The organism is Sphingomonas sp. F9_3S_D5_B_2 (assembly GCF_054263715.1).
In genome coordinates this window covers 622100-848659 of the sequence record NZ_JBSZFB010000001.1, presented here as the reverse complement: position 1 = coordinate 848659, position 226560 = coordinate 622100, and the positions used below count along the sequence as shown (strand labels likewise).

At 65.0% G+C, this 226560-nt stretch carries 206 protein-coding genes, 7 tRNA genes, 1 other RNA gene, 2 pseudogenes and 1 riboswitch (2 of these 217 only partly in view); of the genes and pseudogenes, 100 read left to right on the top strand and 116 right to left on the bottom strand.

The features are described from left to right. Positions 1–1102 carry the 5' portion of a L,D-transpeptidase family protein gene (locus ACUXST_RS04070; protein ID WP_458388656.1) on the bottom strand. 185 nt of this gene lie to the left of the window's left edge, so 1102 of the gene's 1287 nt are visible here — the first part of the coding sequence; the start codon lies at positions 1100–1102; its stop codon lies beyond the left edge, outside the window. 237 nt (positions 1103–1339) lie between these two features. Then, a complete protein-coding gene (locus tag ACUXST_RS04065; protein WP_458388655.1) occupies positions 1340–1552 on the bottom strand; it encodes a hypothetical protein in 213 nt (70 codons plus the stop codon). A gap of 98 nt (positions 1553–1650) precedes the next feature. Between ACUXST_RS04065 and lon the strand changes: the two genes are divergently transcribed. The 12 genes from lon to ACUXST_RS04005 all read left to right on the top strand — a co-directional run bounded on the left by lon (position 1651) and on the right by ACUXST_RS04005 (position 10664). Then, positions 1651–4050, top strand: a complete 2400-nt coding sequence (lon, locus tag ACUXST_RS04060) for an endopeptidase La (RefSeq protein ID WP_458388654.1) — start codon at positions 1651–1653, stop codon at positions 4048–4050. 86 nt (positions 4051–4136) lie between these two features. Beyond that, positions 4137–4409, top strand: a complete 273-nt coding sequence (locus ACUXST_RS04055) for an HU family DNA-binding protein (protein ID WP_458388653.1) — start codon at positions 4137–4139, stop codon at positions 4407–4409. Between the two features lie 59 nt (positions 4410–4468). Next, a tRNA-Val gene (locus ACUXST_RS04050) sits at positions 4469–4543 on the top strand. A gap of 100 nt (positions 4544–4643) precedes the next feature. After that, positions 4644–4720, top strand: a tRNA-His gene (locus tag ACUXST_RS04045). Between the two features lie 33 nt (positions 4721–4753). After that, positions 4754–5803 carry a Glu/Leu/Phe/Val family dehydrogenase gene (locus tag ACUXST_RS04040; RefSeq protein ID WP_458388652.1) on the top strand — a complete coding sequence of 350 codons (1050 nt, stop codon included), beginning with the start codon at positions 4754–4756 and terminating at the stop codon, positions 5801–5803. 49 nt (positions 5804–5852) lie between these two features. Continuing rightward, positions 5853–6569 carry a heme ABC transporter permease CcmC gene (gene ccmC, locus ACUXST_RS04035; protein ID WP_458388651.1) on the top strand — a complete coding sequence of 239 codons (717 nt, stop codon included), beginning with the start codon at positions 5853–5855 and terminating at the stop codon, positions 6567–6569. Continuing rightward, on the top strand, positions 6566–6694 hold the full coding sequence (locus ACUXST_RS04030) for a hypothetical protein (RefSeq protein WP_458388650.1): 129 nt from the start codon (positions 6566–6568) through the stop codon (positions 6692–6694). Before ccmC ends, ACUXST_RS04030 begins: the two co-directional genes overlap by 4 nt. After that, the gene (ccmE, locus tag ACUXST_RS04025; protein ID WP_458388649.1) at positions 6691–7131 is read left to right on the top strand and encodes a cytochrome c maturation protein CcmE; all 441 of its coding nucleotides are present in this window, start codon (positions 6691–6693) and stop codon (positions 7129–7131) included. Before ACUXST_RS04030 ends, ccmE begins: the two co-directional genes overlap by 4 nt. Continuing rightward, entirely contained in the window at positions 7128–9065 is a 1938-nt protein-coding gene (locus ACUXST_RS04020) for a heme lyase CcmF/NrfE family subunit (RefSeq protein WP_458388648.1), read from the top strand. Before ccmE ends, ACUXST_RS04020 begins: the two co-directional genes overlap by 4 nt. After that, positions 9062–9589: a redoxin family protein gene (locus ACUXST_RS04015; RefSeq protein ID WP_458388647.1), complete on the top strand. Its 528-nt coding sequence runs from the start codon at positions 9062–9064 to the stop codon at positions 9587–9589. The genes ACUXST_RS04020 and ACUXST_RS04015 overlap by 4 nt, the downstream gene beginning before the upstream one ends. 8 nt (positions 9590–9597) lie before the next feature. Beyond that, positions 9598–10008 carry a cytochrome c-type biogenesis protein gene (locus tag ACUXST_RS04010; RefSeq protein WP_458389008.1) on the top strand — a complete coding sequence of 137 codons (411 nt, stop codon included), beginning with the start codon at positions 9598–9600 and terminating at the stop codon, positions 10006–10008. Next, complete coding sequence (locus ACUXST_RS04005; RefSeq protein WP_458388646.1) at positions 10005–10664, top strand: tetratricopeptide repeat protein; 660 nt, start codon at positions 10005–10007, stop codon at positions 10662–10664. Before ACUXST_RS04010 ends, ACUXST_RS04005 begins: the two co-directional genes overlap by 4 nt. Positions 10665–10774: 110 nt before the next feature. Here the strand turns inward: ACUXST_RS04005 and ACUXST_RS04000 are convergent, their stop codons facing one another. After that, positions 10775–10999 (bottom strand): DUF3072 domain-containing protein, encoded by a 225-nt coding sequence (locus tag ACUXST_RS04000; protein ID WP_458388645.1) that lies wholly within the window; start codon positions 10997–10999, stop codon positions 10775–10777. A gap of 60 nt (positions 11000–11059) precedes the next feature. After that, positions 11060–12166, bottom strand: a complete 1107-nt coding sequence (gene ald, locus ACUXST_RS03995) for an alanine dehydrogenase (protein ID WP_458388644.1) — start codon at positions 12164–12166, stop codon at positions 11060–11062. A gap of 193 nt (positions 12167–12359) precedes the next feature. Between ald and ACUXST_RS03990 the strand changes: the two genes are divergently transcribed. After that, positions 12360–14300: a potassium transporter Kup gene (locus ACUXST_RS03990; RefSeq protein WP_458388643.1), complete on the top strand. Its 1941-nt coding sequence runs from the start codon at positions 12360–12362 to the stop codon at positions 14298–14300. A 32-nt stretch (positions 14301–14332) separates the two neighbouring features. After that, positions 14333–14896, top strand: a complete 564-nt coding sequence (locus ACUXST_RS03985) for a PRC-barrel domain containing protein (protein WP_458388642.1) — start codon at positions 14333–14335, stop codon at positions 14894–14896. Positions 14897–14900: 4 nt separating this feature from the next. On the opposite strand, the gene ACUXST_RS03980 is transcribed toward ACUXST_RS03985, so the two are convergent. Next, positions 14901–16673 carry a cation:proton antiporter domain-containing protein gene (locus ACUXST_RS03980; RefSeq protein ID WP_458388641.1) on the bottom strand — a complete coding sequence of 591 codons (1773 nt, stop codon included), beginning with the start codon at positions 16671–16673 and terminating at the stop codon, positions 14901–14903. 65 nt (positions 16674–16738) lie between these two features. Here ACUXST_RS03980 and ACUXST_RS03975 point away from each other — a divergent pair, with 65 nt between their 5' ends. Beyond that, a complete protein-coding gene (locus tag ACUXST_RS03975) occupies positions 16739–16945 on the top strand; it encodes a DUF2945 domain-containing protein (protein WP_458388640.1) in 207 nt (68 codons plus the stop codon). Positions 16946–17083: 138 nt separating this feature from the next. Then, entirely contained in the window at positions 17084–18292 is a 1209-nt protein-coding gene (locus ACUXST_RS03970; protein ID WP_458388639.1) for an FAD-dependent oxidoreductase, read from the top strand. On the opposite strand, the gene ACUXST_RS03965 is transcribed toward ACUXST_RS03970, so the two are convergent. Next, positions 18282–19511 carry an NADP-dependent isocitrate dehydrogenase gene (locus ACUXST_RS03965; protein ID WP_458388638.1) on the bottom strand — a complete coding sequence of 410 codons (1230 nt, stop codon included), beginning with the start codon at positions 19509–19511 and terminating at the stop codon, positions 18282–18284. The two genes, ACUXST_RS03970 and ACUXST_RS03965, sit on opposite strands and share 11 nt — an antisense overlap. A gap of 103 nt (positions 19512–19614) precedes the next feature. Here ACUXST_RS03965 and ACUXST_RS03960 point away from each other — a divergent pair, with 103 nt between their 5' ends. Together ACUXST_RS03960 and ACUXST_RS03955 are read left to right on the top strand one after the other, a co-directional pair. Next, positions 19615–20355: a phosphatidylserine decarboxylase gene (locus ACUXST_RS03960; protein WP_458388637.1), complete on the top strand. Its 741-nt coding sequence runs from the start codon at positions 19615–19617 to the stop codon at positions 20353–20355. A 38-nt stretch (positions 20356–20393) separates the two neighbouring features. Continuing rightward, the gene (locus tag ACUXST_RS03955; protein ID WP_458389007.1) at positions 20394–21119 is read left to right on the top strand and encodes a CDP-alcohol phosphatidyltransferase family protein; all 726 of its coding nucleotides are present in this window, start codon (positions 20394–20396) and stop codon (positions 21117–21119) included. Here the strand turns inward: ACUXST_RS03955 and ACUXST_RS03950 are convergent. Beyond that, the gene (locus ACUXST_RS03950) at positions 21082–21300 is read right to left on the bottom strand and encodes a hypothetical protein (protein WP_458388636.1); all 219 of its coding nucleotides are present in this window, start codon (positions 21298–21300) and stop codon (positions 21082–21084) included. The two genes, ACUXST_RS03955 and ACUXST_RS03950, sit on opposite strands and share 38 nt — an antisense overlap. 251 nt (positions 21301–21551) lie before the next feature. Here ACUXST_RS03950 and rpsB point away from each other — a divergent pair, with 251 nt between their 5' ends. The 11 genes from rpsB to fabZ all read left to right on the top strand — a co-directional run bounded on the left by rpsB (position 21552) and on the right by fabZ (position 32314). Beyond that, positions 21552–22304, top strand: a complete 753-nt coding sequence (gene rpsB / locus ACUXST_RS03945; protein ID WP_458388635.1) for a 30S ribosomal protein S2 — start codon at positions 21552–21554, stop codon at positions 22302–22304. 121 nt (positions 22305–22425) lie between these two features. Continuing rightward, positions 22426–23370, top strand: a complete 945-nt coding sequence (gene tsf, locus ACUXST_RS03940; protein ID WP_458388634.1) for a translation elongation factor Ts — start codon at positions 22426–22428, stop codon at positions 23368–23370. Between the two features lie 92 nt (positions 23371–23462). Next, a complete protein-coding gene (gene pyrH / locus ACUXST_RS03935) occupies positions 23463–24185 on the top strand; it encodes a UMP kinase (protein ID WP_458388633.1) in 723 nt (240 codons plus the stop codon). A gap of 3 nt (positions 24186–24188) precedes the next feature. Continuing rightward, on the top strand, positions 24189–24746 hold the full coding sequence (gene frr / locus ACUXST_RS03930) for a ribosome recycling factor (RefSeq protein WP_458388632.1): 558 nt from the start codon (positions 24189–24191) through the stop codon (positions 24744–24746). A gap of 32 nt (positions 24747–24778) precedes the next feature. Continuing rightward, complete coding sequence (gene uppS / locus ACUXST_RS03925; protein ID WP_458389006.1) at positions 24779–25519, top strand: polyprenyl diphosphate synthase; 741 nt, start codon at positions 24779–24781, stop codon at positions 25517–25519. Then, positions 25516–26148 (top strand): phosphatidate cytidylyltransferase, encoded by a 633-nt coding sequence (locus tag ACUXST_RS03920; RefSeq protein WP_458388631.1) that lies wholly within the window; start codon positions 25516–25518, stop codon positions 26146–26148. The genes uppS and ACUXST_RS03920 overlap by 4 nt, the downstream gene beginning before the upstream one ends. After that, entirely contained in the window at positions 26145–27305 is a 1161-nt protein-coding gene (locus ACUXST_RS03915; protein WP_458388630.1) for a 1-deoxy-D-xylulose-5-phosphate reductoisomerase, read from the top strand. Before ACUXST_RS03920 ends, ACUXST_RS03915 begins: the two co-directional genes overlap by 4 nt. Next, positions 27305–28432, top strand: coding sequence for an RIP metalloprotease RseP (gene rseP / locus ACUXST_RS03910; protein ID WP_458388629.1), 1128 nt, complete (start codon positions 27305–27307; stop codon positions 28430–28432). Before ACUXST_RS03915 ends, rseP begins: the two co-directional genes overlap by 1 nt. Before the next feature lie 142 nt (positions 28433–28574). Next, the gene (bamA, locus tag ACUXST_RS03905; protein WP_458389005.1) at positions 28575–31223 is read left to right on the top strand and encodes an outer membrane protein assembly factor BamA; all 2649 of its coding nucleotides are present in this window, start codon (positions 28575–28577) and stop codon (positions 31221–31223) included. Next, on the top strand, positions 31223–31813 hold the full coding sequence (locus tag ACUXST_RS03900; protein ID WP_458388628.1) for an OmpH family outer membrane protein: 591 nt from the start codon (positions 31223–31225) through the stop codon (positions 31811–31813). The genes bamA and ACUXST_RS03900 overlap by 1 nt, the downstream gene beginning before the upstream one ends. Before the next feature lie 9 nt (positions 31814–31822). After that, the gene (gene fabZ, locus ACUXST_RS03895; protein WP_458388627.1) at positions 31823–32314 is read left to right on the top strand and encodes a 3-hydroxyacyl-ACP dehydratase FabZ; all 492 of its coding nucleotides are present in this window, start codon (positions 31823–31825) and stop codon (positions 32312–32314) included. On the opposite strand, the gene ACUXST_RS03890 is transcribed toward fabZ, so the two are convergent. From ACUXST_RS03890 to ACUXST_RS03875, 4 genes are read right to left on the bottom strand one after another with little or no spacing between them, the layout of a single operon-like run. Next, positions 32280–33008 (bottom strand): ABC transporter ATP-binding protein, encoded by a 729-nt coding sequence (locus tag ACUXST_RS03890; RefSeq protein ID WP_458388626.1) that lies wholly within the window; start codon positions 33006–33008, stop codon positions 32280–32282. The two genes, fabZ and ACUXST_RS03890, sit on opposite strands and share 35 nt — an antisense overlap. Then, complete coding sequence (locus ACUXST_RS03885) at positions 33005–33964, bottom strand: FecCD family ABC transporter permease (RefSeq protein WP_458388625.1); 960 nt, start codon at positions 33962–33964, stop codon at positions 33005–33007. The genes ACUXST_RS03890 and ACUXST_RS03885 overlap by 4 nt, the downstream gene beginning before the upstream one ends. Beyond that, entirely contained in the window at positions 33961–34710 is a 750-nt protein-coding gene (locus ACUXST_RS03880) for an ABC transporter substrate-binding protein (RefSeq protein ID WP_458388624.1), read from the bottom strand. The genes ACUXST_RS03885 and ACUXST_RS03880 overlap by 4 nt, the downstream gene beginning before the upstream one ends. Continuing rightward, on the bottom strand, positions 34682–36526 hold the full coding sequence (locus tag ACUXST_RS03875) for a TonB-dependent receptor domain-containing protein (RefSeq protein WP_458388623.1): 1845 nt from the start codon (positions 36524–36526) through the stop codon (positions 34682–34684). The genes ACUXST_RS03880 and ACUXST_RS03875 overlap by 29 nt, the downstream gene beginning before the upstream one ends. A 76-nt stretch (positions 36527–36602) precedes the next feature. Further along, positions 36603–36742: riboswitch (cobalamin riboswitch) on the bottom strand. 103 nt (positions 36743–36845) lie between these two features. On the opposite strand from ACUXST_RS03875, the gene rpmE reads away from it, so the two are divergent. Further along, a complete protein-coding gene (gene rpmE, locus ACUXST_RS03870) occupies positions 36846–37076 on the top strand; it encodes a 50S ribosomal protein L31 (protein WP_458388622.1) in 231 nt (76 codons plus the stop codon). A gap of 6 nt (positions 37077–37082) precedes the next feature. Next, positions 37083–37622, top strand: coding sequence for a GNAT family N-acetyltransferase (locus ACUXST_RS03865; RefSeq protein WP_458388621.1), 540 nt, complete (start codon positions 37083–37085; stop codon positions 37620–37622). Here the strand turns inward: ACUXST_RS03865 and ACUXST_RS03860 are convergent. The 6 genes from ACUXST_RS03860 to ACUXST_RS03835 all read right to left on the bottom strand — a co-directional run bounded on the left by ACUXST_RS03860 (position 37619) and on the right by ACUXST_RS03835 (position 42660). Beyond that, positions 37619–38809: an acyl-CoA dehydrogenase gene (locus tag ACUXST_RS03860; protein WP_458388620.1), complete on the bottom strand. Its 1191-nt coding sequence runs from the start codon at positions 38807–38809 to the stop codon at positions 37619–37621. The genes ACUXST_RS03865 and ACUXST_RS03860 overlap by 4 nt on opposite strands. Before the next feature lie 84 nt (positions 38810–38893). Further along, positions 38894–39097: a hypothetical protein gene (locus ACUXST_RS03855; RefSeq protein ID WP_458388619.1), complete on the bottom strand. Its 204-nt coding sequence runs from the start codon at positions 39095–39097 to the stop codon at positions 38894–38896. A gap of 38 nt (positions 39098–39135) precedes the next feature. Beyond that, positions 39136–40092: a hypothetical protein gene (locus tag ACUXST_RS03850; RefSeq protein WP_458388618.1), complete on the bottom strand. Its 957-nt coding sequence runs from the start codon at positions 40090–40092 to the stop codon at positions 39136–39138. Between the two features lie 106 nt (positions 40093–40198). After that, positions 40199–42061: a M56 family metallopeptidase gene (locus ACUXST_RS03845; protein WP_458388617.1), complete on the bottom strand. Its 1863-nt coding sequence runs from the start codon at positions 42059–42061 to the stop codon at positions 40199–40201. Then, entirely contained in the window at positions 42061–42441 is a 381-nt protein-coding gene (locus ACUXST_RS03840; RefSeq protein ID WP_458388616.1) for a BlaI/MecI/CopY family transcriptional regulator, read from the bottom strand. The genes ACUXST_RS03845 and ACUXST_RS03840 overlap by 1 nt, the downstream gene beginning before the upstream one ends. A 129-nt stretch (positions 42442–42570) precedes the next feature. Then, positions 42571–42660, bottom strand: a tRNA-Ser gene (locus ACUXST_RS03835). A gap of 113 nt (positions 42661–42773) precedes the next feature. Between ACUXST_RS03835 and ACUXST_RS03830 the strand changes: the two genes are divergently transcribed. From ACUXST_RS03830 to mazG, 9 genes are all read left to right on the top strand, one after another. Beyond that, positions 42774–43865, top strand: a complete 1092-nt coding sequence (locus ACUXST_RS03830; protein ID WP_458388615.1) for a lytic murein transglycosylase — start codon at positions 42774–42776, stop codon at positions 43863–43865. A 45-nt stretch (positions 43866–43910) separates the two neighbouring features. Next, positions 43911–45089, top strand: coding sequence for a D-alanyl-D-alanine carboxypeptidase family protein (locus tag ACUXST_RS03825; RefSeq protein WP_458388614.1), 1179 nt, complete (start codon positions 43911–43913; stop codon positions 45087–45089). A 1-nt stretch (position 45090) separates the two neighbouring features. After that, a complete protein-coding gene (tmk, locus tag ACUXST_RS03820; protein ID WP_458388613.1) occupies positions 45091–45723 on the top strand; it encodes a dTMP kinase in 633 nt (210 codons plus the stop codon). Continuing rightward, positions 45720–46691: a DNA polymerase III subunit delta' gene (locus ACUXST_RS03815; protein ID WP_458388612.1), complete on the top strand. Its 972-nt coding sequence runs from the start codon at positions 45720–45722 to the stop codon at positions 46689–46691. Before tmk ends, ACUXST_RS03815 begins: the two co-directional genes overlap by 4 nt. Positions 46692–46726: 35 nt before the next feature. Then, positions 46727–48238 (top strand): methionine--tRNA ligase, encoded by a 1512-nt coding sequence (gene metG, locus ACUXST_RS03810; protein WP_458388611.1) that lies wholly within the window; start codon positions 46727–46729, stop codon positions 48236–48238. Next, the gene (locus tag ACUXST_RS03805; RefSeq protein WP_458388610.1) at positions 48235–49026 is read left to right on the top strand and encodes a TatD family hydrolase; all 792 of its coding nucleotides are present in this window, start codon (positions 48235–48237) and stop codon (positions 49024–49026) included. The genes metG and ACUXST_RS03805 overlap by 4 nt, the downstream gene beginning before the upstream one ends. A gap of 2 nt (positions 49027–49028) precedes the next feature. After that, positions 49029–49790, top strand: coding sequence for an MBL fold metallo-hydrolase (locus tag ACUXST_RS03800; RefSeq protein WP_458388609.1), 762 nt, complete (start codon positions 49029–49031; stop codon positions 49788–49790). Further along, positions 49787–50374 carry a retropepsin-like aspartic protease family protein gene (locus ACUXST_RS03795; RefSeq protein ID WP_458388608.1) on the top strand — a complete coding sequence of 196 codons (588 nt, stop codon included), beginning with the start codon at positions 49787–49789 and terminating at the stop codon, positions 50372–50374. The genes ACUXST_RS03800 and ACUXST_RS03795 overlap by 4 nt, the downstream gene beginning before the upstream one ends. Before the next feature lie 69 nt (positions 50375–50443). Then, positions 50444–51190 carry a nucleoside triphosphate pyrophosphohydrolase gene (mazG, locus tag ACUXST_RS03790; protein WP_458388607.1) on the top strand — a complete coding sequence of 249 codons (747 nt, stop codon included), beginning with the start codon at positions 50444–50446 and terminating at the stop codon, positions 51188–51190. On the opposite strand, the gene hflX is transcribed toward mazG, so the two are convergent. The 5 genes from hflX to dusB are packed head-to-tail and all read right to left on the bottom strand — an operon-like array spanning position 51169 to position 57703. Beyond that, on the bottom strand, positions 51169–52476 hold the full coding sequence (gene hflX / locus ACUXST_RS03785; RefSeq protein ID WP_458388606.1) for a GTPase HflX: 1308 nt from the start codon (positions 52474–52476) through the stop codon (positions 51169–51171). The two genes, mazG and hflX, sit on opposite strands and share 22 nt — an antisense overlap. After that, positions 52473–52970: an RNA chaperone Hfq gene (gene hfq, locus ACUXST_RS03780; RefSeq protein ID WP_458388605.1), complete on the bottom strand. Its 498-nt coding sequence runs from the start codon at positions 52968–52970 to the stop codon at positions 52473–52475. Before hfq ends, hflX begins: the two co-directional genes overlap by 4 nt. A gap of 12 nt (positions 52971–52982) precedes the next feature. Further along, positions 52983–54365, bottom strand: a complete 1383-nt coding sequence (gene ntrX, locus ACUXST_RS03775) for a nitrogen assimilation response regulator NtrX (RefSeq protein ID WP_458388604.1) — start codon at positions 54363–54365, stop codon at positions 52983–52985. After that, positions 54365–56644 carry an ATP-binding protein gene (locus tag ACUXST_RS03770; protein ID WP_458388603.1) on the bottom strand — a complete coding sequence of 760 codons (2280 nt, stop codon included), beginning with the start codon at positions 56642–56644 and terminating at the stop codon, positions 54365–54367. Before ACUXST_RS03770 ends, ntrX begins: the two co-directional genes overlap by 1 nt. A gap of 60 nt (positions 56645–56704) precedes the next feature. Then, positions 56705–57703 (bottom strand): tRNA dihydrouridine synthase DusB, encoded by a 999-nt coding sequence (gene dusB, locus ACUXST_RS03765; protein WP_458388602.1) that lies wholly within the window; start codon positions 57701–57703, stop codon positions 56705–56707. 49 nt (positions 57704–57752) lie between these two features. Here dusB and ACUXST_RS03760 point away from each other — a divergent pair, with 49 nt between their 5' ends. Together ACUXST_RS03760 and ACUXST_RS03755 are read left to right on the top strand one after the other, a co-directional pair. Then, positions 57753–58895: a bifunctional 2-C-methyl-D-erythritol 4-phosphate cytidylyltransferase/2-C-methyl-D-erythritol 2,4-cyclodiphosphate synthase gene (locus ACUXST_RS03760; RefSeq protein WP_458388601.1), complete on the top strand. Its 1143-nt coding sequence runs from the start codon at positions 57753–57755 to the stop codon at positions 58893–58895. Then, positions 58888–59391 (top strand): CinA family protein, encoded by a 504-nt coding sequence (locus tag ACUXST_RS03755; protein ID WP_458388600.1) that lies wholly within the window; start codon positions 58888–58890, stop codon positions 59389–59391. The genes ACUXST_RS03760 and ACUXST_RS03755 overlap by 8 nt, the downstream gene beginning before the upstream one ends. Here the strand turns inward: ACUXST_RS03755 and ACUXST_RS03750 are convergent. Beyond that, a complete protein-coding gene (locus ACUXST_RS03750; protein WP_458388599.1) occupies positions 59352–59813 on the bottom strand; it encodes a type II toxin-antitoxin system RatA family toxin in 462 nt (153 codons plus the stop codon). The two genes, ACUXST_RS03755 and ACUXST_RS03750, sit on opposite strands and share 40 nt — an antisense overlap. Then, positions 59800–60729: a lipoyl synthase gene (gene lipA, locus ACUXST_RS03745; RefSeq protein ID WP_458388598.1), complete on the bottom strand. Its 930-nt coding sequence runs from the start codon at positions 60727–60729 to the stop codon at positions 59800–59802. Before lipA ends, ACUXST_RS03750 begins: the two co-directional genes overlap by 14 nt. A 65-nt stretch (positions 60730–60794) precedes the next feature. On the opposite strand from lipA, the gene ACUXST_RS03740 reads away from it, so the two are divergent. Continuing rightward, positions 60795–61430, top strand: coding sequence for a carbonic anhydrase (locus tag ACUXST_RS03740; protein ID WP_458388597.1), 636 nt, complete (start codon positions 60795–60797; stop codon positions 61428–61430). Between the two features lie 51 nt (positions 61431–61481). Here the strand turns inward: ACUXST_RS03740 and ACUXST_RS03735 are convergent, their stop codons facing one another. Then, complete coding sequence (locus ACUXST_RS03735; RefSeq protein WP_458388596.1) at positions 61482–61847, bottom strand: hypothetical protein; 366 nt, start codon at positions 61845–61847, stop codon at positions 61482–61484. A 167-nt stretch (positions 61848–62014) separates the two neighbouring features. Here ACUXST_RS03735 and ACUXST_RS03730 point away from each other — a divergent pair, with 167 nt between their 5' ends. Both ACUXST_RS03730 and ACUXST_RS03725 read left to right on the top strand, forming a co-directional pair. Beyond that, entirely contained in the window at positions 62015–62743 is a 729-nt protein-coding gene (locus tag ACUXST_RS03730) for an NYN domain-containing protein (protein ID WP_458388595.1), read from the top strand. Positions 62744–62877: 134 nt separating this feature from the next. After that, positions 62878–63447 (top strand): PAS domain-containing protein, encoded by a 570-nt coding sequence (locus ACUXST_RS03725; RefSeq protein WP_458388594.1) that lies wholly within the window; start codon positions 62878–62880, stop codon positions 63445–63447. Here the strand turns inward: ACUXST_RS03725 and ACUXST_RS03720 are convergent. The 6 genes from ACUXST_RS03720 to ffs all read right to left on the bottom strand — a co-directional run bounded on the left by ACUXST_RS03720 (position 63444) and on the right by ffs (position 68740). Further along, the gene (locus ACUXST_RS03720) at positions 63444–64418 is read right to left on the bottom strand and encodes a mechanosensitive ion channel family protein (protein WP_458388593.1); all 975 of its coding nucleotides are present in this window, start codon (positions 64416–64418) and stop codon (positions 63444–63446) included. The two genes, ACUXST_RS03725 and ACUXST_RS03720, sit on opposite strands and share 4 nt — an antisense overlap. Before the next feature lie 48 nt (positions 64419–64466). After that, the gene (locus ACUXST_RS03715) at positions 64467–64859 is read right to left on the bottom strand and encodes a DUF6924 domain-containing protein (RefSeq protein ID WP_458388592.1); all 393 of its coding nucleotides are present in this window, start codon (positions 64857–64859) and stop codon (positions 64467–64469) included. Beyond that, positions 64856–66535: an energy-dependent translational throttle protein EttA gene (gene ettA / locus ACUXST_RS03710; protein WP_458388591.1), complete on the bottom strand. Its 1680-nt coding sequence runs from the start codon at positions 66533–66535 to the stop codon at positions 64856–64858. Before ettA ends, ACUXST_RS03715 begins: the two co-directional genes overlap by 4 nt. A 71-nt stretch (positions 66536–66606) precedes the next feature. Next, positions 66607–66930, bottom strand: coding sequence for a YbaB/EbfC family nucleoid-associated protein (locus ACUXST_RS03705; protein ID WP_458389004.1), 324 nt, complete (start codon positions 66928–66930; stop codon positions 66607–66609). Between the two features lie 10 nt (positions 66931–66940). Then, complete coding sequence (locus ACUXST_RS03700; protein WP_458388590.1) at positions 66941–68578, bottom strand: DNA polymerase III subunit gamma/tau; 1638 nt, start codon at positions 68576–68578, stop codon at positions 66941–66943. Between the two features lie 67 nt (positions 68579–68645). Next, positions 68646–68740, bottom strand: an RNA gene (ffs, locus tag ACUXST_RS03695) — signal recognition particle sRNA small type. A gap of 237 nt (positions 68741–68977) precedes the next feature. Between ffs and ACUXST_RS03690 the strand changes: the two genes are divergently transcribed. Continuing rightward, positions 68978–69520 (top strand): hypothetical protein, encoded by a 543-nt coding sequence (locus ACUXST_RS03690; RefSeq protein ID WP_458388589.1) that lies wholly within the window; start codon positions 68978–68980, stop codon positions 69518–69520. On the opposite strand, the gene ACUXST_RS03685 is transcribed toward ACUXST_RS03690, so the two are convergent. From ACUXST_RS03685 to ACUXST_RS03675, 3 genes are read right to left on the bottom strand one after another with little or no spacing between them, the layout of a single operon-like run. Next, positions 69517–69852, bottom strand: coding sequence for a 2Fe-2S iron-sulfur cluster-binding protein (locus ACUXST_RS03685; protein ID WP_458388588.1), 336 nt, complete (start codon positions 69850–69852; stop codon positions 69517–69519). The genes ACUXST_RS03690 and ACUXST_RS03685 overlap by 4 nt on opposite strands. Next, a complete protein-coding gene (locus ACUXST_RS03680) occupies positions 69849–70967 on the bottom strand; it encodes a cysteine desulfurase family protein (protein WP_458388587.1) in 1119 nt (372 codons plus the stop codon). The genes ACUXST_RS03685 and ACUXST_RS03680 overlap by 4 nt, the downstream gene beginning before the upstream one ends. Continuing rightward, positions 70964–72043 (bottom strand): cysteine desulfurase family protein, encoded by a 1080-nt coding sequence (locus tag ACUXST_RS03675; RefSeq protein ID WP_458388586.1) that lies wholly within the window; start codon positions 72041–72043, stop codon positions 70964–70966. Before ACUXST_RS03675 ends, ACUXST_RS03680 begins: the two co-directional genes overlap by 4 nt. Positions 72044–72157: 114 nt before the next feature. On the opposite strand from ACUXST_RS03675, the gene ACUXST_RS03670 reads away from it, so the two are divergent. Beyond that, a complete protein-coding gene (locus ACUXST_RS03670; RefSeq protein WP_458388585.1) occupies positions 72158–72841 on the top strand; it encodes an alpha/beta hydrolase in 684 nt (227 codons plus the stop codon). Here the strand turns inward: ACUXST_RS03670 and ACUXST_RS03665 are convergent. Then, positions 72813–72980 carry a hypothetical protein gene (locus ACUXST_RS03665; RefSeq protein WP_458388584.1) on the bottom strand — a complete coding sequence of 56 codons (168 nt, stop codon included), beginning with the start codon at positions 72978–72980 and terminating at the stop codon, positions 72813–72815. The two genes, ACUXST_RS03670 and ACUXST_RS03665, sit on opposite strands and share 29 nt — an antisense overlap. A 52-nt stretch (positions 72981–73032) precedes the next feature. Here ACUXST_RS03665 and ACUXST_RS03660 point away from each other — a divergent pair, with 52 nt between their 5' ends. Beyond that, a complete protein-coding gene (locus tag ACUXST_RS03660; protein ID WP_458388583.1) occupies positions 73033–73284 on the top strand; it encodes a hypothetical protein in 252 nt (83 codons plus the stop codon). Here the strand turns inward: ACUXST_RS03660 and ACUXST_RS03655 are convergent. Continuing rightward, positions 73281–74237, bottom strand: coding sequence for a threonine ammonia-lyase (locus tag ACUXST_RS03655; protein ID WP_458388582.1), 957 nt, complete (start codon positions 74235–74237; stop codon positions 73281–73283). The two genes, ACUXST_RS03660 and ACUXST_RS03655, sit on opposite strands and share 4 nt — an antisense overlap. Before the next feature lie 189 nt (positions 74238–74426). Here ACUXST_RS03655 and ACUXST_RS03650 point away from each other — a divergent pair, with 189 nt between their 5' ends. From ACUXST_RS03650 to ACUXST_RS03640, 3 genes are all read left to right on the top strand, one after another. After that, positions 74427–75659: a type III PLP-dependent enzyme gene (locus tag ACUXST_RS03650; RefSeq protein WP_458388581.1), complete on the top strand. Its 1233-nt coding sequence runs from the start codon at positions 74427–74429 to the stop codon at positions 75657–75659. 125 nt (positions 75660–75784) lie between these two features. Next, positions 75785–76843, top strand: coding sequence for a 1,9-bis(guanidino)-5-aza-nonane synthase (locus ACUXST_RS03645; RefSeq protein ID WP_458388580.1), 1059 nt, complete (start codon positions 75785–75787; stop codon positions 76841–76843). Positions 76844–76907: 64 nt separating this feature from the next. Beyond that, positions 76908–77333, top strand: a complete 426-nt coding sequence (locus ACUXST_RS03640) for an MAPEG family protein (RefSeq protein ID WP_458388579.1) — start codon at positions 76908–76910, stop codon at positions 77331–77333. On the opposite strand, the gene ACUXST_RS03635 is transcribed toward ACUXST_RS03640, so the two are convergent. Genes ACUXST_RS03635 through ACUXST_RS03615 form a run of 5 tightly spaced genes read right to left on the bottom strand, consistent with a single transcriptional unit; the run spans position 77317 to position 83970 of the window. After that, positions 77317–78492 (bottom strand): class I SAM-dependent RNA methyltransferase, encoded by a 1176-nt coding sequence (locus tag ACUXST_RS03635; protein ID WP_458388578.1) that lies wholly within the window; start codon positions 78490–78492, stop codon positions 77317–77319. The genes ACUXST_RS03640 and ACUXST_RS03635 overlap by 17 nt on opposite strands. Continuing rightward, on the bottom strand, positions 78489–79850 hold the full coding sequence (locus ACUXST_RS03630; protein WP_458388577.1) for an NAD(P)H-hydrate epimerase: 1362 nt from the start codon (positions 79848–79850) through the stop codon (positions 78489–78491). The genes ACUXST_RS03635 and ACUXST_RS03630 overlap by 4 nt, the downstream gene beginning before the upstream one ends. A 10-nt stretch (positions 79851–79860) precedes the next feature. Continuing rightward, a complete protein-coding gene (locus ACUXST_RS03625; RefSeq protein WP_458388576.1) occupies positions 79861–80670 on the bottom strand; it encodes a 4-(cytidine 5'-diphospho)-2-C-methyl-D-erythritol kinase in 810 nt (269 codons plus the stop codon). After that, positions 80667–82286 (bottom strand): tetratricopeptide repeat protein, encoded by a 1620-nt coding sequence (locus ACUXST_RS03620; protein WP_458388575.1) that lies wholly within the window; start codon positions 82284–82286, stop codon positions 80667–80669. The genes ACUXST_RS03625 and ACUXST_RS03620 overlap by 4 nt, the downstream gene beginning before the upstream one ends. 34 nt (positions 82287–82320) lie before the next feature. Next, complete coding sequence (locus tag ACUXST_RS03615; protein ID WP_458388574.1) at positions 82321–83970, bottom strand: electron transfer flavoprotein-ubiquinone oxidoreductase; 1650 nt, start codon at positions 83968–83970, stop codon at positions 82321–82323. Between the two features lie 59 nt (positions 83971–84029). Between ACUXST_RS03615 and ACUXST_RS03610 the strand changes: the two genes are divergently transcribed. From ACUXST_RS03610 to ACUXST_RS03595, 4 genes are all read left to right on the top strand, one after another. Next, entirely contained in the window at positions 84030–84773 is a 744-nt protein-coding gene (locus tag ACUXST_RS03610; protein ID WP_458388573.1) for a uracil-DNA glycosylase family protein, read from the top strand. After that, complete coding sequence (locus tag ACUXST_RS03605) at positions 84770–86602, top strand: transglycosylase SLT domain-containing protein (protein WP_458388572.1); 1833 nt, start codon at positions 84770–84772, stop codon at positions 86600–86602. Before ACUXST_RS03610 ends, ACUXST_RS03605 begins: the two co-directional genes overlap by 4 nt. A 44-nt stretch (positions 86603–86646) precedes the next feature. Beyond that, positions 86647–87717 carry a PA0069 family radical SAM protein gene (locus ACUXST_RS03600; RefSeq protein WP_458388571.1) on the top strand — a complete coding sequence of 357 codons (1071 nt, stop codon included), beginning with the start codon at positions 86647–86649 and terminating at the stop codon, positions 87715–87717. Positions 87718–87790: 73 nt separating this feature from the next. Then, on the top strand, positions 87791–88072 hold the full coding sequence (locus tag ACUXST_RS03595) for a hypothetical protein (RefSeq protein ID WP_458388570.1): 282 nt from the start codon (positions 87791–87793) through the stop codon (positions 88070–88072). Positions 88073–88120: 48 nt separating this feature from the next. On the opposite strand, the gene ACUXST_RS03590 is transcribed toward ACUXST_RS03595, so the two are convergent. The 3 genes from ACUXST_RS03590 to ACUXST_RS03580 form a co-directional block, all read right to left on the bottom strand. Then, a tRNA-Pro gene (locus tag ACUXST_RS03590) sits at positions 88121–88197 on the bottom strand. Positions 88198–88212: 15 nt separating this feature from the next. Further along, positions 88213–88284, bottom strand: a tRNA-Ile gene (locus ACUXST_RS03585). Between the two features lie 47 nt (positions 88285–88331). Next, complete coding sequence (locus ACUXST_RS03580) at positions 88332–90305, bottom strand: histidine kinase dimerization/phospho-acceptor domain-containing protein (protein ID WP_458388569.1); 1974 nt, start codon at positions 90303–90305, stop codon at positions 88332–88334. A 289-nt stretch (positions 90306–90594) separates the two neighbouring features. Here ACUXST_RS03580 and gyrA point away from each other — a divergent pair, with 289 nt between their 5' ends. Further along, the gene (gene gyrA, locus ACUXST_RS03575) at positions 90595–93423 is read left to right on the top strand and encodes a DNA gyrase subunit A (RefSeq protein ID WP_458388568.1); all 2829 of its coding nucleotides are present in this window, start codon (positions 90595–90597) and stop codon (positions 93421–93423) included. A gap of 87 nt (positions 93424–93510) precedes the next feature. Then, positions 93511–93978, top strand: coding sequence for a host attachment family protein (locus ACUXST_RS03570; protein WP_458388567.1), 468 nt, complete (start codon positions 93511–93513; stop codon positions 93976–93978). Between the two features lie 73 nt (positions 93979–94051). On the opposite strand, the gene ACUXST_RS03565 is transcribed toward ACUXST_RS03570, so the two are convergent. The 3 genes from ACUXST_RS03565 to ACUXST_RS03555 all read right to left on the bottom strand — a co-directional run bounded on the left by ACUXST_RS03565 (position 94052) and on the right by ACUXST_RS03555 (position 95992). Beyond that, a complete protein-coding gene (locus tag ACUXST_RS03565; protein WP_458388566.1) occupies positions 94052–94651 on the bottom strand; it encodes a DUF4142 domain-containing protein in 600 nt (199 codons plus the stop codon). A gap of 65 nt (positions 94652–94716) precedes the next feature. After that, positions 94717–95559 carry a glycoside hydrolase family 16 protein gene (locus tag ACUXST_RS03560; protein ID WP_458388565.1) on the bottom strand — a complete coding sequence of 281 codons (843 nt, stop codon included), beginning with the start codon at positions 95557–95559 and terminating at the stop codon, positions 94717–94719. Between the two features lies 1 nt (position 95560). Beyond that, complete coding sequence (locus ACUXST_RS03555) at positions 95561–95992, bottom strand: DUF488 domain-containing protein (RefSeq protein WP_458388564.1); 432 nt, start codon at positions 95990–95992, stop codon at positions 95561–95563. A 41-nt stretch (positions 95993–96033) separates the two neighbouring features. On the opposite strand from ACUXST_RS03555, the gene trmFO reads away from it, so the two are divergent. Next, positions 96034–97365 (top strand): methylenetetrahydrofolate--tRNA-(uracil(54)-C(5))-methyltransferase (FADH(2)-oxidizing) TrmFO, encoded by a 1332-nt coding sequence (gene trmFO, locus ACUXST_RS03550; protein ID WP_458388563.1) that lies wholly within the window; start codon positions 96034–96036, stop codon positions 97363–97365. On the opposite strand, the gene ACUXST_RS03545 is transcribed toward trmFO, so the two are convergent. The 7 genes from ACUXST_RS03545 to eno form a co-directional block, all read right to left on the bottom strand. Beyond that, positions 97362–97781: a BLUF domain-containing protein gene (locus ACUXST_RS03545; RefSeq protein WP_458388562.1), complete on the bottom strand. Its 420-nt coding sequence runs from the start codon at positions 97779–97781 to the stop codon at positions 97362–97364. The genes trmFO and ACUXST_RS03545 overlap by 4 nt on opposite strands. Before the next feature lie 60 nt (positions 97782–97841). Next, entirely contained in the window at positions 97842–98291 is a 450-nt protein-coding gene (locus tag ACUXST_RS03540) for a histidine kinase (protein ID WP_458388561.1), read from the bottom strand. 73 nt (positions 98292–98364) lie between these two features. After that, positions 98365–98946 carry a hypothetical protein gene (locus ACUXST_RS03535; RefSeq protein ID WP_458388560.1) on the bottom strand — a complete coding sequence of 194 codons (582 nt, stop codon included), beginning with the start codon at positions 98944–98946 and terminating at the stop codon, positions 98365–98367. A 49-nt stretch (positions 98947–98995) separates the two neighbouring features. After that, positions 98996–100444, bottom strand: a complete 1449-nt coding sequence (locus tag ACUXST_RS03530) for a pyruvate dehydrogenase complex E1 component subunit beta (protein WP_458388559.1) — start codon at positions 100442–100444, stop codon at positions 98996–98998. Next, complete coding sequence (gene pdhA, locus ACUXST_RS03525; RefSeq protein WP_458389003.1) at positions 100444–101394, bottom strand: pyruvate dehydrogenase (acetyl-transferring) E1 component subunit alpha; 951 nt, start codon at positions 101392–101394, stop codon at positions 100444–100446. The genes ACUXST_RS03530 and pdhA overlap by 1 nt, the downstream gene beginning before the upstream one ends. Positions 101395–101560: 166 nt before the next feature. Further along, positions 101561–101845, bottom strand: a complete 285-nt coding sequence (locus ACUXST_RS03520; protein ID WP_458388558.1) for an FtsB family cell division protein — start codon at positions 101843–101845, stop codon at positions 101561–101563. 89 nt (positions 101846–101934) lie between these two features. After that, complete coding sequence (eno, locus tag ACUXST_RS03515) at positions 101935–103236, bottom strand: phosphopyruvate hydratase (RefSeq protein WP_458388557.1); 1302 nt, start codon at positions 103234–103236, stop codon at positions 101935–101937. A 143-nt stretch (positions 103237–103379) separates the two neighbouring features. Here eno and ACUXST_RS03510 point away from each other — a divergent pair, with 143 nt between their 5' ends. From ACUXST_RS03510 to ACUXST_RS03490, 5 genes are read left to right on the top strand one after another with little or no spacing between them, the layout of a single operon-like run. Continuing rightward, positions 103380–103940: a hypothetical protein gene (locus ACUXST_RS03510; RefSeq protein WP_458388556.1), complete on the top strand. Its 561-nt coding sequence runs from the start codon at positions 103380–103382 to the stop codon at positions 103938–103940. Further along, on the top strand, positions 103940–104287 hold the full coding sequence (locus ACUXST_RS03505) for a phage holin family protein (protein WP_458388555.1): 348 nt from the start codon (positions 103940–103942) through the stop codon (positions 104285–104287). The genes ACUXST_RS03510 and ACUXST_RS03505 overlap by 1 nt, the downstream gene beginning before the upstream one ends. Further along, the gene (locus ACUXST_RS03500) at positions 104284–104628 is read left to right on the top strand and encodes a DUF3618 domain-containing protein (protein ID WP_458388554.1); all 345 of its coding nucleotides are present in this window, start codon (positions 104284–104286) and stop codon (positions 104626–104628) included. The genes ACUXST_RS03505 and ACUXST_RS03500 overlap by 4 nt, the downstream gene beginning before the upstream one ends. Beyond that, positions 104625–105026 carry a hypothetical protein gene (locus ACUXST_RS03495; RefSeq protein WP_458388553.1) on the top strand — a complete coding sequence of 134 codons (402 nt, stop codon included), beginning with the start codon at positions 104625–104627 and terminating at the stop codon, positions 105024–105026. The genes ACUXST_RS03500 and ACUXST_RS03495 overlap by 4 nt, the downstream gene beginning before the upstream one ends. Before the next feature lie 46 nt (positions 105027–105072). After that, positions 105073–105330 (top strand): DUF4170 domain-containing protein, encoded by a 258-nt coding sequence (locus ACUXST_RS03490; protein WP_458388552.1) that lies wholly within the window; start codon positions 105073–105075, stop codon positions 105328–105330. Here ACUXST_RS03490 and ACUXST_RS03485 read toward each other — a convergent pair. The 6 genes from ACUXST_RS03485 to carA form a co-directional block, all read right to left on the bottom strand. Beyond that, positions 105315–105905, bottom strand: coding sequence for a rhomboid family intramembrane serine protease (locus ACUXST_RS03485; RefSeq protein ID WP_458388551.1), 591 nt, complete (start codon positions 105903–105905; stop codon positions 105315–105317). The genes ACUXST_RS03490 and ACUXST_RS03485 overlap by 16 nt on opposite strands. Positions 105906–105952: 47 nt before the next feature. Continuing rightward, entirely contained in the window at positions 105953–106429 is a 477-nt protein-coding gene (gene greA, locus ACUXST_RS03480) for a transcription elongation factor GreA (RefSeq protein WP_458388550.1), read from the bottom strand. Between the two features lie 74 nt (positions 106430–106503). Then, complete coding sequence (gene carB / locus ACUXST_RS03475; RefSeq protein ID WP_458388549.1) at positions 106504–109833, bottom strand: carbamoyl-phosphate synthase large subunit; 3330 nt, start codon at positions 109831–109833, stop codon at positions 106504–106506. Beyond that, entirely contained in the window at positions 109826–110482 is a 657-nt protein-coding gene (locus tag ACUXST_RS03470; protein ID WP_458388548.1) for a hypothetical protein, read from the bottom strand. Before ACUXST_RS03470 ends, carB begins: the two co-directional genes overlap by 8 nt. Positions 110483–110582: 100 nt before the next feature. Beyond that, complete coding sequence (locus ACUXST_RS03465) at positions 110583–110861, bottom strand: hypothetical protein (protein ID WP_458388547.1); 279 nt, start codon at positions 110859–110861, stop codon at positions 110583–110585. A 14-nt stretch (positions 110862–110875) separates the two neighbouring features. Next, positions 110876–112045 (bottom strand): glutamine-hydrolyzing carbamoyl-phosphate synthase small subunit, encoded by a 1170-nt coding sequence (gene carA / locus ACUXST_RS03460; RefSeq protein WP_458388546.1) that lies wholly within the window; start codon positions 112043–112045, stop codon positions 110876–110878. Between the two features lie 146 nt (positions 112046–112191). Between carA and ACUXST_RS03455 the strand changes: the two genes are divergently transcribed. The 3 genes from ACUXST_RS03455 (at position 112192) to rpoD (ending at position 116624) form a co-directional block, all read left to right on the top strand. Then, positions 112192–112647 (top strand): GatB/YqeY domain-containing protein, encoded by a 456-nt coding sequence (locus ACUXST_RS03455; RefSeq protein ID WP_458388545.1) that lies wholly within the window; start codon positions 112192–112194, stop codon positions 112645–112647. A gap of 78 nt (positions 112648–112725) precedes the next feature. Next, positions 112726–114567 (top strand): DNA primase, encoded by a 1842-nt coding sequence (gene dnaG / locus ACUXST_RS03450; protein ID WP_458388544.1) that lies wholly within the window; start codon positions 112726–112728, stop codon positions 114565–114567. A gap of 11 nt (positions 114568–114578) precedes the next feature. Continuing rightward, positions 114579–116624: an RNA polymerase sigma factor RpoD gene (gene rpoD, locus ACUXST_RS03445; protein ID WP_458388543.1), complete on the top strand. Its 2046-nt coding sequence runs from the start codon at positions 114579–114581 to the stop codon at positions 116622–116624. 278 nt (positions 116625–116902) lie between these two features. On the opposite strand, the gene ACUXST_RS03440 is transcribed toward rpoD, so the two are convergent. The 12 genes from ACUXST_RS03440 to ACUXST_RS03385 all read right to left on the bottom strand — a co-directional run bounded on the left by ACUXST_RS03440 (position 116903) and on the right by ACUXST_RS03385 (position 128542). Next, on the bottom strand, positions 116903–117442 hold the full coding sequence (locus ACUXST_RS03440) for a hypothetical protein (protein ID WP_458388542.1): 540 nt from the start codon (positions 117440–117442) through the stop codon (positions 116903–116905). 15 nt (positions 117443–117457) lie between these two features. After that, complete coding sequence (locus tag ACUXST_RS03435; RefSeq protein WP_458388541.1) at positions 117458–118309, bottom strand: exonuclease domain-containing protein; 852 nt, start codon at positions 118307–118309, stop codon at positions 117458–117460. Then, a complete protein-coding gene (locus tag ACUXST_RS03430) occupies positions 118309–119025 on the bottom strand; it encodes a hypothetical protein (RefSeq protein WP_458388540.1) in 717 nt (238 codons plus the stop codon). The genes ACUXST_RS03435 and ACUXST_RS03430 overlap by 1 nt, the downstream gene beginning before the upstream one ends. Continuing rightward, positions 119018–119509 carry a hypothetical protein gene (locus ACUXST_RS03425; RefSeq protein ID WP_458388539.1) on the bottom strand — a complete coding sequence of 164 codons (492 nt, stop codon included), beginning with the start codon at positions 119507–119509 and terminating at the stop codon, positions 119018–119020. The genes ACUXST_RS03430 and ACUXST_RS03425 overlap by 8 nt, the downstream gene beginning before the upstream one ends. A gap of 127 nt (positions 119510–119636) precedes the next feature. After that, positions 119637–120251, bottom strand: coding sequence for an SOS response-associated peptidase (locus ACUXST_RS03420; protein WP_458388538.1), 615 nt, complete (start codon positions 120249–120251; stop codon positions 119637–119639). Between the two features lie 327 nt (positions 120252–120578). Next, positions 120579–121133: a hypothetical protein gene (locus tag ACUXST_RS03415; RefSeq protein WP_458388537.1), complete on the bottom strand. Its 555-nt coding sequence runs from the start codon at positions 121131–121133 to the stop codon at positions 120579–120581. A 143-nt stretch (positions 121134–121276) separates the two neighbouring features. Then, entirely contained in the window at positions 121277–122116 is an 840-nt protein-coding gene (locus tag ACUXST_RS03410) for a Crp/Fnr family transcriptional regulator (protein ID WP_458388536.1), read from the bottom strand. Between the two features lie 92 nt (positions 122117–122208). Further along, positions 122209–122565, bottom strand: coding sequence for a response regulator (locus ACUXST_RS03405; RefSeq protein ID WP_458388535.1), 357 nt, complete (start codon positions 122563–122565; stop codon positions 122209–122211). Further along, complete coding sequence (locus tag ACUXST_RS03400; protein WP_458388534.1) at positions 122562–124805, bottom strand: HWE histidine kinase domain-containing protein; 2244 nt, start codon at positions 124803–124805, stop codon at positions 122562–122564. The genes ACUXST_RS03405 and ACUXST_RS03400 overlap by 4 nt, the downstream gene beginning before the upstream one ends. Before the next feature lie 311 nt (positions 124806–125116). Next, on the bottom strand, positions 125117–125287 hold the full coding sequence (locus ACUXST_RS03395) for a hypothetical protein (RefSeq protein ID WP_458388533.1): 171 nt from the start codon (positions 125285–125287) through the stop codon (positions 125117–125119). Between the two features lie 103 nt (positions 125288–125390). Beyond that, positions 125391–127058, bottom strand: coding sequence for an ATP-binding protein (locus tag ACUXST_RS03390; RefSeq protein WP_458388532.1), 1668 nt, complete (start codon positions 127056–127058; stop codon positions 125391–125393). Further along, positions 127055–128542 carry an ATPase domain-containing protein gene (locus tag ACUXST_RS03385; protein WP_458388531.1) on the bottom strand — a complete coding sequence of 496 codons (1488 nt, stop codon included), beginning with the start codon at positions 128540–128542 and terminating at the stop codon, positions 127055–127057. The genes ACUXST_RS03390 and ACUXST_RS03385 overlap by 4 nt, the downstream gene beginning before the upstream one ends. Before the next feature lie 326 nt (positions 128543–128868). Between ACUXST_RS03385 and ACUXST_RS03380 the strand changes: the two genes are divergently transcribed. Together ACUXST_RS03380 and ACUXST_RS03375 are read left to right on the top strand one after the other, a co-directional pair. Next, positions 128869–129513: an SGNH/GDSL hydrolase family protein gene (locus ACUXST_RS03380; RefSeq protein WP_458388530.1), complete on the top strand. Its 645-nt coding sequence runs from the start codon at positions 128869–128871 to the stop codon at positions 129511–129513. A 103-nt stretch (positions 129514–129616) separates the two neighbouring features. Next, complete coding sequence (locus tag ACUXST_RS03375; RefSeq protein WP_458388529.1) at positions 129617–130333, top strand: hypothetical protein; 717 nt, start codon at positions 129617–129619, stop codon at positions 130331–130333. A gap of 13 nt (positions 130334–130346) precedes the next feature. Here the strand turns inward: ACUXST_RS03375 and panD are convergent, their stop codons facing one another. From panD to alaS, 3 genes are all read right to left on the bottom strand, one after another. Further along, the gene (gene panD / locus ACUXST_RS03370) at positions 130347–130760 is read right to left on the bottom strand and encodes an aspartate 1-decarboxylase (RefSeq protein ID WP_458388528.1); all 414 of its coding nucleotides are present in this window, start codon (positions 130758–130760) and stop codon (positions 130347–130349) included. A 73-nt stretch (positions 130761–130833) separates the two neighbouring features. Continuing rightward, positions 130834–131250 carry a GFA family protein gene (locus ACUXST_RS03365; RefSeq protein ID WP_458389002.1) on the bottom strand — a complete coding sequence of 139 codons (417 nt, stop codon included), beginning with the start codon at positions 131248–131250 and terminating at the stop codon, positions 130834–130836. Between the two features lie 29 nt (positions 131251–131279). Then, positions 131280–133937, bottom strand: coding sequence for an alanine--tRNA ligase (gene alaS, locus ACUXST_RS03360; RefSeq protein ID WP_458388527.1), 2658 nt, complete (start codon positions 133935–133937; stop codon positions 131280–131282). 88 nt (positions 133938–134025) lie between these two features. On the opposite strand from alaS, the pseudogene mtgA reads away from it, so the two are divergent. Then, positions 134026–134757, top strand: a pseudogene (mtgA, locus tag ACUXST_RS03355) (monofunctional biosynthetic peptidoglycan transglycosylase); the annotation flags it as partial. 330 nt (positions 134758–135087) lie between these two features. Beyond that, positions 135088–135789, top strand: a complete 702-nt coding sequence (locus tag ACUXST_RS03350; RefSeq protein ID WP_458388526.1) for a hemerythrin domain-containing protein — start codon at positions 135088–135090, stop codon at positions 135787–135789. A 36-nt stretch (positions 135790–135825) separates the two neighbouring features. Here ACUXST_RS03350 and dnaE read toward each other — a convergent pair whose 3' ends face one another. The 7 genes from dnaE to ACUXST_RS03315 all read right to left on the bottom strand — a co-directional run bounded on the left by dnaE (position 135826) and on the right by ACUXST_RS03315 (position 146465). After that, complete coding sequence (gene dnaE, locus ACUXST_RS03345) at positions 135826–139284, bottom strand: DNA polymerase III subunit alpha (protein ID WP_458388525.1); 3459 nt, start codon at positions 139282–139284, stop codon at positions 135826–135828. A gap of 73 nt (positions 139285–139357) precedes the next feature. After that, positions 139358–140326, bottom strand: coding sequence for a lysozyme inhibitor LprI family protein (locus ACUXST_RS03340; protein ID WP_458388524.1), 969 nt, complete (start codon positions 140324–140326; stop codon positions 139358–139360). Next, entirely contained in the window at positions 140323–140997 is a 675-nt protein-coding gene (locus ACUXST_RS03335; RefSeq protein WP_458388523.1) for an ABC transporter ATP-binding protein, read from the bottom strand. The genes ACUXST_RS03340 and ACUXST_RS03335 overlap by 4 nt, the downstream gene beginning before the upstream one ends. Continuing rightward, positions 140990–142240: a lipoprotein-releasing ABC transporter permease subunit gene (locus ACUXST_RS03330; RefSeq protein ID WP_458388522.1), complete on the bottom strand. Its 1251-nt coding sequence runs from the start codon at positions 142238–142240 to the stop codon at positions 140990–140992. The genes ACUXST_RS03335 and ACUXST_RS03330 overlap by 8 nt, the downstream gene beginning before the upstream one ends. Continuing rightward, positions 142237–143559 (bottom strand): proline--tRNA ligase, encoded by a 1323-nt coding sequence (proS, locus tag ACUXST_RS03325; protein WP_458388521.1) that lies wholly within the window; start codon positions 143557–143559, stop codon positions 142237–142239. The genes ACUXST_RS03330 and proS overlap by 4 nt, the downstream gene beginning before the upstream one ends. A 279-nt stretch (positions 143560–143838) precedes the next feature. Further along, positions 143839–145368, bottom strand: coding sequence for an MFS transporter (locus ACUXST_RS03320; protein WP_458388520.1), 1530 nt, complete (start codon positions 145366–145368; stop codon positions 143839–143841). 65 nt (positions 145369–145433) lie between these two features. After that, a complete protein-coding gene (locus ACUXST_RS03315; RefSeq protein ID WP_458388519.1) occupies positions 145434–146465 on the bottom strand; it encodes a LacI family DNA-binding transcriptional regulator in 1032 nt (343 codons plus the stop codon). A 153-nt stretch (positions 146466–146618) separates the two neighbouring features. On the opposite strand from ACUXST_RS03315, the gene ACUXST_RS03310 reads away from it, so the two are divergent. The 7 genes from ACUXST_RS03310 (at position 146619) to ACUXST_RS03280 (ending at position 158422) form a co-directional block, all read left to right on the top strand. Then, the gene (locus tag ACUXST_RS03310) at positions 146619–149513 is read left to right on the top strand and encodes a TonB-dependent receptor (RefSeq protein WP_458388518.1); all 2895 of its coding nucleotides are present in this window, start codon (positions 146619–146621) and stop codon (positions 149511–149513) included. A 55-nt stretch (positions 149514–149568) separates the two neighbouring features. Next, positions 149569–151086 (top strand): tryptophan halogenase family protein, encoded by a 1518-nt coding sequence (locus ACUXST_RS03305; RefSeq protein WP_458388517.1) that lies wholly within the window; start codon positions 149569–149571, stop codon positions 151084–151086. Next, positions 151083–152900 carry an alpha-amylase family glycosyl hydrolase gene (locus tag ACUXST_RS03300; protein WP_458388516.1) on the top strand — a complete coding sequence of 606 codons (1818 nt, stop codon included), beginning with the start codon at positions 151083–151085 and terminating at the stop codon, positions 152898–152900. The genes ACUXST_RS03305 and ACUXST_RS03300 overlap by 4 nt, the downstream gene beginning before the upstream one ends. Continuing rightward, a complete protein-coding gene (locus tag ACUXST_RS03295) occupies positions 152890–154494 on the top strand; it encodes an alpha-amylase family glycosyl hydrolase (protein ID WP_458388515.1) in 1605 nt (534 codons plus the stop codon). Before ACUXST_RS03300 ends, ACUXST_RS03295 begins: the two co-directional genes overlap by 11 nt. Beyond that, a complete protein-coding gene (locus ACUXST_RS03290) occupies positions 154491–156554 on the top strand; it encodes a glycoside hydrolase family 97 protein (RefSeq protein WP_458388514.1) in 2064 nt (687 codons plus the stop codon). The genes ACUXST_RS03295 and ACUXST_RS03290 overlap by 4 nt, the downstream gene beginning before the upstream one ends. Further along, on the top strand, positions 156554–158047 hold the full coding sequence (locus ACUXST_RS03285) for a tryptophan halogenase family protein (protein ID WP_458388513.1): 1494 nt from the start codon (positions 156554–156556) through the stop codon (positions 158045–158047). Before ACUXST_RS03290 ends, ACUXST_RS03285 begins: the two co-directional genes overlap by 1 nt. Before the next feature lie 129 nt (positions 158048–158176). Then, complete coding sequence (locus tag ACUXST_RS03280; RefSeq protein ID WP_458388512.1) at positions 158177–158422, top strand: hypothetical protein; 246 nt, start codon at positions 158177–158179, stop codon at positions 158420–158422. Between the two features lie 99 nt (positions 158423–158521). Here the strand turns inward: ACUXST_RS03280 and ACUXST_RS03275 are convergent. Beyond that, a tRNA-Met gene (locus tag ACUXST_RS03275) sits at positions 158522–158598 on the bottom strand. A gap of 127 nt (positions 158599–158725) precedes the next feature. Between ACUXST_RS03275 and ACUXST_RS03270 the strand changes: the two genes are divergently transcribed. After that, a complete protein-coding gene (locus ACUXST_RS03270; RefSeq protein WP_458388511.1) occupies positions 158726–159151 on the top strand; it encodes a DUF3775 domain-containing protein in 426 nt (141 codons plus the stop codon). A 6-nt stretch (positions 159152–159157) separates the two neighbouring features. Here ACUXST_RS03270 and ACUXST_RS03265 read toward each other — a convergent pair whose 3' ends face one another. Then, on the bottom strand, positions 159158–159394 hold the full coding sequence (locus ACUXST_RS03265; RefSeq protein WP_458388510.1) for a hypothetical protein: 237 nt from the start codon (positions 159392–159394) through the stop codon (positions 159158–159160). A gap of 52 nt (positions 159395–159446) precedes the next feature. Next, positions 159447–160259 carry a trypsin-like peptidase domain-containing protein gene (locus ACUXST_RS03260; protein ID WP_458388509.1) on the bottom strand — a complete coding sequence of 271 codons (813 nt, stop codon included), beginning with the start codon at positions 160257–160259 and terminating at the stop codon, positions 159447–159449. A 146-nt stretch (positions 160260–160405) separates the two neighbouring features. Here ACUXST_RS03260 and ACUXST_RS03255 point away from each other — a divergent pair, with 146 nt between their 5' ends. The 3 genes from ACUXST_RS03255 to ACUXST_RS03245 all read left to right on the top strand — a co-directional run bounded on the left by ACUXST_RS03255 (position 160406) and on the right by ACUXST_RS03245 (position 162904). Next, positions 160406–161617: a hypothetical protein gene (locus tag ACUXST_RS03255; protein ID WP_458388508.1), complete on the top strand. Its 1212-nt coding sequence runs from the start codon at positions 160406–160408 to the stop codon at positions 161615–161617. A gap of 191 nt (positions 161618–161808) precedes the next feature. Further along, on the top strand, positions 161809–162123 hold the full coding sequence (locus tag ACUXST_RS03250; protein ID WP_458388507.1) for a PspC domain-containing protein: 315 nt from the start codon (positions 161809–161811) through the stop codon (positions 162121–162123). A gap of 109 nt (positions 162124–162232) precedes the next feature. Next, positions 162233–162904 carry a DUF6975 family protein gene (locus ACUXST_RS03245; protein ID WP_458388506.1) on the top strand — a complete coding sequence of 224 codons (672 nt, stop codon included), beginning with the start codon at positions 162233–162235 and terminating at the stop codon, positions 162902–162904. A gap of 102 nt (positions 162905–163006) precedes the next feature. On the opposite strand, the gene ACUXST_RS03240 is transcribed toward ACUXST_RS03245, so the two are convergent. The 3 genes from ACUXST_RS03240 to ACUXST_RS03230 form a co-directional block, all read right to left on the bottom strand. Continuing rightward, on the bottom strand, positions 163007–164404 hold the full coding sequence (locus tag ACUXST_RS03240; protein WP_458388505.1) for a methyl-accepting chemotaxis protein: 1398 nt from the start codon (positions 164402–164404) through the stop codon (positions 163007–163009). Between the two features lie 78 nt (positions 164405–164482). After that, positions 164483–165682, bottom strand: coding sequence for an exo-beta-N-acetylmuramidase NamZ family protein (locus ACUXST_RS03235; RefSeq protein WP_458388504.1), 1200 nt, complete (start codon positions 165680–165682; stop codon positions 164483–164485). Between the two features lie 9 nt (positions 165683–165691). Continuing rightward, entirely contained in the window at positions 165692–166228 is a 537-nt protein-coding gene (locus ACUXST_RS03230; RefSeq protein WP_458388503.1) for a DOMON-like domain-containing protein, read from the bottom strand. Positions 166229–166273: 45 nt separating this feature from the next. Here ACUXST_RS03230 and tyrS point away from each other — a divergent pair, with 45 nt between their 5' ends. Continuing rightward, complete coding sequence (gene tyrS / locus ACUXST_RS03225; protein WP_458388502.1) at positions 166274–167497, top strand: tyrosine--tRNA ligase; 1224 nt, start codon at positions 166274–166276, stop codon at positions 167495–167497. On the opposite strand, the gene recG is transcribed toward tyrS, so the two are convergent. Continuing rightward, a complete protein-coding gene (recG, locus tag ACUXST_RS03220; protein WP_458388501.1) occupies positions 167494–169551 on the bottom strand; it encodes an ATP-dependent DNA helicase RecG in 2058 nt (685 codons plus the stop codon). The two genes, tyrS and recG, sit on opposite strands and share 4 nt — an antisense overlap. A gap of 63 nt (positions 169552–169614) precedes the next feature. Here recG and ACUXST_RS03215 point away from each other — a divergent pair, with 63 nt between their 5' ends. After that, a complete protein-coding gene (locus ACUXST_RS03215; RefSeq protein ID WP_458388500.1) occupies positions 169615–169881 on the top strand; it encodes an FAD assembly factor SdhE in 267 nt (88 codons plus the stop codon). Continuing rightward, complete coding sequence (gene mfd / locus ACUXST_RS03210; protein WP_458388499.1) at positions 169878–173366, top strand: transcription-repair coupling factor; 3489 nt, start codon at positions 169878–169880, stop codon at positions 173364–173366. The genes ACUXST_RS03215 and mfd overlap by 4 nt, the downstream gene beginning before the upstream one ends. Before the next feature lie 6 nt (positions 173367–173372). Here mfd and ACUXST_RS03205 read toward each other — a convergent pair whose 3' ends face one another. Then, on the bottom strand, positions 173373–174209 hold the full coding sequence (locus ACUXST_RS03205; RefSeq protein WP_458388498.1) for an EAL domain-containing protein: 837 nt from the start codon (positions 174207–174209) through the stop codon (positions 173373–173375). A 195-nt stretch (positions 174210–174404) separates the two neighbouring features. Here ACUXST_RS03205 and ACUXST_RS03200 point away from each other — a divergent pair, with 195 nt between their 5' ends. After that, positions 174405–175157: an NAD kinase gene (locus ACUXST_RS03200; RefSeq protein ID WP_458388497.1), complete on the top strand. Its 753-nt coding sequence runs from the start codon at positions 174405–174407 to the stop codon at positions 175155–175157. 77 nt (positions 175158–175234) lie between these two features. Then, a tRNA-Asn gene (locus ACUXST_RS03195) sits at positions 175235–175309 on the top strand. 18 nt (positions 175310–175327) lie between these two features. On the opposite strand, the gene ACUXST_RS03190 is transcribed toward ACUXST_RS03195, so the two are convergent. From ACUXST_RS03190 to ACUXST_RS03180, 3 genes are all read right to left on the bottom strand, one after another. Beyond that, positions 175328–176671: an HlyD family type I secretion periplasmic adaptor subunit gene (locus ACUXST_RS03190; RefSeq protein WP_458388496.1), complete on the bottom strand. Its 1344-nt coding sequence runs from the start codon at positions 176669–176671 to the stop codon at positions 175328–175330. Then, positions 176668–178383, bottom strand: a complete 1716-nt coding sequence (locus ACUXST_RS03185) for a type I secretion system permease/ATPase (protein ID WP_458388495.1) — start codon at positions 178381–178383, stop codon at positions 176668–176670. Before ACUXST_RS03185 ends, ACUXST_RS03190 begins: the two co-directional genes overlap by 4 nt. Before the next feature lie 209 nt (positions 178384–178592). Beyond that, a complete protein-coding gene (locus ACUXST_RS03180) occupies positions 178593–179417 on the bottom strand; it encodes an FkbM family methyltransferase (protein ID WP_458388494.1) in 825 nt (274 codons plus the stop codon). A 142-nt stretch (positions 179418–179559) separates the two neighbouring features. On the opposite strand from ACUXST_RS03180, the gene ACUXST_RS03175 reads away from it, so the two are divergent. Continuing rightward, positions 179560–180333 (top strand): capsular polysaccharide synthesis protein, encoded by a 774-nt coding sequence (locus ACUXST_RS03175; RefSeq protein ID WP_458388493.1) that lies wholly within the window; start codon positions 179560–179562, stop codon positions 180331–180333. Between the two features lie 4 nt (positions 180334–180337). Here the strand turns inward: ACUXST_RS03175 and putA are convergent, their stop codons facing one another. Then, complete coding sequence (putA, locus tag ACUXST_RS03170; protein WP_458388492.1) at positions 180338–183454, bottom strand: bifunctional proline dehydrogenase/L-glutamate gamma-semialdehyde dehydrogenase PutA; 3117 nt, start codon at positions 183452–183454, stop codon at positions 180338–180340. Positions 183455–183468: 14 nt separating this feature from the next. Continuing rightward, positions 183469–186198: a preprotein translocase subunit SecA gene (gene secA / locus ACUXST_RS03165; RefSeq protein WP_458388491.1), complete on the bottom strand. Its 2730-nt coding sequence runs from the start codon at positions 186196–186198 to the stop codon at positions 183469–183471. A 118-nt stretch (positions 186199–186316) separates the two neighbouring features. On the opposite strand from secA, the gene ACUXST_RS03160 reads away from it, so the two are divergent. Continuing rightward, positions 186317–186754, top strand: a complete 438-nt coding sequence (locus tag ACUXST_RS03160) for a GFA family protein (protein ID WP_458388490.1) — start codon at positions 186317–186319, stop codon at positions 186752–186754. Positions 186755–186758: 4 nt separating this feature from the next. Here ACUXST_RS03160 and trxA read toward each other — a convergent pair whose 3' ends face one another. Beyond that, a complete protein-coding gene (gene trxA / locus ACUXST_RS03155) occupies positions 186759–187085 on the bottom strand; it encodes a thioredoxin TrxA (RefSeq protein ID WP_458388489.1) in 327 nt (108 codons plus the stop codon). Positions 187086–187151: 66 nt separating this feature from the next. Further along, the gene (gene addA / locus ACUXST_RS03150; protein WP_458388488.1) at positions 187152–190562 is read right to left on the bottom strand and encodes a double-strand break repair helicase AddA; all 3411 of its coding nucleotides are present in this window, start codon (positions 190560–190562) and stop codon (positions 187152–187154) included. 71 nt (positions 190563–190633) lie between these two features. Between addA and ACUXST_RS03145 the strand changes: the two genes are divergently transcribed. Then, positions 190634–190783, top strand: coding sequence for a hypothetical protein (locus ACUXST_RS03145; protein ID WP_458388487.1), 150 nt, complete (start codon positions 190634–190636; stop codon positions 190781–190783). Between the two features lie 2 nt (positions 190784–190785). On the opposite strand, the gene addB is transcribed toward ACUXST_RS03145, so the two are convergent. The 6 genes from addB to ACUXST_RS03115 all read right to left on the bottom strand — a co-directional run bounded on the left by addB (position 190786) and on the right by ACUXST_RS03115 (position 201572). Continuing rightward, a complete protein-coding gene (gene addB / locus ACUXST_RS03140) occupies positions 190786–193695 on the bottom strand; it encodes a double-strand break repair protein AddB (protein ID WP_458388486.1) in 2910 nt (969 codons plus the stop codon). Then, positions 193688–194449 (bottom strand): nucleotidyltransferase family protein, encoded by a 762-nt coding sequence (locus ACUXST_RS03135; RefSeq protein ID WP_458388485.1) that lies wholly within the window; start codon positions 194447–194449, stop codon positions 193688–193690. The genes addB and ACUXST_RS03135 overlap by 8 nt, the downstream gene beginning before the upstream one ends. Continuing rightward, the gene (locus ACUXST_RS03130) at positions 194446–195444 is read right to left on the bottom strand and encodes an aminoglycoside phosphotransferase family protein (RefSeq protein ID WP_458388484.1); all 999 of its coding nucleotides are present in this window, start codon (positions 195442–195444) and stop codon (positions 194446–194448) included. The genes ACUXST_RS03135 and ACUXST_RS03130 overlap by 4 nt, the downstream gene beginning before the upstream one ends. Further along, a complete protein-coding gene (gene tsaE / locus ACUXST_RS03125; RefSeq protein ID WP_458388483.1) occupies positions 195429–195863 on the bottom strand; it encodes a tRNA (adenosine(37)-N6)-threonylcarbamoyltransferase complex ATPase subunit type 1 TsaE in 435 nt (144 codons plus the stop codon). The genes ACUXST_RS03130 and tsaE overlap by 16 nt, the downstream gene beginning before the upstream one ends. Continuing rightward, positions 195860–198217 (bottom strand): PAS-domain containing protein, encoded by a 2358-nt coding sequence (locus ACUXST_RS03120; RefSeq protein ID WP_458388482.1) that lies wholly within the window; start codon positions 198215–198217, stop codon positions 195860–195862. The genes tsaE and ACUXST_RS03120 overlap by 4 nt, the downstream gene beginning before the upstream one ends. A 106-nt stretch (positions 198218–198323) precedes the next feature. Continuing rightward, complete coding sequence (locus ACUXST_RS03115) at positions 198324–201572, bottom strand: TonB-dependent receptor domain-containing protein (RefSeq protein ID WP_458388481.1); 3249 nt, start codon at positions 201570–201572, stop codon at positions 198324–198326. Positions 201573–201930: 358 nt separating this feature from the next. On the opposite strand from ACUXST_RS03115, the gene ACUXST_RS03110 reads away from it, so the two are divergent. The 3 genes from ACUXST_RS03110 to ACUXST_RS03100 all read left to right on the top strand — a co-directional run bounded on the left by ACUXST_RS03110 (position 201931) and on the right by ACUXST_RS03100 (position 207581). Next, positions 201931–205107, top strand: coding sequence for a TonB-dependent receptor domain-containing protein (locus ACUXST_RS03110; protein ID WP_458388480.1), 3177 nt, complete (start codon positions 201931–201933; stop codon positions 205105–205107). A gap of 81 nt (positions 205108–205188) precedes the next feature. Then, positions 205189–206001: a hypothetical protein gene (locus tag ACUXST_RS03105; RefSeq protein WP_458388479.1), complete on the top strand. Its 813-nt coding sequence runs from the start codon at positions 205189–205191 to the stop codon at positions 205999–206001. Further along, entirely contained in the window at positions 205998–207581 is a 1584-nt protein-coding gene (locus ACUXST_RS03100) for a tetratricopeptide repeat-containing sulfotransferase family protein (RefSeq protein ID WP_458388478.1), read from the top strand. The genes ACUXST_RS03105 and ACUXST_RS03100 overlap by 4 nt, the downstream gene beginning before the upstream one ends. Here the strand turns inward: ACUXST_RS03100 and ahcY are convergent, their stop codons facing one another. Both ahcY and ACUXST_RS03090 read right to left on the bottom strand, forming a co-directional pair. Then, on the bottom strand, positions 207582–208994 hold the full coding sequence (gene ahcY / locus ACUXST_RS03095; protein WP_458388477.1) for an adenosylhomocysteinase: 1413 nt from the start codon (positions 208992–208994) through the stop codon (positions 207582–207584). Between the two features lie 126 nt (positions 208995–209120). After that, positions 209121–209708, bottom strand: coding sequence for a YqgE/AlgH family protein (locus tag ACUXST_RS03090; RefSeq protein WP_458388476.1), 588 nt, complete (start codon positions 209706–209708; stop codon positions 209121–209123). Between the two features lie 111 nt (positions 209709–209819). Between ACUXST_RS03090 and ACUXST_RS03085 the strand changes: the two genes are divergently transcribed. Next, positions 209820–210308 (top strand): redoxin family protein, encoded by a 489-nt coding sequence (locus ACUXST_RS03085; protein ID WP_458388475.1) that lies wholly within the window; start codon positions 209820–209822, stop codon positions 210306–210308. A 126-nt stretch (positions 210309–210434) separates the two neighbouring features. Continuing rightward, a complete protein-coding gene (locus ACUXST_RS03080; protein WP_458388474.1) occupies positions 210435–210887 on the top strand; it encodes a hypothetical protein in 453 nt (150 codons plus the stop codon). 52 nt (positions 210888–210939) lie between these two features. Here ACUXST_RS03080 and ACUXST_RS03075 read toward each other — a convergent pair whose 3' ends face one another. From ACUXST_RS03075 to trmD, 7 genes are all read right to left on the bottom strand, one after another. Beyond that, entirely contained in the window at positions 210940–211695 is a 756-nt protein-coding gene (locus tag ACUXST_RS03075) for an alpha/beta fold hydrolase (protein ID WP_458388473.1), read from the bottom strand. Further along, complete coding sequence (locus ACUXST_RS03070; protein ID WP_458388472.1) at positions 211692–212138, bottom strand: GFA family protein; 447 nt, start codon at positions 212136–212138, stop codon at positions 211692–211694. The genes ACUXST_RS03075 and ACUXST_RS03070 overlap by 4 nt, the downstream gene beginning before the upstream one ends. After that, positions 212135–212614, bottom strand: coding sequence for a YybH family protein (locus ACUXST_RS03065; protein WP_458388471.1), 480 nt, complete (start codon positions 212612–212614; stop codon positions 212135–212137). Before ACUXST_RS03065 ends, ACUXST_RS03070 begins: the two co-directional genes overlap by 4 nt. 37 nt (positions 212615–212651) lie before the next feature. Further along, positions 212652–213680 (bottom strand): aspartate-semialdehyde dehydrogenase, encoded by a 1029-nt coding sequence (locus ACUXST_RS03060; RefSeq protein ID WP_458388470.1) that lies wholly within the window; start codon positions 213678–213680, stop codon positions 212652–212654. Between the two features lie 104 nt (positions 213681–213784). Continuing rightward, the gene (locus tag ACUXST_RS03055) at positions 213785–216046 is read right to left on the bottom strand and encodes a DPP IV N-terminal domain-containing protein (protein WP_458388469.1); all 2262 of its coding nucleotides are present in this window, start codon (positions 216044–216046) and stop codon (positions 213785–213787) included. 88 nt (positions 216047–216134) lie between these two features. Beyond that, positions 216135–216560: a 50S ribosomal protein L19 gene (gene rplS, locus ACUXST_RS03050; protein WP_458388468.1), complete on the bottom strand. Its 426-nt coding sequence runs from the start codon at positions 216558–216560 to the stop codon at positions 216135–216137. A gap of 1 nt (position 216561) precedes the next feature. Then, the gene (trmD, locus tag ACUXST_RS03045) at positions 216562–217296 is read right to left on the bottom strand and encodes a tRNA (guanosine(37)-N1)-methyltransferase TrmD (RefSeq protein WP_458388467.1); all 735 of its coding nucleotides are present in this window, start codon (positions 217294–217296) and stop codon (positions 216562–216564) included. 37 nt (positions 217297–217333) lie between these two features. On the opposite strand from trmD, the gene ACUXST_RS03040 reads away from it, so the two are divergent. After that, the gene (locus ACUXST_RS03040; RefSeq protein ID WP_458388466.1) at positions 217334–218296 is read left to right on the top strand and encodes an NAD(P)/FAD-dependent oxidoreductase; all 963 of its coding nucleotides are present in this window, start codon (positions 217334–217336) and stop codon (positions 218294–218296) included. 119 nt (positions 218297–218415) lie between these two features. Beyond that, positions 218416–219372, top strand: a complete 957-nt coding sequence (locus ACUXST_RS03035; protein ID WP_458388465.1) for a WD40 repeat domain-containing protein — start codon at positions 218416–218418, stop codon at positions 219370–219372. On the opposite strand, the gene rimM is transcribed toward ACUXST_RS03035, so the two are convergent. The 4 genes and pseudogenes from rimM to ACUXST_RS03015 all read right to left on the bottom strand — a co-directional run bounded on the left by rimM (position 219373) and on the right by ACUXST_RS03015 (position 222647). After that, positions 219373–219873, bottom strand: coding sequence for a ribosome maturation factor RimM (rimM, locus tag ACUXST_RS03030; protein WP_458388464.1), 501 nt, complete (start codon positions 219871–219873; stop codon positions 219373–219375). A 233-nt stretch (positions 219874–220106) separates the two neighbouring features. Beyond that, positions 220107–220565: pseudogene (gene rpsP / locus ACUXST_RS03025) on the bottom strand (30S ribosomal protein S16); the annotation flags it as partial. 25 nt (positions 220566–220590) lie between these two features. Then, entirely contained in the window at positions 220591–222069 is a 1479-nt protein-coding gene (gene ffh, locus ACUXST_RS03020) for a signal recognition particle protein (RefSeq protein ID WP_458388463.1), read from the bottom strand. A gap of 164 nt (positions 222070–222233) precedes the next feature. After that, positions 222234–222647: a hypothetical protein gene (locus tag ACUXST_RS03015; RefSeq protein ID WP_458388462.1), complete on the bottom strand. Its 414-nt coding sequence runs from the start codon at positions 222645–222647 to the stop codon at positions 222234–222236. A gap of 83 nt (positions 222648–222730) precedes the next feature. Here ACUXST_RS03015 and ACUXST_RS03010 point away from each other — a divergent pair, with 83 nt between their 5' ends. The 4 genes in view from ACUXST_RS03010 to ACUXST_RS02995 are tightly spaced (at most 5 nt apart) and all read left to right on the top strand, a layout consistent with a single transcriptional unit that may run on beyond the window. Beyond that, entirely contained in the window at positions 222731–223675 is a 945-nt protein-coding gene (locus ACUXST_RS03010; RefSeq protein ID WP_458388461.1) for an ATP-grasp domain-containing protein, read from the top strand. Beyond that, a complete protein-coding gene (locus ACUXST_RS03005) occupies positions 223672–224721 on the top strand; it encodes an LLM class flavin-dependent oxidoreductase (protein WP_458388460.1) in 1050 nt (349 codons plus the stop codon). Before ACUXST_RS03010 ends, ACUXST_RS03005 begins: the two co-directional genes overlap by 4 nt. 5 nt (positions 224722–224726) lie before the next feature. Beyond that, positions 224727–225527 (top strand): diaminopimelate epimerase, encoded by an 801-nt coding sequence (gene dapF, locus ACUXST_RS03000; RefSeq protein WP_458388459.1) that lies wholly within the window; start codon positions 224727–224729, stop codon positions 225525–225527. Next, positions 225524–226560, top strand: partial view of a MiaB/RimO family radical SAM methylthiotransferase gene (locus ACUXST_RS02995; protein ID WP_458388458.1) — the 5' portion only. Its footprint extends 124 nt past the window's final position; the window shows 1037 of its 1161 coding nt (coding positions 1–1037); its start codon is at positions 225524–225526; the stop codon falls past the right edge of the window. Before dapF ends, ACUXST_RS02995 begins: the two co-directional genes overlap by 4 nt.

The following is a 226560-nucleotide window of genomic DNA, read 5'->3' as shown; positions in this document are numbered from 1 at the left end:
GCGGCAAGCTGCCGTTGAACAGCCATTTGCCCAGGCGTTTGTAGTCCTCGAGACGAACACAGCCATTGCTGATCCAGAGCTCGTTCTTGGTGAAGTGCTCCTTCTCAGGCGAGTCGTGAAGATAGATGCCGAAGTAGTTCGGAAGCATGAACTTCATCATGCCCATTGAGTTCGCCGGACTCGGCAGGCGGCGAAGCCGGACGTCCAACCGACCGTCGACGACAGCCTGCCAATCGATGCTGTGTGGATCGAGAACCTGCGGGTGATCGGTGAAGTCTGACAGCACCTGATATTCGCGGTCCGTCAGGTAGCTGATGCCCTGGGCAACGACGCGCGGCCCGATCAGGTTTCGAGCGAGTTCGGGCGGGACGTTCCAATAGGGGTTCACGCTGGCATATTTGATGTAGGCGGCCATCATCGGCGTCGCGGTCTCGGACTTGCCGACCACGACCTTCATGCTGTCGACCTGGCGGCCGTTCTCCCACATGCTGAGCCGTGCCGAACCGGCATCGACGAGCACGTACTTGCGCTGCTCTTCGGGTGCGGGAAGGCGGCGCGCGCGCTCCATGTTGATGATGATCAGCTGCTCGTAATATTGCGGCCCGCGGTTCAGTGCTTCAACCGTTCCGGCGCCGGCAATGCCATCCGCCTTCAGACCGTGCACGTCCTGGAACTCCTTGACGGTGGCCGCCAGGGAGGCGTCGTAGCTACTCCCGTCAGCAAGCCCGAGACGGGTGCGCAGCGCGGCGACGCGCTCTCCAGTCGAGCCGGGCTTCAGGGTCGGACCTTCCGGCACTTGCACGTCGGGCAGGTTGGCCCAGCGTTGGCGATACTTCACGAAGCCGCGGCGAAGGTCGGTGTAGACGGGGTTCATCGACACGAACATGTCGAGCGGCGCACCGCTCCAGTCGTTGAACGCGATATTGTGCAGCAGCGCCCGATCGTGGATCGCGCGAGGAATGAGCTCCTCGTCGATGTAGATCATGTCCACGCCCTGCTCGATGGAGGGCGGCAGGTCGATCGGCTCAAGAGCGGGCGACCGGGGCTGCGAAGCGACCGGCGCCTGCCACGGCATGGCGGGCGGAGCCTGCGGGCGGGCCATCCATGGTTCCGCCACAGGCGCGGGGACCGGGGGTGGAGGCGCCATCGGAACCTGCGCCGAGACAACCGTTGCGGTCAGCGCGCTGAGCGCGAGCATTGAATGTTTGAATTTCACCCCGGCATCGTAACCGCTGAAACTGAACGGTTACAGAATCCCGCGACCAATAGGGCATTAAGCGCGGTGGCTGTGTCTTTCGATGCACAGCGGCCGAGCCGCATCGGGGCGCGTGTGAAGAGCTTATTCTCCCTCTAGTGGAAGCGTGTCCCGTTCGCCGACGGGCGCACCGAGCTTTCGAGCGACCTCCTCAACTTCTTCGTCGCTTGGCGCCTCCGCAAGCTCTTCGCCGGGAGCGAGCGCGTCATCTGGAATGCCAGGCGACGTGCCTGCGATCGTCTCGTTGACTGCGCGCTCGTTCGGTCCGTTGCTGATCTTCTCGCGGTCGTCGGCCATTCGGTCCTCCCACTCTTCAAGCCATTAGAGCGGACTTCCACCGGCGATTGTTCCGCCGGTTTGTTGCGCGACCGGAGGCCGACGCCCATATGTCGCCAATGACTCGTTCTCTTCCTATTCTGCCCCTTCGCGACATTGTCGTTTTCCCGCACCGCATCGTCCCGCTGTTCGTCGGCCGCGATAAGTCGGTCTCGGCGCTCGAGGCCGCCATGGCGACCGATCGCGAACTATTCCTCGTCGCCCAGCTCGACCCTGCCGAGGACGATCCCGATCGGGACGCGCTCTATGACCTCGGCGTCATCGCGACCGCGATGCAGCTCCTGAAGTTGCCCGACGGCACGGTCCGCGTGCTCGTGGAGGGCGTGAAGCGGGCACGGCTTGTGAACCTCGAGCCCGGTGACGGTCACCTCGTCGCGGAGATCGAGGAAATCGACGAGGAAGACTCCGCTTCACCCGAGGCGCAGGCGCTAATGCGCTCCGTCATCGACCAATTCGAGAATTACGCGAAGCTCAACAAGCGCCTGCCCCCCGAGACGGGCATTCAGCTCGGCGAGATCGAGGATCCCTCGGCGCTAGCCGACGCTGTCGCGTCCAATCTCTCGGTCAAGGTTGCCGACAAGCAGGCGCTGCTTGGCGAGCTGAACCCGGCCCGACGCCTCGAGATGGTGTTCGCCTTCATGGAAGGTGAGCTTGGCGTCCTACAGGTCGAGAAGAAGATCCGCAGTCGCGTGAAGCGGCAGATGGAGAAGACGCAGCGCGAATATTACCTCAACGAGCAGTTGAAGGCGATCCAGCGCGAACTGGGTAACGAGAATGAGGAAGGCGGCGACGAGCTTCAGGAGCTTGCGGAGAAGATCCGCAAAACTCGCCTGTCCAAGGAGGCGAAGACTCGCGCGAATGCCGAGCTGAAAAAGCTGAAGGCTATGGCGCCGATGTCCGCCGAGGCGACTGTCGCCCGCAATTATCTGGATGTCCTGCTCGGTCTGCCCTGGGGCAAGAAGTCCAAGCTCAAGAAGGACATCCCCGAGGCGCAGCGGATTCTCGACGAGGACCACTACGGTCTCGAGAAAGTGAAGGACCGGATCGTCGAATATCTCGCCGTCCAGGCCCGGACCAACAAGCTCAAGGGCCCGATCCTCTGCCTCGTCGGTCCGCCGGGCGTCGGCAAGACCTCGCTCGGCCGCTCGATCGCACGGGCAACGGGACGTGAATTCGTCCGTCAGTCGCTGGGCGGCGTTCGTGATGAAGCCGAGATCCGCGGTCACCGGCGCACCTACATCGGTTCACTCCCGGGCAAGATCATCTCGAACCTTAAGAAGGCCGGTTCGTCCAACCCGCTGTTCCTGCTCGACGAGATCGACAAGCTCGGTCAGGACTTCCGCGGCGATCCCGCCTCCGCGCTGCTCGAGGTTCTCGATCCGGAGCAGAATAACCGCTTCCAGGACCACTATCTGGAACTCGACTATGATTTGTCGGACGTGATGTTCGTCACCACGGCCAACTCGCTCGACATGCCGCAGCCGCTGCTCGACCGCATGGAGATCATCCGGCTCGAGGGTTACACCGAAGACGAGAAGGTCGAGATCGCCAAGCGCCACCTCATCCCGAAGCAGATGGAAGCGCACGGGCTGAAGACTCACGAGCTGACCTACTCCGAGGGCGCGCTGCGCGGCATGATCCGGCACTACACCCGTGAGGCTGGCGTCCGCACCCTCGAGCGGGAGCTTGCAAAGGTCGCCCGCAAGTCGCTCCGCCAAATCCTCGAAGGCAAGACGGAGCGTGTGGAGCTCACACCGGAGAACCTCGGCGACTATCTTGGCGTCCGCAAATATCGCTACGGGATGGGTGAGGAAGAGGACCAGATCGGGGCAGTGACCGGCCTGGCCTGGACCGAAGTCGGCGGCGAGCTTCTGACGATCGAGGCTGTCACCGTTCCCGGTAAGGGCCAGATCAAGACGACCGGCAAGCTCGGCGAAGTGATGCAGGAGTCCATCCAGGCTGCGATGAGCTTCGTGAAGGCTCGCGCGCCGGCTTATGGCGTCAAGCCGTCAATCTTCGCGCGCAAGGACATCCACGTCCACTTGCCTGAGGGCGCCGTTCCCAAGGACGGCCCGTCGGCAGGCATCGGCATGGTCACGGCCATGATCTCGACGCTGACTGGTGTGGCGGTTCGGCGCGATGTCGCAATGACGGGCGAAGTGACCCTACGGGGCCGCGTGCTTCCGATCGGCGGGCTCAAGGAGAAGCTGCTGGCGGCACTCCGCGGGGGGATCACCACGGTTCTCATCCCTTCCGAGAACGAGAAGGATATCGCCGAGCTTCCCGCAACGGTGAAGGACGGCCTGGAGATTATCCCCGTCTCGCACGTCGATGAAGTGCTTGCGCGCGCTCTTGCCGAGCCGCTCGAGGCGATCGAATGGACCGAGGCGGACGAGCATGCCGCCCAGCCGCCCCTTCACGGGGGAAGTCCCGAAGCGGGAGCCGCGGTTCGCCACTAATCTTTGACTCCGCGACGGAGTCTGGCCTTAAGGAAATAGTGCTTCGTGCGTGCGAGTCTCGGCGGAGCCGAGGGGAGTGCCCGTACATGAACAAGCAGGAACTGATTGGGCACGTCGCCGATCGCGCGGGACTTAGCCGCAGCGAGGCGATCCGCGCCGTCGAAACGATGCTCGAGGTGATCACGTCGACGCTCAAGCGCGGTGACGAAGTGCGGCTGGTTGGTTTCGGCAATTTCTCGGTCACTCGCCGAAAGGCATCGACAGGGCGCAATCCGCGCACTGGCGAGCCGATGCAGATCAAGGCGACGTCGCAGCCGAAGTTTCGTCCCGGCAAGGTCCTGAAGGACGCGGTCCAATAGTCGGCTAGACAGTCATGGCGGCGGGATATATCCGCCGCTTCCGCGAGCAGCTTGGGCGCGGGCGCGTAGCTCAGTGGTAGAGCACACCCTTCACACGGGTGGGGTCGTAGGTTCAATCCCTACCGCGCCCACCAGCGCTTCCTCCGGATGACGCTGGCTTTACTTGCCTTGCACCGGTTCCAACCTTAAGTGGCCCGCGCGGGCACGGGAAAGCTTCCGGGCACGCACCTTGTGGCGGTCGTAGCTCAGCTGGTTAGAGCATCGGTTTGTGGTACCGAGGGTCGGGGGTTCAAGTCCCCTCGTCCGCCCCATCATCTTCTTCCGCAACGATAATCCGAGTAGTCATGACCACCCCCTGGGGCTTGCCCGACTTCGACGCCCACGAGGCGCTTCACTTCATCGACGACGAAAAGACCGGCCTGAAGGCGATCATCGCCGTTCACTCCACGCATATCGGCCCAGCGGCCGGCGGTTGCCGATTCTGGCACTACGCGGCGGACGAGGACGCACTCGTCGATGCTCTGAGGCTGTCCCGCGGGATGAGCTACAAGAACGCGATGGCCGGGCTGCCGCTCGGTGGCGGCAAGTCGGTGATCCTGGCCGACGAGGCACGCAGCAAATCGCCCGAACTTCTGCACGCGTTCGGCAAGGCGGTGGACAGCCTCGGCGGCAAGTACATCACGGCCGAGGACGTCGGCATCAGCGTTGCGGACATGATCGAAATTTCGCGCCAGACGAAGTTCGTCGCCGGGCTGCCCGCCGAGGGCGCGCACGTAGGTGGCGATCCCGGTCCGCACACGTCGCTTGGCGTGTTCCTGGGCCTTAAGGCGGCGGTCAAGCGCGGGCTGGGCAAGGACAGCGTCGAAGGCTTGCACATCGCACTTCAGGGCGCCGGGAGCGTTGCCAGCGGCGTTGCAATGCATGCGGCGGCCGAGGGCGCCCGGCTGTCGATTGCAGACGTGGACACGGGGAAGGCTCAAAAACTCGCGGCCCAGGTGAACGGGACGGTTGTGGATCCCGATGCCATCCTGGCCACCGAAGCGGACGTCCTCAGCCCCTGCGCGCTCGGCGCGATCTTCGACGAGCAGTCGATTGCCGCGCTCAAGGTGCCGGTCGTCGCCGGCGGCGCCAACAACCAGTTGGCAACTGCCGAAGACGGTGCGCGCCTCCACGCGCGCGGCATTCTCTACGCACCCGATTACGTCATCAATGCCGGCGGCATCATCAACGTCTCGACCGAATATCTGGGCGACGGCGACGCAAGCCTGGTCCGCGAACGTATCGAGGGGATTCCCGTCCGCCTCGAGCAGATCTGGAGCGAGAGTGCGTCGAGCGGCCGCGATCCCGCTGCGGTTGCCGACAGCATGGCGCAGCGGCTCATCGGGCGCGCCTAGAAGCACCCGCTTCGTTCCGCGTCACGACGTGCTAGGGAGAGACGCCATCATGCACTTCCTCGCCAATCCAGCACGGTTCCTGCGGATCGCCCGGCCGGCCACGGCTTGGCTACTGGTCGTCGGCGCAGTGCTGGCGGTCGGCGGCATGACCGCAGGGCTGACCCTGACGCCGCCTGACTACCTGCAGGGCGACACCGTACGCATCCTCTATATCCACGTGCCCGCCGCCTGGCTCGGCATGGCCGGCTGGGGCGGCATCGCCGCGGCATCGATCAGCCAGCTCGTCTGGCGGCACCCGCTTGCCGCAGTTGCCGCTCGCGCCTTCGCTTCGCCCGGCGGTACGTTCGCTGGCGTCTGCCTTGTTACCGGCTCAATCTGGGGACGGCCGACCTGGGGCACCTGGTGGGAGTGGGACGGCCGCCTGACTTCGATGCTCATCCTGTTCTTCCTCTATCTCGGCTTCATTGCTCTCGCGAGCGCAGAGCGCGAACGCGGCGGCGAGGGGCGGATCACGGCGATTTACGGGCTGGTCGGAGCGATCAACCTGCCGATCGTCCATTATTCCGTTCTGTGGTGGCGCACGCTGCACCAGGGCGAGAGCATCGGCGTGACCGGCACTACGATCGACAATTCCCTGCTGTGGCCGCTGCCGCTGACGATGGTGGGCTTCACCTGCCTGTTCGCTGCCGTAGTGCTGATGCGCATGCGCGCCGAGCTTGCCGAGACGAAGGTCGAAGCGCGGATGCGTCGGACGGTTGCGGCATGAACCCCTGGACGTTCGTTATTGCGGCTTATGCGGTAGCTGTCGTTGCGACTGCGGGGCTGGTCCTGTGGGCCTATGCCTCGATGCGCCGGGCAGAGGCGGCGGCAGACCAGCTCAAGCACCGATGAAGCCGAAGAACCAGCGCCTGGTCCTGGTCGCCTGCGCAATCGTAGCGGTGCTCACCGCGGTGCTTCTGGCGATGTGGGGCCTGCGTGACCGCGCTTCCTATTTCTACACGCCTGCGGACGTGGTCGCGGGCAGGGCAGAACAGGGCCGGGCCGTGCGCCTCGGCGGAATGGTCGAGAAGCGCTCGGTCCAGCATGCCCCGGACGGCGTCACCATCCGCTTCATCGTCACCGACGGGACTGCCCGAACGCCCGTCGTGTACCGCGGCATCCCGCCCGAGCTGTTCCGTGAAGGCAGCGGCGTCGTTGCGGAGGGGCAGCTGCAAGGCGGCATATTCGTCGCCGAAACCATCCTCGCCAAGCATGACGAGCGCTACATGCCGCCGCAGCTCGGCAATCAGGCGTCGGAGCACAAGGCCGGGAAGACTCTCGAGCGGTGATCGCGGAGGCCGGCCTTGCCGCGCTGTGGCTCGCCGCAGGTCTGGCGGCGCTGCAGCTGTTGCTGTCGATCCCGACAGTCCGAGGAAGGCTGGATGGCGTGGGCACGATCCGCGCCGTCGCCGTGGTGCAGGGTGTCCTGACGCTGATCGCGTTTGCCATGCTGCTGATCGTCTTCGCGCGGACGGACCTGTCCGTCGCGCTGGTCTTCGAGAACAGCCACAGCGCCAAGCCCTTCATCTACAAGGTGGCGGGAGCGTGGGGAAATCACGAGGGCTCGATGCTGCTGTGGGTGACGGTGCTTGCGGTCGCGGGAGCTGCTTTTGCACTCCTTGCGCGGCGCACCGGAGAACGCACCCTTATCGCCGCTCTCGGCGCCCAGGCAGCGCTCGGCCTTGGCTTCTACGCATTCCTGCTGATCGCATCGAACCCGTTCGCGCGGCTCAACCCGGCACCGCCGGAGGGCAGGGGCCTCAACCCGCTGCTCCAGGACCCCGGCCTCGCCTTCCATCCGCCCACGCTCTACCTCGGCTATGTCGGACTCTCGATCGCGTTCAGCCTTGCGGTCGGAGCGCTCATCACCACCGAAGTGGATTCGCGGCTCGCCCGCGCCATGCGCCCGTGGGTGCTTGGCGCCTGGATCCTGCTGACGCTCGGCATCACTGCGGGCAGCTACTGGGCCTATTACGAGCTTGGGTGGGGCGGATACTGGTTCTGGGACCCGGTGGAGAACGCGTCGCTAATGCCGTGGCTTGCAGCCACCGCGCTCCTGCACTCGGTCAACGTCCTGGCAGCCCGTGCAGCCCTGAAAGCGTGGACGATGATGCTGGCCGTACTCGCTTTCTCGATGTCGATGGTCGGGACCTTCCTCGTTCGTTCGGGAGTGCTGACGTCGGTACACGCGTTCGCGATCGATCCCGAGCGCGGCACGTTCCTTTTGGCCCTGCTCGGCCTTTACGTCGGCGCGGCTTTCGTCCTGTTCGCGATCCGCGCCCCGCGCCTCCGGGAAGGCGCCCCGTTCGAGCTGGTGAGCCGCGAGAGCGGGCTGGTGATCAATAACCTGCTGCTCACCGTCATCCTCGGCATCGTGTTCGTCGGGACGCTCTATCCGCTGTTCGTCGAGGCCATCACCGGCGAGAAGCTGTCAGTCGGCGCGCCCTATTTCAACGCGGTCGCGGGACCTCTTGCGCTGCTCCTTGCCGCCGTCGTCGGCGTCGGACCCCTCTTGAGCTGGAGGCGTGAGCGGCGGCCGGTGCTGCAGAAGCTGACCATTCCGGCGCTGCTCGCGGTCACGGCGCTGGTCATCACCTTCATCCTGTCGCCCCGCCTGTCGATCCTCCCGAGGCTGGGATTCACGATCGCCGCATTCCTCGCAGCCGCCGCTCCCTTGCCGCTGATCGGCCGCAACCCGTTGCGAGCGCCGCTCGCGACCTGGGGAATGGTGGTGTCGCACTTCGGGATTGCCGTTGCCCTTGTGGGCATGGCCGCCAATGGCGCCTTCACCTCGGAGCGGCTAGCCGTTGCGAAGCCGGGCGAGCAGCTCAGCGTGGGTCCCTGGCTGGTCCAGTTCGATGGAGTCACGCCCACCGCTGGCAAGAACTTCGCGGCGATGCAGGCCGAGCTTCGGGCATCGCGAGGTGAGGGGGCTGTGACGCTTCAGCCGCAGACCCACTATTTCTCTGATCCGCCGATGGAGACCAACGAAGCGGCCATCCGGACCTTCTGGAACGGACAGCTCTACACTGTGGTTGGCCGCGAGGATCCGTCCGGCGGCTGGCAGCTCCGGCTGTGGTGGAAGCCGTTCGTCACGCTGATCTGGGCCGGCGGTGCGCTGATCGCCCTTGGCGGTGCGCTGGCGCTGATCGGCCGGGCGCTTCGCGGCTGGCGCAGGGGCCGTGGCCGTTCGGAACCGGACTGGCGGGAGCGCTACATTTGAGCCGCGCCCTCCGCTTTGCTCCGCTTGCGCTGCTGGCCGTGCTCATCGCCGGACTGATCTGGCGATTGGCAACGCCCGTGGAGACCGACGTGCATTCGCGCCTCGAAGGGCAGCCGGTGCCAGGCTTCGCGTTATCGGCGGCACTTCCGGGCAAGCCAGGCCTTTCCTCGGCCGACCTCGCCACAGGCCGCCCGCAACTCGTGAATGTCTTCGCAAGCTGGTGCGTGCCCTGCATCACCGAAGTGGGCGTGCTCGCGCAGCTTCGCGCCAAAGGTGTGTCGATCGATGGCATCGCCGTTCGCGACGAAGCACCGGAACTTGCCGAATTCCTCCGGCGCAACGGCGATCCCTACCAGCGCATAGGCAGCGATCCGCAGAGCCGCGTCCAGATCAGCCTGGGCTCGTCCGGGGTGCCGGAGAGCTTCATCGTCGATGGCCGGGGCATCATCCGCTACCAGCATATCGGGGCGATCGAGGCATCCGACGTCTCGATGATCCTGGCCAAGCTGGAGCAAGCACGGTGAGGCTCCCCATGATCGCCCTTGCGATCGTCCTTGCGCTGGCGCTTGCCTCCCCGCTGCTCGCCGACAGCAACCTGCCGCCGGCTTACTGGTCCAACCGCCAGCTGCCCGATGGACGGCAGGAAGCGCGCGCCGACGCGCTGATGCAGGAGATCCGCTGCCTCGTCTGCCAGGGCCAGTCGATCGCCGATTCCGACGCCGAACTCGCGGGAGACATGCGCGACCTCATCCGGCGCCGCATCGCCGCGGGCGAGAGCCCGGCGCAGGTGCGCAGCTGGCTCATCCAGCGATACGGAAGCTGGATCAGCTATCGTCCGACGAGCGAACCTGCAGCCTGGCCGTTGTGGATCGCACCGCTGGTCCTGCTCCTGGCGGGCGGCCAGCTGATCCGGCGCCGCATTTCGGCCAAAGGATCCGCATGACGGGCTGGTTCGTCCTGCTCCTCCTGCTGGCGCTGGCGGGTGGCGGGCTGTGGCTGCTGCGGGTACGCGGCGCCATGCTCCAGGCTTGCGCGGCCGCGCTTCTGATCGGAGCGGCAGGCTACGCGTTCCAGGGGCGCCCCGGGCTTCGGGCCTCGCCCGCCGACACTAAGCTCGAGCATCAGGTAGTGCCGCTCGCGCAGGCGCGGCACGCCTTCTTCGGCAACTTCTCGCCGCAGGAAGCATGGCTCGGCATGTCGGACGCCCTTGCCCGCTCCGGCAACACGCAGGACGCCGTGGGCATTCTCCAAAACGCAGTCGGGCGCCACCCGGAGGATGCCGAGCTCTGGGTAGGCCTCGGCAACGCCCTCGTCGATCACGCGCGTGGCCTGACGCCCCCCGCGGAGTTCGCCTACAAGCGCGCCGCCAAGCTCGCTCCCGGCCATCCCGCACCCGCATTCTTCTATGGTCTGGCGCTTGCTCGCTCTGGCGATACGCGAAGTGCCGTCGCGCTCTGGCAGAAGACCCTCGCCACTGCTCCTCCCGACGCGAGCTGGCGGCCTTTGGTCACTGGTGGGATCGCTGCCCTCAGCGGGCAGCCGCTTCCCGGCTCTGCTCCTCAGCCCGGGCAATCGCTGCCGGACGCGTCTCGGCGATAAGCCGGGCGCGGAGCGGCAAGCCGTCGTTCGCCCGGGAGCCGACCACCTCGTCCGGAATACAGGCTGAGCTTCGCTTTTTGACACTGGCACACAGGTTCAACAGCTTTGTCTCAGTCGCCCCGCCCAGTCTGCTCCTGGAGCGCGTCGATCTTCTTGGAGGCGTCGGCCTTCGAAAGCTTGGGATCGAACTCTTCGCCCGCTTCTTCGCTCAGCGTCTGGAGGTAGGAAGCCTGGGCGCCGGTCATCGGCTCGTCACCCGTGACCCAGTGGTCCGGGTCCTTGACGGCATTGCCGGCCGGATGCTGCTTCGGATCGTCGGAAACTTGCGTCGACATTGATGCACCTTTTCAATTGCTTGGTTGGTGCACCAACGTCGATGTTCCTGTTGTGTTCCGCTATGCGGCGACGGGATCGAAGGCGAGGTCGAGAGCTTCCGCAACCGCCTGGTGGCGGATCTTCCCGCCGGAAACGTTGAGGCCGTTCGCCAGGTGCGGGTCCTGCCGCATCGCTTCGTCGGCGCCCAGGCTGGCGATCTTCAGAGCGAACGGAAGCGTCGCATTGTTGAGCGCGAACGCACTGGTCCGCGCAACGGCGCCCGGCATGTTGGCGACGCAATAGTGGATCACGTCCTCGACCTCGTAAACCGGGTCGGCATGGGTCGTCGGCCGCGAGGTCTCGAAACAGCCGCCCTGGTCGATCGCGATGTCCACCAGTACCGAACCGCGCTTCATCGTCTTGAGCATGTCGCGCGTGACCAGCTTGGGGGCTGCTGCGCCCGGAACGAGGACCGCGCCGATGACCAGCTCGGCCTTTTCCACGGCGCTCGCGATTGCCGCGCGCGACGCATAGGCCGTCTTGATCTGGCTGGAGAAGAACATGTCGAGCTCGGCGAGCCGCTCCATGTTGATGTCGTAGATCGTGACGTCGGCGCGCATTCCGACCGCCATCTGGGCGGCGTTCACGCCGGCAACGCCGCCGCCGAGGATCGCGACCTTGGCGGGAGCGACGCCGGGCACTCCGCCGAGCAGCACGCCGCGGCCGCCCTGTTCCTTCTCGAGGTAATGCGCACCGACTTGGACGGACATGCGTCCCGCAACTTCGCTCATCGGCTTCAGCAGGGGCAGCGAGCCGTTGCGCGCCGTCACCGTCTCATAGGCGATGCAGGTCGCGCCGGACTTCATGAGGCCCTCGGCCTGCGGCTTGTCGGCGGCGAGGTGGAGATAGGTGAATAGGATGTGCCGAGGCTCGAGCAGCGCAATCTCCTGCGGCTGCGGCTCCTTGACCTTGACGATCATGTCCGATGCTTCGAACACCGCGGCAGCGTCCGGCAGTATCTGGGCGCCCGCCTTTTCGTAGGTCACGTCCGGGCAGTCGATGCCGTTGCCTGCGGACGTCTGAACGAACACCTCGTGTCCCGCGGCAGTCAGTTCGGCGACCGACGCCGGCGTCAGGCCGACCCGATACTCATGGACCTTGATCTCCTTCGGCACCCCGACGCGCATTATTCGTTCGCTCCACTGTGATTGCTGCGCCGGCCTATAGACGGGCGATCCGCCCCTGTCCCCACCCATTGTCCGGCGCCTGCAGATTGCAGCGCCCGAACGGCAGTGCTAGTGGAGCCGCCCCGTCACCGAGGTCCTCGGCAACGGCTACAGGAATGCGAAGCCGCGGTCTGTCGAGCCAGAAGCTGAAAACATGAACATCACGGCAACTGGAGGTGCCGGCGCGGAGGCGCCGCAGGACCTTGCGCATGGCCACGCGCATGGCCCGCTGTACAAGCTTGCGATCGGCGCGATCGGCATCGTGTTCGGCGACATCGGTACCTCGCCGATCTACGCCTTCCGGGAGACCTTCGCCGGCCACCACACGCTGATCCCGGACCGGCTGCACATCTACGGCGTGCTGAGCCTGATCTTCTGGTCAATGATGATCATCGTCAGCCTGAAGTACGTGACGATCATCATGCGCGCCGACAACAAGGGCGAGGGCGGCAGCTTGGCGCTGCTGGCGCTCATCAACCGCACGCTGGGCGGCAAGAAGCGCTGGACCGGCGGCATCGTCATGCTGGGCGTGTTCGCGACGGCCCTGTTCTACGGCGATTCGATGATTACGCCGGCGATGTCCGTCCTGTCGGCGGTGGAGGGTCTGACCACGGTCAACACCGGCTTTGCGCCGTTCGTGGTCCCAATTGCCGTCGCCATTCTCATCGGCCTGTTCGCCATCCAGTCGCGCGGCACCACCAAGGTCGGACAGTTATTCGGCCCCGTGATGCTGCTCTACTTCGCGTGCATCGCGGTTCTTGGTGTGATGCACATCAAGGACCAGCCGAGCGTGGTGCTTGCGATGCTCAACCCGCTGAACGCCGTCTATTTCTTCACATCCGACTTCATGCGTGCCTTCGTTGCGCTCGGGTCGGTCGTCCTGGCGGTCACCGGCGCAGAGGCTCTCTATGCGGACATGGGCCACTTCGGCCGCAAGCCGATCCGTGTCTCGTGGCTCTACTTCGTGTTGCCGGCGCTGCTCCTGAATTACATGGGGCAGGGGGCGATGATCTTGTCCACCGACGCCGCGACTGCCCTCGCGAAGGTCAAGGACCCGTTCTTCTACCTCGCACCCGACATGTTCCGCCTGCCGCTGGTCCTGATTGCGACCGCCGCCGCCATCATCGCGAGCCAGGCCGTCATTTCCGGCGCTTTCTCGGTGACGCAGCAGGCCATCCAGCTCGGCTTCGTTCCGCGCCTTCGCATTCGCCACACCAGCGAGAGCGCCGCCGGGCAGATCTACATCCCGCTTATCAACTGGGCGCTGATGGTGATGGTCACCTTGCTGGTGATCAGCTTCCGTTCGTCCACCAACCTCGGCGCCGCATACGGAATCGCGGTCACCGGCGCGATGCTGATCGACTCGGTCCTGATCGCGGTCGTCCTCCGGCAGATGTGGAACTGGAACCGCTTCGTCGTCGCTGGGCTGCTGACGCTCTTCTTCTTCGTCGACGGCGCATATCTGGCGGCGAACCTGCTGAAGATTCCCGCTGGCGGCTGGTTCCCGCTGCTGGTCGGCGCGATCGCCTTCACCTTCCTCACGACCTGGGCGCGCGGCCGCAAGCTGATGATCGACCGCATGAACGAGGCCAGCCTGCCAATGGAAATCTTCATCAAGTCGGCCGCTACCAGCGCTGCCCGGGTGCCGGGCACGGCCGTGTTCATGACCAGCTCGGCCAGCGGCGTGCCCCATGCGCTGCTGCACAACCTCAAGCACAACAAGGTGCTTCACGAGCGGGTGATCCTGCTCACCGTCCGGATCGAGGACGTGCCCTACGTCAGCGACGAGAAGCGCGTGGAGCTCAAGGACTATGGCTCCGGATTTTACCGAGTGAAACTGCGCTACGGCTTCATGGACGAGATCGACGTTCCCGCGGCTCTTTCGCAGCTCAAGGGCTGCGGCCCTGTCTGCAAGATGATGGACACGAGCTTCTTCCTCGCCCGGCAGACTCTGCTTGCCTCATCGCGGCCCGGGATGGCGATCTGGCGCGAGCGGCTGTTCGCCTGGATGCTGCGCAATGCTGAAAGCGCGATGGAATTCTTCAAGCTGCCGACCAATCGCGTCGTCGAGCTTGGCAGCCAGGTCGAAATCTGAACCTTCATTGCCGCCCGCGCATTCGGGCGGGCATGGCAGACACCGTTTCCTGGGTTGCAACGGCCGCGACCATCATCGCCGCCTGCATGACCGCGTCCAACCTTGGCTCCCGCATCACCGGCTACGGCTTCGCGGTATTTACCGTTGGTGCCCTGTGCTGGATCGCATCAGGGCTGATGAACCACCAGCCGGCGATCGTCTGGACCAACATCGTCCTTACCGTGCTAGACCTGTTCGGCATCTGGCGCTGGCTCGGGCGCCAAGCCAAGGTGGAGGAGGGCGCCAAGGCCGCTGCGAAGGCGAGCGAGCGCACGCCCGGTGAGGCGCTGTTCCCGGTTTCCCTGCTTACCAGTGCGCCCGTCGAGTGCGGCGGTGTCCAGGTGGGCTCCTGCGTGGACGGCATGGCAAGCTGCTCGAGCGGACGCCTGTCCTATGTCGTCGTCTCGCAGGGCGGGGTAGCCGGCGTCGGCGAGACGCTTCGGCGGCTGCCCTGGACTGCTGCCCACGTGAACGGCGAGCGCCTCATCGCGAAGCTCGGCCGCGGCGACCTGGACGACCTGGAGCAGCTGCCGAAGGATCACTGGCCGGGAAGCTAGAAGTTCAGGACGTCGGCTTTAGGTCCCGCACGCGGCGCCGCCCCAGTGTCGGTTCGACGGCAAGCCTCGCATCGGCCATGATCTGGGAACGCAACTCCGCCCGCTTCTCGTGGATGCTCGCGATGACTGGTCCCATCGCCAGCCCGACATCGACCAGCACGGCTTCCGACAGTTGCAGCGACGCCTCAAGTGTTTCGGGCACCGCGTCGGTGACGCCTGCCTTGTACAGCTGGGCGGCATGGTGGGCGTCGCGCGCCCTTGCGATGATCGGCAGTTCCGGCACCCAACCGCGGACCCGTTGCGCTATCCTCGCTACGAGGACCGGATCATCCATCGTCAGCACCAGCGCCGCGGCATTGCCGAGCTTCAGCTGGTCGACGAGCTCGCCGCGCGCGACGTCGCCGAACAGGACGCGGTAACCGTCCTCCCGCGCACGGCGAACGGTGTCCACGTCGCCGTCGACGGCCAGATAGGGCTTCTCATGCTCGACGAGCATGTCGGCGACCATCTGCCCGACGCGGCCGAAGCCGAAGATGATCGTGCGTCCCGCAGCGACGGCATCGTCGGGAACATCGACGGGGGCGGCTTCGACCCTTCGGCCAATCCGCTGCCCGATCCATGCCAGGAGCGGCGTGACCGTGAGGCCGATGGCGGTGACGGTCGTCCAGAATCCCGCCTCCGAGGCCGATAACAGTCCGGCACCGGCAGCAGCCGTCAGTACGATCAGGGTCGTCTCCGAAGGGCTTGCCATGCTGACGCCGGTCTCGACGGCCACTGCGAGCCTGGCTCCTGACAGGCGCAGCAGCCCGCCGGTGATCGCCGCCTTAAGCGCGACCACGATGGCGGCCGCCCCGAGGATGAGCGGCCAATCACGGGCAAGCGCAATCAGGTCGATGCGCATGCCAATCGTAATCAGGAAGATGCCGAGCGCGAGTCCCGCCAGAGGGGCGGTGATTGCTTCGACCTCGGCGTGATAGTCCGTCTCGGCGATCAGCACGCCGGCGATCAGGGCGCCCAGGACCGGCGACAGCCCGACGGCCGCAGTCGCCATGCTCGCGAGGATCACCGTGAGCAGGCTGATCGCGAGGAACAGTTCGGGGTTCTTGGTCCGCGCCGCCTGGCCGAACAACGGCGAGAGGGCGAAGCGCCCGACCGCGAGGATGACGACGATGACCAGCACGCCAAGCAGTGCCGTCCGGCCGAGATCGTCCATCTGCGCGTGCCCGCCGATGAGCTCGATCAGGAATAGCAGCGGAACCAGGGCCAGGTCTTCGAAGACCAGCATCGCGAAGGCCGTCTTGCCGACCGGGCTTTCGATGCCCGTGATCGGCAGCACCAGCGCGGTGGAGGAGAGAGCGAGAGCGATGCCGAGCGCGATCGCTGCTCCCGGCGCTGTCCCGGTGACCAGCAGACCGCCCGAGATCAGCACGGCGCAACCCAGGAGCTCAGCGCTGCCCATCCCGAACAGCGTCTTTCCCATGTTGCGCAACCGGCGGAAGCTGATGTGCAGCCCGGCGGAGAAGAGGAGGAGAATGATGCCGAGTTCGGCGAATGGCTCGATGCCGTGCGGATCGCTGATGGAAATGGCTTCGAGCCACGGGTGCGCTCGGGCCATTGCGCCGAGGGCGAATGGCCCGGCAAGAATGCCGACGATGATGAAACCGATGACCGGGCTAATCTTGAGGCGAGCGAAAGCCGGGATAACGATCCCCGCGGCGCCAAGGATGGTCAGTGCGTCGCTGAGTCCGGATCCAGTAGCGCTGACCGCGTCTTGCATACGAGCTTTAGAGCAGGTCGCGCGACCAGTGTCATCGCCGGGCGTTCAATCCGCGGAGGTGTTCGATGGCCAAGGATCTGAAGACAGGCGACCGCGTCAGCTGGAATTCCCACGGCGGCACCGCCGAGGGCAGGGTAGTCAGGAAGCTGACTGCGCCGATGACCATCAAGGGCCACAAGGTCGCCGCATCGAAGGACAATCCCGAATTCCTGGTACAGACCAACGAGGGCAAGCAGGCGGCGCACAAGCCGGAGGCACTGCACAAAAGCTGACGGCTCTTTCAATGTAGGACATCGTCTGCCACGCTGCGCGGCGGCATGACGTCAAACGACCTGACGCACCCCGCACGGCAGGCGAGGGTCGGTCCCCGTCAGCAGCTCCGTCAGTGCGAACATTTGTGAACATTCGCCGTGACTGACCTGGTCGTCGTGGGTGGCGGGCCGGCGGGGATGATGGCCGGGCTGCTGTTCGCGCGCGCGGGTTGCACGGTCGAAGTGCTTGAGAAGCATGCCGACTTCCTGCGCGATTTCCGAGGCGACACCGTTCACCCCTCGACCCTCGAGCTGCTGCGCGAACTCGGGCTTCTCGACGAATTCCTGAAGCGCCCGCATGACGAGGTCCGATCGATTACAGCGCGGGTCGCGGACCGCCGAATCACCGTTGCGGACATGAGCCACCTGCCGGTCGAGAGCCGCTTCATCGCGATGATGCCGCAGTGGGAGTTCCTGGACTTCATCGCCCAGGAAGCGCGGCACTACCCAAACTTCTCGTTGCGGATGGAGGCCGAAGCCGTCGATCTCGTCCTGGAGGCCGAGCGCGTGGTCGGAGTGCGTCTGGAAGACGGCAGCGAAGTGCGCGCCCGGCTTACGATCGCCGCCGACGGCCGAAGTTCGGTCCTGCGCACCGCTGCAGCTTTCCCGAAGCTTGATCTCGGCGCACCCATCGACGTCTTCTGGTTTCGCCTGCCGAAGGAGAAGTCGCCGACCAATGACACCGGCGCGACGTTCGGGTCGGGCAGCATGATCGTGGAGATCGACCGCGGTGACTACTGGCAATGCGCCTATGTCGTTCCGAAAGGCGCTGCGGACGAGATCCGCGCCCGCGGCCTGGAGGCGTTCCGCTCGGACGTCGCCACTGGCGCTCCGGACCTCGCCGGTGCTGTCCACGCCTTGACGTCCTGGGACCAGGTGAAGCTGCTCGCGGTCTCGCTGGACCGGCTGGAGCGATGGTCGAGGCCGGGTCTTCTGGCGATTGGCGACGCAGCGCACGCGATGTCGCCGGTTGGCGGAGTCGGAATCAATCTCGCGATCCAGGACGCGGTCGCTGCAGCGAACATTCTCTCCGGTCCGCTGGCCCGCGGCGAGGACGTCGATCCGCTACTCGCGAAGGTCCAGGACCGGCGCGCGCTTCCAACCAAAGTTGTCCAGGCAGCTCAGAAGGCGGTGCACGACCGGATCCTGACGCCGCTCGTCATCCGCAAGGCGGTCCTTCAGAAGGTACCGCTGCCCCTGCGTTTGTTCGACCGTTTCCCCGTACTCCGCCGGATACCGGCTCGGCTCGTCGGCCTGGGTGTCCGGCGAGAGCATATCCGCTCGCCGGACGCCGGGCTCAGGCGGTAACTGCTTCGTTGGCCATCGCCGCTTCCAGGTTGGTGACGATCGCCTCGAAGAATTGTTCGGTCGTCATCCATGCCTGCTCGGGGCCGACCAGGATCGCGAGGTCCTTGGTCATCTGGCCGTTCTCGACGGTCTCGACGCAGACGCGCTCGAGCGTCTCGGCGAAGCGGACCACCTCGGGCGTGTCGTCGAACTTGCCACGGTACTTGAGGCCACCAGTCCAGGCGAAAATCGAGGCGATCGGGTTCGTCGATGTTGCCTTGCCCTGCTGGTGCATCCGGTAGTGGCGAGTGACCGTGCCGTGCGCAGCCTCGGCCTCGACGGTCTTGCCATCGGGTGTTGTCAGGACGGAGGTCATCAGGCCGAGTGAGCCGAAGCCCTGCGCGACCTGATCCGACTGGACATCGCCGTCATAATTCTTGCAGGCCCAGATGAACTTGCCGCTCCACTTCAGCGCCGAAGCGACCATGTCGTCGATCAGGCGGTGCTGGTACTCAATGCCAGCAGCTTCGAACTTCGCCTTGTATTCGCTATCGTAAATCTCCTGGAAGATGTCCTTGAAGCGGCCGTCATAGGCCTTGAGGATCGTATTCTTCGTGGACAGGTAAACCGGCCAGCCGCGGTCGAGCCCGTAGTTCAGGCAGGCATGCGCGAAGTCGCGGATGGAGTCGTCGAGGTTGTACATGCCCATCGCGACGCCGGAACTCGGGAAGTCGAACACCTCGTGCTCGATGACCTCGCCGCTCTGGCCTTCCCACTTGATGGTCAGCTTGCCGGCGCCGGGAACGCGGAAGTCAGTCGCCTTGTACTGGTCGCCGAAGGCATGACGGCCGACGACGATGGGATCCGTCCAACCCGGGATCAGGCGCGGTACGTTGGACATCACGATCGGCTCACGGAAAACCACGCCGCCGAGGATGTTGCGGATCGTCCCGTTGGGCGACTTCCACATCTTCTTCAGGCCGAATTCCTCGACCCGTGCCTCGTCCGGCGTGATCGTCGCGCATTTCACGCCGACGCCGTGCTGCTTGATGGCATTTGCCGCGTCCACCGTGACCTTGTCCTCGGTCGCGTCGCGGTTCTCGATCGACAGGTCGTAGTAGAGCAGGTCGACGTCGAGGTAGGGCTGGATCAGCCGCTCGCGGATCCATTGCCAGATGATCCGGGTCATCTCGTCTCCGTCGAGTTCCACGACGGGGTTCTTCACCTTGATCTTGGCCATGTGCGTTCCTGCGATTTTGGGGTTGGCGGCGCCTTAAGATGGGCAGGAAACGCGCGCAACCGCGCCGTTGTGCCCGCGTTGGTCCGTCTTTAAGGGATCGGCGATGGCAGAGCTCGACAAGCACGACACGCCGCTGCCCACGACTACGGTCAAGTGGCGCTTTCCGTCGATCCATCCGGAGGGCCGCAAGTACACCGTGATCGCAGTCGCGATCGCGCTGATCGCCTACTTCGCGGTGAGCCACTTCATCGCCTGGCTGCTGATCGGCGTGGCGATCTGGGTCGCGACCTTCTTCCGCGACCCGATCCGGGCGACTCCGCGGGGGGACAAGTTCATCGTCGCGCCGGCGGATGGCCTCATCACCATGATCGTGAAGGTGCCGCCGCCGCCTGAGCTGCGCGGTGCCGACGGTCTTGCCGACTGTGAATATACGCGCGTTTCGATCTTCATGAGTGTGTTCGACGTGCACATCAATCGTTCGCCGATCACGGGGCGCGTGAAGCGGATCGTCTACGTGCCGGGCAAGTTCGTGAATGCCGACCTCGACAAGGCCAGCGAGGACAATGAGCGGCAGCACCTGCTCGTCGAGAGCAGCGAGGGACTCCGCATCGGCTTCACGCAGATCGCCGGCCTTGTAGCGCGGCGCATCCTGTCCTTCGTCAGGGAAGGCGACGTAGTCGAAGCCGGCCAGCGGGTCGGTCTGATCCGTTTCGGCAGCCGGGTCGACGTCTACCTGCCAGCGGGCACTGCGCCGCGGGTGATGCTCGGCCAGCGTTCGATCGCGGGAGAGACCATCATCGGCGAGGTCGGAGTGGAGACGGCGCTCACTGGTACCAGCCAGTGAGCGACGAGCGGGAACCGCGAGGCATCCCGTTCCGAGCCATGGTCCCGAACGCGGTGACAGCGCTTGCGCTGTGCTTCGGTCTTACTGGAGTGAGCCTCGCAATCGGTGGCCACTGGGATCGGGCACTTGGCTCGATCATCCTCGCGGGAGTCCTCGACGGCATGGACGGCCGCATCGCGCGCCTGTTGCGGGCGGAGAGTCGCTTCGGTGCCGAGCTCGACTCGCTCAGCGACAATATCGCGTTCGGTACGGCGCCAGCGCTGATCCTGTTCCTGTGGTCGCTCCGGATGGCGCCAAAGTTCGGGTGGATTGCCGCGCTTGCGCTCGCGGTCTGCTGCGCGCTTCGTCTGGCCCGCTTCAACGCGCGGCTCGATGCCGCCGAGCAGCCGCACAAGTCCGCCGGGTTCAACACCGGCGTTCCGGCACCCGCCGGCGCCGGTCTCGCCTTCATCCCGATCTACTTGTGGCTGATTACCGGTGACGAACTGTTCCGCCGGTGGGAGCTGGTGATGGCGTGGACGCTGTTCATCGCCGCACTGATGATCTCGAGCCTTCCCACCTACAGCTGGTCGAGCATCCGCATCCGCAGGGACTGGCGCATGTTCGCTCTCGCGGGAGTGGCGCTGTTCGGGGCGGCCCTAATCGTGGCGCCGTGGCCGACGCTGCTCGCGCTGGCGTCGCTCTACCTGGTGATGATCCCCGTCGCTCTTGCGAGCTATGCCCGGGTCAAGCGGCGGCGCGCCAGCGGGCGCGTGCGCGCATAGGCTGCTGCAGCCGGACGCGGGTCCGGATCCGCGCTGGCGTGAAGCTCAGCCGCGGCTCCTCGCAACTGCCCCTGAGGGCGGCGAGGATCTTCGCGCCGCTTTCCTCAAGAACCGCCGCACCCACGACGACCAGGAGCCACAATGTGCTGAGGAAGGCGAGGGTACCAAGAGCTGCAATCATTGCTTCGTCCTTGCTTTGAGCGCCCAACCGATTCGGACTTGTTTCGTTCCATCCGAGGTTGGGAGTTCCCGGTGAGGCGGTGCAATGTTCCCTATATGTTCTCACCTGTCAAGCGGCTGGCATGCGCTTGAAAAGCCGGGCGCGTTCGGTTAGGGGCGAACGCATCCCACAGGCGGAGCTAACATAGCCGGTGCCGGCCGCTAGGTCGGTTACACGGCTCCGCCGAGGTAAAACCGGAAGGAGAAAGACCTATGGCGACCAACGTCGTCACGATGCAGCAATTGCTCGAGGCTGGAGCGCACTTCGGCCACCAGACCCACCGCTGGAATCCCAAGATGAAGCCGTACATCTTCGGCGACCGCAACGGGGTCCACATCATCGACCTGTCGCAGTCCGTGCCGCTTTTTGCGCGTGCGCTCGACTTCATCCAGCAGACCGTCGCCCGTGGGGGCAAGGTGCTGTTCGTCGGCACCAAGCGCCAGGCGCAGGATCCGGTCGCCGAGGCGGCGCGCGCATCCGGGCAGCATTTCGTCAATCACCGCTGGCTCGGCGGCATGCTGACCAACTGGAAAACGATTTCCAACTCGATCAAGCGGCTCAAGAGCCTCGAGGAGCAGCTGTCGGGTGACACCGCCGGCCTGACCAAGAAGGAAGTGCTGCAGCTCACCCGCGAACGCGACAAGCTCGAGAAGAGCCTCGGCGGCATCCGCGACATGGGCGGCCTTCCCGACGTCATGTTCGTCGTAGATACGAACAAGGAAGAGCTCGCGATCAAGGAAGCCAACGTCCTTGGCATCCCGGTCGTCGCCGTCCTCGACTCGAACAGCGACCCGAGTGGCATCGCGTTCCCGGTTCCGGGCAATGACGACGCCAGCCGTGCGATCCGCCTTTACACGGACTCGGTTGCTCAGGCGGTTACCGAAGGCCGAGCCGGCAACGCCCAGGCGCGTGGGCAGGACGTTGGCGAGATGGCCGAACCGCCCGTCGAAGCCGCGGTCGCGTAACCACCGTTCCCTCCCGGATACGGGAGGGGCCGGGGACGGGCCTGTTAGTTCAGGCCCTCACACCCCAGATTCCCTCTACAGCCTCTTCCGCCAGCGGGAGGGGAGATGAAAGGACATGAACATGGCTGAGATCACGGCCGCGAGTGTGAAAGAACTGCGCGAGCGCACCGGCGCCGGCATGATGGATTGCAAGAAGGCGCTCGCCGAGAACAACGGCGAAATGGAAGCGTCGATCGACTGGCTGCGTGCCAAGGGTCTCGCTGCAGCGGCCAAGAAGGCGGGCCGCACCGCTGCCGAAGGTCTCGTCGGCGTTGCCGTCGAAGGCAACCACGGTGCTGCCGTCGAGGTCAATTCCGAGACGGATTTCGTCGCCAAGAACGAGCTGTTCCAGGACTTCGTCCGCAACGTTGCTCGCCTCTCGCTTCAGCACGGCACCGACGTTGAGGCGCTCGGCGCTGCTCAGTATCCTGAGGGCGGTACCGTCCAGGAGAAGCTGACCGACAACATCGCCAAGATCGGCGAGAACCAGTCGCTCCGCCGCGCCGCGGTGCTCGAAGTCAGCGAGGGTGCGGTCGTGTCCTACGTCCACAACCAGGTCGCGCCGGGCCTCGGCAAGATCGGCGTGCTCGTCGCGCTGGAGAGCGCGGCGCCCGCGGAAACGCTGGCTCAGCTCGGCAAGCAGATCGCCATGCACGTTGCAGCTGCGCACCCGCAGGCGCTTTCCGCGGAAGACCTGCCGGCGGACCTGGTCGAGCGCGAGCGCTCGATCGCCATGGAAAAGGCAAAGGAAAGCGGCAAGCCGCAGAACATCGTCGAAAAGATGGTCGAGGGCGGCCTGGCCAAGTTCCGCAAGGAAAACGCGCTGCTCACGCAGCTGTTCGTCATGGACAACAAGACCCCCGTTGCCGAGGTCGTGGCGGCCGCAGCCAAGGAAGCCGGAACCGGCATCCAGCTGACCGGCTTCGTCCGCTTCCAGCTTGGCGAGGGCATCGAGAAGAAGGAAAGCGATTTCGCCGCGGAAGTCGCAGCGGCTGTCGGCACCAACAAGGCCGAGCCGGTCGCTTAAGAAGGACAACTGCCGCTTGGCAGTTGGCAACGGGGCGGCCCGGCCATAAAGGCTTGGCCGCCCCTCGTTTATCTGAAGGACGGCTTTCCCGGATGACTCGCCCGCACTTCAATCGAATCCTGCTCAAGATCTCTGGCGAAGCGCTGATGGGGCAGGGGCAATTCGGGATCGACCCTGAGGCCGTGGCCGGGCTCGCAAGCGAGATTGCTGCCGCGAAGGCCGAGGGGCACGAGCTTTGCCTCGTTGTCGGCGGAGGCAACATCTTTCGCGGCATGGCTGCGGCGGCGAAGGGCTTCGACCGCGCAACCGCCGACTACATGGGGATGCTGGCGACGGTGATGAACGCGCTCGCGCTTCAGAACGCGCTCGAAAGCCAGGGAGTCGACACCCGCGTGCTGTCGGCAATCCCAATGGCCAGTGTCAGCGAGCCGTACATCCGCCGCCGTGCGCTCCGGCACCTCGAGAAGGGCCGCATCGTCCTTTTCGCCGCAGGCACCGGCAATCCCTATTTCACCACCGACACTGCAGCAGCCCTGCGTGCTGCCGAGATGAGCTGCGACGCGCTGTTCAAGGGCACCAGCGTCGACGGAATCTACACTGCCGACCCGAAGAAGGACTCGGGCGCAACCCGCTACGATAGCGTGACCTTTGGTCGCGTCCTGAGTGATGACCTCAAGGTCATGGACGCTGCCGCGGTGGCGCTTTGCCGAGACAACAACATCCCGATCGTCGTGTTCAGCATCCGCCAGCAAGGGAACCTCGCGAAGGTGATCGCCGGCGAGGGGACCGCGACGATCGTCCAGAATGGGGAGTGAACAATGGCCGCCTTTGACAAAGCAGACCTCCAGCGCCGGATGCACGGCGCCGTTGATGCGCTGAAGCACGACTTGGTTGGCCTTCGCACCGGGCGCGCCTCCACCAATCTGCTCGATGCCATCAACGTGGAAGTCTACGGTGCGCAGATGCCGCTCAACCAGGTAGCCAGCGTCTCCGCTCCCGAAGCGCGTCTGCTCACCGTGCAGGTCTGGGACCGTTCGAACGTCGGACCTGTCGAGAAGGCTATCCGGTCGGCCGGGCTAGGGCTCAACCCGGTCACGGACGGCCAGATGGTGCGCCTGCCGATCCCCGACCTGACCGAGGAGCGGCGCAAGGAGCTTGCGAAGCTCGTCGGTCAATATGCCGAAAAGGCACGCATTGCGGTGCGCAACGTCCGCCGGGACGGCAACGATCACCTAAAGACCGACGAAAAGAAGCACGAGATTTCCGAAGACGAGCGCAAGCGGCTCGAGGGCGAAGTTCAGAAGCTTACCGACGATACGATCAAGGAGATCGACGAGCTGTCGGCGAGCAAGGAAAAGGAAATCCTCGGCAAGTGACGTCCCGCTCGGGTCCCGAAGCCCCGAGCGCGATGGCGGGCCCTGCCTCGGCTTCGCTCGAAGGTGGCGGCCAAGGCGCGGTCCCTCGCCATGTCGCTATCATCATGGACGGAAACGGTCGCTGGGCAGCGCGCCGCGGCCTTCCTCGTGTCGCCGGGCACCGGGCGGGTGCCGAGGCCGTGCGGCGCGCTCTCCAGGCAGCGGCCGATCGCGGCGTCGAGGTCCTGACGATCTACGCCTTCTCCTCGGAGAACTGGCGGCGCAGCGATGAAGAGGTATCCGACCTCACGGCGCTGATGCGCTTCTACCTGGAGCGCGAACTCAAGACCCTGGAGAAGGAGCGGGTCCGGCTGCAGCTGATCGGCGACTATCACGCCTTCGGGCCGGATCTCGTCGACCGGCTCGAGAAGGCGGTGGATCGGACTGCAGGCAACACGCGTCTGAAGTTGGTGATCGCGCTGAACTACGGATCGCGCGCCGAGATCACCGCGGCGGCGCGACGCCTCGCGGAGCAGGCCGCGTCGGGCGCGCTTGTGCCCTCCGATATCGACGAGGCCCGCATCGAGAGCGAGCTTCAGACGCAGGACTTGCCGCCGCTGGACCTGCTCATCCGTACCTCGGGCGAGGTTCGCCTCTCGAACTTCCTCTTGTGGCAAGCCGCTTACGCGGAGTTGCTGTTCCTGGACATCATGTGGCCCGACTTCGACGAGGGCGTCTTCGGCGAGGCTCTCGACCGCTTCGCGGCGCGCCAGCGGCGGTTCGGCGGGCGATGAGCGAACTCGTCGTCCGCACGCTGGCGGGTGTCGTGATGATCGCCATCGCGCTCGTCGCTGCGGCTGTGGACGGCTACGTGCTTGCCGTCCTCGTGGCGCTGATTGCCACCGCGATGTTCTACGAGTGGCGGCAGATCAGCCGGGGTTGGGGGTTTGGCTGGACCCTTGCAGGATTCGTCTACGCGGTCCTGCCGGCGGTCTCTCTCCTCTGGATCCGTGAAGGAGACAGCCACCATCTCGACCTGCTCCTGTGGGTTTTCATCGTCACCTGGTCGACGGACATCGGCGCCTATTTTGTTGGCCGCGCCTTCGGCAGGAAGAAGCTGGCGCCGACGATCAGTCCGGGGAAGACGGTCGCCGGCCTCTACGGCGCCGTTGCGGCTGCGACGATCCTTGGCGCTACATGGGTCCTGTTCCGCGGCCTTGGTCACCCCTTGATTGTGCTCGCTCCCGTGTTTGCCGCCGCAGCCCAGGGTGGCGACCTGTTCGAGAGCTGGATGAAGCGTCGTGCCGGGGTCAAGGACTCCGGTCACTGGCTGCCGGGCCACGGCGGGGTGCTGGACCGGCTGGACGGCCTAGTGCCGGTCGCAGTGCTCACTGCGGCAGCGCAGCTGGCGCGGCTCACGTGACGCGCAAAGTCGCGATCCTCGGAGCGACGGGCTCCGTAGGCAAATCGACGGTCGATCTCATCGAACGTTCGCCGGACCGTTTTGGCGTTACGACCGTGACGGCCGCCACGAACGTTGACGCTCTCTCGGACATCGCGCGGCGGACTGGTGCCGAGCTTGCCGTCATCGCCGACGAGAGTCGCTTGCCGGAGCTTCGCAGCCAGCTCGCAGGCACGTCCTGCCGGGCCGAAGGCGGCCGGGCAGCGCTCATCGATGCCGCAAGAGCAGAAGCGGACGTCGTAATCGCTGCAATCGTCGGCTGTGTTGGCCTCGAGCCAGTCATGGCAGCAATCGAGGCAGGCCGGACTGTTGCGCTGGCGAACAAGGAGGCGCTGGTCACCGCCGGCGAGCTCATGACCAGAGCGGCCGCGGCTAGCGGCGCGACGATCCTGCCGGTCGACAGCGAACATAACGCTATTTTCCAGTGCCTTGCATGCAGCAGTGGCGGTGATGTCTCACGGATCATCCTGACGGCGAGCGGCGGGCCATTCCGGACCGCCAGCAGCAGTTCGATGGACGTCGCTACGCCCGAACAGGCGGTCGCCCATCCCACCTGGTCGATGGGGGCGAAGATCTCGGTCGACTCCGCGACTCTGATGAACAAGGGGCTGGAGCTCATCGAGGCTCACTTCCTGTTCGGTCTGCCGTCGCGCCAGATCGACATTCTGATCCACCCGCAATCGGTCATCCATTCGCTCGTCGAGTTCATCGACGGATCCGTTCTGGCGCAGCTCGGCAGCCCCGACATGCGCATCCCGATCGCCTATGCGCTCGCCTGGCCCGAGCGGATGGAAACCCCGGCGGAACGGCTTGATCTTGCAAGGGTCGGAAGCCTCGCCTTCGAAGCTCCCGATATCGGGCGCTTTCCTGCACTGCGTCTCGCCCGGGAAGCGCTCGAAGCAGGCGGGGCCGCGCCGATCGTGCTCAACGCTGCGAACGAAGTGGCCGTCGAAGCATTCCTCGGAGGTGCAATCCGCTTCACCGACATCGCCGATACAGTGGGGGCCGCGCTCTATGAAAGCAGCAATCTGCCTCCGGCTTCTATCGCCGACGTGCTCGCGATCGACCGCGACACCCGTTCGCGGGTTCAGACGGCGTTGAAGGCGACCTGCATCTGATGCTTCACCAACCGCCACTCTGGCTTGTCCTTGTCGCGTTCATGTGCGCGCTCGGACCGCTCGTTTTCTTCCACGAGCTTGGACATTATTTGGTGGCGCGCCTGTTTCGAGTTCCTGCCGAGACCTTTTCCATCGGCTTCGGGCGTGAGCTGTTCGGTTGGACAGACAAGCAGGGCACCCGATGGAAGGTCGCCTGGCTGCCGCTCGGCGGCTATGTGAAGTTCGTCGGTGACATGAACGCCGCGAGTGAGCCGGCGGACCTTGAGGACATTCCAGAAGAGCTTCGGGAGCGCGCCTTCCAGTTTCGCCCCGTCTGGCAGCGCTTCCTGATCGTCTTCGCGGGCCCGATGGCCAACTTCATCATCGCGATCCTCATCTTCTCGGCATTCTTCGCGTTCGTCGGCGTTCCGTCGACCAATGTCGTGGGTGGCGTTCAACCGGGGAGCGCTGCCGCGGCGGCAGGGCTTCGGCCGGGGGACCGCATCCTTTCGGTGGCCGGACGTTCAACTCCGACATTCGACGACATCCGGCAGGTCGTCGGCGTACGCCCCAACGACACCGTCGCTCTCGACATCGTCCGCGGCGGGCAGCAATCGAAGATCAACGTCACGCTGAGGGCGGACTCCAGCCCCGATCCGTTTGGCGAAAAGATCCGGCGCGGCCTGCTGGGCGTCTACCCGACCACACAGGTGCTGGAGCCCGTCTCACCTTTCCGGGCGGTGCCGATGGCCGTCCAGTACACCGGGCGGCTGACCCGCTCGATCGTCGACGGAATCCTTCAGATCATTCGCGGTCGTGTCTCCGCCAAGGAGATCGGCGGCCCGATCAAGATCGCGCACATCGCCGGCCAGGGTGCGACCCTCGGCCTGCTGCCGTTCGTGTCGCTAGTCGCGCTATTCTCAATTAATCTGGGATTCATCAACCTCTTGCCAGTTCCAATGCTGGATGGAGGTCATCTCTTTTTCTACGTCGTGGAAGCGGTTCGGCGCCGCCCGGTTAGTGCCCGGGCAATGGACTGGGCATTCCGCGGCGGGCTTGCAGTCATCCTGGCCCTGCTTGTCTTCGCAACGGTCAACGACCTTGGTTCCATCGGTGTCTGGAACGGGCTTGAACGCTTGATTGACTAGGAGGCTTGGGGCAGGGGCTGAGTTCGCATCTGGCGGCCTGGGGGCGTCGCCGGGCCAGAAGCATCTTTAAAGGCGGGGACGCGTGATTTCAGGATCCAAAAGCTTCAAGCGGCGCGCTGGCGCATTTCTCCTCGTCGGGACCATGCTGGGCGGCTGGGCCGCGCCAGTGATGGCGCAGGAGACCACGACGCCGGCTCCGCAGCCCGCGACTCCGCCACCCGCCAATGCGACGACGACGTCGCAACCTGCCGACACGACGGCTGCACCTTCCACCGCGGCAGCGCCGACGGCTGTCCCTGCACCACAGCAGCGAATGATCCGGTCGGTCGCCGTTCGCGGCAACCAGCGCCTTGAGCCTGAAACGATCCGTTCGTACGCGAATCTCCGGCCGGGCGAGAATTACACGGCCGAGACGCTCGATCAGGCCATCAAGGACCTGTACGCGACGCAGCTGTTCGCCGACGCGACGATCACCGGCACCGAAACCGGTAACCTCGTCATCAACGTCCGCGAGAACCCGGTCATCAACCGCATCACCTTTGAGGGCAACAAGCACCTCAAGGCGGACAAGATCAATCCGGAGATCCGACTTGCGCCGCGGCAAATCTTCACGCGGTCCGCAGTGCGGACGGACGTCGACCGCATCCTCGAGCTCTACCGCCGGCAGGGTCGGTTCGGAGCCCGGGTGGAGCCGAAGATCGTCCAGCTGGACCAGAACCGCGTCGACGTCGTCTTCGAAGTCTATGAAGGCGACCTTGCCAAGGTGCGGGCGATCAACATCATCGGCAACAAGACATTCGCCGACGGTCGCTTGCGCAAAGAAATGTACACGAAGACGTCCGGAGGTCCGCTCGGCTTCCTGAAGTCGAACGACACCTACGATCCCGACCGTCTCGCCGCAGACCAGCAGAAGCTGCGCGCCTTCTATCTCACGGAAGGCTACCCGGACTTCCGTGTCGTCTCCGCCCTTGCAGAGCTCACGCCTGACCGCCGCGATTTCGTAATCACTTATGTGCTCGAGGAAGGCCCCCGCTATCGGCTCGGGAAGATTGAGGCGACCAGTGCCCTGCGTGACTTCCCGGCTACGCGCGTCAAGAGCATCGTCAGCCTGCAACCCGGTGGTTGGTTCAACGCCAAGGCAGTCGAGGACTCGGTCACGAAGCTGAACGAGGAGGCCGGCAACCTCGGCTATGCGTTCGCCGATATCAGCCCGGCGTACGAGCGTGACGCCGAGCACCACGTGATGAACATCACGTTCAGGGTGAACGACACGCCGCGGCAGTATGTCGAGCGCGTGGACATCACCGGGAACACGAACACCCGCGACAAGGTCATCCGGCGCGAATTCCGTCTCAACGAAGGCGATGCGTTCAACGCGCTGAAGGTCAAGCGCAGCCAGGACCGCATCCAGAGCCTCGGCTATTTCCAAGAGAAGCTCGAGGTTAAGCAGACAGAAGGTTCGACGCCCGACAAGGTGATCCTCGGGGTCAACGTCGAAGAGAAGTCAACCGGCCAAGTGTCGCTTTCGGGCGGCTATTCGAGCCTTGAGAAGTTCGTGATCCAGCTGGGCATCTCGCAGAGCAACTTCATGGGCAAGGGCCAGACCGTCGACGCCTCCGTGAACTATTCAGCCTATGGCAAGTCGATCGAAGCTGGGTTCACCGAACCCTATTTTCTGGACAAACCGATTCTGCTTGGCGGTCAGCTGTTCCGTCGCGATTACAAGAGCTTCAACTACCTTTCGAATAACCAGCGGAACACGACGTACTCGCAACTCAGCACGGGCGGCGTTCTCAGGCTTGGCTTCCCCGTTACAGAGTTTGTCTCGTTCGGCACGCGCTACTCGCTCGTCCAGGACAAGGTGTCGTTGGACAAGTCTACCTTCTACACCGATCCGGACGGAACCGGACCTCTGCCTGCTGTCTGCGACCCTCTGAGGGCAGGTCGCTATCTATGCGACGAGCTCGGTACCCGTCTGACGTCCTCGCTGGGCTACACGGCTCTGTACGACAACACTGACGGAATCCGGCCGACACGTGGTCAGCGCATGAGCCTTTCCCAGGACGTCGCAGGGCTTGGTGGCGATGTCCGCTATGTTCGTACCCGCGGCGATGCCACCAAGTATTGGGGGTTTGGCGGTGGCTGGGTGTTTTCGGCTCACGCGGAAGGCGGCTACATCCAGGCATTGGAGAAGTCGCCAGGACCTGGCCGCGACGCGATCCGCCTAACCGATCGTTTCTTCGGACCAGAGCTCCGCGGCTTTGACGTCCGTGGAATCGGACCACGTGTCGAGCGCTTCAACTACGACAGCACGGGCGCGTTGCTGGACAAGGGAACGATCACCGATGCGCTTGGCGGGCGAGCCTATTACATGGGTCGCTTAGAGCTTCAGCTGCCGGTATCCGGATCGCTTCAGAGCCTCGGCCTGCGTCCCTCGGCGTTCCTTGATGTAGGATCGCTCTGGGCGCTGAAAACGCCTCAGCTGACCGACATCGTCGCCTCGTGCACTCCGAAGGCCGATACCACCGGCCTGACCAGCTTCATTAGTCCGGCGGCAAACTGCAGCGTCGATTACGCGGGCGTGGTGCATGACCCGACCAAGTTCAACTCGGCGCCTGGTTTCCGAGAGGTCTTCATCGGCAATTCGCCAAAGCCTCGCCTGTCGATCGGCATCGGTGTGAACTGGACATCGCCGTTCGGCCCACTTCGCATCGACCTTGCGAAGGCTCTGCTGAAGCAGAAGGGCGACGACACCAAACTGTTCAATTTCAACGTAGGAACCCAATTCTGATGCTCAAGACTGCCCTCATGGCCGCCGCTGCGGCCGCAACGTTCGTTCCGGTTGCTGCCTCCGCTCAGGCGCTGCCGGGTGCCATCACCGCCGTCGTGGACCTCGACCGGGTGAGCAGCCAATGCACTGCCTGCAAGTCAGCCTCAGCTACGCTTCAGGGCCAGGTGAATGCTCTTCGCTCCCGCCAGCAGTCACTCGGTGCGCCGCTCCAGGCTGAAGGAAAGGCAATCCAGGCTGCAGTCGATGCCCTGCCGCGAGGCAAGGAGCCCGACGCAGCACTCCAAGCCCGCATTCGCGCATTCCAGACGAAGCAGCAGTCCGGCGCGCAAGAACTGCAGCGGCAGCAGACGCAGATCCAGCGTAACCAGGCTTACGTGTCAGAGCAGATCAGCGCCAAGCTCGCTCCAATCTACCAGCAAGTCATGCAGCGCCGCGGCGCCAACGTCTTGCTGGAGCAGGGCTCGACGCTGGCAGCTATGGCGGCACTGGACGTGACCAACGACGTTCTCGCGGCTTTGAACGCTGCGCTTCCGTCTGTCTCGGTCACCGCTCCGGCAGCGCCGGCGCAGCAGCAGCCGCAGGGCCGCTAAGCCGCGCAGATGAGCGACGAGCCGGCAAGCGAGGCCGCTTCCGAGACTGCCATGGGCCCGCTCGACATCAAACGGGTCATGGCGGCGCTTCCGCATCGCTATCCGATGCTGCTGGTCGACCGGGTCGAAAGCCTCGAGCGTGACAAAAGCATCGTCGCGATCAAGGCGGTGACGATCAACGAGCCCTTCTTCCAGGGGCACTTCCCGGCGCGACCAATCATGCCGGGCGTCCTCATCGTCGAGGCGCTGGCCCAGGCGGCGGGCGTGCTTGCGGTAGAGTCGCTCGGCCTCGCGAATAGCGGCAAGCTCGTCTACTTCATGGCAATCGACGGAGCGAAGTTCCGCACGCCGGTCGAACCGGGCGTCCTTCTTCGGCTTGAGGTCGACTTCGTCCAGAAGCGAACCAGCGTGTGCAAGTTCTCCGGGCGAGCCATGATCGACGGCAAGCTCGCCGCCGAAGCGAACTTTACCGCAATGATTGCGGATCCGCCCGCGGCCTGAGCTGCCAGTCGGAGCTGCTCCGGTCGATGCGAAGCGACTCCGAAAGCACTGGTGAGGCGATCATGCCCCCGGGCGGCAGATCGGCGTGGATCTCGCCCCGATCGACCAGCAAGACGCGGTCGAAGGCTGCCATGCGCTCGATGTCATGAAGCACGACGATCACCGCAGTCCCGCTGTCTGCGATCAACCGGAGCACCTCCAACAGACGCAGCACCCAATAGGGCTCTAGGTTCGACAGCGGCTCGTCGAGAAGCAGTACGCGTGGCCGCGAAGCCAGCACGCGAGCGAGCAGGACCCGCGCGCGCTCACCTGTCGAGAGGCGGTTGACGGTCTTGGCGGCGAATGGGACAAGCTCAAGCAGGTGGATGAGCTCGTCCACCCGCTCTGGGTCCGCCGATGCCAGCCCCAGCGCGATCACGTCCCGGACCGGGATCGGCCAGACGACGTCGCGTGAAGCCGGCAAGTAGCCGAGCAGCGCCGCTCGCCTCGCAGGCGAGACCGTCCGAAGGTCCTCGCCCGCGACACGAACGTTTCCGCCCGTGCCTTCCAAACCCGCGCAAGCACGAAGGAGGCTGGTCTTGCCTCCGCCGTTTGGACCGATCAGGGCCACGAACTCGCCGGCACCCACGAAGAGGTCGGTGCGAGCGAGACGCCCGGTGATCGCGGCTCCTTGGACTTCCAGAACTGACGTCATGCCGTCACCTGCCGGCGCAGGGTCACCACGATCCAGATGAAGAGCGGCGTCCCCGCGACGGTGGTCAGGACTCCGACGGGGATGGTGCGTCCAGCGGGGCCGAAACGCACTGCGAGGTCGGCAAGGACGAGCAGCGCGCCGCCGATCGCCGCGGCGGGCAGCAGCGCCCGTCCCGGATGCCCTCTCACCAGCAACCGCGCAGCATAGGGGGCGATCAGTCCGACGAAGCCGATTCCCCCGCAGACGGATACGCAGGCGCCGACTGCAACCGCGCTCAACGCGACGACTTCGATTCCGATCCGGCGCGGCGGGAAGCCGAAGGAAGCAACGACATCCCCGCCGAGGGCCATGAGGTCCAGCGCACGCCTGCGGCGCAGCAGGAGCAAACAGGCGAGTGCGGCGGGAAGGAGGGCTACTCCGGCCTGCGGCAGGCTGCGGTCCACGAAGCTGCCCATCAGCCACTCGAAGCTGTCGTAGAATGCGAACGGGGAGGGTGCGAGCGCGAGAAGCAGGCTCGTTGCCGCGCCAGCAGCCAGGGAAATCGCGAGCCCGGCAAGCAGAAGGGTCGGCCCCGCGGCGCCTCGGCCAGCAAGCCCAAGCAGAAGTGCGAGCGCCAGTAGCGCTCCCGCCCCACCGCAGGCCGCAAGCGCCAGAGGGCTGGCCACGCCGAACCAGTAAGCCGCCAGCACTGCGCCAAGCGTCGCACCGCTGCTGCTTCCCGTTATGTCCGGCGAGGCGAGGGGATTGGCGAATAGCGCCTGCAGCGCCGCTCCGGTCATTCCGAGCACCGCTCCGTAACCCAGCGCCAGCAAGGTGCGCGGCAGACGCAGTTCTGTCAGCAGCAACCAGGCTGTGGATGGGTCCGACCTGTGCAACTCCAGCAATGGACCGAACGGAAGCAGGAGATGCGCCAGCGCGAGCATCATCATGCCGATGCCCACGATCGCGGCCTTCATCGCCTCGACCTGCGAAGCCGCTCGATCTCGGCAATCATCAGCGGACCGAGGCACGTCCAGGGTCGACCATCCGTCGCGACCTGCCGGCTTCTCGCGTGACGGACGATGGGGTTGCGCAGCCACCTAACACCGGATGACATCTGCCCTGACCGGTAGTCGCTTCTTATCAGTGTGTTGGGAGGATTTGTAAGGAGCGTCTCCAAAGTGAGGCGGCCGCCTGGCAATGAGCGCTGGCGATACCCGGCAAGCCGCAGCCATTGCGCTCCAAACGAACCCGCCGCGAGACTGTCGCCGCTGCCCGAGACGAAGGCTGCGTCGACAGGGGAGGGCGCGCTGTCCTCCAGAGCTCTCAACCGAGCGACCCACGGTTCCGCTCTCGTGGGCCGTCCCAGGGCTTTGGCAACCATCCTCAGATTGGCTGCAACGCCGGCCAAGTCGGAGGCGTACGGCACGTCGACCGATCGCAGTCGGAGCCTGCCCGCAAGAAGGGCGCTCGCCCGCCCGCCGCCACCCATCGTCAGAACGAGATCGGGCCGGAGAGCCAGCACGTCTTCGACCGATCCCCGGTTGCCGCGAAAGCCCCGTGCCGTTCTCCAGAGCGGTGACTCCAAAGGATCCCGCGAAAGGTAGCTTACGCTGGCGACTTGCCGCGGCTCTGCCAAAAGCAGCAGATACTCGTCGGTGCAGAGGTTCAGCGACGCAACCCGCAGCGGCAGGCTAGCCGCCAGCAAGGCGAATGCCGGCATAGACGCTCCTCCCCTGGGTCCGGTAGCCAAACGCATCCTGGTAGTGCGCGTCCAGCGCGTTGGCGGCGCGGGCAAAAATCTGCACGTGCGGTACGATCCGGTAGGCCACGCAGGCGTCCGCGAGCCAGTAGGCGTGCAGTGAGACCGTCCGGCCAGGGAAGACGTCGAAGTTCATGTCGGACCGTGCGCCGGTGTACGCGACGGACGCGCCATAGCTGAACATGCCGCGGCTGCCGTCTACGGTAATCGAGCCGCTGTGCTTCGGGCGACGAACCTCGCGCACTTGGGGCGCCGCAACGGCATCGGGCTCCGTGGCGTTTAGGTACGCGTAGTTGCCGCTCACCCTCAGCACCGCACCGGCTCGCCAATGCACTTCGGCCTCGATGCCGGAGCGATGGCTGGAGCCGTCGCGGTTAGCAGTGCTCGAAAGGAACGTCGTCGGGTCGAAGACGTCGATGATCTCGTGGTGCAGACGCTGACGGTAGCCAGTCAGCGATGCCTGCACCGTGCCTCGCTCCAAACGAACAGAAGCTTCGAGGCCGCGTGAACTCTCCGGCTTAAGAGTTGAGGTTCCCACGAAACTTCCAGGGAAGAACCCGTACAGGTCGAAGAAGGTCGGCTGCGCGATACCTTCTGCGTACCCCCCCGTCATGGTGAACCCGCCACCCAGCCTCGCGAGCAGTGAGGCGCGCAGAGTGGTCGCATCCGCGAACCGGTTGAACATGTCCCTGCGTACGGCGATGTCTCCAGTCACCGCGTTCGCCTTCGCGCGCCACTCGACAGTCAAGGAATGATGGTCGCGGCTCCGGTCCTGGTTCGAAGCGCCCCCGTAGAGGGTGTCGCGGGCGTGAAAGCCTTCATGTTCCGTCTCCGCGGCCGCAATGACGGTCTGCTCGAGGGCGCCAGTGGCGAAGCGATGCTCAAGCTGGGCATCCAAACTCCGTCGGATGCCGCTGGTTCGGTTTAGGAAATCATCCGCCAGGTAGTTGCGGTTCGACGAGCCGAGCAGGGACGCTCCAACCCGGCCGCTCCACGCCATTGCAGGACTGCCGACGTCCACCCAAAGGCGTCCGGCAGCCATCCTGTTGCGGCTGTTGTCCAGGGTGTCGGCGTGGAGGAAAGTGGCCGGATCGAAACCGTCGAACTCGCTCCGGCCCTTCAGTGCGAAGCCCGCAGCCCCCAGTCGGACGTTCGGAGAAGTCGCGTACGTGCCATGGAAGCGCGCCGAGAGGTTGCGGTACCCGTCCTTGTCCCCAGTGCCGTCGAAGCTGTCGATGCCCGTTGCCCCCTGCCAGCCCACCGCCGCAGCGAATGTCTCCTTGCCCGAGGTTCTCGAGACGCTCCCCGACGCTCGCTCGAACCCCAAGGAGCCGGCTTCCAGCGCTGCAGTGTACTCGGAATCTGCGACGGGGGCCCCGTTCACCGCAACGACCCCGCCGACGGCGTCCGAACCCCACAGGGCCGACTGAGGGCCTCGCACGACCTCGATCCGTGAAGTGACGTCGGCGTTGAGCAGGTCGAACCGGGGCTGGTCGCCGGTCGCCGGGTCGTTGGCGCGGATGCCATCGATGAAGAGCAAGGTGTGGTTCGCCTCCGCACCGCGAATTCGCACTTCGGTCAGTGAGCCTGCGGGGCCGGACACGCTTACGGATGTCGAAGGGATCAGCCGCAGCAGGTCCGGTACGAGCGCTTGGCCGAGGTGCTCGATGAGCGCCTGATCGAGAACGGTGACGCTCGCCGGCGTGCTTGCCGACGCTTCAGCCACGCGTGATGCAGTGACCACGATCTGGTTGGTGTCGAATGGCGGGACGGGCATGCGGATCCTCCTGTTGACGAACATGCCGTCACAAGAGGGGACTGCCCTCCGCTCCATGGCTGCTCCCGGCCGCGGAAACGAACGACGAACCAAGGCAAGTGTCTGACTCGAAAGGCCTGGAGGCCTGTCCTACAGTTGCGGGCACAGCGCCGGCTTGAACCGGCTTCCTTCTTGGCCGGCGGCCGTGACCGCCGGACCCTGGTCCGTCACCGAGCTAAGTCGCCGCGCGGAACCTTGTCAAGAAACGCCTCGTCGGCTAGGGGCGCGCGACAGTTTGCTGCTGGTCGGAAACCAGCGGCCCGATCCAGGGAAATTAGCGATGAAGTCCGGCGTTCACCCCGAATATCACACGATTACCGTCGAGATGACCGACGGCACGCGCTTCGAGACCCGCTCCACGTGGGGCAAGGAAGGCGACACCCTGCACCTCGACATCGATCCGAAGGTGCACCCGGCATGGACCGGCGGCAACCAGAAGCTGCTCGATGCCGGCGGCCAGGTTGCGCGCTTCAACAAGCGCTTCGGCGGGCTCACCCTCGGCAAGAAGTAATCTCGGTTGATCCGCGAAGCACCGCGGATCGAGACTGAGCGGCTGGTTCTGCGCCACTGGCGGCGAGACGATTTCCGCCCGTACCATGCGATCATGCAGCACCCCGACGTGCACCGGCACTTCGGGTCCAAGCCGATGTCGGCCGAAGAGTGCTGGCGCAGGCTCGCCGCTTCTGCGGGCATGTGGCAGTTCAACGGCTTCGGAACGTGGGCAGTCGATCTCAGGAGCAACGGGAAGCTGGTGGGCAACGTCGGCCTGCTGACTGCCTGGCGCCAGATGGAGCCGATGTTCGGGGACGAACCCGAAATGGGCTGGATCATGGCCGCGGAGGCTCACGGTCGGGGCCTCGCGTTGGAAGCTGCCCGCGCAGCGCTTGACTGGGCGGAGACGAACCTCAAGCCGACGCCCATCTGGGCCATCATCGCTCCAGCGAACGCACCCTCGATTTCGCTCGCCGAGAAGCTTGGGTTCGAGCGCACCGAGGAAACTCGCTACCTGGGCGAGCCGACGCTCGTGTTCCGCCGGCCTCCCTGGGCCGCTGCCTAGAAGGCGCTCAGCCCGGTGATCGCACGCCCCATGATGAGTGCGTGCACGTCGTGCGTGCCCTCATACGTGTTGACTGTCTCGAGGTTTGCCGCGTGGCGCATGACGTGGAACTCGGCAGAGATGCCGTTGCCGCCGTGCATGTCACGCGCGACGCGGGCGATCTCCAGTGCCTTGCCGACGTTGTTGCGCTTGATGAGGCTAATGGTCTCCGGGACCAGCTGACCTTCGTCGAGCCGCCGCCCCACGCGCAGCGCCGCCTGCAGGCCCAGCGTGATTTCCGTCACCATGTTGGCGAGCTTGAGTTGCACGAGCTGGTTGGAGGCGAGTGGACGACCGAACTGCTTACGGTCCAGCGTATACTGCCGCGCAGCTTGGTAGCAGGCTTCTGCCGCCCCCATGGACCCCCAGGCGATGCCGTAACGGGCGCGATTGAGGCAGCCGAACGGGCCCTTCAGCCCTTCGACGTTGGGAAGCAACGCGTCCTCGCCAACCTCGACGCCATCCATCACGATCTCGCCGGTAATCGACGCCCGAAGGCTCAGCTTCTCCTTGATCTTCGGCGCCGAGAGCCCGCCCATGCCCTTTTCGAGCACGAAGCCGCGGATCTTCCCGCCATGCGCATCCGACTTCGCCCAGACGACGAAAACGTCGGCGATCGGCGAGTTGGTGATCCACATCTTGGTGCCGGAAATGCGGTATCCGGCGGCCGTTTTCTCCGCTCGGGTGCGCATGCTTCCGGGATCTGACCCCGCGTCCGGCTCCGTCAGGCCGAAGCAGCCGACCCATTCGCCGCTTGCCAGCTTGGGCAGATACGTGTTGCGCTGATCCTCGGAGCCGTAGGCGTAGATGGGGTACATCACGAGGCTGGACTGGACCGACATCGCCGAGCGGTAACCGCTGTCCACACGCTCCACCGCGCGGCCGATCAGCCCGTAGCTGACGTAGCCGAGGCCGGCTCCACCATATTCCGGCGGGACCGTCGCGCCGAGCAGGCCGAGCTCACCCATCTCGCTCATGATCTCGCGGTCGAATCGCTCGTCGAGATAGGCCGAGGTGACCCGCGGCAGCAGCTTCTCCTGAGCGTAGCCCTCGGCGGTGTCCCGCACGAGGCGCTCCTCGTCAGTCAGCTGGTGGTTGAGATCGAAGGGGTCTGCCCAGTCGAACGGCAGGATGGCAGGCTCGCCCACGCGTTGCGGCTCCGAAACATTGCAGGAAGTGGCGGGTCTTAGCTGCAGCACAGCCGCCGCGCCACCCCCGAGCCGCACCTCGGCTTACATCGAAAGGAGGCCACTCCCGACGATCTCCGACGGAGCAACGGAAGCGGACCAGCCCGAAGCTAGTGGTGCATCGGCCGCAGCGCCGAGCGTCGAGCTCGTCCCGAGAGTTTGCAGCTCACGCGGACTCGCGACGCAGGTCGACGAGATCGCCAGGAACGCGACGCCGACGGAGGCGATGAGGACGAGGAGACGGTTCATTGCGCTTCTCCCTTTCTGTACCGGGTTGTTGAGGATCGTTAGTTCAGCTGGCCGAGGCCCAGGGCCTTCATTTCGGCGAGCTTCTCCGCCGAGGTTGGGCGAAGCCCATGCCTCTCCAGCTTCAGGACGAACTCCGGCGTGACGTCGAGCGCCTTAAGTTCGACGAGCGTATCCACTGGCAAGTCGGTGTAGCCGATCCGCGCGAAGCTCTGGATGAAGGCTGGCGTGATGTTGAGCGCCGCGACTTGCACGAGCTCGTCGGCGCTGAGGTTGGGGTATCCCGCATTGGCCAGCCTGGCGATCAGCTCGGGGTCGACGCCAACCGCCTTGAGCTCGGTGATCTCGTCGGCGTTGAGGTTGCGGTAGCCAGCACGTGCGAGCGCATCGATATAAGCGGGCGACACGTCGAGAGCCGCGAACTTGACCAGGTCGTCGAGGGACCCAGGCGCGTAACCGCGGGATGCCAGCTCGGCGATGAAGTGACGATTCACCCCGACAGCAGACAGCTCGACGAGCTTTTCCACGTCAGGCCGGGGGAAGCGGCTCGCCGCAAGTGCATCCACGAGGTCGCGTGTCGCGCCCACCATCGTCAGTTCATAGGCCTGCTCCGCGGTCGGACGGCCGATGCCGCGGCCCTCGAGTAGAGCCGTGAACGCCGGATTGGCCGTGAAGCCGCACTGGCCGCTCGCGGTAGTGGCACCGCCGATGCCGGAACAGTCCACTCGGCCGGCGTCGCGCACCAACGCGAAGCGGATCGGCCGCTGACCCGCCTGGCGAAGCGACGCGACGTCGAGGCCCGGAAGATCGCCTGCCGTGAAGTTCGACGTCATGTTGCCATCGTGACGGTCGGCGTGCCGGAAGAGGTTGAGCTGGACGCGGTTGGCGTCCGCCGCCCGCAAGCTGAATGACAACGGACCGCCGGGAGTGGCCACTGCGCTGGAGACGGTGATCACGGAGAGGATCAGCGCGGCGCAGAAAGCAAGTGCTCGGGTCATTTCGTTTCTCCTTCGCATCATGCGGGCAAGGCTCGCCCGTTCGCCCGGTGAGGGCGTTCGAAAGTCACTCAAACTTGAAGCCGTTAGTTCGTCAGTAGGAGCTTGATCAGCCGCCCGGTGTTCGCGGCGGTGCCGGAGGTAAGGGAGGGAGCGCGGGTCGCGGCCGCCGGCCGTCCTTCAAGGCACGCAACGCCGTGAAGTCGCCGAGATCCCCATCGTAGCCGGCCAGGCGCATCTCCCGAACGAACTCGCCGGTTATGCCAACTGCGCGAGCACCCGTGAGGTCGCTGAGGTCCGCGTCGCCGAAGCCGGCGGCCCGCATCTCCCGAATGTAGCTGCCGTCCACACCGACGGCGCGTGCACCGGCGAGATCACCGGCGTCGAAGTCCCGGAGGCCGGCGGCGGAGAGGTCGTGCACGTAGGAAGGCGTGACCCCGACCGCTTTCATGCCGACCAGGTCGTCCGTGTCGGCATCGCGAAGCTCCGGCGCGCTTGCCCGCATCGCGGCGACGTACTGCGGAGTCATGCCGACGGCTTTCATCGCAATGGCGTTCTGGATCGCATCGTCCTTGTTGTGGAACGGAGCGGCCATGGCACCGGGGATGTCTTCGTCTTCGTCAGTATAGGTGGTCGTCGTTGCACCGTTGGGCGCGCGGGCAACGACCTTGCGGCGGCCCTGCCCATCCGGCGGGTAGACCGTCACGGTAGCGCCGCTGGGAGCACGGGCCACCGTCACTCCGTTGACCGACTTCACGGAGGCGCCGCTCGGGCTGACCGTCTCGAAGTCGGCGCCGTCGACTGCCCCGTTGGGATTGATTGCAGCGACCGCGCTCTCGACCGAAGTCGACACCCCGCGCGCAATGATGCTCGGCAGATCGGTCGGACCACTCTGCGGATAGTAGGGCGACGCCATGTCGACGTCTGTGCCGCCAGCCAGCCTGGTTGCGCTGTGGCCGGCAACGGTCGCCTGCTTGGATGGCGTCAGAGTGAGAGCGGCCAGCGGAGCTGCGATTGCGACCGCTCCGACGAATACTCCAAGCGCGAACGGACGGGCGACTGGGCCACGCTGCGAGGCGCTGTCCAGCACTCGGGCAACGCGGCGGGCGAGCGAGCTCCGGGACGGAGCGACACCATGCGCGCCGAGCAGGATGCCGGAGCATTCGTGCCGAGCGACGCCAACGAGCAGCTCCGCATAATCGGTGTCGGGGATGTTGGACGCGAGCACCGCGTCGTCGGCCGTTTCCTCACGCAGCTGGTGCGCTTCACGGGCGAGCAGCCAGACGAGCGGGTTGAACCAGAACAGTGCAGTGGCGACGCGGGCGAGCAGCAGCTTGGCCCAGTCAAGCCGTGCTACGTGGGCTAGCTCATGGGCGATGATCGCCTCGGCTTCGCCGGAAGCCTCGACGGCCCGCTCGTTCAGCAGGATGACGGGACGCATGAGGCCCCAGCTGATCGGCGATGCAAGCTCGTTGCTGGTGAGAAGGGCGGTCCCGTGCTTGAAGCCCATTCGTCGCTGGGCGCGCGCAAGTGCGCTCAGCCAGTGTCCATCGACAAGAACGTCGGCCCGGGCACGCAGCGCCAGCAGACGGCCGAGCGCGAGCAGGACAATGAACAGGAGGATTGCCGCAGGAACGGCATAGATGGCCGTGGTGACCGCAGCTGCGCTTATGGTCGGTGCGGAAGCTTTGGCGTGGGTCGTTGCAAGAGTCGCGCTCTCGCCACTTGCCGGCTGGGCGGAGACAGCGGAGATCGCCTTGGGAGCATCTACCTTGGCGTACAGGGCAGGGGCCTCGACCGGCAGGCTCGGGAGCACTAGCGGCGCAAACGCGATCGTGACCAGCGCCAGCAGGCCGATGTGCGCCACCCAGGAGCGCTCGGCCGAAGACCGGCGCTTGAGAAGCGCGAGAAGAACTAGGGTGAGGCCGGAAATGAGTACCGACTTGAGAGCAATCGCCAGCAGCGCCTGCATCACTTCTCTCCCTTCGCCTTGCGAGCGCGAGCGATCATCGCTTCGAGCTGCTCGAGTTCGCTGCCTTCCAGCTTGTCGGACATGCCGAGGAGCGCGGTGGCGGCTCCGGCAGCGGACCCGTTGAAGAAGACGCGGACGATTTCGCTGAGCGCCGACTTCTTGGCGGCCGTTTCCGACACGGTCGGACAATAGAGATAGCCGCGCTCCGAGTCGGAACGCTGGACGAAGCCTTTGTCCTCGAGCCGCTTGAGCATGGCGCGCACTGCCGAGCCGCTGAGCTGGTCAGGGAGGGCTTCGCAGATGTCGGAAACGAGCAGCGGACCCCGCTCGTAGAGAACATCGACAATCTGCCTTTCGCGAGGTGGAAGCTTGCTAAGCATTACGACTCCTTGGCGCTACGTTTGTAGCGTGTGCTACAATTGTAGCGCCATTGCAAGCACAAATTATGCGCCGCGGTCGCAGCCCTGCCGCGGGCCAGGAGTGTCCATCATCGATCGCGGAGCTGCAACTGGCGGAGAGGGTGGGATTCGAACCCACGGTGAGCTTGCACCCACGGCGGTTTTCAAGACCGCTGCCTTAAACCACTCGGCCACCTCTCCAGGCCAGCCTGCGCCGCTATCGCTTGGCGCGGCGGACTGTGCAAGTCGCGCGGTGAACCCGGATGGCGCTCTGCGGGTTTTGCCCTAGCCTCGGCAGTATTGAGGAGGGCGTATTGAGAGTTCTGCAGGGTTGGGGGGTAGCCGCGCTTGCGACGGCGAGCCTTGCGTCAGCTACTCCGGACGGCGGGCAGGTCGTCGGAGCCTACGGGCAACCGGCCTTTCCTCAGCCGATGTATGCGCAGCCGGCGGCCGTCGCCGACCCCTGGCAGACGTACAAGCTCAGACTGACGATCCTCGCGCGGCAACAGGGCGTCCGGCCCGCAACAATCCAGGCCACGATTCCCGGCCTGCAGATCAATCGGCAGGTAATCAACCTCGATCATGCCGAGATCAGGGTGGCGACTAGCGGCGGACCGCGCTCGATGCGTCCCTACATGCAGGACCACGTGACCCCGCGCCTCATCGCACGCGGGCAGGACCGCTATTCGAACGACTATAATTACCTGCGCAACATTCAGGCCCGCTACGGCGTCGATCCCGCCGTGCTGATGGCCATTTACGGCCACGAGACGAGCTACGGCACCGTGACGGGCAGCCTCGACCTTCTTGGGACGCTGGCGAGCCTCGCCTACGGCGGGCGCCGCCGTGACATGTTTGAGAAGGAGTTCATCGCCTCCCTGAAGCTGATGGACCAGGGCGTTCCGCGCTGGATGCTGAAGGGCAGCTGGGCCGGCGCGACCGGCTATCCGCAATTTCTCCCGACGGTCGCGCTTCGTCTGCGGGCCGACGGGGACGGGGACGGCTATGCCGACATCTGGCGCAATGAAGTCGACGGCCTCGCCTCGATCGCCTCCTATCTGCGCGATGCCGGGTGGAAGCCCGGCGTGAGTTGGGGCGTCGCCGCCCGCGTTCCGCCGACCCTGAATCGCACGGCAATCCAGTCGCGTCTGACCGCGCCGAAGTGCCCGCAAGTCTACCGCCGGCACTCCCGCTGGCTGACCGTCGGCCAGTGGCGCTCGCTGGGCGTCGTGCCTTACCGGCAGACCCTCCCGGACACCGAGCTCGCCACTCTGATGGAGCCCGAAGGGCCAAGCGGTTCAGGCTATCTACTGACCAACAACTATCGCGCGATCCTCGATTACAATTGTTCGAATTTCTACGCGATGTCGGTCGGGCTGCTGGCGGACGCGATTGCACGGCGATAGACTGGTCCGGCTGCACAGCCGACCACAGGACATCGTTCACACTCCATGACCCGCACTATCATCCTTGCCACCGCCGCCTCGCTCCTGTTCTCCAGCGCAGCACCCGCTGCAGCCCCGCAATTCGAGACGCCCGCCCGAGTGGCGTATCTGATCGACCTGTCGTCCGGCGCAGTGCTCTATTCCAAGAATGCCGACGTCCGCATGCCTCCGGCATCGATGGCGAAGATGATGACGACGGACGTCGCGTTCGAGTTGATCGACAAGGGCCAGCTGCCGCTGAACAAGATGTGCACGGTTCGGCCGGAGACATGGCAGAAATGGCACGGCCCGCAGGCTGGTTCGACCATGTTCCTGAGCGCCAACGAGCAGGTCAGCGTCGAGAACCTGCTCAAGGGCATCGTGACCCTGTCCGGCAACGACGCCTCCGTTGTGCTCGCAGAGTGCATTGCGGGGACGGAGCAGGCCTTCACCGAGCAGATGAACGCGCTCGGCAAGCGCATCGGCCTTACCAACAGCCACTTCGGGACCGCCAATGGCTGGCCCGACAACGGCGTCACCTATGTCACCGCCCGCGACCTGGCGACCCTCGCCCGCTGGGAGATCGAGCACCACTACAAGCTCTACAAGCAGTTCTATTCGCTGCCTAACTTCACCTGGGGCAAGACCCTAGGGTCGGGCCAGGACATCACCCAGCAGAACCGCAACCCGATCCTCGGCCATGTCGCTGGCGCCGACGGACTGAAGACCGGCCATACCGATGAAGCTGGCTATGGCTTCACGGGCTCGGCGATCCAGAATGGCCGCCGCCTCGTCGAAGTGCTTGCCGGGATGGCCAGCTGGAACGAACGGGTGCAGGAATCGACCCGGCTGATCCAATGGGGATTCAACGCTTGGACGACCAAGCCCCTGTTCCAGTCCGGCGCCAAGGTCGGCACGGCCAACGTCCAGCTTGGAAGCGATTCCGAGGTGTCGCTGGTCGCGCCGCGCAACCTGGCCGCAACCATCCCTGCGGGTCTGGCGAATGGCCCGCTTCGAATGCAGATCCGCTACCAGGGGCCAGTCGCAGCGCCGATCGCGAAGGGTCAGCACATCGCGGACCTGCTAGTCTTCACCGGCGACACGCAACCGCAGGTGACGCCGCTCGTCGCGGGCGAGGACGTCGGCAAGGCCGGGTTCTTCGGCCGGATCTGGCTGGGCATGAAGCAGCTGCTCGGGATGGCCTGATTTGGGCGAGACTCGACGCGGCCTGTTTATCAGTCTCGAAGGCGGCGAGGGGGTCGGCAAGTCCACCCAGGTGCAGGCGCTTGCTGGCGTACTGCGCGAACGAGGGGTCGACGTGGTGCTGACGCGCGAACCAGGCGGCAGCGATGGCGCCGAGGCAATCCGCCAATTACTGCTCAACGGAAGCGAAGAGCGCTTCGGACCCGAGGCGGAAGCCCTGCTGTTCGCCGCTGCCCGGGCCGACCACGTTCGCAAGACTATCAGGCCGGCCCTCGACAGCGGCCGCTGGGTACTTTGCGATCGCTTCCTCGACAGCTCGCTTGCCTACCAAGGCGGCGCGGGCGGTCTGGGCATCGAGGCAGTTCGCGCGATCAACGCTTTCGCTCTGGGCGACACGTTTCCCGACCGGACCCTGGTCCTCGAGTCTAACCAAGGGGCGGAACGCGCACGCGCGCGGGACACCGACGGAAGCGACCGCATCGGCGGCCGCTCCGATGAGTATCACCACAAGGTCGCCACAGCCTTCCGGCTCATTGCAGCCGAAGAGCCCCAGCGTGTGAAGTTGATCGATGCGTCGGGCGGCCCTCCAGAGGTCACCGCGCGGCTGCTGGCAGCCGTCGAGGATTTGCTGGGGTGATCGTCGGACAGGACCGCGCGGTTGAGCAATTCGCGAGTGCCTGGGCATCGCGCAAGATCCACCACGCATGGCTGCTCGCCGGAGCCAAGGGTGTGGGGAAGGCAAGCTTCGCCAGCGTTGCAGCCCGGCGCGTGCTGGCGGAGGCTGCAGGGCCTGCCTTTGATCTGCCGTCGCTCGACACGCCTGAGGATCACCCGATCGTGAAGCTTATCGCCGCGGGCAGCCACCCGGACATGCGTTGGCTCGAGCGTCTCCCGAAGGAAAAAGGGGAGGGGCTGGCGCGAAACATCACCGTCGAACAAGTTCGCGGGCTCGGAGAGTTCATGACCCTGACTCCCGCCTTCTCACCATGGCGCGTGGCCGTCATCGACACGATCGACGAACTGGAAAGCTCGGCCGCCAACGCCCTCCTGAAGATTCTCGAAGAGCCCCCGGCCAACACGATCTTCTTGCTCGTCAGCCACGCGCCGGGCCGCCTCCTGCCGACAATCCGCTCGCGGTGCCGTAGGGTCGATTTCCAGCCGCTGGAGGATGACGCCATGACGTCAGTTCTCGCGCGTGAAGCTCCGGAGCTCGGGAGCGCGGATCGCGAAGGGATCGTCGCCATGGCCGCAGGGTCGGCGGGACGCGCAATTGCTCTCGCCGAGCTCGGCCTCGCGAAGCTGGAGGATACCGCTTCGGCGATCCTGCGGCATGGCGATCCGACGAACGCGCTGCGGTCAGAACTCGCATCCGAGCTCGGCAAGAAGAGCGCCGCGGATCGCTACGCAGCATTCCTGGACTTGGCACCGTCGCTGATCGCGAGGCGCGCACGCGAACTGAGAGGCGAGCAGCTTCAGCGTGCTCTCGACGCCTATGGCAAAGCTCGCGAGTTGAGCGGCGTCGCACGGCGGCTGTCGCTCGATCCTGCAGCAACAGTGTTCCAGGTCGGCGGCATCCTCGCCGGCGTTGCTCAGCCGCTTCCTTGAAGCCGTAGACAGCCACGGCTAGGGCCGGGGCAACAATGTCCGACCCTTTCTACATCACCACTGCAATCAGCTATCCGAACGGGCCGCCCCACATCGGCCACGCCTATGAGGCGATTGCCGCCGACGCGACCGCCCGCTTCCAGCGGGCGCAGGGCCGCGACGTGCGCTTCCAGACCGGCACCGACGAGCACGGCCTGAAGATGGCGCAGGCTGCCCGTTCGGAGGGCGTCGAGCCGCGGGCCTTCGCTGACAAGATGTCTCGCCTTTTCCAGGAGATGTGCGACGTTCTTAACGTCTCCTACGACCGGTTCATCCGCACATCGGACGAAGACCATTATCGCGCCAGCCAGGCAATCTGGACCGCCATGCAGGAGCGAGGCGACCTGTACCTCGGCCGGTACGAAGGATGGTATTCGGTTCGCGACGAAGCCTATTACGAAGAGAGCGAGCTGGTTACCGGAGAGGGGGGCGAGAAGCTCTCGCCTCAGGGCACGCCGGTCGAATGGACCGTCGAGGAGAGCTGGTTCTTCCGGCTCTCAGCGTACCAGGACAAATTGCTCGGACTCTACGAAGCGCGGCCTAATTTCATCCGCCCGGAAAGCCGCCGCAACGAGGTTGTCCGTTTCGTCGAAGGCGGCCTGTCGGACCTCTCCGTGTCACGGACCAGCTTCTCCTGGGGCGTGCCCGTGCCGAACAGCCCAAGCCACGTCATGTACGTGTGGCTCGATGCCCTCACGAACTACATCACCGGTCTGGGTTATCCCGACGATACAGAGCTGTGGCGCCGATACTGGCCCGCCGACATCCACCTGATCGGCAAGGACGTCGTCCGCTTCCATGCTGTCTACTGGCCTGCCTTCCTGATGTCGGCCGGGCTGGAACTGCCGAGGCAGGTTTACGGCCACGGATTCCTGCTCAGCCGCGGCGAGAAGATGTCGAAGAGCGTCGGCAACGTCGTCGACCCGATCTCACTTGCAAGCACGTTCGGCGTCGACGCCCTGCGCTATTTCCTTCTGCGCGAGGTCACCTTCGGGCAGGACGGCAGCTACAGCGCCGAAGCCATCGTCAACCGCGCCAATGCCGAGCTTGCGAACAGCTTCGGCAACCTCGCGCAACGGACCTTGTCCATGGTGTTCAAGAACTTGGGCGGAGTCATTCCCGAACCCGGCCAGGACGGAGCTGACCGCGAGCTGCTGCATCTCGTCACAACGGCGGCCCAGCAGGAGCTGCCACAGGCGTTCGAGCGGCTGGCGTTCTCGGCCGGCATCGAAGCGTGGCTGCGGGCAGTGTTTGCCTGCAACCAGTATGTCGACACCCAGGCACCGTGGGCGCTGCGCAAGACCGATCCGGACCGCATGGCGGCGGTGCTGGGAACCCTAATCGCGGCAGTCCGGCAACTCGCGCTCGCGATCGCTCCGGTCATTCCGGCTAGTGCGGATAAGCTGCTCAGCCAGATCGCCGCCGGAGATGGCGGCACGCCAATCGCGCAACCGACACCATTGTTTCCGCGTCTTGAGCTGGAGGCGGAAGAGGAGACGGCGCAGTGAAGCTGATCGATAGTCACTGCCACCTGAACTACGAAGGTCTGGTCGAGCGCCAGGACGAAGTCCTTGACGCCGCTCGGGAGCGCGATGTCGCCGGTTTCCTCAACATCTCCACGCGGCAACGGGAATGGCGCGACGTGATCTCCGTCGCCGAGCACAACGCAGATGTATGGGCAAGCGTCGGCGTGCATCCGCATGAGGCCGACGCCCATCCCGACCTCGGCGCTGCTGCGTTAGTCGAAGGTGCGAACCACCCGAAAGTCATCGCCATCGGCGAATGCGGCCTCGACTACTATTACGACAAGTCCGACCGCGACGCCCAGCGCGAGCGCTTCGAGGCGCACATCGACGCGGCCCGGCAGACCGGCTTGCCCTTGGTGGTGCACACACGTGACGCCGAGAACGACACGGCCGAGATCCTGGGCGCAGCGGTCCGGCACGGTGGAGTGACCGGCGTGCTCCACTGTTTCACCGGCTCTGCTGAACTTGCCCGCAAAGGCCTCGATCTGGGCTTCTTCATCTCTCTCTCCGGCATCGTCACTTTCAAGAACGCCCAGGACCTGCAGGACACTGCCAAGTGGCTGCCCGCAGACCAGATGCTGGTCGAGACGGACTCACCCTTCCTCGCTCCCGTCCCGCACCGCGGCCGCAAGTGCGAACCGGCATTCGTCGCGGACACCGCCGCGTTCGTTGCCGACCTGAGGGGTGAGGGGATCGAGGAGCTGGCAGAAGCGACAACGGCCAACTTCTTCCGCCTTTTCAGTCGCGCAGCGGCCGGACCAACCGCTTGAAGGTGAGAATACTCGGATGCGGGACTTCCACCGGCGTTCCGAAAATCGGGAATGACTGGGGCGCGTGCGACCCCGAGGAGCCACGCAATGCGCGCCTGCGGTCATCAATCCTGGTCGAGAGTGGCGGCGGACGCCTCCTGGTCGACTGCGGACCAGACCTCCGCCAGCAGTTGCTGGCTGCGCGGGTGGGCGGGCTGACGGCGGTGATCGTCACCCACGATCACGGCGACCACGTGCACGGCATCGATGAGCTGCGACCGGTCTCCCAAGCGCTCGGCGCGGCGGTACCGCTGTACAGCCGGCCTGAGGTCCTTGAGCGACTTCAACAGCGTTTCGCCTATGCTTTTACCGGCAGCAGCTTCTATCGGCCCGTGATCGAAGCGCGCGAACTGGGTCCGGAGCTCTCGTTCGGCTCGGCAGCCGTGCGCTGGGTCGTTCAACCGCATGGATCGACGACATCGCTTGGACTGCGCTTCGATGAGCACGACGGATCGCTTGCCTACGCGACGGATTTCAACCACTTAACGGACGAAATGGCTGCGCTCTACGAGGGCGTCGACGTCTGGATAGCCGATTGCCTGACACGCAAGCCGCATCCGACGCACGCCCATCTCGACGGAGTGCTTGGCTGGGCGCGGGAATTGAAGGTGGGACAGGTTTATCTCACCCACATGGGCAACGGGCTCGATTACCGGACGTTGCTTGCGGAACTGCCGGACTGGGCTGTGCCGGCGCATGATGGGCTCGAGATCGTCCTGCAATGACCAACGACCTGATGCTCGGCGGCGTCTACATCCTGATGGCGATCATGCTCGTGCTCGGCAGTCTGATGTCGCGGCGCGAGCCGCTCGCCAAGCTTCTGACGATGGCTCTCGCGTGGGTCGCAATCTTCGCAGCCGGCTTCGTGCTCTTCACATTCCGTGACAACTTCGGTTGGGTAACCCAACGGCTGAAAGCGGAAGCGTTGGGCACACCGGTGGAGCAGGGCCGCGAGACCCGCATTCCAATGGCCATAGACGGGCATTTCTGGGTGCAGGGCCGCATCAACGGGCAAGCCGCCAAGTTTCTCGTCGACAGCGGTGCAACGATGACGACCATCGATCGCGAGACCGCGGAACAGGCGGGAGTGGAAATGTCGCCACGGCGCGACCAGCTCGTCCGCACCGGTAACGGCATCATCCGCGTGCGCAGCGGCCATGCTGAAACGCTCAAGGTCGGCGGAATCGTCCGCCAGGACGTCGGAGTCCAGATTGCCGACAACGACAACCTCAACGTCCTTGGAATGAATTTCCTGTCGTCCTTGAGCCGGTGGGGCGTCGAGGGACGCTGGCTGATCCTCGAGCCCTGAACATGGTGCAACTTTACATAATGCATATTATCATACTTGCGGAGTTGCAGCGATTGCTAGAGGCCCCCCGTGCAGCTTGATCGCCTCGTGGCCATCATGCGGCGGCTTCGCGATCCCACGACCGGCTGCGAATGGGACCGTGAGCAGAGCTTCGCGACCATCGCGCCTTACACCATCGAGGAAGCGTACGAGGTCGCCGACGCGATCGATCGCAACGACATGGATGCGCTTGCCGACGAGCTCGGTGATCTGCAGCTTCAGGTCGTCTTCCACGCCCAGATGGCTGCGGAAGCCGGCAGCTTCAGTCTCGACGACGTGATCACGCGCATCTGCGACAAGCTGGAGCGCCGGCACCCGCATATCTTTGGAGATGCCGAAGCCAGTCCGGGCTGGGAGGAGCTCAAGGCGGCAGAGCGCAAGAAGCAAAACGACGACAGTGCCCTGGCCGGCGTCGCTCTTGCGCTTCCGGCACTGGAACGCGCCGCAAAGCTACAGAGGCGCGCCGCGCGGGTCGGCTTTGATTGGCCGGACTGTTCTGGGCCACGGGCGAAGATCGACGAAGAACTCGCAGAGCTCGACGCCGAGACTGCACACGACCGCCAATCGGAGGAGCTCGGCGACCTGCTGTTCGCCATCGTGAACCTCGCACGTCATCTCAACATCGAGCCGGAAGCAGCTCTTCGGCATGCGAGCGCCAAGTTCGAACGGCGCTTCCGGGACATTGAGAAAGCGCCGGGCTTCCTGACTATGTCGCTGGAGCAGAAGGAAGCGCTCTGGACCGCTGCCAAAAAGGCTCAGGCGGACTCCAGCGCCTGAAACCGTGCCCAGTTGTCGGGCGACAACCGCACGGACAACTCGATCGCGTCGGCGTCGACGTGCTGCTTGATCACGTCGCCCCGGCTGTGCAGCCAGGCGATCCTGCTGCCGTCACCTGCAGCGATGCGGATCTGACGCACCTGCTCGCCGCTGTGCAGCTTTCCGGCCATCAGTTCGCGTAAGGTGTCGAGCCCTTTTCCGCTCACGGCGGACATCGGCACGACGTCCTCGCGGCGGCGCGCCTCCTCGATCAGACGGTCGCGTTCTTCCCCACCCAGCAGGTCGATCTTGTTCCAGGCCTCAATCCGCGGCGGCGCCCCCTCCTCCGCCAGATCCAGCGACTTGAGAACGTCCTCGACATCGTCGCGCTGTGCCTCGCGATCTGGATGGGCCATGTTGCGGACGTGGACCAGGAGGTCGGCGGAGCGCACCTCTTCCAGCGTCGCCCGGAAGGCCGCGATCAATTGCGTCGGCAAGTTCGAAACGAAGCCGACCGTGTCGGACAGGATCACCTTGTCGAACCCGGGCAAGTGAATATCCCGCATCGTTGGATCCAGGGTTGCGAATAGCAGGTTCTCCGCGAACACAGCTTCGCCAGTCAACTTGTTGAAAAGCGTGGACTTTCCGGCGTTTGTATAGCCGACGAGCGCAATCACCGGCCACGGTGCCCGCTGGCGTCGATCGCGATGCAATGCCCGCGTCCGCTTCACCTGGTCGAGCTCGCGGCGGATGCGCGCCATCCGGTCGCGGATCATCCGCCGGTCGGCTTCGATCTGGGTCTCGCCGGGGCCGCCGAGGAAGCCGAACCCGCCGCGTTGGCGTTCGAGGTGGGTCCAGCTGCGCACCAGACGGCCTGCCTGGTAATCGAGATGTGCAAGCTCGACCTGCAGCCGCCCTTCGGCAGTCGCAGCGCGCTCACCAAAGATCTCGAGGATCAGGCCCGTCCGGTCGATCACCTTCGCGCCTGCTTCCTCTTCCAGGTTCTTCTGCTGGATCGGTGCAAGCGCGGCATCGACGATCAGCAGGCCTGCGCCATGCTCCTTCGCGATGCCGGCGATCTCCTCAACCTGACCTTTGCCGAGCAGAGTGGCCGGGCGGACTGTGCGCACCCGGAACGCCTTGCCGGCGACCACTTCAATGCCGATCGCCTCGGCAAGCCCGGCAGCTTCTTCGAGCCGGGCCTCCGCCGAGCGGCGCGCCGCCTCCCGCGCCAGTTCGGGCACGACGAGTACCGCCCGCTCGCCGCGTGCCACCTCGATGGCTCCATTGCCGTCGAAGTTGCTCATTCTTCCTCCGGCTCCTCGCTGCCGTTCTGGTTGAGTTTCAGCGGCTGTTCCGGCTGCAGCGTCGACAGCGCGTGCTTGTAGACCAATTGGATCTGCCCACCGCGTTCAAGGAGCAGGGAGAACTGGTCGAAGTCGGTCATCGTTCCCTGCAGCATCACCCCATTCACCAGGAACAGCGTCATGCGCGCGCCGTCGCGGACCGCTGTCGTCAGGAAGAGATCCTGAAGGGCGGCCTTGGCCCCCGCCCCGGCTTCCTTGGATGTCGTTGCCACCGTGAAGTCGGGCGGCGGCTCCGAAGGCATGATCGTCGAGATCGAATGCTTGTAGACCAGTTGCGATGTGCCGTCGCGGCGGAGCAGAAGCGAAAAGGAGTCGAACCAGGTCACAACCCCTTGCAGCTTCACGCCTTTCATCAGGAAAATGGTGACGGGCAGCCGGGCGCGGCGAATGCTGTTCAGGAAATGGTCCTGCAGGCTCAACGATCGCCCGGCCATTACGCGCTACTCCTACTCCTCCCCTTCCCTCTTGTCGCCGATACCCAATGCCTTGAGCTTACGGTGCAGGGCGGAGCGTTCCATGCCGATGAACGACGCGGTGCGCGAGATGTTGCCTGAGAATCTGCGGATCTGAATCTTCAGATACTCGCGTTCGAAGGATTCCCGAGCCTCGCGGAGCGGGCTGCCCATGATCGCCATGGCGGTCGTCGAGCCCGCCGGAGCGCTCTGGTTCTCCAGGACCTCGGGCGGCAGCAAGTCGACGTCGATGCAGGCGACCCGCTCTCCCGGAGCGAGAATGACGGTGCGCTCGATGATGTTCCTGAGCTGGCGGACGTTCCCGGGCCACTCATGCGCCTGGAGCGCAGCGATCGCCTCGTCCGAGATGCTGGGTGTCGGAATGCGTCGCTCGGCCGCGAAACGGGCGAGGAAGTGGTTCACGAGCTCGGGGATGTCCTCGCGGCGGTCTCGCAGCGGCGGCAGCCGCACGGGGACCACATTGAGGCGGTAGTAGAGATCTTCGCGGAAGCGGCCGGCTGCAATCTCCTCCTGCAGGTTCCGCCCGGTCGCGGACAAGACGCGAACGTCGACCTTAACGGGGCGCTGTCCCCCGACGCGGTGATAGCTCTGATCCGTCAGCACGCGCAGGATCTTCGCCTGCGTCGTCAGCGGCATGTCGGCGATTTCGTCCAGGAAGAGTGTTCCGCCGTGCGCCTGCTCGAGCAGGCCAGGCCGGATCTTCCCGTCTTCCTCGCTGCCAAAGAGCTCTTCCTCAACGCGGTCCGGACTCATCATGGCCGCGGGAAGCACGACGAAGGGCGCGCGGGTGCGCGGGCTCCAACCGTGGATCATCCTTGCGGCGATCTCCTTGCCGACGCCCGCTGGCCCCGCAATCAGAACTCGGCTGCCGGTCGGGGCGACGCGCTTCAACGTCGCCCGGACGGTGTTGATCGCGACCGAAGATCCCTGCAACTGATCGTCATGACCGACCTGCCGGCGCAGGTCTTCGTTCTCGCGCCGCAGCCGATCGGTCTCCGTCGCCCGGTCGACTAGGTAGATCAAGCGTTCAGCCTCGAACGGCTTCTCGATGAAGTCGACAGCACCCTCGCGAACCGCAGCGACTGCCGTGTCGAGATTGCCGTGGCCCGAGATCATCAGGACCGGGATGCTCGGGTCCATGCGCTTGATAGTCTGCAGCAGCTGCAGACCATCAAGGCGCGAGCCCTGCAGCCAGACATCCAGCAGCACCATGGATGGACGCCGCTCCTCGATCGCCTCCAGCGTCTGCGAGCTGTCGGCAGCGGTCCTGACCGCATAGCCTTCATCTTCAAGGACACCGCTGACGAGTTCGCGGATGTCTGCCTCATCGTCCACAACCAGCACTTCAAGCGCCATCAGGCCCTACCTTCACCATTGTTCTCATTGTCCAACTCGCCGTCCGCCGCCTGCTGGCCGCTAGCGACCGCAGCGAGCCTCTCGGCGTCCAGGGAAATCCGCACGTGCGTTCCGCCGCCAGGTCGGTCGAGGAAGGCGATCTCGCCCATATGTTCCTCGACGATCTTCTTAACGATCGCGAGCCCTAGACCCGTGCCACGTACGCGCGTGGTGACATAGGGTTCGGTGATCCGCTCCCGGTCCTCGGGCAGGCCGATACCGGTATCGAGCACGTCGATGACCACGTGGCCATCCTCCCGCCGCAGCCGGACGTCGACGCGGTCTCCGGCGAGGCTGTGCTCACCGCGGCTGCGCCGGCTTTCAATGGCTTCGACGGCATTCTTTACCACGTTCGTCAGCGCCTGGCCGAGCTGCCGTCGGTCGCAAACGATCGGAAACTCGCCCTCTGCGGGGTTCAAGGTGAAGGTAATCGCCGGATGGGCCACCTCGTGCAGGAACACCGCCTGGCGCGCTATCTCGTGGACGTCGGCGTCGCTGAACGCCGGCTTCGGCATCCGGGCGAAGTCGGAGAATTCGTCGACCATCCGCCGAAGATCGCCGACTTGGCGGACGATCGTCTCCGTAAGCCGCTCGAACGTGTCCTTGTCCGACTGGATCTCGCCGCCGAACCGGCGCTGCAGCCGCTCGGCCGCGAGCTGGATGGGCGTGAGCGGATTCTTGATTTCATGGGCGATGCGACGGGCAATGTCGGACCAGGCGGCGCGGCGCTGGTCGGTCAGCTGGTCGGTGATGTCGTCGAACGTCAGCACCGAGCCGTCCTGATAACGGACGCGCTTGACCGCCAGTGTCCGCTGAACGCCTTCGGTGGCGACCAGCACGTTGGCTTCGGAATCGTGCCCGCTCAGGAATTCCCCAAGCTCCGGCGACACCGTTTGCAAGGCCTTGCCTTCGACGGCTGAGCCCTTCTCGAGCAGCGTTTCCGCCGATCGGTTCAGGAGAAGGATCCGCTGCTGGGCGTCCATGGCGACGACGCCGGCGGTGACGCTCGAAAGGACCGCCTCCATGAACGCGCGGCGCGTCTCCAATTGAGTGTTGGCGCTCCGGAGCTCGTTGGTTTGCTCTTCGAGCCGTCCCGTCATGCGATTGAACGCCGTGGCGAGCGTCTGAACCTCGTCCTCTGTCTTGCTCACTGGTACCCGCGCCGAGAAGTCACCCTCCTCGATGCGGCCAGCAGCGCTCACCAGTTCACCGACCGGCCGAACCAGGCGATCGGCAAGGCGAAGTGCGGTGAGGATGGCCAGACCGACGATGATCAGTGCTCCAAGCAACAGAGCAGCATTGAATCTGAGTTGGTTGGTGCGCGAACGGTCCCTCAGGGTGTGATAGTCCTTGAGCACCGTGTCCGCACGCTTGAGCTGTGCACCAAGTTGCGGATCAATCCAGTGCGCGGCGTACAGGTAGGTATCCTTGTCGTAGTCCAGCGGGGCGATGACAGCCAAGCGTCCAGGGCTGTGGGCATCGACGCTCTTTAGCTCCGGATGCGCCTTGAGATCCTTGACCGCTGTGACGATTCTCGTAGGTGTAACAAGAGCTTCCCCTCCCTTATTCACGCCCAATGCGAGACCTAGCGTCTGCACCATGCCGTCATCGCCAACCCTGATGATCGCTGCCTCGTTCAGTCCCCGCTGATAAGTCTGGTAAGCCAGGAAGGTCACGAACTTGGGGTCGTCGATGGCGACCCGGTCGAGGCCACTTGCAAGGTCGCCAGACATCGTCGTGACTTCATCGCTGACGCGGCCTATTTCGTACCGATACTCCGCACGGGCCACCTCAGTGCTGTTCTCAAGCATGTTGCGGGCGCGGTTCGAGAACCAGAATTCAAGACCGCTCTGAAAAAGCAGCGAGGCAAAGATAGCCACGAGCACCGTCGGGACTGCCGCTATAACCGAGAACAACGCAACGAGGCGGATGTGGAGCCGCCCGCTGCCCAGTCCGCCTGCCTCGGCTCGTCTTAGCGCAACCTTGCGAGCGTAGAGAGCCATGAGAGCAATCGCCGGCAGCAGGATCGCGACCAGCACCAGTGCGATGATCGGCGCCTGGACAGTCGTCCCCGGCTCCGCTCCGCGCCGTAACAGCGCGACGCTCAGGGCCACCATGGCGACTAAGAACAGGGCGAGCAGAGCCGAGACCCGGTCGTAAAAACGCCCGCTCGCCCGCTCCCGCTGGAGCCAGCTTTCCCGCTGCAGATTCACCGGCGATTCGGCGGTACGCGCATCCATTCGCCTCGGTCGTAGCACGACCGTTGCATCAACAACACACTTGTGTGGCGCTTATCGAAATTATGCGGCGGAACGAGCGAGCCAGGGCGAATAGAAGTCGTTCAGCATGCGGATGACCACTGCGGGATCGTCCTGCTGGTTGACGCTGTTGCGCAGCTCCGCCGAGCCGGGCAGCCCCTTGGTGTACCAGCCGATGTGCTTGCGGGCGAGGTTCACGCCGGTGTGGGTGCCGTAAAGCGACAGCATCGCCTCATACTGCTCGAGCATGACGGCAAGCTGTTCATCCAAACTCGGGTCGGGCTTGGCGCCGCTGCTGCCGAGTTCGCTCATGATCTGCCCGAGCAGCCATGGCCGCCCATAGGAGCCTCGTCCGATCATCACGCCGTCAGCGCCCGAGAGCCGGAGGGCCTCGTGAGCATCCGCCACCGAGCAGATGTCGCCGTTGACGATCACCGGTATCGAGACCGCATCCTTCACGCCGCGCACGAAGGCCCAGTCCGCCTCGCCCTTGTACATCTGGCAGCGCGTGCGGCCGTGGACGGTGATCATCTGCACGCCGAGATCCTGCGCGATGCGCGCGAGTTCGGGCGCGTTGAGGCTGTCGTGATTCCAGCCCATCCGCATCTTGAGCGTCACTGGAACGCTGACGGCCTTGACCGTCGCGTCGATGATCGCGGCGGCCAGCTTCAGGTCGCGCATCAATGCGGAGCCAGCCTCCCCATTCACCACCTTCTTCACGGGGCAGCCCATGTTGATGTCGATGATCGCCGCCCCGCGCTGGACGTTCAGCCGCGCCGCTTCGGCCATCACCTTCGGTTCGCAGCCGGCAAGCTGCATCGAGACCGGCTCTTCGGCAGGATCCCACAGGGCCTTCTGAATGGATTGGCGCGTTTCACGCACCATCGCCTGGCTCGCGATCATCTCGCTCACGGTCAGCCCTGCCCCGTAGCGCTTTACAACGCGCCGGAAGGGCAGATCCGTGACAGCCGTCATCGGAGCCAGGATTACCGGCGACGCGACCTCGATCGGGCCGATCTTGATGGGCTTCAGCGTCTGCATGAGAGCCCGCGCCTTTACAGGAGGCGCTCCGCAGGGGCAAGGCGCGGACATGAGCGTGACTGCGCTGATTGTGGCTGCGGGCCGCGGAGAACGCCTCGGCGGCGGAGTCCCCAAGCAGTACCGGACCCTCGCCGGCAAGCCGGTGCTGCGTTGGGCAGTCGAGCCATTCCTCCGGCACCCGGCCATTCGCGATGTGCGGGTGGTTGTCGGCGCTGACCAGCAGGAAGCGGCAGCTTGCGCACTCGGCGATGTTCATGTCGGGCCACTGATAGCCGGAGGAGCGCAGCGAGCGGATTCGGTTCAAGCCGGGCTTGCGGCGGTTCAGACCGATGCAGTCCTCGTACACGATGCGGCACGCCCCTTCTGCCCGGCTGCAGTGATCGACCGGCTGCTTGCTTCGCTGGAGTTCTTTGAGGGGGCGGCGCCTGTGCTGCCCGTCCGGGACACGCTCGCACGAGGAGGCGATCTGCTGACCGAGCCGGTGGACCGCCAAGGCTTGGTTCGCGTCCAAACGCCCCAGGCGTTCCGCGTCGATTGCCTGAGAAAGGCTTATAAGTCCTGGTCAGGCGAAGCGCCAACCGACGAGACCACCGTGGTTCGTGCGGCCGGGCTCAGCGTCGGCGCAGTCGAGGGAGATCCGGCGCTCGACAAGCTGACGACGCCCGCCGACTTCCGCCGCGCAGAGGAATGGCTTTCGGGTCGGCTCGTCCCCCGCACCGGCATGGGCTTCGATGTTCATGCCTTTGCTGGCGAAGGACCGATCATGCTCGGCGGCATCGCCGTCCCGCACGCACGTGGCCTGGCAGGCCACAGCGACGCCGACGTCGTGCTCCATGCGATCACGGACGCCCTCCTCGGCGCCGCTTCGCTGGGAGACATCGGGCAGCATTTCCCGCCTTCGGACCCGCAGTGGAAAGGCGCTGCTTCGGACCTGTTCCTCCGCCACGCCGCAGAATTGGTCCGCGCGGCAGGCGCCGTCATCGACCATGTCGATTGCACCGTGATCGCCGAGGCGCCGAAGGTCGGCCCGTATCGCCACGCCATACGTTCGCGTATTGCCGTCATCCTCAACCTCCCGGAGGCGCAGGTGAGCATCAAGGCGACGACGACCGAGGGCCTGGGCTTCGCTGGCCGCCGGGAAGGCATGGCAGCGCAGGCGATCGCCAGCATCCGCATGCCTGCGCATGGCTGACGCCCTCATCTCCCCGCAGTTGGTCGAGAAGGCGCGCGAGGTCGTCGAGGCCAATCGAGCCGCCGGCAGGCGCATCGCAGTCGCTGAAAGCTGCACGGGCGGGCTGGTGAGCGCCGCGATCACGGAGATTGCCGGCTCGTCCGAAGTCTTCGAGGCTGGCTATGTGACCTACTCCAATGCCGCCAAGATCGGGCAACTGAAGGTCAGCGAGGATGTCGTGGACACGTTCGGCGCTGTCAGCGTCGCAACTGCATGGGCGATGGCGCGCGGCGCCCTACTCGCTTCGGAAGCGGATGTTGCGGTCGCAGTCACCGGGATCGCCGGTCCGGGCGGAGGAACGCCGTCCAAGCCGGTAGGTACCGTCGTGTTCGCGAGGGCGGAGCGCGACGCAGACCCGGCCAGGATCGTCGCCGACCAGAAGCTCTTCGACGAGCCGGATCGCGCCGGCGTCCGCCTTCAGGCGGCGCTTTGCGCGCTCGAGCTGTTGATTCCGTAAAGCGCCGCCGCGCGCTGCTCGAAGGCGGAAGTCATCCGCCGCAACGCCCGGTCGAACATCGATCCGGCAAGCGTTTCGAACAGCCGTGACTTGAATGCAAAGTCGACTGAAAAGAACAGGTTAGTGCCATTGTCTGGCGCCCGTTCGAACCGCCATTCATTGCGCAGGTACTTCAATGGGCCTTCCACGTAATCGACGACGATCCGGTCGGGCCGCTCCTTGGTGACGCGGCTGGTGAACCGCTCCTTGAAGGCATTGAAGCCCACCACGAGGTCGGCGACTGTCTCGGTTTCGCTAGATGAACGAACCCGCACTGCCACCACCCACGGCAGAAACTCGTCATAGCGCTCGACATCGGCGACGAGGTCGAACAGCTGTTCCGGCGAATAAGGGAGGTGCCGCGTCTCGCTATGCCGCGGCATTGCTACCTTCCCTGGCGAACTTGGCGGCGCGGTTCTGCTGCATCTTCTTGAAGTCGTCGCCGGCATGATAGCTCGATCGCGTCAGCGGAGAGGCCGCGACGAGCAGGAAGCCCTTCGCTCGGGCAATCGCCGCATAAGCGTCGAATGCCTGCGGAGTGACGAACTCCTCCAGCTTGGCGTGCCGCGGCGTTGGCTGCAGGTACTGACCCATGGTCAGGAAATCCACGCCGGCGGAGCGCATGTCGTCCATCACTTGGTGGACTTCCAGCCGCTGCTCGCCAAGACCGACCATCACGCCCGACTTGGTGAAGATGCGGGGGTCGTGCCGCTTGACGCTCTCCAGCAGGCGCAGCGAAGCATAGTAGCGCGCGCCTGGCCGGATGGTCGGGTAGAGCCTCGGCACCGTTTCAAGGTTGTGATTGTAGACGTCCGGGCCCGCATCCACGATCGCCTCGACGGCCGCCTCGCTCTTGTTGCGGAAGTCTGGCGTCAGGATCTCGATGGTCGTCGTCGGCGTGTTGCGGCGAAGCGCCTGGATGACCTTGACGAACTGCGAAGCGCCGCCATCCGGAAGGTCGTCACGGTCGACGCTGGTCACCACGATATGCTCCAGGCCGAGCTCGGCTGCGGCGGTCGCCACATGCTCGGGCTCGAGCGGATCGACCGCCCGCGGCATCCCCGTCTTGACGTTGCAGAAGGCGCACGCCCGCGTGCAGGTGTCGCCAAGGATCATCACGGTAGCGTGCTTCTTGGTCCAGCACTCGCCGATGTTCGGGCAAGCCGCTTCCTCGCACACGGTTGCCAGGTTCAGGGAGCGCATGAGCTTGCGGGTCTCGGCGTAACCGTGGCTCGTCGGAGCCTTGACCCGGATCCAGTCCGGCTTGCGCTGGCGGGGCAGTCCTGCGGGGGCGTTCATGCGGGGCAGATAGCGATTGCAGTGCGCCCTTGCCACCCCTGCCCTGTAGCGGTTAGCCGCAGGCCATGCCATACCTCTCCAAGCTGATCGAAGGTTACCGCCGCTTCCGCGACAAGGACTGGGCCCGGGAGCGTGAGCGCTGGTCCGAACTGGCCGAGGGCCAGAGCCCAAAGGTCATGATTCTTTCGTGCGCCGACAGCCGGGTCGATCCGGCGCAGATCTTCGACGCCCGACCGGGCGAGATGTTCGTTGTTCGCAACATCGGCGCCCTCGCCCCCCCCTACGAGACCAGCCGCGGCTTCCACGGCGTGTCAGCGGCACTGGAGTTTGCGGTCGACCAGCTCAAAGTCGGTGAGATCATGGTGATGGGACACGGCCTGTGCGGAGGTTGCGCCGCCGCGCTGACCGGCCAGTTCGAGGACACGCCGCCCGGCGAAGGGCACTTCATTGCTGACTGGGTTAAGATGCTCAGCGGCGCTCGCGATCGCGTCCGGGCGCGGCATCCAGAGCTGGACCGGAACGCCTTTCTCGACATGGAGCAGGAGGCGGTGAAGGTTTCGCTCGCGAACCTGCGCACGTTCCCGTGGATTGCAGAGCGGGAGCAGAGCGGCGAGTTGAAGTTGCACGGCGCCCACTTCTCCATCGCGGAGGGGCGCCTGTACCTGCTGGACGAGGCAGAAGAAGACTTCCGCCCCGCCTGACAGGATTCCCAGAAACGGAAGCGGCAGCCCGAAGGCTGCCGCTCGCCTTAACTAGCAGCGTACGTCGTAGCTGTAGTGCGGCTGGTTGTACTGATCGACGTAGTAGCAGTAGCCGCGCGTGTCGCGGTAGTACTGACGGCCGTTGACGGTCGCGCCGAGCACGCCGCCGAGGACTGCGCCCGCAATGGCGCCCGTGCCCGTGCTGACGCCCGGGAGAACAGCACCCGCGATCGCGCCGGCAGCGCCGCCGATTGCCGCGCCCGCGACCGTGTTGCCGGCCCGCGAGTTGTTGCCGTAGCCGCTCTGATATCCGCCGCCGCCGCCGTAATACGGGTCATAGCCATATCCCGGCTGAGTGGCGCAGCCGGTCACCGCTACGCTGGCGACCAGTGCTGCCGCAATTCCAATGTTCCTCATCGTCCAGTCCCTTCCGATACACGCCCCCTGTCAGGCATTATTGCTTCAGAAGGCGTTTCGTTCCCGCATCGATCAACTGTTGTTGTTCCGCGGCACCGTTCGGCGTCGGGGTGTGGCCATTCCGCGCCAGCGCGATACACAGGCCCTGCAAGACAAGGGACAACACCATGCCGGACCGCCACGGCGACACCGAACAGAATATTGCGCTGCTGATCGACGCCGACAATGCCTCGCCGGATCACCTCGACGAGGTGCTGCTCGTCCTCGGTGAACTTGGCACGATCAACATCCGCCGCGCCTACGGCAATTGGGCCAAGGCGAGCCTGAAAGGCTGGGGCGAACTGACCGGCCTGCATTCCATCGTGCCGATGCAGCAGTTCGATGTCGTGAAGGGCAAGAGCGCGACGGATATGCGCATGACCATCGACGCGATGGACCTCCTCTACCGCGGCAATGTCGACGGTTTCGGCATCATGTCTTCCGACAGTGACTTCCTGCCGCTCGCGCAGCGCATCCGGGAGGACGGGCTCCAGGTCTATGGCTTCGGCACCGCGAAGACCCCCGTGTCCTTCCAGCAGGCCTGCTCGCGTTTCTTCGATGTTGGCGCCCTTGCTCTCGACAAGGAAGCGGATTTGGAACAGCCGGAGACGACCGCGGGCCAGCGCCCCGTCGACACCGAGCTGCTGCAGGTGCTCGGATCGGCCTACAAGGCGTCCAAGCGCGACGAGGAAGGCTACACGCCGCTTTCGGAACTCGGCCAGCGCGCCAAGGCCGTGTCAAGCTTCGCAGCCCGCAACTACGGCTTCACTCGCCTGTCCGACCTCATCAAGGCGGTGCCCAATTTCGAAGTGAAGGCCGGCGCTGACGGCGGCCTCCTGGTCAAGCGCCTGCGTTGATCTGCGCCCTCGAAGCGGAGGTTACCTGTTGTCGGCTCGCCACAGTGACCGACTAAGCAGCACGCGCCCGGAACTTGTATCTGCAACAGCGGTTCTGGATTCACCTAGATTATAGGACCTGATCCCCGTCAATCATGCCTGCCCGCGCAACCCCCCAAGAGCTCGTCGATTCCGCCGTCGAAGCTCTCCAGAATGGCAGCAACTGGCGTCCGGTACTCGATGCCATACCTTCGCCCGTCTATGTCACGGATGAACACGGTTCGGTCACCTACTGGAACCGGTCTTGTGTTGCTTTCGCAGGTCGCGAGCCGCAGCTCGGGCAGGATCGCTGGTGCGTGACGTGGAAGATCTACACCACGAGTGGTGATCATCTTCCGCATGACCAGTGCCCGATGGCCGAGGCGATCCGCAAGCGCCGCCCGATCCGGGACTCCGTGGCCGTAGCGTTGCGCCCTGACGGCACCCGGGCCGCATTCCGACCCTATCCCACACCGCTGTTTGGGCCGGACGGAAGCTTCAAAGGCGCGGTGAACATGCTCGTCGACGTCACTGAGGAGCAGGAAACGGCACTGCGCGGACAAGCCGATCATTGCCGGCGTATTGCTGATGCAATGTATGACGCCGCGACACGCGAGATGCTCGCAACGATGGCGAGCGGGTTCGAGCGCACCGCTAACGAACTGGCCGACACTCTCTCCGACTAGGCAGCCGGCGGTACCGCCATTTCTATTTTCAGCGGCGGCACTTCCACGATCGCATATGTGCCGGACGCGATCTCGATCTTCGCGTCATTCAATCCGGCCAGGATTTCGCGGCTCATTGCATCCTTGATGGGCCTGATCCCGTGGTCAGGGGCGAGGAAGCGGACGGTCAGCTCCAGCCAGTTGTCGGTCATGCGCCAGTAGACGCGCGGATCCACGTCCCCGATGTCGATACCGAACGCGTCTTTGAGGCGATGCACCTCCTTGTCGCCAATCTGCTCGTGCGTAAGCGCGTGACGGCGAGCCGAAGCGAGCAAGATCTGCTCGACGCGGTTGCTGTCGTCGCCATATTTCACCGGCAGGTTGATCTCGTCCCAGATATACGGGAAGTCGCGGGTGTAGTTGTAGACCGGCTCGTCGAAGATCTTGTCGTTGGTCACCGTTACGATGCGGCCCGTGAACTGCCGGCTGCGGATCCACATGGACGGCGCATCGCCCTGCTCCTTCGGGGACTGGCCCATCTCCATGATCCGGGTCTGCATGAAGCTCAGGTCGAGCACGTCGCCCCGGACGCCGCCCATGACGATGCGATCACCGACGTTGAAGTTCTTGCCGCGCAGGATCACAAAATAGCCGGCAACCGCAGTGATCACCCGCTGCAGGGCGAAGGCGACGCCCGCACCCACCAGTCCCAGAGCCGTTGCGAGGCGGGCCGGGTTGTCGAACCAGATCGACAGGATGCCAAGCATGACGATTCCGGCAAGCACCAGGCTCACGCCCTGTTTGGCCCAAAACTGAAAGCGCGTGCCCGCCCGGCTGCCGATGAACAGGTGGAGGATCGCGCGCAGGATCTTGGTCAGCAGCCACGCACCAAGCAGGAACACGATCGTCAGCACGACCTTGTGCAGGTTCTGCGAGGTCGCGCCGATCAGCGGGACGCCGAACAGGTGAATGCCTTGAGCTGTCGAGTTCACCCATTCGTGAACAGGGGGAGCGCTTTCTGGTTCCCTCCGGAAGGGACGTCAGAAGCCGCGGAACATGCCGCCTTCGTCGGCAGCGTCCGCGAACTCGTCAAATTCCATGTTCCCGAGCCGAACGTTGTTTTCGACGCCCCAAAGCGCGGACGGAACCGCGCGAAAAGTCCGTCCGGGCTTTGACGACAGATCGACGCAGGCGATGCTGCACTCGCAGTCGTCGAGCGTGTGTGCGTCCACCACGAACAGCACTCGCGCCGATCCCCAGCGCCCGGCATCGATCAGCGCTTTGGGCGATTTGCCATCCAGTGAGGGATCCTCGAGGGGTTCCAGCTCGGCCCGGAAACCCTCCGGCGTCTCCGCAGTCGCCAGTGCGAGGATTTCGCCCCACTTTCCGTCCGAGCTGAAGTCCGTCCGCACCAGCGGCGAAGCGTCCTTCATCGGGTGAGCTTGCGATACGTGATCCGGTGCGGCCGGGTCGCTTCTTCACCAAGGCGGCGCACCTTGTCCTCCTCGTAGGCTGCGAAGTTGCCCTCGAACCACTCGACATGAGCGTCGCCTTCGAAGGCGAGGATGTGCGTGGCAAGCCGGTCGAGGAAGAAGCGGTCGTGGCTGATGACGACCGCGCAACCGGCGAAATTTTCGATCGCTTCCTCAAGCGCGCCGAGCGTCTCGACATCGAGGTCGTTGGTCGGCTCGTCGAGCAGCAAAACGTTGCCCCCGCGCTTCAGCATCTTGGCGATGTTGACGCGGTTGCGCTCACCGCCGGACAGCTTGCCGACGTTCTTCTGCTGGTCCTGGCCCTTGAAGTTGAAGGCGCCGACATAGGCGCGCGTCGACTGGTCGTGACCGTTGACCTTCATATAGTCGAGCCCGTCAGAGATCTCCTCCCAGACGTTCTTGCTGCCATCCAGGTGATCGCGGCTCTGGTCGACATAGCCGAGATGCACCGTCGGGCCGATGTCGATCTCGCCGGTGTCCGGCGTCTCCTGGCCGGTGATAATCTTGAACAGCGTCGATTTGCCGGCGCCATTAGGTCCGATCACTCCGACGATGCCGCCCGGCGGCAGGTTGAACGAGAGGTCCTCGAACAGCAAATTGTCGCCATAAGACTTGGTGATGTTCTTGGCCTCGATCACCTTGCCACCGAGGCGCTCCGGGATCTGGATGAGGATTTCGGCCTTGCCCGGCGTGCGGTTCTCCTGAGCCGCGACCAGCTGGTCGAACTTGGCAATACGCGCCTTCGACTTGGTTTGACGCGCCTTCGCGCCCTGCCGAATCCAGGCGAGCTCGTCGCGGATCGCCTTCTCGCGCCCGGACTCCTCGCGCTCCTCCTGCTGAAGGCGCTTCGCCTTCTTCTCGAGATAGGTCGAATAATTGCCTTCGTACGGGAAATACTTGCCGCGATCGATTTCGAGGATCCAGCTCACCACATTGTCCAGGAAGTAGCGATCGTGGGTGATCATCAGCACCGCACCGGCATATTCCTTGAGGTGCGCTTCCAGCCACTGGACGCTCTCGGCGTCGAGGTGGTTGGTCGGCTCGTCCAGCAGCAGGATGGACGGCTTCTGGATCAGCAGGCGCGTGAGCGCGATCCGGCGTTTCTCACCGCCTGACAGGTTCTCCACCGGCCAGTCGGACGGCGGACAGCGCAGCGCTTCCATTGCGACCTCGAGCTGGTTGTCGAGCGTCCAGCCATCGACCGCGTCGATCTTGCCCTGGAGCTCGCCCATCTCCTCCATCAGCGCGTCGAAGTCGGTGTCGTCCTTGGGGTCGCCCATCTCGGCCGAGATGGCGTTGAAGCGGTCGACCATGTCCGCGACTTCACGAGCGCCGTCCTTGACGTTCTCGAGCACATTCTTGCTCGGATCGAGCTGCGGCTCCTGCGCCAGATATCCGACGGTGATGTTCTCGCCGGGCCAGGCCTCGCCCGAGAAATCCTTGTCGAGCCCAGCCATGATCCGCATCAGCGTCGACTTGCCGGCGCCGTTCGGCCCGACGATCCCGATCTTGGCGCCGTGGTAGAACTGCAGGTTGATGTGGTTCAGCACCGGCTTCTGGGCGCCGGGGAAGGACTTGGTCATGTCCTTCATTACATAAGCATATTGAGCGGCCATGGGGTCGCGGACGTCCTTCAGAAGTTCGGGGTTGCGCCCGAGTTAGTGGACTGCGCGACCGATTTCCACCCTTAGAACGGCAGCTTGAACCCAGGCGGCAGTGGCAGCGTGCTCTGCATCTTCTGCATTTCGCCCGCCGCCGCAGCGTCCGCCTTGGCCCGCGCATCGTTAATTGCAGCGGCGATCAGGTCTTCGACCATCGTCTTTTCCGAAGGCGCAAGCAGGCTCTCCTCGATGTTGACGCCGAGGATTCGACCCTTTGCAGTCGCGCGGATGGTCACGAGGCCGCCGCCGGCGAGCCCTTCCACCTCGATCTTGTCGAGATTGTCCTGCGCCTTTTGAAGCTCACTTTGCGCATTTTGCGCAAGTTTCATGATCTCGTCGAAGTCCGGCATTTCGGGCATTTCAGGCGCCTCTGCTTGAGTAGGATTCTAGCTCCGCATCCGGGAACGCGTCCATCACGGCACGAACATTCGGATCGGCAAGTACATCCGCGCGAACGCGCTGCTCGGCAATTTTCTCCTGATCGAGGAGCGACGGCTCACCCGCTTCGTCGGAAAGGCTCACCTGCCAAGTCGCGCCGGTCGCTGCTTTCAGCGCAACCGTCAGGTCTCGCGGCCAATCCGCCCCAAGCGGGCGCGTCGGCTTCAGAACGAGTTCCGGTGGCGCGTAGCGGACAACGCCGACGAGGTCATGAAGCTGTTGCGCAAGCAGGTGCTTCCCTGCTTCGGATATCGTCTTCACAAGAGATCTGAAATCGGCAGGGAGCTGCGCTGCGGGCGCGGGCGATTTGGCGCTCGCTGCCGGAGCGCCGCCCGCCGAAGCGACAGCGCCGCCGCCTGCTAGCCGGCTCATCAGGGATGCGGGGTCGGGCAGGTCGGCGGCATGGATCAGGCGCAGCAACGCCATTTCGGCCGCTTCGCGAGGGTCAGGCGCGACCGCCACGTCCTCCAACCCCTTGAGAAGCATCTGCCAGAGCCTGTGCAGCGTTCCCCAGGACAGTTGCGCCGCAAGCCGCTGTGCGGACTCCAGTTCCTCGCTCGACTGGAGCGCGTCTGCCTTGGCGCCGCCTTTGGTGCGCGAGGCTGAGTGCAGCGCCTCCATCATCCCGCGCAGGAGTTGCGCCGAATCGATCCCCAGCGCGTGCGCCTCGTCCAGTTCGGCGAGTGCTGCCGGGACGTCACCGGCTAGCGTGAGTTCCAGCAGGCGGCGAATCCGGCCGCGATCCGCAAGCCCAAGCATGTCGCGGACCTCATCGGCGCTAACGACGCCCGCCCCATGCGCGATGGCTTGGTCGAGAATGGAAAGCCCGTCGCGCGCCGACCCTTCGGCCGCCCTGGCAATCATTCCAATAGCTTCGGGCTCTACTTCGGCACCCTCCAGACCAGACACCTGCGCGAAATGGTCGGCGAGGGTCTCAGCCGGAATGCGACGCAGGTCGAAGCGCTGGCAGCGCGACAGCACCGTGACCGGTACCTTGTTCACTTCCGTCGTCGCGAACAGGAACTTCACGTGCTCAGGCGGTTCCTCAAGAGTCTTTAGCAACGCGTTGAAAGCGTTCTTCGAAAGCATGTGGACTTCGTCGATGATGTAGATCTTGTAACGCGCACTGACCGAAGCATAGCGGACCGCATCGATGATCTCGCGGATGTCTTCGACGCCGGTGTGCGACGCGGCGTCCATTTCGATCACGTCCATGTGCCGCCCTTCAGCAATCGAGCGGCAAGGTGCGCAGACGTTGCACGGCGTGATCGTGGGGCCGCCCTGCCCGTCCGGACCAACGCAGTTCAGGGCCTTGGCAATCAGCCGGGCAGTTGAGGTCTTCCCGACGCCGCGAACGCCGGTGAGGAGGAAGGCATGGGCGATACGGCCGCGCTCGATGGCGTTCGCAAGAGTCTTGACCATGGCGTCCTGGCCGATGAGTTCGGCGAAGGTCTGAGGCCGGTATTTGCGGGCAAGCACGCGATAAGCGGGGTTCTCCGCCGCCTTTTGAGGCTGCTCTGGCAAGTCGAGCCCAAGGCCCAGCGATTCGGCGTCGTCCATCACGGTCGGTCTAAGGGTTCACGGCCGTTAATGCGAGAAGGCTGGGCGCTGCTGTGCCACTGTGCGGGAAGGTGGAAGCCGACGACCCGGCACGAAATCGTTGTGGCTGCTTCCTTCCGGACCTGACCAGGTTGGCGACAGCGCCGTCCGCCGACTTCCGCGCGGGCATATGGGCGAGCGAGCGGTCTGGCGCAAGTTCATGTGCCGGGCGGTTGTTCTTCACTGAAGGTTCAACCTATGGAGGCGAGGCAACAGGCGCCATCACGTAAGGACGTTGTCATGCCCGCACCCATCTTGCTCCTTGCAGCCGTGGCCGCAGTGCAGCCGGTTGGCACCTTACCTGTCCAGCGCCCAGCAGCACCGCCTGCAGTCGGACGCGGTCGTGCTTTCATCAGCCCCATGGGGGAGCCGTTTCGCACGTCCGCTGATGGGCTCGCCGGCTGGGTCCAACAGGGAGATTCGAACCACGACGGCTTCCTGACGTCCGACGAGCTAAAACAGGACGCACAGCGGTTCTTTCTGACGCTCGACGCAAACCACGACGGCGAGATCGACCCTGATGAGCTCGATCACTACGAAACCGTGGTAGCGCCAGAGGTCCGCGTCGGAATGGGCGGGAGCGACGGCCTCGAGAGCGGCGACGATGAAGCCGCTGGCGGGGGGCGCCTCGGAGTGCTCAGCATCCCGGAGCCCGTTGCAGCGGCAGATACCAACCTGGACCGCGGCGTTTCGACCCAGGAATTTCAGACGGCCGCCGAGAAGCGGTTCCGTTTGCTCGATCTCAACAAGGACGGCCGTCTGACGCTCGCGGAGCTCGATGTGGCGCGCTCGGGTGCGCGATCGAACGCTCGCCGCTCGCACCGGACTCAGGAGCCAGGCAGCCCACCACCCACCATGCCAACGTCCGAAGTCCCGCAGATGCCCGGAATGGGGCGCTACTAGCGTCCCATCCAGTTTGTGGCAGCCGGCGGTATGCGCACGCTGAGGCTCGCCAACTCCTCGTGCAGAACGATCTGGCACGCCAGACGTGACGTGCGGACCGCGTGCGCGGCGAGGTCCAGCAGGTCTTCTTCTTCCTCCTGCGCCGGTGGCAGCCTCTCGAAGTCGCCGGGATCGACGATCACGTGGCACGTTGAGCAGGCCATGACGCCCTCACAAGCGCCCTCCAGCGGCTCTCGAGCGGCCCAGGCAACATCGAGCAATCTCTGGCCAGCTTCGGCTTGAACTTCCTTGTCCAGGGTCCCGTCCGCCCTGAAAAATCGCACCGTGATCACGCCGCGATGTTCTCCTGGGCAAGGGCAGCAGCGTCGATCCGCGACAGAGCGTCGACGAGATCGGCCTCCGTGGTGTTGCGGCCGAAGCCGATCCGAATCGACTGTCGGGCCTGCTGCGGCGTCAGCCCAAGCGCGCGCAGGACATGGCTTGGCCTGCCGGAGCCGCTGGCGCACGCCGAACCGAGCGAGAAGGCGATATCGCGCAGATCGGAAACTAGTCGAGCCGCATCAAGGCCTTGCCGCCGGATGTTGAGGTTCCCACGATAGCGATGATCGGCGCTACCATTGATCGTCCACTCCGGCCCAAGCGTGTCCAATGCGCGTCTGCAGAGCTTCTCGACGTGCGCCTGGTCTTCGTCCCGCCGTTCGAGGGCAAGTTTCGCAGCGGCACCGAAGCCCACGCACAGTGCCGGCGACAGCGTGCCGGACCTTAGCCCCCGCTCCTGCCCGCCGCCGTGGATCAGCGGCGCCGGCCCGGCCCCATTGCGCATCCACAAAGCGCCGATCCCTTTCGGACCATGCATCTTGTGTGCTGAGACGGCGATCAGGTCCGGCCCTTCCGGGATCGTTACACGCCCGAGGCCCTGCACGGCGTCGCAAAGCATCAAGGCGCCGGCGGCGTGAGCGCGTGTCGCAATCTCTGCAACCGGCTGGATTACACCGATCTCATTATTGACGAGCATGACGGCAACGATTGCAAGGCGCTCATCGAGTTCCCGATCGAGCAGTTCGAGATCGATCAGGCCCTCGCTCGACACCGGCAGCACCGTCAGGTCAGCACCCTGTCCCGCGAGCCACTCGCAGGCGTCGAGCACAGCCGCGTGTTCCGTAGCCACAGTGACGATCCGATTGCGGCCTCGCGGTGCCCGCTCCATCGTACCCTTCAGCGCCCAGTTGAGCGCCTCCGTCGCGCTTCCGGTGAACGCGACCGAGCCGCCACTCAGGCCGATTGCCCGTTCGACCTGCGCTCTCGCCACCTCGATGGCAGCTGCTGCCTGCCGTGCCTGCGTGGACGGCGAGTGCGGGTTAGCGAAGTTGTCGGCGATCCACGGCGCCATCGCGTCGGCCACCTCGGGCGCTACAGGGGTGGTCGCTTGGTAATCGAGGTAGATCATGCGGCGCGTGCCGGTGCGCCTTCGGCAATGCGGCGCCATTCACCGAGGAAACGTTCGATATCGGCCTCGCTCGTCAGCGGCCCAAAGCTCACGCGCACGACCGATGACGCGATCTCGGCTGCAATGCCCATCGCTGCAAGCACTCGGCTCGGCTTCATGCTGCCCGACGAGCAGGCGCTGCCCGCCGACACAGAGATGCCCGCGAGATCGAGCTGGACCAGCTGGCTCGAGCTGGCGACCCCCGGCAGGGCGTACCCGCCGATGAACGGGCTTCGCTCGGATGCTCCAGCAATGACGATCGCACCGGATGCGGCGAGCGCCTCCTCGATGTTCTCGCGAAGGGCCGAAAGCCGCGTTCGAGCGGCAGCGAAGGCTCCGCTGGTAAGTGCCGCCGCCATTGCCGCAGCTGCAGGCAAGTTCTCCGTTCCTCGTCGATAGCCGCGCTCCTGCCCACCGCTCGGACGGAGCATGGCGGTGTCACGCACCAGCAGTGCCCCGCAGCCCGGCGGCGCTCCGAATTTGTGACCGGAAATTGCAATGAAGTCCGCCTCCGGCAGCGGCAGCTTGCCGGCGCTCTGGGCGCAATCGACCAGGAGCAGCGATCCTGCCGCGTGCACTTGATCCAGGATTTCGCCGATCGGCTGAATGACTCCGGTTTCGTTATTCACGTGCTGGACGGCGATGAGGGCAGGATCGTCCGCAATCGCCTCGCCCAGCGCCGCCATGTCGATGCGCCCGTTGGCAGTTACCGCTATGACCTTGGCCCGGCCCATCGCGGCCCCGACCGCGTCATGCTCCGTGGCGCCATAAGCCCGGCCCGGCACCTTCGTACGACTGGCGGCGATTGCGAGCCCCTCGGTCGCGCCCGAGGTGAAAATGACGTCATGGCGCCAGCCCAGTGCCTCGGCCACACTCCGGCGAGCCGTCTCGAGAGCGGCTCGCGCCGCTCGGCCATCCGCGTGCGGCGAGTTCGGGTTGGCCCAGAGTGCAAGAGCCTCGGCCACCGCGGCACGCGCCTCCGGCAGCACAGGAGTGGTCGCGGCATGATCGAGATAGAGGCGGTCGGAAGCCGTCAAAGCCAGTCAGTTCCTGCTGATTGCCACATCAAGGGCCGCCCCTATATAGGAGCCGCCGCCGCGGCGCACCCGTCGGCAGGCCGACTTTTCTCTTGCGCGAGCATCCTGCAGAATATGCCCGAAGTCATTTTCCCTGGTCCCGAAGGCCGCCTCGAAGGCCGGTTCCATCCGGGCACCCGTCCCCGAGCGCCCGTCGCGCTGATCCTTCACTCTCACCCGCAGGCGGGTGGCACGATGAACAACAAGCTCGTCCAACTGCTCTACCAAACATTCGTCCGGCGCGGCTTTGCGACGCTCCGCTTCAATTTCCGGGGCGTCGGCAAGAGCCAGGGCCTCTTCGACAATGGCGTCGGCGAGCTCTCGGATGCCGCGAGCGCCCTCGATTGGGTGCAAAGCATTCATCCCGAAGCGGAGACGACCTGGGTTGCCGGGGTCAGCTTCGGTGCGTGGATCGGAATGCAGCTGCTGATGCGGCGCCCGGAAATACGCGGCTTCATCTCGATCGCGCCACCGGCTAACATGTACGACTTCAGCTTCCTCGCGCCCTGCCCGTCTTCGGGAATCATCATCCAGGGCGAAGCAGACGAGGTCGTTACTCCGAGCGCAGTCCAGAAGCTCGTCGACAAGCTCCGCACGCAGCGGCACATCACCATCAATCACGACGTGATCCCCGGCGCCAACCACTTCTTCGCCAACGAGCTCGACCTGCTGATGAAGTCGGTTGACGAGTACCTCGACATGCGCTTGGCGACGGACCCCAAGCGGGTGGCTATACCGTCCAGATCATCACGTTCGTAACCAGCACGGCGGCCGCGACGATCATCAGGACGCCGCGCAAGCGGGTCTGCCGATCCGTCGCGAGCTTGGCACCCGCGACGAGCAGCATGAAGCTCGCGATGATGGCGAGCGCGAGTGCGCCTGACGTGACCTGATCCATGAACTACGCGATTTTCACCAAGGTTTAACCGCCCTCGGGCACATTCGCGCGCATGGCAAGAATCGACCAGGCGCGTCTCGAAGAGGCGTTCGAGCGGATTGAGGAGACGATCCTGCCGTGCATCTCGATGATGCTCGACACGCTGATCGACGCTTCGGAGTCCGTTCCCGGCGATGATCGCCGCTTCCTTGCTGCCGAACTCAAGACGCTCGCTGCGGAGTTGGAAGAGCTCACCCGCGCCGTCGAGCGCTCCAGCCCCGCCCAACTCGACCCCGGTGAGTACAAGGCGCGCGGCGCCGCTTAGCCGCCGACAATCCGGGCATGCAGCGCCGGATCGATGTTCCCGCCGGAAACCAACGCCACGGTGACGCCGTCCACGGGAACCTTGCCCGTCAGAAGTGCCGCCAACGCCGCCGCTCCGCCGGGTTCGACGATAAGCCCGTGACGTTCGAACGCGAAGCGGACCGCCGCCTCGACCTCTTGCTCGGTGACGCTTAGCGCGCGTGCGCCCCGGTCTTTCAAGATCTCGTAGGTTAGCTCCGCGACCCGCGGCGTCTGGAGAGCGTCGCACAGGGTGGGCGATGCATCGGAGTCCACCGGCACGATATGACCAACTTCAAGAGAGCGGCCCATGTCGTCCCAGCCGGCCGGCTCGACGATGACGATCTCCGCATCCGGGCAGGCCAGAGCGATTCCCGACGCCAGGCCGCCGCCGCCGCAAGGGATCACGATTCGGGTCGGCGCGCCCTGCCCTAGCTCAGCCAGCTGATCCAGGATCTCGAGCCCCGCGGTGCCCTGCCCGGCGACGACAGCGGGATCGTCGAAACTCGGGACCACGATCCCACCGGTCTCAGCGGAAATCTTGCCCGCGATCTCCTCTCGGCTCTCCGTGCGCCGGTCGTAAAAGACGATCTCCGCCCCTTCTCCGCGCGTTCCGTCGATCTTTACCTGCGGAGCATCGGCGGGCATCACTATCACGGCCCGGATGTCGATCCGGCGGGCGGCTATCGCCACGCCGCGCGCGTGATTGCCCGATGAGAAGGCGACAACGCCGCGTTGCCGTTCTTCATCGGTTAGCTGCAGCAGGCGATTGGTCGCCCCGCGCAGCTTGAATGCACCCCCCCTCTGAAGGCATTCGCACTTGAGCCAGATCTGCCCGCCCGGCACATCGCTTTCCATCAGCGGCGTCCGCTCCACCAGGTCGGCAAGCCGCTTACGCGCAGCGAGCACGTCCTCGCGCGTGACTGTCTCATTCAAGTCTTTGATCTTTCAGTCCTTTCGACCAACTGTTGCACAGCAACGACAGATCTCGCCGCGCCGGATCAACGCGGGGGCAAAAAACCTTTACTTGGGGGTACCCCCTCCATATATCGCGCCCCGCTGCCCCATGGGACTTCCAACCGCAAGGCAGCTTTGTCCAAACTACCCCGTTGGAGGTCCCTTGAGTTGCACACGCACCATCGCGCGCTGGGGCTAGCTGCCGCCCCGTCCGGCCGCGGAAACGCTGCCGATCTCCTCAAGCTGCGTCCGGCCGAGCCGGTCTGGTTGCTGCGTCCGCATGCTGCGCGCCGCGCCGCGCACTTCTTCGTCGACAAGTTCCCGGGTCGCTCGTTGTATGCGGTGAAGGCGAACCCGGCGCCGGAGCTGCTGCGCATCCTGTGGGATGCCGGCATCACGCACTTCGACGTGGCCTCGATCGGCGAAGTCCGGCTGGTCCACGACACGCTGCCGGAGGCAGTGCTGTGCTTCATGCACCCGGTGAAGGCCGAGGAAGCCATCGCCGAGGCCTATTTCGAGCATGGCGTGCGCACGTTCAGCCTGGACACCATGGACGAGCTGGAGAAGATCGTCTGCGCGACGGCTAGCGAAGGCGTTGCTGCGACCGATCTCAACCTGGTCGTCCGCATCCGCGTCAGCTCGGAGCATGCGAAGCTCAGCCTGGCCTCCAAGTTCGGGGCCGACCCGGTCGACGTGAAGGCGCTGCTCTTCGCGGCTCGCCAGGCGGCCGACGCGCTCGGCATCTGCTTCCACGTCGGCAGCCAGGCGATGACGCCGGCGGCCTTCGCTGAAGCCATGTCGCGGGTTCGGGACGCGATCGTCGATGCCGCCGTCACGGTTGACATCGTGGACGTTGGCGGAGGGTTTCCGTCATCCTATCCTGGCATGGAGCCGCCGCCGCTCGAGACCTATTTCTCGGTCATCCACTCGGCTTTCGAAGCGCTGCCGATCAGCTACTCGGCCGAGCTGTGGTGTGAGCCGGGACGGGCCCTGTGCGCCGAATATGCGAGCCTTCTGGTCCGCGTGGAGAAGCGCCGCGGCGATGAGCTCTACATCAACGAGGGCGCGTACGGCGCACTCTTCGATGCAGCGCACATCAACTGGCGCTATCCCGTCGAGCTGGTCCGCGACCACGAATCCACCGTCCGGCCAATGCCGTTCAGCTTCTACGGTCCCACCTGCGACGACCTCGATCGCATGGCCGGCCCGTTCGAGCTGCCCGCCGACATCGGACCGGGCGACTATATCGAGATTGGTATGCTCGGCGCCTACGGGTGCGCGATGCGTACCCAGTTCAACGGCTTCGGCGTGGGCCTGTCCCGCGTCGTCAGCGACGAGCCGATGGCGAGCCTTTACGCCGGCATCGGTGAGCGGACCCGCTCGAACGTGGTCACGCTCTAGACGAGACACCCTCCGGCCAGCGTGCCGGAGGGAAGCGGAGGGTGAGGCTGTCCCCTCCAAACGAGAACGACATGCCTTGCCTTGGTCTCCCCCGCGTCGGCGGGCGAGCACTATTGGAGTTGGGAATGAACGCCGAAACCAAGATCAACGACACCCGCAAGCAGGAGCTGCTGTCGAGCCCGGTCGAGCATATCGACATCACCAAGTTTGACGCTCGCCCGATCGTCGACGCGATGGGCAAGATGAGCTTCACCAGCCGCGACCTCTCGCGCGCTACCGGCATTTACAACACGATGCTGGAGGACAAGGACTGCTCCGTGATCCTCGTGATCGCGGGCTCGACCTCAGCCGGCGGCTGCATGGACCTCTATGCCGAGCTCGTCCGCTCGAACATGGTCGATGCGATCGTCGCCACGGGTGCCACCATCGTCGACATGGATTTCTTCGAAGCGCTTGGCCACAAGCACTTCCAAGCCAATGAAATCCCTGACGATGACACGCTGCGCTCGCTCTATATCGATCGCATCTACGACACCTACATCGACGAGGAAAAGCTGCAGGATTGCGACCACACCATCGGTGCGATCGCCAACAGCCTGGAGCCTCGCGCCTACAGCAGCCGCGCGTTCATCCGGGAGATGGGCAAGTGGCTGAGCGAGGGGAACGCCAAGAAGCAGGGCAGCCTCGTCCAGCTCGCCTACGAGAACGACGTGCCGATCTTCTGCCCGGCGTTCGTCGACAGCTCGGCGGGCTTCGGGCTCGTCAAGCACCAGGTCGACGCCATGAAGGCCGGCAAGCCCTACATGGTGCTCGACGCGATCGCCGACTTCCGTGAGCTGACGAACCTCAAGATCGAAGCGGGCACCACTGGCCTGCTGATGATCGGCGGGGGCGTTCCGAAGAACTTCACGCAGGACACCGTCGTCTGCGCCGAGATCCTCGGTCACGATGACGTCGAGGTTCACAAGTACGCCGTTCAGATCACGGTTGCCGACGTTCGCGACGGCGCCTGTTCCTCCTCGACGCTTCAGGAAGCGGCGAGCTGGGGCAAGGTCTCCACGGCCATGGAGCAGATGGTTTTTGCCGAGGCTACCTCGGTGCTGCCGCTGCTCGCCAGCGACGCCTACCACCGCGGCGCCTGGAAGAACCGCGAGAAGCGCCGCTTCGCGAAACTGTTCGACTAAGGTCGCCGTTGCCTAAGCACCGGAACTGAAGCACCCTCCCCTGGCAACGGGGGAGGGTTTTTTCATGGAGCACAGTCCATTACTCGGACCGATCGTCGCGCTGGTCGCGTGGTCGATCGTCATGTTCGTGTGGATGGCGGCCAAGCGAGCGCCGATGCTGCGCGGCCGCGATCTTCCGGACGGCAGCCGCGGCGCCGACCTCGAGCGCGCCATGCCCGGCAAGGCGCACTGGCCGGCCCATAATTACGTGCACCTGATGGAGCAGCCCACGGTCTTCTACGCAATCGTGCTCGCGCTGATCATCATGCGCTTCGATTCGCCAATCAACGTATATCTCGCCTGGGGCTATGTCGGCTTCCGGGTCGTGCACAGCGTCGTGCAGTCAACCGTCAACGTCCTGAAGGTTCGCTTTCCTTTATTCCTCGGCGCGACGCTCTGCCTGCTTGGCCTCACCACGCACTCTGCACTGAGGCTCATCCTCGGCCACTGAAGCAGGCGGCAAGTTCGACATGAGTCGACCAGCGGAACTGCCCCACGGGGAGGACCCAGTCGAGGCTGTAGCCGCCGTCGGCCAAGACCCGCGCGTCACGGGCGAAGGTCGCCGGGTTGCAGCTCACATAGGCAATCCGCCGCACTGTTGACCCGGCCAATGCGCGAACCTGTTCTTCCGCTCCCGCTCTCGGCGGATCCAGGATGACAGTTTCGAAATGCTTCAGCTCGTCGGCTGCGAGCGGCCGCCGATAGAGGTCGCGGTGTTCGACGGCGATGCTTGGAGCTGCCCGCTTCAGTGCCGCGGCAGCATCGCGGGAGGCTTCCGCCGCGTAGGCGGCGCCCGCCGCAAGCGCGAAGGTCCCAAGCCCGGCAAAGAGATCGGCGATCCTCCCTCCGCCTGAGACTGCCTCACGCACAGCCTCGACCAGCGCAATCTCGCCGTCCGCAGTCGCCTGAAGAAAGCTCCCGACAGGAAACGTCACCGGAACACCGGACAGCGTGATCGTCGCCGGTCGAGGCTCGAACTGCGTCTCCGGGCCGAGCCCCTGGTCCAGGCTCATTCGAGCCACCCGCCACTCCGTCGCGAAGGACGTCAGCGCCTCGATCGCCTGCAGTCCTTCGACCGCAACACCCTTCAGAAGGACGTCGGCACCCTGGTCGACGAGCGTGAGCTGTACCTCCGCCGTCCTGCGCGGCTCCAGCAGTTCGCTTAGAAGCTGCCGCAACGGCGCGACCAGTGCGAACAGCTCGGGCCGGAGGATATGGCACTCTCGCATATTGATGATGCGGTGCGACTTCTCGGCATTGAAGCCGAGTGCAACGCCCTTGCCCACCTTCAGCGCCCGCAGCGTCGCTCGCCGCCGGCTCTTCGGGGGGGACAGGTGCGGCGTCCGAAGCTCCGTCGCAAGTGCGTGCTGGGCCAGCGCATTCTCGACGCGTGACACAAGGTACCCTTGGTAAGCCTCGTCGTCGGCATGCTGGAGCTGGCACCCGCCGCACTCCGGAAAGTGACGGCAAGGCGGCTCCTGGTGGTGCTTCCCAGGTGCCAGCGCACCATCGTCGAGCGACGCATCTCCGGGCACCCCGAAGGGAACGTGCCGCCCGCTTTCGGTCACGCCGTCGCCGCGCGCCGCGATGCGAACTACCAGTTCGTTCATGCGAGAAGGGCGAGTGCGCGCGGAATCGCCTGCACCAGATCGTCCGCGATCATCGCCGGTCCGGCGATCTCCGCCGCTCGCCCGTGCAACCACACCCCCGCGCAGGCTGCCTCGAATGCCGGAAGTCCCCTCGCGCGTATTGCGGCGATCACTCCCGCCAGCACGTCACCCGTTCCGGCACTAGCGAGCCACGCAGGGGCCGGAGGCGCAAAGGCCAAGCGCCCATCTGGCGAAGCGACCAGCGTATCCGGCCCCTTGTAGACCACAACAGCGCCGCTCACGCGCGCTGCGGCTAACGCACGCTCCGGCTTCGAGCCGGGCAGCTGGCCGAACAGCGTCCGGAACTCCCCTTCATGGGGCGTGATGATCGCGTCCTGACCTTTCAGGCGCTCCGGCTCGCCGAGGTGCGTGATCCCGTCGGCATCGATCACCTTGGGCGCCCGTGACGTCAGCGCCAGCGTCAGCACCTGGGGGATGTCGCCCAGGCCCGGCCCGACGAGCAGGCAACCGATCCGTTCGTCGTTCACAGGTGCCGTATCCATCTGCACCACGGCATCGGGCAAACCCTGGATCGGTTTCGACGTACTCACCCGCACATACCCTGCGCCTGACCGCGCCGCAGCGCTCGCGGAAAGGGCTATGGCGCCGGGCATGGTCCCGGCAAGCGCATGCACCAGCCCGCGCGTGTACTTGTGTGCGCCAGGATCAAGCCGCGGGAGCTCGGGAGCGTAAATCTCGTGCCATGCGGCTTCCGCCGCCACCCCGATGTCGGCCAAGGCCACGCGGCCGCACTTCGTCATCGCCGGAAACAGTAGGTGCGCAGGCTTCAGAGCCCCGAAGGTGACCGTCAGATCGAACCTTGGGACGCGCCCCAGCTCGGCGCCGCTGTCCGTCTCCACGCCGCTCGGCACGTCACAGGCGACGCGCACGACTGCGCGATCGCAGAGATGTTGAAAGGCCAAGAAAGCATTTTCTTGCAGGCCTCTCTTCAGACCTGTTCCGAACAGCGCATCAATCAACAAGGGAGCGCTGGCGGTCTCATTCGAGAGCGGCTCGACCTGGCCGCTCCATTGCTCTCTCGCCCATTTCGCCGCGTCCGTCCTTGGCTCGGCAAGTGCTGCCACCCGGACCTCGACGCCCAGCTCAGCCAGATGGCGCGCAGCGACATATCCGTCGCCGCCATTATTACCGGGCCCGCACAGGATCAGCGTTTCTCGCGGCCCCACGTACCGGTAAGCTGCCTCGGCAAGCGCCGCCCCGGCCCGCTCCATCAATTGCTCGACAGTACTTCCCGCCGCGATTGCGGCATCTTCGGCAGCGCGCATCACTTCGGCGGAGAGGATCGGGCGCGGCGTCATCGCAGCGCCCCTATCGCAAGTTGGTCGGCAGGCGCCACCACTCGCTCGGGACCCTGTCGGCCGCCGCATCGCGCGACGCTTGGTCCGCGAACAATCCAAAACAGGTCGCCCCCGATCCCGACATCCGCGCGAAGTCCACGCCCGGCTGGTCCCTGAGCCAGGCGAGAACCTCCTGGATCTTGGGCACTTCCGCGAGGGCCGGCGGCTCCAGGTCGTTCCTGCCCGCGCGCCAATCGCCGAGCGGGCCACGATCCACCCCGTCCCAGCCCGCAAAGACTGCCCCTGTGGAAAGCGCCACGCGTGGATTCACCAGGAGGACAGGCGTGCCCGACACGTCAGAGCAATCGGCCGGGGTTAGTTGATCCCCCGCTCCCTCCCCCCTCGCAGGCAAGCTTAACAGGCACGCCGGCACGTCACTTCCCAATCCAGGCGCAACTTGCACAGCGAATGCCGGGTCGATGCTCCAGAGCGCGGTCAACAACCGCAGCGCCGCTGCAGCATCTGCTGATCCGCCGCCGATTCCCGAAGCGACGGGCAGATTCTTCTCGAGCCGAATGGCCGCTCCGTGGGTAACCCCCGCCGCAAGTCTGAGCGCCTCGGCAGCCCGCAAGACGAGGTTGTCACCCTGCGAGGACAGCTCGGCCGCAAACGGTCCCGAGATTTCCAGCGACAAGTCTTCCGCGGCCGCGGCGCTCAGCCGGTCGCCGTCCGTGCAGAACGCAAAAATCGTTTCGATTGAATGCCGCCCATCGGGCAACCGTCCGCGCACGTGCAGGGCGAGGTTTAACTTGGCCGGCGCGATCTCCCGCGCCGGGCTCAAGGCGCGGCGTTGCCCGGAGCGAGGCCCGACGCGAGTTTCGCCTTCACTCGGCCGGCGATCTCGTCCTCAGCCGTGACCAGTGCCGCAGCCCAGGCAAAGCGCGCTTCGAGATGCTCGCCATTGCTGAACAGCGCGTCGCCGAGATGCTCCTGGATTTCGGCCTGGTCGGGATCCTTCTCGGCCGCGCGCTGCAGAGTGGATATGGCGTCGCCGACCTTGCCGCGCTTGAACTGCGCCCAGCCGAGCGAATCCGTGATCGACGCATCGTCGGGCGCAAGTGCGCTCGCCTTGCGGATCATCGCTTCGGCAGCGTCGACGTTCTGGCCGCGCTCGAGCTCCGCATATCCGAGGAAATTCAGCAGCAGCGGCTGATCCGGCGCGATCGCCAGCGCCTGCTGGAGCGCCGTACGAGCCTCCGGCCAACGGTTCGAATTCTCCAGCGCGTTGGCCTGTACCAGCAGCAAGGGCCACAATTCCTGCTTCAGGCCCTGCGACCGCGCGACCGCCACGGCCCGCGCATAGACTCCAGCAGCTTCGCTCTGCCGCTTCATTGCAGTGTAGACGTCCCCAAGCCGCGTCAGGTCGTCCACCGTCGGCTCTGGACGACCCGCGAGAGGCGCCGCGAGCGCGTAAGCCTCGTCGAACCGCTTCTCGTCGGTGAGAATCCGCACCTGAAGGTCGCGAATGCGGGGAGCCAGGGGATCGTCGTCCGTGACGCCGCGCAGGACGTCCAGCGCCTGGCCCGCGTGGCCGGCGTCGTTGTACACCAGCGCAAGCAGCATGGTCGCGCTGCTGTTGCGCGGATCGGCGTAGCGCGCCACCTGCACAAGCGTCAGCGGCGGCGCTGAGTGCTGCAGCTTCGCCACTTCGCCCGCGAAGGCAATCAGCGTTTCGCTGTAGGCCTTGGCGCCCGTGTCGATGGTGCTGTTGTTGCGCTTGCGCTGGCGGATGCGCTCCTCGGCCGGGCGGGTACCGGTGCCGAGACCCTGCACCATGGCCAACGCATTCGGCTGGTCGCCGGCGGCAAGGAAGCCATCCGCGTATGCCAGCCGCAGCCTGGCCTCCCGCGAACCGGCGCTTGAGGCCGCGCGTTCCGCAAGCGGAGCTGCTTCCGCCGTGCGCCGAAACTTCAACAGGATGAAAGCGCGTTCTTCTTCCCGCATGGGCGCAAGCAGGCTGCTCGCCGGCATTGCGTCGAGCACTTGCAGTGCCCGGGCCATGTTGCCGCGGTCCGCCGCCGCCCAGGCGCTGACCAGCGGGGTGAGGAAATCGAGGTTTCCGCCGCCGCCCGGAGCCAGCCAGGTGAGCGCACGTTCGTCGCGGCCACGCCGCAGCTCTTCCGCAGCCAGCAGCAGCCGGGCATCGGGAGTGAGCTGCGCCGCCGGCATTTGGCTCGCAAGCTGCAGCGCCAGGTCCATCCGGCCGGCACTGACCGCTTCCGACATCGCCTTGTGCGCAAGATCGCCCTGGCCCGGTTGAGAGACGGCGAGCGATGCAAGCAACGTCGCCGATCGCGCATGGTCGCCGTCCATTGCTGCGGCCCGCGCCTGCAGGTAGGTCAGCCCAGGATCGCTGGAGGCGACCCGAAACCGGGCCAGCGACGGCGCCGGAGCCATGAGGAGCGCGGCAAGCGCACCTCCCGCCAGCCACTTACATGTTCGGGTAATTGGGGCCTCCGCCGCCTTCGGGAGTGACCCAGTTGATGTTCTGGGTCGGATCCTTGATGTCGCACGTCTTGCAGTGGACGCAGTTCTGGGCGTTGATCTGCAGGCGCGGCTCGCCATCGGCTTCCTCGACAAACTCATAGACTCCCGCCGGGCAGTAACGCTGCTCGGGCCCGTCATACACCGGCAGGTTGATGGCGGTCGGTATGTCCGGGTCCTTGAGCGTCAGATGAACCGGCTGATCCTCTTCATGGTTCGTGTTGGACACGAACACCGACGAGAGGCGATCGAAGGTAAGCACGCCGTCCGGCTTCGGATAGATAATCGGAGCACTGTGGTCGCGGCGCCGGAGCCGCGTGTGGTCGGCCTTGTGCTTGAGCGTCCACGGCAGACCCAGTCCAAGGTGGCCCAGCCACATGTCGAGCCCGGCATAGAGCGTTCCGGCGACCCCGCCCCAGTGCGCGACTGCCGGCTGCGCATTGCGGACCGTCTTCAGCTCCTTGACGATCCAGCTCTCGTGAAGCGCCTCAGGGTAGGAATCGAGCACATCGGCGCTCCGGTCGTCGCCGATGGCGGCAAACGCCGCCTCGGCAGCAAGCATCCCCGACTTCATGGCCGTATGCGTGCCCTTGATCCTCGGCACGTTCACGAACCCTGCCGAGCAGCCGATCAGCGCTCCGCCCGGGAACGCCAGCTTGGGGATGGCCTGATAGCCACCCTCGTTGATCGCACGCGCCCCATAGGACACCCGCCGGCCGCCCTCGATCTCGGCACGGATCGCGGGATGGGTCTTCCAGCGCTGCATCTCTTCGAAGGGAGAGAGGTAGGGATTTGAATAGTCGAGCGCGACGACAAACCCGAGCGCGACCTGATTGTTCTCCTGGTGGTACAGGAACCCGCCGCCCCACGCGTCCGTGAGCGGCCAACCCTGCGTATGGATCACTCGGCCGGGCTTATGTTTTTCCGGAGGAACGTCCCACAACTCCTTGACGCCCAGTCCGAAGACCTGTGGCCCGCTCTCGTCTCGAAGTCCGAAGATTTCGGTCAGCCGCTTGGTGAGATGGCCGCGCGCCCCCTCGGCGAAAAAGGTATAGCGAGCGTGCAGCTCCATGCCCGGCTGGTAGTCGGCGCGGTGGCTGCCATCCCTGGCGATTCCCAGGTCGCCGGTGGCAACGCCGCGGACCGCGCCATCTTCAGTGTAGAGGATCTCGCCGGCCGGAAACCCCGGAAAAATCTCGACTCCAAGCTCCTCCGCTTGTCCCGCCAGCCACCGGCACAGATTGCCGAGGCTCAGCGTGTAGGTGCCGCGGTTGCGCATGAATGGCGGCATCAGCAGCTCTGGCATCTGCCACTTGCGGCGGCCGCTCAGGATCCAGTGGTAGTTCTCCGTCACCGGCACCGTCAGCGGTGCGCCCCGCTCCTTCCAGTCTGGGATCAGCTCGTTGAGCGCCGTCGGATCGACGACTGCACCCGACAGGATATGAGCGCCGACCTCGCTGCCCTTCTCCAGGATGCAGACCGAAAGGTCGCGCCCGGCGGCGTTTGCGAGCTGCTTGAGGCGGATCGCAGCGCTAAGCCCCGCAGGGCCTGCGCCGACGATGACCACGTCGTACTGCATGGATTCCCGCTCGGTCATTGTCCTCCTGTCGCGTCGTCCACACAATTCGACTCATCTGCCCTGCCAATTCCTTGACCATGGCGTCAATGGCAGGCGAGGAAGTCGGCGTGGGTGGGGACCTTGAACCGATCGGCGCAGCGGAGGCGCGAAGCGCTCTAGCCTGGTGGCTCGAGGCTGGCGTCGATGTCGCCGTACAGGAACAGCCGCGCAACTGGCTCAAACCTGCGCCGCCGGCGGTCCCACTGCCGAACGCCAAGGCGCCGGAGCCCGTCGCCGAGCCGCTGCCCGAAACATTGCCCGAGTTCCGCGAGTGGCTGTCGTCGAGCAGCCAGCTGCCCATGGCGCGTCCAGGCGCGCGCCGCATTCTCCCGCACGGGCCGGACGAAGCCGCAGTCATGCTTCTCGCCGAAGCGCCCGCTCCCGAAGATGCCGCTGCCGGCCAGCCGATTGGCGGCGATGCCTGGCAGCTTGCCGAACGAATGCTCAAGGCCATCGGACTGTCCCTTGAAGAAGCCTACAGCGCCTCGCTATCCTGCGTTCACGCGCCCGGCGCCCGGCTCGGGCCAAAGGAGCGGGAAGCGTGCGGCGAGATCGCCCGCCGCCACGTCCGCCTCGCCAAGCCGCAGCGCCTACTGCTGCTCGGCGACGGTCCTTGCGTTGCGCTGCTCGGCAAACGTCTCGTCGAAGCGCGCGGCCACGTTCACAAGGTCGAGGGCGTGCGCACTGTCGCCACCTTCCACCCCCGCCATCTTATTAATCGCCCCTTAGACAAGTCCTTGGCATGGAAGGACTTGTTGTTGCTGATGGAGACCGAGTCTTGAAGTCGGGACTGATTGCTTTCGGAGCGTTGATTTGGGCCGCGCCGGTGCTTGCGCAGTCGGCGCAGGACCCGCTCGCGCCGCTTACGGCCCAGCCCGCCCCCCCTGCGACTCAGGCGCCGGTCTATCAGCCGGCACCTCGCACGGTGCCGAATCCCTACGCGATGCAGCCGACCTATTCTCCGGTCGTGCAGGTTCCCGGCGCACCGTCATATGCCGCGCCCCCACCGCAGCCGGTCGCGACAGTGGTCGTTCCCCGCAACTGGCGCGGCGTTTTCGACGCGATCGACTCCGGCAATTGGGCGTCGGCACAGGCCGGCATCGCAACTCTGCCGCCGAGTATTCTCACGCCAGTCGCCAAGGCCGAGCTCTATACCGCCAAGGGCTCGCCGACCGTCGACCTTTATTCGATTCAGACGCTGCTGGCCCAGGCGCCGGAGCTCCCCCAGGCCAACCAGCTGGCGCTCATGGCGCTGCGCCGTGGCGCAGTGACTCCGCCGCTGGTTATCCCGGAGCGTCCCACCGTGAACCTTGGCTCGGCCCCGGTCCGCTACCGCGCTCGCCCCATCCAGGGTGAGCCGTTCGCGGACCAGCTCCGAACCGTTCTCGACCCCTTCATCAAGGCCAATGATGCGAGCAGCGCCGAAGCCGCCCTGCTGACCTACACGCCGCAAATGTCCGCCGAAGCGCGGGCGGAGGCCGGGCAGCGGGTCGCCTGGGTCTATTACGTAGCGGGTCTCGACATGGATGCCCGCCGCGTCGCGGACACGTGGCGCGTCGGCGCGACGGGTGAATGGGCGGCTCAATCCGCATGGGTGTCCGGTCTCGCTTCATGGCGTCTCGGCGATTTCGAAAGCGCCTCCCGAGCATTCCGCCAGGTCGCAGCGCTCAGCGACCAGCGCGAGCTTCGTGCCGGAGGCTATTACTGGATGGCGCGCGCAGAACAGGCATGCGGCCGCCCCCGCTCTGTCGAACCCATGCTCCGTCAGGCCGCCCAGTCGCCCGAGAGCTTTTACGGGCTGCTTGCACGCGAGACGCTCGGAATGGACACCCGGCTGCCGTCCGAAGCCAGCCTCTACCGCGACCCCGGCGTCGATCAGCTCCCGAACGTTCAGCGCGCCATGGAGCTGACCCGGATTGGCGAGCCTGCCCTCGCCGAGGAGATGCTGCGCCATCAGGCAAAGATCGGCTCCCCGGCCGAGCATCACGCGCTCATCGAACTTGCCAAGCGCCTCGACCTCCCGGCGGCGCAGCTTTGGCTCGCGAACAACGGCCAGCGCGGAGCCGTTGCCCACACCGCCGACCGTTACCCCAATCCCCGCTGGAGCCCCCCAGCCGGCTGGCGCGTCGATCCGGCGCTCGCCTTTGGTCACATCGTGCAGGAGTCCGCGTTCCGCCGGACAGCGATCAGCGGCGCCGGTGCGGTCGGCCTGATGCAGGTCGTTCCTGGCACCGCCGGCGACATCGCACGTGCTCGCGGCACGACTCTGGGCTCACTCACCAACGCCGAGACCAATCTCGAATATGGGCAAAGCGTCATCGAGCGCATGCGCGGGTCCGCGTACACGGCCGGTCAGCTTCCCAAGGTCATCGCGTCCTATAACGCCGGGCTGACTCCTGTCGCCCGCTGGGCATCGATCAATGACAAGGGCGACCCGCTGCTGTGGATCGAGTCCATCCCCTACTGGGAGACCCGCTACTACGTGCCCGCGGTGCTGCGGAACATGTGGGTCTATCAAGGCCTCAGCGGCGAGCAGACGACCACTCTAAAGTCCATGGCCGAGCATCGCTGGCCGGCCTTCCCGGCGGGCATGAGTCGCATCCGCCAGTAGCGTTCGTTCTTGTTCTGTTCTGGATGGCGGCATAGGATGCTGCCATGCCGGTCGAGTCGAGCAACGGACGTGGGGCAACCCGCAACGTCACCCCCACGCGCTTCAACCTGAAGGAGCGCATTGCCGAGGGCGAATGGCTGGACGAGGTCGAGGCGCTCGACGGCGTCCCGCGGCGGCGGACAACTGTCACGATCGAGCATCCCCGTTCGATCCTGACGCGCAATAGCTCGCCCGACATCGGCTTCGACCGTTCGGTGAATGCCTACCGGGGCTGCGAGCACGGCTGCATCTACTGCTTCGCACGGCCGACCCATGCCTATCACGACCTGTCCCCAGGCGTGGATTTCGAATCGCGTCTGTTCGTGAAGCCGAACGCCGCGCAGCTGCTGCATTCCGCGCTCTCGCGGCCCGGGTACGAATGCCGTCCGATCGCCATGGGCACCAACACCGATCCCTATCAGCCAATCGAGGAGCGCTGGCGTGTCACCCGTTCGCTCATCGAGATGCTGCTAGAAACCCGGCACCCGTTCACGATCACGACCAAGTCGGACCGCGTGCTGCGCGATCTCGACCTGCTCAAGCCCGCCGCCGAGCTTGGGCTCGCGGCAGTCGCGATTTCGATCACCTCGCTCGAGCCGCAAACCGCCCGAACTCTGGAGCCGCGGGCCCCGCAGCCGCGCAAGCGCCTCGCTGCGGTGAAGGCGCTTAACGACTCCGGGGTGCCTTGCTCGGTGGCGATTGCCCCGGTCGTGCCGCAGATCACAGATCACGAGCTGGAGCATATCGTCGAAGCGGCTGTCGAGGCGGGCGCTGCCGGCGGATTCTACCTGCCGGTGCGCCTGCCGCACGAGGTTGCGCCGCTGTTCCGCGCCTGGCTCTACGAGCACTACCCCGACCGGGCGGCGAAGGTGATGGCGACCATCAACTCGCTCCGCGGCGGCCGCGATAACGACCCGAATTTCTTCAGCAGAATGCGCGGGCAAGGACCATGGGCCGACCTGCTCCACACGCGTTTCGCGATCGCCTCCAAGAAATATGGGCTGCGCCAGGCGAAGTTCCCGCTGCGGAGCGATCTCTTCCGTCCGCCCGAAGGCAATCAGATGCGACTACTCTAATCCGAGAGCCGCGGTTTCGAGCCGGACCCGAAACGGCAGTAGCGGCGTTGAGCGGAAAACCAGGAGGCAAACCATGCGCATCGCTCTTCTCATTCCGTTGCTTCTGCTCGGCGCCTGCAACGTCAGCAAGGACGGCAACGCCCTCACGGTCCAGTACGACCAGAACACCGCGGAAAACACGGCCGCCGACATCGGCAACGCTGCGCAGAACATCGCAGGCGACATCGGCAACGACGTCGAGAAGACCGGCGACAAGATCGACAACAAGGTCGTCGTGAGAAACTCGACGGACTCCGACGGCAACACCACGACCACGACGACCACGACGACAACCGAAAACAAGACCACGAAGTAGCATAAGGGGCGGGAGCCGCGGCGGCTCCCGCTTCCGCCTATGAAAAGATGGTCGGGGAGACAGGATTCGAACCTGCGACCCTCTGCTCCCAAAGCAGATGCGCTACCAGACTGCGCTACTCCCCGACGATTTCCGCGCGGTGGGCCCGGCAGGATTCGAACCTGCAACCTAGCCGTTATGAGCGGCCGGCTCTACCGTTGAGCTACAGGCCCGGCCCCGCGCCTGCAACCGGATAGACGGGCTGGAACGCGCCGCCAAGTCAGGCGGAGGGAAGTATCAGGGTTATGCCGGCGCGGGTGGTCGCGAGGTCCCCGCCGGCTATGCGCGCCAGACCACGCACCAGCCGGAGCGTGAAGCCCACCCGGAGCTCCGTCCCCTCCCCTGCCGATGTCGCGTCGAACAACTGCTGGTCGGTTGCGCCCCGGAGCGAATGCGGGCGGCTGATCGAGAACCGGCAGGTGCCATATGCCTCCGAGACCGTGAGCTGAAGCCGCTCTTCCGCCCGCGCATGTTCGATGATCGTCGCGCACAGTCGATACAGCAGCCGGTCGAGCAGCTCGGGTTCGACCCGGCACGCGCCGACTTCCGCTCCGCTCGAAACGTCCAGCTCGACGTCGCGAGCCGCGGCTAGCTCCCGGAGCGAGACGGACAGGCTTTCCACCTGCTCGGCGAGGTGGCTGCGGGGGTCGGCGGCAGCGCTCGAAGAATGAAGCTGGGCCGCGAAGTCGAGGTCGTCGATCGCGCCGAGCAGCAAGCGTGCTTGCCCGACGATGTCACCGGCGCGTTCGCGATACCGGCGATCAGCAGGGCCCAGATACTGTCCCTCAATGATCTCGGCGAACCCAATGATCGCGTTCAACGGCGTCTTTATCTCGTGGACTAGTTCGCGAAGCGACTCCCGGTCGGCGAGAACGTCGCCCGCGGCGTCCGGCTCTGCGCTTTGGGGCGGCACATCACGGATCGCGATGCCGCGATAACCGGCAAAGCGGCCATCGGCGGGGTCGAAAGCGGGCACGCCACTCACCTTCCACTCGCCGGACGCCAGGCCTTCACCGGCAATCACCAGCGAAGCATCGCGGAACGGCGCCCGCATGGAAAAAGCTCGAGCCATTTCCGCGTCAACGCGACCGCCGCTTTCGTCGTCGCTGCGGGCAATGGACCGCCCGATCAAGGCACCGCGCGGAACTCCATCCACCCAGGCGATCAGGCCGGACGGCTGGCATTCCCAACGGAACAGGCCCGGCGCTCCAAATACGGCCGGCTGTGCGACCGCCGGCGGCGCATTCTCCTCGAGAGGGGCACGCCTGCGCCGCAGGTCTTCGATCCGGGCGATCAGTTCGCTGAGCGAAGGAGCCGGCGAGGCTGGCGCGGGCGCAGCACCAACCATGCTCTCCGGCTCAGGTCGTGGATGAACTTCCGCCACCTGCTCAGGCTCAGGCTCAGGCTCAGGCTCAGGCTCAATCACGTCCTCGGCGGCCTCCAAAGCCGTCTCTGCAACTTCCGCCTCTGCAACCTCGAGGCCCACTGCCGTTTCGGCCAGGACCTCACCGTACCGCGTAATCTCGGTTTCGAGCAGCGTCAGGACGTTCACACCTTCAGAGGATTGTTCATCAGCTTCGGTGGCTACCGGACGATCCGACGCTTCTGCTTCAACCGTGGCCGCCGGCTCCGGCTCGGCCTCAGTCTCAATCTTCGGCTCGGCCTCGGTCTCAAGGTCCGGCTCGGGCTCGGTCTTAAGCTCCGGCTCGGCCTCGGTCTCAAGGTCCGGCTCCGGCCCGGCCTGCGCTTGAATTTCCGGTTCCGGCGCTGCGGCTTCCGCTGTGTCAGCGATCTCGTTCGTCGGGGCGGCTTCCACTTCCGACTGCAAGGTTGCGACAAATCGGCGGGTCTCGGGGTCCGCGGACTCCAGAAGGGCCGTCCACTGCGATGGCTGAAGGTTCGCAGCGGCAAGGATCGGGGCGGAAACGGACAGCTTGTCTGCAGCAAAGCATTCGAGAAGGCCGAGCGGCAGTGGCAGGGCCGCAATCGAGCGGGCTGCGGCAGCACGCAGTGGCTCGTCGACCTGCGCCGCTTCGCTGCGGATCGTTGCAAGTGCTCGCATCACGGCCGGGCTGGCCAGGTTCGTCCCCTGCCTGGCGACGAGGTCGACCAGCTGGCGCCAGCGCACGGCGACGTCGTGCCGGTTGCCCGCAGGCTGGTTCAGAACCGTTAGCAGGCGATCGTCGAACCTCACTCTTTTCCCTAATCCTCGCGAAGAACGAAGCAGGCTCTAGGCGACTGGCCCGCCGCCGCTAAGTAGGGACTCTTCACTCGTCTCCAAATGGTACAGGCCGCATCGCAGGCGGGACACCGCGCCGCCAGCAGGCGACCGAGCAAAAAGCTGCTCTAGCCATCGCCCGAACGTCGCGCGCGCGTACACGCGCGGGGTGGCGCTGGAGCTGTTGATGCACTAGATCGTGGGTGGGGGTTCCGGGGGTCTGCCACGATCCCCCACAAGCACATCCAACCGACAGGATTTCTACTTGGCCACCGTACCGCCCACCAGCGACAGCGACATCAATCCCACTCCTCCCGGCGGCGGCAGCGACATCGCTCCGATCTCCATCGTCGAGGAGATGAAGACCAGTTACCTCGACTATGCGATGAGCGTCATCGTCAGCCGCGCGCTGCCCGACGTTCGCGATGGGTTGAAGCCGGTCCACCGCCGTATTCTCTACGCCTGCCAGGAAGCCGGCTACGTCGCCGGACGACCCTACCGCAAGTCGAGCCGCATCGTCGGCGACGTCATGGGTAAATATCACCCGCATGGCGACAGCGCGATCTACGATGCCCTCGCCCGGATGACCCAGGACTGGTCGATGCGGGTGCCGCTGATCGACGGCCAGGGCAACTTCGGCTCCATGGACCCGGATCCGCCCGCAGCCATGCGGTACACGGAAGCGCGGCTGGCCAAGGTCGCGAACTTCCTGCTCGGCGACATCGACCGGGATACTGTCGACTTCACACCGAATTACGACGCGTCGGAGAGCGAGCCGCAGGTCCTCCCCGCCCGCTTCCCGAACCTGCTGGTGAACGGCGCCGGCGGTATCGCGGTCGGCATGGCGACCAACATTCCGCCGCACAATCTGGGCGAAGTGCTCGCCGCCTGCCGCGCATATATCCATGATCCTGCGGTCAGCTCCGAAGCGCTGATGGACCATGTGAAGGGCCCGGACTTCCCCACCGGCGGCTTCATCCTCGGCTTGTCGGGCATACGCAGCGCCTACACGACGGGCCGCGGCTCGGTGATGATGCGCTCGCGCTATCACGTCGAGGAAGGCCGCGGCGACCGCCGCTCTATCGTCCTCACCGAAATCCCCTACCAGGTCGGCAAGAACGGCCTTGTCGAGAAGATCGCCGAAGCCGCCAAGGACAAGCGGATCGAGGGCGTCTCCGACATCCGCGACGAGTCAAATCGCGAAGGCGTCCGCGTCGTCATCGATCTCAAGCGGGACGCCACTGCCGAAGTCGTGCTCAACCAGCTGTGGCGGCACACGCCCGCCCAGTCGAGCTTCCCGGCCAACATGCTGGCGATCCGCGGCGGCCGCCCGGAGACGCTGACCCTCCGCGACATCATCGAGAGCTTCGTCAAGTTCCGCGAGGAGGTCATCACCCGCCGCGCCAAGTTCGAGTTGCTCAAGGCACGCGAACGCGCTCACATCTTGCTTGGCCTGGTCGTCGCGGTGACCAACCTCGACGAGGTTGTCCGGCTAATCCGCGGTTCGGCAAGCCCGGCAATCGCCCGCGAGAAGCTGCTCGAGCGGGAGTGGCCGGGAGACCAGATCCGCTCCTACATCGCACTCGTCGAGGCCGTGGAGCCACAGGCAGCGGGCGAAACCTACCGGCTCAGCGAGACCCAGGTCCGCGCCATCCTTGAACTCCGCCTGCACCGCCTGACGGCCCTTGGCCGCGATGAGATCGGCAATGAGCTTGAAGGCCTCGCCAAGAGCATCGGCGAGTTGCTCGAGATCCTGGCCAACCGCGCTCGCCTCTACGAGGTCATGCGCGAGGAGTTCGACGAGGTCGAAGCCGAGTTCGCGACCCCACGGCGGACCGAGCTGGCGCCGGCCGCCGATGGTATCGACGACGAGGACTTGATCGAGCGCGAAGACATGGTCGTGACCGTGACTCTCGGCGGCTACATCAAGCGCAGTCCCCTCTCCGTGTTTCGCGAGCAGAAGCGCGGCGGCAAGGGCCGCGCCGGAATGGCGACCAAGGAAGAGGACGCGGTGACGACGCTGTTCGTCACGTCCACCCACAACCCCGTGCTGTTCTTCTCCACGTTCGGTCGCGTCTATCGGATGAAGGTTTGGAAGCTCCCCGAAGGCGGCCCGAACACTCGCGGCCGGCCCATGGTCAACCTGCTGCCCCTGGCGGCGGGGGAGTCGATTTCGACCGTTCTTGCTCTGCCTGAGGACGAAGCCGAATGGGGCGACCTGCACATCATGTTCGCAACGGCGAACGGCACGGTACGGCGCAACAGCATGGCTGCGTTCACCAACATCCCCACGGCCGGCAAGATTGCCATGCGATTTGGCACCGGCCCCGCCGAAGAGGTCGAAGGTGACGACAGCGACGAGCAGGCGGACACGACCGACCGGCTGATCGGCGTGGAATTGCTCTCCGAAGGGGACGACGTCCTGCTCGCCACCCGACACGGCAAGGCAATCCGCTTCAAGGCGACCGACGTGCGAGAGTTCCAGTCACGCACTTCGACGGGCGTCCGCGGCGTTCGCCTGCTTCCCGGCGATGAAGTCATCTCGATGTCGATTCTCCACCGCGTCGGCACCACGCAGGAGGAGCGCGAAGCTTATCTGCGCTTCGCCCCGTGGAAGGGCGAGAAGGAAGGCGATTGCCCGATCTCGGCCGACCGGATCGCCGAGCTTCACGAGAAGGAACAGTTCATCCTCACCGTGACGGAGAACGGCTACGGCAAGCGCTCGTCCGCCTACGAATACCGCCGTACCAACCGCGGCGGCCAGGGAATCACCAACATCGACACCTCGCAGCGCAACGGCTGCGTCGTCGCCAGCTTCCCGGCCCGTCCAGGCGAACAGCTGATGCTGGTGACGGACCAGGGCAAGGTGATCCGCACCACCGTCGGCAGCATCCGGATCGCGGGCCGCAACACCATGGGCGTCACGATCTTCAAAGTCGCCGACAACGAGCACGTGGTCAGCGTTGCGAAGATCGAAGAGAACGATGAGGAGGATCTCGAGATCGAGGGTGGCGACGAGGAAATCGCGCCGACGGAGGACGCGGTCATCGGCGAAAGCGAACTCCAGAAGCCGGCCGACCCGGAAACCGAGTAAGCAACTCGGCGCTGCGACGAGCGGCGGAAACCTCCGTCGCTCGCTCCGCGTTCTCTTGTTCAAGAATGATCAGGAGGAAATGACCACATGCCCCTTCCCAACAACGCGCTCGTACTCGTCGCCGATGGCCGCAAGATGCTGTTCTTCCGCAACCAGGGCGATGAGAACCAGATCGATCTGCGCACCGAAGCGCATGATGAGCGCGAAGACCGGAAAGACCGCGACCTGCGCACCGATGCGCAGGGCTCCAAGACCTCGTCGTGGGGCGGACAACGCGACACGACGGGAGAGACGGACTTCCATCAGCAGGAGGAGGACCTGTGGATCGAGCAGGCCGCCGAGGAGCTCAAGACGCGCGCCCTCCGCAACGACTTCGAAGCGCTCGCCATCGTCGCACCTCCAAAGGCGCTTGGCCACCTTCGCAAGAAGCTTCACAAGGAAGTCGAGAAGCGGATCGTCTGCACCGTCAATAAGGAGATGAGCGGCCGGCCCATCCCCGACATCGAGGCGCTGCTCGACGGACATACGCGCGCCGAAGAACTCCCGACCGCCTAAGCGCCGTCGGTCGAATCGACTGGATACAATTGAGCCCGGCCTTTTGATGGGCCGGGCTCAATTTATGAGGCGCTTAGCCGCGCTCGCCGGCCCGTCCGGTCGACGGCATCGGCGGCGGCGGCGGAGCCGGCATGTTCACGTTCAGCATCTGCGCCTGGTTCAGGTGCATCTGGATGATCGGAACAGCCTGGCCTGCGACCGCGCGAAGCGCCGGGACGTCGCCGCTGGCAGCGTAGTTCTGGTGCAGTTGCAGCGCCTGCTGGTGGGCCGCGATCTGCGCGTTCTTGAACGCAACGTCGAAGCCCGGCCCGGAGCCTGCAGAGCGAAGCTGGTCGAGCATTGCCTGATGCTCGGGAAGCAGGGTCGGCGGCGGCGGGGTGATGCCGGCGGACTGGGCCGTGCTCGCCAGCAGCTGCGTCGTGCGGGTGTGGTCCGCCACCAGCAAGCCGCCGAAGTTCCGCACCTGCGGATTCTGCGACATCTGCTGCGCCATCTGGCCCGACTGGATCTCCAGCTGGTCGCTGCTAGCGGCCATCGCCAGATACCCAGGCGCCATCAACGGGTTGGTCATGTCGACCGCTGCAGGAGGCGGCGGCGCCTCTGCGGGCGGTGTGGACGTCGAGCATCCGGCAAGCGCAATGGCGCCGCCGAGCAAGATTGCCAGGTTCCTCATGTTTGCTCTCTCCCTTGTTGGAAACACGTTCCAATCGAGGGAACGGCCATTGCCAGCAGCGGTTCCTACGGCTGTCCGGCGCTCCGCGGTCGCCAGACGCGCACGTAGTCGACCTCGAACCGTTGCGCGAGCGCGGCGTCGTCCAGGCCCGTAGCCGCCGCCCAGTCGCCGCCGATCGCCAGATTGAGGATCAGGTAAAAGGGGGTGTCGAACGGCCAGGCACCGCGTCCGCCCGGCTGATTATTCCGAACCCGCATGTAGGCATGGTCATCCACGCCGATGGTGATCGCGTTCGGTTGCCAGTCGAGCTGATACCGGTGGAACGCCTCGCAGCTGGTAGCCAGCGGATAGTCCGCGCCACGGCCGGTCTGAATCTGATGGTTGAACAACTTGGTGTGCAGATTGGCATGGACGACATGAGGTTGCGAACCGACATGCTCCATGATGTCGATCTCGCCCCCTTCGGGCCACGCCGCCGAGCCCACCGGCATCATCCAGATCGCCGGCCAGGTTCCCTTTGAGCACGGCAGCTTCGCCCGCACTTCTACGAAGCCGTAGCGGAAGCTTGCCTTGCCCTTGGTGACGATCTTCGCCGAGCTGTATTTCTGTCCGCCCCAGTCACTCAGCCTGCGGATCGCAGCCGGGTCCTTGCGGAGTTCGATGACCAGCTTGCCGTCGACCAGACGGAGGTTCTGGGGCCGGTTCGCCGCGTAATATTGCAGCTCCCCGTTGAACCAGCCCGTCTTGTTGTGCGAGGTGTCGAAGCTCCACTTGCTACGGTCGAGCGCCTTGCCGTCGAATTCGTCGCCCCAGGCCGGGCGGCCAGCGGGCGCGGCCATCCGCTGGCTGATGGCGTAGTTGTTGGCCGAGAGCGTCTGCGCGGCGGCTGTCAGGGCGAGCGTGATCATGTCAGGCGTACAGATGCACGACTTCGGCATCCTCCGCGAGGGCATTCAGCAACAGCGTGCGATGGCAATGCGCGGGCTCCCGTTCGAAGCACAGCAGCGCGGTTGGCTTTTCGGCGGCGAGGTCGAGCATCTGCGCTCCCTGGCCGATCGCTTCGGGAAGCTCGAGCTGACCGGCATATATGCGCTCGAGTTCCTTGTGCCGTCCCGCCCGCGCGGCCGCCCTGCCCTCCGCCGGCGTGCCGAGCGCCTTCAAGTGCACATATTCGATGCCAGCTTGCTCCAACGCTCCCCGCAGTGCCGACTTGGAGAAGCCGGGCCGTCGCGACAGCGGCAGAGCGCGGACGTCGATCACCCGCTTCACTCCGGCCTGCGTGAGAGCCGCAAGGAAGTCGGCAACCGTGGTCGCCTCATAACCGATGGTGAAGATGCGCATCGCCGCTGGATAGCGCGACTGCGCGCGACTAACAGCCCTGCATGAGCTTCGACATCCAGATCATCGGCGGCGGCCTCGCCGGCTCGGAAGCCGCTTGGCAGCTCGCCGAAGCGGGCGCTCGCGTCCGTCTCAGCGAGATGCGCGGCGGCGGCGGCATGACGCCCGCGCACGAGACTGACCGACTTGCCGAGATGGTCTGTTCGAACAGCTTCCGCTCCGACGATGCCGAGCACAACGCGGTCGGCCTGCTCCATCAGGAGATGCGTGACCTCGGATCGTTGGTGATGGCCGCCGCCGATAAGCACCGGGTGCCCGCCGGCTCCGCACTGGCCGTCGACCGCGAAGCCTTCGCTGCCGAAGTGACCGCCCGCGTCGGACAGCATCCGCGGATCACGATCGCCCGAGAGCGGATTGACACTCTCCCCGATCACCCGACGATCATAGCCACCGGGCCGCTCACCGGCTCGCGCCTTGCCGAGGCGATTGCGGCGGAGACCGGCGAAGGCGCCCTCGCCTTCTTCGATGCGATCGCCCCGATCGTTCACCGCGACAGCGTGGATATGGACATCGCCTGGATGGCGGCCCGCTGGGACAAGGGCGGCAAGGACTACATCAACTGTCCGCTCGACAAGGCGCAGTACGACGACTTCGTGGCCGCGCTGGTGGACGGCGAAAAGATGCCGTTCCACGATTGGGAGAAGGACACGCCCTACTTCGAAGGCTGCATGCCGATCGAGGTGATGGCGGAGCGCGGACCAGAGACCCTGCGGTACGGCCCGATGAAGGGTGTCGGCCTCGACAATCCACGCACGGGGCGCTGGCCCTACGCCGTCGTCCAGCTTCGGCAGGATAACGCGCTCGGCACCTTGTGGAACATGGTCGGCTTTCAGACGAAGCTGAAGCACGGCGAGCAGGTCCGCATCTTCCGGTCGATCCCGGGGCTCGAAAATGCCGAGTTCGCACGGCTCGGTGGCATTCACCGTAACAGTTTCATCAACTCGCCCAGGCTGCTGGACAGCGAATTGCGCTTGCGATCGAAGCCGAACATCCGCTTCGCCGGCCAGATTACCGGCTGCGAAGGCTATGTCGAAAGCGCCGCAATCGGCCTCATCGCTGCCCGCTTCACGGCTGCCGACTTGAGCGGCGAATCCTTGCCTTCACCACCCGTCGAGACGGCGCTCGGAGCATTGCTCGGCCACATCACCGGCGGCGCCGAAGCCGAGACCTTCCAGCCGATGAACGTCAATTTCGGCCTGATGCCGCCGCCGCCCGGACGCGCTCGCAAGGCGGATCGCAAGAAGGCCTACACCGAGCGCGCTCGCGCCGCGTTCGCCGATTGGATGAACGCCGCGCGGGTGCCGGAGCCCGCCTAGTTTTCGAAGCTCATCGTGGAGATCAGCTCGGTCATCCGGAACAGCCGGGCCCGGATCGCCTCCGGGACCGTGCCGGGCAGCCGCTCCGCAATCGTGTCGCGGGCCTGGAAATAGCTCGCCTTCACGCGCACCAGTTCCATCGACCAGTCCGGGAAGCTGCGCGCCTCCACCGGATGTTGGTCGCGCACTTCGAACCCACTGTGGCGGCGATCGCGGCGAAGCCGCTGCACGAGATCCTCGATCGCATCCGGCACCCCTTCGATGATCTGCAGGAAGTGGGTTCCGTTGAACACCAGCAGTCCAGTGATGCCGTCGAGCGCGTTAAGCTCCCTGGCGGACCGGTGGATGGCTTCAAGATCGGGGGCTTCGAGGTCGAGGCGAGCGAGGCTGGTGTACGTCAGTGAGGCGAGATTCATCCGCACGCCGTAGAGCCATTTTGCTCGTCCTCAACCGGTAACGAACTGTTAGCGTTGAAATTAACAACTGCACCGCTTGCGCTTGGGAGCAGGAGGCGCCGTGGTCGCATACTCGGCCGCAGTCAGCCATCCGGTGCGATCGGCGTCGGCGCCCTTGAACTTCTGGATGCTTCGTGCCGCCCATTCCTCGAACGACAGTGCGCCGTTGCCGTTGACGTCGAGCTTGGCGAAGGCCTTTCGCCGCGGCGCGAAGATCTCCTCGGACTCGATCTTGCCATCCTTGTTCTTGTCGGCCCGCGAGAAGCGCTTCTCTTCGCGGGTGGCGGCGGTTGCCTGCGGCGGCTCGAACGGGACGGAGGCGGCGAGCAAGGCCGGAGCCCCAGCAGCAGCGCGGGGGGCCGGCGCATCCGGCAGCGCGGAGGTCGGCTGCGCCGCGTGCGACTGCCACATCAGAAAGGCGCCGGTCAGGAGAAGGAACGCAGCTGCAGCGCCCGCAAGAAAACGCAACATCGAATACTCCCAGGAAGCAGGAGATTCGGCACCGCGGCAACCTCCGGATCGGAGGAGCCTCTGTCAACTGCGGTTAGAAGCGCCCGGTGATGCGGTGCCGCATCAGCGTCCACGCGCGCCCGGGCGTGGCTTCAGGTTCAAACGGTGGCCCTCCTCTGCGCAGGTCCCGCCGCGCAAGAGCGCCGAAGGCGGTCAGCGGGCGGACGTGGCGCCGAGCCGTCATCGTACGGGGATTGTCGCCGGCACTCAGGTCCGGAAACCCGCGCCGTGCAAGATCAGCGGTCACGTAGGCCTCGGCAGCGGCTTCGACCGTCTGATCGAACTCGGCGCCAAGCAAGCGGGCAGCCAGGCCGAACAGCGCGGGTCCGCGGGACCTCAACCCGCGCTCGAACAGCTCGCGCTCGTCGGTGTGAAGCAGCAGGGCCCAGCTTTGCTCGAGCGCGGCTAGATCTACGCCGCTGATTTCGAGTGGCAACAACTCTGACGCGACCGCCTGCAGCCGCGGCTCGGGTGGCGGCGGAGAAGTGTCGAGCTTTTCCAGTGCATCCCGCCACCAGACCAGCTTGATCGCGGCAAGCGCTGGCTGGCTTGCCGTCACCACCACCGTGGCCATGGCGTCATCAATGTCGAGCAGAGCATCGAGCGCTGGCCGCAACGGCTCCGGCCAGTGCAGCCGGATCAGATCGCGATCGCGCTTCGGTGCTTCAGCGATAGCAGACGGTCCGCGCCGCCTCGACCACGTCGGAGGCCTTGATCAGCGCCAGCTTCTCCAGGTTTGCCGCATAAGGCAGCGGCACGTCCACGTCGGTCACCCGAAGGACGGGCGCGTCGAGGTCGTCGAAACCTTCCGTCATGGCCAGCGCGATGATTTCCGAGCTGATCGAGCACGTCGGCCAGCCTTCCTCGACCACGACCATCCGGTTGGTCCGCTTGAGGCTCTCCAGCACCGTCGCCGTGTCCAGCGGCCGGAGCGTGCGCAGGTCGATGACTTCCGCATCGATCCCCTGTCCGGCCAGTTCCTGCGCAGCCTCCAGAGCGACCCCCACGCCGATCGAGTAGCTGACCAGTGTCAAGTCTTTGCCCGGGCGAACGATCCGCGCCTTGCCGATCGGAAGCACGTAGTCCTCGAGCTGCGGAACATCGAAATGCTGGCCGTAGAGGAGCTCGTTCTCAAGGAACACGACCGGATCGTCGCTCTGGATCGCGGCCTTCAGAAGACCCTTCGCGTCCGAAGCGCTGTAAGGCGCGATCACGATGAGTCCCGGGACGCTGGCGTACCACGGTCCGTAATTCTGGCTGTGCTGCGCGCCGACGCGTGCAGCGGCGCCGTTCGGCCCGCGGAAAACGATTGGGCAGCGCATCTGGCCGCCCGACATGTAATTGGTCTTCGCCGCCGAATTGATGATGTGGTCGATGGCCTGCATCGCGAAGTTGAAGGTCATGAACTCGACGATCGGCCGCAGCCCGCCCATCGCGGCTCCTGCGCCCAGCCCGGCGAAGCCATATTCCGTGATCGGAGTATCGACGACGCGCCGCGGCCCGAACTCCTGGAGCAGGTTCTGCGTGACCTTGTACGCGCCCTGGTACTCCGCGACCTCTTCGCCCAGGACGAAAACGCGCTCGTCCTTGCGCATTTCCTCCGCCATGGCGTCACGCAGTGCGTCGCGGACCGTGGTGCTGACCACTGGGGTGCCGGCGGGCACCTCCGGGTCATCGCGGGTCCTGGCAACGTCCGCGACGAGGTCGCGAGCAGCGGTTTCCATCAGCGGCTGCGCGCCGGCTCGCTCGACTGAACTCTGCTCGGTCTTTTGGTCCGACGGCGTCGGCGTACCAGCTTCGGCTTCCGGCGCAGGCCCATGATCCTTGGGCTGCCCTTCAGCCGCAGGCGGGCCATCGCTCGACACTTCTTCGCCTTCGGCGGCCAGAAGCGCGATCGGCTGGCCGACCTTCACTCCGTCGGTGCCCTCGGCGACCAGGATCTTGGCGATCGTGCCTTCGTCCACGGCTTCGAACTCCATGGTCGCCTTGTCGGTCTCGATCTCGGCGAGGATGTCGCCGGACTTCACTTCGTCGCCTTCCTTGACCAGCCACTTGGCGAGCGTGCCTTCCTCCATGGTCGGCGAAAGCGCCGGCATCTTGAGCTCGGTCGCCATCAGTAGCTCTCCACCAGCACGTCGGTGTACAATTCGGCTGGATCAGGCTCCGGCGCTTCTTCGGCGAACTTCGCAGCAGCGACCACGATGTCCTTGATCTCCTTGTCGATTGCCTTGAGTTCGTCGGCACTCACGCCGAGCGCTTCGAGATCGCGTTCGGCGTGGGTGATCGGGTCGCGGTGCTCGCGAACGTCCTGGACTTCCTCGCGCGTCCGGTACTTGGCCGGATCCGACATCGAGTGCCCGCGATAGCGATAGGTCATGAACTCGATGATGATCGGGCCCTTGCCACCGCGGGTCCAGTCGAGCGCCTCCTGGGCAGCCGCGCGGACCGCGAGCACGTCCATTCCGTCGACCTGCAGCCCGGGGATGCGGTGTGCTTCACCGCGCCGGTAAAGCAACGGCTCCGCCGCGGCGCGCTGCAGCGAGGTGCCCATCGCATATCGGTTGTTCTCGATCGCGTAGATGATCGGCAGATCCCACAGCTTGGCCATGTTGAATGCTTCGTAGACCTGGCCCTGGTTGACCGCGCCATCACCCATGTAGGCAAGGCACACGCCGCCGTCGTTGCGATACTTGTGCGCGAAGCCGAGCCCCGTGCCGAGCGGCACCTGGGCGCCGACGATGCCGTGGCCGCCGTAGAAGCCGTGGTCGACGCTGAACATGTGCATCGAGCCGCCCTTGCCCTTGGAGATGCCAGCGGCCCGACCGGTCAGCTCGGCCATGATGACCTTGGGGTCGATCCCGTAGGCAAGCATGTGCCCGTGGTCGCGATAGCCGGTGATGACGCTATCCTTGCCGACGGTCATCGCCGACTGGAGCCCGACCGCCACGGCTTCCTGGCCGATGTAGAGGTGGCAGAAACCGCCGATCAGTCCCAGGCCGTAGAGCTGCCCCGCCCGCTCCTCGAAGCGGCGAATGAGCAGCATCTCACGATAGAAGGTCAGCATCTCCTCTTTGGATGCCTCGTAGCGCCCCGGCTGCGACGGCCGCTCGAACTGCGGCGCGACGGGCGTGGATGATGCAGACTGGGATTTCGCTGAACGCGCCAAGGGGAAAGCCTTTCGAACGGCCGGGAAGCCGCGGCTCTATAAGAAAGCGTGCCTCATGCGGCAACTAGTCGAGGCTAACAATCACCTCGTCGGGGCGGACCAGTCCGAGGTCCTTGCGGACCAGTTCGTCGGCCATGTCGGGATCCGCCTTGCGCGGATCGAGAAGCGCGGAGTGGTGGCGGAGCTGCGCCTGCTGTTGTTCGAGCTGTGAAAGCTCGGCCTGCCGCGCGGTGAGCGCGCGATGATAGCCGCCCCAGGCAAGCAGCCCGTTGGGACCGGCAACCGCGTGTCCCGCGAAGGTGCCGACGACAATCAGCGCCAGGGCCGGCACAGCCGACCTGCGGATCAATCCAAGGCTTTTCGAAGCACCCCCCATGACGTGACCAGAAGAATCACGAAGGGCATGCGAACGCAAGCCTTATTGAATGGAATCGTGGATTAAATTGTGGATGACGCCGGTTTGTACGCCCGGATCGCCGCACGTCCGGGGTAGCGGGCGGTTTCGCCAAGCTCTTCCTCGATGCGGAGCAGCTGGTTGTACTTCGCGGTGCGGTCCGACCGCGCCAGGCTGCCGGTCTTGATCTGCCCGCAGGACAGAGCAACCGCGAGGTCGGCAATCGTCGAATCTTCGGTCTCGCCGGACCGGTGCGACATGACGCTCGTATAGCCCGACGTCTGGGCAAGCCGCACCGTATGAATGGTCTCCGTCAGCGTGCCGATCTGGTTGACCTTGATCAGCACCGAATTGGCGAGGCCGTGATCGATGCCCCACTGGAGCCGCTTCACGTTGGTCACGAACGCGTCATCGCCGACGAGCTGCACCCGATTGCCGATCTTTTGGGTCAGCATCGTCCAGCCTTCAGCGTCGTCCTCGGCCATGCCGTCCTCGATCGAGGCGATCGGGTAATCCGACGCGAGCGCCGCATAGTAATCCGCCATCTGCTCCGGCGTCAGGCTCGCCCCCTCCCCGCTGAGCTCGTACTTGCCGTCCTTGAAGAACTCGCTTGCCGCCGGATCCATCGCCAGAAGCACGTCGTCGCCGGCCTTGTAGCCTGCGGTCTCGACGGCACCGAGAATGAAATCAAGCGCTTCGCGCGCGGACTTGAGGTCGGGCGCAAAGCCACCCTCGTCACCGACAGCCGTCGACAGCCCGCCTTTATGAAGCGCCGCCTTGAGCGCATGGAAAATCTCCGCCCCGCAACGCAGCGCTTCGGCGAACGTCGGAGCGCCCGCCGGGACGATCATAAACTCCTGGAAGTCGAGCGGATTGTCGGCGTGCGCGCCGCCGTTCAGCACGTTCATCATCGGCACCGGCAACAGGCTCGCGTCCACTCCGCCGACGTAGCGGTACAGCGGCAGCCCGACCGATTCGGCGGCAGCCTTTGCGGTGGCCAGGCTGACGCCGAGGATCGCGTTCGCCCCGAGCCGACCCTTGTTCTCGGTGCCGTCGAGGGACATCATCTCCGCATCGATGCCCGCCTGGTCCTCGGCGTCCAGCCCGAGCACCGCCTCGGCAATCTCGCCATTCACCGCCTCGACGGCCTTGGTGACGCCCTTGCCACCCCAGCGGCTCTTGTCGCCGTCCCGCAGCTCGACCGCCTCGTGGACGCCGGTCGAGGCGCCGGAGGGAACTGCGGCGCGCCCCAGGCTGCCGTCTTCCAGAGTGACGTCGACCTCGACGGTCGGGTTGCCGCGGCTGTCGAGGATCTGGCGGGCGTGCACGTCGACGATGATGGTCATGGCGAACTTCCTTGCGGTAGCGTAACAATGTCGGTGTCGCCCCAGCCTAATAGGCAGAGCGTTCGATCGTGCAACTTTCGCTTCGGAAGTCAGGAACGAGCATCCGGACTTCGGGGTTGAAGCGGCAAGAAGAGGAGACTGGAATGGCTGACAACGAAACCGCTCTGCCCGAAGGCACCGACACCGTGATCGCCGGCGCGTCGCAAACCGGCACTGTCGAGGTCAACACGACCCTTGTTGAAGAGCGCGAAATTCCTGCCCCCACTGGTGACGCCGAGCGTCCCTCGATCGGCAGCGGCAGCGCCGAGGGCGGCCTTGCCGACCGGCTGCGCAGCGGCCGCGAGCGGCTGATGAGTCAGGGCGGTGACCGCGCCCGCGGACTTGTCTCGCAGGGCCTCGAGCGCTCCTCCGAAGCGCTGGCCAGCGTCGGCCGGATGGTCGGCGATACTGCCACCGGCCTCGATGACCGGCTCGGCAACGAATATGGCGATTATGCCCGCCGCGCCGCCTCGGCGATCGAGAACGTCGCAAACAACATCGCCAGCAAGGACCCCGACGAGCTGATGGACGACGCGCGTGGCTTCGTCCGCAACAGCCCGGGCGTTGCGCTCGCTGGCGCTGCTGTCGTCGGGTTCGTCCTTGCCCGTCTCGTCAAGAGCGGCCTCGGCACGACTGGCAACGACGAAGGCGACGAGCGCGACTGATGCTCAAGGTTCCCGACCACGGTCCGCCGTCTGGCGCCGAACGCCCCGTCGGTGAGCTGGTTCACCAGCTCATCGAGGACGGCAAGGCCTATGCGCGGGCCGAGGTCGGGCTGGTCAAGGCCATCGCGACCGCCAAGGCGAGCGCCCTCGCCCTTCCTGCGGGGCTGTTTGCTGCGGCGCTGTTCATCTCGATGGCGGCGCTCAACGCGCTTGCGTTCGGGGTTGTACTTGCGCTCGCCAAGTTCGTCGGGCCGCTCGCCGCCGGCGTCATCGGCATGGTTCTGTTCCTGGCGCTCGCGGGCGGGCTCGTCTGGTACGGTCTCGGCCGCCTCAAGAGGGACCTATGACGGACACCCCGCAAGTCGCCGCTGCTCGCATTGAGGCAGAGCGCACACGCGCCCGGCTGATGAGCACGGCCCAGGAATTGCAGGAGCGGATCAGCCCACGCACCCTGGCCCGTGACGCATGGGAAGGCGCCAAGAGCAAGGGCGCCGACCTCACCGAGGATGCCGTTGACGCCGTTCGCGCCAGACCGGTTGCGAGCGGAGGAGCGGTGGCCGCAATCGCCATTCTTCTCGCTAGGCGGCCGCTGATGAATCTCGCGGGCAAGGTGGCGAACGGAGTGACGGGCAAGAACCGCAAGGCTCGGAAGAAATCGAAAAGCAAAGACACGGAGACAGTTGAATGACCGACTCACGCAGCAGCACCGAGACCGCCAGCACCGGCAATCCCCGCCAGCGGGCGATCGAAGCTTATGAAAGCGCCCGCGGCAGCGTGTCGAACAGCGTCAGCGACGCGCCTCTGATCGCGCTCGCCGGCGGGCTAGCCGCTGGAGCGCTCATCGCGGCCATTCTGCCGCGCACCGAGACTGAGGACCGCCTCGTCAAGCCGACAGCCCGCCGCGTGCGGGACAGCGCCAAGGCCGCTGCGACCGCTGCCCGCGAGACGGGCACCCAGCGCCTGGGTGAGCTTGGGATCAGCCGGGAGAAGGGCGAGGAGACGATCCGCTCGCTCCTCGACAGCGTCACCGATGCCGCCAAGGCGTCAGCCCGCGCTGCCGCCGACGCCGCGAAGACCGGCAGCTGATCCGCAGCGTTCGCAGCCGCCGGAAAATCCTGCTAGCGGGCCGCTCATGAGCAAGCTTCACCTGGTATTCGGCGGCCGCGTCAAGGACCCCCGCGGCCTCGACTTCGACCTCGGCACCATCGACCTGGTCGGCATCTACGACAGTTATGCCGCGGCGGAAGACGCGTGGCGCGGGCGCGCCCAGCGCACCGTCGACGATGCCGAGATGAAATATGTCGTCGTCCATCTGCACCGGCTCCTCGAGCCGGAAGGCGGCGGAACCGCTCGCCCGCGCAGCAACGCCGACGCTCAGGCGGAGCGGTAGCGCCAGAGCAGGAGCGGCCGCTGCAGCAGCAGGCCGACCAGGAAACCGCCGATGTGCGCCGGAGTGGCGAGGAGCATGCCCTCGCCGCCCGCCATCCAGCCCATCATGAACTGAAGCACCACCCAGGCGACCAGCAACCAGGCGACGTTGATCCAGCGGTTCAGTCGCGCAGAGGACGTGACCCGCTTGGCGCGGCCAAAGCTTAGCGCGAATGCACCGATCACCGCGCTGATTGCGCCGCTTGCTCCGACCATCGGCACCAAGCCAGTCGGGTCGGGCAGCCACTGCGCGAGCGCCGCGGCATAGGCTCCAACGAGATACAAGGCGACGAGTCCGCCCTTGCCCAGCACCCGCTCCACCGCTGCGCCGCACCAGGCGAGCATCAGCATGTTGAAGCCGAGGTGCACGAGCCCCGAATGAACGAGGGTTGCGGTCAGCGGGGTCAGGAATGCCGGAGCAGCCGGAGCTATGCGAACGAGGCCGCTCACCCGCGCCGGGATGAACCCTAGCGCACCGACCGCCTGATCCTGCAGGCCAAGCAGCACCGTGATCAGCCACGCCGCGCAGGTCAGCACGAGGATGGCGACCGTTGCAGTGCGCGGAATGCGCTTGGCGGCGTCCCCTAGAGGAATTCGATCTTCTCGATCTCGTAGTAGCGGTCGCCCGACGGCGTCGAGACTTCGACTTCTTCGCCGGCCTGCCGGCCGATCAGGGCGCGGCCGAGCGGCGAATTGTAGCTGATCCGCCCCACGCGGGCGTCCGCCTCGGTTTGTCCGACCAGCTGATAGCGAACCGTTTTGTGGTCTTCGTCGAGCATCGTGACGGTGGCGCCGAACACGACCTTGTCGCCCGACAGCGTCGTCGGATCGATCACCATCGCCCGGCTCAGCTTGTCCTCGAGGTCCGCGATCATCATTTCGATCTGGCCCTGGCGCTCCTTGGCGGCGTGATATTCCGCATTCTCGGAGAGATCGCCGTGTGCACGGGCGACCTCGATGGCCTCGACCACTTCGGGCCGTTCGAGCCGCAGCCGCTTCAGCTCGTCGGTGAGCATCGCGTGCCCTTCAGGCAGCATCGGCACCTTGTCGGCACTCGCCATGTGGATCCCTTTATCAAAAACTCTGCCCGGCGTGCCCGTGGCGGGCTCGCCCGAATGCAGATCGTCGGTGGAGGCTAGTTTACGGAAGCGGAATAATAGGACTGGAGCGACGCGACTTCAAGCGCGTGCCCCCGCAGGGCCTCGATCGCGCGAGCCGTGGCGAGGCTGGCCGACGCCGTCGTGAAGTAGGGCACCTTCTTCGCCAGAGCCGTTGCCCGGATCGAATGGCTGTCCTTCAGCGACTGCCAGCCCTCGGTCGTGTTGAACACCAGCTTCACCCCGCCATCCAGCAGCCGGTCGACGATGTGCGGCCGGCCCTGCGCGACCTTGTTGACCGTCTCCACTGGCAAGCCCTTGGACTGCAGGTGACTGGCCGTCCCGCCGGTCGCGATGATCGAAAAGCCGAGCTCCAGCAGCTTTTCGACCGCCGGCACGATATGATCCTTGTCGGAGTCCTTGACCGACACGAACGCAGTCCCGCCCTGCGGGATCATGATTCCGGCGCCGAGCAGCGCCTTGGCGAACGCGACGTCGAAATTCCGGTCTAGGCCCATGACTTCGCCGGTGCTCTTCATTTCCGGTCCGAGCACCGGATCGGTGCCTGGGAAGCGACCGAACGGGAAAACCGATTCCTTGATGGCAATATAGTCGAGCTCGCGTCCGACGGGTCCCAGCGACGCCAGAGCTTCGCCGGCCATCACCCGCGCCGCCATCTTTGCAACGGGGCGGCCGATCGCCTTGGCGACGAAGGGCACCGTCCTGCTCGCGCGCGGGTTCACCTCGATGAGGTAAACATCCTCGTCCTTCACCGCATACTGGATGTTCATCAGGCCCTTGACCTTGAGCGCCAGGGCGAGCTCGCGTGTCTGCCGCTCGATCTCCCGCACGATCTCCGGCGACAGGCTGTACGGCGGGATCGAGCAGGCGCTATCGCCCGAGTGCACGCCCGCTTCCTCGATGTGCTGGAGCACGCCGCATACCGCGACATCCTTGCCGTCGCAGATGGCGTCGACATCGACCTCGATCGCATCGCGCAGATAGCGGTCGATCAGCACCGGGCTCGACCCGGACACCGCGACCGCAGTCGCGATGTAATGCTCGAGCTGGGCCGGTCCGTCGACCACCTCCATGCCGCGCCCGCCAAGCACATAGGACGGCCGCAGCAGGACCGGGTAGCCGATCCGCTCGGCGACGAGCAGCGCTTCCTCGCGGCTGCGCGCGATCCCGTTGGCCGGCTGCTTGAGACCGAGCTGGCCGACGAGCGCGGCAAACCGCTCCCTGTCTTCGGCAAGATCGATGCTGTCCGGTGAGGTGCCAAGGATCGGCACGCCCGAGGCCTGAAGCTCCGCGGCAAGCTTGAGCGGCGTCTGCCCGCCAAGCTGCACGATCACCCCAATCAGCTCTCCCCGCTCCTGCTCGCGGCGGACAATCTCCAGCACGTCCTCGGCGGTCAGAGGCTCGAAATAAAGCCGATCGGACGTGTCCGGGTCGGTCGAGACCGTCTCCGGGTTGCAGTTGACCATGATCGTCTCGAGGCCCGTGCCGCCCCGGCCAAGAGCGAAGGCCGCGTGGCAGCAACAATAATCGAACTCGATTCCCTGGCCGATCCGGTTGGGACCGCCGCCCAGAATCATCACCTTGCGGCGGTCGCTGACGTCCGCCTCGTCCTCGGCCTCGCCGAACAGCGGTGCCTCGTATGTCGAATAAAGATAGGGCGTGGCGGCATCGAACTCGGCGGCGCAGCTGTCGATGCGCTTGAAGACGGGCCGGACGCCAAGCCGCAAGCGGTGCTCGCGAACCTCCACCTCCGTCGTGCCGCCGGTCATGCCCTTCACCGCGTCGTGAACGACGCCCGATGCGCCCGGCGCACGCGCCACATGGGCCGAGCGCACCGCGAGCTGGGCAAGCCGCGCGTCGGAGAAACCCATCGCCTTGAGCCGCCGCATGCTCCGGGCATCGCTCGGCAAGCCGCTGACCCGGACCTCGTCCTCAGCGCGGACGATCTCCTCGAGGCGTTGCAGGAACCAGGGGTCGAAGCCGGCAATCTCGTGAATGCGCTGGACTGTGAAGCCCTGGCGAAGCGCCTCCGCTGCGACCAGCAGTCGGTCGGGCGTCGCCCGCGCCAGCGCGCTTTCGATCGTTGCCGGGTCGGCATTCTCGAGAGACCGCACCCGGTCCAGCCCGCACAGCCCCGTCTCGAGGCCTCGCAGCGCCTTCTGCAGGCTTTCCGCAAAACTGCGCCCGATCGCCATGACTTCGCCGACCGACTTCATCGACGTGCTGAGCAGCGCCTCGGCGCCCTTGAACTTCTCGAACGCGAAGCGCGGGATCTTCGTGACGACATAGTCGATCGTCGGCTCGAAGCTCGCCGGCGTTGCGCCGCCGGTAATGTCGTTGGCGATCTCGTCCAGCGTGTAGCCGACTGCCAGGCGGGCTGCGACCTTGGCGATCGGAAACCCTGTCGCCTTCGAGGCGAGCGCCGACGACCGCGACACGCGCGGGTTCATCTCGATCACCACCATTCGGCCAGTCTTCGGATCGACCGCGAACTGGACGTTTGAACCCCCTGTTTCGACGCCGATTTCCCGAAGCACGGCAATCGACGCCGAGCGCATCCGCTGATACTCCTTGTCGGTCAGCGTCAGTGCCGGCGCCACGGTGATGCTATCGCCGGTGTGAACGCCCATCGGATCGATGTTCTCGATCGAGCAGATGATGATGGCATTGTCCGCACGATCGCGGACTACCTCCATCTCATATTCCTTCCAGCCGACCAGGCTCTCGTCGATCAGCACCTCGGTGGTCGGCGAGGCCTCGAGACCGGAGCGGATGAAATGCTCGAACTCGTCACGGTTGTAAGCGATACCGCCGCCCGTCCCTCCGAGGGTGAAGCTGGGACGGATCACCGCGGGCAGGCCGACGTGCTCGAACGCGGCCCAGGCTTCCTCCATCGAGTGGACGATGGAGGACCGCGGGCTCTCCAACCCGATCTTGTCCATCGCGTCGCGAAATTTCTGGCGGTCCTCCGCCTTCTCGATAGCCTGGGCATTGGCGCCGATGAGCTCGATTCCGAGCCGGTCCAGCGTTCCATCCTCGAACAATGCTAGCGCGGTGTTGAGTGCCGTCTGCCCGCCCATGGTGGGAAGCAGCGCGTCGGGCCGCTCCTTCTCGCAGATCTTTGCCACGATCTCGGGGGTGACCGGCTCGATGTACGTCGCGTCCGCCAGTTCGGGATCGGTCATGATAGTGGCCGGGTTCGAGTTCACGACGATGACCCGATAACCCTCGGCTTTCAGTGCCTTGACGGCCTGACTTCCCGAATAGTCGAACTCGGCCGCCTGCCCGATGACGATCGGACCGGCACCGATGATCAGGATGGAGGAGATGTCGGTCCGCTTAGGCACTGGCGAAATATTCGCTGAAGACTGCCGCCCACTTCTTGCCGTTCCCGGCCCAGCCGTCCTTTTCCGGCTCCATTTCGTAATAAGCCATGCGATCGGGCAGCGCGCGCTCGGGCTTGGGATTGCGGCTGACCATCAGCAAGTCGACTGGCCGGCCGACGAGTTCTTCGAAGGTGCCGCGAAGGCCGTCCGCTTCCTCGACGCTGGTGTCGGTCAGGCGCAGCTTCCAGTTTTTCTCTTTCCACGGGAGGTTGGGTTGCGTGTCCGACAGCACCGCGACCACGCGGTCCAGCTTGCCCATCTTCTCGAAGCGCGACGACGTGTAGCGGAACTTCGACTGGAAATCGCCGAACAGCCGGTACCCGGGCTTCGAGAGGTGCCGGCTGACGTGCCAGTAGAGCACGTCGTGGGCTCGCAGGCGCAGCCGGTCCTGGTCGGCCACGAAGCCGGTGTGATCTTCAGGGAAGAAGCTGCGGTCGCGGATCATGCCCGAGAGGCCTTCAGCGCTGCTGATCAGCCAGTCGAAGGGCAGGCTGGCCTTGGCCAGCGTCTCGTCCCCGGTCAGGCTGCGGAGCAAGTCCAGATTCCCTTCGATCTGCCTGGCCGTTTGGCACGAATGGCCCAGGCTCATGACGGCAACACGCTCACCCATTGCAGACATTGTTACGCAACTCTCCTGGTGTCGAAGTGGGCGTCGCACACTGTTGAGCGGCGAGCCAAGGGATGATGGCTGAAGATGTTCGCCCGTAGCATCAGCTGCGCGGCTCCATTGCAATGTTGACGATCACCAGCCGCAGATGGTTGCGCCGGGCCCAATCCAGAACGCAGCCCCGTTGCGAACGGCTGGCGCCGGGGCGCATCAGGAACAGCAAGCGCTTTTCGCTCTCGTCCTGCATGATCTCGCCGAAGGAGAGGCCGCAGCCCTGCGCGATGCTGTTGAGCTGTTCATCGCTATGCATCTGCGCGGTCGCGCAGCCCGAGAGGGTGAGCGACATGCCCACGACGAGGCTGGCGATACGCAGGCGTGACATCGGAGCGCCGCTACTCAATCCATCGCTCCGACGAACTTTTCGAATAGGTAGAAGCTGTCCTGCGGGCCGGGGCTCGCCTCCGGGTGATATTGCACGCTGAACGCCGGGCGATCTTTCAGTTCGATCCCGCAATTGCTTCCGTCGAACAGGGACACGTGGGTCTCGCGGACATTCTCCGGCATTCCATCGCACTCGACAGCGAAGCCGTGGTTCATGCTGGTAATCTCGACTCCGCCGTCGGCGAGCCGCTTCACAGGGTGATTGGCGCCGCGATGGCCCTGGAACATCTTGGACGTCCGCCCACCGACGGCCAGCGCAAGCAGCTGATGGCCAAGGCAGATGCCGAACAGCGGCTTTTTCGTCTCCAGCATCTGCCGGATGACGGGGATCGCATATTCACCGGTGGCGGCGGGATCGCCGGGCCCATTCGACAGGAAGAAACCGGCGGGCTCGTGGGCCATGATCTCGTCGAAAGTCGCGGTTGCCGGCACCACGGTAACCCGCGCCCCGGCCTCAACGAGGTTGCGGAAGATGTTGCGTTTGTTGCCATAATCGACGGCAACCACATGCGGCCGGCTCTCGTCATGAGGGCCAAGGTCGTACCCGTGACCCCACGCCCATTTGCCGCCGCTCCAGCGCTCGACTTGTAACCGGCTGACTTCCTTGGCGAGGTCCATGCCTTCAAGTCCCGGCCACTCGCTTGCCAGCTTGCGCAGGGCATCGAGGTCGAATTTCCCGTCGGCGCGATGCGCGATCGCAATGTTGGGCGGCCCCTGATTACGCACGAGCCGGGTGAGCGCGCGCGTGTCGACGCCCGAGATGCCGATGCGCCCCCACTTGCGCATCCACTCCGCGAAATTCTCGTTGGCCCGGTAGTTGGACGGCCCGGTCACCACTTCTCGAACCAGACAGCCGAGCGCATGGGCATCGGCCGCCTCGATGTCTTCGTCGTTGGCGCCGACATTGCCGATGTGCGGGAAGGTGAAGGCGACCACCTGCTTGGCGTAGCTGGGATCGGTCATGACCTCCTGGTAGCCGGTCATCGCGGTGTTGAAGCACAGCTCGCCGACCGCGTCACCCTCGGCGCCGAAGCCCTGACCCCAGACCGTTCGCCCGTCCGCAAACACCACAACTCCCGTTGCGCCCGCAGGTTGGGCGGATGTGTCGGGGCGCGCGTCGGCCATGGGCGGGAGAAGCCTTCCGTCGTCGGGGTTTGCAGCAATGTCGCTAAGGCGCCGTCGCTAGGCACATTCACCTCTCCGGTCAACGGCTGGTCAGCCCGGAATTGCACCGCTAGGGCTGATCGTTTCCGGCAGACGAGACTGACACAATGATCCGCGACGAGATCAAGACGGCGCTGGTGACGGCCATGAAGAGCGGCGACAAGGACACCGTCGGAACGCTCCGCCTTGCCCAGGCCGCAATCAAGAACCGCGACATCGAGGCGCGCACCGGCGGCGCTCCGGCCGACGACGACGTGCTGGTCACCGAAGTGCTTCAGAAGATGATCAAGCAGCGGCGCGAATCGGCCGAGATCTACCGCAAGGGGAACCGCGAAGACCGGGCGGCCACCGAAGAGTCCGAGATCGCCGTCATCGAACGCTTCCTGCCGAAGCAGCTCAGCGATGATGAAGCGCAAGCGCAGATCCGCGCCATCATCGCCGAAACGGGCGCGTCCAGCATGAAGGACATGGGCCGTGTCATGGCTCTGGTGAAGGAGCGCCTCGGCACTTCGATCGAGCCTGCGCGCGCCAGTGGGCTGGTCAAGGCTGCGCTAAGCGCCTGATCCGATTCGCTGCTGTGGATAACTTCCCCGCCGCGCTTGCGGGCCGGTGAGTCGCAGTGCACTGATTTGGGTCTCTGAATGACCCTCTCCCCCGCCTTCCTCGACGAGCTTCGCGCTCGAACGGTGCTGTCCGCGGTTATCGCGCCATCCGTGAAGCTCACCCGCGCCGGCCGCGAGTGGAAGGCCTGTTGCCCCTTCCACAATGAGAAGACGCCCAGCTTCACCGTCAACGACGACAAGGGTTTCTATCACTGCTTCGGCTGCGGGGCGCACGGCGACGCGATCCGTTTCCTGACCGACAACGGGGGCATGCCGTTCATGGACGCGGTGAAGGAGCTTGCCGGGAAGGCAGGCCTCGACGTCCCGGCCCCCAATCCACGCGCCCAGGAGCGGTCGGAGCGCGCCTCCGACCTCACCGACGTCATGGGCGAAGTCGCAAGGTGGTACGCCGAGCAGCTCCAGGGCATCGCCGGCGCCGACGCCCGCGAGTACCTCAAGCGCCGCGGCATCGACAGCGCGACCGTTCAGCGGTTCGGCATCGGTCTCGCTCCGGACAGCCGCAATGCGCTGCAACGGGCGCTGACCCACCTCGGCGAGGACAAGCTCGTCCAAACCGGCATGCTCATCAAGCCCGAGGAAGGCGGCAAGGACAGCTACGACCGCTTCCGGGGACGGCTGATGATTCCGATCCGCGACCCGCGCGGCCGCGTGATCGCGTTCGGCGGGCGGATACTCGGCGACGGCGAGCCGAAATACCTCAACTCCCCCGACACGCCGCTCTTCGACAAGGGCCGCACGCTCTACAACATCGACCGCGCAAGCCCCGCCAGCCGGTCCGCCAAGCGGCTGATCGTCGTCGAAGGCTACATGGACGTGATCGCCCTCGACCGCGCCGACATCGCCGAAGTCGTCGCGCCCAACGGCACTGCCGTCACGGAAGCGCAGCTCGAACGCATGTGGCGGCTCGATCCCTCGCCCCTGCTCTGCTTCGATGGCGACAGCGCCGGCCGCAAGGCGGCCATCCGCTCAGCCCTTCGCGCCCTGCCCCACATTGCGCCCGAACGAACGCTGCGCTTCGTTGAGCTCCCCGCCGGCCAGGACCCCGACGATGTCGTCCGCTCCGGCGGACGCGAGGCGTTCGAAGCGCTGCTAGGCCGTGCCGAGGCCCTCGACGTCCGCCTGTGGCGTCATGAGCTCGAAGCTCAGCCGCTGACCACGCCGGAAGCGCGGGCCGGCCTCCGCCAGCGCCTGATCGACCACGCGGCCGCAATCGGTGACCAGCAGCTCGCGCATCTCTACCGCCAGCAATGGCTCGAGCGCTTCCAGTCCGAAGTCGCGCCGCGTCGCCAGCAGTCCGGTTCAGGCCACAACGGCACCTCGCGCGGCACCTTCAAGAACGGCCGCTTCACCCCGCCGCTCCCCCCCATCGGCGCCAAGGCGCGCGCCATCGCGTCGAGCGGCATCGACGCTCCAACCGCCCGCGCGCTGATCCTCGGCTTCACCAACTATCCCGAGGAGTTGCCTGCCCATTGCGAACAGCTTGCCGCCCTTCCGATTGCCGACCGCGGCACCGCCCGCGCGCGGGACGAGCTCGTCAACGCCGCCTTCTCCGGCGCCGCGCTTGATCGTGACGGCCTAGCCACTATCTTGGGCACGGATGGAGCAACGGGCACCAAGGGCCTGCGCGCCATGGGATTTTCCTTCACCCGCCGCGATTGCGACCCGGAACGCGCCCGAAGCGATCTGGCTGCAGCGGTGGAGATCATCGCAGCGGCTGAGGAAGTCGACACGGCCCTCGAGGCTGCAACCGAACGGCTGAAGCGGGAATTGACCGACGAAGCCCTGGAAGAACAGCAGCGCCTGATCGAGGCGCAGCAGGGATTGAGACAACGGCTGGCGCACCTTGCCGGCACCGACTAACGGGCGACACGATGGCGAAAGACGATACCCAGGAAGTGGAAACGGCCGACGCGGGCGATGCCCCGCTGCTCGACCTCAACGATGCGTCGATCAAGAAGCTGATCGCCCGCGCCAAGAAGCGCGGCATCGTCACCTATGAAGAGCTGAACGAGGCGCTTCCGCCCGACCAGATGTCGTCCGAGCAGATCGAGGACGTCATGTCGGCGCTCAACGACATGGGCATCAACGTCGTCGAGACCGCCGAGAGCGACGACGACGAGGACAAGGAAGACGAGCCCGAGGCCGCTCCCGACGAGGAAGTCGACCCGCTCGACGACGGCGGCCCCCGCCCGGCGGCCGCGGTCAAGAAGGAAGCCGTCGACCGCACCGACGATCCCGTCCGCATGTACCTGCGCGAAATGGGCGCCGTCGAGCTTCTCTCCCGCGAGGGCGAGATCGCGATCGCCAAGCGCATCGAGGCCGGCCGCGACACCATGATCTGGGGCCTGTGCGAAAGCCCGATCACCTTCAACGCCATCATCGGCTGGTCGAACGCCCTCGACGAGGGCCGCATGCAGCTGCGCGAGATCCTCGACCTCGAGGCGATGCTCTCCAAGGGCCCGACCGCCGAGCAGATCGCCGCGACCGAAGAAGGCGGCGAGGACGGCGAGATCAGCGAGAAGGCCGCCGGGCCGTCGATCAAGGAAGAAGAGGACGTCCCCGACCAGCCGGACGCCGACGCCAGCGACGACGACGAGGACATGGTCGACCGCCGCGCCCGCCCCGCGGCGGAGGAGGAGGAAGAGGATAACACCCTCAGCCTCGCCCAGATGGAAGAGACGCTCAAGCCGCAGGCGCTCGAGAAATTCGCCACCATCACCGCGCTCTACAAGAAGTTCTCCAAGGTCCAGGCGACGCGCATGGACTCGCTCGCCGGCGCCCAGGATTTCGCGCCCGCCGAGGAGAAGAAGTACCAGAAGCTCCGCGAGCAGCTCACCGCCGAGGTCGAGAGCGTCCAGTTCCACGGCAGCAAGATCGAGTATCTGGTCGAGCAGCTCTACAGCTACAACCGCCGGCTCACCGCACTCGGCGGCCAGATGCTCCGCCTCGCCGAGCGCCACAAGGTGCCGCGCAAGGCCTTCCTCGACAATTACATGGGCAATGAGCTCGACGAGACCTGGCTCGACCGCGTCGGCAAGATCGACAAGAAATGGACCGCCTTCGCCTCCGCTGAGCGCGACACCGTCGACCGCATTCGCACCGAGATCAGCGACATCGCCCAGCAGACCGGCACTTCGCTCGGCGAGTTCCGGCGCATCGTCAACATGGTGCAAAAGGCCGAGCGCGAAGCCCGCATCGCCAAGAAGGAAATGGTCGAGGCCAACCTCCGCCTCGTCATCTCCATCGCCAAGAAATACACCAACCGCGGGCTGCAATTCCTGGATCTCATCCAGGAGGGCAACATCGGCCTCATGAAGGCGGTCGACAAGTTCGAGTACCGCCGCGGCTACAAGTTCTCGACCTACGCCACCTGGTGGATCCGGCAGGCGATCACCCGCTCGATCGCCGACCAGGCGCGCACCATCCGCATCCCGGTGCACATGATCGAGACGATCAACAAGCTGGTCCGCACCGGCCGCCAGTTCCTGCACGAAACCGGCCGCGAAGCCACGCCCGAGGAGCTTGCCGAGCGCCTCTCCATGCCGCTCGAAAAGGTCCGCAAGGTCCTCAAGATCGCCAAGGAGCCGATCAGCCTCGAAACCCCGATCGGCGACGAGGAAGACAGCCACCTCGGCGACTTCATCGAGGACAAGAACGCCGTCATCCCGGTCGACGCCGCGATCCAGTCCAACCTCAAGGAAACGGTCACCCGCGTGCTGGCGAGCCTAACGCCGCGCGAGGAGCGCGTGCTTCGCATGCGCTTCGGCATCGGCATGAACACCGATCACACCCTGGAGGAAGTCGGGCAGCAGTTCTCGGTCACCCGCGAGCGTATCCGGCAAATTGAAGCTAAAGCCTTGCGGAAGCTCAAACACCCGTCGCGCTCTAGGAAAATGCGGTCGTTCCTAGATCAATAGCTGGCAAGGCTTTCCTGCTCAGATTGAGGCGGAGCCGGAGGCAACCGGAGGTTGCCGGAGACGACCGACGTAGGAGGTCAACGCGCTGCGGAAGTTGAAGCATCCGAGCCGGAGCCGGAAGATGCGGTCGTTTTTAGACCATTGAGCCCTTGCGACCTCTGCCTTGGTAAGGCTGAGGTCGTGAGTTCAATCCTCACCGGCAGCACCATTTTTTCAATGACTTAGCAGAGGCCAGGGCGGGTCAAATCCGGCCCACGTAGGACGCGTAGGACGCACGGTTACTCGCCACCGTCATTGTTCACGTCATAGGACGGCTCATCAGCAGTCGGCTCAGCTTCCACGTCGCCGCTGTCATCAATTGCGCCTTGAGCATTAGCCACCACACCAGCCGCATTCTCAACCGCATTCGAAGCGGCATTAAGCGTCGCGTCTGCCACCGCACTTGCGTTCATGTCAGTGGCATTCATGTCATAGGCGTTCATGTCAGTGTCGTAAGCCGCTAAGCCTAGCTGAGCGGCATTGGGGCAATCTTTCCAAAAAGCGCTGCGGCTGTATCTGTTATCGCTGTCGCCAATCCACAGGTCTTTGATGAGCCGGTTGAACACGAAAGGCTCATAGCCACCGTATGCGCCGTAGCTGTTCTTTGAGTTGTATTCGCCGCAAATTACGTGGTCATTCGCTTTCACGTTGCGCAGTTGAACCGATGACGGGTCTTTGAGCGAGGACCCATCAAACGCCGCCTTAAGGTCGCTGTCATTCTCAGGCTTGCCGCTGCAACTCGCCAGCAGCAACGCACTCAGCAACAACGCACGCCTCATTGTTCCCCCTCATGCTTAGGCTTGGCACATGCTCATAAAGTCAGCTTCGCCAAGGATCCGGAGCGCCTGGCCCTTAGCAATAAGCGCTTCTGCCTTGCGGTGCTTGCTGCTCTTTTCGTTACCGGCCAGCTTATCTAGGTCTTGGTCACCAACCACCAGTAACGTGGTATGCTTGGTCACTCCTGGCTCGACCGCCGCACCAGCTTCATGGGCCAGGTCAGCCGCTTCGCTACGGGTCAACTGCAAGGCACCAGTGAACACGATGGTTTCGCCAAGAAGCGCCCCGTCACCGTCACCTTTGCGACGAATGGAAGCGCCAGAGGCCGGGTTCAGACCCTTGCGGCAACGGTCAATCCATTGGCCAAGGTCGAAACCGGTTTCTTCAATTGCTCTGACAAGAATGAGGCCAGCCGTGCGAGCATCTGCCAGCGCATCATGGTGCTGAAACTCAATTCCGAACCGGCGCGCCAAGTTGGCCAGACCATAGCCCGAATGAGCCACATCACTCCAAGCCCGCCGCGCCACCTGTGCCGTGTCCAACCAGTTGCAGGGGAGTGGGTCTAACCGGTGCTGCCCACATGCTTGCGCTAACGCCACGCGGTCAAAGTGAGTGTGGCACGCAACGATTTGGCCGGTGGTTTGCTGGCAGAGCCAGCCATGCAATTCACTGAAGCGCGGAGCGCCAGCAACGTCATCCTCAGTTATGCCGTGAATGGCGACGTTGTAGGGGTCAAAATAGTCACGCGGGTCAACGTAGCGAACCTCAGCACCAACCTCTTCGCCGTCTTCGAAGGCCACCACGCCAATCTGGCATATGCTGCTCATGCGGGGGTTCGCTGTTTCCAAATCCACAGCGATGAAGCGCATTAGCTGACGCCTTCCGCTGGTAAGTAAGCGAACGGGCCAAGCTCACTGGCAATGTTGTTATGGAGCGTCCCGGCCAAGGCTTCAGCTTGCTCAGGAACCTTGGCCTTCTTGCAGAGAGTGGTAGTCAATTTGGCAATGTCGTCAGCGTCGGTCAGCTCAGCCAGCCACCTGTCACACAACTCAACGTCACGGTGCTGGTTTTCCCGTATCAGCCGCTCAAGGTCAGCGCTCCCGTAACTCTCAACTGGCTTCCTCAAGTCAGCCTCAGCCTTGCGCTTCCAATCACGATAAAGCGCAACCCGCGCCAAGCGGTGAGCAACGCCATACGGGATTGCGGCAGCGGGGTTGCCTTCACGCTGAAGGTGCAACCGCATTGCGTTCAGCAGGTCAATTGCAAGCCATTCGTCACGTTGATGCTTCTTCAGCAGCCGTTGGAATATCTGCCAAGCTTGATCGCCTTGGCCAGCTTTCTGAAGATACTTGGCCCGTCTAATCTCACTGGTGCAATCCGGTTCGCCAGCTTCCGCAACTTCTAAGTCATGGATGCGCTGTAGGTCAGCGGCAGCAGCTTCATAATCGCCAGCTTGCGAGTGGGCAGTTGCGGCATATCGCGCCCGCACGATTTCCGGACTTTCCGGTGACCAATATGTGCCACGTTCGGCCACATCGGTTTGCGCATTTCCGCGACCAAAGAGCCGCGCCAGGAGCTTAAGCATCGGCTTCAGGTGTATAAGGCGCGTTCGTCGCCCGCGTTCCAGCTGTCACTTCATTGATTGCCGCCATGCTATCAGTCAGCAGGATTAGCCGCTGCTCCGCGAGCGAGCGCTCAACCAACGCTTGGAAGTCATCAGACACGCCAGCAGCTTCAGCTAGCCGGTATTCCTCAGCAAGGGCCTGGCGTGCCGACTTCAATTCGTCCTCTTTGTGATTATCCCAATTCTCCAGCATAATTCGGACGTCGATAGCTGCCGCTTCGTAGCGGGATAACTCACCCTGAGGGTCTAGCTCTTTCAGTCGCGCATCAATTTGCGCAATCTGGCCATGCAGCACTTCAAGGAACGCTTTACGGCGGGGAACAATGTTCATCTCAATGAACAACTCAACTTCCGCGTCCAAGCTTTCGCCGAGCACGCGGCCAAGTTCTTGAAGCTCAGCCGCCCGCTCTGCCTTCTCGCGCCGCTTCTTTAGGAAGTTGAACATGACGCCCCCCGGTTGATTTTGGTAAGGCTACCAGCGCTTCGACTATGTGCAAACCGCCACGGTGAGCGCCGGAATAAGGTCCGCACCAGCTCGACTCGCTCGCTCCACTTCGCTTACGCTCGCGCGCTCAGCGCCGCACCCAAGCCTCTTCCGTCCGCTCCACCGTCATCCCCAGCTCCCACGGCCGGCACAACAGCCCCGCCGCATCCGGCGGGCCGTCCAGCCAGTCCGTCCAGGCGCTCCGCGGCAGGATCGCGGGCATGCGGTCATGCACTCCGACCACATGCTCGCACGCCTCGGTCATCACCATTGAATAAGCCGGGCCCCATTCCGCCGTGTCGCGCCAGATGCCGGCGACGACGAACAGCTCCTCGCCGGGCAGCGAGAACCAGGTGCGGGTCTTGGCGCCTTTCTCCCCTTCCGCCTCGCAGAAGGCGGTGACCGGGATCAGGCAGCGGCGCTCGCGGAAGCTGTGGCGCCACATGAAGCTGTCGAGCTTGTCGGTGCGGCAATTGTTGACCGGCTTAGGTCTTAGCGGCTGGCCGTTCTTGCCCTTCAGCGTCAGCGGAAAGCCCCAGCTCATCTGCCGCACGCGCAGCCCTGCCCCGCCATCCGGCGCGACCACGATCCCGGGATAGCCCGGATAGACCGTGTCCCCGGCATTGCCCGCCGGATCGGCGATGGCGTCGAACAGCCGCGCAACCTCGTCCACTGTCTTCGTCATCTTGTAGAGGTTGCACATGCGCCTGGCAGTTTAGCGGCGCGAGGACACTCGGCAATCCGGACAGGTCAGGTGCGTCACGAGAGCGGATGGCGCTGTCCTACACCTGGCTCGATGTGCTCCAAGATTGCCGATGCGTCGCCGCCGCCTGCCCCTTCCCTGCTCATGTGCCGCTCGCACCCAGGCAGGCTCGCGCGAGCAAGCGCGTAGGGGCGTCACCTTTGTCACCTTCGGGCGGCGGGCAGACTGCTCCGTCACCGCGAACATTGGGAACATTCGCGGGGGCAAACGAAAAGGGGCAGGAAGCCGCTGGCTTCCCGCCCCTCTCGTTCAACTCGGTGAGTTGGCTTAGATCGCGGCGGTCGTCGTCCGCTGCTGGCTGGCGTTGTGCCCGCCGTTGCGGAACAGGATCTCGCGGGCGGTCTCGAGGGGAACGCCGGCGCGGTCCGCGTCGACCGACAGGAAGATCCCGCCGCTATGGATGCGGTCCTCGTAGTAGCTGGCGTCTTCGTTGCTGACGCCATGATCGGTCAGGAGGCCGGTCAGGCCGCCGCCGACTGCACCGACGCCGGCGCCGATCGCTGCCGCTCCGGGAATTGCGCCCGAAGCGATCGCGCCTGCTGCTGCAAGCGGGCCGACGCCCGGGATCGCAAGCGCTGCAACGCCGAGCAAGGCGCCGCCGACCGCGCCGCCGATCGCGCCCTTGGCGGCACCGCCTTCGTGGACTCCGTCATCGTCGCCGTCGTTGCTGCCGCCAATGCTGCCGCCGCTGCTGCTCTGCTCGCCATGGCGGCCGACGATCGAAATGGCGTCCTGGTTGATGCCCGCGGATTGCAGTTCGGAGAAGGCGCGTTGCGCTTCGTTCTCGCTGTCGAACACTGCGGATGCGATACGCTCACTCATGTGGAATCCTCCTGAAGGGAATTGGTACGGGCGAAATCTCGCCCGCCATCATCCAACCCTTTGAGGGAACAGCCGTTCCGGGCGTTGGCCGCGCGACGGCCAGTCGGGTGCAATTGCACGACCGGCCCCCCACGCCGGCTTCGTCAGCCCGGATCGGCTGCCTGGCCCGCAACCTCTTGCAGTTTGTCCCACGCAGCTTCGAACACGCCGTGCTTGGTCGGGGGCACCAGGTCGCCGACCCGTTCGGAAATCGCGGGATCGCCCTTTTGCGTCCGGACGAGGTGCAGATATCCAGGCTCGAATTGGCCCGCCTTCTGGAGCCCGGGAAAGTCGAGCACGGTCAGCATCTTGTTCTCAAGGTCGATCAGCCCGTCGGTGCGAAGCTGCTTCAGGACGCGGTTGACGTGGACTGCAGTGAGCCCCGTCGCCTCCGCCAGCTCCTCCTGGGTCATCGGGAACGGGATAGTGTTGTCACTGACGACGCCAACGATCCGGTATCGCACCAGCAGTTCGCAGAAGAGGTGCGCGATGCGCTCGCGGGCATCGCGGCTGCCGTGATTGACGATGGACTCCCGGAGCACGGCGGAATCCGTCATCGTGCTCCACCACATCGCGCGAGTGACGTTCGAGGATTGCGTCAGCAACACTTCCATCCGCTCCGCGGGGATCAACAGGCAGGTGGTGTCGGAAATCGCGATGATGTCGTGGTCCATCGCTTCGAGGACGAACACCTCGACGTCGCACAGATCGCCGGGAACCAGGAACGCCATGAACTGCCGGCTGCCGTCCGGAAGCGTCTTGGATCGCGCGGCAAGGCCGTTCAGCACCAGGTGGATCTCGTCGATCTTCTTGCCTTCGGGCATGATCGTTTTGCCGCGGCGGAATGATTCGCTCGGGTATTGAAGCAGTTCCTCCAGTTGCATGCGCTCCGACGGTGCGAAGCGCGTGAACTGCTCGAGTTTCAGCGTGAGCGGGTTGGGCACAGGTCTCTCCTTAACCCATGTTATAACACGCAGCTATCGGTTGCGAGCCGAAGCTATCGAAAAACCGTCGCACGCGCATGCTCACAACACCATTACGCCGCCGCGAGTGCACTCCGGATCGCCTCGGCTGTGTAGGGCTTCGTCACGGTCGGCACCGACCGCAGTTCTTCGGGATGCTGCGCGTCGCCATACCCCGTAGCGAAAATGAACGGCACGCGGCGCTCGGCCAGAACGGCCGCGACCGGATAGCTCCGCTCGCCCCTGATGTTGACGTCCAGAACCGCCGCGCAAGGCGCGCACGTTTCAAGAAGCGCGAGGGCCCCGCGCACGTCGCCGGAGAGGATCACCTCCTGGTAGCCGAGTTCAAGGAGCATGTCCTCGAGCGTGAACGCGATGATCGGCTCATCCTCGAGCACAAGCACCGTGTTGCTGGAGGGTGCCCCGCTCATGCCTTCGGCAGCGGCGCCCGGATGCTGCAGATGAGCCCGCTTGGCGCAAAGTCGAGAGCTACGGTGCCGTGAAGCTGCGCCGCAAGTCCGCGCTCGATCATCCGGCTGCCGAACCCGCGCTTGGTGGGCACGGAAACGGGCGGTCCGTCCGACTCCCTCCATTCAAGATCGAGGAAAGGCTCCTCGTCCACCCGGTCGACCTCCCAGCTTACCGACACCGCCCCTTCGGGGACCGAGAGGGCGCCGTACTTCAACGCATTCGTGCAAAGTTCGTGCACTGCCATAGCGACCGATACGGCAGTCTGTGGCTCAAGGACGATCTCCGGTCCCGTGACCTCGACCCGCGTTGCCGCCTCGCCCGTCGCCGCTGCGACTGCAGTTGAAATCGTGTCGGAAAGCGAGGCTTCTTCCCAGTTCTTGCGGGTCAGCAGGTTGTGGGCGGTCGACAGCGCTTCCAGCCGCGCCTCGAACACGCGGCTGGCGGTCTCAGGTGCCTTGTCGGCGGAGAAGGACTGCTGCGCCAGGCTTTGAACGATGGCCAGCGTGTTCTTCACACGGTGGTTCAGCTCGTTGATCAACAGGTGCTGGTGCTCTTCGGCCTTGCGCCGCCGCTCGATTTCAAACTGCGCTTCCTGATACAGGCGCGCGTTGTCGAATGCGATCGCTGCTTGCGAGGCAATGCCGCCGATCAACTCCTCGTGAGACTGGGAGAACACGCCCGGTCGCTTGTTGCCGAAGAAGAGGCCGCCGATCACCTCGCTGGAGCGCGATTTGACCGGCACGGCGAGATAGCTGCGCACCGGCAGATGGTTCTTCGGCATCCCGAAGTGCGGATCGTTGTGCCCGTAACGCGGATCCTTGGTGATGTCGTCGGAGCGGACGATCTCAGTCCCGTCGAACGTCGGCTTGAATACCTGCGTCGCGCGCGGGTGGCCGAAATCGTCAAACTGCGAACGGTCCGCTCCGGCGAGCTTGTACAGCGTCAGCCGCTCGCCGTGCTGGTCCGTTACGTTGTAGAAGAAGGCGCCGAAATCCGCGCCGATCAGGTCGACACCCGCATCGGTCACGCGCTGGACGATACTGCTGATGTCGAGGTCGCCGGCAAGCGCCGATCCGGTGCGGTTCAGCGTCTCGAGATTGCGCGCATGGGACGCCAGCGCATCTTCGGCCTTCCGGCGGTCAGTGATGTCATAAACCACGCCGGCGAAGCGGACGAGGTCTCGGGCGGCGTCAAAGATCGCCTCGCCGCGCCGGGCGACCCACCGCACCTCGCCCGTGTCTTGGCGGATCACTCGATACTCGACGTAGCCTAGCGATTCGGCGCCGATCTCTGCCCGCCCGGTGAGCACTCGCGAGCGATCATCCGGATGAATCGCGCCGAGCGTTTGGTCGAGCGACACGCACGAGGCGACTGGAATTCCCCAGATGCGGCAGAATTCTTCAGAGACCGCGACCGTTCGCGTGGCCGGATGAAGCTCGAACGATCCAATACCGCCAGCCTGTTGTGCAAGGCGGAGGCGATCCTGGGCGATTCGCAAGGCAGTGACGTCATAGCCCGTGGCGAAGATGCCCGTGACGGAGCCTGAAGCGTCCTTGATCGGCTGATAGACGAAATCGACATAGGCCTCCTGCGCCGGCTGGCCGGGCGAGCGCTGGAGTTCGATTGGAAGCTGATGACCCACGAAGGGCTCTCCAGACGAATAAACGCCATCCAGAAGCTCCAGGAAGCCCTGCCCCTCGATTTCCGGCAGCGCATCGCGGACGCGCTTACCGAGAATGTCGCGGTGACCGACGAGCTGCATGTAAGCCTTGTTCGCCAGTTCGAACACATGCTCGCGCCCGCTGATCAGCGCCATGAACGCCGGCGCCTCACCGAACAATTGCTCCAGACGGTGCCGCTCGGCCGCATTCTCACGGACCGCGAGCACCTTTTCAGTGGTCTCGGTGCAGGCGCAGAATACACCCGTAATGACGCCCGCGTCGTCTAGCGCCGGTGAGTAAGAGAAGGTGAACCAGGTGTCCTCGTCGTACCCGTGACGGTGCATGCGCAGCGGCAGGTCCTCGAGCCAGGTCGCTTCTCCGGCAAGCGCGCGCTCGGCCAAGGGGCCGATGTCTGACCAGATCTCCGGCCATATCTGCTGGAATGGCGCGCCAAGCGCCGACGGGTGCTTTGTCCCGAGAATAGGGGCGTATGCATCGTTATAGATGAAGGTGAGCTCGGAGCCCCAGGCGATGAACATGGGGAACCGGGAGCCAAGCATGAGCCCGACGATGGTCTTCAGGGAGCTCGGCCACGCGTCCGGAGAGCCAAGCGGGGATTGCTGCCAGTCTACTTGTGAGATCAGCTCGCTAACCGTGGGTCGGGCGTTCCCTGGGATATCCGGCAAGAAGCTATCTCTCTAACGCAGGCGGCAGCGAACTGGCTCGCAGCACGCGAGTAACAGCTTGTTGCGAAAGCGCAATTACTTGCAGGAGAATGGCCGATCGTCCGGCGTGAGTTGCAAACGGGTGGGCCCGCAGGGCTGACCCGAAGATGACCCGCCGTGCTAGTTCAAAGAACTTGGCCGACCTTCTCGCCGTCGCGGAGGACGTCGCAAATCGGGCAGTCCGCGCTTTCCTCTGCCTGTGCAACGGCCTGACGATCCGAGTCTGCAAGGATGTGCTTACGTTTGATCACGATCCCGCCGACCTTGGCGAGCTTGTTCACCCGGTACAGTTTCATGCCCCAGCACCCCCGACGAAACCGGCTCCTAGATGTCGCAGACCACGGCGCCCGGCAAGCGATTCCCGCAAGCTAGCCCAACGATTTTGCCTGCAGCAGAGGTTTAGGGTTTCCGCGCCTTCGATCGGCCGGGAAACGGCACCACTTTCGATTCGTCCATCAGGCTTGCCAAGGCGGTCGCGACCTCGTTCCGGCCGAACGGTTTGGCGAGCCGCGGCAGGTGGTGAACTTCGTCGGTCCTGCCCGTGTATCCGGTGATGAGGAGGACGGTCAGCTCAGGGTGGATTTCCTTCACCTGCCGGGCGAGTGCACCGCCGTCCATTCCAGGCATCATGTAATCCGTGACCAGGATATCGACGTTCAATCCTTCGTCGAGGCGCTTGAGTGCCTCCGGGCCGCTGCCGGCTTCCTCGACGTCGTGGCCAAGGTCGCGGATCATCTCGGCTGTGGCGGTGCGAACGATCTCTTCGTCGTCGACCAGCAGCACCGCAAGGCGCCGCCCCACCGACCTCACCGGCTCGGCGATCCGGCGCGGCTCGGTCCGAATGCCGTCCTCGGCGACCGGAAGGTAAACGTCGACGCGAGTGCCTTCGCCAGGCTCGCTGGTCAGGGCAAACCCGCCGCCAAGCTGTGCAGCCAGGCCATGGACCATCGACAGGCCAAGCCCGGTCCCGTGCCCGAATTCCTTGGTCGAATAAAACGGCTCGATCGCCCGGGCCGCAACCTCAGGACTCATGCCGGTGCCAGCGTCGATCACCGACAGGCGGATGTAGAGGCCGGGCTTGAGCCGCGGCTCGGAGCCGGGACCCATTGCCACTTCTTCCGCGAGGATCGTCAGCGGCCCACCCTTCGGCATCGCGTCGCGCGCGTTCACCGTAAGGTTCAGGATTGCGAGCTCAAGCTGGTTCGGATCGATCATTGCCGGCTGCAAATGCTGTGCGCAGCGCAGCTTCACTTCCACGGCGGGTCCGACGGAGCTGTCGATCAGCTCGCGCATGCCAGTCAGCAGAGCCCCAATGTCGACGGCCTCGGTTCGCAGCGCCTGCCGCCGAGCGAAGCCCAGCAGCCGTTGCAGCAAAGTCTTGGCCCGGTCCGCCGCCTGGAGTGCGTTGGTCAGCAGGCGGGCCGAGCGCGGGTCGCTGTCACCATATTTGCGCTGCAGAAGGTCCAGCGCGCCCGTTATCGGCGTCAGAAGATTGTTGAAGTCGTGCGCCACGCCGCCGGTCAGCTGGCCAAGCGTCTCCAGTTTCTGCGCTTCATGCAGCTGCGCGACCGCGGCAGCATGTTCGGCGGTACGCTGCTCGACCCGGCGCTCGAGGTCGGCGGCCAAGAGGTTCAATTCCTCGAGGCGAGCCCGCGCCTGATACTGCCGCCGCCTCGTCCGCTGGGCCGACTGCGCCAGGCTGACGAAGGTCGTCGGATGGAACGGCCGCTCCAGGAAAGTGACGTTGCCAAGCACGTTAAGCAATCGCGCCGCCTGCGGGTTGCGCTCCAGCCCGCCGCCGCGCTGAGTGAGGACGATGAACGGGAAGTCGGACCACTCGGCCTGCCCGTCGAGCCAGTCCGACAAGGCTCGCAGGTCCGTCCCGGCCAGCGACTCCTCCGTAAGCACAGCGAAGCCCGCGCCCTCGAACAGCTGCTCTGCAAGCTCCGCGACATCGGCGACGGGCGCCGTCGGGACGCCGGCTTCGGCCAGCATCGCGCTCGCGACGATCGCGTCGCGGCCTTGAGGCGCTAGGATCAGCGCCCGTTCGGAGACGTCCGGTGTCACTCGCTGTTGGTTTCCAGAAGCTTCGGCCGATCCTCGACTAGTTCGGGGACGCCGCGCAGCACACCCTGGAACCCCATCAGCGGCTCACCCAGCGTGATTCCGTCGGCGTTGATCTGATATTCGCGGATGGTGTCCTCGTGACTGCTGGTCCGCTTCTTGATGACCGAGATCGCCCGCCGAACCCTCCCGAACGCCTCGAAGTAGCGGAGGAGAACGACGGTGTCCGCGAGATAGGTCACATCGACCGGTGCCTTCATGTCGCCCACCAGCCCATGCTGAGCGACCGTCAGGAATGTCGAAGCGCCTTGACGGTTAAGGTATTGAAGAAGCTCATGCATGTGCAGGATCAGCGCCTGCTCGCCCGGCATCGCCGCCTGGTAGCCGTTGAGGCTGTCGATCACGACCGTGCGGGCGTGCCGCTCCTCGACGCAGCCGCGCACCCGCTCCGAAAGTTCGCCAGGAGTAAGTTCGGCGGCGTCGATCTGCTCGATAATGAGGTTGCCGGTGCCGATCATCGCGTCGAGGTCGATGCCCAGCCCCTTCGCCCGATCGTTGAGCAAGCCAAGTTCTTCGTCGAACACGAACATCGCGGCTGTCTCGCCGCGCTTCACCGCGCCAGCTACAAACGTCAGCGCCAACAGCGACTTGCCGGTGCCGGCGGGGCCAAGGATCAGGACACTTGAACCGCGTTCGACCCCGCCGCCCAGCAGAGCATTCAATTGATCGGATGGCGTCTGGATCACATCGCGGTTGAACGGCTTGCGATGCTCAGCCGAAACAAGGCGGGGGAAGACGCGCACGCCGCCGGTCGCAATGATGAAGTCGTGGTAGCCGCCGCGATAACGCTGCCCCCGGTACTTGATGACGCGCAGCCGGCGGCGCTCGGCCCCATACTCCGGTGACAGCTCCTCCAGGCGCATGACGCCGTGGGCAACGCTGTGCATTGTTCGGTCATTGGCTTCGCCCGACAGGTCGTCGAGCATCAGCACCGTCGCTCCGCTGCGTGCGAAATAGTGCTTCAGCGCCAGGATCTGGCGGCGATAGCGCAGCGACGACTGGGCGAGCAGCCGAATCTCGGACAGGCTGTCGAGCACGACGCGCGTGGGCTTGACCTGCTCGAAGGCCTTGAAGATTCGGCGTGTCGTTTCGCCGAGCTCAAGATCCGAAGAATAGAGCAGGCTCTGCTGCTGCTCTTCGTCGAGCAGGCTTTCCGGCGGAACGAGTTCGAAGATATCGACACCATCGAGCGACCAGCCGTGTGACGCCGCTCCAGCGCGCAGCTCGTCCTCCGTCTCCGACAGGGTAATGTAGAGCGAGGGCTCGCCATTGGCAGCGCCTGCCATCAGGAACTGCGTGGCGATCGTAGTCTTGCCCGTTCCCGGGCTCCCCTCGAGGAGGAACAGGCGACCGCGGGCAAGCCCGCCGACGGTAATGTCGTCCAGCCCCTGTACGCCCAGATTCGCCTTCTCGGTGGTGTCAGTCACTCAGGTTCCTTCACATCGCGACCACGATCAACGCAGCTATTGCTGTTTACGATCCGCCGAGCCCCTAGCATCCCCGTGAAAAGACGCCGTTTAACCAGGTTTCAGTGTTGCATGGGCGAAACGTCGGGAACGTCCCCCCAGGCGGTTCGTCCCAACGGTCCATGCCTGAGCAACTACCCCAGTCACGCAACCGTCGAGGCTGCTTCACGATCCTTGCCATCCTGGTGGCATTCCTCGGCCTCTACATGCTCGTCAGCTTCAATGCGCAGCCGGGCAACGACGTCGCGCAGAACATCCAAACGGTGCCGGCGCCCTGACAGCGACGGATGGCTGGTGAACCTTGTCATGTTGTCCTTTTCGGAGACTCGATCTTCGACAACGGCGCCTATGTACGCGGCGGACCGGATGTCGTTGCCCAGTTGCGACAGGTGCTCCCGAGAGGATCAGAGGCAACGCTGCTCGCCGTCGACGGAGCTGTAACCTCCGACGTTCCGCGCCAGCTTGCACGGCTTCCCAATAACGCCAACCTCCTGGTCGTCAGCGCCGGCGGCAACGATGCGCTCGGCGACGCTCACCTGCTTCGCCAGCCGGCAACAAGCATCGGAGAGGCTGTAGCGGTGCTGGGCCGAGCGCAGGGAAGCTTCGCCAGACGATATCAGGCCATGGCCGACGCCGTGACTGCACTTGGGGTCCCTGCTGCCATCTGCACCATTTACGATGCCAACTTCCCGCCGCCAGAAGGTCCTGTCATCCGGACGGCACTGTCGCTGTTCAATGACGTGATCACCCGCGTGGCCTTTTCCGCCGGCTTGCCGCTCATCGATCTGCGCCTCCTTTGCAATGAGCCTGCCGACTACGCGAATCCCATCGAGCCATCGGTGCAGGGCGGAGCCAAGATCGCAGCCGCCATCGCAGCGCTCGCAAGTGGTACCACCCCGGCAAAAAGCTCGATGGTCATTGCGTCCACGTAAGGCGAGGAGTGGACGGCGCACTCAGGTTTCATTGGCCGTTCAACTCGCCCGCGGCTAAGCTGACGGCACGCGACGCCACCTGATCCGGAACTCCCTCGCCGCCGTGCTGCAGTACCAGCTCCTTCCTTCACAGCAGCGAGCACCGCTTTCGCGCCGCGCCACAGGCCTGGTTCTGGCGCTTGCCATCAACCTGCTGCTGCTTCTGGTCCTGCTTAGCCTTGGCGCACGGCACGCAGAGAAGCCCACGGGCTCGCCGGCTTTGGTCGTCGATCTGCTTCCCCACGCGGACAATCGTCCGCCGCCACCGGCAGCAACCAAGGCGCCGGCGCGGACGCCGGAGACCGAGGCGCTACATGTGCCGACGCCCAAACCGCCGCCGATTATCATCCCGGCAAAGCCCACCATCGCGCCACCGCCGCCGTCGAACTTGCTTGAACTCAGCAATGCCGATCTCGCTGCCTCGGATATCGCCCACATGCCGCAGGCCGGCATTTCCGCTGGCGATTCCGAAGAGGTTGGACGAGGTCCGAACGGCGAAGTGCTCTACGCTGCGGAATGGGCGCGCCGCCCCACGAACGCGGAGCTTGGCGGCTACCTGCCGGCGAACGCTCCGGACGGTTATGGTCTGGTCGCCTGCAAGACGATCCCGCAAAACCGCGTCGACGATTGCATCGAGCTCGGTCAGTCGCCGCTCGGCTCGCATCTGGCTAGCGCGGTGCGGCAGGCGGCCTGGCAATTCCGGGTTCGACCGCCGCGACGAAACGGCCGGACGCTGGTCGGCTCGTGGGTGCGGATCCGGATCGATTACGAGCGCGGCTAGCGCTTCGCTCTAGCTACTCGGCGGCGATGGCCCGTTTCTGGTCGGCAGCGCCGGGCACCGGCTCCGCAGGATCGTTGCCGATCTTCACGACCCGGTTGTGCTCGTCGACGTGCACGACGCGCGGGTTCAGTCTCCGAGCCTCGGCTTCGTTGAGAACGGCGTAGCTCATGATGATGACGAGGTCGCCCGGGTGCACCAGGTGCGCCGCGGCGCCGTTGATGCCGATCAGCCCGCTGCCGCGCGGCGCCGGAATCACGTAAGTCTCAAGGCGCGCGCCATTGGTGATGTCGACGATCGCGACCTGCTCGCCTTCCAGCAGGTCGGCGGCGTCGAGCAGGTCGGCGTCGATCGTGACCGAGCCTACGTAATGGAGGTCCGCCTGCGTCACCGTCGCGCGGTGGATCTTCGACTTCATCATCATCCGCATCACTGGACGGGTTCCTCAAGAATTCGGGCGGCGCCCGTAACAGATTGGGTGTGCAATGCCAGTCGGCAATAGCTCAGTCGGTCCCGCCCGCCGGTTGAAAGCGCAGGATACCTGCGATCCGCGTTCGGTGCTCCGGGTCGTCGGACGAGTGCCTTTCCCCATCGTTCACGACCACTTCCGGGAAGTCGAACGGCGATACGCCCTCCAGGCATGCCACGTTGACGCCAAGCTGGTCCGGGTTGGAGCGGCGCTTGTGGTGCGTGTAGATGCCGCAGATCGAGCAGAAATGGTGTTCGGCGACGCGGGTGTTGAAGCGGTACGTGGCGAGCTCGTCGGCGCCTTGACGGAGCTGGAAGTCCGCCGGCGTGGACGTCACGGCAACGGCGCCGCGCATCCGGCATATCGAACAGGTGCAGCGCCGTGCCGAAGCCATTCCTTCCGTTAGCGTAACGCTGAATTGCACGGCGCCGCAGTGGCAGCGTCCGTCCAGGGTGACCGGTCCGCTCGACGAAGTATCGATCAGGCCGCAACCTTCTGCAGAGCGTCCCTGACCGCGTCGAGCGCCTCATTCGCCTTGGCACCGTCGGGCCCGCCGCCCTGGGCCATGTCGGGCCGCCCGCCACCGCCCTGCCCGCCGAGCGCCGCTACCGCAGCCTTGACGAGGTCGACCGCGCTGCGCTGGCCGGCGATGTCATCGGTGACGCCGACCGCAACGCTGGCGCGGCCGTCGTTGACCGCCACCAGAGCAGCAACTCCGGAACCGAGCCGTTGCTTCATCGAGTCGACGGTGGAGCGCAAGCTCTTGGGATCAAGTCCTTCCACGACTTGCCCAAGGAATTTGAAGCCGCCGACATCTTCGAGAGCAGGAGCGTCGGACTTGGTCGAGGCCCCGCCCATCGCCAGCGCCTTCCTGGCATCGGCAAGCTCCCTTTCCAGGCGCCGACGGTCCTCGACAAGCGCAGCAATGCGCGCCGGGACATCGTCCGGCGCGCTCTTGATCGTCGCCGCGGCCTCGCGGAGCTTCGCCTCGCGATCGTTGAGCCATTTACGCGCCTCCTCGCCGGTCAGCGCCTCAATCCGGCGAACGCCCGACGAGACTGCGCTTTCGGAGACAATCTTCAGAAGCTGGATGTCGCCGAGTGCTCGGACGTGGGTGCCCCCGCACAGCTCGACCGAATAGTCGGCGTCGGTAAGCCGTCCCATGGACAGCACACGCACTTCGTCGCCGTACTTCTCGCCGAACAGCGCCATTGCGCCGGCGGCGATCGCCTCGTCGGGCGTCATCAGCCGTGTGGTGACCGGCTCGTTCGAACGGATCTGCGCATTCACCTCCGCCTCCACGGTGTCGATCTCCTCGCGGGTCAACGCCTTCGGGTGCGAAAAATCGAAGCGGAAATGGTCGGGCGCGACCAGGCTGCCCTTCTGGGTGACGTGCGTACCCAGGTGCCGGCGAAGGGATGCATGCAGCAGGTGGGTTGCGCTGTGATTGGCGCGGATGCGGTCCCGGCGTGCGCTGTCGACCTGCTGATGGACGGTTTCGCCAAGCGTCAGTTCGCCCGCCGTGACCTTCGTCCGCAGCACGTGGAGCTTGCCAAGCGGTTTCGTCGTATCCGCAACTTCACCGACGAAGCCCTTGAGCGTGGTGAGCTTTCCGCTGTCGCCAACCTGGCCGCCGCTCTCGCCGTAAAAGGGCGTCTGATTAAGCAGCACGTCGACCGAATCGCCGATTTCCGCCCGCTCGGCCCGCTGGCCGTCCTTGACGATTGCAAGCACCGCGCCTTCGGCTTCGTCGCCGGCGTAACCGGTGAACTCGGTCGCGCCATGTTCCTCGACGAGGTCGAACCAGATTTCTTCGGACGCCTTGGCTCCCGAACCCTTCCAGGCTGCTCGCGCCGCCGCCTTCTGCGCAGCCATCGCCCTGTCGAAGCCGTCGCGATCGACGCCCAGCCCACGCGCGCGCAATGCGTCTTCGGTAAGGTCGTACGGGAAACCGAACGTGTCGTAGAGCTTGAACGCGGTCTCTCCCGGCAGCGTGCCGCCTTGCGCCAGGCGCGTCGTCGCCTCGTCGAGCAGCCTCAGCCCGTTCACGAGTGTCTGTCGGAACCGGGTCTCCTCCTGCTGCAGCGTCGCTTCGATCAGCGGCTGCGCGCGGATGAGCTCGGGGTATGCTGCGCCCATCTCGGCAACCAGCGCCGGCACGAGCCTGTACATCAGCGGCTCCTTCGCCCCGAGGAGGTGGGCGTGGCGCATGGCACGGCGCATGATGCGGCGAAGGACGTAGCCCCTGCCCTCGTTCGCCGGCAGCACGCCGTCCGCGACCAGGAAGCCGCTTGCCCGCAAATGGTCGGCGATGACGCGGTGGCTGGCCTGCCGGTCACCCGCCGCAGTGGTGTGCGTCAGCGCTTCGCTCGCTTCGATCAGCGCTCGGAAAGTGTCGGTGTCGTAATTGTCGTGGACGCCCTGCAGCACAGCGGCGATCCGCTCCAGGCCCATGCCGGTGTCGATGCTCTTCTTCGGCAGCTCGGAGACGATCTCTCCCGCCGCCTGCTCGTACTGCATGAAGACCAGGTTCCAGATCTCGACGAACCGGTCGCCGTCCTCGTCGGGGCTGCCTGGAGGACCGCCGGGGATGTGGTCGCCGTGATCGTAGAAGATCTCGGAACAGGGACCGCAGGGGCCATCGTCACCCATGGCCCAGAAATTGTCCTTGGTCGGGATGCGGATGATCCGGCTGTCCGGCAGGCCGGCGACCTTTTTCCACAGGTCGAACGCTTCATCGTCGGTGTGGTAGACGGTGACGGTCAGCCTGTCCGGGCTGATCCCCCATTCCCTGGTGATCAGGTTCCAGGCGAGCTCGATCGCCCGATCCTTGAAATAATCACCGAACGAAAAATTGCCGAGCATCTCGAAGAAGGTGTGGTGCCGCGCGGTGTAGCCGACATTGTCGAGGTCGTTGTGCTTGCCCCCGGCGCGGACACACTTCTGGGAGCTGCTGGCGGTCATATAGGGACGGGTCTCGAGACCGGTGAAGACGTTCTTGAACGGCACCATGCCCGCGTTGACGAACATCAGCGTCGGGTCGTTCTGCGGCACGAGCGGGGCCGACGGCACCCGCGCGTGCCCGTTCGTCTCGAAATAGTCGAGGAAGCCGCGGCGGATGTCGTTGGTCGAGGTCATGACTGCGATGTAAATGCTGTGCTGCAGTGCGGCAAGCAGCGCGGCTTGTGACTTGGCACGCGCCTTCCTGCGCGGCTAGGCAGCAGCGATGGCCCGCCGACCGAAGAAATCCACCATTCCACGTTACAAGCGACGGCGCGAGCGCTCCGTCCTCGGGCGGATCGTCGGCTGGATCCTGAAGCTGCTCGTCGCTCTGTTCCTGATCTCGATCCTGTGGGTGCTCGCCTACCGGTTCGTGAACCCGCCAATCACTTTCACCATGCTCGGTGACGTCTTTGCCGGGCGCGGCGCGCACAAGGAGTGGATGCCGATCGGGCAGATCGACCGCGATATGGTGCGGGCATCGATCGCCGCGGAGGACAGCAAGTTCTGCAGCCACAACGGGTTCGACATCGAGGCGATCGAGGACGCCATGAAGCGCAACGCTTCGGGCGGCCGTATCCGCGGCGGATCGACAATCAGCCAGCAGACGGCGAAAAACGCCTTCCTCTGGCAGGGCGGCGGCTATGCCCGCAAAGGCGCGGAGGCGTGGTTCACGTTCCTGATCGAGCATCTATGGGGCAAGCGCCGGATCATGGAGGTCTACCTCAACCTCGCCGAGACGGGGATCGGCACCTACGGCGTGAACGCCGGTTCGCAGCGCTATTATGGCCATGACGCGAGCGCTATGACGGCGCTGGAGGCGGCGCGCATTGCTGCCGTGCTGCCCTTGCCGAAGGAGCGCGGAGCGGTCGCTCCCAAGGGCTTCACTCGCCGTTACGGCAACACGATCGCGGCGCGGATCGGCGTGGTCGGCCGGGACGGCCTCGACGCGTGCGTCTACCAGGGCAGCACTCCGCCGGCCGCGAAGGCGCCGCCACGCGTGAAGACCAAGACGCGGCCGCTGCCGGGAGCGGAATATGAAACGGCCAAGCCGCAGCCGCCCGTATCGGACGTCATCAAGGACCTCCCAGCGGCGACGGACGAGCCGCTGATCGCGAAAGAACCCGCACCTGCAAACACGGCCGGGCCAGAGGCTGCGGTGCCCCCAGGCGGCGACACCAACGCATTGTAAAATGCGCGCTAAACCGAGCCCTGCGAGCGTTTCGCAACAGGAACGCTGGCCCTCTCCTGAGTGTTGATGCGGCAAATTCAGCCAAGGAGATAATGAATGGCTACGCGTACCCAAGGCCGCGGCTCGAACCGCAGCAGCAATGGCGAAAACGGAAGCTCGGGCACCCGCGCTCGCAGTGCTGACAAGAGCAGCAGTTCGACCCGGTCGAGCAGCAGCAGCCAGAGCAGCCGCAACGACCGCAGCGCCTTTTCGTGGGGTGAGAACGCCGGGCCGCTGCTCGGCGCTGCACTCGCCGGCGTCGCAATCGGCTTCGCTGCCAATTACGGCCGCAAGGCGCTCATGCAGGGCATGGAAGCCGCGGTCGGCGACTGGGACGCGATCCTCGCCGCTGAACACGACCTGGCGCTCGGTATCTTCGACAAGATGCTGGCGACCGATTCCACCCAGACGTTCAAGCGCAAGATGCTGCTGATGAAGCTCACCCATGCGCTGGACAAGCATGCGCACCAGGAAGAGATGGTGGTCTACCCGGCGCTCCGCGATGCGAACGAGACCGTCGACGCCGACCACCTCGAAGGTGAGCACGGCTACATCAAGACGTTCATCTACGAACTGAACGAGATGGGCGCGGATTCGCCGAGCTGGCTTGAGAAGGTTCGCGAGTTCCGCCAGCTGGTATCCAGCCACGCCCACATGGAAGAGGAAGAAGTCTTCCCGCGGTTCAAGCAGGACCTCACCGAAGAGCAGAACGCGCGGATCACAAGTCTGGTGAACCGCGACGGCTTCTGGATGGCCTGAGCTTACGTCCTCCCCTGCTCAGGCGGGGGAGGACACTTATCCAACGAGCGCGAGCCTCGGCGGCTCCTGAGCCGAGAGCTCCACCGCGTCCTCACCGGTAATCCGCATGATCGACTGGGCGAGCTCCCCGTCGAGAGCGAAGTCTCGCCCGGCGACGACAATCGCTTCTCCGCCCGCTGCGAGCGGCACGTGGAAGCGGACGACCCCGTTCCCGCCACGGCACGCAGAAAGCAGTTGCGTCACCTCGTCCACAAGCCCCGGACCAGTCAGGCGCACCGCCATCTGCAGACGCGTCCGCTTTGCCAGGTCGCTTAGTGCCTGAATGTGCTTGATCGTCACTCGCGGCGTCTCGTCCCCTGCCCTGCGGTCGAGTTCGACCGTGAGCAGACCGCACGATTGGCTTCGGGCCGCCGCTTCCAAGGCTGCGCAGACGTCGTCGTCGAACGCCGTTGCAATGAACTGGCCCGAGGGATCACTGAGCGTCGCCATCAGATAACGGCGGCCCCGTGCTGACGTGCGCCAGCGCGCGTCTTCGACGAGACCCGCCATGCTTGCGGTCGCGCGTTCGCCTTCCGGGATCTGGATCTCGGCAATTTCCGCGAACGTGCGCACGCGATGCGCTGCAAGGAGGTGCTTCTGTGCGTCGACCGGGTGCGCCGAGAAGTAAAAGCCGAATGCGTCCCGCTCTCCAGCCATCCGCTGCGCGACTGTCCAGGACGCGTCGCGCGGAAGGCGGATCGGAGCGGCTTCGGCGCCGCTGCCGCCGAACAGGCCAGCCTGCCCCGTCGACCGCTGCTCGTGGGCGCTCGCTGCATGCGCAAGGATGGTCTCCGCGGCGCCGAACACCGCTGCACGATCGGGATTGATCGTATCGAACGCTCCGGCTCCCGCGAGGCTTTCAAGCTGACGGCGGTTCAGCAAACGCGGGTCGATCCGCTCGGAGAAATCTTCGAGCGACTTGAACGGCCCGCCCCGGCTGCGCTCCTCGACCAGCGCTTCCATCGCCTTCTCGCCAACGCCCTTGAGCGCCCCCAGTGCATAGCGGACGCTGTTCCCTTCCTCGGCCGGCTCGACGGTGAAGTGCGCGTGGCTGGCGTTGATGTCTGGCGCCAGGCAGGTGACGCCGCCGCGGCGCATGTCCTCCACGAACATCGCCAGCTTGTCGGTAAGTGCGACGTCGAAGCTCATGGACGCTGCGTAGAACTCAGCGCGGTGGTGAACTTTCAGCCAGGCCGTCTGGTACGTCAGCAGTGCGTAGGCGGCTGCGTGGCTCTTGTTGAAGCCATAGCCGGCGAATTTGTCGATCAAGTCGAACAGTTCGTTGGCCTTGGCCGCCGCAATGCCATTGTGCTCGGCGCACCCCTCGACGAAGGTTGCGCGCTGGGCGTCCATTTCCGCCTGGATCTTCTTGCCCATCGCGCGGCGAAGCAGGTCGGCGCTTCCAAGCGAGTAGCCGGCGAGGATCTGCGCGGCCTGCATCACCTGTTCCTGGTAGACGAAGATCCCGTAGGTCTCCTTCAGGATGCCTTCCAGCAGCGGGTGCGGGTACTCGATGGTTTCCTGGCCGTTCTTGCGGCGGCCGAACATCGGGATGTTGTCCATCGGACCGGGCCGATAGAGCGCGTTGAGCGCGATGATGTCTTCGAACTGGGTCGGCTTCACCGCGGAGAGCGTGCGCCGCATGCCCTCGGATTCCACCTGGAACACGCCGATCGTGTCACCGCGCTGGAGCAGTTCGTAGACGGCAGGGTCGTCCCAGGCGAGCGCACCGAAGTCGACCTCGACACCTTGTTCGGCAAGCAGGCGCTGGCCTTCCTTGAGCACGGAAAGCGTCTTGAGGCCGAGAAAGTCGAACTTCACCAGGCCCGCCGCCTCGACATATTTCATGTCGAATTGGGTGACGGGCATATCGGAGCGCGGATCGCGGTAGAGCGGGACCAGCTCGTCGAGCGGTCGGTCGCCGATGACGACGCCCGCGGCGTGGGTCGAGGCATGGCGCGGCAGGCCCTCCAGCTTCATCGCCAGATCGATCAGGCGCTTGACGCCGCGATCGCTGTCATACTCGGCCTTGAACTCCGCGACGCCATTCAATGAACGCTCCAGCGTCCAGGGGTCGGTCGGGTGGTTGGGGATCAGCTTGGCGAGCCGGTCGACCTGCCCGTAGCTCATCTGCAGGACCCGGCCGGTGTCCTTGAGCACGGCGCGCGCCTTCAGGCGCCCGAAAGTGATGATCTGGGCCACCTTGTCGCGGCCGTACTTGCGCTGGACGTAGGAAATGACCTTGTCGCGGTGGGTTTCGCAGAAATCGATGTCGAAGTCCGGCATCGACACGCGCTCGGGGTTGAGGAAGCGCTCGAACAGCAAGCCAAGCGCGAGCGGGTCGAGGTCGGTGATGGTCAGCGCCCAGGCGACTACTGATCCGGCACCTGAGCCGCGGCCCGGGCCGACCGGAATGTCGTTCGCCTTCGCCCATTTGATGAAGTCGGCGACGATCAGGAAATATCCTGCGAAGCCCATGCGGGTGATAACGTCGAGCTCGAAGTCGAGCCGCTCCGTATAACGCTGAAGCTCCTCGGCGCTGCGGCCCTGAAGCCGCGCCCGGAGGCCGGCGAGAGCATCGGCGCAGAGTTGCTCGTCCTCGTTGTCGCCAAGCCGCGGCAGGATCGGCTTGCGTTTGGGTGCTGCGACCGCGCAACGGCGCGCAATGACGGCCGTATTGGCAAGCGCTTCGGGCAAATCGTCGAACAATGCCGCAAGTGCGGAGCCGTCCTTGAGCCATGAGTCGGGCGATGACGTCGCCCGGTCCCCGCTTTCGACATAGGCCGACCCGGCAATGCACAGCATCGCGTCGTGCGCGGCGTGAAAGCTGGGATCGAGATATGCCGCGGGATTGGTCGCGACGATCGGCAGGTCGCGACTGTAAGCGAGATCGATCAGCGCCTCTTCCGCAGCATCTTCCACCGGGTCGCTACGACGGGCGATCTCGACGTAGAGCCGCGCGGGGAAGAGCCGCTGCAACCGTTCGAGGTACGCACCCGCCTTGTGCGCCTGGCCGTCGGCAAGCAGTCGGGCGAGCGCCCCTTCGGAGCCGGCGGTCAGCGCGATCAGGCCGCCACTCAGGCCGTCGAGCGCTGCAAAGGCGACATGCGGTTCCTGCTCGACCGGTCGCTCGAGATGCGCCGATGAAACCAGCTTGCACAGGTTGGCGTAGCCCGTCTCATCCTGCGCCAGCAGAACCAGCCAGTCGATTGCGGCCTCGCCACCGATCTCCGGCGGGCGTGCGACGGCGAGGGATGCGCCAACGATCGGCTGCACGCCCTTCGCGATGCAGGCGTCGCTGAACGGCATCGCCCCGTAGAGGCCATTACGATCGGTCAGGGCGATTGCCGGGAAGCCGAGCTTCGCCGCGCGTTCGGCGATCGTCTTCGGCTCCATCGCGCCTTCGAGCATCGTGAAGGAGGAGAGGACGCGCAGTGGAACGTAGGGCTGAGTCACGCCCCGATTATGTGGCGCAGAAGGTCGTCAGGACAAGCACGGCGGGGCACGTTATCCCCACCTATCGAGCGCCTCAGCGGCCGCCCTGCCAATTGCCTTCCATGATGTCGCGGATCTCGCGCATGCGCCCTGTATAAGTGTCGCCGATGCACGCGCGGGTCGGGCAGCGGTCGCGGTAGCGAAGGAAGCGCGTACGAGTCTGCTCGAGGAGCCGCCGCTCTTCGGAACCCGCCTGGTTCATGGCGCGACCGAACTGCGCCGCCATGTTGCGGTCGAGCGCAGCGAGCCCGGCATCAGAGCACACGGCCTTTTCCCCGGACGTATGCGCGTTTGCACAATTAAAACTCGGTCGCGCCGTTGCGGGGCGATCCGCAGCGTCCTGTGCCGGCGGCGGCGGGGCTGCAGGAGCCGGTGCCGCCGGAGGCGGCGGCGCGGAGCTCTCGTCTTGCGCCGGTGCTGTTCCCGCTGTCGGCGCCTGATCGCCAGCCGGAGCCTGCGCTTGCCCGCTCCGCGAAAGAGTGGCGAGCGGAGTAATGATCGCATCCGCATTGCGAAGGAGGATGACATCGCCGCTGTCGTCCGCCGCGCGCTGGATCGTGTAGTCGACGTCCGACATCAGCGTATGGCGACCGCCGACGACGGCAACGCCGGGCGGCAGATCGAGCGACAGCGATCCCGAGCAATTGATTGCGCCTGTCCCCTTGTCCTGGCTCTCCATGACGGGGTTTTCCATCCGCAGCACGGCGTAGGCGGAGAGCCGATCGTAGGCAGCCTGGTCGCTGCCGCGAAGTTGTGCTGCCCGGCGGAACAGCTCGCGCTTGATGAGGTCGTAGGTGGGCTGTGCCGCACAGCGCTTCTCCGGGTCTGCAGAGGTGGTCCCGGCCACCAGATTGTCGCCGAGCTTGTCCTGGTTCCCGTTCCGCGTACTCGCGAAAACCGCGACGATTACCAGCAAGGCGAGCACGCCGAGCAAACCGATCATGGTTGGATTGAGCCGGCGCATCGGGCGCTGAACGTTCGGGTCCCGCGCCGGCTCCATCATTGCAACCTTCCTTCGTGCAAGCGAACGACGCGGTCCATCTTCGCGGCGATCCGCTCGTTGTGGGTGGCGACGAGCGCGGCGCTGCCTTCGCCACGAACGAGGTTCAGGAATTCCGCGAAGACGATGTCCGCGGTTGCCTCGTCGAGGTTGCCCGTCGGCTCGTCGGCGAGAACGAGCGGCGGCTTGTTCGCCAGGGCTCGAGCGACGGCCACCCGCTGCTGCTCGCCGCCCGACAGCTTCGACGGACGATGATCGAGGCGATTGCCAAGACCCAGCGCCGACAGCAGGCCATTGGCCCGCTCCGCGGCGGCCGTGGTCTCGGCTCCGCGGACCAGCTGCGGAAGAATCACGTTCTCGCGGGCGTTGAACTCGGGAAGCAGGTGGTGGAACTGATAGACGAAGCCGAGCATCTCGCGTCGGACGCGTGTGCGGCCCTCGTCGTCGAGGCCTGCGGCTTCCTCCCCGCCAAGGCGGATCGAGCCCTCGAATCCGCCTTCCAGAAGACCGACGGCCTGCAGCAGCGTCGACTTGCCCGATCCGGACGGGCCCAGCAGCGCGACGATCTCCCCCGGTTGTACGCCGAGATCGACGCCGCGGAGGACATGGATGGTGACGTCCGCCTGCGTGAAGCTGCGCGTCAGGCCGCGCGTCTCGAGGACGGGGTCACTCATAGCGCAGCACCTGCACCGGGTCGGTGCTCGCGGCCTTGTAGGCGGGGTAGAGCGTGGCGAGGAACGACAGGATCAATGCGATCAAGATGATTGCGGTGACTTCGAACGGATCGCTCTTCGACGGCAGGTCCGTAAGGAAGCGCACCGAGGGATCCCACAGGTTCTGCCCAGTGATCGTCTGGATCGCATTCACGACGCCCTGCCGGAAGAACAGAAAGATCGCGCCCAGGATGATGCCAAGGACGATGCCCAATGAGCCGATCGTCACGCCCACCGTCACGAACACCTTCATCATGCTTCCGCGGCTCGCGCCCATCGTGCGGAGGATGGCGATGTCGCGCGTCTTTGCCCGCACCAGCATGATCAACGACGACAGGATGTTGAAGACGGCCACTAGGACGATGAGCGAGAGCACGACGAACATCGCAACCCGCTCCACCTCTAGTGCTTCGAACAAGGCCGAGTTCATCTGCCGCCAGTCGACAATTGCGCCCTGCCCGCGCACCTTCGGTGCAAGCGGCGCGAGGATCTCCTGCACGCGATCCGGATTGTCGGTCTGAATCTTGATGTCGCCGACCGCGTCGCCGAGCATCAGTAGCGATTGCGCCTCCTGGATGGGCATGACGACCATCTGCTTGTCGTAGTCGTAGATGCCGACCTCGAAGATGGCGCCGACTGTGTAAGTCACGATCCTTGGTACCGTGCCGACCACGGTCGAGCGGCCGTCGGGACTGATCAGGCTGATTTCCGCACCCGGATAGGCGCCGAGCTGTTCGGCAAGCCGGGATCCGATCGCTACCTTGCCGCTGCCAGGTACGATGGACTTGAGATCGCCCGCTTGCACGTTGTCGGCGATGGTCTTGTTCGCGAGCAAATCCTCTACGCGCATTCCCCGAACGAGGACGCCTTCGACGCGGCCATTGCCGGAAGCCATCAGCGGCTGCTCGATGAGCGGCAGTGCCGATGTCACTCCAGGAGTCTTGCGGGCGGCGTCCACGATCTCCTGCCAGTTGTTCAAACGGCCCTCGAAGCCTTGCACCACCGCGTGGCCGTTCAGCCCGACGATCTTGTCGAACAGCTCGGCGCGAAAGCCGTTCATGACGCTCATGACGATGATCAGTGCTGCGACCCCGAGCGCAACGGCAATGAGGCTGATGCTGGCGACTAGGAAGATGAACCCCTCGCCCTTGCCCGGCAGCAGGTAACGTCGAGCGACCATGCGCTCGTAGCGGTTCAGGATCACCCGGTGAGCCTCGCCAGCGCTGACTCTATGCTGAGGTCCTCGCGCTCACCCGTGCGCCGGTTCTTGAGCTCGACTGTCCCGCCGGCGATGCCCCGCGGACCGACGATGAGCTGCCATGGCACGCCGATCAGGTCCATCGAGCCGAGCTTGACCCCACCACGCTCGTCACGGTCGTCGTAGATCACATCGATCCCGGCGTCCTTGAGCTTGGCGTACAGATCATCGGCAGCCGCGATGGTTGGCTGGTCGTCGGCGCGCATGGTCACGATCCCGACTTTCCACGGCGCAATCGATTCCGGCCAGACAATGCCGGCATCATCATGGCTTGCCTCGATGATCGCGCCAACGAGACGCGAAACGCCGACGCCGTAACTCCCCATCATCGGCGTGACCATCGCGCCGTCGCGGCCGGAAACCTTCATGCCCATGGAAGCCGAATATTTGTCGCCGAAGTAGAAGATGTGCCCGACCTCGATCCCGCGCCCGGTCCGTCGGCGGTCCGCGGCGACTTCGCTCCAGCGCGCTTCGTCGTGGGTCTCGTCGGTTGCGGCGTAGGTCGAGTTAACGCGATCGAACAGTCCCTGCAGCCCGGCTTCGTCACCGTAGCGCAGGTCAGCCTGCTGCCAGTCGAACTCCTCGTAGGCGGCGTCGTAGAACACCTCGCTCTCGCCGGTGGGCGCAAGCACGATGAACTCGTGGCTGAGATCGCCGCCGATGGGTCCTGATGCCGCCTTCATCGGCACCGCGCGGATGCCGAGCCGCTGAAACGTCCGCAGGTACGCGAGCATCTGGGTGTAGTAGCTCTGCCGTGCTCCGGCCTCGTCGAGGTCAAAGCTGTACGCGTCCTTCATCAGGAACTCGCGGCCGCGCATGACCCCGAAGCGCGGGCGCACCTCGTCGCGGAATTTCCACTGAATATGGTACAGCGTGCGGGGAAGGTCGCGGTAGCTCTTTACCTCGTCTCGGAAGAGGACTGTGATCATCTCCTCGTTGGTCGGGCCGTAGAGCATCTCACGGTCATGACGATCGCGGATACGAAGCATCTCCGGCCCGTAAGCTTCATAGCGGCCGCTCTCGCGCCACAGGTCGGCCGACTGAAGGGTCGGCATCAAGAGCTCCTGCGCTCCGGCGCGGTCCTGCTCCTCGCGGACGATCTGCTCGATCTTCTTGAGCACCCGGAAGCCAAGCGGCAGCCAGGCGTAGATGCCGGCTGCGGTCTGCCGGACCAGGCCGGCCCGGAGCATTAGCTTGTGGCTGACGATCTGCGCGTCGGACGGCGATTCCTTGAGGACCGGGAGAAAAGCTCGGGACCAGCGCATGGCGTCGCGCTCTACGGTGGCGACCCAGCGCTTGCAACCGTAGCGGCGGCTGTGGCGGCGCCGACACAGCCGTGTGACAAAAGACTCCGCTGCCGCTGTTCGACAGTGACAGCCCTGCGAAGGCCGCATAGCGTCCGCAACTCCGAACAACAGACCCTTGGGTCAGGGTTCGGGGATTGCAGCCGGCGTCTGGGGAAGCTGGCGGCGGTCATATCCAAGGGGGCTGACGAGCAATCGTCACGCAGGGCGCCCGGATCGGAAACGATCCGGGCGTTTGCTTTAGCCGGTTGCCGTGACCCCTTCCTCCATCCGCGCCACCCGGAGCATCGCCAATGCCGCGGCCGCGAGCACGAGCGCAGCCGCAAGCATCGTCCAGATCGGCTGGTCCGGAAACAGGGCCTTCATGATCGTTCCCATGACCGTCGCCACCAGCAGCTGCGGCAGGACAACGAAGACGTTGAACAGGCCCATGTAGATGCCGAGCTTCCGCTGCGGCAGCGCGGACGCGAGGATCGCATACGGCATCGCCAATATGGACGCCCAGGCGATGCCGATCCCGACTTCCGACAGTTTCAGCCACGCGGGATCACGGATCACGAAGAAGCTCGCAAAGGCCGCAGCGCCGCAGAGCAGGCAGACGATGTGCGTGCGCGCTTTGCCGATGCGCGACGAGAGCCAGGGCAGCAGCGTCAGCGCCGCGATCGCCGCCACACCGTTGTAGATCGCGAAAAGCTCTCCGACGCGGTTTGCTGCATCCTGGAACGTCGGGCTGGCGGCATCGCTCGTCCCGTAGAAACGCTGGGCGACGACCGGCGTCGTGAAGATCCACATGATGAACAGGGCCGACCAGCTGAAGAACTGGACCAGCGCCAGGCGCTTCATCACGCGCGGCATTCCCGCGAAGTCGCCGACAATGTGCGCGAGCATGTTCGTGCGGTTGCCGGCCCGGGCAAGTCGGATCGCAATCACGCTGGCTACCCCGTAGGCGATGAGCAACGCGCCGAGCAGGTACATCTCTTTCTCGAGATCCAACGCGAGCACGCCCGCGACCACGATCAGTCCGGCACCGATCCAGGCGAAGCTTGAGCCCAGCCGTCTTTTGCCGAGCAACGCGATCACTTCATCGCTGACCGGATGATCGGCCGGGTCTCCGAAGCGCGCAAGTTCGTCCGGTGAATGTTCGTGGGTCGTCAGCACGGTCCACAACACGGCGAGGAACAGCGCTGCTCCGCCGACCCAGAAGCTCAGGCGGACCGTATCGGGAATTCCTCCCGGGCCCGCCACGTTTGACACGCCGAGCGCATCGAGCAGCCTCGGGAATTCCGAGCCAACCACCGCGCCCGCGCCGATGAAGGCCGTCTGCACCGCATATCCCGACGCGTGTTGATCCTTGCGCAACATGTCGCCGACGAAGGCGCGGAACGGCTCCATCGAGATGTTGAGGCTGGCGTCCAAGGTCCATAGCAGCAGTGCAGCCATCAGCAGCTGTCCCGACAGCGGCATTAGCAGCAGCGACAATGTCGCGAGTAGCGCTCCAGCAAGGAAGTAAGGACGCCGCCGGCCCAGCCGGCCCAACCAAGTTCGGTCGGACAAATGCCCAACGATGGGCTGCACAAGGAGACCGGTCAGCGGCGCTGCGATCCACAGCGCCGGGAGATCATCGACGCTTGAGCCAAGCGACTGGAAGATCCGGCTCATGTTCGCGTTCTGAAGCGCGAAGCCAATCTGGATACCGAAGAAGCCGAACGAGATATTCCACAGGCCGGCAAGCGATTGCCTTGGCTTGTCCAACGTCACGGCTTTGTCCATCCGGCCCTCCCCTGCCTCGAAGCTGGCAGACAACCGGCAGCTGCACAATCGCTGCTAATCGGCCGTCAGCTATCTACGCCACTGGATTCCCGGACGACCAGCTTGACCGAAAGCAAGCGGTTGTCCGCCTCGCCGCTTTCGATCGCGCACAACAGCGTTTCGATGAGCGCTTCGGCCGCGGCGCGTGCGTCCTGGCGAACCGTGGTCAACGGCGGACTCGAGAGGCTCGCGACAGGCGTATCATCGAAGCCCACGACGGCAACGTCCTGAGGTACAGAGCGGCCGTCCCGCTGCAGCGCGTGCATCGCACCGATTGCTGCAACGTCCGATGCCGCGAAGACCGCGTCGAATTGGGCGCCGCGTGCAGCAAGCTCCTGGATAGCTGCCCGTCCCGCAGCCTCGCTCGGATCGGCGTTCACACGGAGGCGCTCGTCCCGATCGATCCCGGCAGCGGCCAGGGCTCGCGAGTAGCCCCGCCAGCGCTCGAGAAATTCGGGGTAGCGCGGCTCCGCCGTTCCCACGAAAGCAATGCGCCGCCGTCCGCGCTGAAGGAGGTGCGCCGTCGCGTCGAAGCCACCTTGCTCATTGTCCGAAGATACCGTCGCCCCGACCTGGGCGTCGCCCGCCGAACCCCAGCGGACGAAATGAGCGCCGTGGGCGATCAGCTTGCGGAGCTTGGGCTGGGACTCGATGTAGTCGCCGTAGCCCAGGAGGATGATGCCGTCGGCCTTGCGGCTGTCTTCATAGTCCACGTGCCAGTTCGACGAGAGCTGCTGGGTCGAGATCAGCAGGTCGTATCCGTGAGCCGCGCAAGACCGCACCATCGGTCCGAGCAGCGACAGGTAAAAGGGATTGATCAGGGCCCCGTCCGTCGAAGGCTCCTCGAAGAACAGCAGGGCCAAGGTGCGCGATTGCTGCAAGCGCAACCCGGAGGCGTTCTTGTCCACCTTGTAGTTGAGCTGCTCGGCGGCAGCGAGCACCCGAGCGCGTGTCGCTTCGCTGACGGAAGGATTGCCGCTGAGCGCGCGCGACACCGTTGGCTGCGACACGCCCGCAAGCGCCGCGATGTCGAAAGAGGTGGGCCGCCTCTGTGTCATGGCCGCAACGCTAGCATGCTGAATACGTATGTATAGCAGCCGTAGCCAGCTTCCGCGCAGCGAAACGTCTGGTATCCCAAGCGCCGGGAGAGGGGTTTTCGTCGCCCCGCTATTTACCGTCCGGCGCACGCCGGTTGCTTGGGGGGAATATCGATGATCAGCGTGTCTTTGCGCTCGCACATGTTTGCTGCAACGAGTTCGCTGGCGCTCGCCACCGTTCTTGGGTCGACGCCGGCGATGGCTCAGGAGGTCGCTGCGCCGCTGACCGCCGCCGCGCAGACACCGGGTGATGCTGCGCCGCCAAGCGCCAGCGATCCCGCAGCGGCTCAGAACGCCGTCGTGGTGACGGGTTTCCGCGCCGCCCTGCGCAGCGCGACCGCCAAAAAGAAGAATTCGGAATCGGTTGTTGAATCGATCACGGCCGAAGACGTCGGCAAGCTGCCGGACAATGGCATCGGCGAATCCATCGCGCGCCTGCCCGGACTTGCCGCGCAGCGCGACCACGGACGCGCGAGCGTCATCTCCATCCGCGGCTTCGGCCCCGACTTTTCGACGACGACGCTCAACGGTCGCGAACAGACCACCAGCAACGACAGCCGCGCGGTCGAGTTCGACCAGTATCCGTCGGAAATCTTGGCGGGAGTGGACATCTACAAGACCGCGCAGGCTGACCGCACCGGCGGCGGCCTCGTTGGCAACATCGACCTGCGCACGCTGCGGCCGCTGGATGTCGGCAAGCGCGTCATTGCAGTTGGTGTGCGTGGCGTGCACGTCGACCAGAAGCTGCTGCCGAACAGCCACAGCAATGGCGGCCGCATCTTCGGCACATTTGTCGATCAGTTCCTGCACGACACCGTCGGCGTTTCGTTGTCGGCTGCTTACTCGACCGACCCGTACCAGACCCGCGACTGGAATGCCTGGGGCTACGGAGGCTTCGGCTCCGTTCCCGGCGCGGTGGGGATGAACGGCGTGAAGAGCTGGTTCGAAGCGGGCCTTTACAAGCGCTTCGGTGGCAACGCGACGGTGCAGGCACGCCTCAGCGAAAACCTGATGATGACCTTCGACGGCTTCTACTCGGACGTGAAGAACGGCACCGACCAGAAGGGTTGGGAAATGCCGATGAACTGCGGCGGCGGCTGCGGGCACGACAGCATCCGCGACGTTACGGTGGAGGACGGCCTCATCACGGCGGCGACGGTCGACGGGACCCCGGTCATCGAGAATTATCGTGAGGACGATCACGCCAAGCAGCGGGCGCTCGGCTGGAACACGCGTTGGGACGGGCACAACGGCTGGAAAGCCATGGCCGATCTCAGCTGGTCGCGGACGACGCGCCTCGACGACCGCTTCGAGACTACCGCCGGCCTGATCAACGGGCATCTCTCAACCGGGCCGACGGCCACTGTTTCCTATCACTTCACCGATCACGGTCCCGTCTTCACGAGCAACTACGACGGTGCGAGTCCGAACCTGGTCCTGACGGACGTTGAAGGTTGGTCGGGATCTCCGGTTCAGGCCGGCTATGACAAGATCAAGCACGTCCGCGACGACCTCAAGGAAGCGCGCGCCGAAATCGAACGCGAGGTTGGCGGACTTGTCCGGTCGATCAAGATCGGTGCGGATCACACCTATCGCACCAAGCAGCTGATCCAGGACGAGGCATTCCTCGCGCCACCAAATGGCGCGCTCCAGGCAGCGATTCCGACGGATTTGCTTCAGCCCAGCTTTGAGCTCGATCGCGGTCTCGGACCGATCCTTTCCTACGACCCACGCGAACTCGTCGCGAACGGAGTTCTCGTATTCGTGCCGAACCCGACGGGCGGACTTGGCCAGGACTACAAGGTTCGCGAGAATGTCTGGACGCCCTACGCAATGGCGTCCCTCGACGGCGAACTCGGCGCTGCAAGGCTGACCGGCAACATCGGCGTCCAGGCAGTCCGGACGTCCGTCAAGTCGAGCGGCCTTCAGCCGACGATCAGCGACCACTATTGGATGGTCCTGCCAAGCCTAAACCTCAATTTCCGTTTCCCAAGCGACGTGGTCGTCCGCTTCGCCGCGTCGAAGCAGATGATGCGCCCGCGGATGGACCAGCTGAACAATCGCGTCTCGGTAAGTGTCGACAACACCCAGTCGCCAGCGATCTACACCGGGAACGGCGGCAACCCGACGCTTCGGCCCTACCAGGCAAAAGCTCTCGACCTGAACGTCGAGAAGTACTTCGGCACCAAGGGCTATTTCGCCATTCAGACCTATTACAAGCATATCGACAAATACATCGATACGCAGGCGACCGACCCCAACTTTGACTTCAGCAACTTCCCGAAGCCCGTCGGCGTCACTCTGCCCACCTCGCCGATCGGGATCTTCAATGGCCCGATCAACACACGCGGCGGCTACCTGTATGGCGGTGAGATCGCGGCCACCCTGCCCTTCGACGCGATCACGCCTTTCCTGGCAGGCTTCGGCATCACCGGCGGTGTCGGCTACACCAAGTCGAAGGTCGAGCGCTTCAATGGCAGCAGGACCCAGATTCCCGGATACTCCAAGTTCGTGGCCAACCTGACCGCCTTCTACGAGAATAACGGCTTCAGCGTCCGCGGCAGCATGCGCCATCGCTCCGGGTTCCTGGGCGAATTCCCGTCGTTCAACGGTGCTCCGGAACAGCAGTATGTGCTCGGAGAAACGATCTACGATGCGCAGATCGGCTACGACTTCTCCACCGGTTCGTCGCTCTCCGGCCTGTCGCTGTACCTCCAGGGGCAGAACCTGACGGACGAGCGTTCCGCGACCATCGGCGTGATCGACCTCCCTGGCTCTTGGTACAAATACCAGACCTACGGGCGCCGGTTCATCGCCGGAGCAACCTTCAAGTTCGGCGCTGCTCCGCCGCCGCCGCCGCCGCCGCCTGCGCCGCCACCTCCGCCGCCTCCGGCCGCTCCGGCGACGCAGACCTGCGCGGATGGATCGGTCATACTGGCGACGGACTCATGCCCGCTGCCGCCACCCCCGCCGCCGCCCCCAGCTCCAGCGCCCGAGCGCGGCTCCTGATCCAAGCGGTCCCGGCGGCCTTCAACGGCCGCCGGGCTTCCGTGCGTCTGCTTAGATGAGCCAGTCCTCGCCTCTCGAGATCGTAATCGCCGGCGGCGGGACGGCGGGCTGGGTTGCTGCCGCCACATTCGCGCGCTTCGTCGGCAACAGCGCCTCGATCACGCTAGTTGAATCCGATGAGATCGGCACCGTCGGGGTTGGCGAAGCGACCATACCCCAGATCCACAATCTCATCATCGGGCTCGGGCTCGATCAGGCAGAATTCGTCCGCGAGACGAACGCGACGTTCAAGCTCGGCATCGCGTTCAACGATTGGGGCACGCAGGGCGATTCCTTCATCCACAGCTTCGGCCAGACTGGCCGGGGCGTTGGCCTGATCCCCTTCCGCCAACTATGGCTCCGCGGCCGCTCGCTGGGGGTGGCGGGCGACTACGGCGATTACAGCTTCAACGTCGCGGCAGCGCGGCTCGGCAGGATGGCCAAGGGCGACGGCCGGCCCGGCGCAATACCCGACCTCGCCTATGCCTATCACTTCGACGCATCCCTCTTTGCGCGGATGTTGCGCCGATATGCTGAAGAACGCGGCGTGCAGCGCATCGAAGGCAAGATCCAGAGCGTCGAGCGCGATCCGGAAGCCGGCGACATCGCCAGTCTGGCTCTCGACGGCGAGCGGCGCGTTGCCGGCAACTTCTTCCTCGATTGCACCGGCTTTCGGAGCCTGCTGCTCGGACAGGCTCTCGGGGTCGGTTACCTGGACTGGACACACTGGCTGCCGTGCGATTCAGCGCTGGCGGTCCCGTGTGAGTCTAGCGAGGCATTTCGTCCCTGCACCCAGTCGACAGCACGCGAGGCAGGCTGGCAGTGGCGGATCCCCTTGCAGCACCGCACGGGCAACGGTCACGTCTATTGCTCCTCGATGATGTCGGACGACGAAGCGACTGCGTTGCTCCTGTCAAACCTCGATGGTGCTCCCCTCGCCGACCCTCGCCCGATCCGGTTCACGAGCGGCCGCAGAGAGTCGTTCTGGTCGCACAACTGCCTGGCCCTTGGTCTGGCCGCGGGTTTCATGGAGCCGCTGGAATCGACCAGCATCCACCTCGTGCAATCGGCGCTCGGGCGGCTGCTCAACGTCCTGCCCGGCGACACGAACGAGATGACCGCCGCGCGCGACACGTTCAACCGGTTGTCCGAGGTCGAGTGGGCGCGGATTCGCGACTTCATCGTGCTTCACTATGTAGCGAACCGCCGTGAGGGCGAGCCATTCTGGGACCAGTGCCGGAACATGGCGATCCCCGAGACGCTCGCGGCCAAGATCGAGCTATTCCAGGAAGCCGGGCTGTTCATCCGCGAGGAGGATGAACTCTTCCTCGATGACAGCTGGGGCCAGGTGATGATCGGCCAGGACATCATGCCCAGAAGCTGGTCGCCGCTCGCCGACAATGTCCCGGCGGGAGATATCGGTCCCTTCCTCGAGAGCCTCGCGGGCGGCTACCGCGCCAAGGCCGAGACCTTCCCAACCCATCGTCAATTCGTCGCTGCGATGGTCGGCGATCGCGCGAAGGAGCTTCAATGATCGGACGCAACGGACGAGCGATAATCCTCGGTGCAGCCCTGGCCGGATGTGCGGCCGGCGCTCAGGGAGCGCCAGCGAGCTATCGAACGCGGCTTCCGCAGGACGAGGTCATTTACTTCGTGCTTCCGGACCGGTTCGAGAACGGCGATCCGTCTAACGATCGCGGCGGACTCAGCGGCGGTCGCCTGACCACCGGTTTCGACGCGACCTCCAAGGGCTTCTACAACGGTGGCGACATCAAGGGTCTGATCGAGCATCTCGACTACATTCAAGGGCTCGGAGCGACGGCCTTGTGGGTCGCGCCGGTCTTCAAGAACAAGGCGGTGCAAGGCCCACAAGGCCAGGAAAGCTCCGGCTATCACGGCTACTGGATCACCGACTTCACGCAGGTCGATCCCCATTTCGGAACGAATGCGGTCTTCAAGGCGCTGGTCGACGCGGTCCACGCGCGGGGCATGAAGTTCTACATGGACATCGTCGTCAACCACACCGCCGATGTCCTGTCCCCTGCCGAATGCGCAGGACAACGGCCCTGCTCCTACCGGAGCATCGCCGACTTTCCGTATCAGCGTCGCGGCGGGGTGAGCGGCGCACCGATCAACGGCGGCTTCGCTGGAGAGCGCGATGAGAGCTCGGCCAACTTCGCTCGGCTGAAGGACCCAAACTACGCATATACCGTGACGGTCCCGCCCGCCGAGAAGGACATCAAGCGCCCCGCCTGGCTGAACGACCCGATCTACTACCACAATCGCGGCAACAGCACGTTCGCCGGGGAGTCGAGTACGCTCGGCGACTTCTCCGGCCTGGACGACGTGTTCACCGAAAATCCGCGCGTCGTACGCGGCATGATCGACATCTACGCCGCGTGGATCGACCAGTTCGGCGTCGACGGCTTCCGGATCGATACTGCGCAGCACGTCAATCCGGAGTTCTGGCAGCAGTTCGTGCCAGCGATGCTCGCTCGGGCGAAGGCGCGCGGAATCCCCAACTTCCACATCTTCGGCGAGGTTTCCACCGACGACATGAACCCGGCGCACACCGCCGTGAACACGCGCGTCGATAAACTTCCGGCGGTGCTGGACTTCCCCTTCACGCACGCAGTGATTGATGTCGTCGCAAAGGGGGCCGGTACCGACGAGCTGGCGAAGCTCTTCCGTGGCGACGCGCTCTACGAGGGCGGCGCGCAGGGAGCGCTGCAGTTGCCAACCTTTCTCGGCAATCATGATATGGGCCGGTTCGGCATGTTCATCCGCAGGGCGCAGCCAAACGCCAGCGACGCAGAGGTGCTCCAGCGGGACCTGCTCGGACACGCGATGCTCCTGACGCTTCGCGGCGTGCCGACGATCTACTCGGGCGACGAACAGGGCTTTGCGGGCACGGGCGGCGACCAGGACTCACGGCAGGACATGTTCGCCAGCAAGGTCGCGACGTACAACGAAGACAAGCTGATCGGCACCAGTGCGACCAACGCAGTGCCCAACTTCAAGCCGGACCATCCGCTATACAGGCACATCGCCCAGCTCTCGCGAATCCGCACCGCTCATCCGGCGCTGACGCGCGGCCTGCAGCTGATCCGCTTTGCGTCGGACAAGCCGGGCCTTTTCGCGGTTTCGCGCCTGGATCCGGCCAACGGGCGCGAAATGCTCCTAGTCTTCAACACGTCGACCAGCGCACTCCACCAGCACGTCCGGGTTGAGACGCGCTCGACGCGGTTCGAAGCTCTTGCGGGACCTTGCCCGCTTGCGGCAGCGGCGCCCGGGACCGTCGCCGTCGATCTGCCGCCACTCGGTTACGCGGTTTGCAATGCTCGCTGACGAGGTCCAGCGCCCCGCGATCAGCGGCACTACCGCGCCGTGGTGGAAGGGTGCCGCCATCTATCAGATATATCCGCGCAGCTTCGCGGATTCGAACAGCGACGGAATCGGCGATCTTGCCGGGATTGCCGCTCACCTCGACTATGTAGCGCGCCTGGGCGTCGACGCGATCTGGCTGTCGCCGTTCTTCACCTCGCCCATGCACGATTTCGGTTATGACGTGGCCGACTATTGTGGCGTTGACCCGGTGTTCGGAACGCTCGGCGACTTCGATGCGCTGGTCGACCGCGCGCACCAGCTGAAGCTCAAGGTCATCATCGACCAGGTCTATTCGCACAGCTCCGACCAGCATCCGTGGTTCCAGGAGAGCCGATCGAGCCGGGATAACCCCCGTGCTGACTGGTACGTCTGGGCAGATGCCAAGGCGGATGGATCACCGCCGAATAACTGGCAGTCCGTCTTCGGCGGTCCCGCATGGCAGTGGGATGCGCGTCGCGGACAGTACTACCTGCACAATTTCCTGCCCGAGCAGCCGGACCTCAACCTCCACAACCCGGAGCTGCAGGACGCAATCCTCGGAGTTGCGCGCTTCTGGCTCGAACGCGGCGTGGACGGTTTTCGGATCGATGCGATCAACTTTGCGATGCATGATCCGCAGTTGCGCGATAACCCACCAGCGGCGGGCGGCGGCAAGCGCACTCGGCCGTTCGACTTTCAGCAGCACCTCTACAATCAGTCGCATCCCGCGATCGTCGCCTTCCTGGAGCGGCTACGCGGCGTAACCGGGGACAGCTTCACACTGGCGGAAGTCGGCGGCGATTATCCGCTGTCGGAGATGCAAGCGTTCACTCAAGGCCAGAACCGTCTCAACAGCGCCTATGGGTTCGACTTTCTCTACGCAGAGCGGCTGACGCCGATGCTGGTGGCTCGCGCGCTCCGCGACTGGCCGGACTCGCCCGGGATGGGCTGGCCGACCTGGGCCTTCGAGAACCATGATGCGCCCCGCGCTGTGTCCCGCTGGTGCAGAAACGATGACTGCGCCCAGTTCGTCCGGACCAAGACGCTCCTGCTGTCGGCTCTTCGTGGCTCGATCATACTCTACCAGGGCGAGGAACTGGGTCTTCCCCAGGTCGACGTGCCCTTCGAGCAGCTCCAGGATCCCGAAGCGATCGCCAACTGGCCGCAGACGCTGAGCCGCGACGGAGCGCGCACTCCGATGCCGTGGAGCGCCGACGCGCCGAGCCTAGGGTTCTCCGACGGGACTCCCTGGCTCCCGGCCGCCGACACCCACCGCGGACTCGCAGTTGATCTGCAGGATGGCGACCCTGCGTCCACACTCGAGTTCACGCGCCGATGCCTCGAGTTGCGCAAGTGCAATCCAGCGCTTCGCGCCGGCTCGCTTCGAGTAGTTGATGCTGGCGAACGGAAGCTCGTATTCGATCGCGTCGCCTGCGGGCAGCACCTGCGGTGCACCTTCAACTTGTCCGAGACGCACGTACCGCATTCCCGAACCGGCGAGGTCCTCATCCGGAGCGGCACTGTTGCCGACCATGCGCTCGGCCCTTACGCAGCGCTGATCGAGGTGATCGAATGAATCTGTCCCGGCTGTTTGCGTGCCTTCTGTTTCTTGTCGCCGCTCCCGCTGCTGCCCAGACGGTGCAGCAGGCTCCACCAGCGCTGAAGGCTGTCGCGAGCGTCGATTCTCCGTCGCGCATTCTGCACGTGGACGTGACGATCAATCCGGACGGCCGCGTCGGCTATAGGGTGACCCGTCTGGGCAGGCCGGTGATCGATGAATCCCGGCTCGGCTTCCTTTTCACCGATGCTCCCGAGATGCTTCGGAACTTCACCTTCGCAGGCCAGACCGTACGGAGCTTTGACAGCAGCTGGGACGAGCCGTGGGGCGAGTATCGCATCATCCGCAACCGGTACAATGAACTCACCGTCGATCTCGCGGAGTCCGGAGCGCTCAAGCGCCGGATGATCGTCGATTTCCGCGTTTACGACGATGGCATTGGTTTCCGCTATCAGATTCCGAGGCAACCCAACCTTGTGCAGGCAAACGTCGCCGACGAACTGACGGAGTTCAACATCTCCGAGCCCGGCACCGCCTGGTGGGACGAGGCACTCGAGTGGAACCGCGAGGAATATCTCTACCGGACGACACCGATCGAACAGGTGGGCACGGCCCAAACGCCGCTGACCATCCGCACCGCTAGCGGGCTGCACCTCTCAATCCATGAGGCGGCGCTGGTCGACTATTCCGGCATGGACCTGCGGCGGGTTCAGGGCCGGGTGTTCAAGGCCAGCCTCATGCCCTCGTCGACGGGTCCCAAGGTCACTCGCGACGCACCGTTCACGACCCCCTGGCGCGTGATCATGATCGCCCCGGACGCGCCTGCGCTCTATAAGTCCGCGCAGATCATCCTCAACCTCAACGAATCCAACAAGCTCGGCGACGTCAGCTGGGTGAAGCCGATGAAGTACGTCGGCATCTGGTGGGCGATGCACCTCGACCAGGCGACGTGGAACTCGGGTCCCAAGCATGGCGCGACTACTGCGAATGCCAAGCGGTATATCGACTTTGCCGCGGCCAACGGGTTCAAGGGCGTGCTCGTCGAAGGCTGGAACAAGGGCTGGGACGGCACCTGGTTCGGCAACGGCTGGGACTTCAGCTTCACTCAGCCCTACCCCGATTTCGACCTCGCCGGCGTCACGGCTTACGCCCGCAGCAAGGGCGTGGAGCTCATCGGTCATCACGAAACCGGCGGCAACATCGCCAATTACGAGAAGCAGCTTGGGCCCGCTCTCGACCTTTACCAGCGGGTCGGCGTCCACAACGTTAAGACCGGCTATGTCGCCGACGCCGGCGGCATTCAGGCGCTCGGTGCCGACGGCAAAGTTCATTTCGAATGGCATCAGGGCCAGGTTGCCGTGCGCCACCACTTGAAGGTGGTCACCGAAGCGGCCAAGCGGCGCATCACCATCGACGCCCACGAGCCGGTAAAGGACACCGGGCTGCGCCGGACCTATCCAAACTGGGTATCTCGCGAAGGGGAGCGCGGGATGGAGTATAATGCCTGGGGCGAGCCCAAGAACCCGCCGGAGCATGAGGCAAACCTGGTGTTCACGCGCATGCTGAGCGGCCCGATGGATTTCACGCCCGGCATTCTCAGCCTCAAGGGCAAGGGTGACACGCAGATCCTTTCGACGCTCGCCAAGCAGCTTGCGCTCTACGTCGTCATCTACTCGCCCATCCAGATGGCCGCCGACCTGCCCGAGAACTACGAGGCCAACCCAGCGGCGTTCCAGTTCATCAAGGACGTGGCGGTCGACTGGGATGACAGCCGTATGTTGGCTGGCGAGGTCGGCGACCTGGCGGTGTTCGCACGCAAGGCGAAAGGCTCCCCGGAGTGGTTCCTCGGTGCCGTTGGCGACGAGCAGGAGCGCCGTTTCGACGTCTCGCTCAGCTTCCTTCAGCCTGGACGCCGTTACGAAGCGCAGATCTACCGCGACGGCAACGATGCCGATTACCGGACCAACCCCCGTTCCATCGTCATCGAGAAGCGCGTCGTCATTTCCGCCGACCGTCTCGCCGAGCGCATTGCTCCGGGCGGCGGAACGGCCGTCCGCTTCGTGCCCATCGCTCGCTGATGGCTCCTCCGCCGCGGTCGGTCGTCATTCTCGGCGGCGGCACCGCGGGGTGGATGGCAGCGAACCTGCTTCATCAGCGGTGGGCCGAGCACGGGACGGCGATCACGCTAATCGAATCGAGCGACATCGCAATTGTCGGCGTCGGCGAGGGCTCGACGCCGCAGCTGAAGGCCTTTTTCGACGGGCTTGGAATCGCCGAGGCGGATTGGATGCCCCGCTGCAATGCCACCTACAAGGCGGGTATCGAGTTCGCTGCCTGGTCCGACCGCCCGGGGCACGAGCGATACTTCCACCCCTTCCCCACCGAACTAGACGGCTTCACGCAGCCCAAGTTCTTCTATGCGACACGAGCGCGGCGCACGGGCCGGGACGTGCCGGCGCACCCTGATGCCTTCTACGTCCCGACGCGGATCGCTCGCGAGGGCCGTGCTCCGATCGCGCCGGCGAACTTCCCGTTCCTGGTGAGCTACGGGTATCACTTCAACGCCGAACTCTTGGGCGGGTTTCTGCGTGAGGTCGCCACGGCAAAGGGAGTCGCTCATGTCGACACCCGGATTGCCGAAGTAGAGCTCAACGAAAGTGGCGATGTTGCAGCCCTCCTCGCGCAGGATGGCCGCCGGTTCGAAGCCGACCTGTTCATCGACGCCAGCGGTTTCCGTGCGGCAATCATTGAGGGAGCATTGGGCGAGCCCTACCGGTCCTTCAGCGAAAATCTGTTCAACGACCGCGCGGTGGTCGCGCCGACACCCCGGCCAGACGGCGAGATCATCGCCTGCACCGTTTCGACGGCCCTGTCCGCCGGCTGGGCCTGGCGCATCCCGCTCACCAACCGCGTCGGCAATGGCTACGTCTACTCGTCGCGTTACATCGACCCTGAAGCCGCGGCGACAGAGCTACGCGCCCACCTGGGGCTCGGCGCCGATGCAGAGGTTCGGCACTTGCAAATGCGCTGCGGCCGCCTGGAGCGCAGCTGGGTCCGCAATTGCCTGGCCGTCGGGCTGTCACAGGGGTTCGTTGAGCCGCTCGAGGCAACAGCGCTGCACGTCGTGCTGGCGACCGTCGAGAGCTTCATCGACGCCTGGGCGAAGGACGAGCGCGTTGGTTTCAACGCCGCCATGGCCCAGCGTTACGAAGGCATCCGCGATTATCTGGTTTGCCACTACCGGACGGCGCTTCGCAGCGACAGCGCCTATTGGCGCGACGCCACGCGGATGGAATGCCTCTCGGACACCCTGAAGGACATCATCACCGCCTGGTTCACCGGAGCTGACCTGGAACGCGCCGTGTTCGAACAAGGAATAGCAGCCTACTACCCGCCGCTCTCGTGGCACTGCATGCTCGCCGGCTACGGCAACTTCCCCGAGCCCGGCCGGCTCGTATCGCCCGGCCCGGAAATCGCGCCGATTGACATGGATGAGGTGAACCGATTTGTCGGCGGCTGCGCGACGAACTTCCCCGCCCACACCGACGCTCTGGCTCGCCTAGCGAGCTGACAAGCGTTCACCGGGCACCGACGCCGTCGCTGACGCGGCCGCGCTCAGTAGGCAGCGATCAGGAACAGGTAAGCGAACATCGCAATCGTTAAGATCCACATGCTGGCCAGGCCCAGCCGGACTCTACCCATGGACAACACTCGCCCGGCGTTGCTGGGCGTACAACGCAGCAAGCTCCTGGTGGACACGACGTGCCGCGATGTCGGCGGTTCGCTTGGCAGCCGCTCGTTCCGCCAGTTCGCGCACCCGAAGGTAATCTGGAGAGACGGGCTCATTCGGCTGATCGACATCTTCGCCAGTGCAATGAAAGCTGACGATCGGCCCACCAACACTTACATTTGCCATGATTTATCCGTGAATTGCGAAGCAGTTTAGCTCCACAATCATCGTGGACTGGACCGGTTGCGTGCCCTTAACCCGTGTTACGAAGATTGTTCGGCCGGAACTGCCTTGCCGGTTAACCACCGACGGAAATGGTAGCGGAGGAGGGACTTGAACCCCCGACACGCGGATTATGATTCCGCTGCTCTAACCAGCTGAGCTACTCCGCCACACTCGGTGCAAGCGCGAGGATCACCCCCCGCAGCGGCGCGGGATATAGGTGCGCGGCAATGGTCGGTCAACGAGAGGAACCGCTTACGGCTGCTCTCGTTCAAGCGGGCAGACAAAGAGGACGCAATGGACCCCCTGACCCCCATCGATACCCTGTGCCGCATTATCCTGCGCGCCCGTGAATATGAGGCGCAAACCGCCAGCGACTATGACCCGGAGGAAGCCGCCGACAACGTCGATGACGAGCAGGAAGGCACGCTCAGCGTCCTCGAAGACGACATCAACACCAGCGTCGAAGAAGAGCTTCGCGCCGCGTTCGAGGACCTCGGCGAGGACCAGCTGGCCGAAGTGATCGCCTTCTGCTGGGTCGGTCAGGGCACCTACGATGCAGCCGATTGGGATGAGGCGACGGAAGAGGCGCAGGCGCTCGTCGGCGGAGGAGTGGACGGCGCGCTCGACGAGCTTTTGGACATGCCGATGCTGGCCTCGGTGCTGGAGTCAGGACTCGCCGCGTTCGACCTCAGCTGTCAGGGCGTCGGCGACCTCAGCTAGCAAAGGTCAGGCAGCTGTGCGCAGCTGCCCATCCGCATCGATGGGATCGCGCCCGATGAGTGCATGCCATCCCTTGCGGATGCCGTACTGCACGGCCCAGCCGAGCGCGTAAGTCGCGACGATCGGCGCGAGCGCCCGAACCGCACTCTCGGCAACGGTGCCAGCGATCGCGCCCTTGATCCCGCTGTCGCCGTCCTGGCGGTCAATTGCGGCGCCGATCAGGGCGCCGAGCAGGTTTGCCATGGTTCGTCTCCTTCGCCGCCAAGACGAATTCCAACAGCAGCGGGTTCCCGCGCTAGCGAGACTTCTCCGCTCTTGCGACGACCGCTCGAACCACATTGGCCGGGATGGCGAAGCCGATGCCGACATTGCCCTGCCCCGAGTCAGGGCTGAACAGGGCCGAGTTGATGCCGATCACTTCGCCCTTTGAATCAATCAGAGGACCGCCCGAATTGCCGGGATTGATTGGCGCATCTGTCTGGATGAAGCGGCGCGTGTCGTCATTGCCTAGCCCGCGATTGGTGGCGCTGATGATCCCGGCGGTAACCGTCTGACCCAAGCCGAACGGGTTGCCGATGGCGAGCACAGGATCGCCGACTGCCAGGCTCGAGCTGTTGCCGAGACTGAGCGAGGGAAGGCGGCTGGCTCGGATCTTCAGGACTGCGAGGTCGACATCCGGCGCAAGGGCCACGGGATCTGCCGGGAAGTGACGCCCGTCATTCAGCCCGACCTCAACCGCCCGGGCATTCTGGACGACGTGGAAGTTGGTGATGACGAACCCGCGTGCGGCGTCGACGATCACGCCGGAACCTGCGGCCATAGCCGGCTGCAAGGCCGCGTCGGGAACTCCGAAGTAGCGGCGGAAGAATGGGTCCTGGAGAAGAGGGTTCTGCTCGGCCGGCGATGGCTGCAGGACGGCGATGGTCACGACTGCGGGCGCCGTCTTGCGAACCAGCGGAGCAAGACTGGAGGAAGCGTCCGCGCTCGCGGCCGGAGGCGCGGAATTGCTCCCGATCGGCAGCATCCGGGCGATCACGCCACCGATCACCGCAGCGATAATCAGCAGCAATAGCAGGAGGAGCGGACGCGTCTGGGCTGTGCGGACCATCTGCCTATAGAAACGCCGAAGCCGGACTCCGTTCCGCCGATGCCACTGGTCAGCAGTGGTCAATCTGGGGCAAGCGATTGGGCCCCATGCTTCACCTTCGACCGCTTCTCCTTGCCCTGCGTATAGTCTTGGTCATCGGAGCTGCGGTGACCGCCAGCACCGTCCACGCTCAGTCCTTGGAGCGGCCGAAGGTGATGAGTACTGCCGAGGCAATCCGTCAGGACGCTGCAATCTACGCCGTGCAGCACCAGGTGAGCCTTGCCGAAGGCGTCCGCCGGCTACGGGTTCAGGCGGCCAGCCCAGAAGCGACGGACAGGATTGCGGTTGAGTTCGCGGACCGTCTGGCAGGCATCTCGATCGATAACGGCCCGAGCTATCAGATCATCGTTCTGCTGACGGGCGATGAACCCGTCGCCTCGAGAATGATACAGGCCGGTGGCAGCGATGTGCCGGTCGTCTTCCGCACCGGCGCCCGCGCTACCCACGCGCAAGCCATCACGGCATTGCGGCGACACCTCATCGACCTGCGTTCTGAAATGCCTGGCGCGAGAGGCGCCGGCTACGACCAGCGGACCGGGGAAGTTGTCCTGCTCGTCAGAAGCGAGGATGCGGAGCAGTTCGGAGTGGCCGCAATCCGTGGCCGCGCGGAGCAGATCGGCGGCGTGCCTGTCCGCGTCGACATCAACGACCTGCGCGAGTCCAACATGAGCGTCGCAGGCGGCGGGCTGATCGACGGCCTCAACCCCGTCGACGGTCGCCGCTACCGCTGCACAAGCGGGTTCATCGTCACCGATGGATCGCGGGATGCGATCGCCACCGCCGCTCACTGCCCGGACGAAGTCACCTATCGGGATGACCAAGCAGCGGCCATACCCCTCGCCTTCTCCAGTCAATGGGGCGTTGGCTACCAGGACGTGCAGATCAATGTCAGCCCCGAGGCCGAGCAGCCCGTTTTCTACTCCGACCGGAAGAGTGGATCGCTGCGCAAGCTCGCCACGTGGCGAAACCTGGCAAGCACCCGGGCCGGCGAGTTCCTGTGCCACTGGGGAGAAAGCTCCGGCTACAGCTGCGCCGACGTGCAGCTGACCGACTATGCTCCGCCCGGCGCACTGTGCGGAGGTCCGTGCGAGCCGACGTGGGTGACTGTGCCGGGGCCGAGCTGCATGGCGGGCGACAGCGGTGGTCCGGTGTTCAGCGGCACTACCGCATTCGGGATCGCCAAGGGGATCAATCGAACCCAGTGGGGCCGCTGCAACTTCTATTACTACATGTCGACGGATTACCTCCCGCCGCCCTGGCGCCTCTCCGTCGCGCCGCCGCCCTCACGTGAAGCGAAGGGCTCGTCTGCTCGCAAATGAATACGAATGCTGCAGCGCAGCAACGCACTTGCAGCACGAGGTGGAAATTCCCAACTTGTAGCCGTTGATCCGGCTCCCGTGGCGCTCACGGAACGGGTCGCAACAGCCAAGCCGTTGCTTCTCCAGCGGGTTTTAGTTTTGGCACGGCTTTTGCTTATGAAAGAGCAGATAGCTTTGCCACGGAGTTGAACATGCAGGACGCCGCCCAGACCCGCTACATCCCCCTGCCCCTGCGGGACCACACGATCCTTGGCGTGTGCGAGGCTATGGGCGAGGACTTCGGGTTCAATCCGACTTTCCTGCGCGTGCCGCTCGCGGCCTGCGTGCTGTTCAGCGTCAAGTACGCGATTGCCGCCTACCTGGTACTCGGCGTCGTAGTCCTCGCCTCGCGGCTCATCTTCCCGAACAAGAAGACGATTGTTGTGGCGGCTGCTCCCGAGGGGCTTCAGCCCGCCGCCAACGCCGATCAGGCGCGTGAGCGCGAGGAACTGCAGATCGCTGCCTGAGGGATCGTCAGCAGAAGGTTACCGGCGCGTAAACCTCGTCTTTACGCCCTTGCGTTAGAACCCCTCGGATTAGGCTTCGCCTGACATACATCAGTCGAGGGGAAAGGGATTGGCGATCAATCGCTCCGCAGAGCAAGCACCGCTCAGCGTTGCCGAAATCCAGCTTGCGCGCGTCGCGAGCGAGGGATGCGCGCGCCATCCGCACCTGCAGACCCTCGTCGACGCGACCGGCCGTCATGCCGGTCGTGATTTGTCGGACGCGGTGCACCTGCTGTGCAGCCTTCATGGACACTATCCCGGCCTCATCGAAATCGCTCTCCAGCGCTGCCCGGAAGGCGCGGCTCAGGAGTGGCTCGTGCGTGCATCGGAAGCATTCGAGCGCGAGCGCCTCTACCTCGTTCGCCTGACCGCCGCAGTCGGCCCGTTGCCCAGCACGCCAGGTGCCGCGGAAACGGAATCAAGCCTGCTCGGCGGACGCCGCGCTCTCGAGACGCTTGCCCAGTCGGAACGTCAGGGCTGCGCATTGGGCTCTGCCACCGCGTTGGTTGGCGACTGGTGGCCGATCCGCCGCGTCCTCGATCGCGCTGCAGTTCGCGCGGGTGTCGAGACCCCTGCCCCATCACTTCCAGATGAAGCGTCGGTAGTTCGCGTCATCGGCAGCGTCGCTGGCACGCCTTCCAGCGGCCGAGCGCTCGCCTTCGGCGGCGAGCAACTCCTTCTCCAGCATCGCGCACTCTTCGACCTGCTCGAAGCACGCGCCGAGGCACGCGCCGACTATTAAGTCGCTGGCCTTCCGGGCCGCTCCTGCTGAACCAGGTCTGTAAAAGAAATCGCCGCCCGCAGCTGCTGCGGACGGCGACGTTTTCAACTGGAACTCGGGAGATCAGTCGTCCCTGTAGGCCAGTTCGAAGTTCCCCCACCGGCGGCCGCCGAAATAGAGCGGCACGAAGACGTTCTTCACCGGGATATACTTGTCGCCAAGCTCCATGCGGTAGGTCGCAAGGGTCGCAGGCCGGTCGCTGGCAAGGGCCGCCCTCGTCGTATCGTCGATCAGGATGCGCTTGTTGCGGCAATGCTCGTCGTTCCACACGGGATCGGGTCCTTGCGGGTGGCTGCGCTTGCTTAGGTGGGTCGGCAGATAGCCGTTCATGTCGCCGATCGCCGAACCGATGATCCGCCCATCCGATGATTCGACGCGGTCGAGAATTGGCTGGATCAGGTGGTCGGCCGGGTCATTGAAGCGGACTGAATATTGAACGGGGTTCGTGCCTTCGACGAGCTGGTAATCGGTGTCGAACACGTCATCCAGGGTCAGACGGCCTTCACTGACCGCCTTCTCGACGACGGCCATGATCTGCCGGCCCGCTTCCTGGGCCTTCAGGATGAAGGGCGTGTCGTCGATCTCCGCGCCTGAGTTGGCGAGCGTGTCGAGCATGGTGTTCGACAGCATTTCGAGGTGAGCGAGGCGCTTCTCGGCGCTGACCAGCTCGGTCCCGTTGGCGCGGGCGTCCGACGCGAAGTCGGTCAGGCCGGCCTTCACGCGGTCGACGCTGGTCTGAATCATGCTCGTGGAATGAGCGATGCCCTCGGTCTGGCGGTCGACCATCCCGACGATCTCGCTGACTTCGCGAACGGTGTCGCTGATGGTCCCGAAGCCGGACTGCGCGGCGCGGCTGCGCTCGACGCCGGTCTTTATCTCAGTGGTGACGGCACCCGCTTCCCGCGTTAGCTCGCCGATGGTTGAGGCGATCTGGCTGGTTGCCGCCCGGGTGTCGTGGGCGAGCTTCTTCACTTCCGCCGCAACGACTGCGAAGCTGCGGCCCGCGTCACCTGCACGCGCCGCCTCGATCGTCGCATTCAGCGCCAGCATGTTGGTCTTGCGGGCAATGGTTTCGATGGTCGAGGAGACCATCTGAACCTGGTTCATCGCCGAAGCGAAGCCGGCCATGCGCTCGCCGAGCTGGACGACCAGTTCCGTGAGGCCCTTGAAGCCGTCAATCGTGTCCTCGATGGCGTCGCGGCCTGCCTCGAGCTTCGCCTTCGCCTGCTCGGAGAGCAGCCGCGCTTCGTCGGTCGAATCCGACACGCGCGCCTGGTCGGCAAGCAGACGGGTCGTGACTTCCTCGAGCTGGTCGAGCGTCTGCATGTGGTCGTTGATGCGGCCTGCAACGCCCTGGACGTAGCCGGCGACGTCGCTGCATTCCATCGACAGAGAGCCGCAGTCCCGCGCAACCGCACGGATTGCGTCTTCAGTGACTTGCTCGATCCCCATTGTCGCCATGTCGACGCCCGCTCCCGAAAGGTTCGGGACGGAGATACGAAGAACGTCCTACTTCTTCGTTAACCACGCGGCCGCGGGTCAGTAGATGAGGTGGGCTGTGCGGTCCTCTTGCCAGTCGCGTTCGTCGGGAATGGTGATCGCATCGAGGTCCCCCGGCGCAGCCTGCAGATCGTCCACCCACTCGCGCAGCAACGGCGAGCCGTTGATCACGTCGATCGCGAGCTTGTCGAAGACGTATTCGTAGGGGAAGTCCCGCCACAGATCGTAGTCGGGATAGAGCCTGCGGACCGCCTTGAACGCAAGCGCCTGCAGCCGCCACGGCCTGAACGCCCGGTGATCGTAGAACGGGCCTTCGGCGTGGATGAAGACGCCATTGTTGAGCTCTCCGGCATGCTTGTGGAACGTCGGCTGGAACGCGATCTCCCGAAGCTTGCAACCGGCCAGCCAATCGGGTGCGAGCGCCTGCATTTCGCCGATGAGGCGGCGGGGCTCTAGATCAGGCGCACCGAACAACTCGAGCGCGCGGGTGGTACCCCGGCCCTCGCTAAGCGTCGTGCCTTCGAGCATCACGGTGCCGGCGTAAGCGCGGGCCATGTTGAGGTTCGCCGCGTTGGGGCTCGGGTTGATCCACACGCGGTCTTCGGGCCAGCCGAAGCCGGGCGCCTGTTCCGGAGCCCAGCCATCCATCTCGATGACGCGGTAGTCGACGTCGAGGTCGAAGTGGCGGATGAACCAGTGACCAAGCTCGCCGAGGGTCAGCCCGTGCCGCATCGGCATCGGTCCAGCGCCGACGAAGCTGTCCCAGCCGGGACGGAGGGTCAGACCTTCGACGGGGCGGCCTGCCGGGTTGGGCCGGTCGAGCACCCATACGCTTTTCCCGTGCTGCGCAGCGGCCTCGAGTACGTAGAGAAGCGTCGTGACGTAGGTGTAGATGCGGCAACCGAGGTCCTGAAGGTCGACGAGGATCGTGTCGAAGGTGCCCATCGACTGGCCGGTCGGGCGCCGGACTTCGCCGTAGAGGCTGAACACCGGCACGCCGTAGGTCGGGTCGGTGAAGTCCGGCGACTCCATCATGTTGTCCTGGAGGTCGCCGCGGACGCCGTGCTGGGGGCCGAAGACCGCCGACACGTTGAGGCCCGATGCGACCAGCGCGTCGAGGCTGTGGGTCAGGTCCTTGGTGACGGAAGCTGGGTGGGCGAGCAGCGCGACGCGCTTGCCTTCGAGCGGGCGGCGAAGCTCTGGATCGGCAAGCAGCCGATCGATACCGAACAGGGTCATGAATGCTGCTTAGGCAAGCTTCGCCGTGAAGCAACCGGAAGCGTGGAAATCCGGCTTCTCGCCGGGGTGCGCGAGTGCCCAGTAGGACTTGGTACCGTCCTTTTCCTCCAGCACTGCCGAAAGCCCCAGATCCCAGTCGGCGTCCGCCTCCACTGAAATTGTGGCGCCGAGCGCAAACCAGGTGAGATTGTCCTCGAACCGGACGTACGGCGGCGCGGCTAGTTCAGCGTTGCCCGCGCCTTTGCGGTGTCCGCTAAAATCGTAAGCTGCCCAGTGTCCTGAGGGTGCGAAGTTCCACTCGCGATACGCGTCATCGCCGCTGCGGCGAAGGAACGCTTCGAAGCAGGTGGTGCGCCAAAGCTCGTCGGTTCGGCCCGGCCTGTCTGCTTCCGGGATGACGAATCGCTCGGCGGGGGCAGCCACTCCGAACCAGATGTTGGTCGTCGCGGTCGCGCCGAACGCTGCCGAATGCTCGACGCGCGCCCAAACCTCGAAGCCCGGCTTGGATGGCGGCGTCGTCGGATGCGGCACGAGGGTGAGTTGCATGGCGATGCAGTAGCAGGCGCGAATGCATGACGCTAAGCGGCAGGGATGACGTCTTACCGGTCAACGCTTCTGAACCTGCTCGACGAGCGCGGCTACATTCACCAGGTGACGGACGCGGCGGCGCTCGACGCCTTGGCCGAGCGTGAAGTCGTCACCGGCTACATCGGCTTCGATGCGACTGCTTCGAGCCTCCACGTCGGCAGCCTGCTCGTGATCATGATTCTCAGGCGGCTTCAGCAGGCCGGCCATCGTCCAGTGGTGGTGATGGGCGGCGGCACCACGAAGGTGGGCGACCCGTCGGGCAAGGACGAGAGCCGGAAGCTTCTAACTGACGAGCAGATCGACGCCAACATCGCCTCCATCCGCCGCGTGTTCGAGCGCTTCCTGACCTTCGGCGACGGCCCGACCGACGCAATCCTCGTCAATAACGCCGAATGGCTGGACGGGCTGGAGTACATCCCGTTCCTGCGGGAGGTCGGGCGCCACTTCACGATCAACCGGATGCTGACCTTCGACAGCGTCCGGCTTCGGCTCGACCGCGAGCAGCCGCTGACCTTCCTCGAATTCAACTACATGATCCTCCAGGCGTACGACTTCCTGGAGCTCTCGCGGCGCGTGGGCTGCCGCATTCAGCTCGGCGGATCGGATCAGTGGGGCAACATCGTCAACGGTATCGAGCTCACGCGCCGAATCGACGGCACGGAGCTGTTCGGGGTTACCTCACCGCTGATCACGACGGCCGACGGTGCGAAGATGGGCAAGACGGCGCAAGGTGCGGTGTGGCTCGATGCCGACCTGCTCAGCCCCTACGATTACTGGCAGTTCTGGCGGAACGTTGCGGACGCGGACGTCGGCCGTTTCCTCCGATTGTTCACGGACCTCCCGCTTGACGAGATCGCGCGGCTCGAAGCGCTGCCGGGCGCCGAGATCAACGAGGCGAAAATCGTCCTCGCAACCGAAACCACAGCCTTGCTTCATGGACGCGACACAGCAGTGGCGGCGCGCGAAACGGCACGGGAGACGTTCGCGGGCAGCGGCACTGGTGAGGACCTGCCGACGCTGTCGATCGGCGACGGCATCAACATCGTCCAGGCACTCACCGCTCTCGGCTTCACGCCCTCGAACAAGGAAGCCAAGCGCAAGATCGCGGAGGGCGCCGTACGCCTGAGCGATGTCACCGTGAACGACCCGGGGCTCCTGCTGACGCCGGGAACGGAGCCGCTGAAACTCAGCCTCGGCCGCAAGCGGCATGCGCTGCTGGTGCGTTAGCCGCTCCTGATCAGGCCGACGGCCTGATCGCGTTCGAACAGGTAAAGGCACGTCCGCGCAGCCTGGCCACGGGGCCGGGCCAGGCCGCCGTCCCGTTCGAGGAGCAACTGGGCATCGCTGGTGGCCACGGGCGCGAGCTCAAGGACATCTTCGGGCGTCGCGATGCGGAAGCCGGCCTCGCCCGACTGGCGCGTGCCGAGGATCTCGCCTGGCCCGCGAAGGCGAAGGTCTTCCTCGGCAATCCGGAAACCGTCGCTGGTCTCCCGCATCAGGGCGAGCCGCGCGCGGCCGACCTCCGTCAGCGTCTGACCCCTGATCAGCAGGCACGTGCTCTTGCCGGTGCCGCGACCAACGCGGCCGCGGAGCTGGTGAAGCTGGGCAAGCCCGAACCGCTCCGCGCCCTCGATGATCATCAGCGTCGAATTGGGCACATCGACACCTACCTCGATCACCGTCGTGGCAACTAGCACCGCAAGTTCCGCCGCGGCGAACTGCGCCATGACGGCATCCTTGGCCGGACCCTTCATGCGCCCATGCACGAGTCCTACGCGATCGCCGAAGCGAGCCTTCAGCACTGCCGCACGTTCCTCGGCCGCCGCGGCGTCACTCTTCTCGCTTTCTTCGACGAGCGGGCAGACCCAGTAGGCCTGTCCTCCGCTCTCGATATGCCGCCCCAGACCGTCGATCACGTCGGCCACACGCTCGTCACTGATCACGCGGGTTTCAACGGGAGTTCGTCCCGGGGGCATTTCGTCGATGCGGCTGACGTCCATCTCGCCATATTGCGTGAGCGTCAGCGTGCGCGGGATAGGTGTCGCGGTCATCACCAGCAGGTGCGGCGGCCGTTCCGCCTTGGCGGAAAGCAGCAAGCGTTGCGAGACTCCGAACCGGTGCTGCTCGTCGATGACCGCAAGACCGAGGTTCTTGTAGGCGACCTTCTCCTGGAAAATCGCGTGAGTCCCGACGAGGATGTCGATGGAGCCATCAGCGAGGCCCATCAGCACGCTCTCGCGAGCCCTGCCCTTCTCCCGGCCGGTCAGTATGCCAAGGCGTACCCCGATGCTGTCGAGCTGCTTGAGGAGCGTCGCATGGTGCTGACGCGCCAGGATTTCGGTTGGCGCGAGCAGCGCCGCCTGAGCACCGGACTCGATCGCAGCAAGCATCGCGAGCAGCGCGACCAGGGTCTTGCCGGAGCCGACGTCGCCCTGAAGCAGGCGCAGCATCGGCACGCTTTGGGCCATGTCGCCGTGGATCTCGCCCACCACGCGCTGCTGGGCGCCGGTGAGTTGGTAAGTCAGGCTCAGCCGACCCGTCAGCTCGCCGGTTCCCGGCAGCGGCACCGTTCGCCGGCGCCGCGACGACTGTCGAAGAAGCAGCAGGGCCAACTGGTTGGCGAATATCTCGTCATAAGCGAGCCGACGCCTCGCGGTGTCGGCACCTGGCTCACGATGGGCCTCCGCAAGCGACATCCGCCAAGGCCGCCACGCCTCTCGTGCAATGAGACCTGGCTCGATCCACTCGGGAAGCTCGGGCGCGCGCTCGACGGCCGCTGCCGCGAGCTCGCCCATCCGGCGGTTCGTCAGCCCCTCGGTCAGCGGATAGACCGGCTCCCGAACAGCAGGCTGAGGCCCCTGCCCGGGCTCGGCAATTTCCGGGTGGATGATCTGCCACTCGTCCCCATAGGCTTCGAGCTTGCCCGCGATGATCCGCTTCTCGCCAATCGGGACGCTGCGCTTGGCCCAGCCCGGGTTGTTGAAGAACACCAGGCTGATCGTGTTGCCTTCCTTGTCCGAAGCAAACACCCGCAGCGGACCTCGCCCCGAACGCGTTTCCCGCAGCTGGAAAGGGGTCAATTCGAGGATGATGACGCGGCCGAGCAGCGACGGGCTGGCAGTAGGCACGGCAAGCCGCTCGATGACGCCCGTCGGCAAATGGTAGAGCAGGTCGAGCACCCGCGTCACGCCAAGCTTTTTCAGCAGCTTGGCGACCTGCGGACCCACGCCCTTGAGTACCTCGACCTCGGCGAACAGCGGGTTGAGGATTTCGGGGCGCATGTGCGGTTGTTAGCGTGTGATCCGGCGCTCGCAATGCACGCCGCGCGTGACTACATGCCTGCCATGCTTTCCGACCCGGAACTGAAGCGCCTCGCCTGGCGCGCGCACCATCGCGGCACACGCGAAGCGGACGCCATGATCGGCGGTTTCTTCGACGCGCGCTGCCAAGGGTGGACTGCGGCGGAGCGGGCATTGTTCGCCGACCTGCTGGATGAGCAGGATGTCGACATCATGTCATGGGCACTAGGAACCGCCCGCCCGCCCGAGCGCTTCGCTGGTCCAATGATCGAAGCGATGCAGCGGCTCGACTACATCAGGATCGCACGATGACCGAGCCGCTCCAGCGCGTGCTCGGCGCGTCCGAGCCGTTGACTCTCGCCGGCGTTCCGCAGGGCTTCCTTCCGTGGCTTGCCGCCGATCTGGCGCGAGCAGCGCATGGCACCGGCAAAGGTGGCCGCGCTGTCGTGGTTGCGGCGGATGAAGCAGCAATGCGGGCCCTCGCAGAGACGGTTCCGGTGTTCGCCCCGGAAGTGCAGGTCCTGACCCTGCCGGCGTGGGACTGCCTGCCGTATGACCGCGCCTCCCCTGCCCTGCGGGTCATGGCGGAACGGCTGGCGACCCTGAGCGCCCTGCAGGCCAAGCGGGACAAGCCGCAGCTACTGATCGTGACCAGCAACGGCGCAACGCAGCGCGTGCTGACGCCGTTCCGTGTGCGTCAGCTGACGCGGCGGCTTGGTGAAGGCGAGCGGATCGACCGCGAGGCGCTCGTCGCGCAGCTCAACTCTCTCGGCTTCCAGCGCTCCGACACTGTCGCGGAGCAGGGCGAATATGCCGTTCGTGGGTCCCTGATCGACGTTTTTCCACCGGGCGAGGAGCAGGCGCTTCGCCTCGACTTCTTCGGCGACGAGATTGACAGCCTGCGCCGTTTCGACCCGGCAGATCAGCGCTCCACGGACAAGGCCGGCTCATTCACACTCATGCCGGCGTCGGAGGCGCTGCTCGACGAAGAGAGCATCAAGCGCTTCCGGTCCAAGTACCGCGAGAAATTCGGAGCGACCGCAACCGGCGATCCGCTCTACCAGGCGCTGTCCGAAGGCCGCCGCATGGCCGGCATGGAGCATTGGCTGCCGCTGCTCGAAGAGCGGCTGGCCACCGTCTTCGACCACCTTGGGGAGGACGACATCGTCGTTCGCGACGGCTCGGTCGACAAGACGCTGCAGGACCGGACCGAGGCGATCCACGATTACTACCAGAACCGGGTTCGGGCGATGGAAGCGCAGCCCGGAAGCTATCGCCCGCTTGAGCCGGCGGCGCTGTACGTCCCGAAGGACGAGTGGCAGGCGGTTATCGCCAAGCGTACCGTTCACCGCGCCTCCGGCTTTTCGGAGCCCGAATCTGCTCGAACCATCGACTTCGGCGTAGAGCCCGCGCGGGACTTTGCGCCCGAGCGGGCGCAGCAAGCGAACGTCTACGAGGCTGTCGCCAAGCACATCGGCGACCTGCGCAAGCGCGGCCACAAGGTGATCCTGGCCAGCTACACCCGCGGTGCGCGAGAACGGCTTTCCGGGCTGCTCGAGGACCATGGCGTCAAGACGCACAAGCCGGTCGATAGCTGGCAGGAAGCACTCGGTTCGAAGACGCAGCCGGCGCTGATCGTGCTGCCGCTGGACCATGGCTTCAGCACCGCCGACGTCGCGGTACTCACCGAACAGGACATGCTCGGCGACCGGCTCGTTCGCCGCCGTAAGAAGCGCAAGGCAGCCGCGGCCTTCCTCGAGGAACTGGCGACGCTGACGCCCGGTGACCTCGTCGTGCACGCCGACCACGGCATTGGCCGCTACGAGGGCCTGACACAGATCCCGGTCAGCAAGGTGCCGCACGACTGCGTTGCGCTTGAATATGCGGGCGGCAACAAGCTCTACGTTCCGGTCGAGAATATCGAGCTCCTGACCCGATACGGCAGCGAGAACGAAGGGGTCACGCTCGACAAGCTTGGCGGCGAAGCCTGGCAGCGGCGCAAATCCAGGATGAAGGAGCGGATCCGCGAGATCGCGGGCGAGCTCATCAAGACCGCCGCACTACGCGCGACCCGCGCCGGTGTCGTCGCCGAACCAGACGCCAGCTACCCGCAGTTCGTCGACCGCTTTCCTTACGAAGAAACGGACGATCAGGACCGCGCGATCGAAGAGGTGCTCGGTGACCTCGAAGCCGGCAGACCGATGGACCGGCTGGTCTGCGGTGACGTTGGCTTCGGAAAGACCGAAGTCGCGCTGCGCGCCGCCTTCGTCATGGCAATGTCAGGCAAGCAGGTCGCGCTGGTGTGCCCGACGACCTTGCTCGCGCGCCAGCACTACACCAACTTCGTGGAGCGGTTGCACGGCTTCCCGATCAACGTCGGCCGCCTCTCGCGCCTGGTTGCCCCTGCGGAGGCGAAGAAGACCAAGGAAGGCCTCGCCGACGGCACCACCGATATTGTCGTCGGCACGCACGCGATCCTCGGGAAGGGCATCAACTTCAAGCGCCTGGGCCTTGTGATCGTCGACGAGGAGCAGCATTTCGGAGTGGCGCACAAGGAGCGGCTCAAGGCGCTGAAGACGGACGTTCACGTCCTGACGCTGACCGCGACTCCGATCCCGCGCACCCTGCAGATGGCGATGAGCGGCCTTCGCGAGCTGTCCGTGATTCAGACGCCGCCCGTCGATCGCCTGGCGGTCCGCACCTACGTCAGCCCGTGGGACCCGGTGGTCGTCCGCGAAGCCCTGCTCCGCGAGCATTTCCGTGGCGGGCAGAGCTTCTTCGTCGTGCCGCGCATCGCGGACCTCGGCGACATGGAAGAATGGCTTCGCGAGCAGGTTCCCGAAGTGAAGTTCGTCACTGCTCACGGGCAGATGGCGCCGACCGAGGTCGAGGAGCGGATGAGCGCCTTCTACGATCGCAAGTATGACGTCCTGCTGTCGACCACGATCGTGGAAAGCGGTCTGGATATCCCGAGCGCGAACACTCTGGTTGTCCACCGCGCGGACCGCTTCGGGCTCAGCCAGCTTTACCAGCTGCGTGGACGGGTCGGACGATCGAAGACTCGAGCCTACGCCTATCTGACGACGCCAGCGGACCGGCAGATCACCGAGACTGCGGAAAAGCGCCTGCAGGTGCTTGCCAACCTGGACAGCTTGGGTGCGGGCTTCCAGCTCGCAAGCCACGACCTCGATATCCGCGGCGCGGGCAACCTGCTCGGCGACGAACAATCTGGCCATATCAAGGAGGTTGGCTTCGAGCTTTACCAATCCATGCTCGAAGACGCGATCATCGAGCTGAAGGCTGGTGGCGGTCCGAAGACGGACGAGTTTACGCCCCAGATCAGCGTCGACGCGCCCATCCTAATTCCGGAGACCTACGTACCGGATCTCGACCTGCGCATGGGGCTCTACCGCCGCTTGGGCGAGCTCGAGGATCGGCCGGCGATCGACGCATTCGCTGCGGAGATGATCGACCGTTTCGGCGCCCTGCCGGACGAGACCGCCAACCTGATGAAGATCGTCGAGGTGAAGCTCAATTGCCGCCAGGCAAACGTCGCCAAGCTCGACGTCGGCGCAAAGGGAGCCGTGGTCACATTCGCCGACAGCGGCTTCGGCGACCTTGCCGGGCTGCTCGGCTACGTGGACCGGCTGAAGGGCGCGGCCAAGCTCCGCCCGGACAGCAAGATGACCGTAGCGCGCGACTGGCCGAGCGCGGATGCACGGCTCAACGGTGCGGTGCAGCTCTCACGCGGTCTCGCCAGGGTCGCGATCGCCGGCGAGAAGAAGGAAGCCGCTTAGGGCCGGTCAGGCGGCGGCTTCGACCTGCGTTGCCGCGACGAAGCGCCAAAGCTCGGCTTCGCTGAGCGCGCCCGCGGCCAGGAAGCCTTGATAGCAGTCGCAGCCCCATTCGATGAGCAGCGCCAACTGGCTCGTGCTCTCCACGCCTTCGACGACGACCGTCAGGTCGAGTTCGCGGGCAAGCTGAATGAGTGCGCGCAGGACAATCCGGTCTCTCGCGCCGCCCACGATGTCGCAAACCAGGCGGCGGTCGATCTTGATGATGTCGAGCGGCAGGCTAATGAGATAGGCAAGGCTGGCATAGCCGGTGCCGAAATCGTCGACGGCAATGCGGATTCCGGTTTCCCGGAGCTTCACGAGGCACTCGGCAGCGGCAACCTCGTCGGCGAGAAGCGCACTCTCTGTAATCTCGATCGTGACGCGACCCGGATCGATCCCGCAGCCCGCAATCTCCGCCAGCAGCCACTGAACGTGGCCGGTCCGCGTGATCTCCTGGGGCAGCAGGTTGATGGAGACTCCGAGATCCTTGAGCGGACCGGACCATGTGGCAGCGCAACGGAGCGCCTTGCGTTGGACAACGCGGGATAGTTGCTCCTCGAGGCCAGCTCGGGCGGCGCGCTCGAAGAGCAGGTCCGCGGATTGCGCGATGGGAGAGCGCGCAAGAGCCTCCGCACCCAGTATTCGGCCGGTCGTGGGCTCGATCTGTGGTTGGTAGAGCACGTCCACCTGCTCGTGGGCGATCAGGCTCTCGAGCAGGGGATCGGCGGTGGAGGTGAACGGGCTGGAACCGGCGCCGTCGGCCGACCCCTTGCTCCATTGCAATACGCTGGACCAGGTGAACATGGCAGCAGAGCTATGCGAGTAGTCTAGGACGCGAAACAGCCCTCTGGAGCGCGCCTCGAAACGGGACAGTGACGCGGACCGGCGTTCTGCTTATGCTCCGCGGAGGTCGAAGCAGACAGAGGACCTGGATTGCCCGCCGACGCACCCCACCCCAGCGAATGCGAGCCGACCGATCTGAGCGCGCACGGGATCGGTTTGGTTTCATCCCATACCGAAGTCGCGCGAGCGGCGGACGCGATCCTCCGCAGCCGTTACCGCTTCGCGGACGTAGATACTGCGGAGACGCTTGTCGCCCTCGGCGGCGACGGCTTCATGCTGCAGACGCTGCACGCCATGCTCGCCAACGACAAACCGCGTCCGGTGTTCGGGATGAACCGTGGGACGGTCGGGTTCCTGATGAACGAGTGGCGGCTCGACCGGCTTGCCGAACGGATCGAGGCAGCAAAGGCGATCCGGGTGGCGCCTCTCGAGATGCGCGCGACGACCGTGAGCGGCGAAATGTTGGTGCACGCGGCGATCAACGAAGTGTCCCTGCTCCGTGAAACGCGTCAGACCGCCAAGATAGAGATTTCGGTCAATGGCCGCGTTGCGCTGCCCGAGCTCGCTTGCGACGGCGTACTGGTCGCCACCCCGGCGGGCTCGACTGCCTATAACCTCTCTGCGCGGGGGCCTATCCTGCCGCTGCAGGCCCGGATGCTCGCTTTGACTCCCATCAGCCCCTTCAGGCCGCGCCGCTGGTCGGGCGCGATCCTTCCCGACGACACCGCAGTGTGCTTGCGCATCCTGGAGGCGGAGAACCGGCCCGTTTCGGCCGTGGCGGACCAGATCGAAGTCCGCGAAGTCGCGAAGGTCGAGGTCCGCCTTGATCGCGAGCGCTCGCTGAGCCTGCTGTTCGATCCCGAACACGCGCTCGACGAGCGAATTGCTCTGGAACAGTTCGCCACCTGAGCGCCTCTGAAAGGCTTGCCTTTGGGTCAGGCTCCGCTAATGAGCCGCCGTCGCCCACGACTGCGGTCGTAGGCTGCTCCCCGGTAGCTCAGCGGTAGAGCGTTCGACTGTTAATCGAATGGTCGCCTGTTCGAATCAGGCCCGGGGAGCCATTTTCACCTCGTCCCGAACTACTGCTCGTGGCCCGACCGCCAGAGCGCCGAGGTCAGCGGATCGAAGATGTACTGCAGCGCCGTACGCTTGCGCACCGTCAGCACGATCTCGACCGGTAGACCGGGCCGTAGCTCGCCGTTTCCGAGCACGCGGCGGACCCTGTTGAGCTCGGCCTCGGGAACGACGATCTCGGCGCGGAAGTAAGCCCGGCCGCTCTTTTCGTCCTTGAAGCTGTCCGCCGACACCGTGCTGACCGTACCCTCGAACAGCGGCAGCGAACGGTTGTGGACGCTGACGAAGCGGACCTGCGCCGTCTGGCCGCGGAATACGTCGTCGGCATCCGAGGGCTGCAGCTGGGCCTGGATGATCAGCGACTTGCCGTCCGGAACGACGTCCATCAGAGTCTGGCCGGGCGCAACTACGCCGCCGACCGTAAATACCGTGAGTCCAACGACCTGACCGCTGGCCGGCGAGCGGACCTGGGAGTGCTGGAGCTGTTCGCGAACGGCGATGAGCTTGGGCAGGGTTTCCGAGAGCTTGGCCTGGGTGTCCTTGAGGTCGCCTTCGATCTGCGTAATCTTGTCGCGCGACAGGCTGAGCGACTGCATGCGCGTCTCGCCAATGCCCTGACTGGCGCGGGCATATTCGGCGCTCATCGCGCCCTCTTGCCCGTGGAGGTCAGCCTGGGCGCGTTCCAGCTCGCGAACTCGGTTGATGGACGCCCAGCCCTTGGCGGCAATCGCACGCAGGCCTTCGAGCTCCTGCTCGATCAGCTTCTGCTGCCGGACAACAGCGGTACGCTGCTCGACATAGCCGTTCTGTTGCTGCGAGAGCTGGCCGGCACGCTCGTGCAGCACTGACTGCTGCGCCGACATCGACGCCGTGCGTGCGCGCATTTCGGAGAGTTGGAGATGCATGACCTGGTTGGCGATCGCCCGATCCTCGGGGCTCAGGCTGCTGAACTCGGGAGGAGCGCTGAAGGAGGAGCGGCCGTTGCGCTCCGCCATCAGCCGCGCGCGCTGCGCCAGCAGGGTCAAATAGTCGCTGGTCAACGCACGCTCGGCGGCGAGGACATCCGGCGCCGTGAGCTCGACGAGAACCTGACCGGCCTCGACGTGCTGCCCTTCCTTGACGTGGATAGCCTTGACGACGCCGCCGTCCCGATGCTGCACCGACTGACGGTTGCCTGCGACGGCAATGGTGCCGGAAGCGGTTACGCCGGCATCGAGCGGCGCCAGAGCTGCCCAGCCGAGCAGCACGACAAAGAACAGCACGGCAATAATGACGCCGGTGCGGATCTCCATCCGTGGGTTGCCGGCCTCGAGATCGACCGGTGCCGGAAGTACAATCGAGTCGCTCACGCGGCATTCTCCGAAGTCTTGGGACCGGCGAGGCGCGCCACCACCTCTTTGGCGGGGCCGATCATCCGCGGCCGCCCTTCATCAAGCACGAGCAGCGCGTCCGCGGCATCGAGGACACCGCGGCGGTGCGCGATGATGATGACGGTCGCCTTGCGGGCACGGGCCGCCTTCACCGCCGAGAGAAGCGCCATTTCGCCGTGATTGTCGAGAAAGGCGTTCGGCTCGTCGAGCACGAGGATGCGGGGCTGCCCGTAGAGCGCGCGGGCAAGCGCGATGCGCTGGGCCTGGCCGGCGGAGAGGCCGGAGCCCATCAGCCCGAGCGGTGTATCGTAGGCTTGGGGAAGCTGCAGGATCATTTGGTGGACGCCGGCCTCGCTCGCAGCAGCGACGACAGCGGCGTCGATCTCCCTGGCTTCATCGACCGTCTCGGGGCGCTGGAAGCGGGAGATATTCTCCTTGATCGTGCCTTCGAACAGCGACGGCTCCTGCGGCATGTAGCCGACGTAGCGTCCAAGCTCGTCCTGATCCCAGTCGCTGATCTTGGCGCCATCGACGCGAACCGCACCGACGGTCGGCTGCACCGCGCCGACGAGAAGCTTGCCCAGCGTCGTCTTCCCGGACCCGCTGGGCCCGATGACGCCGAGGATCTTCCCGGGCTCGGCATGGAAGCTGATCCCGAGCAGCAGCGTCCGGCCGTCGCGATTGCGCAGGCCCACTTCCTGGACCAGCAAGTCGCCCTTCGGCGCAGGCAAGGTAGTGAAGATGCGCGGCTCACCCACGCTCTCGAGCGCGCGAGCGAGGCGGTGCGCGGCGGCACGAGCGGAAGCGAGCGACGACCAGGCACCGATGATGTTCTCGATCGGCTGCAGAGCCCGGCTCAAAAGCACCGACGCGGCGATGATCGCGCCGGAGGAGATCGATCCGCGCAGCGCGAGAAGGGCGCCGAGGCCAAGCGCGGCAGACTGGATGAACAGGCGGAAGAAGCGGCTTGAGGCCGAGAGCCGGCCGCCGGCGAACTGAGCGCCCACCGTGTTGGTTACTGCGAGGCGGCGGTGATCGAGTTGCCGATCGACAATTGCGCCGGTCATCCCGAGTGCCTTGATGGTCGCCCCGTGCACGGCGGCGGCCTGCTGGGAATTGTGGGCGGCAGCCATTGCGGCGGTCGCGACTTCAGTCTTCTTCTGCGTCGCGCGGCGGTTGAAGGCGGCAAGCATCACCAGGATCACCGCAGCCACGACGGCCAGCATCCCGATCCAGAAATGGAGCATAAAGGCAACGATCAGGAACAGCGGCGTCCACGGCGCATCGAAAACTGCGGCCACGACCGGCGCGGCGAGCGCTGCACGAACCGAGTCGAAGTCGCGCATCGCCTGCCCGGCGGCAGCGGAATCGGCGCCCATCATCTGCTGCAGGATGCGCGGCGCAAGCAGTGCGTCCAGGCGAAGGCTGGCGCGGATGAGCAGCCGGTTGCGGATCATGTCCAGCGAGGAGAGAGTCATCAGCGCGATCGCCAGTGCGATGGTGATGAAGAACAGGGTCGCCTTGCCGCCCGTCGGCACAACCCGGTCATAGACCTGGAGCATGTAGAGCGTCGGCGCGAGATAGAGGATGTTGATCAGCAGGCTGAAGCACGCGGCCGCAATGAAGTGCCCGCGACACTTCGAAAGTGCATCGGCAAGAAGCGGCGGGAGCTCGATACCTCCAAGCTTCACGAATGGTCTCCGCGAACGCAGACGCGCGTCGCCAATCGTGTGAGATTCATCAAACCCATCAAACTCCCCAACCCGCAGCGTCGTCCCGATCCGACGCCTGCTCTGCAAAGCCGCTTCGGTTAGCAGAATCAATACAGATTAACAGGTTATCGCTTTCGGGGACATTACAACCGCATGTTCAGGCGCCTGCCGTGCCGACGCTGGTGACGTCAAAGGCGGGCAAACATCACCTGCCCACGTTGCCGGACCTCGTAGCCAAGAGGTTCCAAGAGTGCCCTGAACTGACTTGCAGGGCTCTGGCCGTTCCGTTCCGGGCTGACGTCGATGGCTACGCGCGGCGGGCGCATGTCGCCTAGGCCTGAAAACACCTCCAACTCGACGCCTTCAGCCTCGATCTTCAGAAGATCGATGCGCTCGACCCGATTTGCCGAGCAGTAGTCCGCGAGCGACCACACTTGAATGGAGCGGCGTTCGACCACAACGCCATCGTCCGGCTGGAGCAGCGAATGCTCAACGCTGTTCGCCGAGACGTTCAACGTCAACTCGGCCGACCTGTCGTACAGGCCGCATTCGACTAGCTGGACGTTCTTCGCTCGAGAGATGTTGCGCCGGGCGCAGACGGCATTGTCGCGGTCGGGCTCGAATGCGAAGACCCGGCCTGCCGTTCGAGCAGCGCTCAGCGCAAATCCGCCGACGTAGGAGCCGCAGTCAACAACGAGGTCACCGGGCTGGACGTCTACGAAGCCGGGCAATGCGTATTTGCGCCGCAGCCATTCGACGTAGCCGAAGGTGATCAGTGCGAGCTTCACCAGGGGAACGGGTCTCGGGAACGCCAGCTCCTGCCCGCACTGGCGAGCGAGCACCGCATCATCCTCCAGCTCGAAGATGGTGGGAGCGAGCGTGGCAGCCGAACGGGAGAACTCGGAATATGTCGCAAGCCGCTCCGATTCGGGCAGATCTGCGGCGATGGCGCGGATCCGCCGCTCTTCCTTGAGCACGGCGTCTGGCTGGTTCGGGAAGAACAGGTCCGTCACTTGCTCGCTTCGTTCATCATGGCGTCCAACCCTTCGGCACCTCGCCTTGCGAGTTCAAGCGCCAACTCCTACCCGTTCGCGTGCCGCGAGCGGCGTTGCGCGCACAGGAAGTGCATTCGGACACAAAGGCCAGCTTCGTATCGTGATCCTCAACTGGTTCGTTCGTCACAAGCGCTTCGGAAGGTTCAAGGCTGCGTTCGATCGGCCAACCTTGCCGATGCGGCCACTCAGCACCTTCCCGCGGGTAATTCATCTCTATTGGGATCAGGGCTTCGACGGAGCGCCGGACATCGTCTCGACTTGCGTGGAGAGCTGGCGAGAGCGCAATCCGGGTTGGACCCTTCGCTTCTGGGACGCGGCCGCGGCGGAGCAGCTTGTCAGCCGGTCGTCACTCCCGGCGGGCCTCAAGACGACCCCCTATTCGGACATGCTCCGAACGGAGATCCTTCACCGGCACGGCGGCGTGTGGGCGGACTCGACGGTCTACTGCTTGCGGCCACTCGACTCATGGCTGCTCCACATCATGTGCCAGACCGATTTCTTCGCCTTCAGCCGGCCGGGGCCTGACCGCGCGATGGCGACCTGGTTCCTGGCAGCGCGGGCGGGCTCCAACGTCGCGGGCGAGTTGTCGGCAGCGGTTCGCCGCTTCTGGTCCCGCCAGGACCAGCCGACACGAGTCTATCACTGGTACCAGTATATCTTCGAATATCTGGAGCGGACTTCGGCTTCATTCCGCAAGGCGTGGGCGACCGCGCCCAAGATCAGCCCGGCAGGGATGCTGATGGTCCAGGGACGGCTGGTCAGCGGCGCCACGCCCACGGAAGAAGAACTCGAGCTCTGGCGCGCGATGCCGATGCAGAAGCTGACCTACAAGCATCCGATCGACATCGAGCGGATGAAGAGCATCCTCGACTAACCAGTCAGCCTTCGATGGCGGCCATGAGGCTTGCGTTGCCGCCAGCAGCCGTCGTGTCGATGCAGGTTACCCGCTCGGTCGCGAACCGCGCCACGTAGTGCGGACCGCCGGCCTTCGGCCCCGTTCCGCTGAGCCCCTCGCCGCCGAACGGCTGGCTTTCAACCACAGCGCCGATCTGGTTGCGGTTGACGTAGAAGTTGCCCACCCTCGCCCGGCTCTCGACAAAATCGCGAACCGTGTCGATGCGGCTCTGAAGGCCAAGAGTGAGCCCGTACCCGGTCGTGTTGATTGCCTCGACGACCTCGCCGAGCCCGTCCGAAGGAAATCGGATCACGTGCAGGATCGGACCGAAATTCTCGCGGTTGAGTTCGCTTAAGGAGCCGATCTCGTAGAACGCGGGAGCGACGAAGCTTCCGCGCGCCGCCGAGTTCGGGAGCGGCAGGCGAGAAACGCGACGCGCATGCACTTCGAGCCAGTTGAGGTGCTCGTCCAGCGCCGTTCTCGCCTCTTCATCGATGACTGGGCCGACATCGGTCGCCAGGTCGCGAGGGTCCCCAACCTTCAGCGCCTGCATGGCGCCCGCGATCATGCCGATCATGCCGTCCGCGACATCTTCCTGAACGAAGACGACGCGGCATGCCGAGCAGCGCTGGCCGGCGCTCTGGAAGGCCGATGAGATCACGTCGCGGGTGACCTGCTCCGGCAGTGCCGAGCTGTCGACGATCATCGCATTCTGACCGCCCGTCTCGGCGATGAACGGGATGATTGGGCCGTCGCGCTCGGCGAGTGTCCGGTTGATCAGCCGCGCAGTGTCCGTCGAGCCGGTGAAGGCAACGCCGGCGAGCAGCGGATGTGCGGTCAGAGCGCCGCCCACGCGCCCATCGCCGGGTGCGAGCTGGACGACATCGCGCGGGATTCCGGCGCGGTGCATCAATTCGACAGCCAGCGCACCGATCAGCGGTGTCTGCTCGGCCGGCTTTGCGATCGCCGTGTTCCCGGCAGCCAGCGCGGCGGCAATGGGGCCGGTGAATATCGCCAGCGGGAAGTTCCACGGCGAGATGCAGGCGAACACGCCGCGGCCGTGCAGCCGCAGTTCGTTCTGCTCGCCCGTCGGTCCCGGAAGCATCAGCGGACCAGTGAACTGCCGCCTCGCCTCTGACGCGTAGAAGCGCAGGAAGTCGACGGCTTCGCGCACCTCGAGGATCGCGTCCGGAAGGGTCTTGCCGCCCTCTCGGATGCACAGCGAGAAGAGCTCCTCGCGATGGTCTTCGTAGAGGTCTGCCGCCCGATCCAGCAGCCGCGCCCGCGCCTCGCCGCCGAGCGCGTCCCATTGCTGCTGCGCCGCATGGCCCGCCCTGACCATCGCGTCGACGTCAACGGAGCTCGCTTCGAACACCGTCCCGACCTCGACGGTGCGATCGTGCGGCGACGTGACCGCCCTGGCCGTTCCCTTCCCGCGTGTCGGCTTCGCTTCCCATCGCCTGCTTCCAAGCGCCGTGAGACAATCCGCCAACGGCGCGCGCACCAATGGGTCGGAGAGGTCGACGCCAGCGCTGTTGCGGCGCCCGGGGCCGAAGACATCACGCGGCAGGGCAATCTTCGGATTGCGCTTCGAGCCGAGCGCGTCGAGCTCCGCGACCGGGTCGCGGACCAGTTCGGCGATGGAGACATGCTCGTCGGCGATGCGGTTCACGAAGCTGGAGTTAGCGCCGTTCTCGAGCAGTCGGCGGACGAGATAGGCAAGCAGCTCCTTGTGACTGCCGACCGGCGCGTAGATGCGCACGGCAGTGCGGCCGTCGCCGATTGCGTCCTCAAGGCTGACGAGTTCGGCGTAAAGCCCCTCACCCATGCCGTGGAGCCGCTGGAACTCGAACTCACGGCCGGCAGCCAGCGCCTTCACCTGCGCGATCGTGTTGGCGTTATGGGTCGCGAAGGCGGGGTAGATGACGTCCGTGGCGTCGAGCAGGACCTTGGCGCAGGCGAGGTAGGACACGTCCGTCGCGACCTTGCGGGTGAACACGGGATAGTCGGCCAGGCCGCCGACCTGCGCCGCCTTGATCTCGGTGTCCCAGTAAGCGCCTTTGACGAGCCGAACCATGAGCTTGCGGCCATGCGCGCGGGCGGTCGCGGCGACCCACTCGCACAACGGCGCGGCGCGCTTCTGATAGGCCTGGATGGCGATCCCGAACCCGCCCCACCCGTTGGCGAACAGCTCGTCGTCGGCAAGCAGCGCCTCGAAGACGTCGAGCTGCAGTTCGAGCCTGTCCGCCTCTTCGGCGTCGATCGTGAAGTGGACGTCGGCCCGCGCGGCCTTGAGCGCCAGCTCGCGAACGACTGGCAGCACTGCGGCAACCGCTTCGTCTTGCCGGGTGTACTCGAAGCGCGGGTGCAATGCCGTCAGCTTCACGGAAATTCCGGGTGAGCGGCGGAAGCCGTCGGCTGCATCGCGGGCAATGCGGTTGAGCGCAGACCGATATGCCTCGGCGTAGCGCCCCGCGTCTTCGTAGGTCTTTGCGGCTTCTCCCAGCATGTCAAAGCTGTGGCTCAGCCCCTGGCGGCGTTCCGGTTCGGCGCGGCTCAGCGCTTCGTCAATCGTGCGCCCGAACACGAAGTTGCGGCCAAGGATCTTCATCGCCTCGCGCACGGCCGTTCGGACGACCGGCTCGCCAAGGCGGCCGACTGCGCGACCGAGGGCGGCGCGCCAGTTGCCGGAACGGTCGTTGGCGCCTTCGAGCACCTTGCCGGTGAGGAGCAGCGAGAACGTGGCAGCGTTCACGAACGAGGAGTCCGACTGCCCGAGCTTGTCCGACCAGTCCGGCCCCGCGAGCTTGTCGGCGATCAGTTCGTCGGCCGTGCGCGCGTCGGGGATTCGAAGCAGCGCCTCGGCAAGGCACATCATCGCAACGCCCTCGTCGGAGCCGAGATCGTAGGCGTGAAGGAAAGCGTCGAGCCCGGAAGGCTTGTGAGCGCGAACGCCCGTCACCAGTGCGCGGGCGATCGCCCCTGCTTCGGCGGCGGTCTCGGGCGAAAGCCGCGCCTGAGCCAGGCGCTCGCTGACGACCTGCTCTTCATCCGGCCGGTAGGCGCGGCGAAGCTCGCTTCTGTCCACCGGACCGGTCACGCCGGCGGCTGCGGTTACGCGACCTGCCCGTGGCAATGCTTGTACTTCAATCCGGACCCGCAGGGACAAGGCGCGTTGCGGCTGACCGGCGCTTCAACGACGCCGCCGCCATCACGCTGCGGCAAGGAGGGCTGCGGGATGTTGAGCTCGGGAGGTGGCGCGAAGCGGCCCGTCGAAGCGTCGATGTCTGCCGTGTCGTCGTCGCCCGAGAACGGATCGAAGTGCTGCGTGATGAAATCGGGAAGCACCGGCAGCGGCGCTTCCTCGAGCTGCAGCTGCGCGTTCATCAGCGTCCGCGTGACTTCCTCACGGATTGCGACAAGCAGGCGCTCGAACAGCAGGAAAGCTTCCTGCTTGTACTCGTCGATGGGCTTCTTCTGCGCGTAGCTGCGCAGGTGGATCACCTGGCGCAGCGCGTCGAGCGTCGACAGATGCTCCTTCCAGTGACTGTCGAGAGTCTGGAGCAGGATCTGCTTCTCGACGTCGACCCACCGCTCCGGATCGACTTCGCCGAGCTTCTGCGCCATCCCGTCGTCGGCAAGTTGCTGAAGCCGCTCGGCAATCAGCTCGGGCTCGACAGCCTCTTCCTGGAGCCATGAGTCGATCGGCGGCTCCATCCCGAAGATCACGCGAACGCTCTCCGTGAGCGTCTCGACGTCCCACTGCTCCGGGTAGGTGCCTGGTGGGCAGTTGACGGCGACGATCGACGCAACGGTCTCCGCACGCATGTCCGCGATGGTCTCCGACACGCTTTCGGCATCCATGATGTCGGCACGCTGCTCGTAGATGACCTTGCGCTGATCGTTCATCACGTCGTCGAATTCGACGACCTGCTTGCGGATGTCGTAGTTGCGCGCCTCGACCTTCTTCTGCGCGGTCTCGATCGCCTTGGAGATCCACGGGGAGACGATCGCTTCGCCGTCCTCGAGGTTCTTGTTCATCAGACGCGAGAACATCGTCTGCGGACCGAAAATGCGCAGCAGGTCATCGTCGAGGCTGAGGTAGAATTTGGACAGGCCTGGATCGCCCTGGCGGCCCGAGCGGCCACGCAGCTGGTTGTCGATGCGCCGGCTCTCGTGACGCTCGGTGCCGAGCACGTAGAGTCCGCCCACTTCGAGCACGCGCTGCTTCTCGGCGGCGATCTCCTGACGCACCACCTCGGCCCGCGCCTCGTACTCCGGCGTTCCGACGACGAGATCCGGAGTTTCGTCGAGCATGCGGAAGTCGAGGTTGCCGCCAAGCTGAATGTCGGTGCCGCGGCCAGCCATGTTGGTCGCGATCGTGACGGCGCCCATGCGGCCGGCCTGGGCAACGATGTGGGCTTCCTGTTCGTGGAAGCGCGCGTTGAGGACCGAGTGCTTTATGCCCTCGGCGTGAAGGAATTCCGACAGCATCTCGGACTTTTCGATCGAGACAGTGCCGACCAGCGCCGGCTGCCCGATCTCCTGCTTGACCTTGAGCTCCTTCGCGATCGCCGCGAACTTCTCCTGCATCGTCTTGTAGAATTCATCGTCTTCGTCGACGCGCTGCACTGGCACGTTGGTCGGAATGGCAACGACATTCATCTTGTAGATGTCGAAGAATTCCGGCGCCTCGGTCATCGCCGTGCCGGTCATTCCGCCCAGCTTCGGGTACATCCGGAAATAGTTCTGGAAGGTGATCGAGGCGAGCGTCTGGTTCTCTGGCTCGATCTGGACGCCTTCCTTGGCTTCCACCGCCTGGTGGAGGCCGTCCGACCAGCGCCGCCCGTCCATCATTCGGCCGGTGAACTCGTCGATGATGACGACCTTGCCGTCCTTCACGATGTAGTCGATGTCCTTCTTGAACATGACGTTCGCCTTGAGCGCCTGGTTCAAGTGGTGGACGACCTGGGTGTTCGCGATGTCGTAAAGGTTGCGCCCTTCGATGAGCCCTTCGGCCTCGAGCATGCGCTCCGACTTCTCGGTGCCTTCTTCGGTGAGGACGACGCTCTTCTGCTTCTCGTCCTTCTCGTAATCGGACGGCAGCAGCGTCTTCACGAGGCGGTCCACAGAAATGTAGAGGTCCGACTTGTCGTCGGTCGGACCGGAGATGATCAACGGGGTGCGCGCCTCGTCGATCAAGATCGAGTCAACCTCGTCCACGATCGCATAGTGGAACGGCCGCTGGACCATCTGGTCGCGCGAGTATTTCATGTTGTCGCGCAGGTAGTCGAAGCCGAGCTCGTTGTTCGTCGCGTAGGTGATGTCGCAATTATACGCATCACGGCGCTGCTGGTCGGTAAGGTTCGGAATGATGACTCCGACCGTCATGCCGAGGAAGCGATAGACCTGGCCCATCCAGCCTGCGTCGCGGCTGGCGAGATAGTCGTTGACGGTGACAACGTGGACGCCCTTGCCCTCGAGCGCGTTCAGATAGACGGCGAGCGTGGCGACCAGGGTCTTGCCCTCGCCCGTCTTCATCTCGGCGATTTCGCCGCGGTGAAGAGCGATGCCGCCGATCAGCTGGACGTCGTAGTGCCGCTGGCCAAGCGTCCGGGTCGCCGCTTCCCGCACGGTCGCGAACGCTTCCGGGAGTAGGTCCTCCAGCTTGGCGCCGTTCGCGAGCCGTTGCCGGAACAGGTCGGTCTGGCCGCGAAGCTCATCGTCGCTGAGCGCCGAAATAGTGTGTTCGAAGCCGTTGACCGCCTCGACATACTTGCCGAGGCTGCGGACATAGCGATCGTTGGCCGATCCGAAGATGCTCTTTGCCACTGCGGCGAACATGGAAATTCCTTAAAAGCCCGCGTCCTCGCGGAAAGGGCAAAAGCCTCTCGCGACACTGGGGAAACTGCGCTCGGCGATGTAAGGAGCGGCCTAGCCGTAGTCAATTAAGGGAGGCGGTATGGGACTGACTGGCGGGTGCATGTGCGGCACCGTGCGCTACGAGCTCAAGAGCGCGCCCTATGACTGCGGCTGGTGCCACTGCCGGACCTGCCAGCTGACGAGTGGCGCCCCGGCCATGGTCTTCGCGAGCGTTCCTGAAGGCGACCTCGTCTGGACGCAAGGTGGGGACCGCGTGAAGGAGGTACCCTCGTCCAGCTTCGGGCATCGCACCTTCTGTGGCCAATGCGGCACGCCTTTCCTGATGAAGGTGGATCATCAGCCCGAGACGGTGGACTTCAGCGTCGCCACTTTGGACGACCCGCAAGCAATCGCCCCTGGCTTCCATATCTTCTGGAGCAGCCGGATCGACTGGTTCGAGCTGCAGGACGACCTGCCGCGGTACGAGAAGTTCAGACCGGACACTCGGGGACTGGAAGGAACCGAGCCGCCGCAGTGACAGACTAGTCCGTCAGGTTGCCCTCGAGCCACTGCTGGATCTGGCTGCGTGGAGCAGCGCCAACCTTCTGGGCGATGGGCTGCCCACCCTTGAAGAGAAGCATCGTCGGAATGCCACGAACGCCGTAGCGGCCGGGCGTGTCCGGGTTCTCGTCGATGTTGAGCTTGGCGATCGTCACCTTCTCGCCGAGTTCCTTAGAGATGTCCTCGAGGGCGGGAGCGATCATCCGGCACGGCCCGCACCATTCAGCCCAGAAGTCGACCAGCACCGGGCCGTCGGCGCCAAGCACATCGGTGGAAAAGCTCTGGTCGGTGACCGTCTTGGTGCTCATGGCGCTGGACTCTCCTGGCAAGGGTCGGAAGTGTTAACGGCCATATGGGCAGTTCATGTGCTGCTCTCAAGACGGCAGTTCGAATAGCTGCGGTCCGCCGGTGTAGAGCAGCGCCGCCTTGATCGCCCGGCCGGGGAAGATGACACGCAAAGCTTCGGAATAAGCAGCCATTTGCGCACGGTGAGCAGCGGGGATCGCCGCTTCGCCTGTCGGCACCCGTCCAGTCTTGAAGTCGAGAACCGAGACCCGACTGTCCTCGACGAGCAGCCGGTCGACCGTGCCGGCGATCACGCGCCCGTCGGGCAGCGTCGCTGCAAGCGGCGCTTCGGCAAGTGAGCCGGGGCCGAACAGAGGAGCCAAGGCTGCATCTTCGAGAACGCGGCACACTTCCTCTGCGATCTCTTGGCGTTGATTTGCGGAAGACAGCTCCTGCGCTCGGTCCAGCCAGCCCAAGGCGGCGGTGCGCCGCTGGTCCGGCGCAACGTCGGCGAGGCGCTCCAGCAGCTGGTGGATAAGCGTGCCTCGCTTCGCGGCCATCCGCATTGCTTCGCTCGGAGGAGGTGAAGGCTCGCGATCCTCGGCCATCGCCGATGGAGCGAGCGGACGGGGCGGCCGGGCCTCGGGTGGAGCGGCGGTCCGCGCCCAGCCGGGGACATCGGGTAGCGCAATCTCGCGACGAGCGGCCTTCGGCCGGCCAACGTTTCCCGCGACGGTGCCGCGATAGCGGAGGACCTTGCGGTTCTCGCCGTCCTGCTCCCACTCCGCTCCCAGTGCGGTGAGTGCCCGTTCGACGCGTGTGTGCCAGCAATTGTCGGACAGTTGCGTGCGTGGCTTCACGCCCGCGACGACGAGCCGCTCCGCAGCGCGCGTGAGCCCGACGTAAAGCAGCCGCCAATGCTCTTCGAGGTCGCGAAGCTTGTCGTCCGCCATGACTGCGTCGAACGGTGGCATCGCCTCGGTCTTGCGAGGACGAAGCAGCGGCACCTTGGCCCCGCGGATCGGCAGCTGGACCGTGCTCGAGGGCCCGCCCAGACGCTCGGGATCGGAGGTCGAGTCCGCCAGGATCACGACTGGCGCTTCGAGACCCTTCGCTCCGTGCACCGTCATCACCCGCACCGCATTGCCCGGCGCGGAAGGGTCGCGCTTTATCTCGACGTGGCCTTTGGAGAACCAGGCCAGGAAGCGATCAAGCGATGCCGTTTCGCCCCGCTCGAACTCCAGGGCGCTCGCCAGCAGTTCATCGATCGGGTCGCGCGCGGACGTGCCCAGCCGGCCGTAGAGCTTGCGCCGGCCTTCGAGCGGCCCCGTCAGCACCGTTTCGAGGAACTGATGCGGCGTGGTGTAGTCGGCTATCGTCAGCAGCGATCCCAGTACAGATCGTGCCACTGCGAAGTCCGGGCGCTCCTCGGCACGATCGCGCAACGCCGCCCACAAGGCACCCTTGCGGCCATGCGCCAGATCGAAGAGTTGCTGCTGATCCCAGCCCACCAGTGGCGACACAAGCAGGTTGGCGAGGTTCAGGTCATCGAACGGCTGAACCGCGAAGGTGATCGCGGCAAGCAGGTCCTTCACGGCCAAAGGCTCCTGCAAATGCAGGCGATCGATGCCGGCGACCGGGACGCCTTCGCTGAACAGCCTGGCGACGATGAGCGATGCGAGCTCGCCACGGCTGCGGACAAGGATCAGCACGTCGCCGGCTGTCATCGGCCGCTTGGTCGTCGCGAGGACCGGCGCTTCGTCGAGCCAGCGCCGAACCCGCTTGGCGAGGGCGGTCGCATAGTGACGGTCGGTCTCGTCCACCCACCCCTCCTCGCCGACGTCGCCGTCCACTTCCGGCGTCTCGAAGGGCTTCCACAACTCGACGATCCCGGGGCGCCCGGCGAAGTGGGCGCGGTGAGGGTTGGGTGCGTCCCGTACGCCCATGTTGCGGTGCCCGACGTCGTCGATCACCGCGTCGACGACATCGAGCACCGCCTGCGCGGAGCGGAAACTGGCGTCGATGGAGAGGCTTCGAAATTGCGGCGGCGAGAAGGCGCGTTCGTCAGCTTCGTCGACCGCATCGCGCAGCGCCTCTGACTGTTCTTCAAGCCAGTCGGCGGCTTCCTTGAACTCGTCCGGGTTGGTGCCCTGGAAGCGAAAGATCGCCTGCTTGAAGTCGCCGACCATGAACATGGTCCGCTGCCGGCGTTCGGAGGCGCCGATGCCGCTGAAATACTCGCCCGCCAAGGCCTGAATGATTTCCCACTGGTCGCGGTTCGTGTCCTGGGACTCGTCGACGAGGATGTGGTCCGTGCGCTGGTCCATCTTGTAGCGCACCCAGTCACCCATACCGGGCTGTCCAAGCAGCCGGCGAGTCCAGGCGATCAGGTCATTGAAGTCAGCGACGCCGGCGCTGCGCTTTGCAGCGGCATAGGCTCGGCCGAACGCTATCCCGGCGCGAAGCCCCGCCGCCATCTCGCTGGCGAGGCGGGCACCGCGCTGGATGCGAAGCAGCTCGGCGACAGCTTCGGCAAGGCGCTCCGCGTGGCTGTCGTAGGCTGCGTCCGCCTTGCGCTGGCCCGCGCTCACTTTCCGAAACTCGCCAGAGCCGGTGAAGACAATCAGCGCAAAGTCCGGCAGTGCTTCGGCACGTTCGGCGGGTGTGAGCGCGAGCCAGGCTTCGACCTTCGCTGCGAGGTCCGCGCCGGTCGCGGTGCCCCAGGTCTTGTTGGCGTCGGCAATCGCCCGCAGGAGATCGCAGTCGAAGCGATCGTCGCGGCAGTGGCTCGCAAGATAGTCTTCGACCGAGCCCTCCGGCAGGCCCATCATCTGCCGCAGCAGCGGTTCGATGGCTGCCGGATCACCGAGTCCGGACAGCGCGTCCCCTGCCCGCGCACAGCGCATCAGATAATCGACGGCGCCGCCTTCGCCCAAGCGCAGGCTGAGGCATTGCACGTCCGAGAGCAGTTGCCCGTCGCCACCCGCCTCGGCTCCGGCGAGCAGGTTTGCGAGCGTGGTTCGCGCCAGCTCCTGCTCAGCCCGGCCCTCGATCGGCTGGAAGCCTGGCGTGATCCCCGCTTCGGCCGGAAAGGATGCAAGGAGCGTCTGCGCGAAGCTGTGGATCGTCTGGATGCGCAGGCCGCCGGGTGCATCCAGCACACTCGCGAACAGTCGCCGGGCGGCCTGGCGGGTCAGCGGATCGTCGCTCTCGCCAAGCGCGAACAGATCCTTCCTAAGCTGCGGCTCGGGCATACGCACCCAGGCCGCGAGCCGACGGCCGATGCGGTTCGCCATCTCGGCGGCGCCCGCTTTCGTGAAGGTGACGCAGAGGATGGTTTCGGGCGCTACACCACTCAGCAACAGCCGAAGCACGCGCCCGGTGAGGACCTGCGTCTTGCCTGTGCCGGCCGAAGCGGAGAGCGCGGCACTGATCGCCGGATCGACGGCGCGGGCCTGTTCCCCTTCGAGCACCGGCAGGGACTGGAAGCGGCGGCTCATGACCTCGGCGCTTCCAAACGCGCCTGCGACCCCATAGACATAGGCGCGGGAGAGTCAGTCAGGAACCTGCGATGAGCGAGACCAATCAAAGCGACGAGGCCTCCGACGGCCGCCGCAACAAGCTGGTGAAGGCCGGAATGGCGGTGGGCATCGGCTCGGCCGCAATCGTCGCGGCGCTGCTTTATGCATCGACCGTCAAGAAGTCGCCAAGGAAGCGCTAGGCTCATCCGCGGCCGTACCATTCTTCCAGCCGCATGAGCTGGTCGTATTCGCCATAAGGCGCAAAGGCGGGGTTGAGCTTGGCCGTGAAGGCCTCGTTCCCGGTCAGCCAGCGCGTCGCTGCATCCTCGAAGTTCCGCGCCGCGTGCTCGAGGAACTCACCCGTCCCCATGTCCTTGTCAGGACAGACCCGCCGCCCGAACTGGTCGCCATGTTTCGTCAGGGACCAGTATTCGAAGACGCGGGGCGCCCCGTCGATGTCGCGGAAGCCGTTGGCGGCCGCGATGAGCCCGAGTAGGCCGAGCTGCAGCGAGAAGCCGGCTTTCACCGCCTTCGGTGCAGGCGCCTTGCCGGTCTTGTAGTCGACGATGGCGAGGTTGCCGTCTGCCAGTAGGTCGATGCGGTCGACCTTTCCGTAGAGGAGGACGCCGTCGAGCGTGGCCTCACCTCGCTCCTCCGCAGCGCGCGGGCGGCGGCCGTCGGCGCGATTTTCCTGTTCCTGGGCTTCGACCCAGCGGATGGCCTCGATCAACCGTGGCGACCACAGCGCGCGAAGCATCGGGTGGATCGTGTCCTGTTGAAGCAGCGCCCGCGCCCGCGGGAGCAGGCGCTCGGGGGTGCAGTCGTCCGCCTGCAGCCACTCCTGCAGTACCTTGTGGACTGCGGTGCCCTTCCACGCCGCGGTGTGGTCGGCATCCACGGCATCCAGGCTCGGCAGCTTGAGGATTTCCCGCGCGTAGAATGCAAACGGATCGGCCTTGAGCCGGTCCACGGCCGTGACCGAGATCTTGCGGGGCCGAGCGTCCGCGGGTGGCCGGGGCGCGGGACGCTCGGCAGGCTCGACAGTCGCGGGGGCGTCGAGCGCCTCGACCAGACGCTCAATACGCGTGTCGCGCGTGACTCCGCCGGTCATCGCCTCCAGCCGCAGCCATAGCCGCGACGCTACGGTCGGCGAGCGGCCATCGCGCCGCCCGCGCGTGATCAGCACGTTGGGTGCGCCAAGGGCACTCGCGAAGTCATGCGCCGACAAGCCGATACGGAAGTCGAGCCCGGGCAGACCCAGGTTCGCGCGAATCTTTGGTGCGAGCCACGGGTCCGGTGTCGGAGCGGCTGGCCACACACCCTCGTTGAGGCCTCCGAGCACCATCAAATCGGCATGCTGGAGCCGCGCCTCTAGCAAGCCCCAGATGAAGATGCGCGGGTGCCCGCCATAGGCCGGGCGCACGCGCTCGCCCTCCAGCAACTGCCGGAGCAACGGTACGGCGTCCTCCGCTTCGACCTGGAGTAGCCCGCCGCTCTCCTGCGCCCCGAGCTCGGCAATCAGCTCGGCGGTCAGGCGTCCGTCCTGGCCGCGCCACGGCACTTCCCCGGCAAGCGACTGTGCGCAATCGACCAGCTTGGCGGCGAACTCTCGAAGGCCAATCGGACGGGTGAACATCCCATCGAGCGCTGTCAGCCTTACGCGGAGGACCTGCCAATTCGATGAAGCCTCCGGCGACTTCGCGCGGAAATAATCGTCAAGGCCGGACAGCCCTGCCGCGGGCCGCGGCCCGCGAAGAGCGATATCGAGCAGGCGCACCCTGTCCAGCCACGCGAGGCGATCTGTCCCCTCGCCGCCGACAAGTGGATGCTTGAGCAGCGCGAGCAGTGGCACGGGCGCAAATTCTTCCGCTGCTGCCCCGGCAATCGCCAGCAGCAAAGTTCCGGGCGCCGTCTCCGACAGCGCTCGCCCGGCGCTGTCGTCGGCGTCCACGCCCCACCGCTTCAGCAAGGCCGAGACCCGCCGCGCTAACATGCGATCGGGTGTTACGAGCGCAGCCGTCCTCCCGGGGGTCTCCAGCGCCTGGCGCAGCGCGATGGCGATGCCCTGGGCTTCCGCCGCGGGGTCCGCAAACTCTGCCGCTCGCACTCCTGTCAACCGCCGGTCGGGAGGCGCCAACGTGCTCCACTTGTCGCTGAACGCCGCCGATGTCATCGCGTTGGTGACTGCGCCCCCTCGGGCCGCTGGCGAGGCCGCGCGACCTGAACTTGGCCACGGCTCGACCTCGTCTCGGCTTACTCCCATCCGGTCAAGGAGGAGCTTCAGGTGGTACTGCGGATGTGTCTGCTCGCGCAGACCTTCGTCGGAACCTAGCACCTCCCACTCTGCGCCTGGCATTGCCCCTTGCAACGCTAGCGCCGGCAGGACGACCAACCCTCCCGGCATCCGCGCAACTCGGTGAAGCACGCGTGCGATCGCCGGCGCAGAGGTCGTGATACCGGCGGCGATCGTGAACCCGTTGGGGGGACGGTCGCGCCAGCGCTCGGCAAGTCGGCGCAACAGGCGATTGCGGCGATCCGCCAGGTCGATGCGGCCCAAGGTTGCCAGCCGCGCGGGCCACTGCTCCATGATCGCCCGCAGCCTGTGAAGCGACAGCTGCCAGTGAGCGGCGAGGTCCGGTGCGTCGGCCGCCGCTTCGGCGAGCCGGGTTGGCGCCACTTCCTCGACCAGCAACGCGTCGAGCGTGCGGGCGAGGTCGTCGGCGAGGCGCATCGCTTCCGCACTACTGCCAACTTCCGGACGGACCAGCTCGGCAAGGCTCAGAAGCCGTTCGAGCGGATCGATGGCCGGCGGAATGGCGGCAGAGTCGTCGATCGGGTCGAGCGCTCCGCCAATGCGCTCGTCGATGTCGGGGTCGCCGACTGGAATGAGGCGCGGCAGGAGAAGGCCGCTGCCGCTCGCGCGGACGAATGCATCGGTGACGGCCCTGACGGCGCGGTTGTTGGGCAGCAAGATCCGCCCTCTGGCAAGCCCAAGAGGTTCGCGGCCGAAGCGCTGGATGAGTCCTGCGGCAAGAGCATCGGCGAAGGACCGATGCGCGGGGATCGTGTAGACCGACGGTGCGCCCGGGCGCACCGTCGCCGGCTCAGACATTCTGGAGTGCCGCTTCGGTCACCTGGATTGCGCCTGGCGTCCCGACGTCAAACCAGAGGCCGTGGTGCACGGCGCCGAAGCAGCGGCCCTCCTCGATCGCCCGGTCCCAGAAGACGTTGGTGGAGAATGGCCCCTCGGGCGCGTCGCGCAAAAGACGTTTCGAAACCATCTGGATGCCCGTGAACACGAACGGCGCCACGTGGCTCCGCGCCCGCCGCCGAAGCCGGCCCTGCCGGTCCATGTGGAAGTCCCCCATGCCGCCATGGTTCTCTGCCCGCGCCAGTGGCACCAGCAGGAGCAGCGCGTCCATCTTGCGATCGTCCCAATGGGAAGCGAGCAGGCGCAGCGTGTCGGCGGGCCCATCGACCCACAGGTTGTCGCTGTTGACGGCCAGGAATGGGTCGCAATCGATCAGTGGCGCCGCCTTGACGAGACCACCGCCGGTCTCGAGCAACAGGGAGCGCTCGTCGGAGATTGCGACCTCAAGACCGTGGTTGCGGTTTGCCAGATGCGCCTCGACGGCGTCGGGCAAGTAGTGGACGTTCACGACCACCTTGCGAACGCCGGCAGCCTTGAGCCGGTCGAGCACGTGGTCGAGCAGCGCCTTGCCAGCAACTTCGACGAGCGGCTTCGGACGCGTCGCCGTCAGGGGGCGCATGCGCTTGCCGAGACCGGCCGCCATGATCATTGCGGTGTGCGGCACCTCGGCCGGCACTTCGGCCCGCAGCCGCAGGGCGCGATGGGCGGTGCTCATTGGGCGTCCTCCCACGGCGCCCGCCGGTATTCCGGCGGGACGTTCGCATCGAACCACTCGCGGACAGGCTCCAATCCCGGAGTCTCCAGATCGCGCTCGAGCAAGCCCCACATGCGCGGCTGGAAACGCCGATAGCCCGGCTTGTTGTCCCGCTTCCACAGGCGCGTGAAGACGCCCAGGATGCGCGTGTTGCGCTGCGCTGCGAGTGCCCAGTAGCCGCGCTCGAATGCCTCGCCCGAACCCGTCGCGCCCACGTAGCGGTCGATCATCGCGCGCTCGATCTCCGGCGAAACGTCGCGCCGGGCATCTTCCAGCACCGACGCGAGATCGTATGCCGGATGGCCGGCAAGCGCGTCCTGGAAGTCGAGCAAGCCGAAATGAGCGACGCCGCTCCGTCCCTCAACGAGCATGACGTTCTCGGCGTGGTAATCGCGAAGCACGGTCACCGGCCCCAGCCCGTCGTTTGCAACCGGCTCCAGCACTTCTCGCCAGGCCGAGCAGTACTCGCCTTCGTCGACCGTCAGACCCACAGCGGGGCAGTACCATTCGGTGAAGAGGGTTAGCTCATTGAGCCATTGTTCAAGGCCATGCGGCGGCAGGCCCGCCATCGGCGGATGGCCATGGAGGTGGACCAGGACATCGGTCGCGCGCTCGTAGAGCTCGCGTTCGCGTCGAGGATCGGCATCAAGGGTTTCGCGGAGCCGCCTGTCGCCAAAATCGCCGAGAAGCAGCAAACCCCGCTCAAGGTCTCGGGCGAGGATTTCCGGAGCGCTGAGGCCCCGGCCCACCAGCCACTCGGCGACGGCAATGAACGGGCGCGGGTCTTCGTGCGGCGGCGGCGCATCCATCAGCACGGCTTGGCCCTGGTCGCCGATCACCCGAAAGTAACGGCGGAACGAGGCGTCGCCCGCAAGCGGCTCTACGCGCGCCCCGGCCCAGCCTGACGCGGCAAGGAAATCGGACGCATATTCGGGGGGAGTCATGGGACCGGCCATCGCCCCTCCCATGGCGGCGGCACCTTCGCTGTCAAGCGCCGCGCGCCCGCTTCACCGAACTCGAGCGACAGGGCGAGCGCATTCGGCCAAGCGCCCTCTCCCGCCTGATCCGGCCATTCGATCAAGAGTATGCCCTCACTCGCTGCATCGAGTCCGATTTCGTCGAGCTCGGAAGGGTCCCGCAGGCGGTAGAGGTCGGCGTGCCAGACGGGCGGCTGCAGCACTTCATAGGGCTGAACGATCGCGAAGCTTGGACTTGGCACCTCGCCGTGATGGCCAAGGGCCGCAATAAACCCGCGGGCGAAAGCGGTCTTACCGACGCCTAGCGGTCCCGACAGCGTGATCACGTCTCCGGATCGCGCGACGTTTGCCAGCGCTGCGCCTGCAGATACCGTTTCCTGCTCGTCGTTGAGGATCATCTGGGCTTTCGCGGGATGGTCAGGGTGACACTCGTGCCCTTCCCCTTTGCCGAGTCCAGTTCGACCGTTCCGCCATGCGCTTCAACGAACTGCCGCGTGAGCGGCAGCCCGAGGCCGAGCGCCGCCTCGCCGCGCACGCCCGCCTCCACGATCCGGTCGAAGCGATCGAAGACGCGCGGCAGGTCCTTCTCCGCGATCCCAGGACCATTGTCGGTGATGCGGACCACAGCTTGTTCGTCATTGCCATCCGCCTCGAACCGGATACGGCCCTTGCGGTCGCTGTAGGCCATCGCATTCTGAAGCACGTGCTCGAGCGCCTCGCGCAGCCGCCGCGCATCGCCGAAGACGAACCCGGCCGCAGGAGAGATTTCTGTCTCCAGCTTCTGCGCCTTCTCGGCCGCGCGGCCTCGCGCAGCTTCCGCCGCGGTCCGGCACAGGCCGGCGAGGTCGATCCGTTCGCGCTCCAGGATCACGCCTCGCGTGTCGCCGGTCGTCAGGTCGAGAACGTCGTTGATCAGCTTCGACAGGCGCTCCACCGACTCCAGGATCGCGCTGACATAGTCCTTGCCTTTGGCGGTGAGGTCCCCCGCATAACCGCCGGACAAAAGCTCCGCGAACCCGCCGATCGAAGTCAGCGGCGTGCGCAGTTCGTAGCTCATGTTGGCGACGAAATCGGTCTTCACCCGGTCGGCTTCTTCAAGCGCGGTCGCACGCTCGCGGAGCGCCTCCTCGATGCGGGTTGAATCGGTTACGTCCACCATCGTGAAGAGTGCGTTGCCGTCCGGCAGCGGCACTGCTGCGAACTGGAAGTGGCGGCCATCGGTCATTGAAATGCGCCCGGTCGCCGACTGACGCTCGTTCGTAGTCTGACGAACCATTTCCCGGATCTGCGGTGCAGCCGTTGGATTGACCAGCTTCCGCGCCATCGCGGGCACCAGCTCGTCCACGCGCGGATGGCCATTGAGCCAGTCCTCGTCGAGTTCCCAATGCTCGATGAAGCGCCGGTTCCAAAGATAGAGCCGGCCATCGCTGGCGAAGACGCTTATCGCTTCGAACAGATTGTCGAAAGTGGCGGCTCGGACCCGAAGCAGGGTGTCCCGTGCGGAGGCAAGGCGTAACTGCTCGGTGCGGTCCTCGGCAAACAGGCGGAGCCCGCCGTCCGGAAGCGGTTGGGCGACCACCCGCAGATGGTCGCCATTGGGCAGCATCCATTCTTCTTCCACGGCTTCTTCGGGACTGCTGAACCAGCCGCGGCGCTCGGCCTTCCATGCGGGGAAGTCCCGCACTTCCGGGAGCCGATGGTTCTCCCGCATCCGCTCCAGCACCCGGTCGAACTCGGGCGAGTCCGCCAACCACTCGGGATCGACCTGCGCCATTGCGGCGAACGGCTGGTTGAAGAAGCTGAGCGTTCGGTCGGCATCGAACTGGGCGACGCCCGCCGTCATGCGATCCGCCAGCTCCCGCTGCGATTCGATGTTGCGGTGGAGCTCGGTGCGAGCCTCTTCCAGGTCCTGCACGTCGATTGCGAACCCGGCCACAGCGCCGGTCGGCAGTGGCACGTTGACCAGCCGAAGCATGCGGCGCTCGCCGCGAATGATGACTGGTTGCATCCGCGACTGGCTGTGCCCACTCTCAAGTGCGTGCTGGGCAGCGGCGGCTGCGCTATCCTGGCCCTCGCCATCGATCAGTTCGGCGGATCGTGCGATGACGTCGGCGGCATCGCGAGCTTCCACGGCCTCGACGAAGGCACTGTTCACCAGCCCCAGCCGAAGGTCCGGCCCGCGGTACCACATGGGAAAGGGAGCGGCCTCGATGAGGTGCGCAAGGGAGTCCAGCGCGGCTTCCGTCTGGCGCAGGCGGTCGGCCATTCCGGCGCGCTCTTCCTCGCCTGCGCTGGTGTCGAGGAACCACAGGAGCATGGTGGCAGCAGGCTCTTCAGGAGGTGCCGGGCCGCCTCGCACGTCGAACACGCGGCCGGAGCCGCTGGCGCGGATCTTGAGAGCCACGCGGCCAGCAGAAAGGCGCGCGGTATCGAGGGCTGCTTCGAGCTGATCGAGGTCGTCTTTCGCAATGCCGGAGTCCTCTGTCGAGAGGTCCGTCAGGCGAGCTGGTGTACCGATCAGCCCCAACTCCCGCGCGAGGCGGCCGTCGACTTCGACGCTGCCGTCGGGCCGGACGACAAGTGGCCGGGCGGGCGCAGCATCGAGTAGCGCCGCGGTCGAACGGGCACTTGCAAGCACCAGCTCCGCCAGGCGGAACCGCCGGGCAGCCGCGATCGCGACAGCGGCGGCGATGCCGACCCAAAGCAGGGCCAGGCAAACCATCGCCAGCGTGGTGCCCGTCAAGGCAGTCATGAAACCGGCGGCCCGCTCCCCATCAGTCGTTCATAGGTCGAAGCCGCCGACAAAAGAAAGGGCGAGAAGCCGATGACTTCCCGCCCTTCCTTTACGGATGATTGCCCTAGAAGTGCAGGCCGGCTCCCACGCGGAAGTACCTGCCGAGCACGCCCGGGAAGTAGGTAACCACGCCACCACCTGCGGGCACGTAAGCGGGTGCGCCCTTGTCGAACAGGTTATCGACCAGGAACCGCAGGGTCATGCGCTTGCCGATATCGTACGACACACCGGTGTTGACGTAGACAACCGAGTTCCGGTGCGGCGTGTCGTAATACTCGCTGGGCTGGTCCGGATCGACCAGAACACGGCCCGTGTAGTTGAAGGACGCGAACAGCTGCAGCGGATCATTCTGGTAGTTCAGGTTCAGGACCGCCGAAGAGTGCGGGTAGCCAATCCCACCGCTGAGGTGGACCGGATCCGACGTCGGCGTGCTCTTCTGCGTCAGGCTCTTCAAATACTGGTACGACAGGTTAACCCCGATGCGGCTGTTTGCGCCTAGGAAGGGGGTGGCCCTGCGATAATCAAGCGCTCCGAGGACACCCTTGTAGTGGTAGCTCGCCGCGTTGAAGTAGCGCGTTTCGATGAAGTCGAGCTGCCCCGACGCGTCGCGTGAGATCAGCGGGCAGAACTGATTGTTCGGGAAGTCCGGCGCATCGTAGCAGGCCTCGGCCACGTCGGTGCCCGAGTAGGACGTGATCGCGTCCTTGAGCTTGATGTTCAGGTAATCCGCCGAGACCGTCAGACCAGGGATGAACCGCGGGCTGAGCACCGCTCCGAGCGAGATCGCGTTCGAGCGCTCGTTCGAAAGGTCGACGTTGCCGGCGATTGCCTGGTGGAACGACCGCTGGTTCGACAGCGACGCGAAGTTCGCCGGAAGGCCAGCAGCCGCGCAATTCGCCTGCCGGTTCGCGGGAGACGGACCGGAGTTGAGATTGTCTGCATCGCACGGGTCGACCGCGAAGCCGAAGAACGCGCTCGACGGGTTGAAGATTTCCGTGATCGCAGGCGCCCGGATTGCGTGCGTGTAGTTGGCGCGGACTGCAATGTCCCGGATGATGCCCCAGCGGCCTTCGGCGGTGTACGTCCAATCGTTACCGGCGATGCTGTGGTGCACGTAGCGGGCAGCCCCGTGCAGCTCGAGGCTGCGGACCGCCGGAATGCCGTTCGACGGACCGATGATCGGCGCGCGAAGCTCACCGAAAAGTTCCTTCGTGCTGAAGTGCCCCTTCACGGGGAACATCGGAACGGAACGGCCATACTGGACGCGATCATTGGTTGGATCACCGTCGCCGTTTTCATCCGTCGTTGGGTCCGGGTCGTCGCCACCCGCGTAGAACTCGCCGGGATTGAACTTGGTCGACTCACGGCGCGCTTCGGCGCCAAGCGCCAGGCTGAGGTCACCGCCAGGCAAAGTGAACAGCGGTCCACTGAGCGAAGCCGTGAACACACGCTGGGTGTTCGTTCCGGTCGGGTCCGCAATGGCCGTGACATAGTCAAGAGCCGCCTGCGAAATCCGCCCGTTGCCGAACAGATTCAGCGGCGCGCAAGTCGAGCTGAGCGTCGGCATCGACGAGTTCGTGTACCCCGGCGCGCAAACGATGTTGCCGCTCGCGTCCGTCATCGGATTCACTGCGTTCTCGAAGTTCTGCTGGACGAGTACCGGCTCATGACCAGTGGTCTTCGACCGCCCGTAGTTCGCAACCACTTCCCAGTTGAATGTCCGACCGCCGATCCCGAACGAGCCGTCGACGCCACCCACAACTCGGTACAGGTTGGTCGCGGAGCTCGCCCGACCCGATGTGATATCCGTGTTGCCGCGGCTGTAGTAGAAGTAGTCCTGCGTTCCGACGACGCCGACGTTCTGATCGCTGAACGGGTTCGTGTTGATCGAGTTTTGGATCAGTGCGCGCTGCTGCGCGGTCAGGAACGGGTTGTTGATGTTCATGATGATCGGACCGTCGGGGGCGCCGGCGGCGCCGAAAAGGCCCGAGTTGTAGACCGGCTGCTCGCGCAGGTTGGTGCCCTTCGAGTAGGCATACCAACCTTCACCGAACAGGCGGATGTTGTCCGTGATCTGGAATTGGGTGAGGATGTTGGCGTTGTAGCGCTTCGTGTTGGTCAGCAGCTGCTGTGTGTTGAACAGGTTGAAGCCGTTGCCGCCCGAGAAGTCGATGTTGAAGTCACCGCACGGAACGCAGCCGATGGCCTGACCGAAATCGATGGGGACGAGCTGGCCGCCCGGCGAGAACTGGAGCTGGTTGCCGCTCGCGTCCGTGACGCCGAAGTTCAGCGACGGGTCGCCGAACACCAGGTACTGCGACTGCTCTGGACTAAGCGGGAAATCGAGGCCGAACACTTCGCCGCCAACGGTCGGAATACCGCTCTCGCTGATCGCCGGGATACGACGGTTCGCATAGGTGCACTGGGTGTGCGACGAGCCAGCCGGGCAGTCGCCGTAGAACAGACCGTTCCGAGTCACGGCACGATCGTTGTAAACGAGACCGGTGCTCTCGTTGTACTCGCCTGCGATGGTCACGTTGGCGCGCCCGTCGAGGAAGTTGTGGCCGGCGAGTGCGCGGACACGCCACTCCGGGGCGTCTTTACGCGAAGAGAAGCCCTGCTGCCCGTCAAGGTCGATCCCTTCGAAGTTGCGCTTCAGGATGACGTTGATGGTGCCCGCAATCGCGTCCGAACCGTAGACTGGCGCGCCGCCAATCGCGATGGTCTCCACGCGGTCGACCAGCTTGGTGTTGATCGCGTTCAGGTCAACCTGCGTGCCCGCCGCAGTCGGACCGAAAATCGATGCCGTGTTGGAGCTGACGAAGCGGCGGCCGTTGACCAGAGTCAGCGTGCGCTGCGAACCGAGCCCGAGGAAGTTCACGAATGACTGGCCCGAGCCGAAGGAGCCGGCCTGTCCACCCACTGGAGAAGCGCCCGGGACGCCGAAGGAAGGTTGCTCGTTGAGCGCCTCACCCACGGTCTGGAAGCCGCGCGACTCGATCTGAGCGCTGTCGATCACGACGACAGGCTGGTCGGTCTCGAAGTTCGGCCGCTTGATACGCGAACCGGTTACGACGATTGCCTGGTCGGTTGGCGCGCCGCCCGTCGGGACTGCGTTTTCGCCTTGCGTTTCCACGCACCTCTGACGCTGGGCGGCGTCGCCGATCGTCGAGCACTCGACGGCGTCGTTTACGCGCTGCGTGTTGACCTGTGCCTGCTCGGCCTGAGCGAAGGCAGGAGTGGCGAAGGCGGCGCCGAGCGCAATCGCCGACGCGGACAAGCGGAAGCGGACAACCATCTGAGCAGCAATCATTTTTCGAAGGTCCTCTAATCTGGAGGAAAAGTCCCTGACCCTCCAACTTTTGCGTGGCAATCCTACTCGTCGGCAATCGCAACTGATTTTCGCAGCGTGTCGTATTGTTGCAACAAACATCGATGGCGCGTCCCGCAGCCGCCATTCAATTTGTGGAACGATGGACGAAGAGCGGCGGCTTCCGAGTGGCAAGCACGCAACACTCGCGCGGTTGCATGAATGCTTCTTCAGCCTTGCATTGACAGCCGGTGTTGGAGCCGCAAATCTGTTCGATCATTTAAGATTCATCAGTGCGGCCAGGGGCCGCGCGTGCACTCAGGGGAACCAAATTATGCGCCAGCCGACCCGTGGACGCGGAATGATCCGTGCGAGCCTGCTTCTGAGCGCATCCACCGGCAGTTTGCTTGCTGCACAGCCGGCTTTCGCGCAAACCGCTGGACAGGCGGTGCCTCAGAGTCCCCCGGCAGACCAGGTGCCGCCGGCTGCCGACCAGCAACAGGCGAACCAGACGCCCCCAGGCGGCAATCCGGCGAACAACGGCGGCGACACTGGTGCAACCGAAGACTCGCGTGCAATCGTTGTTACCGGAACTCGCATTCGCCAGCCGGAATTCACCAGCCCGGACCCGGTGTCCCGCATCGATCCGGTTATTGCGCAACGGGAAGGCAAGCTCAGCACGGCCGAGACCCTTCAGTCGTCACCGATTGCGGCGGGTTCGACCCAGATCACTTCTGCTCTGTCTTCAAATTTCGTGACCAACGGCGGTCCGGGGTCGCAGACCATCGACCTTCGCGGTCTAGGACCGAACCGCACGCTCGTCCTGTTGAATGGCCGTCGCGCAGGACCGGCGGGTACTCGCGGCGGCGTTTCTTCGTTCGACCTCAACGTGCTTCCGCAATCGATCGTGAAGCAGGTGGACATCCTGAAGACTGGCGCTTCATCGATTTACGGTTCGGATGCGGTTGCGGGGGTCGTCAACCTGATCACCAAGACGGACTTCGAGGGTGTGCAGGTCGATGGCTTCGTCAATGCCCCGCAGCACCTAGGCGGCGAGCAGTTCGACGTCAGCGTGCTTTGGGGCAAGAAGTTCGGGCATGACCGCGGCCACATCATGGTTGCAGTGGATGCGTTCCATCAGAACGAACTGGCCCGCAAGGACCGCAAATACCTGGACTGCCCGGAAGCTTACATCTTCAACAAGAGCGGCAAGCGTGCCGATCTGATCGATCCGCGCACCGGCAAGTACCACTGCGAAGACCTGCCGGTCGGCCAGGTCTGGACGTACGATCAGGAATATCTGTACGGCTACGGCGCGGGAAATCTGCACTTGGCGGACGGCACCTACGTGGGCCCCGTCAACCTGATGCAGTTCCAGTATCCCGGCGAACACCTTGGAGTTCCGCCGATTTCAGGCTGCGGCGACGTGCCGGGCAATTGCTTCGGTACTCCGCCGGGCTGGTTCCCTACGGGTTACGATCCAGCCTCAAGCGCAATCCAGAATGATTACAATCCGTTCGCCGGCGAGCAGACGATCATTCCCAAGACGTCTCGGTACACCGTTTATGCGGATGGTTCGTACAAGTTCAGCGATGCCATCGAGATGTACGGCGAGTTCCTGGCCAACCGTCGTAGCACTTATCAGAATGGCTGGCGCCAGATTTGGACGTTCGGTGGCACGAGCGACTATTATCCCACCTATTGGGCGCCCGGATGGACCGGTCAAAACCTGCTCAGCCCGACCGCACTTACCAATCACGCGGACTCAAGCCAGCGAGTGGATTATTGGCGGGGAGTGGGCGGGATCCGGGGCGACCTTGGCGGCTTCCTAAAGGGTTGGTCGTACGACGCTTACGTCCAGTACAGCCACAACAAGGGCATCTATAAGACCGAGCAGTTCCTTCAAGACATTTACGACGTGTCTTTCTTCCAGAGCGCTTCGTGCGTCGGGACAAACCTTTCACGCTCCGGCAAGGCCTGCATGGACGTTCCGTGGACCGACCCGTACTTCTTGTTGGGTCAGGAATCCGCCGAGCTCGCCGACTACCTATTCGATTGGGAAAAGGGCAAGACGATCTACACCCAGCTCTCGGGTGAAGCGTCTATCACCGGCAGCCTCTTCCAACTGCCTGGCGGACCGGTCGGGCTCGCCTTCGGCATCAGCGGCCGCCGCGACGCGCTCAATGACGTTCCCGGTGAGATCACGCAGGCCGGCAATGCTTGGGGCAACACCACAGCAGGCGTATCGAAGGGGCATTCGGTCTCGACCGAAGCCTACGGTGAGCTCCAGGTCCCGCTGATCCGCGAGCATCCGTTCTTCCGCGACCTGTCGCTGAACGCAGCGGCGCGCATCACCAGCGTGAAGACGACCCGTGCGTCGGATAACTTCAGCGACAGCGACAACGGCAACTGGACCTACAAGCTCGGCGCAAACTGGGCCGTCAACAACTGGCTGCGCTTCCGCGGCACCTATGGAACCTCGTTCCGGTCGCCGGCTCTCTTTGAGCAGGTGAAGTCGCTGGAAACGAGCTTCCCGAGCGGCCGCACGATCGATCCCTGCGTCAACTGGCAGTTCAACCTCGACCAGGGCAATATCGATCAGAGGATTGCGGATAACTGCGCCTCACAGGGTATCCCGGGAACCTTCGGAGGGGCCTCGATTACGCCCACTTCATTCTCGATCGGCGGATTGGGTGAACTAGACCCAGAAACCTCGAAGGCGTGGACAGCAAGCGTTATTCTGACGCCCCGCTTCAGCTTCTTACCGCGGACTCGGGTGAGCCTGGCGATCGATTATTTCAACATCAAGGTGAAGAACGAGGTCACCCAGCTGGGGCCGCGCAACATCATCTTCGGATGTTATGATTCGCCCGATTTCCCAACCGACCCGCTCTGCAGCCTCTTCGAACGCGGGACTACTGGCAATCCGTTCGCCATCACGACGATCACCGACCGCTACGTGAACATCGCCAACCAGAAAAATTCGGGCGTCGACTTCACTTTGGTGGTTCAGCAGAACCTCGGACGGCTCGGTTCCTTGACACTCACCGGCAACGCAACTCGCCAGATCAAGGACTCGATCGTTCTCCTTCCAGGAAGCCCGGCGGTAATCAACAACGGCAATATTGGAGATCCGAAGTTCGTAGCCGATTTGAATGCGTCATGGAGGCCGGGCAATGGCTGGACGTTCTTCTGGGGCACCGAATGGTACGGCAAAGCGTCGAACAATCGGCTGTACGAGGAGCGCAACGGCGGCTCGCTCTGCAACGATGACAATCCGTCACCGATCTGGGGAGTCTATTGCGAGAGACTGACCGTTCCAAACGTGTTCTATCACGCGGCTTCGATCACGAAGGAGTTTCCGAAGTCAGGTCTGGAACTCACGTTCGGTGTCCGGAATATTTTCGACACGCGGCCGCCCCGGGTCAGCACCATTGGCGGTTCGGGTCTGCCGTCCCTGATCGGACCGGTTGTCGGTACTTCGCAGTACGACTTCCAGGGTCGCAGAGCCTTCCTGAATTTCTCGAAGAAGTTCTAAAGCCACAGACGCAAAGCAACGGGACGGCAGGAAACTGCCGCCCCTTTTTTTGTGACCGAGCGACCGTTATCACGGGGTGGAATGCCCAGAATCGTCATGAAACCGGACAGCCTCGACCAAGCGACAATCGGCTTTTCGCCCGAACCGCTGAGAGAGCCCCTGTTTCTGAACAGCATCCAGAAGAGCGGCAGTCACCTGCTCAAGAATGTCATTCGCATGTTCGTGCCGGTGGAGCAGCAATACCGCAAACAGTTCATCCAGTGGCAGAACCTGCAGGAGCACCTCGCTGCGTTCGAGCCTGCCCGCAGCTTTATGAGCTACGGTCACCTGTTCTTCTCCGACGCATCCGCGATCGAACTCTCCGAAGTGCGGAAGATCCTGCTCTTCCGCGATCCGTACGACTGGGTTCTCTCTCGCGCCCGCTTCTTCCTGGCAGACCAGTTCGTCGGGAATACGGATTACCTCAAGCAAGGGCGCCTAAGCGTCGATGACCTGCTCTCATTGATGATCTTCGGCATCACAACCAAAGCGCCGTCCCTGGCCGACATGTACGAATTTAACGTCGCCGCATGGTTGGGTTCTCCCGACGTGTTTCCCGTCAAGTTCGAAGAGTTGCGACGCCACGCCCGGAATCTCGACGCGCCAGAAGCGGAGCAGTTTTTTGCAACGCTGCTAGCAGCGGCCGGCATCGCCAAGCTTCCGCCGAACTGGCGGGAGCGTGTGCGGGTGGGCGCAGACCCTGCCCAGAGCGGCACCGCACGCGAGAACCTGTCCGGAATTCGTCTCGAGGTCCCCAACGAGTTGCCGGAGCGACACAAGCGCCTTGTTGATTATGCGGTACCTGGCCTTCGCGTCCTGTTGGGCTACGAGACTTCGCACGCGGCACGGTCGTGAACGAGAGAGGTCTGCAGGCTTTTCCCGCCCTAGCGGCCGCTGCAGTCGAGCTTGACCGCGGCCACTTCGACGTCGCGGCAGCCCAAGTCATTCAGCATCTCCGCGACAATCCCGACGAACCGCGCGGAACGGCGCTGCTCGGTATGATTGCCGTCAAGACGGGGGCGCTCGTGCAGGCTGAGCAGTTCCTTCGGCGCGCCCTCGCGCTCGGCTTGCAGACGATAGAAGTACAACGGGAGCTGTCCTCTGCATTGTACCAGCAGGAACGCCTGGCCGATGCGCTGAACGCGTTCAGCTATCTCCAGGAGCGCACAACCGACCCGCAGATCGCGGCCACGCGGGCGATGATCCTCCACAAGCTCGATCGGAATGCAGACGCGATCGCCGCCCATGAGGCCCTGCTCCAGCGGACGTCGGATGTTGCTCAATATTGGATCGCCTACGGCCACAGCCTCCGTGCTGCGGGCCGCACCGAGGATGCCGTCGCAGCATATCGAGAGGCGATCGGCGTCGACTCCGAATGCGGCGAAGCCTGGTGGAGCATTGCCAGCATCAAATCCAAGGTGCTGTCGGATGCCGATATCGTGGCGATGGACGAGGCACTCGGCATTGCGATTGATGCCAGGAACATCGTGCCGCTTCATTTCGCGCTCGGCCGCGCATGGCACGACCGCGGCGACTTCGCGCGTGCATTCCAACATTACTCCGAGGCGAATGAACTGCGGTCAAGTGAGCTCAACTACGACCCGAGGGAGCTGTCCGACGAGGTGACGGAATTCATCCGGGTCTTCGCCTCGACCGCAGACAGGCCAGCACCAGCGGCAGAACCAACTGGGCCCGTTCCGGTCTTCGTGATCAGCATGCCGCGCTCCGGCTCCACGCTCCTTGAGCAGATGCTGGATCGGCACGAGCGGATCGAAGCGGTCGGCGAATTACCCTATGTGCGCGCTCTCGTCAGATCTGTCGTGGAGATCCACACTCGCCGCGAGCCGATCAAGGTTCCAGAGCTTATCGGCCGCTTGAGCGAGCAGGAAAAACAGGCGCTGGGGGCAGACTACATGCAGCGCGCGTCGCTCCATCGACGGACAGATGCGCCGTACTTCATCGACAAGATGCCGATGAACTGGAGCGACATTCTGTTCATTCGTGAGATCCTGCCGCAGGCGCGCTTTATCGAGATTCGACGCAACGCGATGGACTGCTGCTTCTCCAACTATATCCAGTTCTTCTCGCGCGTGCACGCGTCATCGTTCGACCTGACGCACATGGGCAGCACCTATCGCGACTATGCCCGGCTGATGGATCATGTCAGCTCTTTGAGCCCCGACTTCATTCATCACGTCCGCTATGAACAGCTCATCGAAGAGCCCGAGCAGGTGCTTCGCGGTACTCTTGAGCACCTCGGCCTCGACTGGGACGAGGCCGTGCTGACCTTCTACGCATCCGACCGCGTGGTTCGCACGCCGAGCGCCGAGCAGGTCCGGCGCCCCCTCAACCGTGAGGGAGTCGGCGTCTGGAAGGCCTACGCGCAGTGGCTCCAACCATTGCGCGAGGCACTTGGGCTGCTCTCCGACGCCTGATCAGTAGCGGTAGTGGTCCGGCTTGAACGGCCCTTCCTGCGACACGCCGATGTAGGCGGCCTGCTTGTCGTTGAGGGTGGTCAGCTTCACGCCGAGCTTGTCAAGGTGGAGCCGGGCGACCTTCTCGTCGAGGTGCTTCGGAAGCACGTAGACGTCGTTCTTGTACTGCTCGGTGTTCGTCCACAGCTCGATCTGCGCCAGCACCTGGTTGGTGAAGCTGGAGCTCATGACGAAGCTCGGGTGCCCCGTTGCGTTACCGAGGTTCACCAGGCGGCCCTTCGACAGGACGATAATCTTCTTGCCGTCCGGGAACTCGACCTCGTCGACCTGCGGCTTGATCTCGGTCCACTTCATGTTGCTCAGCGCGCCGATCTGGATCTCGCTGTCGAAGTGGCCGATGTTGCAGACGATCGCCATGTTCTTCATCGCCCGCATGTGGTCGAGCGTGATCACGTCCATGTTGCCGGTCGCGGTGACGAAGATGTCGGCACGCTGGGTCGCCTCCTCCATCGTCACGACTTCATAGCCTTCCATCGCCGCCTGAAGCGCGCAGATCGGATCGACTTCGGTCACCAGCACGCGGGCGCCGCCGTTGCGGAGCGAAGCAGCCGAACCCTTGCCGACATCGCCGTAGCCGGCGACGCACGCGACCTTGCCGGCGAGCATGACGTCAGTCGCCCGGCGGATGGCGTCGACCAGGCTTTCCTTGCAGCCGTAGAGATTGTCGAACTTCGACTTGGTGACGCTGTCGTTTACGTTGATCGCCGGGAACGGGAGCTTGCCCTGCTTGGCGAGGTCGTAGAGCCGGTGGACGCCAGTCGTCGTCTCTTCCGACACGCCCTTGATGGTCTGGACCGTCTTCGTGAGATAACCAGGGCGCTCGGACAGGAACTTCTTCAGCGTGGCGACGAAGATTTCCTCTTCCTCGTTGGACGGGGTGAAGAGTGTCTCGCCGCCTTCGGCACGAGCGCCCCACAAAGCGAACATCGTCGCGTCGCCGCCGTCGTCCAGGATCATGTTGCAGGTCTCGTCATGACCCCAGTCGAAGATCCGGGTGACGTAGTCCCAATATTCCTCGAGGCTTTCGCCTTTGACGGCAAAAACCGGGATGTCGCGAGCCGCGATCGCGGCGGCGGCATGGTCCTGCGTCGAAAAAATGTTGCACGACGCCCAGCGAACCTCCGCGCCAAGCTCGATCAGGGTCTCGATGAGGACGGCAGTCTGAATGGTCATGTGCAGCGAACCGGTGATCCGCGCGCCCTTCAGCGGCTTCGAGGCGCCGAATTCCTTGCGCAGGGACATGAGGCCCGGCATTTCGGTCTCGGCGATCTCGATCTCCTTGCGGCCGAAGTCGGCAAGGCCAAGGTCCTTCACGACATAGTCGTTGAAACGGGTTTCAGCCTGCGTCGCCACGTCGAATTCTCCAAATGCAATGATGTGCGGCGCTGGCCGCGGGTCAGTGCAGCCGTTACCCGCGCGAGCCTTCAAAGGCAAATATAAAGAATTCTTTATATGTCTATTGCGAGACGACGCGTCGCCTCAGGCGGCGCCAGTCTCGCTGACCAGCAGGCGCGGATCGATCCCTTCCGACTTGAAGGCTGCAGCCCAGCGCTCGTCGGTCGGCGTGTCGAACAGGATGCCGGCATCGCCCTGCGCAGCGAACCAGCCGTGCCGCGTCATCTCCTGGTCGAGCTGTCCCTCGCCCCAGCCTGCATAGCCAAGCGCGGCGATCCACTTGGAGGGACCCCGCCCCTCCGCGATCGCCTTCAGCACGTCCATGGTACCGGTCATGGCGAACAGTGGCCCTGCGGGACCGTTGACCTGGAGCGTGTCCTGCCCACCCCAATCCGTCGAGTGGAGGACGAAGCCCCGTCCAGGCTCGACCGGGCCCCCGTGGTGAACCGCGCAATCGGGCGCCTGGCCAGGATCAATCTCCAGCTGCTTCAGAAGACCGCGAAAGCTGATGCCCGCCCGTTTGTGCCCGATGCCGATGCCGATCGCGCCATTCTCGTCGTGCACGCACAGCGCCATCACCGCCCGCTCGAAGCGGGGATCCGCCATTCCGGGCATCGCCAGCAGCAGCTTGCCGGAGAGGAATGCAGGGTTGTCGACCACGGAAGCGACCATGGTCCGCGTCGGCGGCACGGGCAACCCGGTTCGACACGGCTCGCCGCAGGCTTGAAGGCGACCGTCGGGCGCGCCTATCTGCCGCTCATCATTTCTCCAGGAGAGCACACCATGACCATCCAAGTCGGCGACCGCCTGCCGGACGTGCCGCTTACCATTGCCGGCGCCGAAGGTCCTCAGCCGACAACCTCGGCCGAGTATTTCGGCGGGAAGCGCGTGGCTCTCTTCGCCGTGCCAGGTGCATTCACGCCCACTTGCTCAGCGCGCCACCTCCCTTCCTATGTCGAGAAAGCGTCGGACCTGAAAAGCCGGCAGATCGACGAGATCGCCTGCATCTCCGTCAATGATCCGTTCGTGATGGCAGCCTGGGGCGAGCGCGACGGCTCCCGCGACATCACCATGCTCGCCGATGGCAACGGCGCCTTCGCCGACGCGCTCGGCCTCGCGATGGACGGAAGCAAGTTCGGCATGGGCAAGCGTTCGCAGCGTTACTCGATGATCGTCAACGACGGTGTCGTTGAGCAGCTCAATGTCGAAGGCCCCGGCGAGTACCGGGCGTCGAGCGCCGAGAACATGCTGGAGCAGCTACAAACCGCCTGAGCCCGGTTCCGCCTGCTGGTCGCTACTCCGGCTCCCCTTGGCGCTCCGTCGCGCCGAGGGGGCAACGGTAACGATGCTGAATCGTTGGGCGATCAACGTTCAGTAAACCGAAAAAAGGAGACCAGCATGGCGAAGACAAATCAGGGCAGCAGGAATCGCGGCGGAAACAACCGCAATGGCGGCGGCAGCAACAGCAGCGGCAATCGCGGCAGCAGCGCAAGCGGCAGCCGCAGCAATGGCGGGGTTATGGAAATGGCCCGTAATCGGCCGATCGCAGCGGCGGCGGCGGCCGCCGGCGCAGCAGCGGCAGGCCTCTTCCTGTGGTCGCGCCGCGCGCAGATCAGTGACCAGCTCAGCAACCTCAGCGACCAGATCGGCGAATGGACCCAGAACATGAGTTCGGGCGAAGGCTCGAGCGGCTGGAGCGGTGGCGACGGCACCGGCGGCCTGACGACCGGCGGCAGCTCCGGCATGAGCGAGACCGGCTCGGGCAACGCGAGCCTCGGCGCAACCACCGGTGGTGGCTCGACCTCGAGCCCGAGCGGCCGTGGCCAGGTCAATCAGTCGCCGGTCGGCTAACCTGTCTGGCGCATTGATAAACAAAGGGGCGTCTTCACGGGCGCCCCTTTTCTTATGCGGCTAGGAAGGCGGCGATTGCTTCCCCAAGCTCTCGCTTCGTGACGGAGCTCATGTGAGTCCCGGGGACCTCCACGAAAGTGGCGTTGGGAATCGCGCTAGCGAGCGCCTCCGCGGACCCGTTGTCGTCGTCTTCACTGCCGCACACCACCAACGTCGGCATGGTGAAGGCTTGCAGCCATTCCATGAATGCGTCCTCGAAGCTCTCCAGAAGCTGAGCGGCCGCGATGCGGTCGACGTGCTGGCTCTTCATGAACTGTATCGACAGCCAGTGCGGGTCGCCGCGGTGGACCGTGTCAAACATCGCGATCGCCTCGACGAAGAAGGTCTTGCGCCGCTTCCACTCGCGCAGACCCTCGACGCCAGCACCGCCGAGGATTGCCCGCCTCGGCCGAAGCCCCTCGCCGACAGCCTCCACGGTCGTTCGCGACCCGAGCGAAAAGCCGCCCAGATCGAAGTCCGTCAGCTGCAAGTGCGCGACGAGTTCGCGTAGATCACGGGCGAGGATCCCTCGCGGGTAGAATTGCTCCCCGTGCGGCTTACCGCTCAGGCCATGCGCCCGCAGGTCCGGCATGACGACGCGAAACCCGGTGGCCGCAATCCGCTCGGCATGCCCGAATTTGATCCAGTTCATCTGCGCGTCGGAGAACAGCCCGTGAAGAAGGACGACGGGCCTGCCCTCTCCCAGCTCGTGGTAGGCAAGCTCGACTCCGTCGGACGCGGTCCAGAAGTGCGTTGTCGGGTCGATCATCCTGGGAAGCTGCCGGTCACTGCCTTCCACTTTTCGACGAGCTTGTGGTGGTCTTCGGTGCGGATTTCCGGCAGCCCTTCCGTGTTGAGCCAGGCGCGGTGGATGCTCTCGGCCCCGAAATGATGCTTGGGCACGAAGCAATCTGGATCATCGAACGTGGCGACGCTGAGGTCCATGTTCTCACCATCGTCCTTGAACTGAAAGCCAAGGGACGTGCCACACTCCCGGCAGAAGGGCCGGTGCGCGATCGGCGAGCTGTCGTACCAGTCGGGCTCGTGCTCCCACGTGACATCCGCTCGCTTGACCCCCGTAAAGGCGATCGAAACCGAACCGGTCGCGCGCTGGCACATGCGGCAGTGGCAGAGGTAGGCGTCGTTGCTCGCGATGTTCGCAGTGAAGCGAACGCGGCCGCACGCGCAGCCCCCACCCATGCTCTCGCTCATTGCGCAGCCGGTGCTGACGTCGGCGGCATCGAGACGTGCTCGTGGACGATCTTCCAGCTGCCGTCCTTCTGGCGCTGGTAAACGTCGGTGAACCGAGCACTGACGGTCGGCCGGGCAGCGCCGGCGGCAACGGTAAACACTTCCGTTCCGGAGCTCACGAACGCATCCGGTCCGACGATCTGAATCTGGCGGTCCGGTACGTGGTAGTCAGCCGGCTTCATGCTGACGAAGCTTTGCGCCCAGCTCGTCTGCACCTTGCGGTCGGTGCTTGCTGCCGGATGCGATGCGTCGATCATCACTGCGCCGTCGGCATACTGGTTCATGATCGCGTTGAGGTCGCCGTTGGTGAAGCTCGCCTCGGCCTGCTCGGCGATGCGCGTCGCCTCCGCCTTGCTGACAGCAGCGTGGCCGGTCTCGGCAGCCTTGCAACCGGCGAGCGCAAGCAGACCGATTGCCGATGTCGCTAAATGACGCATGCCGTGCCTTCCTGATCAGGGCGGGAACGCTAGTGCCTCAGGCAGCCTTCTTCAAATGTTTGCGCCCGAGCAGCTCGGCGATCTGCACCGCGTTGAGAGCGGCGCCCTTGCGGAGATTGTCGCTGACCACCCAGAGGGAGAGGCCATTTTCGACCGTCGAGTCCTCGCGGATGCGGCTGACGTAGGTCGCGTAATCGCCCACGGCTTCGACGGGGGTCACGTAGCCGCCGTTCTCGCGCTTATCGACCACCATCACGCCGGGCGCTTCTCGCAGGATGTTACGCGCCTCGTCCGCCGAAATCTCGTTCTCGAACTCGATGTTGACGGCTTCGCTATGCCCCACGAAGACCGGCACCCGCACGCAGGTTGCAGTCACCTTGATCGCGGGATCGAGGATCTTCTTCGTCTCGACGACCATCTTCCACTCTTCCTTGGTCGAGCCGTCATCCAAAAAGTCGTCGATGTGCGGGATGACGTTGAAGGCGATCTGCTTGGTGAAGAAATCGGGTTCGTTGTTGTCGCCGACGAAGATGTTGCGCGACTGCTCGAACAGCTCGTCCATGCCCCGCTTCCCGGCGCCGGAGACCGACTGATAGGTGGCCACGACCACCCGCTTGATCTTCGCCGCGTCGTGCAACGGCTTCAGGGCGACGACGAGCTGCGCGGTCGAGCAGTTGGGGTTGGCGATGATGTTCTTGCGCGTGTAGCCGGCGATCGCGTCCGAGTTCACCTCTGGCACGATCAGCGGGACGTCCGGGTCCATGCGATAAAGCGAACTGTTGTCGATGACCGTGCAGCCGGCCTGCGCCGCCCGCGGAACATGGATCTTCGACACCTCGGACCCCGCCGCGAACAGCGCGATGTCCCAGCCGGCGAAGTCGAAATGCTCGAGGTTCTTGACCCGCAGCTCTTCGCCGCTGTCGCCGAAGTCGATGGCGTCACCCGTCGAGCTGGCCGATGCAACGGCTGCAACTTCATCGACGGGAAATTGCCGCTCGGCGAGGATGTTGAGGATCTCGCGCCCAACGTTGCCGGTGGCCCCGACGACCGCGACCCGATAGCCCATGTTCAAATCTCCAGTTCGACCGTGTCGCGCCTATCGCAGCGAGCAGCCGATTGCGAGATGGGAAGTCGGCGTTGCCACGCCAAGGCGCAGGGCGGTTGGCGTGCCTATTGCGGCGCCGACATCCCGTGAGATGCCAGGAACCGCAAGATGGTGTTCCAGCGATGGGCCAGCATCTTCGGACCGCCGGAACGGTGCGTCTCACCCGGATACAGCATCATCTCGAACGGCACGTTGTCGTGCTGCAGCTTGGCGATCAGCTCCGAGCTGTTCTCGAAGAAGACGTTGTCGTCCGACATGCCGTGGATGACCAGGAGCGGATCCGCGATCTTGCCGGCATCGGCGATGGCGTCCGACCTGCCATAGGCCGCGGCGTCGGCCTGCGGTGTCCCCATGTACCGCTCGGTGTAGGCCGTGTCGTACAGCTCCCACTTGGTCACCGGCGCACCGGCAATGCCTGCTGCGTAGAAGCCCGGGTCGGCCTCCAGCATCTTGAGCGTCATGTAGCCACCGTATGACCAGCCATCGATAGCGATTTTGGCCGGATCGACGAAGGCGAGGCTCTTGAGGTAGGCGGCGCCGGTCTTCTGGTCCTGGACCTCGACGAATCCCATGGCGCGGTAGATCGGCTTCTCGAACTCCACGCCGCGATGTTCCGACCCGCGATTGTCGATCTCGAAATAGATGTAGCCCTTGTCGACGATCGCCTGCTCGAGCGGTCCGCCCCAGCCCTTCGTCACTGTCTGGGAAGTCGGGCCGCCATAATGCTCGAACAGCACTGGGTAGCGCTTGCCGGGCTCGATCGGCGGCGTGATCATCTTCCAATAGAGCGTCGTTCCGTTCGCAGCCTTGATCGTGCCGAAAGTCGGCGCGCGGTGACTGGCAAGGTAAGGCGCATAGGGGTGATTGGCGTCCAGCCTGTTCTCTTCGACCCAGGTCAGGCGCTGGCCGCCCTCGTCCGCAAGATAGGTCTGCGGCGGCTGGCTCGGCGAGGACCGGGTGACGAGCAGCGTCTGGCCCTTCTTGTCCATAGAAGCGCCATTCGCGAACGCTGCATCGGTGAGCCGCTGGGGCGCCCCGCCCTGCAGATAGTCGATCGAATAGACCTGCGGCGCGAGGACGTCGTCCCTGGTGCCCGTGAAGAACAGCCGGTGCGTCTTCTGGTCGACCCCGGCAAGGTCCGTCACCACCCACGGCCCTTGCGTCAGCTGCGTCCAAGCGCCGTTCGCAAAGCGATACAGATGACCGAACCCGTCGCGCTCGGACCACCAGATGAGGCTGCCGTCGTCGAGGAATTTGTAGTTGCTGGTCAGGTTGATCCAATGCTGCGGCACCGCCGTCTCGCTGAACAGAACGCGGCTTTTGCCCGTCGCCGGATTGACGGCGAGCATGTCGAGCCTGGTCTGCGCGCGATTCTCGCGCTGGACGTAGAGCGTCTTCTCGTCGGGAGCCCAGTCGACCCGAGCCAGGTAGATGTCGCGGTCGGGCCCGAGGTCGACCTGCACCCTCTTGCCGGTGACGGGGTCAACGATGAACAGAGATACGTCGACATTGCGACCGCCGGCCGCGGGATAGCGCTGCTCGAAGGTCTTGGTCCCGGAGGCGCCGATCGCCGCGCGGGTGACGACCGCCACGGGTGACTCGTCAAACCGCTCGACTGCGATGTGCGAATCCTTCGGCGACCACCAATAGCCGGTCTGCCGGTCGAGCTCTTCCTGGGCGATGAACTCCGCCTCGCCCCAGTGGATGAGCTTGCCCTGCTGCGGAGTGAGCGGCTTGATCTGACCACCCACCTTGCCAGCCCACAGGCGGTTGTCGCGAAGGAAGGAGACGTACTTCCCGGTCTCGCTGAGCACGGGGTTGAGAACGTCGCCCTGCCCTGTGCCCTTCAATGGTGTCACCGATCCGTCGGTCCGAGCGAGGTAGAGCACGCCATCGAGCGGCACGAGGATCGACTTGCCGTCTGCCGACCAGTCGTAGGTGACAATGCCCTTCAGGCTGACCGTCCCCTTGCGCTCGCGCTGCATCTTCTCCGCTTCGGAGATCTCCTGGCCAGTGCCAAGCTTCTCCGAGTCGACCAGCATCGTCCAGCTGTTGGTCTGGCGGTCGAACGCCCACAGGTCGTAGCGCTGGAGGTCGTCGGTCCGGTTGCGAAGAACCGCCAGATAGCGGCCGTCCGGCGACAGCTTGGGCGAGCGCGGGACCGGGCCGTTGAGAGACGGGCTATCGAAGACTCGCTCGATCGAAAGCATCGGCACCTGCGTGGCTGGGGTTCGCGCCGTGGGCTGCCCCGTCTGGGCGCCTGCGACCGATGGCTGAGCAAGCATGGCAAACGCGCTCGCTGCAGCGAGAAATCTCAGCAACTTCATGGAACGCGCTCCCCACGCAAACGAAAAGGGCGCCCCCGAAGGAGCGCCCTGATTGGTTAGAACGGCATTCGTCCGCACTGCAAGGGACTCAGGCCTTGCTCTCGCTGGCCGAAGCTTCGGTCTGGGCGCCCTGCCCGCCGCCGACGTCCTTGCGAACCTCCCGGCGCTCGGCGATGCGGGCCGACTTGCCGGTGCGGCCGCGCAGATAATAGAGCTTCGCGCGACGAACGTCACCGCGGCGCACGACCTCGATCTTGTCGATGATAGGCGAGTAGAGCGGGAAGACGCGCTCGACCCCCTCGCCGAACGAAATCTTGCGCACCGTGAAGCTGGAGCCGACGCCCTTGTTGGCGCGGGCGATGCACACGCCCTCGAAGGCCTGCACGCGGGTACGGTCCCCTTCGATCACCTTGACGCCGACGCGGAGCGTGTCGCCAGGACGGAATTCAGGAACGGGCTTGTCTACGGTGAGCGCGTCGATGGCTTCGCGCTCGAGGGTCTCGATCAGGTTCACTTCAATTCACCTTCGTATCTCGTCGCCGCGCGCCAGAGGGCGGTGCCTGCGATACGCCCCCGTGGCGCTCGATCAGGTCCGGCCGCCTTAGCCGTGTATCTTCGACCGCGCGTTCGTGTCGCCACGCCGCGATCTTCGCATGATCCCCCGATCGCAGCACCTCGGGGATCGTGCGCCCTTCCCATGTAACAGGCCGGGTGTAGTGCGGATATTCGAGAAGCCCCTGTTCGAAGCTCTCTTCCTCACCGCTGGAGGCCGCGCCCATTACCCCGGGGAGCAGCCTTACGCAAGCATCGAGGATCACCATTGCGCCAAGCTCGCCGCCGGAGAGGACATAGTCGCCAATCGAGACCTCCTCGACTTGGCGAGCCTCGAAAATCCGCTCGTCGAAACCCTCGAAGCGCCCGCACAGCAGGACGACGCCTGGGCCACCCGCAAGCTGCCGAACACGCTCCTGCGTTAGCGGCGCACCCCGCGGCGTCAGCGCAAGCATCGGCCGCTCGTCCGCAACGCTGTCGATCGCTGCGGCAAGGACGTCCGGCCGAAGCACCATCCCTGCCCCGCCGCCGGCCGGGGTGTCATCGACGCTCCGGTGCTTGTCGGTGGCGAAGTCGCGGATGTTCTTCGCCTCGACGCTCCAGATGCCCTGCTCGAGAGCCCGGCCGGCGAGGCTAGTCCCGAGCGGGCCCGGGAACATCTCCGGATAGAGGGTCAATATGCTGGCTCGGAACGGCATGGCGGAACCGCCGCTATCACAATCCATTGGGCGAGGCATGGATGATCCTGTTCTCGACTGCCTCGTCATCGGCGGCGGCCCGGCCGGCCTCACGGCGGCGATCTATCTCGCCCGCTTCCACCTCGACATCCTGGTCGTCGACGGTGGCAAGAGCCGGGCTTCGTGGATCCCGTGCAGCCACAATCACGCCGGCTTTCCGGATGGCATCAACGGTAAAGAACTTCTCGAGCGCATGCGGGCACAGGCGTGCAAGTACAATGCCAAGGTGCAGACCGAGTTCGTGACCAAGCTCGAGCGCGACGAGGAAACCGGACTCTTCACCGGGACGTGGGGATCCGGCTGCCGCCAGGCGCGGACCATCCTGCTTGCAACAGGCGTCACCAACCGGCGTCCGCCGATGGATACCGAACTGCATGACGACGCCATGTCGCGCGGCCTCATCCGCTACTGTCCCATCTGCGACGGCTATGAAGTGACCGACAAGAAGGTCGGCGTGATCGGCAGCGACACACACGGGGTGGCGGAAGCCGTCTTCATCCGAAGCTACACCGCCGACGTGACGCTGATCGCGCCGGACACCGCGCTCCAGTTGAGCAGGGAAGATCAGGAGAAGCTCAAGGCCGCCGGCATCACCTGTGTTGACGGGCCCGCAAATGCCGTAGCGATTTCCGACGGCTTCATCGTCGTGGAGACCGGCGAAGGCACCCACGCCTTCGACAGCGTCTATCCGGCGCTCGGCTCGGACACGCACACGCAACTCGCCGAGATGGTCGGCGCGGACTTGTCAGGCGACGCATGCGTGAAGGTCGACGACCACCAGCGCACCAGCGTTCCCGGCCTCTACGCAGCAGGTGACGTCGTTCTCGGCCTCGACCAGATCAGCCACGCCATGGGCGAAGGCGGAGTGGCGGCCACGACGATACGCAACGATCTGGCGGGGCAGGCACCGCGCTGGCGTGAGCCGGTCCGCGCACTCGTCGCGGCTGAAGACGGCAGTTAGCCGTATTGCTCATGTAATACACCGCTGCTAATCGATGGGCAGGAGGCCCGTCTATGCGCGTTGGTGTATTGATTGCCTTGATTGCGTTGGTCTCCGCTTGCAGCTCCTCGCCGGCACCGGTGGAGTCTGGACCAAGACTAACCGCCAAGCTGGCAGCGACCTGGCCGGCACGCGCACCGGCCCGGCAAGCTGCATTCAGCCGCGATGGACGGTTGCTCGCGACCAGCGACGCCTCAGGACTGATCACCGTTCGCGACACTGCCAACTGGCACGTCGTGAAGCAGCTCTGGCACCCAGGCGGCGCAACGGCGGTAGTCTTCAGCAAAGGCGGGGCAGCCCTTGTCACTGCCGGCTACGACGGCGCAATCCGCCTGTGGGATCTGGGGACGGGTAGACAGACCGGTGTTCTTGCCGGGTCGGGAAAGCCGATCTGGTCGCTGGACGTGTCGCCGGACGGTTCGGAGTTGGCGAGTGCCGGAGAAGACGCGATCGTGCGCATCTGGGACCTGTCGGCGCCCGCGTCGCCTCACTTACTTCGTGGCCACGAGCGCAACATCTGGGAAGTTCGTTTCAGTCCGGACGGTGCTCGCCTCGCTAGCGGCAGCTTCGACGCCACTGTCCGCCTTTGGGACGCCGCGACGGGGCAGCCCGTGAAAAGTATCACGGGTCACACCCAGGCGGTCGTTGGCCTCGATTACGGCCCGGAGGGCAAGCTGCTCGCCACCGGCAGCGACGACTCTACAATCCGGTTCTGGCGGGGCACCGATGGTGCGCCGTTGCGGACCATCAGCAACGGGATGCACGTAGATAAGGTCGCGTTCAGTCCCGATGGCCGGTGGCTTGCCAGTGGCGGCCATGCCCGGGGTGCCATCGCAGAGCTCTGGCACCAGCTTACCGGCGCTGGCGGCGACGGCGACTCCGTCCGTGTTTGGCGGACGAGCGACGGCGCACTTGTCGCGAACCTGCCGCACCCGGACGATGTCATCTTCGTCGCCTTCAGCCGGGACGGACGCTGGCTCGTCACCTCCGGCGAGGACAATCGCTTTCGCTTGTGGGAAGTGCGCGAAGGTCGCTGACTATGCGAGGAATTCCGGGTCGAGGATGACGCGGCCATCCACCATGTCTGCAACGCCCGGTAGGAACGGGATCAGCGAGCGCTTGCCGTCTTCCGTGGCGATCTCGAGGAGGTCGCCCGCGCCGTAATTCTCCACCGCGACCACCGTGCCGACGGGATGACCGGCAGCATCCTCGGCCGGCGTCCCGATCAAGTCGGCGTGGTAATATTCGCCCTCTTCGAGCGGCGGCAGGGCCTCACGGTCGACTTCGATCAGCGAACCCCGCAGCGCTTCGGCTGCTGAACGGTCGTTGACCCCCTCAAGGCGAGCGACGGCAGCCTTCCCCGCGTCCCGGACCGAAATCAGGCGTCGCTCGACCCCGCCGACAGTCACAATCTTGTGGACGGCCAGGCTCTGCGCAGTCTCGCTGAACAGCTTGAGCCTGACCTCGCCTTTGATGCCCTGCGCTCCGGCGACCGCAGCGAGAGCGATGCGGCGCTCGCTGCGGTCCTCCGTCGACATGCTCAGGCCTTGGTGTCTTCGACAGCGCCTTCCGCGGGCTCCTGGGTCGACTCGCCTTCGCCGGATGCCTCCACCGCCTGCGGCGACTCGGAGGTGGGCGGAGCGACGTCGTCGCTGCCTTCTGCCGGTTCGGCAGTGGACTCGCCCTGGTTGTCGGCTTCGTCAGCCGGAGTTGCCTCGGCGGGAGCTTCTTCAGCCGGCGCTTCCGCGACGGGCTCGGCTGCCGGAGTTTCCTCGGCAGTGGCTTCGGCTACGGTTTCGGCTTCGGGCGTCGGCTCGGCAGTTGCAGCCTCGACCTCGGCGGCGACAACGGCCTCGGCCTCCTCCTGCGGAGCGGCGGCAGCTTCGGCGGCCTCGGCTTCGCGGGTGGCGCGCTGCTCGGCGCGCTCCTTGGCCTTCTCGCCAGGCGTGCCCTTGTTCGGGTTGGTGCGAGCTGTCCGCTCGCGGATGCCGGCGGCGTCGAGGAAGCGAAGGACACGGTCCGACGGCTGTGCGCCGACCGAGAGCCAGTGCGACGCGCGCTCGGCGTCGAGCTTCACGCGCTCCGGAGAGTCCTTGGCGAGCAGCGGATTGTAGGTGCCAATCTTCTCAATGAAGCGGCCGTCACGCGGGCTGCGGCTGTCGGTGACCACGATGCGGTAGTAGGGCCGCTTCTTGGCGCCGCCACGGGCGAGACGAATTGCAAGAGCCATTTCTTATTCCTTTCAGTGCGTTTTGTTATTTCTTTGAAAACTTGTCGAAGCCGGGCGGGAGGTTGAACGGGGAACCGCCGCCAAGTCCCGGAAGCGCGGCTCCGCCGCCGCCGCCAAGCCCCGAGAGGCCACCAGCTCCGCCGGCGCCTCCGAGTCCCCCCAGACCACCGCCGCCGCCAAACATCGCGGCGAGCTTGCCGAGGCCGCCCATCTTCTTGAGCCGCTTCATGACGTTGGCCATTTCCTGATGCATCTTCAGGAGCTTGTTGATCTCCTGAACAGTCGTTCCGCTGCCCTTGGCGATGCGGATCTTGCGCTTGGCGTTGATCACCTCGGGCTTCGCGCGCTCCTTGGCGGTCATCGACGAGAGCATGGCTTCCATGTGAACCAGCGCCTTGCTGTCCGAAGCCTTTGCCGCAGCGTCCTTCATGCCCTTCAGCCCGGGCATCATGCCCGCGAGCGCGCCGATGCCGCCCATCCGCTGCATCTGCTTGAGCTGCGCCCAGAGGTCGTCGAGGTCGAACTTCCCCTTGGCCATCTTGGCCGCGATCTTCTCGGCTTCTTCGACCTGGATCGTCTCTGCCGCTCGCTCCACGAGGCTGACGACGTCGCCCATGCCGAGGATTCGGCCGGCCACGCGATCGGGGTGGAACGCCTCGAGCTTGTCGAGTCCCTCGCCAACGCCCGCGAACTTGATCGGCTTGCCGGTGACTGCACGCATCGACAGCGCCGCGCCGCCACGAGCGTCTCCGTCCATCCTGGTCAGCACGACACCCGTCAGCGGCACTTCCGCCGAGAAGCCTTGCGCGACATTGACGGCATCCTGGCCGGTCAGCGCATCGACGACGAGGAGCGTCTCGGTTGGCTGCGAAGCCGACGCGACGGCCTTCATCTCGGCCATTAGCTGCTCGTCGACGTGAAGGCGTCCGGCGGTGTCCAGCAGGACCACGTCATAGGCCTGCAGCTTGGCGGAGTGCAGCGCCCGCTTCGCGATATCCACGGGCTGCTGCCCGGCGACGATCGGTAGGGTGTCGACGTTTGCCTGGCGCCCAAGCACCGCGAGCTGCTCCTGAGCAGCCGGACGAGCCACGTCGAGCGAGGCCATTAGCACCCGCTTGCGCTCTTTCTCCGAAAGCCGCTTGGCGAGCTTGGCCGTGGTCGTCGTCTTGCCGGAGCCCTGGAGCCCGACCATCATGATTACGGCCGGCGGGCTGACTGCGAGGTCGAGCTCCGCGGTGTCGGCGCCCAGCGTCTCGACAAGGGCATCGTGAACGTACTTGACGACCATTTGCCCGGGAGTGACCGAGCGCAGCACTTCCTGGCCGACGGCTCTCTCCGTGACGCGATCAACGAAATCGCGGGCGACAGGTAGCGCTACGTCGGCCTCGAGCAGGGCGACGCGAACCTCGCGCATGGCAGCACGCACGTCGGCCTCGGTGAGCGCGCCGCGCCCCCGCAACCGGTCGAATACGCTGCCGAGCCGATCGCTCAACGTGTCGAACATTCAAGTCTCCTGCGATGCCGAGGCGCCCATATGGGAAGCCCAAATGCAAATTACGCCCGCGGACGAAACCTCGTCGGCGGGCGTGCACCCTCGGGCGCTCGGCATCAATGTATGTCCGTTAAGACGCCGCAGCGCTTAGCCGCTACCGGCCTCGAGTTCAACCGTCACGACAGGCGTGGCTTGCCCTTCGGCTTGCGTGGGCGGGATGGGCTGCCGGGCCCGCTCGGTTTGTCCGGAGCGTCACCGGTCGGACCGCCCGTGCGGCGCGGGCCGCGCGGCGGTCCACGGCGGTCCGGTGAGCCCGGCGCATGGCGGGGCCTCTCGGGGACCCGGTCCATCGGCCGCGATTGCTGCATCTGCTGCCGCGGTCCGACGGCATAGCCTTCCTTCAGCAGCTGGGTGAATGCCGATCGCGTGCTTTCGGCGATCGCGTCCTGAAGCTCCTTCGGCAGGTCGGCGAACGTCACGTTCGGGTGGATTGCCTGCACATCGCGCAGCAGCTGGTTTGGCAGACCGCCGGATGCGCGCTTCAGCGAGGCGAGGCCGTCAAGGACCGCCGAGAAGATAATCGATTGCATTACGTCTTGCGCGGCTCTCGCCATTTTCGTTTCGTCCTCACCGGTGGACTTGAGCCCAGCCGCTCCCTAAGTCGCCGCAGCCCATGAGCCCGTCAGCCCCCAGCAGCGCGCAGCTTGCCGTCCTCTACGAGCACCCGCAGTGGTTTCAACCCCTGTTCGCGGCGCTCGATCGGCATGGCTTGCCCTATGTTCCCGTGCAGCTTTCCGGCCATTCGTTTGATCCGGCGAGCCTGACCGCCCCAGCTCCGCTGATCCTGAGCCGCGTCGCCCAGTCGAGCTTCCTGCGCGAGCCCGAACATCCGATCTTTTACGCGGCAGCGCTGCTCGACCATTGGAGCCGCTCCGGCGCGCGGGTGCTGAACGGTACCGAAGCTCTTGCGATCGACTCGTCCAAGGCGCGGCAGCTCTCGTTGATTTCCTCTCTTGGCTTGGCGATCCCGCAGACGCGGATCGTTCACCGCGCGCGGGATCTCGTGGATGCCGCAGAGTGCATGGCCTTCCCCTTGCTGGTAAAGGCGAACATCGGGGGATCGGGCGCTGGGATCGTCCGCTATTCCTCCCTTGAGGAACTGCGCGCCTCGGTTGCCGATGGTACGGTGCCCACGAGCGTCGACCAGGTTCTCATGATCCAGGACTACGTCCCTGCGCGCGACGGCACGATCCTGCGCATCGAAACACTAGGCGGCAGCTTCCTCTATGCCATCGAAGTTGAGAGCGGCGGCGACAATTTCGACCTCTGTCCCGCCGATGCCTGCGTGGCGCAGCCTGGGCGACCCGCCATCCGCATGACCGCTGTGACACCCTCGCCCGAGATCGTCCGCGCAGCCGAGCGCATTGCGCAGGAAGCGCACCTGGACCTGGGCGGTGTCGAGCTCGTGTTCGACGATCGTGATGGGTCGGCACGGTTCTACGATATCAATGCCATGTCCAACTATGTCGCGGACCCGCTGCACGTGCTCGGCTGGGATCCGCACGACAAGCTCGTGGGCTATCTTGATTCCCTGTTGAAAGGCAGAGTGGCGGCATGAGGTTCGGTTACTGGATGCCGGTGTTCGGCGGCTGGCTCCGCAATATCCCCGACGAGGGGATGGAAGCGAGCTGGGACTATGTGAAGCGCCTGACGCAGCGCAGCGAGGAGACCGGCTGGGACCTGTCGCTGATCGCCGAATTGAACCTCAACGATATCAAAGGCGTGGAGCAGCCTGCCCTCGACGCATGGTCGACCACGGCAGCGCTTGCGGCGGTCACCTCGAAGATCGAGCTGATGGTTGCCGTACGCCCCAACTTCCACCAGCCTGCGCTATTCGCCAAAGCGGCGGCGAACATCGACAATATCTCGGGTGGCCGACTGGCGCTTAACGTCGTCTCCTCCTGGTGGGCGGACGAGGCGACCCAATACGGGCTTCAGTTCGACGCGCATGACGACCGCTACGCACGCACGACCGAGTGGCTCCAGGTAGTGAACGCGCTCTGGACGCAGGAGCGCTCCAATTTCGCCGGCGAACGCTATCAGCTGAAGGACGCGATCTGCGAACCGAAGCCGCTCCGGAAGCCCCGCCCTACCATTTACGCCGGCGGCGAAAGCGAAGCCGCGAAGACGATGATCACCACCCTCTGCGACGCATACGTCATGCACGGCGACCCGGCCGACGCGATCAAGTCCAAGATTGCCGACATGGAAGAGCGTCGTGCCAAGACTGGTAAGGGTCGGATGCAATACGGAATGGCTGGGTTCGCCATCGTTCGCGACAGCGAATCGGAGGCAAAGCGGGAACTCGAGCGGATCACTCAGCTGCCGCCAACTCCCCCCAAGGGTTTCGACAATTTCGACCAATGGCTATCCGGAACGCAGCTGGAGCGAGAGCTCAAACTGCAGGAATATTCTGTTTCCAACAGAGGCTTGCGACCGAATCTTGTTGGAACGCCTGAGCAGCTTAAGGAACGTATCGCCGAGTACGAAGCTGCCGGTCTGGACCTGCTGCTGCTGCAAATGAGCCCGCAGGGCGAAGAAATGGACCGGTTCGCGGCGCAGGTCATTGCGCCCATGCGGGCGCAGGTTCCGGAACTGGTCTGAGGCACGTGAACCGCCGCTTCGACAAGATGCACGGGCTCGGCAACGACTTCGTGATCGTAGACGCGCGCGAAGAGCCATTTCCGCTTACCCCCGAACTCGCGCGAGCAATCGCTGACCGGCGCACCGGCGTCGGTTGCGACCAGCTGATCGTCCTCGAACCGAGCAGCGCCGCCGCACTCCGCATGCGGATCTGGAATGCCGACGGCGGAGAGGTCGAAAGCTGCGGCAACGCAACGCGTTGCGTCGTTGCGCTGACAGGTGCTGAAAGCATCGAAACGGCGGGCGGGCTGCTCAACGGCAAGCAGGTGGGCGAAGAGATCGAGGTCACGTTGATCGAGCCGCGGTTCGGCTGGGATGAGATCCCCTTGGCCTACCCGATGGACACCGCCGCCCTACCGCTCGCCTGGGACGGCCTCGAGCAGCCGATGGCGCTCAACGTCGGCAATCCGCACCTGGTCTTCTTCGTTCCGGATGCTCAAGAGGTTCAGCTGACCGGCATCGGGCCCAGCATTGAAAACGATCCCGCCTTCCCAGAGCGCATCAACGTGAACGTGGCGAGTATCGTCGACGGTCGCATCAAGCTCCGCACCTTTGAGCGCGGCGCCGGCGAAACTCCCGCCTGCGGCACCGGTGCCTCCGCCACCGCCGTCGCTGCCATCGCCCAGCGCAAGCTGCCCTCGCCCGTTCGTCTGGAAATGGCCGGCGGTGCGCTGACCATTAGCTGGGAGCCCGGCAAACCGATCCGGATGCGCGGAGCGGCGACGCACGTGTTCAGCGGCGAACTGGACCTCGAGGCGCTGCAGTGAGCGTGGAGACGATCAGCCTCGGATGCCGGCTCAACTTCGCCGAGGCGGAGACGATCGCGCGGACTGCTCCTGCGGATGAGCAGTGGGTCGTCGTCAACAGCTGCGCCGTGACCAACGAAGCTGTTCGCCAGACGCGGCAGGCAATTCGCCGCTCGCACAAGGATCAGCCCGGCGCCAAGATTCTGGTAACCGGATGTGCGGCCGAGCTCGACCCCGCGAGTTTCGAACGCTTGCCCGGAGTGTCGCGAGTCATCGGAAACGCGAACAAGCTCAATGCCTTTGGCCGATCTGACGTCATGGCACCACGTGGGTTGCTGGCACAGGTGAAGAGCTTCGTCGCCGTTCAGACCGGCTGTGACCATCGCTGCACCTTCTGCTCGATCTGGCAGGCTCGCGGGGAAAGCCGATCGCTCCCGTTCGAACTGATCCGCGACGCGGTCGGCTTGGAGATCGACCTTGGTGCTCGTGAGATCGTCCTCACCGGCGTCGACATCACCTACTATGAAGGCGGCCTCGGCGTCCTCTGCCAGCGCCTTCTCGCAGCCGAGCCGCGGCTGACGCGTCTCCGGCTTTCATCGCTCGACAGCGTCGAAATCGACGACGCGCTTCTGGAGCTTATTGCCGGCGAGCCGCGACTGATGCCCCACTTCCACTTGTCCCTGCAGGCCGGCGACGACATGATCCTCAAGCGGATGAAGCGGCGGCATAGTCGGCGGGATGCAATCCGGACCGTCGAGCGCATCAAGGCGGCGCGGGCAGAAGCGAGTATTGGCGCGGACCTGATCGCCGGATTTCCCACGGAAACCGAGGAAATGGCGCTTAACAGCCTCAAACTGCTGGAGGATTGCGACATCGTTGCCGCTCACGTGTTCCCCTTCTCTCCTCGGCCCGGCACGCCTGCCGAACGCATGCCGCAGCTTCCCCGCGAGGTGGTGAAGGCGCGCGCGGCTCGCTTGCGCGACGCCGCTGCCGAACGGCGCAGCCGCTGGCTCGACAGTCTTGTCGGGACGACACAGCCGGTCCTCGTCGAGGG

What these genes read in the sequence shown, in the direction of transcription:
- dusB (WP_458388602.1), bottom strand. Translation starts at nt 57,703, where the DNA reads ATGCAGACGCTGAAGCCCATCAAGATCGGCCCGATCGAGGTCGCGTCG.
- ACUXST_RS03740 (WP_458388597.1), top strand. Translation starts at nt 60,795, where the DNA reads ATGCCATACCTCTCCAAGCTGATCGAAGGTTACCGCCGCTTCCGCGAC.
- dnaG (WP_458388544.1), top strand. Translation starts at nt 112,726, where the DNA reads ATGACCCTCTCCCCCGCCTTCCTCGACGAGCTTCGCGCTCGAACGGTG.
- ACUXST_RS04010 (WP_458389008.1), top strand. Translation starts at nt 9,598, where the DNA reads ATGATCGCCCTTGCGATCGTCCTTGCGCTGGCGCTTGCCTCCCCGCTG.
- ACUXST_RS03440 (WP_458388542.1), bottom strand. Translation starts at nt 117,442, where the DNA reads ATGAGGCGTGCGTTGTTGCTGAGTGCGTTGCTGCTGGCGAGTTGCAGC.
- ACUXST_RS03495 (WP_458388553.1), top strand. Translation starts at nt 104,625, where the DNA reads ATGACCGACTCACGCAGCAGCACCGAGACCGCCAGCACCGGCAATCCC.
- ACUXST_RS03825 (WP_458388614.1), top strand. Translation starts at nt 43,911, where the DNA reads ATGACCCGCACTATCATCCTTGCCACCGCCGCCTCGCTCCTGTTCTCC.
- ACUXST_RS03205 (WP_458388498.1), bottom strand. Translation starts at nt 174,209, where the DNA reads ATGTTCACCTGGTCCAGCGTATTGCAATGGAGCAAGGGGTCGGCCGAC.
- ACUXST_RS03400 (WP_458388534.1), bottom strand. Translation starts at nt 124,805, where the DNA reads ATGTTCATCGCCTGGGGCTCCGAGCTCACCTTCATCTATAACGATGCA.
- ACUXST_RS03850 (WP_458388618.1), bottom strand. Translation starts at nt 40,092, where the DNA reads ATGACCCGAGCACTTGCTTTCTGCGCCGCGCTGATCCTCTCCGTGATC.
- trmD (WP_458388467.1), bottom strand. Translation starts at nt 217,296, where the DNA reads ATGCCGTTCCGAGCCAGCATATTGACCCTCTATCCGGAGATGTTCCCG.
- ACUXST_RS03960 (WP_458388637.1), top strand. Translation starts at nt 19,615, where the DNA reads ATGGCAGAGCTCGACAAGCACGACACGCCGCTGCCCACGACTACGGTC.
- ACUXST_RS03875 (WP_458388623.1), bottom strand. Translation starts at nt 36,526, where the DNA reads ATGCCCGTCCCGCCATTCGACACCAACCAGATCGTGGTCACTGCATCA.
- ACUXST_RS03295 (WP_458388515.1), top strand. Translation starts at nt 152,890, where the DNA reads ATGCTCGCTGACGAGGTCCAGCGCCCCGCGATCAGCGGCACTACCGCG.
- mfd (WP_458388499.1), top strand. Translation starts at nt 169,878, where the DNA reads ATGACCGAGCCGCTCCAGCGCGTGCTCGGCGCGTCCGAGCCGTTGACT.
- ACUXST_RS03430 (WP_458388540.1), bottom strand. Translation starts at nt 119,025, where the DNA reads ATGCTTAAGCTCCTGGCGCGGCTCTTTGGTCGCGGAAATGCGCAAACC.
- ACUXST_RS03075 (WP_458388473.1), bottom strand. Translation starts at nt 211,695, where the DNA reads ATGATCGACCCGACAACGCACTTCTGGACCGCGTCCGACGGAGTCGAG.
- ACUXST_RS03060 (WP_458388470.1), bottom strand. Translation starts at nt 213,680, where the DNA reads ATGGGCTATCGGGTCGCGGTCGTCGGGGCCACCGGCAACGTTGGGCGC.
- ACUXST_RS03105 (WP_458388479.1), top strand. Translation starts at nt 205,189, where the DNA reads ATGCCCAGAATCGTCATGAAACCGGACAGCCTCGACCAAGCGACAATC.
- trmFO (WP_458388563.1), top strand. Translation starts at nt 96,034, where the DNA reads ATGAGCTTCGACATCCAGATCATCGGCGGCGGCCTCGCCGGCTCGGAA.
- ACUXST_RS03660 (WP_458388583.1), top strand. Translation starts at nt 73,033, where the DNA reads ATGGCAAGAATCGACCAGGCGCGTCTCGAAGAGGCGTTCGAGCGGATT.
- rpmE (WP_458388622.1), top strand. Translation starts at nt 36,846, where the DNA reads ATGAAGTCCGGCGTTCACCCCGAATATCACACGATTACCGTCGAGATG.
- ACUXST_RS03470 (WP_458388548.1), bottom strand. Translation starts at nt 110,482, where the DNA reads ATGGGTGAGCGTGTTGCCGTCATGAGCCTGGGCCATTCGTGCCAAACG.
- ACUXST_RS03380 (WP_458388530.1), top strand. Translation starts at nt 128,869, where the DNA reads ATGGCTGGTGAACCTTGTCATGTTGTCCTTTTCGGAGACTCGATCTTC.
- ACUXST_RS03320 (WP_458388520.1), bottom strand. Translation starts at nt 145,368, where the DNA reads ATGGACAAAGCCGTGACGTTGGACAAGCCAAGGCAATCGCTTGCCGGC.
- ACUXST_RS03040 (WP_458388466.1), top strand. Translation starts at nt 217,334, where the DNA reads ATGGATGATCCTGTTCTCGACTGCCTCGTCATCGGCGGCGGCCCGGCC.
- ACUXST_RS03610 (WP_458388573.1), top strand. Translation starts at nt 84,030, where the DNA reads ATGGCGTCAATGGCAGGCGAGGAAGTCGGCGTGGGTGGGGACCTTGAA.
- ACUXST_RS03900 (WP_458388628.1), top strand. Translation starts at nt 31,223, where the DNA reads ATGCTCAAGACTGCCCTCATGGCCGCCGCTGCGGCCGCAACGTTCGTT.
- ACUXST_RS04030 (WP_458388650.1), top strand. Translation starts at nt 6,566, where the DNA reads ATGAACCCCTGGACGTTCGTTATTGCGGCTTATGCGGTAGCTGTCGTT.
- ACUXST_RS04040 (WP_458388652.1), top strand. Translation starts at nt 4,754, where the DNA reads ATGACCACCCCCTGGGGCTTGCCCGACTTCGACGCCCACGAGGCGCTT.
- ACUXST_RS03760 (WP_458388601.1), top strand. Translation starts at nt 57,753, where the DNA reads ATGAGCGTGACTGCGCTGATTGTGGCTGCGGGCCGCGGAGAACGCCTC.
- ACUXST_RS03055 (WP_458388469.1), bottom strand. Translation starts at nt 216,046, where the DNA reads ATGAAGTTGCTGAGATTTCTCGCTGCAGCGAGCGCGTTTGCCATGCTT.
- ACUXST_RS03300 (WP_458388516.1), top strand. Translation starts at nt 151,083, where the DNA reads ATGATCGGACGCAACGGACGAGCGATAATCCTCGGTGCAGCCCTGGCC.
- ACUXST_RS03005 (WP_458388460.1), top strand. Translation starts at nt 223,672, where the DNA reads ATGAGGTTCGGTTACTGGATGCCGGTGTTCGGCGGCTGGCTCCGCAAT.
- ACUXST_RS03555 (WP_458388564.1), bottom strand. Translation starts at nt 95,992, where the DNA reads ATGCGCATCTTCACCATCGGTTATGAGGCGACCACGGTTGCCGACTTC.
- ACUXST_RS03395 (WP_458388533.1), bottom strand. Translation starts at nt 125,287, where the DNA reads ATGAAACTGTACCGGGTGAACAAGCTCGCCAAGGTCGGCGGGATCGTG.
- rpoD (WP_458388543.1), top strand. Translation starts at nt 114,579, where the DNA reads ATGGCGAAAGACGATACCCAGGAAGTGGAAACGGCCGACGCGGGCGAT.
- ACUXST_RS03090 (WP_458388476.1), bottom strand. Translation starts at nt 209,708, where the DNA reads ATGGTCGCTTCCGTGGTCGACAACCCTGCATTCCTCTCCGGCAAGCTG.
- ACUXST_RS03735 (WP_458388596.1), bottom strand. Translation starts at nt 61,847, where the DNA reads ATGAGGAACATTGGAATTGCGGCAGCACTGGTCGCCAGCGTAGCGGTG.
- ACUXST_RS03510 (WP_458388556.1), top strand. Translation starts at nt 103,380, where the DNA reads ATGGCTGACAACGAAACCGCTCTGCCCGAAGGCACCGACACCGTGATC.
- ACUXST_RS03405 (WP_458388535.1), bottom strand. Translation starts at nt 122,565, where the DNA reads ATGAGCGGGGCACCCTCCAGCAACACGGTGCTTGTGCTCGAGGATGAG.
- rpsB (WP_458388635.1), top strand. Translation starts at nt 21,552, where the DNA reads ATGGCGACCAACGTCGTCACGATGCAGCAATTGCTCGAGGCTGGAGCG.
- ACUXST_RS03290 (WP_458388514.1), top strand. Translation starts at nt 154,491, where the DNA reads ATGAATCTGTCCCGGCTGTTTGCGTGCCTTCTGTTTCTTGTCGCCGCT.
- hfq (WP_458388605.1), bottom strand. Translation starts at nt 52,970, where the DNA reads ATGGCCGGGCGATCGTTGAGCCTGCAGGACCATTTCCTGAACAGCATT.
- ACUXST_RS03975 (WP_458388640.1), top strand. Translation starts at nt 16,739, where the DNA reads ATGGCCAAGGATCTGAAGACAGGCGACCGCGTCAGCTGGAATTCCCAC.
- ACUXST_RS03230 (WP_458388503.1), bottom strand. Translation starts at nt 166,228, where the DNA reads ATGCAACTCACCCTCGTGCCGCATCCGACGACGCCGCCATCCAAGCCG.
- ACUXST_RS03795 (WP_458388608.1), top strand. Translation starts at nt 49,787, where the DNA reads ATGACCAACGACCTGATGCTCGGCGGCGTCTACATCCTGATGGCGATC.
- ACUXST_RS03700 (WP_458388590.1), bottom strand. Translation starts at nt 68,578, where the DNA reads ATGGACGACGCCGAATCGCTGGGCCTTGGGCTCGACTTGCCAGAGCAG.
- ACUXST_RS03250 (WP_458388507.1), top strand. Translation starts at nt 161,809, where the DNA reads ATGCAGGACGCCGCCCAGACCCGCTACATCCCCCTGCCCCTGCGGGAC.
- tsaE (WP_458388483.1), bottom strand. Translation starts at nt 195,863, where the DNA reads ATGATCCTCAACGACGAGCAGGAAACGGTATCTGCAGGCGCAGCGCTG.
- ACUXST_RS03840 (WP_458388616.1), bottom strand. Translation starts at nt 42,441, where the DNA reads ATGCTTAGCAAGCTTCCACCTCGCGAAAGGCAGATTGTCGATGTTCTC.
- ACUXST_RS03885 (WP_458388625.1), bottom strand. Translation starts at nt 33,964, where the DNA reads ATGAAGGCCGCGATCGTGGGCATCGGCATGATGATGCTCGCGCTGGCG.
- ACUXST_RS03635 (WP_458388578.1), bottom strand. Translation starts at nt 78,492, where the DNA reads ATGAACGAACTGGTAGTTCGCATCGCGGCGCGCGGCGACGGCGTGACC.
- ACUXST_RS03680 (WP_458388587.1), bottom strand. Translation starts at nt 70,967, where the DNA reads ATGATCTACCTCGATTACCAAGCGACCACCCCTGTAGCGCCCGAGGTG.
- ACUXST_RS03640 (WP_458388579.1), top strand. Translation starts at nt 76,908, where the DNA reads ATGGAGCACAGTCCATTACTCGGACCGATCGTCGCGCTGGTCGCGTGG.
- ACUXST_RS03160 (WP_458388490.1), top strand. Translation starts at nt 186,317, where the DNA reads ATGGGACTGACTGGCGGGTGCATGTGCGGCACCGTGCGCTACGAGCTC.
- ACUXST_RS03435 (WP_458388541.1), bottom strand. Translation starts at nt 118,309, where the DNA reads ATGCGCTTCATCGCTGTGGATTTGGAAACAGCGAACCCCCGCATGAGC.
- lipA (WP_458388598.1), bottom strand. Translation starts at nt 60,729, where the DNA reads ATGAACGCCCCCGCAGGACTGCCCCGCCAGCGCAAGCCGGACTGGATC.
- ACUXST_RS03620 (WP_458388575.1), bottom strand. Translation starts at nt 82,286, where the DNA reads ATGGCTCCGGCGCCGTCGCTGGCCCGGTTTCGGGTCGCCTCCAGCGAT.
- metG (WP_458388611.1), top strand. Translation starts at nt 46,727, where the DNA reads ATGTCCGACCCTTTCTACATCACCACTGCAATCAGCTATCCGAACGGG.
- trxA (WP_458388489.1), bottom strand. Translation starts at nt 187,085, where the DNA reads ATGAGCACCAAGACGGTCACCGACCAGAGCTTTTCCACCGATGTGCTT.
- ACUXST_RS03305 (WP_458388517.1), top strand. Translation starts at nt 149,569, where the DNA reads ATGAGCCAGTCCTCGCCTCTCGAGATCGTAATCGCCGGCGGCGGGACG.
- ACUXST_RS04000 (WP_458388645.1), bottom strand. Translation starts at nt 10,999, where the DNA reads ATGTCGACGCAAGTTTCCGACGATCCGAAGCAGCATCCGGCCGGCAAT.
- addB (WP_458388486.1), bottom strand. Translation starts at nt 193,695, where the DNA reads ATGTCTGAGCCGGCGACGGTGCGCCCGGGCGCACCGTCGGTCTACACG.
- fabZ (WP_458388627.1), top strand. Translation starts at nt 31,823, where the DNA reads ATGAGCGACGAGCCGGCAAGCGAGGCCGCTTCCGAGACTGCCATGGGC.
- frr (WP_458388632.1), top strand. Translation starts at nt 24,189, where the DNA reads ATGGCCGCCTTTGACAAAGCAGACCTCCAGCGCCGGATGCACGGCGCC.
- ACUXST_RS03715 (WP_458388592.1), bottom strand. Translation starts at nt 64,859, where the DNA reads ATGAAGGACGCTTCGCCGCTGGTGCGGACGGACTTCAGCTCGGACGGA.
- ACUXST_RS03280 (WP_458388512.1), top strand. Translation starts at nt 158,177, where the DNA reads ATGGACAACACTCGCCCGGCGTTGCTGGGCGTACAACGCAGCAAGCTC.
- ccmE (WP_458388649.1), top strand. Translation starts at nt 6,691, where the DNA reads ATGAAGCCGAAGAACCAGCGCCTGGTCCTGGTCGCCTGCGCAATCGTA.
- ACUXST_RS03980 (WP_458388641.1), bottom strand. Translation starts at nt 16,673, where the DNA reads ATGCAAGACGCGGTCAGCGCTACTGGATCCGGACTCAGCGACGCACTG.
- ACUXST_RS03755 (WP_458388600.1), top strand. Translation starts at nt 58,888, where the DNA reads ATGGCTGACGCCCTCATCTCCCCGCAGTTGGTCGAGAAGGCGCGCGAG.
- ACUXST_RS03770 (WP_458388603.1), bottom strand. Translation starts at nt 56,644, where the DNA reads ATGGATGCGCGTACCGCCGAATCGCCGGTGAATCTGCAGCGGGAAAGC.
- ACUXST_RS03455 (WP_458388545.1), top strand. Translation starts at nt 112,192, where the DNA reads ATGATCCGCGACGAGATCAAGACGGCGCTGGTGACGGCCATGAAGAGC.
- uppS (WP_458389006.1), top strand. Translation starts at nt 24,779, where the DNA reads ATGGCGGGCCCTGCCTCGGCTTCGCTCGAAGGTGGCGGCCAAGGCGCG.
- ACUXST_RS03600 (WP_458388571.1), top strand. Translation starts at nt 86,647, where the DNA reads ATGCCGGTCGAGTCGAGCAACGGACGTGGGGCAACCCGCAACGTCACC.
- ACUXST_RS03085 (WP_458388475.1), top strand. Translation starts at nt 209,820, where the DNA reads ATGACCATCCAAGTCGGCGACCGCCTGCCGGACGTGCCGCTTACCATT.
- secA (WP_458388491.1), bottom strand. Translation starts at nt 186,198, where the DNA reads ATGTTCGCCGCAGTGGCAAAGAGCATCTTCGGATCGGCCAACGATCGC.
- ACUXST_RS03750 (WP_458388599.1), bottom strand. Translation starts at nt 59,813, where the DNA reads ATGCCGCGGCATAGCGAGACGCGGCACCTCCCTTATTCGCCGGAACAG.
- ACUXST_RS03315 (WP_458388519.1), bottom strand. Translation starts at nt 146,465, where the DNA reads ATGACACAGAGGCGGCCCACCTCTTTCGACATCGCGGCGCTTGCGGGC.
- ACUXST_RS03705 (WP_458389004.1), bottom strand. Translation starts at nt 66,930, where the DNA reads ATGCCGGACTTCGACGAGATCATGAAACTTGCGCAAAATGCGCAAAGT.
- ettA (WP_458388591.1), bottom strand. Translation starts at nt 66,535, where the DNA reads ATGGCCGCTCAATATGCTTATGTAATGAAGGACATGACCAAGTCCTTC.
- ACUXST_RS03505 (WP_458388555.1), top strand. Translation starts at nt 103,940, where the DNA reads ATGCTCAAGGTTCCCGACCACGGTCCGCCGTCTGGCGCCGAACGCCCC.
- panD (WP_458388528.1), bottom strand. Translation starts at nt 130,760, where the DNA reads ATGCGGATGATGATGAAGTCGAAGATCCACCGCGCGACGGTGACGCAG.
- ACUXST_RS03015 (WP_458388462.1), bottom strand. Translation starts at nt 222,647, where the DNA reads ATGCAATCGATTATCTTCTCGGCGGTCCTTGACGGCCTCGCCTCGCTG.
- ACUXST_RS03615 (WP_458388574.1), bottom strand. Translation starts at nt 83,970, where the DNA reads ATGACCGAGCGGGAATCCATGCAGTACGACGTGGTCATCGTCGGCGCA.
- ACUXST_RS03120 (WP_458388482.1), bottom strand. Translation starts at nt 198,217, where the DNA reads ATGACTGCCTTGACGGGCACCACGCTGGCGATGGTTTGCCTGGCCCTG.
- ACUXST_RS03310 (WP_458388518.1), top strand. Translation starts at nt 146,619, where the DNA reads ATGATCAGCGTGTCTTTGCGCTCGCACATGTTTGCTGCAACGAGTTCG.
- proS (WP_458388521.1), bottom strand. Translation starts at nt 143,559, where the DNA reads ATGCGCTGGTCCCGAGCTTTTCTCCCGGTCCTCAAGGAATCGCCGTCC.
- ACUXST_RS03540 (WP_458388561.1), bottom strand. Translation starts at nt 98,291, where the DNA reads ATGTTGCGTTTTCTTGCGGGCGCTGCAGCTGCGTTCCTTCTCCTGACC.
- ACUXST_RS03490 (WP_458388552.1), top strand. Translation starts at nt 105,073, where the DNA reads ATGAGCAAGCTTCACCTGGTATTCGGCGGCCGCGTCAAGGACCCCCGC.
- rseP (WP_458388629.1), top strand. Translation starts at nt 27,305, where the DNA reads ATGCTTCACCAACCGCCACTCTGGCTTGTCCTTGTCGCGTTCATGTGC.
- ACUXST_RS03545 (WP_458388562.1), bottom strand. Translation starts at nt 97,781, where the DNA reads ATGAATCTCGCCTCACTGACGTACACCAGCCTCGCTCGCCTCGACCTC.
- ACUXST_RS04065 (WP_458388655.1), bottom strand. Translation starts at nt 1,552, where the DNA reads ATGGCCGACGACCGCGAGAAGATCAGCAACGGACCGAACGAGCGCGCA.
- ACUXST_RS03990 (WP_458388643.1), top strand. Translation starts at nt 12,360, where the DNA reads ATGAACATCACGGCAACTGGAGGTGCCGGCGCGGAGGCGCCGCAGGAC.
- ACUXST_RS03010 (WP_458388461.1), top strand. Translation starts at nt 222,731, where the DNA reads ATGAGCCCGTCAGCCCCCAGCAGCGCGCAGCTTGCCGTCCTCTACGAG.
- ACUXST_RS03420 (WP_458388538.1), bottom strand. Translation starts at nt 120,251, where the DNA reads ATGTGCAACCTCTACAAGATGACGAAGACAGTGGACGAGGTTGCGCGG.
- ACUXST_RS03950 (WP_458388636.1), bottom strand. Translation starts at nt 21,300, where the DNA reads ATGATTGCAGCTCTTGGTACCCTCGCCTTCCTCAGCACATTGTGGCTC.
- ACUXST_RS03415 (WP_458388537.1), bottom strand. Translation starts at nt 121,133, where the DNA reads ATGAGTGAGCGTATCGCATCCGCAGTGTTCGACAGCGAGAACGAAGCG.
- ACUXST_RS03265 (WP_458388510.1), bottom strand. Translation starts at nt 159,394, where the DNA reads ATGGCAAACCTGCTCGGCGCCCTGATCGGCGCCGCAATTGACCGCCAG.
- ccmC (WP_458388651.1), top strand. Translation starts at nt 5,853, where the DNA reads ATGCACTTCCTCGCCAATCCAGCACGGTTCCTGCGGATCGCCCGGCCG.
- ACUXST_RS03260 (WP_458388509.1), bottom strand. Translation starts at nt 160,259, where the DNA reads ATGGTCCGCACAGCCCAGACGCGTCCGCTCCTCCTGCTATTGCTGCTG.
- ACUXST_RS03690 (WP_458388589.1), top strand. Translation starts at nt 68,978, where the DNA reads ATGGGGGAGCCGTTTCGCACGTCCGCTGATGGGCTCGCCGGCTGGGTC.
- ACUXST_RS03630 (WP_458388577.1), bottom strand. Translation starts at nt 79,850, where the DNA reads ATGACGCCGCGCCCGATCCTCTCCGCCGAAGTGATGCGCGCTGCCGAA.
- ACUXST_RS03955 (WP_458389007.1), top strand. Translation starts at nt 20,394, where the DNA reads ATGGTCCCGAACGCGGTGACAGCGCTTGCGCTGTGCTTCGGTCTTACT.
- ACUXST_RS03565 (WP_458388566.1), bottom strand. Translation starts at nt 94,651, where the DNA reads ATGAGGAACCTGGCAATCTTGCTCGGCGGCGCCATTGCGCTTGCCGGA.
- ACUXST_RS03270 (WP_458388511.1), top strand. Translation starts at nt 158,726, where the DNA reads ATGGACCCCCTGACCCCCATCGATACCCTGTGCCGCATTATCCTGCGC.
- ACUXST_RS03350 (WP_458388526.1), top strand. Translation starts at nt 135,088, where the DNA reads ATGGCTACGCGTACCCAAGGCCGCGGCTCGAACCGCAGCAGCAATGGC.
- bamA (WP_458389005.1), top strand. Translation starts at nt 28,575, where the DNA reads ATGCTGGGCGGCTGGGCCGCGCCAGTGATGGCGCAGGAGACCACGACG.
- ACUXST_RS03855 (WP_458388619.1), bottom strand. Translation starts at nt 39,097, where the DNA reads ATGAACCGTCTCCTCGTCCTCATCGCCTCCGTCGGCGTCGCGTTCCTG.
- ald (WP_458388644.1), bottom strand. Translation starts at nt 12,166, where the DNA reads ATGCGCGTCGGGGTGCCGAAGGAGATCAAGGTCCATGAGTATCGGGTC.
- tsf (WP_458388634.1), top strand. Translation starts at nt 22,426, where the DNA reads ATGGCTGAGATCACGGCCGCGAGTGTGAAAGAACTGCGCGAGCGCACC.
- eno (WP_458388557.1), bottom strand. Translation starts at nt 103,236, where the DNA reads ATGACCATCATCGTCGACGTGCACGCCCGCCAGATCCTCGACAGCCGC.
- ACUXST_RS03240 (WP_458388505.1), bottom strand. Translation starts at nt 164,404, where the DNA reads ATGGCGACAATGGGGATCGAGCAAGTCACTGAAGACGCAATCCGTGCG.
- ACUXST_RS03080 (WP_458388474.1), top strand. Translation starts at nt 210,435, where the DNA reads ATGGCGAAGACAAATCAGGGCAGCAGGAATCGCGGCGGAAACAACCGC.
- ACUXST_RS03965 (WP_458388638.1), bottom strand. Translation starts at nt 19,511, where the DNA reads ATGGCCAAGATCAAGGTGAAGAACCCCGTCGTGGAACTCGACGGAGAC.
- ACUXST_RS03235 (WP_458388504.1), bottom strand. Translation starts at nt 165,682, where the DNA reads ATGACCCTGTTCGGTATCGATCGGCTGCTTGCCGATCCAGAGCTTCGC.
- ntrX (WP_458388604.1), bottom strand. Translation starts at nt 54,365, where the DNA reads ATGGCGCTTGAAGTGCTGGTTGTGGACGATGAGGCAGACATCCGCGAA.
- ACUXST_RS03065 (WP_458388471.1), bottom strand. Translation starts at nt 212,614, where the DNA reads ATGCGTCATTTAGCGACATCGGCAATCGGTCTGCTTGCGCTCGCCGGT.
- ACUXST_RS04005 (WP_458388646.1), top strand. Translation starts at nt 10,005, where the DNA reads ATGACGGGCTGGTTCGTCCTGCTCCTCCTGCTGGCGCTGGCGGGTGGC.
- ACUXST_RS03985 (WP_458388642.1), top strand. Translation starts at nt 14,333, where the DNA reads ATGGCAGACACCGTTTCCTGGGTTGCAACGGCCGCGACCATCATCGCC.
- ACUXST_RS03530 (WP_458388559.1), bottom strand. Translation starts at nt 100,444, where the DNA reads ATGGCGACCGAGCTCAAGATGCCGGCGCTTTCGCCGACCATGGAGGAA.
- ACUXST_RS03340 (WP_458388524.1), bottom strand. Translation starts at nt 140,326, where the DNA reads ATGATGGAGCCGGCGCGGGACCCGAACGTTCAGCGCCCGATGCGCCGG.
- ACUXST_RS03570 (WP_458388567.1), top strand. Translation starts at nt 93,511, where the DNA reads ATGCCCCTTCCCAACAACGCGCTCGTACTCGTCGCCGATGGCCGCAAG.
- ACUXST_RS03560 (WP_458388565.1), bottom strand. Translation starts at nt 95,559, where the DNA reads ATGATCACGCTCGCCCTGACAGCCGCCGCGCAGACGCTCTCGGCCAAC.
- ACUXST_RS03130 (WP_458388484.1), bottom strand. Translation starts at nt 195,444, where the DNA reads ATGGCCGGTCCCATGACTCCCCCCGAATATGCGTCCGATTTCCTTGCC.
- ACUXST_RS03730 (WP_458388595.1), top strand. Translation starts at nt 62,015, where the DNA reads ATGCCGGACCGCCACGGCGACACCGAACAGAATATTGCGCTGCTGATC.
- ACUXST_RS03645 (WP_458388580.1), top strand. Translation starts at nt 75,785, where the DNA reads ATGAACGCCGAAACCAAGATCAACGACACCCGCAAGCAGGAGCTGCTG.
- ACUXST_RS03215 (WP_458388500.1), top strand. Translation starts at nt 169,615, where the DNA reads ATGCTTTCCGACCCGGAACTGAAGCGCCTCGCCTGGCGCGCGCACCAT.
- ACUXST_RS03110 (WP_458388480.1), top strand. Translation starts at nt 201,931, where the DNA reads ATGATCCGTGCGAGCCTGCTTCTGAGCGCATCCACCGGCAGTTTGCTT.
- addA (WP_458388488.1), bottom strand. Translation starts at nt 190,562, where the DNA reads ATGAGCCGCCGCTTCCAGTCCCTGCCGGTGCTCGAAGGGGAACAGGCC.
- ACUXST_RS03115 (WP_458388481.1), bottom strand. Translation starts at nt 201,572, where the DNA reads ATGATTGCTGCTCAGATGGTTGTCCGCTTCCGCTTGTCCGCGTCGGCG.
- ACUXST_RS03880 (WP_458388624.1), bottom strand. Translation starts at nt 34,710, where the DNA reads ATGCCGGCATTCGCCTTGCTGGCGGCTAGCCTGCCGCTGCGGGTTGCG.
- ffh (WP_458388463.1), bottom strand. Translation starts at nt 222,069, where the DNA reads ATGTTCGACACGTTGAGCGATCGGCTCGGCAGCGTATTCGACCGGTTG.
- ACUXST_RS03890 (WP_458388626.1), bottom strand. Translation starts at nt 33,008, where the DNA reads ATGACGTCAGTTCTGGAAGTCCAAGGAGCCGCGATCACCGGGCGTCTC.
- ACUXST_RS03595 (WP_458388570.1), top strand. Translation starts at nt 87,791, where the DNA reads ATGCGCATCGCTCTTCTCATTCCGTTGCTTCTGCTCGGCGCCTGCAAC.
- ACUXST_RS04055 (WP_458388653.1), top strand. Translation starts at nt 4,137, where the DNA reads ATGAACAAGCAGGAACTGATTGGGCACGTCGCCGATCGCGCGGGACTT.
- hflX (WP_458388606.1), bottom strand. Translation starts at nt 52,476, where the DNA reads ATGAGCAACTTCGACGGCAATGGAGCCATCGAGGTGGCACGCGGCGAG.
- tyrS (WP_458388502.1), top strand. Translation starts at nt 166,274, where the DNA reads ATGACGTCTTACCGGTCAACGCTTCTGAACCTGCTCGACGAGCGCGGC.
- greA (WP_458388550.1), bottom strand. Translation starts at nt 106,429, where the DNA reads ATGGCGAGTGCCGACAAGGTGCCGATGCTGCCTGAAGGGCACGCGATG.
- ACUXST_RS03135 (WP_458388485.1), bottom strand. Translation starts at nt 194,449, where the DNA reads ATGAGCACCGCCCATCGCGCCCTGCGGCTGCGGGCCGAAGTGCCGGCC.
- pdhA (WP_458389003.1), bottom strand. Translation starts at nt 101,394, where the DNA reads ATGCTGACCTTCTATCGTGAGATGCTGCTCATTCGCCGCTTCGAGGAG.
- alaS (WP_458388527.1), bottom strand. Translation starts at nt 133,937, where the DNA reads ATGACCTCGACCAACGACATCCGCCGCGGCTTCCTCGACTATTTCGAG.
- ACUXST_RS03070 (WP_458388472.1), bottom strand. Translation starts at nt 212,138, where the DNA reads ATGAGCGAGAGCATGGGTGGGGGCTGCGCGTGCGGCCGCGTTCGCTTC.
- lon (WP_458388654.1), top strand. Translation starts at nt 1,651, where the DNA reads ATGACTCGTTCTCTTCCTATTCTGCCCCTTCGCGACATTGTCGTTTTC.
- ACUXST_RS03845 (WP_458388617.1), bottom strand. Translation starts at nt 42,061, where the DNA reads ATGCAGGCGCTGCTGGCGATTGCTCTCAAGTCGGTACTCATTTCCGGC.
- ACUXST_RS03335 (WP_458388523.1), bottom strand. Translation starts at nt 140,997, where the DNA reads ATGAGTGACCCCGTCCTCGAGACGCGCGGCCTGACGCGCAGCTTCACG.
- ACUXST_RS03145 (WP_458388487.1), top strand. Translation starts at nt 190,634, where the DNA reads ATGAGCGAGACCAATCAAAGCGACGAGGCCTCCGACGGCCGCCGCAAC.
- ACUXST_RS03465 (WP_458388547.1), bottom strand. Translation starts at nt 110,861, where the DNA reads ATGTCACGCCTGCGTATCGCCAGCCTCGTCGTGGGCATGTCGCTCACC.
- ACUXST_RS03725 (WP_458388594.1), top strand. Translation starts at nt 62,878, where the DNA reads ATGCCTGCCCGCGCAACCCCCCAAGAGCTCGTCGATTCCGCCGTCGAA.
- ACUXST_RS03285 (WP_458388513.1), top strand. Translation starts at nt 156,554, where the DNA reads ATGGCTCCTCCGCCGCGGTCGGTCGTCATTCTCGGCGGCGGCACCGCG.
- ACUXST_RS03665 (WP_458388584.1), bottom strand. Translation starts at nt 72,980, where the DNA reads ATGGATCAGGTCACGTCAGGCGCACTCGCGCTCGCCATCATCGCGAGC.
- ACUXST_RS03425 (WP_458388539.1), bottom strand. Translation starts at nt 119,509, where the DNA reads ATGTTCAACTTCCTAAAGAAGCGGCGCGAGAAGGCAGAGCGGGCGGCT.
- recG (WP_458388501.1), bottom strand. Translation starts at nt 169,551, where the DNA reads ATGCGCCCCGAAATCCTCAACCCGCTGTTCGCCGAGGTCGAGGTACTC.
- ACUXST_RS03500 (WP_458388554.1), top strand. Translation starts at nt 104,284, where the DNA reads ATGACGGACACCCCGCAAGTCGCCGCTGCTCGCATTGAGGCAGAGCGC.
- pyrH (WP_458388633.1), top strand. Translation starts at nt 23,463, where the DNA reads ATGACTCGCCCGCACTTCAATCGAATCCTGCTCAAGATCTCTGGCGAA.
- carA (WP_458388546.1), bottom strand. Translation starts at nt 112,045, where the DNA reads ATGGCCGACGCGCGCCCCGACACATCCGCCCAACCTGCGGGCGCAACG.
- ACUXST_RS03670 (WP_458388585.1), top strand. Translation starts at nt 72,158, where the DNA reads ATGCCCGAAGTCATTTTCCCTGGTCCCGAAGGCCGCCTCGAAGGCCGG.
- rimM (WP_458388464.1), bottom strand. Translation starts at nt 219,873, where the DNA reads ATGTCGACGGAGGACCGCAGCGAGCGCCGCATCGCTCTCGCTGCGGTC.
- ACUXST_RS03920 (WP_458388631.1), top strand. Translation starts at nt 25,516, where the DNA reads ATGAGCGAACTCGTCGTCCGCACGCTGGCGGGTGTCGTGATGATCGCC.